This window comes from Eubacterium sp. BL-380-WT-2B, assembly GCF_009696115.1.
In the GTDB taxonomy this organism is placed as follows: domain Bacteria; phylum Bacillota; class Clostridia; order Eubacteriales; family Eubacteriaceae; genus Eubacterium; species Eubacterium callanderi.
Genome location: NZ_VUMP01000005.1, coordinates 171,007 through 401,692, shown reverse-complemented (window position 1 = coordinate 401,692; position 230,686 = coordinate 171,007). Strand labels below are relative to the sequence as shown.

General features: G+C 47.8%; 190 protein-coding genes, 3 pseudogenes, 1 riboswitch and 1 other annotated feature. Of the genes and pseudogenes, 122 read left to right on the top strand and 71 right to left on the bottom strand.

Translation table 11 applies throughout. The features are described 5' to 3' along the window. Window positions 1-166: 166 nt before the first annotated feature. Entirely contained in the window at window positions 167-1,573 is a 1,407-nt protein-coding gene (locus FYJ53_RS12200; protein ID WP_013378477.1) for a sigma-54-dependent Fis family transcriptional regulator, read from the bottom strand. Between the two features lie 222 nt (window positions 1,574-1,795). Here FYJ53_RS12200 and FYJ53_RS12195 point away from each other — a divergent pair, with 222 nt between their 5' ends. From FYJ53_RS12195 to FYJ53_RS12185, 3 genes are all read left to right on the top strand, one after another. After that, on the top strand, window positions 1,796-3,043 hold the full coding sequence (locus tag FYJ53_RS12195; protein WP_148428551.1) for a nitrate/nitrite transporter: 1,248 nt from the start codon (window positions 1,796-1,798) through the stop codon (window positions 3,041-3,043). Window positions 3,044-3,064: 21 nt separating this feature from the next. Next, on the top strand, window positions 3,065-4,492 hold the full coding sequence (locus FYJ53_RS12190) for a trimethylamine methyltransferase family protein (protein WP_187367926.1): 1,428 nt from the start codon (window positions 3,065-3,067) through the stop codon (window positions 4,490-4,492). Window positions 4,493-4,660: 168 nt separating this feature from the next. Beyond that, entirely contained in the window at window positions 4,661-5,557 is an 897-nt protein-coding gene (locus FYJ53_RS12185; RefSeq protein ID WP_013378473.1) for a hypothetical protein, read from the top strand. Window positions 5,558-5,597: 40 nt separating this feature from the next. On the opposite strand, the gene FYJ53_RS12180 is transcribed toward FYJ53_RS12185, so the two are convergent. Continuing rightward, a complete protein-coding gene (locus FYJ53_RS12180) occupies window positions 5,598-7,478 on the bottom strand; it encodes a diguanylate cyclase (RefSeq protein ID WP_148428547.1) in 1,881 nt (626 codons plus the stop codon). Window positions 7,479-7,782: 304 nt separating this feature from the next. Between FYJ53_RS12180 and FYJ53_RS12175 the strand changes: the two genes are divergently transcribed. From FYJ53_RS12175 to FYJ53_RS12165, 4 genes are all read left to right on the top strand, one after another. Next, window positions 7,783-9,180, top strand: a complete 1,398-nt coding sequence (locus FYJ53_RS12175) for an SLC13 family permease (protein WP_148428545.1) — start codon at window positions 7,783-7,785, stop codon at window positions 9,178-9,180. A gap of 162 nt (window positions 9,181-9,342) precedes the next feature. Beyond that, entirely contained in the window at window positions 9,343-9,756 is a 414-nt protein-coding gene (locus tag FYJ53_RS21510) for a hypothetical protein (RefSeq protein WP_243143979.1), read from the top strand. Next, entirely contained in the window at window positions 9,701-10,720 is a 1,020-nt protein-coding gene (locus FYJ53_RS12170) for a uroporphyrinogen decarboxylase family protein (RefSeq protein ID WP_243143978.1), read from the top strand. The genes FYJ53_RS21510 and FYJ53_RS12170 overlap by 56 nt, the downstream gene beginning before the upstream one ends. Before the next feature lie 17 nt (window positions 10,721-10,737). Then, window positions 10,738-12,120: an SLC13 family permease gene (locus tag FYJ53_RS12165; RefSeq protein ID WP_013378468.1), complete on the top strand. Its 1,383-nt coding sequence runs from the start codon at window positions 10,738-10,740 to the stop codon at window positions 12,118-12,120. A gap of 296 nt (window positions 12,121-12,416) precedes the next feature. Here FYJ53_RS12165 and FYJ53_RS12160 read toward each other — a convergent pair whose 3' ends face one another. Beyond that, window positions 12,417-13,223 (bottom strand): bifunctional 2-polyprenyl-6-hydroxyphenol methylase/3-demethylubiquinol 3-O-methyltransferase UbiG, encoded by an 807-nt coding sequence (locus FYJ53_RS12160; protein ID WP_187367925.1) that lies wholly within the window; start codon window positions 13,221-13,223, stop codon window positions 12,417-12,419. Between the two features lie 127 nt (window positions 13,224-13,350). Then, window positions 13,351-14,826 carry a hypothetical protein gene (locus FYJ53_RS12155; RefSeq protein WP_148428541.1) on the bottom strand — a complete coding sequence of 492 codons (1,476 nt, stop codon included), beginning with the start codon at window positions 14,824-14,826 and terminating at the stop codon, window positions 13,351-13,353. 677 nt (window positions 14,827-15,503) lie between these two features. Here FYJ53_RS12155 and FYJ53_RS12150 point away from each other — a divergent pair. Beyond that, window positions 15,504-16,886: a hypothetical protein gene (locus FYJ53_RS12150; protein WP_013378464.1), complete on the top strand. Its 1,383-nt coding sequence runs from the start codon at window positions 15,504-15,506 to the stop codon at window positions 16,884-16,886. 18 nt (window positions 16,887-16,904) lie between these two features. Then, complete coding sequence (locus FYJ53_RS12145; protein ID WP_148428539.1) at window positions 16,905-18,287, top strand: SLC13 family permease; 1,383 nt, start codon at window positions 16,905-16,907, stop codon at window positions 18,285-18,287. 111 nt (window positions 18,288-18,398) lie between these two features. Here the strand turns inward: FYJ53_RS12145 and FYJ53_RS12140 are convergent, their stop codons facing one another. Both FYJ53_RS12140 and FYJ53_RS12135 read right to left on the bottom strand, forming a co-directional pair. Beyond that, on the bottom strand, window positions 18,399-19,673 hold the full coding sequence (locus FYJ53_RS12140; RefSeq protein WP_013378462.1) for an MFS transporter: 1,275 nt from the start codon (window positions 19,671-19,673) through the stop codon (window positions 18,399-18,401). A gap of 58 nt (window positions 19,674-19,731) precedes the next feature. Continuing rightward, a complete protein-coding gene (locus FYJ53_RS12135; protein WP_148428537.1) occupies window positions 19,732-21,249 on the bottom strand; it encodes a BCCT family transporter in 1,518 nt (505 codons plus the stop codon). A gap of 333 nt (window positions 21,250-21,582) precedes the next feature. Between FYJ53_RS12135 and FYJ53_RS12130 the strand changes: the two genes are divergently transcribed. From FYJ53_RS12130 to FYJ53_RS12090, 10 genes and pseudogenes are all read left to right on the top strand, one after another. Further along, on the top strand, window positions 21,583-23,040 hold the full coding sequence (locus FYJ53_RS12130; RefSeq protein WP_038353400.1) for a trimethylamine methyltransferase family protein: 1,458 nt from the start codon (window positions 21,583-21,585) through the stop codon (window positions 23,038-23,040). Window positions 23,041-23,145: 105 nt separating this feature from the next. Next, window positions 23,146-24,522, top strand: a complete 1,377-nt coding sequence (locus FYJ53_RS12125; RefSeq protein ID WP_148428535.1) for a trimethylamine methyltransferase family protein — start codon at window positions 23,146-23,148, stop codon at window positions 24,520-24,522. Window positions 24,523-24,538: 16 nt separating this feature from the next. Beyond that, window positions 24,539-25,186, top strand: a complete 648-nt coding sequence (locus FYJ53_RS12120) for a B12-binding domain-containing protein (protein ID WP_013378457.1) — start codon at window positions 24,539-24,541, stop codon at window positions 25,184-25,186. Further along, a pseudogene (locus FYJ53_RS21875) lies at window positions 25,176-25,364 on the top strand (winged helix-turn-helix domain-containing protein); the annotation flags it as partial. The gene FYJ53_RS12120 and the pseudogene FYJ53_RS21875, both read left to right, overlap by 11 nt. Window positions 25,365-25,373: 9 nt before the next feature. Next, complete coding sequence (locus FYJ53_RS12115; RefSeq protein ID WP_195840254.1) at window positions 25,374-25,874, top strand: UTRA domain-containing protein; 501 nt, start codon at window positions 25,374-25,376, stop codon at window positions 25,872-25,874. A 21-nt stretch (window positions 25,875-25,895) separates the two neighbouring features. Then, on the top strand, window positions 25,896-26,585 hold the full coding sequence (locus FYJ53_RS12110) for a GntR family transcriptional regulator (RefSeq protein WP_013378455.1): 690 nt from the start codon (window positions 25,896-25,898) through the stop codon (window positions 26,583-26,585). A gap of 343 nt (window positions 26,586-26,928) precedes the next feature. Continuing rightward, window positions 26,929-28,167 carry a tyrosine-type recombinase/integrase gene (locus tag FYJ53_RS12105; protein ID WP_148428531.1) on the top strand — a complete coding sequence of 413 codons (1,239 nt, stop codon included), beginning with the start codon at window positions 26,929-26,931 and terminating at the stop codon, window positions 28,165-28,167. A gap of 192 nt (window positions 28,168-28,359) precedes the next feature. Next, window positions 28,360-29,163 (top strand): nucleotidyltransferase family protein, encoded by an 804-nt coding sequence (locus tag FYJ53_RS12100; RefSeq protein ID WP_148428529.1) that lies wholly within the window; start codon window positions 28,360-28,362, stop codon window positions 29,161-29,163. A gap of 4 nt (window positions 29,164-29,167) precedes the next feature. After that, window positions 29,168-36,304 (top strand): Ig-like domain-containing protein, encoded by a 7,137-nt coding sequence (locus tag FYJ53_RS12095; protein ID WP_154557355.1) that lies wholly within the window; start codon window positions 29,168-29,170, stop codon window positions 36,302-36,304. Window positions 36,305-36,316: 12 nt separating this feature from the next. Next, complete coding sequence (locus FYJ53_RS12090; RefSeq protein WP_148428526.1) at window positions 36,317-37,951, top strand: hypothetical protein; 1,635 nt, start codon at window positions 36,317-36,319, stop codon at window positions 37,949-37,951. A 59-nt stretch (window positions 37,952-38,010) separates the two neighbouring features. Here the strand turns inward: FYJ53_RS12090 and FYJ53_RS21505 are convergent, their stop codons facing one another. From FYJ53_RS21505 to FYJ53_RS12070, 4 genes are read right to left on the bottom strand one after another with little or no spacing between them, the layout of a single operon-like run. Further along, complete coding sequence (locus FYJ53_RS21505; protein ID WP_148428524.1) at window positions 38,011-38,532, bottom strand: peptidoglycan-binding protein; 522 nt, start codon at window positions 38,530-38,532, stop codon at window positions 38,011-38,013. Continuing rightward, window positions 38,529-38,924 (bottom strand): holin family protein, encoded by a 396-nt coding sequence (locus FYJ53_RS12080; RefSeq protein WP_090412098.1) that lies wholly within the window; start codon window positions 38,922-38,924, stop codon window positions 38,529-38,531. The genes FYJ53_RS21505 and FYJ53_RS12080 overlap by 4 nt, the downstream gene beginning before the upstream one ends. A gap of 10 nt (window positions 38,925-38,934) precedes the next feature. After that, window positions 38,935-39,162 (bottom strand): DUF2922 domain-containing protein, encoded by a 228-nt coding sequence (locus FYJ53_RS12075; protein ID WP_090412096.1) that lies wholly within the window; start codon window positions 39,160-39,162, stop codon window positions 38,935-38,937. Window positions 39,163-39,183: 21 nt separating this feature from the next. Continuing rightward, complete coding sequence (locus FYJ53_RS12070; protein WP_148428522.1) at window positions 39,184-39,408, bottom strand: DUF1659 domain-containing protein; 225 nt, start codon at window positions 39,406-39,408, stop codon at window positions 39,184-39,186. Window positions 39,409-39,595: 187 nt separating this feature from the next. Here FYJ53_RS12070 and FYJ53_RS12065 point away from each other — a divergent pair, with 187 nt between their 5' ends. Further along, window positions 39,596-40,366, top strand: a complete 771-nt coding sequence (locus FYJ53_RS12065; protein ID WP_148428520.1) for a sulfite exporter TauE/SafE family protein — start codon at window positions 39,596-39,598, stop codon at window positions 40,364-40,366. Window positions 40,367-40,405: 39 nt separating this feature from the next. Here FYJ53_RS12065 and FYJ53_RS12060 read toward each other — a convergent pair whose 3' ends face one another. Continuing rightward, window positions 40,406-41,299, bottom strand: coding sequence for a LysR family transcriptional regulator (locus tag FYJ53_RS12060; protein ID WP_090412091.1), 894 nt, complete (start codon window positions 41,297-41,299; stop codon window positions 40,406-40,408). 156 nt (window positions 41,300-41,455) lie between these two features. Between FYJ53_RS12060 and FYJ53_RS12055 the strand changes: the two genes are divergently transcribed. From FYJ53_RS12055 to FYJ53_RS12045, 3 genes are read left to right on the top strand one after another with little or no spacing between them, the layout of a single operon-like run. Further along, window positions 41,456-42,025: a sugar O-acetyltransferase gene (locus FYJ53_RS12055; protein WP_148428518.1), complete on the top strand. Its 570-nt coding sequence runs from the start codon at window positions 41,456-41,458 to the stop codon at window positions 42,023-42,025. Window positions 42,026-42,054: 29 nt separating this feature from the next. Beyond that, window positions 42,055-42,597, top strand: a complete 543-nt coding sequence (locus FYJ53_RS12050; protein WP_148428516.1) for a flavodoxin family protein — start codon at window positions 42,055-42,057, stop codon at window positions 42,595-42,597. A gap of 27 nt (window positions 42,598-42,624) precedes the next feature. Continuing rightward, the gene (locus FYJ53_RS12045) at window positions 42,625-43,137 is read left to right on the top strand and encodes a cyclophilin-like fold protein (RefSeq protein ID WP_227929851.1); all 513 of its coding nucleotides are present in this window, start codon (window positions 42,625-42,627) and stop codon (window positions 43,135-43,137) included. A 53-nt stretch (window positions 43,138-43,190) separates the two neighbouring features. Here the strand turns inward: FYJ53_RS12045 and FYJ53_RS12040 are convergent, their stop codons facing one another. The 4 genes from FYJ53_RS12040 to FYJ53_RS12025 form a co-directional block, all read right to left on the bottom strand. Then, the gene (locus tag FYJ53_RS12040; protein WP_148428514.1) at window positions 43,191-46,499 is read right to left on the bottom strand and encodes a S8 family serine peptidase; all 3,309 of its coding nucleotides are present in this window, start codon (window positions 46,497-46,499) and stop codon (window positions 43,191-43,193) included. A gap of 339 nt (window positions 46,500-46,838) precedes the next feature. After that, window positions 46,839-47,552, bottom strand: a complete 714-nt coding sequence (locus tag FYJ53_RS12035) for a hypothetical protein (RefSeq protein ID WP_090412083.1) — start codon at window positions 47,550-47,552, stop codon at window positions 46,839-46,841. A 3-nt stretch (window positions 47,553-47,555) separates the two neighbouring features. After that, window positions 47,556-47,792 carry a hypothetical protein gene (locus FYJ53_RS12030; protein WP_148428512.1) on the bottom strand — a complete coding sequence of 79 codons (237 nt, stop codon included), beginning with the start codon at window positions 47,790-47,792 and terminating at the stop codon, window positions 47,556-47,558. Further along, on the bottom strand, window positions 47,779-48,021 hold the full coding sequence (locus tag FYJ53_RS12025; RefSeq protein ID WP_013378438.1) for a DUF739 family protein: 243 nt from the start codon (window positions 48,019-48,021) through the stop codon (window positions 47,779-47,781). Before FYJ53_RS12025 ends, FYJ53_RS12030 begins: the two co-directional genes overlap by 14 nt. Window positions 48,022-48,226: 205 nt before the next feature. Here FYJ53_RS12025 and FYJ53_RS12020 point away from each other — a divergent pair, with 205 nt between their 5' ends. Further along, window positions 48,227-48,577 (top strand): helix-turn-helix transcriptional regulator, encoded by a 351-nt coding sequence (locus FYJ53_RS12020; protein ID WP_013378436.1) that lies wholly within the window; start codon window positions 48,227-48,229, stop codon window positions 48,575-48,577. 37 nt (window positions 48,578-48,614) lie between these two features. Here the strand turns inward: FYJ53_RS12020 and FYJ53_RS12015 are convergent, their stop codons facing one another. The 6 genes from FYJ53_RS12015 to FYJ53_RS11990 form a co-directional block, all read right to left on the bottom strand. Further along, the gene (locus tag FYJ53_RS12015; protein WP_154557354.1) at window positions 48,615-49,586 is read right to left on the bottom strand and encodes an NADPH:quinone reductase; all 972 of its coding nucleotides are present in this window, start codon (window positions 49,584-49,586) and stop codon (window positions 48,615-48,617) included. A gap of 268 nt (window positions 49,587-49,854) precedes the next feature. Then, entirely contained in the window at window positions 49,855-51,450 is a 1,596-nt protein-coding gene (locus tag FYJ53_RS12010; protein WP_148428508.1) for a BCCT family transporter, read from the bottom strand. 110 nt (window positions 51,451-51,560) lie between these two features. Further along, on the bottom strand, window positions 51,561-52,964 hold the full coding sequence (locus FYJ53_RS12005; RefSeq protein ID WP_238054400.1) for a trimethylamine methyltransferase family protein: 1,404 nt from the start codon (window positions 52,962-52,964) through the stop codon (window positions 51,561-51,563). A gap of 13 nt (window positions 52,965-52,977) precedes the next feature. Beyond that, on the bottom strand, window positions 52,978-54,318 hold the full coding sequence (locus FYJ53_RS12000; RefSeq protein ID WP_148428504.1) for a nitrate/nitrite transporter: 1,341 nt from the start codon (window positions 54,316-54,318) through the stop codon (window positions 52,978-52,980). A 21-nt stretch (window positions 54,319-54,339) separates the two neighbouring features. Further along, window positions 54,340-55,254: a sugar phosphate isomerase/epimerase gene (locus tag FYJ53_RS11995; RefSeq protein WP_148428502.1), complete on the bottom strand. Its 915-nt coding sequence runs from the start codon at window positions 55,252-55,254 to the stop codon at window positions 54,340-54,342. 27 nt (window positions 55,255-55,281) lie between these two features. Then, the gene (locus tag FYJ53_RS11990; protein ID WP_090412068.1) at window positions 55,282-56,745 is read right to left on the bottom strand and encodes a trimethylamine methyltransferase family protein; all 1,464 of its coding nucleotides are present in this window, start codon (window positions 56,743-56,745) and stop codon (window positions 55,282-55,284) included. A gap of 298 nt (window positions 56,746-57,043) precedes the next feature. Between FYJ53_RS11990 and FYJ53_RS11985 the strand changes: the two genes are divergently transcribed. Further along, on the top strand, window positions 57,044-58,435 hold the full coding sequence (locus tag FYJ53_RS11985) for a sigma-54-dependent Fis family transcriptional regulator (protein ID WP_013378428.1): 1,392 nt from the start codon (window positions 57,044-57,046) through the stop codon (window positions 58,433-58,435). Between the two features lie 46 nt (window positions 58,436-58,481). Here FYJ53_RS11985 and FYJ53_RS11980 read toward each other — a convergent pair whose 3' ends face one another. Then, window positions 58,482-59,075 (bottom strand): hypothetical protein, encoded by a 594-nt coding sequence (locus FYJ53_RS11980; RefSeq protein ID WP_013378427.1) that lies wholly within the window; start codon window positions 59,073-59,075, stop codon window positions 58,482-58,484. Between the two features lie 266 nt (window positions 59,076-59,341). On the opposite strand from FYJ53_RS11980, the gene FYJ53_RS11975 reads away from it, so the two are divergent. Next, on the top strand, window positions 59,342-60,793 hold the full coding sequence (locus FYJ53_RS11975) for a sigma-54-dependent Fis family transcriptional regulator (protein WP_013378426.1): 1,452 nt from the start codon (window positions 59,342-59,344) through the stop codon (window positions 60,791-60,793). Here the strand turns inward: FYJ53_RS11975 and FYJ53_RS11970 are convergent. Then, a complete protein-coding gene (locus FYJ53_RS11970) occupies window positions 60,790-62,019 on the bottom strand; it encodes an MFS transporter (RefSeq protein WP_148428498.1) in 1,230 nt (409 codons plus the stop codon). The two genes, FYJ53_RS11975 and FYJ53_RS11970, sit on opposite strands and share 4 nt — an antisense overlap. A gap of 10 nt (window positions 62,020-62,029) precedes the next feature. Next, window positions 62,030-63,460 (bottom strand): trimethylamine methyltransferase family protein, encoded by a 1,431-nt coding sequence (locus tag FYJ53_RS11965; protein WP_148428496.1) that lies wholly within the window; start codon window positions 63,458-63,460, stop codon window positions 62,030-62,032. Window positions 63,461-63,899: 439 nt separating this feature from the next. On the opposite strand from FYJ53_RS11965, the gene FYJ53_RS11960 reads away from it, so the two are divergent. From FYJ53_RS11960 to FYJ53_RS11940, 5 genes are all read left to right on the top strand, one after another. Further along, a complete protein-coding gene (locus FYJ53_RS11960; RefSeq protein WP_148428494.1) occupies window positions 63,900-64,307 on the top strand; it encodes a hypothetical protein in 408 nt (135 codons plus the stop codon). Between the two features lie 178 nt (window positions 64,308-64,485). After that, window positions 64,486-64,737, top strand: a complete 252-nt coding sequence (locus FYJ53_RS11955) for a phage holin (protein WP_148428492.1) — start codon at window positions 64,486-64,488, stop codon at window positions 64,735-64,737. Continuing rightward, window positions 64,737-65,471, top strand: coding sequence for a peptidoglycan-binding protein (locus FYJ53_RS11950; protein ID WP_148428490.1), 735 nt, complete (start codon window positions 64,737-64,739; stop codon window positions 65,469-65,471). The genes FYJ53_RS11955 and FYJ53_RS11950 overlap by 1 nt, the downstream gene beginning before the upstream one ends. A 174-nt stretch (window positions 65,472-65,645) precedes the next feature. Continuing rightward, window positions 65,646-67,784, top strand: coding sequence for a glycoside hydrolase domain-containing protein (locus FYJ53_RS11945; RefSeq protein ID WP_148428488.1), 2,139 nt, complete (start codon window positions 65,646-65,648; stop codon window positions 67,782-67,784). 76 nt (window positions 67,785-67,860) lie between these two features. Beyond that, entirely contained in the window at window positions 67,861-68,385 is a 525-nt protein-coding gene (locus tag FYJ53_RS11940) for a YcxB family protein (protein WP_013378418.1), read from the top strand. A 20-nt stretch (window positions 68,386-68,405) separates the two neighbouring features. Here FYJ53_RS11940 and FYJ53_RS11935 read toward each other — a convergent pair whose 3' ends face one another. Then, window positions 68,406-68,945 (bottom strand): DUF6323 family protein, encoded by a 540-nt coding sequence (locus FYJ53_RS11935; RefSeq protein WP_148428486.1) that lies wholly within the window; start codon window positions 68,943-68,945, stop codon window positions 68,406-68,408. A 163-nt stretch (window positions 68,946-69,108) separates the two neighbouring features. Further along, window positions 69,109-69,954 carry a MurR/RpiR family transcriptional regulator gene (locus FYJ53_RS11930; protein WP_090412045.1) on the bottom strand — a complete coding sequence of 282 codons (846 nt, stop codon included), beginning with the start codon at window positions 69,952-69,954 and terminating at the stop codon, window positions 69,109-69,111. A gap of 214 nt (window positions 69,955-70,168) precedes the next feature. On the opposite strand from FYJ53_RS11930, the gene FYJ53_RS11925 reads away from it, so the two are divergent. The 8 genes from FYJ53_RS11925 to FYJ53_RS11890 are packed head-to-tail and all read left to right on the top strand — an operon-like array spanning window position 70,169 to window position 78,913. Next, a complete protein-coding gene (locus FYJ53_RS11925; RefSeq protein WP_148428484.1) occupies window positions 70,169-71,221 on the top strand; it encodes a galactitol-1-phosphate 5-dehydrogenase in 1,053 nt (350 codons plus the stop codon). A gap of 17 nt (window positions 71,222-71,238) precedes the next feature. Then, entirely contained in the window at window positions 71,239-72,282 is a 1,044-nt protein-coding gene (locus tag FYJ53_RS11920; RefSeq protein ID WP_148428482.1) for an alcohol dehydrogenase catalytic domain-containing protein, read from the top strand. 21 nt (window positions 72,283-72,303) lie between these two features. After that, window positions 72,304-73,491: a hypothetical protein gene (locus FYJ53_RS11915; protein ID WP_148428480.1), complete on the top strand. Its 1,188-nt coding sequence runs from the start codon at window positions 72,304-72,306 to the stop codon at window positions 73,489-73,491. A 31-nt stretch (window positions 73,492-73,522) separates the two neighbouring features. After that, complete coding sequence (gene deoC / locus FYJ53_RS11910) at window positions 73,523-74,173, top strand: deoxyribose-phosphate aldolase (protein ID WP_148428478.1); 651 nt, start codon at window positions 73,523-73,525, stop codon at window positions 74,171-74,173. Between the two features lie 14 nt (window positions 74,174-74,187). Further along, complete coding sequence (locus FYJ53_RS11905; protein ID WP_154557353.1) at window positions 74,188-75,642, top strand: NAD(P)/FAD-dependent oxidoreductase; 1,455 nt, start codon at window positions 74,188-74,190, stop codon at window positions 75,640-75,642. Window positions 75,643-75,652: 10 nt separating this feature from the next. Next, entirely contained in the window at window positions 75,653-76,918 is a 1,266-nt protein-coding gene (locus FYJ53_RS11900) for an NAD(P)/FAD-dependent oxidoreductase (RefSeq protein ID WP_148428474.1), read from the top strand. A gap of 4 nt (window positions 76,919-76,922) precedes the next feature. Next, complete coding sequence (locus tag FYJ53_RS11895) at window positions 76,923-77,297, top strand: DUF1667 domain-containing protein (RefSeq protein ID WP_013378409.1); 375 nt, start codon at window positions 76,923-76,925, stop codon at window positions 77,295-77,297. Between the two features lie 50 nt (window positions 77,298-77,347). Beyond that, a complete protein-coding gene (locus FYJ53_RS11890) occupies window positions 77,348-78,913 on the top strand; it encodes an FGGY-family carbohydrate kinase (RefSeq protein ID WP_013378408.1) in 1,566 nt (521 codons plus the stop codon). A 52-nt stretch (window positions 78,914-78,965) separates the two neighbouring features. On the opposite strand, the gene FYJ53_RS11885 is transcribed toward FYJ53_RS11890, so the two are convergent. Further along, a complete protein-coding gene (locus FYJ53_RS11885; RefSeq protein WP_013378407.1) occupies window positions 78,966-79,829 on the bottom strand; it encodes a MurR/RpiR family transcriptional regulator in 864 nt (287 codons plus the stop codon). Window positions 79,830-80,060: 231 nt separating this feature from the next. Here FYJ53_RS11885 and FYJ53_RS11880 point away from each other — a divergent pair, with 231 nt between their 5' ends. From FYJ53_RS11880 to deoC (FYJ53_RS11870), 3 genes are read left to right on the top strand one after another with little or no spacing between them, the layout of a single operon-like run. Then, window positions 80,061-81,131 (top strand): galactitol-1-phosphate 5-dehydrogenase, encoded by a 1,071-nt coding sequence (locus FYJ53_RS11880; protein WP_013378406.1) that lies wholly within the window; start codon window positions 80,061-80,063, stop codon window positions 81,129-81,131. Between the two features lie 51 nt (window positions 81,132-81,182). Continuing rightward, a complete protein-coding gene (locus FYJ53_RS11875) occupies window positions 81,183-82,700 on the top strand; it encodes a ribulokinase (protein ID WP_013378405.1) in 1,518 nt (505 codons plus the stop codon). Window positions 82,701-82,713: 13 nt separating this feature from the next. After that, window positions 82,714-83,379 (top strand): deoxyribose-phosphate aldolase, encoded by a 666-nt coding sequence (gene deoC, locus FYJ53_RS11870; RefSeq protein WP_133968967.1) that lies wholly within the window; start codon window positions 82,714-82,716, stop codon window positions 83,377-83,379. A gap of 50 nt (window positions 83,380-83,429) precedes the next feature. On the opposite strand, the gene FYJ53_RS11865 is transcribed toward deoC (FYJ53_RS11870), so the two are convergent. After that, the gene (locus FYJ53_RS11865; RefSeq protein ID WP_154557352.1) at window positions 83,430-90,854 is read right to left on the bottom strand and encodes an InlB B-repeat-containing protein; all 7,425 of its coding nucleotides are present in this window, start codon (window positions 90,852-90,854) and stop codon (window positions 83,430-83,432) included. Between the two features lie 250 nt (window positions 90,855-91,104). Here FYJ53_RS11865 and FYJ53_RS11860 point away from each other — a divergent pair, with 250 nt between their 5' ends. Beyond that, entirely contained in the window at window positions 91,105-92,325 is a 1,221-nt protein-coding gene (locus FYJ53_RS11860; RefSeq protein WP_187367923.1) for an RNA polymerase sigma factor, read from the top strand. 74 nt (window positions 92,326-92,399) lie between these two features. On the opposite strand, the gene FYJ53_RS11855 is transcribed toward FYJ53_RS11860, so the two are convergent. Beyond that, entirely contained in the window at window positions 92,400-100,952 is an 8,553-nt protein-coding gene (locus tag FYJ53_RS11855; RefSeq protein WP_148428468.1) for an InlB B-repeat-containing protein, read from the bottom strand. A gap of 242 nt (window positions 100,953-101,194) precedes the next feature. On the opposite strand from FYJ53_RS11855, the gene FYJ53_RS11850 reads away from it, so the two are divergent. Further along, window positions 101,195-101,434: an RNA polymerase sigma factor gene (locus FYJ53_RS11850; RefSeq protein ID WP_154557351.1), complete on the top strand. Its 240-nt coding sequence runs from the start codon at window positions 101,195-101,197 to the stop codon at window positions 101,432-101,434. Continuing rightward, window positions 101,431-102,312 (top strand): RNA polymerase sigma factor, encoded by an 882-nt coding sequence (locus tag FYJ53_RS11845; RefSeq protein ID WP_154557350.1) that lies wholly within the window; start codon window positions 101,431-101,433, stop codon window positions 102,310-102,312. Before FYJ53_RS11850 ends, FYJ53_RS11845 begins: the two co-directional genes overlap by 4 nt. A gap of 67 nt (window positions 102,313-102,379) precedes the next feature. Here the strand turns inward: FYJ53_RS11845 and FYJ53_RS11840 are convergent, their stop codons facing one another. After that, entirely contained in the window at window positions 102,380-109,147 is a 6,768-nt protein-coding gene (locus FYJ53_RS11840) for an InlB B-repeat-containing protein (protein ID WP_148428464.1), read from the bottom strand. 244 nt (window positions 109,148-109,391) lie between these two features. On the opposite strand from FYJ53_RS11840, the gene FYJ53_RS11835 reads away from it, so the two are divergent. Then, window positions 109,392-110,441 carry an RNA polymerase sigma factor gene (locus FYJ53_RS11835; protein ID WP_148428462.1) on the top strand — a complete coding sequence of 350 codons (1,050 nt, stop codon included), beginning with the start codon at window positions 109,392-109,394 and terminating at the stop codon, window positions 110,439-110,441. A gap of 100 nt (window positions 110,442-110,541) precedes the next feature. On the opposite strand, the gene FYJ53_RS11830 is transcribed toward FYJ53_RS11835, so the two are convergent. Genes FYJ53_RS11830 through FYJ53_RS11815 form a run of 4 tightly spaced genes read right to left on the bottom strand, consistent with a single transcriptional unit; the run spans window position 110,542 to window position 113,319 of the window. Then, the gene (locus tag FYJ53_RS11830) at window positions 110,542-111,765 is read right to left on the bottom strand and encodes an FAD-dependent oxidoreductase (protein ID WP_013378394.1); all 1,224 of its coding nucleotides are present in this window, start codon (window positions 111,763-111,765) and stop codon (window positions 110,542-110,544) included. 25 nt (window positions 111,766-111,790) lie between these two features. Then, the gene (locus FYJ53_RS11825; RefSeq protein ID WP_148428460.1) at window positions 111,791-112,339 is read right to left on the bottom strand and encodes a YeeE/YedE thiosulfate transporter family protein; all 549 of its coding nucleotides are present in this window, start codon (window positions 112,337-112,339) and stop codon (window positions 111,791-111,793) included. A gap of 26 nt (window positions 112,340-112,365) precedes the next feature. Continuing rightward, the gene (locus FYJ53_RS11820) at window positions 112,366-112,593 is read right to left on the bottom strand and encodes a sulfurtransferase TusA family protein (protein WP_013378392.1); all 228 of its coding nucleotides are present in this window, start codon (window positions 112,591-112,593) and stop codon (window positions 112,366-112,368) included. 42 nt (window positions 112,594-112,635) lie between these two features. Further along, on the bottom strand, window positions 112,636-113,319 hold the full coding sequence (locus FYJ53_RS11815; RefSeq protein WP_013378391.1) for a YeeE/YedE thiosulfate transporter family protein: 684 nt from the start codon (window positions 113,317-113,319) through the stop codon (window positions 112,636-112,638). 178 nt (window positions 113,320-113,497) lie between these two features. Here FYJ53_RS11815 and FYJ53_RS11810 point away from each other — a divergent pair, with 178 nt between their 5' ends. Then, the gene (locus tag FYJ53_RS11810; protein WP_013378390.1) at window positions 113,498-114,397 is read left to right on the top strand and encodes a LysR family transcriptional regulator; all 900 of its coding nucleotides are present in this window, start codon (window positions 113,498-113,500) and stop codon (window positions 114,395-114,397) included. Here FYJ53_RS11810 and FYJ53_RS11805 read toward each other — a convergent pair. The 3 genes from FYJ53_RS11805 to FYJ53_RS11795 all read right to left on the bottom strand — a co-directional run bounded on the left by FYJ53_RS11805 (window position 114,387) and on the right by FYJ53_RS11795 (window position 116,479). Next, window positions 114,387-114,602 carry a sulfurtransferase TusA family protein gene (locus FYJ53_RS11805; protein ID WP_148428458.1) on the bottom strand — a complete coding sequence of 72 codons (216 nt, stop codon included), beginning with the start codon at window positions 114,600-114,602 and terminating at the stop codon, window positions 114,387-114,389. The genes FYJ53_RS11810 and FYJ53_RS11805 overlap by 11 nt on opposite strands. A gap of 52 nt (window positions 114,603-114,654) precedes the next feature. Beyond that, window positions 114,655-115,935: an S-methyl-5-thioribose kinase gene (locus FYJ53_RS11800; RefSeq protein ID WP_148428456.1), complete on the bottom strand. Its 1,281-nt coding sequence runs from the start codon at window positions 115,933-115,935 to the stop codon at window positions 114,655-114,657. Window positions 115,936-116,104: 169 nt separating this feature from the next. Continuing rightward, window positions 116,105-116,479, bottom strand: coding sequence for a hypothetical protein (locus FYJ53_RS11795; protein WP_013378386.1), 375 nt, complete (start codon window positions 116,477-116,479; stop codon window positions 116,105-116,107). A 204-nt stretch (window positions 116,480-116,683) separates the two neighbouring features. On the opposite strand from FYJ53_RS11795, the gene FYJ53_RS11790 reads away from it, so the two are divergent. The 11 genes from FYJ53_RS11790 (at window position 116,684) to FYJ53_RS11740 (ending at window position 127,738) form a co-directional block, all read left to right on the top strand. Further along, a complete protein-coding gene (locus tag FYJ53_RS11790; protein ID WP_058692971.1) occupies window positions 116,684-117,475 on the top strand; it encodes an HAD-IIA family hydrolase in 792 nt (263 codons plus the stop codon). Window positions 117,476-117,654: 179 nt separating this feature from the next. Next, window positions 117,655-119,013, top strand: coding sequence for a radical SAM protein (locus FYJ53_RS11785; RefSeq protein WP_180493193.1), 1,359 nt, complete (start codon window positions 117,655-117,657; stop codon window positions 119,011-119,013). Between the two features lie 146 nt (window positions 119,014-119,159). Further along, window positions 119,160-119,807 carry an Ig-like domain-containing protein gene (locus FYJ53_RS11780; protein ID WP_148428454.1) on the top strand — a complete coding sequence of 216 codons (648 nt, stop codon included), beginning with the start codon at window positions 119,160-119,162 and terminating at the stop codon, window positions 119,805-119,807. After that, entirely contained in the window at window positions 119,807-121,246 is a 1,440-nt protein-coding gene (locus FYJ53_RS11775; RefSeq protein WP_148428452.1) for an NAD(P)/FAD-dependent oxidoreductase, read from the top strand. The genes FYJ53_RS11780 and FYJ53_RS11775 overlap by 1 nt, the downstream gene beginning before the upstream one ends. A 1-nt stretch (window position 121,247) precedes the next feature. Next, window positions 121,248-122,645, top strand: coding sequence for an FAD-dependent oxidoreductase (locus FYJ53_RS11770; RefSeq protein ID WP_148428450.1), 1,398 nt, complete (start codon window positions 121,248-121,250; stop codon window positions 122,643-122,645). Continuing rightward, on the top strand, window positions 122,635-123,678 hold the full coding sequence (locus FYJ53_RS11765) for an iron ABC transporter permease (RefSeq protein WP_148428448.1): 1,044 nt from the start codon (window positions 122,635-122,637) through the stop codon (window positions 123,676-123,678). The genes FYJ53_RS11770 and FYJ53_RS11765 overlap by 11 nt, the downstream gene beginning before the upstream one ends. Beyond that, window positions 123,675-124,469, top strand: coding sequence for an ABC transporter ATP-binding protein (locus FYJ53_RS11760; protein WP_090412318.1), 795 nt, complete (start codon window positions 123,675-123,677; stop codon window positions 124,467-124,469). The genes FYJ53_RS11765 and FYJ53_RS11760 overlap by 4 nt, the downstream gene beginning before the upstream one ends. Before the next feature lie 12 nt (window positions 124,470-124,481). Beyond that, window positions 124,482-125,585 carry an ABC transporter substrate-binding protein gene (locus FYJ53_RS11755; protein WP_154557349.1) on the top strand — a complete coding sequence of 368 codons (1,104 nt, stop codon included), beginning with the start codon at window positions 124,482-124,484 and terminating at the stop codon, window positions 125,583-125,585. An 11-nt stretch (window positions 125,586-125,596) separates the two neighbouring features. Then, complete coding sequence (locus FYJ53_RS11750) at window positions 125,597-126,490, top strand: hypothetical protein (RefSeq protein WP_148428444.1); 894 nt, start codon at window positions 125,597-125,599, stop codon at window positions 126,488-126,490. Between the two features lie 96 nt (window positions 126,491-126,586). Then, the gene (locus tag FYJ53_RS11745) at window positions 126,587-127,153 is read left to right on the top strand and encodes a chromate transporter (protein WP_013378376.1); all 567 of its coding nucleotides are present in this window, start codon (window positions 126,587-126,589) and stop codon (window positions 127,151-127,153) included. Between the two features lie 9 nt (window positions 127,154-127,162). After that, window positions 127,163-127,738 carry a chromate transporter gene (locus FYJ53_RS11740; RefSeq protein WP_013378375.1) on the top strand — a complete coding sequence of 192 codons (576 nt, stop codon included), beginning with the start codon at window positions 127,163-127,165 and terminating at the stop codon, window positions 127,736-127,738. Here FYJ53_RS11740 and FYJ53_RS11735 read toward each other — a convergent pair. The 10 genes from FYJ53_RS11735 to dnaA all read right to left on the bottom strand — a co-directional run bounded on the left by FYJ53_RS11735 (window position 127,728) and on the right by dnaA (window position 139,068). After that, window positions 127,728-128,372, bottom strand: a complete 645-nt coding sequence (locus FYJ53_RS11735) for a DUF1638 domain-containing protein (protein ID WP_148428442.1) — start codon at window positions 128,370-128,372, stop codon at window positions 127,728-127,730. The two genes, FYJ53_RS11740 and FYJ53_RS11735, sit on opposite strands and share 11 nt — an antisense overlap. 153 nt (window positions 128,373-128,525) lie before the next feature. Continuing rightward, the gene (locus FYJ53_RS11730) at window positions 128,526-128,810 is read right to left on the bottom strand and encodes a PTS sugar transporter subunit IIB (RefSeq protein ID WP_013378373.1); all 285 of its coding nucleotides are present in this window, start codon (window positions 128,808-128,810) and stop codon (window positions 128,526-128,528) included. Further along, window positions 128,807-129,466, bottom strand: coding sequence for a ribulose-phosphate 3-epimerase (gene rpe / locus FYJ53_RS11725; protein ID WP_041689790.1), 660 nt, complete (start codon window positions 129,464-129,466; stop codon window positions 128,807-128,809). Before rpe ends, FYJ53_RS11730 begins: the two co-directional genes overlap by 4 nt. Window positions 129,467-129,516: 50 nt before the next feature. Further along, window positions 129,517-129,972, bottom strand: coding sequence for a PTS sugar transporter subunit IIA (locus tag FYJ53_RS11720; protein WP_013378371.1), 456 nt, complete (start codon window positions 129,970-129,972; stop codon window positions 129,517-129,519). Between the two features lie 4 nt (window positions 129,973-129,976). After that, window positions 129,977-132,472: a DNA gyrase subunit A gene (gene gyrA, locus FYJ53_RS11715; protein WP_050814089.1), complete on the bottom strand. Its 2,496-nt coding sequence runs from the start codon at window positions 132,470-132,472 to the stop codon at window positions 129,977-129,979. Window positions 132,473-132,651: 179 nt separating this feature from the next. Next, window positions 132,652-134,574, bottom strand: coding sequence for a DNA topoisomerase (ATP-hydrolyzing) subunit B (gene gyrB, locus FYJ53_RS11710; protein WP_013378369.1), 1,923 nt, complete (start codon window positions 134,572-134,574; stop codon window positions 132,652-132,654). Window positions 134,575-134,704: 130 nt separating this feature from the next. Continuing rightward, a complete protein-coding gene (recF, locus tag FYJ53_RS11705; RefSeq protein WP_148428440.1) occupies window positions 134,705-135,820 on the bottom strand; it encodes a DNA replication/repair protein RecF in 1,116 nt (371 codons plus the stop codon). Continuing rightward, a complete protein-coding gene (yaaA, locus tag FYJ53_RS11700; protein WP_013378367.1) occupies window positions 135,817-136,035 on the bottom strand; it encodes a S4 domain-containing protein YaaA in 219 nt (72 codons plus the stop codon). Before yaaA ends, recF begins: the two co-directional genes overlap by 4 nt. Before the next feature lie 217 nt (window positions 136,036-136,252). Next, window positions 136,253-137,368, bottom strand: coding sequence for a DNA polymerase III subunit beta (dnaN, locus tag FYJ53_RS11695; RefSeq protein ID WP_013378365.1), 1,116 nt, complete (start codon window positions 137,366-137,368; stop codon window positions 136,253-136,255). A 350-nt stretch (window positions 137,369-137,718) separates the two neighbouring features. Then, window positions 137,719-139,068 carry a chromosomal replication initiator protein DnaA gene (gene dnaA, locus FYJ53_RS11690; protein WP_371720654.1) on the bottom strand — a complete coding sequence of 450 codons (1,350 nt, stop codon included), beginning with the start codon at window positions 139,066-139,068 and terminating at the stop codon, window positions 137,719-137,721. A 511-nt stretch (window positions 139,069-139,579) separates the two neighbouring features. On the opposite strand from dnaA, the gene rpmH reads away from it, so the two are divergent. From rpmH to rpsR, 18 genes are all read left to right on the top strand, one after another. After that, window positions 139,580-139,714, top strand: coding sequence for a 50S ribosomal protein L34 (gene rpmH / locus FYJ53_RS11685; RefSeq protein WP_013378361.1), 135 nt, complete (start codon window positions 139,580-139,582; stop codon window positions 139,712-139,714). Between the two features lie 94 nt (window positions 139,715-139,808). After that, a complete protein-coding gene (gene rnpA, locus FYJ53_RS11680) occupies window positions 139,809-140,159 on the top strand; it encodes a ribonuclease P protein component (RefSeq protein ID WP_224168776.1) in 351 nt (116 codons plus the stop codon). After that, entirely contained in the window at window positions 140,152-140,364 is a 213-nt protein-coding gene (gene yidD, locus FYJ53_RS11675; RefSeq protein WP_013382839.1) for a membrane protein insertion efficiency factor YidD, read from the top strand. The genes rnpA and yidD overlap by 8 nt, the downstream gene beginning before the upstream one ends. A 33-nt stretch (window positions 140,365-140,397) precedes the next feature. Beyond that, window positions 140,398-141,321 (top strand): YidC/Oxa1 family membrane protein insertase, encoded by a 924-nt coding sequence (locus FYJ53_RS11670; RefSeq protein WP_148428438.1) that lies wholly within the window; start codon window positions 140,398-140,400, stop codon window positions 141,319-141,321. Between the two features lie 62 nt (window positions 141,322-141,383). Further along, window positions 141,384-142,010 (top strand): RNA-binding cell elongation regulator Jag/EloR, encoded by a 627-nt coding sequence (gene jag, locus FYJ53_RS11665; RefSeq protein ID WP_013382837.1) that lies wholly within the window; start codon window positions 141,384-141,386, stop codon window positions 142,008-142,010. A 180-nt stretch (window positions 142,011-142,190) separates the two neighbouring features. After that, on the top strand, window positions 142,191-143,567 hold the full coding sequence (mnmE, locus tag FYJ53_RS11660) for a tRNA uridine-5-carboxymethylaminomethyl(34) synthesis GTPase MnmE (RefSeq protein WP_013382836.1): 1,377 nt from the start codon (window positions 142,191-142,193) through the stop codon (window positions 143,565-143,567). 9 nt (window positions 143,568-143,576) lie between these two features. Continuing rightward, window positions 143,577-145,478 carry a tRNA uridine-5-carboxymethylaminomethyl(34) synthesis enzyme MnmG gene (gene mnmG, locus FYJ53_RS11655; protein WP_148428436.1) on the top strand — a complete coding sequence of 634 codons (1,902 nt, stop codon included), beginning with the start codon at window positions 143,577-143,579 and terminating at the stop codon, window positions 145,476-145,478. Continuing rightward, a complete protein-coding gene (rsmG, locus tag FYJ53_RS11650; RefSeq protein ID WP_148428434.1) occupies window positions 145,471-146,190 on the top strand; it encodes a 16S rRNA (guanine(527)-N(7))-methyltransferase RsmG in 720 nt (239 codons plus the stop codon). Before mnmG ends, rsmG begins: the two co-directional genes overlap by 8 nt. Window positions 146,191-146,240: 50 nt before the next feature. Beyond that, complete coding sequence (locus FYJ53_RS11645) at window positions 146,241-147,050, top strand: ParB/RepB/Spo0J family partition protein (protein ID WP_148428432.1); 810 nt, start codon at window positions 146,241-146,243, stop codon at window positions 147,048-147,050. Window positions 147,051-147,352: 302 nt separating this feature from the next. Next, on the top strand, window positions 147,353-148,117 hold the full coding sequence (locus FYJ53_RS11640; protein WP_038353486.1) for a ParA family protein: 765 nt from the start codon (window positions 147,353-147,355) through the stop codon (window positions 148,115-148,117). 3 nt (window positions 148,118-148,120) lie between these two features. Further along, entirely contained in the window at window positions 148,121-149,020 is a 900-nt protein-coding gene (locus FYJ53_RS11635; RefSeq protein ID WP_148428430.1) for a ParB/RepB/Spo0J family partition protein, read from the top strand. After that, window positions 149,007-150,083, top strand: a complete 1,077-nt coding sequence (locus tag FYJ53_RS11630) for a hypothetical protein (protein ID WP_013382830.1) — start codon at window positions 149,007-149,009, stop codon at window positions 150,081-150,083. Before FYJ53_RS11635 ends, FYJ53_RS11630 begins: the two co-directional genes overlap by 14 nt. A gap of 2 nt (window positions 150,084-150,085) precedes the next feature. Beyond that, entirely contained in the window at window positions 150,086-150,736 is a 651-nt protein-coding gene (locus tag FYJ53_RS11625; RefSeq protein ID WP_013382829.1) for a CvpA family protein, read from the top strand. Window positions 150,737-150,748: 12 nt separating this feature from the next. Beyond that, entirely contained in the window at window positions 150,749-151,630 is an 882-nt protein-coding gene (locus tag FYJ53_RS11620; protein ID WP_013382828.1) for a mechanosensitive ion channel family protein, read from the top strand. A 12-nt stretch (window positions 151,631-151,642) separates the two neighbouring features. Continuing rightward, on the top strand, window positions 151,643-151,846 hold the full coding sequence (locus FYJ53_RS11615) for a DUF951 domain-containing protein (protein ID WP_013382827.1): 204 nt from the start codon (window positions 151,643-151,645) through the stop codon (window positions 151,844-151,846). A gap of 124 nt (window positions 151,847-151,970) precedes the next feature. Further along, window positions 151,971-152,258 carry a 30S ribosomal protein S6 gene (gene rpsF, locus FYJ53_RS11610; RefSeq protein WP_148428428.1) on the top strand — a complete coding sequence of 96 codons (288 nt, stop codon included), beginning with the start codon at window positions 151,971-151,973 and terminating at the stop codon, window positions 152,256-152,258. 10 nt (window positions 152,259-152,268) lie between these two features. Then, window positions 152,269-152,733 (top strand): single-stranded DNA-binding protein, encoded by a 465-nt coding sequence (locus FYJ53_RS11605; protein ID WP_013382825.1) that lies wholly within the window; start codon window positions 152,269-152,271, stop codon window positions 152,731-152,733. A gap of 17 nt (window positions 152,734-152,750) precedes the next feature. Next, window positions 152,751-152,978, top strand: coding sequence for a 30S ribosomal protein S18 (gene rpsR, locus FYJ53_RS11600; RefSeq protein ID WP_013382824.1), 228 nt, complete (start codon window positions 152,751-152,753; stop codon window positions 152,976-152,978). A 40-nt stretch (window positions 152,979-153,018) separates the two neighbouring features. Here rpsR and FYJ53_RS11595 read toward each other — a convergent pair whose 3' ends face one another. After that, the gene (locus FYJ53_RS11595) at window positions 153,019-153,291 is read right to left on the bottom strand and encodes an acylphosphatase (RefSeq protein WP_187367927.1); all 273 of its coding nucleotides are present in this window, start codon (window positions 153,289-153,291) and stop codon (window positions 153,019-153,021) included. Between the two features lie 7 nt (window positions 153,292-153,298). Further along, the gene (locus FYJ53_RS11590) at window positions 153,299-154,717 is read right to left on the bottom strand and encodes a PLP-dependent aminotransferase family protein (protein ID WP_148428424.1); all 1,419 of its coding nucleotides are present in this window, start codon (window positions 154,715-154,717) and stop codon (window positions 153,299-153,301) included. Window positions 154,718-154,842: 125 nt separating this feature from the next. Here FYJ53_RS11590 and pdxS point away from each other — a divergent pair, with 125 nt between their 5' ends. Next, window positions 154,843-155,715 (top strand): pyridoxal 5'-phosphate synthase lyase subunit PdxS, encoded by an 873-nt coding sequence (pdxS, locus tag FYJ53_RS11585; RefSeq protein ID WP_148428422.1) that lies wholly within the window; start codon window positions 154,843-154,845, stop codon window positions 155,713-155,715. 181 nt (window positions 155,716-155,896) lie between these two features. Here pdxS and hslO read toward each other — a convergent pair whose 3' ends face one another. Next, the gene (hslO, locus tag FYJ53_RS11580; RefSeq protein WP_013382819.1) at window positions 155,897-156,802 is read right to left on the bottom strand and encodes an Hsp33 family molecular chaperone HslO; all 906 of its coding nucleotides are present in this window, start codon (window positions 156,800-156,802) and stop codon (window positions 155,897-155,899) included. A 284-nt stretch (window positions 156,803-157,086) separates the two neighbouring features. On the opposite strand from hslO, the gene FYJ53_RS11575 reads away from it, so the two are divergent. The 8 genes from FYJ53_RS11575 to FYJ53_RS11540 all read left to right on the top strand — a co-directional run bounded on the left by FYJ53_RS11575 (window position 157,087) and on the right by FYJ53_RS11540 (window position 168,841). Beyond that, on the top strand, window positions 157,087-158,055 hold the full coding sequence (locus FYJ53_RS11575; protein WP_090411989.1) for a YybS family protein: 969 nt from the start codon (window positions 157,087-157,089) through the stop codon (window positions 158,053-158,055). Continuing rightward, on the top strand, window positions 158,052-160,031 hold the full coding sequence (locus tag FYJ53_RS11570) for a DHH family phosphoesterase (protein WP_013382817.1): 1,980 nt from the start codon (window positions 158,052-158,054) through the stop codon (window positions 160,029-160,031). Before FYJ53_RS11575 ends, FYJ53_RS11570 begins: the two co-directional genes overlap by 4 nt. Next, window positions 160,028-160,477, top strand: coding sequence for a 50S ribosomal protein L9 (rplI, locus tag FYJ53_RS11565; RefSeq protein ID WP_013382816.1), 450 nt, complete (start codon window positions 160,028-160,030; stop codon window positions 160,475-160,477). Before FYJ53_RS11570 ends, rplI begins: the two co-directional genes overlap by 4 nt. A 57-nt stretch (window positions 160,478-160,534) precedes the next feature. Beyond that, window positions 160,535-161,875, top strand: coding sequence for a replicative DNA helicase (gene dnaB, locus FYJ53_RS11560; protein ID WP_013382815.1), 1,341 nt, complete (start codon window positions 160,535-160,537; stop codon window positions 161,873-161,875). 135 nt (window positions 161,876-162,010) lie between these two features. After that, complete coding sequence (locus FYJ53_RS11555; protein WP_013382814.1) at window positions 162,011-163,396, top strand: NAD(P)/FAD-dependent oxidoreductase; 1,386 nt, start codon at window positions 162,011-162,013, stop codon at window positions 163,394-163,396. A gap of 14 nt (window positions 163,397-163,410) precedes the next feature. After that, on the top strand, window positions 163,411-164,241 hold the full coding sequence (gene rsmI / locus FYJ53_RS11550) for a 16S rRNA (cytidine(1402)-2'-O)-methyltransferase (protein WP_148428420.1): 831 nt from the start codon (window positions 163,411-163,413) through the stop codon (window positions 164,239-164,241). 274 nt (window positions 164,242-164,515) lie between these two features. After that, window positions 164,516-164,759 (top strand) — a binding site (T-box leader). A 43-nt stretch (window positions 164,760-164,802) separates the two neighbouring features. Next, window positions 164,803-166,755: a methionine--tRNA ligase gene (gene metG / locus FYJ53_RS11545; protein ID WP_148428418.1), complete on the top strand. Its 1,953-nt coding sequence runs from the start codon at window positions 164,803-164,805 to the stop codon at window positions 166,753-166,755. Between the two features lie 82 nt (window positions 166,756-166,837). Continuing rightward, window positions 166,838-168,841 (top strand): LTA synthase family protein, encoded by a 2,004-nt coding sequence (locus tag FYJ53_RS11540; protein WP_148428416.1) that lies wholly within the window; start codon window positions 166,838-166,840, stop codon window positions 168,839-168,841. Window positions 168,842-168,880: 39 nt separating this feature from the next. Here the strand turns inward: FYJ53_RS11540 and FYJ53_RS11535 are convergent, their stop codons facing one another. The 3 genes from FYJ53_RS11535 to trxA (FYJ53_RS11525) form a co-directional block, all read right to left on the bottom strand. Beyond that, on the bottom strand, window positions 168,881-169,213 hold the full coding sequence (locus tag FYJ53_RS11535; RefSeq protein ID WP_013382809.1) for a helix-turn-helix domain-containing protein: 333 nt from the start codon (window positions 169,211-169,213) through the stop codon (window positions 168,881-168,883). An 89-nt stretch (window positions 169,214-169,302) separates the two neighbouring features. Then, a riboswitch (cyclic di-GMP riboswitch) is annotated at window positions 169,303-169,390 on the bottom strand. 91 nt (window positions 169,391-169,481) lie between these two features. Beyond that, window positions 169,482-169,817 (bottom strand): helix-turn-helix domain-containing protein, encoded by a 336-nt coding sequence (locus FYJ53_RS11530; RefSeq protein ID WP_148428414.1) that lies wholly within the window; start codon window positions 169,815-169,817, stop codon window positions 169,482-169,484. Window positions 169,818-170,033: 216 nt separating this feature from the next. Then, a complete protein-coding gene (gene trxA, locus FYJ53_RS11525; protein WP_013382807.1) occupies window positions 170,034-170,357 on the bottom strand; it encodes a thioredoxin in 324 nt (107 codons plus the stop codon). A gap of 97 nt (window positions 170,358-170,454) precedes the next feature. Between trxA (FYJ53_RS11525) and FYJ53_RS11520 the strand changes: the two genes are divergently transcribed. The 20 genes and pseudogenes from FYJ53_RS11520 (at window position 170,455) to FYJ53_RS11425 (ending at window position 191,512) form a co-directional block, all read left to right on the top strand. Continuing rightward, window positions 170,455-171,867 (top strand): aminotransferase class I/II-fold pyridoxal phosphate-dependent enzyme, encoded by a 1,413-nt coding sequence (locus FYJ53_RS11520; protein WP_148428412.1) that lies wholly within the window; start codon window positions 170,455-170,457, stop codon window positions 171,865-171,867. Between the two features lie 59 nt (window positions 171,868-171,926). Then, window positions 171,927-172,613 (top strand): deoxynucleoside kinase, encoded by a 687-nt coding sequence (locus FYJ53_RS11515; RefSeq protein WP_013382805.1) that lies wholly within the window; start codon window positions 171,927-171,929, stop codon window positions 172,611-172,613. After that, on the top strand, window positions 172,600-172,863 hold the full coding sequence (locus FYJ53_RS11510; RefSeq protein ID WP_013382804.1) for a hypothetical protein: 264 nt from the start codon (window positions 172,600-172,602) through the stop codon (window positions 172,861-172,863). The genes FYJ53_RS11515 and FYJ53_RS11510 overlap by 14 nt, the downstream gene beginning before the upstream one ends. A gap of 12 nt (window positions 172,864-172,875) precedes the next feature. Beyond that, window positions 172,876-173,838, top strand: a complete 963-nt coding sequence (gene holB / locus FYJ53_RS11505; RefSeq protein WP_148428410.1) for a DNA polymerase III subunit delta' — start codon at window positions 172,876-172,878, stop codon at window positions 173,836-173,838. A 19-nt stretch (window positions 173,839-173,857) separates the two neighbouring features. Continuing rightward, window positions 173,858-174,757 carry a stage 0 sporulation family protein gene (locus FYJ53_RS11500; protein ID WP_154557348.1) on the top strand — a complete coding sequence of 300 codons (900 nt, stop codon included), beginning with the start codon at window positions 173,858-173,860 and terminating at the stop codon, window positions 174,755-174,757. Between the two features lie 66 nt (window positions 174,758-174,823). Next, the gene (locus FYJ53_RS11495; protein WP_013382801.1) at window positions 174,824-174,994 is read left to right on the top strand and encodes a DUF362 domain-containing protein; all 171 of its coding nucleotides are present in this window, start codon (window positions 174,824-174,826) and stop codon (window positions 174,992-174,994) included. 394 nt (window positions 174,995-175,388) lie between these two features. Continuing rightward, window positions 175,389-176,045 carry a sugar transferase gene (locus tag FYJ53_RS11490; protein WP_154557347.1) on the top strand — a complete coding sequence of 219 codons (657 nt, stop codon included), beginning with the start codon at window positions 175,389-175,391 and terminating at the stop codon, window positions 176,043-176,045. After that, complete coding sequence (locus tag FYJ53_RS11485) at window positions 176,042-177,238, top strand: glycosyltransferase family 4 protein (protein WP_187367921.1); 1,197 nt, start codon at window positions 176,042-176,044, stop codon at window positions 177,236-177,238. The genes FYJ53_RS11490 and FYJ53_RS11485 overlap by 4 nt, the downstream gene beginning before the upstream one ends. A gap of 8 nt (window positions 177,239-177,246) precedes the next feature. Further along, on the top strand, window positions 177,247-178,290 hold the full coding sequence (locus FYJ53_RS11480) for a polysaccharide biosynthesis protein (protein ID WP_148428404.1): 1,044 nt from the start codon (window positions 177,247-177,249) through the stop codon (window positions 178,288-178,290). A 10-nt stretch (window positions 178,291-178,300) separates the two neighbouring features. Continuing rightward, complete coding sequence (locus tag FYJ53_RS11475) at window positions 178,301-179,497, top strand: NAD-dependent epimerase/dehydratase family protein (protein ID WP_148428402.1); 1,197 nt, start codon at window positions 178,301-178,303, stop codon at window positions 179,495-179,497. Further along, window positions 179,454-180,582 (top strand): annotated as a pseudogene (gene wecB / locus FYJ53_RS11470) (non-hydrolyzing UDP-N-acetylglucosamine 2-epimerase). Before FYJ53_RS11475 ends, wecB begins: the two are co-directional and overlap by 44 nt. After that, window positions 180,582-181,670: a glycosyltransferase family 4 protein gene (locus tag FYJ53_RS11465; protein WP_148428400.1), complete on the top strand. Its 1,089-nt coding sequence runs from the start codon at window positions 180,582-180,584 to the stop codon at window positions 181,668-181,670. Before wecB ends, FYJ53_RS11465 begins: the two are co-directional and overlap by 1 nt. Further along, window positions 181,648-182,961 (top strand): annotated as a pseudogene (locus FYJ53_RS11460) (nucleotide sugar dehydrogenase). Before FYJ53_RS11465 ends, FYJ53_RS11460 begins: the two are co-directional and overlap by 23 nt. Window position 182,962: 1 nt before the next feature. Continuing rightward, complete coding sequence (locus tag FYJ53_RS11455; RefSeq protein WP_090411974.1) at window positions 182,963-183,937, top strand: SDR family oxidoreductase; 975 nt, start codon at window positions 182,963-182,965, stop codon at window positions 183,935-183,937. Window positions 183,938-183,976: 39 nt separating this feature from the next. Beyond that, window positions 183,977-185,233, top strand: coding sequence for a hypothetical protein (locus tag FYJ53_RS11450; RefSeq protein WP_148428398.1), 1,257 nt, complete (start codon window positions 183,977-183,979; stop codon window positions 185,231-185,233). Continuing rightward, on the top strand, window positions 185,220-186,413 hold the full coding sequence (locus FYJ53_RS11445; RefSeq protein ID WP_148428396.1) for a glycosyltransferase: 1,194 nt from the start codon (window positions 185,220-185,222) through the stop codon (window positions 186,411-186,413). The genes FYJ53_RS11450 and FYJ53_RS11445 overlap by 14 nt, the downstream gene beginning before the upstream one ends. 3 nt (window positions 186,414-186,416) lie before the next feature. After that, window positions 186,417-187,490 (top strand): glycosyltransferase, encoded by a 1,074-nt coding sequence (locus FYJ53_RS11440; protein WP_148428394.1) that lies wholly within the window; start codon window positions 186,417-186,419, stop codon window positions 187,488-187,490. Between the two features lie 13 nt (window positions 187,491-187,503). Further along, complete coding sequence (locus FYJ53_RS11435) at window positions 187,504-188,598, top strand: glycosyltransferase (protein WP_148428392.1); 1,095 nt, start codon at window positions 187,504-187,506, stop codon at window positions 188,596-188,598. Between the two features lie 4 nt (window positions 188,599-188,602). Further along, window positions 188,603-189,967, top strand: a complete 1,365-nt coding sequence (locus FYJ53_RS11430) for a lipopolysaccharide biosynthesis protein (RefSeq protein ID WP_154557346.1) — start codon at window positions 188,603-188,605, stop codon at window positions 189,965-189,967. Between the two features lie 111 nt (window positions 189,968-190,078). Beyond that, window positions 190,079-191,512, top strand: a complete 1,434-nt coding sequence (locus FYJ53_RS11425; protein ID WP_154557345.1) for a sigma-54-dependent Fis family transcriptional regulator — start codon at window positions 190,079-190,081, stop codon at window positions 191,510-191,512. A gap of 98 nt (window positions 191,513-191,610) precedes the next feature. On the opposite strand, the gene FYJ53_RS11420 is transcribed toward FYJ53_RS11425, so the two are convergent. From FYJ53_RS11420 to FYJ53_RS11400, 5 genes are all read right to left on the bottom strand, one after another. Continuing rightward, window positions 191,611-193,197, bottom strand: coding sequence for a BCCT family transporter (locus FYJ53_RS11420; protein ID WP_013382786.1), 1,587 nt, complete (start codon window positions 193,195-193,197; stop codon window positions 191,611-191,613). 164 nt (window positions 193,198-193,361) lie between these two features. Next, a complete protein-coding gene (locus tag FYJ53_RS11415; protein ID WP_013382785.1) occupies window positions 193,362-194,981 on the bottom strand; it encodes a BCCT family transporter in 1,620 nt (539 codons plus the stop codon). A 166-nt stretch (window positions 194,982-195,147) separates the two neighbouring features. Continuing rightward, entirely contained in the window at window positions 195,148-196,428 is a 1,281-nt protein-coding gene (locus FYJ53_RS11410) for an MFS transporter (protein ID WP_123876106.1), read from the bottom strand. A gap of 104 nt (window positions 196,429-196,532) precedes the next feature. After that, window positions 196,533-197,942, bottom strand: a complete 1,410-nt coding sequence (locus FYJ53_RS11405) for a trimethylamine methyltransferase family protein (RefSeq protein ID WP_013382783.1) — start codon at window positions 197,940-197,942, stop codon at window positions 196,533-196,535. Window positions 197,943-198,307: 365 nt separating this feature from the next. Continuing rightward, window positions 198,308-199,207: a DMT family transporter gene (locus FYJ53_RS11400; protein WP_013382780.1), complete on the bottom strand. Its 900-nt coding sequence runs from the start codon at window positions 199,205-199,207 to the stop codon at window positions 198,308-198,310. Between the two features lie 177 nt (window positions 199,208-199,384). Here FYJ53_RS11400 and rd point away from each other — a divergent pair, with 177 nt between their 5' ends. From rd to trxA (FYJ53_RS11370), 6 genes are all read left to right on the top strand, one after another. After that, a complete protein-coding gene (rd, locus tag FYJ53_RS11395) occupies window positions 199,385-199,546 on the top strand; it encodes a rubredoxin (RefSeq protein ID WP_013382779.1) in 162 nt (53 codons plus the stop codon). 128 nt (window positions 199,547-199,674) lie between these two features. Further along, a complete protein-coding gene (locus FYJ53_RS11390; protein ID WP_013382778.1) occupies window positions 199,675-200,187 on the top strand; it encodes a hypothetical protein in 513 nt (170 codons plus the stop codon). 145 nt (window positions 200,188-200,332) lie between these two features. Continuing rightward, window positions 200,333-201,496, top strand: coding sequence for an exonuclease SbcCD subunit D (locus tag FYJ53_RS11385; protein WP_090411948.1), 1,164 nt, complete (start codon window positions 200,333-200,335; stop codon window positions 201,494-201,496). Then, window positions 201,493-204,663, top strand: coding sequence for an AAA family ATPase (locus FYJ53_RS11380; protein WP_148428386.1), 3,171 nt, complete (start codon window positions 201,493-201,495; stop codon window positions 204,661-204,663). Before FYJ53_RS11385 ends, FYJ53_RS11380 begins: the two co-directional genes overlap by 4 nt. A 41-nt stretch (window positions 204,664-204,704) precedes the next feature. After that, complete coding sequence (locus tag FYJ53_RS11375; RefSeq protein ID WP_148428384.1) at window positions 204,705-205,262, top strand: flavodoxin family protein; 558 nt, start codon at window positions 204,705-204,707, stop codon at window positions 205,260-205,262. Window positions 205,263-205,273: 11 nt separating this feature from the next. Further along, window positions 205,274-205,597 carry a thioredoxin gene (gene trxA / locus FYJ53_RS11370; protein ID WP_013382774.1) on the top strand — a complete coding sequence of 108 codons (324 nt, stop codon included), beginning with the start codon at window positions 205,274-205,276 and terminating at the stop codon, window positions 205,595-205,597. Window positions 205,598-205,657: 60 nt separating this feature from the next. On the opposite strand, the gene nagA is transcribed toward trxA (FYJ53_RS11370), so the two are convergent. After that, a complete protein-coding gene (gene nagA / locus FYJ53_RS11365; RefSeq protein ID WP_013382773.1) occupies window positions 205,658-206,773 on the bottom strand; it encodes an N-acetylglucosamine-6-phosphate deacetylase in 1,116 nt (371 codons plus the stop codon). After that, window positions 206,770-207,510, bottom strand: a complete 741-nt coding sequence (gene nagB / locus FYJ53_RS11360; protein ID WP_090411937.1) for a glucosamine-6-phosphate deaminase — start codon at window positions 207,508-207,510, stop codon at window positions 206,770-206,772. Before nagB ends, nagA begins: the two co-directional genes overlap by 4 nt. 247 nt (window positions 207,511-207,757) lie before the next feature. On the opposite strand from nagB, the gene FYJ53_RS11355 reads away from it, so the two are divergent. The 11 genes from FYJ53_RS11355 to rlmD all read left to right on the top strand — a co-directional run bounded on the left by FYJ53_RS11355 (window position 207,758) and on the right by rlmD (window position 218,691). Further along, on the top strand, window positions 207,758-208,435 hold the full coding sequence (locus tag FYJ53_RS11355) for an N-acetylmannosamine-6-phosphate 2-epimerase (protein ID WP_013382770.1): 678 nt from the start codon (window positions 207,758-207,760) through the stop codon (window positions 208,433-208,435). A 50-nt stretch (window positions 208,436-208,485) separates the two neighbouring features. Continuing rightward, entirely contained in the window at window positions 208,486-209,355 is an 870-nt protein-coding gene (locus tag FYJ53_RS11350) for an N-acetylneuraminate lyase (RefSeq protein ID WP_013382769.1), read from the top strand. Between the two features lie 38 nt (window positions 209,356-209,393). Further along, the gene (locus tag FYJ53_RS11345; RefSeq protein WP_013382768.1) at window positions 209,394-210,923 is read left to right on the top strand and encodes a sodium:solute symporter; all 1,530 of its coding nucleotides are present in this window, start codon (window positions 209,394-209,396) and stop codon (window positions 210,921-210,923) included. Next, a complete protein-coding gene (locus FYJ53_RS11340; RefSeq protein ID WP_148428382.1) occupies window positions 210,920-211,369 on the top strand; it encodes a YhcH/YjgK/YiaL family protein in 450 nt (149 codons plus the stop codon). Before FYJ53_RS11345 ends, FYJ53_RS11340 begins: the two co-directional genes overlap by 4 nt. Next, a complete protein-coding gene (locus FYJ53_RS11335; RefSeq protein WP_090411933.1) occupies window positions 211,369-212,262 on the top strand; it encodes an ROK family protein in 894 nt (297 codons plus the stop codon). The genes FYJ53_RS11340 and FYJ53_RS11335 overlap by 1 nt, the downstream gene beginning before the upstream one ends. 60 nt (window positions 212,263-212,322) lie before the next feature. Continuing rightward, on the top strand, window positions 212,323-213,144 hold the full coding sequence (locus tag FYJ53_RS11330; protein ID WP_013382764.1) for a MurR/RpiR family transcriptional regulator: 822 nt from the start codon (window positions 212,323-212,325) through the stop codon (window positions 213,142-213,144). Between the two features lie 528 nt (window positions 213,145-213,672). Continuing rightward, window positions 213,673-214,680: an ABC transporter substrate-binding protein gene (locus FYJ53_RS11325; RefSeq protein ID WP_148428380.1), complete on the top strand. Its 1,008-nt coding sequence runs from the start codon at window positions 213,673-213,675 to the stop codon at window positions 214,678-214,680. A 101-nt stretch (window positions 214,681-214,781) separates the two neighbouring features. Then, window positions 214,782-215,678: an ABC transporter permease gene (locus FYJ53_RS11320; protein WP_148428378.1), complete on the top strand. Its 897-nt coding sequence runs from the start codon at window positions 214,782-214,784 to the stop codon at window positions 215,676-215,678. Continuing rightward, window positions 215,665-216,462, top strand: coding sequence for an ABC transporter ATP-binding protein (locus tag FYJ53_RS11315; protein WP_013382758.1), 798 nt, complete (start codon window positions 215,665-215,667; stop codon window positions 216,460-216,462). The genes FYJ53_RS11320 and FYJ53_RS11315 overlap by 14 nt, the downstream gene beginning before the upstream one ends. A 99-nt stretch (window positions 216,463-216,561) precedes the next feature. Then, window positions 216,562-217,158, top strand: a complete 597-nt coding sequence (locus FYJ53_RS11310) for an N-acetyltransferase (protein WP_148428374.1) — start codon at window positions 216,562-216,564, stop codon at window positions 217,156-217,158. Between the two features lie 159 nt (window positions 217,159-217,317). Next, entirely contained in the window at window positions 217,318-218,691 is a 1,374-nt protein-coding gene (gene rlmD, locus FYJ53_RS11305; protein WP_154557344.1) for a 23S rRNA (uracil(1939)-C(5))-methyltransferase RlmD, read from the top strand. Between the two features lie 202 nt (window positions 218,692-218,893). Here the strand turns inward: rlmD and FYJ53_RS11300 are convergent, their stop codons facing one another. Genes FYJ53_RS11300 through FYJ53_RS11260 form a run of 11 tightly spaced genes read right to left on the bottom strand, consistent with a single transcriptional unit; the run spans window position 218,894 to window position 230,523 of the window. Further along, window positions 218,894-219,793, bottom strand: a complete 900-nt coding sequence (locus FYJ53_RS11300) for a GIY-YIG nuclease family protein (protein WP_009052922.1) — start codon at window positions 219,791-219,793, stop codon at window positions 218,894-218,896. A gap of 25 nt (window positions 219,794-219,818) precedes the next feature. Next, a complete protein-coding gene (locus FYJ53_RS21870) occupies window positions 219,819-221,540 on the bottom strand; it encodes a hypothetical protein (protein WP_371720650.1) in 1,722 nt (573 codons plus the stop codon). Beyond that, a complete protein-coding gene (locus tag FYJ53_RS21865; RefSeq protein WP_371720649.1) occupies window positions 221,525-222,793 on the bottom strand; it encodes a type I restriction endonuclease in 1,269 nt (422 codons plus the stop codon). The genes FYJ53_RS21870 and FYJ53_RS21865 overlap by 16 nt, the downstream gene beginning before the upstream one ends. Window positions 222,794-222,813: 20 nt before the next feature. Further along, complete coding sequence (locus tag FYJ53_RS11290; RefSeq protein WP_198963675.1) at window positions 222,814-223,599, bottom strand: hypothetical protein; 786 nt, start codon at window positions 223,597-223,599, stop codon at window positions 222,814-222,816. Then, window positions 223,586-224,047, bottom strand: a complete 462-nt coding sequence (locus FYJ53_RS11285) for a TFIIB-type zinc ribbon-containing protein (protein WP_137699133.1) — start codon at window positions 224,045-224,047, stop codon at window positions 223,586-223,588. Before FYJ53_RS11285 ends, FYJ53_RS11290 begins: the two co-directional genes overlap by 14 nt. A gap of 1 nt (window position 224,048) precedes the next feature. Further along, window positions 224,049-225,431, bottom strand: coding sequence for a restriction endonuclease subunit S (locus tag FYJ53_RS11280; RefSeq protein ID WP_137699132.1), 1,383 nt, complete (start codon window positions 225,429-225,431; stop codon window positions 224,049-224,051). A gap of 4 nt (window positions 225,432-225,435) precedes the next feature. Next, window positions 225,436-227,262: a class I SAM-dependent DNA methyltransferase gene (locus FYJ53_RS11275; protein WP_154557363.1), complete on the bottom strand. Its 1,827-nt coding sequence runs from the start codon at window positions 227,260-227,262 to the stop codon at window positions 225,436-225,438. Between the two features lie 41 nt (window positions 227,263-227,303). Beyond that, window positions 227,304-227,516 carry a helix-turn-helix transcriptional regulator gene (locus FYJ53_RS11270; RefSeq protein ID WP_058085662.1) on the bottom strand — a complete coding sequence of 71 codons (213 nt, stop codon included), beginning with the start codon at window positions 227,514-227,516 and terminating at the stop codon, window positions 227,304-227,306. Continuing rightward, window positions 227,516-229,168 carry a DUF2326 domain-containing protein gene (locus FYJ53_RS11265; RefSeq protein WP_058085661.1) on the bottom strand — a complete coding sequence of 551 codons (1,653 nt, stop codon included), beginning with the start codon at window positions 229,166-229,168 and terminating at the stop codon, window positions 227,516-227,518. Before FYJ53_RS11265 ends, FYJ53_RS11270 begins: the two co-directional genes overlap by 1 nt. Beyond that, on the bottom strand, window positions 229,158-229,385 hold the full coding sequence (locus tag FYJ53_RS21860) for an ABC-three component system middle component 7 (protein WP_058085660.1): 228 nt from the start codon (window positions 229,383-229,385) through the stop codon (window positions 229,158-229,160). Before FYJ53_RS21860 ends, FYJ53_RS11265 begins: the two co-directional genes overlap by 11 nt. Then, a complete protein-coding gene (locus tag FYJ53_RS11260) occupies window positions 229,369-230,523 on the bottom strand; it encodes an ABC-three component system protein (protein WP_058085659.1) in 1,155 nt (384 codons plus the stop codon). Before FYJ53_RS11260 ends, FYJ53_RS21860 begins: the two co-directional genes overlap by 17 nt. Between the last annotated feature and the right edge of the window lie 163 nt (window positions 230,524-230,686).

Genomic DNA, 230,686 nt, shown 5'->3' with positions numbered 1-230,686 from the left:
ATAAAAGTAAATCATTTCTCATAAAAAATTATTTTTCTTAAAGATAACTATGTTTTGTTTTTAACAATCTTTCTTCTCTGCGGCTTATTCACTTCAGATCAATCATACGACCCCATCAAACATAATTTTTAACCAATAAAAAAGCAGCCGTGGCGGGCTGCTTCTTTTACATTTCCGACGATCTTTCAGAAACCTCTTTACAGTATTTCTCTACTAATCTCTGGGCTGTTGTCGGGCTTACCTCAAGGGCCTGCGCGAGCTTTCTAATGGTTGGATACTGCTCATATGCTTTTTGTACCAGCTCCTTTTTAAAGGCATCCACTCTTTTGTTTAGGCCCATACCTGTTTTTTGGTAGTCTGGAAGCCTCTTTGTCTCCTCCAAAAGGTAATCCGGCAGGTTCTTCATGGCAATCTCATTTCCCCGGCCTGTTACCACCAGGCGTTCGATCAGGTTTTTAAGCTGCCGGATATTACCCGGCCACGGGTATTCCTGAAAAAAGTTTATGATCTCTTTTGAAAATCTTTTCGACTTATTATAGCTCAGATTAAAATGTTTCAGGAAAAAGTTCGCCAGGGGGAGAATATCTTTTACTCTTTCTCTTAACGGGGGAATAATGGCTTTAAAGGTACAGATTCGCCAATAAAGATCTTCCCGAAATTCTCCCTTGTCCACCAGCTGGTCAATATCCTTATTGGTGGCTGTTATGATGCGCGTATTCACATATTTCATTTTTGTGCTGCCCACAGGCAGATAACGTTTGTTTTCAATGACATCTAAAAGCTTTGCCTGTATTGACAGCGGCATGTCCCCAATTTCATCTAAAAATAAAGTTCCCTCATTGGCCATTTCGATTAATCCCACTTTTCCAGCTTTGCTGGCACCGGTAAAAGCGCCCCCGGCATAGCCAAAAAGCTCTGACTCCAGAAGCGCTTCTGGAATTGCGGCACAATTCAGTGTCATGAAGAGGCCTTCCTTATGGCTGTTCTCGTGAATATATTTTGCCATATAGGTCTTGCCAGTCCCAGACTCTCCCAGGAGCATAATGGGGATGGACGATTCTGATACTTCTTTTAATTCACTGACAACCTTCCAATACTGATATGAAACGCTGATCAACGGAATCTCTTCCGACTTAAAATGACTCTTAGAGGACCGGCTTTTTTTATTATAATCAACATCCCATTCCTTTACTGGTTCTTCCTGCACGGTTCCAATAATCATCTCAATACAATGGGCTTCATTGAGGACAGGAACGCCAATCGTATAAAAAACAGAATCTGAAGGGATAAAATATTGCCGCAGGAACGCAGTATCCTTTTTTGAATGGAAAACATCAAGTCCCGGAGGCGTCCAGTAGCCCTGATACACATCCGCATTATTACGGTTGATCATTTCTTCTGGCTTTAATCCATAATGCCTTATACAGGCAGGATTTACATACAAAATTTTTCCATCAGCATCGTAAACAATATGCTCATTATAGCTGTTTTCAAGCACTGTTACAAAAAAGCTTTTGGGCAATGAATCCAGATAAGCCAGATATTCTTTACTCGGTTTATATTTTTTATACATTTCCATGCACCTCTGCGTTCATTATAGGAACATATTGTACCATAAATGGTGCAAAAACACAAAGAGCTATATCGTTTAATCTGCTGAATTCATTATTTTATCACTTTTTTATATGCTTTAAAAAGTTTTAAGTGTTATATTCATTAAAAACAGACTTGGCACACAACTTGCATTATTCTAACAAGCATAACCGGTTAAATATTTTATTTAGGAGAAGCGAAAATGGATTTTAAAAAGAAAAGGTGGATTATCATTCTGTTAGTGACGATCAGCTATGGGGCTGTCTGGCAGTTCCCGTATATGCTGGAAACCTACTATATCCCTGTACAGCAGGCCTTTGGCTTTACAAATGAACAGATTGGCTCAATGATGACTGTTTTTGGGATTGTTTCCGTTATTCTATACTTTCCCGGCGGATATCTCTCCGACAAATTTAGCGTTAAAGCCCTGATAACAGTCTCTTACTTAGGAACAGCCGCACTCGGGTTCTGTATGCTGCTGATTCCTCCGCTTCCAATCATGCTTGTCATTCAGTTTGGCTTTGCCGTTACCACCATTTTTACTTTTTGGGGAGCGATCATCAAATTTATTCGCATTATGGGAGATGACAGTGAGCAGGGAAAGCTCTATGGATTGTTTTTTGCCTTTTCCGGCATCTTTGGCGCACTGGAGGGCTTTGCGGCAACCGCTTTGTACAGCGGTTTAGGCGAAAATATAACTGCTTTTAAAGCTTTGATCATCTTTTTTGCTCTGGTCGTCGCTGTTCCAACGCTCATCTTCTTTGTAATTTTCAAGGAAAAGGAAGCGCTGCCAGATACAGGCTCCGAAGAAAGCAAAGTCAATCTCCGTGATCTTGGAAAGGTATTAAAAATGCCCATTGTCTGGATTATGGCCATTGTTGTTTTGTGTGCCTACATTCCAAAGTCTTCCCAAAGTTATTTTCAGCCTTACATGAGCGAATACTTTGCTGTTCCTGTCGCCTGGATTTCAGTCATTGCCATCTTCCGGCAGCAGGTTGTGCGCTTAGTGGCCAACCCGCTGGCCGGCTGGCTTCGCGACAAAATCGGCGCGTCGTCGATCGTCATGCGGATCGCCTTTGTCATCGGAATCCTAGCCTTTGCAATGGTTCTTTTCACACCGCTGAATCCAGCGCTTGCCTGGGTAATTGTTACCTCCTTATGCCTGGTATCTGCCCTCTATAATATTTCTGTCACCTGCAGCTTTATCCCGATTTCAGAAGCAGGTATTTCCGCTAAATATACGGGCACCATCTCTGGTTTTGTTTCCTGTGTGGGCTATTCCAGCGATATCTGGTTCTATAAAGTCGGCGGCGGAATGATCGACGCCAACGGCTTCTCAGGCTATCAGCAGATCTTTATCCTGTGCCTGGTTTCCTGTGTTGTTGGAATCGCTGCTACCTTTGTTCTGAAAAAATCAGTTTTAAAAACAAAAACAAGCAATAACCAATAGTATTACTTTATGGAGGAAAAAATGCAAATCGCAAACTATCAACCTGTATTATCAAAAACAGAAATGGAATTAATCCATGAAAAGTCTCTTTACCTGCTGGAAAACAACGGCGAGATCATCGAGAGTGATGAAATCCTGGAAATCTGTAAAAAAGCAGGGTTTCGTGTTGAGGGACAGCGTGTTTACTATCCCCGGCAAAAGGTTGAAGCTGCTTTAGAGCAGGCCCCCAAAGACTTTATGCTTCGCGGACGGGATGGACGTAAGGCTTTCAGTATCCGGGAGGACGGAACAAAGCTCGCTCCGGCTCTTGGGCCTATGAATGTCCTGGAGGACGGTCATTACCGGCCAACGACCATGAAGGACATGGTGGATTTCACAGTACTGCATGAAACCAGCAGCTTAATGCGAACAGTAGGGGCAAATATGCTGAGACCCCGTGATCTGCCGCTGTCACCCCTCGACAACGCGATGACCCGGCTGGCAATCACCCTTGCTTATTCTACCAAACCGCTTCAAACTTTTTGTGAAGGCGGCGAAATTTCTGACAAAAGCTTTGAAATGATCAAGCAATTTTACGGCGGCGTCCGTGACGAGGATGTCTACGCCATGATCTGTATCAGCACTGCGTCACCTTTTCGTTTGACCCAGGATACCTGCGAAACCTTACTGTCGTTTTGCAGATGCAACCAGCTTCTATGGGCCCAGGGCTCAGGAATGCCCGGTTTAACAACACCGCCGACCCTGGCAGGAACCCTGCTCCAGGGCAATGCTGAAAAGCTGGGAATCATCACTCTTTCTCAGACCATCAACCCTGGAAATCCAGTTATGTACAGCCTGATTTCCATGCTTTCCGACCTGCGCTACACCTCCTGTGTTGTAGCCACACCCGAATCTCCCTACCGCATGATGGCCGAAAAGGATATGGCCGACTTCTATGGTCTGCCAAGCCTTGGGACCACTGGCCTGGCAGACGCCAAGGAGCTCGACTACCAGTGCGGCGCAGAAGCCTTTATGATGTTTTATTTTGCCTACCATTCAAGTCCGGATCTGGTTGCCCAATCTCTTGGCGTACTGGATTCCTATAATACCATCAGCTACGAAAAATTCATTATGGACGAAGAAAACGTTCAGTCCATTCTAAAATTACTGTCACCTGTCGCCATTGATGAAAAACGCATGAAAATCGATAAAATTTTAAAAGCAGGCCCCGCCGGAAATTATCTGGCGAGAACGGACAAAGCTTACCGGGAAGATTTCTACCGCTCATCTTTATACTTTAAAGAAAGCTCAGCGGAGTGGATGGCCCAGGGCCGTCCCAGTCTTGAAGCCGAAGCCCGGAAAAAATACCTTGAGCGCATCGCTGAGTATGAGCCCGGCGATTTTGACCGGATACAGCAAAAGATCATTGATCAGTACATTCCCAAGAACCTTCAGCTTAAGAATAAATAGACTGTCAAAAAGCAGCCTGTCGCCCAACGCATAAAAAGGACAGGCTGCGCGTTTTTTGTCAGAAAGCTTCTTATGTTTTGTTTTTAACAATCTTTCTCCTTATTCCCTCCTGCTATGCCATTGTCAGACGCTTTTCTTTATGATATGCTTTTCATACGGAGGTTTGACATGAGCTATGACACTAAAAAAATGAAAAAAAGGATGCTGGCTACACGGCTTATCCTGGCTTTGATTCTCACCGCATTTTTTATCTATTTTGTCTATCAGATTGCTTTGGAGGATAAGGGGGACGCGCCGCAGCAGGCCTCCGCCGAGGCTGAGGACACCTTTGTGTCCTGGATGAACAACAGCCTGTACAGCAGCAATAATTATTCTATCCGCCTTTATCTGACCGGCGGCTGTCCTGGGGAGACCCTGGATTTTTCTTCTTTAGAAGACCTGCCTTTCTGGAGCTGGGTGAACGCCGTGGCAAAAGGTAACGGCGGCCCGCTGGACATCGCTGTGGACCGGGTAAATAAAACAGCCGCTTTCAGCAGCGGCGGAGAATACCAGTTTCTGTCCGTTAAGGACGGCCGGCTTTTGTTAAGTTTGCCCCAGGAAGACGGCAGCTACAGCACGCTGCAAACCAGCGACCCGGAAACTCTGCGCGCCGTTGACGGCATCCTGTTTTTAGACGATCCCGAATTTTTCAAGGCCTATGGAAAAACAATCCTGAGACCAGAGCCCAGCCCGGTCAACGCTTCAAAGCCTGTCACCCTTGAACGCACAGTAAAAAGCGAGGGCTTCTGTCAGCCTTTTCTGCAGAACAGCGGCAGAATCCTTGAGGGACGTGACAGCATAAAAGGAAACTGGTCCTATAGCGATTATCCTGAAAAAACGCTGGCGATTTCCGGAAATTTTTCTTATTATCTGGACACAGTCAATGCGCTTTTACATAACCTTCCCTTTGAGGATGACAATCATTTCAGGTGGCCTGGCAGCATTTCCCCTGAACCGCCGCAATGTCCGATACAGATTGTTTACAGCCAGATCAACCATACAGGCCCCATCGAACATAATTTTTAACCAATAAAAAAGCTTCGCCGGACAGCGAAGCTTTTTTATTTTAATTCTCTTTGAAATAAATGAATTGGTTTTTTCCGTGAGCCTTTGCAAAGTACAGCGCCTGATCAGCCTTACCCAGCAGTTCTTTATAGGTTGTTCCGTTTTCCGGGAACAGGGCAATGCCGATACTGCCGGAAATGCAGTATTTTTTCTGGACTCCGACGCGGCAGCTCTCAAAAATCCGGATGATCTCCTGCGCCTTTCTGGTCACCACCTCTGTATCCTGAATATTCTTCATAAGCACGACAAACTCATCGCCGCCGATTCTTCCCACAACGTCGCTTTCTCTGAAAATACCGGAAATTTTCCTGGTAACCTCCCGCAGGACCCGGTCTCCGGAGATGTGCCCAAAGGTATCGTTGACCTGTTTAAAATCATCCACGTCAATCATCAAAAGCCCGGCCCTCTGGACGCCGGCGTTTTCTTTCATCCAAAGCTGAATACGGCTTTCCGCCGCGCCCTTATTGAAGGTCTGAGTCAGAAAATCTTTTTCCGCGGCTTCCATGATCTTTTCCTTTTCCCGCATTTCCTCATCAATATCCATCAGGATACCAATGCCCTTGCTGGGCGCTCCGTTTTCGTCAACAATCAGGCTGACCCGGGAACGGCACCACAGCGGGTAATGGCTGCTGTCATACACGCGGAACTCGCCTTCGGCATAGGGCTCTCCGCCAGCAATTTTCCTGTAGGTCTGCAGGAACACCGCCTCATCGCTTTCGGGCACGCCCCCGGCCTCAATAACCGCCTCGGGAAAATGCTCGCTGGGGGACTCAAATCCAAACTTTTGCCTGAACGTGTCCGAATGATAAATATGCCCGGTTTTTATATCCCACTCAAAAATAATATCCTTTGACTGAGCCATGACGATTTCATAGCGCCGTTCATTGGTTTCAAGCTCCTGATGGGCCCTGCGGAGCTCTTCATTTTTCCGTTTCTGGATTCCGAGGACATAAAGACAGAGCACGGTAAATACACCGAAGAGAATGCAGCAGAAAACCGCAGCCTGCATGACCAGACCTGCCGCCCGGCTCTCAACCACCTCATTGGGCACCACTGAGAGCAGATACCAGTCGTTAATGCCCACTGGCAGATAGCGCATAATGCGCCTTGTGCCGTTCCACTCATAGGACACACTGCCGCTTTTGCCCTCCAGCATATTGACCTGCATGGTCTGAAGGGCAAAGGGGTCCTCAAAATAAGAGTCCTCAAAATCCGTATTCAGATTTTTCAGTGTTTTATCGGCATTCTCATTATTAGAGGTGACAAAAACCTCGCCATTGCGCCGGGCCATATAAGAATAACCCTTTCCGTCAAAGGTGTTGACATCCAGAAGCTCGGTCAGATCGGTCAGATAATACCGGCCCATGACCGCGCCAATGATGGCGCCCTGCCGGTAAACCGGGACAGCCATCACAATGGACTCCTCCATGTTGTCCTTTGGCATTGTCGGGTTTGAGATGACAGGCACACCCACCATGGCGTACCGGAAGTGCTCCTTATCTGACACGTCAAAGGTGTAAACGGCATTGTCCTTAATCTCATAGGCTACTCCGTCTGCCCCGACCACAGCCACATCTCTGAAATCAAGTGCTTCATCGGTCTGCCGCAGCGCCTCCATAATCTGGTCATCGCCCAGCGCCAGGTCTGTCGCGCCAATGACCACTGCCGCGGCCTTAAGATTTTCAATATCATCATCAAATTTTTGCCTGATCAAAGCAGCGCTCTGGATTCCAACCTCCTCCAGGTACTGCCCAGTTTCCTCTGATACTTTCCTCTCAACGGATTTAACATATATAAAAGAAACGCCAATCACAACCAAAACCGCCGCAATGACAATAACGCCACTGCGCAGCCAGCCGGAGCGTCTGCGCTTATCTCTCATCCCTACGCCTCGTTTTTCCAATCTTATGATCTGATAAGCTCAGTATATCGGAAGTCCTATTATAAGTCAATGACTGTGGGCACCTTACTGATTTATTCTAACTGAACGGATAATATTGAATATCCGTATTTTTCTGCCGCACCGCAAAATTTTTGACGTCCTTTATAATTTTGTCCACAAACTGTCAATTTCAGAAAATTGACAATTCCTTTCTGCACATTGACGGCTTTTAAAATTCTTTGTAAAATCATACCAACGTACGAATATCTGATATTTAGCGACATGCCATTTTAAGGAGAGGTACATGAATACTCTATTCACTCTAAAAAAATATTTCACAGCGGTTAATAAAGAAAAATGGTCCTGGTTTGTGACGCTTCTGGTACCAGCGATTATAATGCTGATCCCTGAAAATGAGGTATTCACCCATGAAATAAAGATTTTTTCAGCCATCACCTTAACGGCTATTTTTATATTTGCTTTTGGGTACATTCCCCAACTTGTTGTTGGACTCATTCTGCCCATATTTTATAATATTACAAATCTCGCCCCCACAGAGGTGGTATTTTCTCCCTGGACGAGCACAGTTCCATGGATGTTTATGGGCGGCATGGTTCTTTCAAACATTCTCATGCGGACTGGCCTTCTTAAAAGAATCGCTTATATGCTTATTGAGCACGCAGGCAATACTTATTACAAGCTCCTGCTCTCCATTACGCTCTCCGGATTTATCATGAATTTTCTGGCACCGGGGGAGAGCTATATCCCAATGGCCATGCTCACCTATGGTATCTGCGCAGCGCTGGAACTTGGAAAATCATCTACCTCTGCCGGGATCATGCTGACGGGATTTTTCTCGTCCTATATGCCAAAGTATTTTATCTACAGCAGTGAAATCAATAACCTGCAGACATTAGGCTCAACAGTGACTCAGACACATCTGACCTTCTTTCAGTACTTTTATCACAATATCCCCAGTATCCTTTGGATTTTTATTCTTGTCTTTGTTACCGCCCGGCTCACAAAGCCGGAGCATAAGCTGAACGCAGTGCATCACGCTCAAAATGAGCTTGCGCAGATGGGGCCTATGACAAAAACAGAGAAAAAAACAGCGCTTGTCAGCGCTCTGGTCTTTTTGTATTTCCTGACCTCGGGCCTTCATCATCTGCCTCTTGCCTGGGGATTCCCTTTAGTCGCACTGATCTTCTTCCTTCCTGGCGTAAAACTTGGCAGGCCAGAGGATCTTACTTCTGTCAATTTTGGGATGATTGTTTTTATCGCCTCCTGCCTGTCCATCGGTTATGTGGCTAACTATATTGGATTCGGCAGTCTTATTGCCGGACTGATCCTGCCTCACCTCAGCGCTTCAAACATTACACTTACCCTCATGATTATCTGGATAATCTGCGTCGTTACCAACTTCGCACTGACCCCTCTGGCAATCTGGGCCACCTATACGGTCCCTTTTGTACAGGCTGCGCAATCACTCGGCATTAACGCTCTGGTGGTCTATTACCAGATGTATCAGGCTTCCTGCCAGGTCCTTTTTCCTTATGAATGGGCGCTCCCTCTTTTCTATTTTTCTTTTGGCTTAATTAAGACAAAGGACTATACCAAAATTTTTGGAACGGTGATGATTCTTAACTTTTTTTACATGCTTTTGGTTTATATTCCATACTGGCGGCTGATCGGTTTGATTTAGGCCTTTTGAATACGCTGTCAATTAAGTGTCAACCGCTGTAAATTGACAAGTCTTCTTATTTCGTTGATTCGTAATTACAAGATAATATATAATTCAGTCAGGCCATTGCAATGGAGAAAAATTTGAACTTCAAAAATCATTTGAATATGTGAGGATAATAAAATGAGTGATCAAAAAATGACCAGCGCCCAGGAAAAAAAGGCGGAAAGAACAAAGTTATTCGAGGATGTATACAGTGGTATTATCCCCAAACGTGTACCGATTAAAGCCTCAATGACCCTTGAGGCCGCTCTGGAGTATTCAGAAATTCCTGTCGGTAAAACGCTTTGGGATCTCGACCCTGAAAATATAACCACAGCCATGGACCGCGTCTGTGAGTTCATCCCATCCGATACACCGGCTGTCGGCGGCATTTTAAAAAATCCGGCTGTCTTTAAGCTCCTTGGCTCAAAAGGCTACTCAATGGGACAAACTGGTTATATGCAGCATACCGATCTTGAGACATTAAAAGCAGACGAATATGACGCCTTCATCAAGGATCCCTACACTTTCAAAGTCCTTACCCCGTATCTTTGAAAACCTGGACACCGATTCTCCGAGGGCTGGTATGGTTTTAGCCGAAGCGATGAAAGCCTTTTATGACCATCAGGCAAAATTCAATGCGATTAAGGCCCCTGTATTTAAAAAATATGGTTACTTTACACCACCGGCAGGCGCAAACACATTATGCCAGGCATCATTTGACCTTATCGGTGATTTTTTAAGAGGCGTTAAAGGCATTTACATGGATGTCCGCCAGCGTCCGGAAAAAATTATTGAAGCCTGTGAAGCGATGCTGCCCATGCAGGTAAAAAGAGGCCTTCCAGCTAAAACCCATAAGCTTGGAGAAGTTTTTATGCCGCTCCATCTCGGAACATACTTAAGAAAAAAAGACTTTGAAAAAATATACTGGCCCTCCTTCTCTAAATTCATCCATATTATGGCAGAAAACGGGCAGACCGCGTCACTTTTCTGTGAGCATGACTGGATGCGTTATCTTGACCTGCTCCAGGACCTTCCGGAAAATACCAGGATTCAGTTTGAATACGGCGATCCTAAAGTCATTAAGGAAAAGCTTGGCAATAAGCATATTTTATCCGGATTATATCCCATCACCCTGACAAAGACCGGCACAAAGCAGGAATGTATTGACAAGGCAAAGGAAATGATTGATATTATGGCTCCGGGCGGACGCTTTATCTTCAACTTTGATAAAAGCGCCATGTCGCTCGATACGATCAATATCGAGAACTATGCGGCTGTTATCCAGTATGTGGCTGAAAATACCAATTATCAAAACGCAGGAGCAACAGCCAGAGGCCCTGAAAATACTCCATACGAAAAACCAGATACCACGGTCAGCTCATTTGCATCGCCTTTCTACACGAATTGGAAAGATGTTCCCAAAACGGAAATTGAAGCATCGCTTGAATCCACCGTCGATCCTCTTCTTCAATCCTATGAAGACATGCTTTACAGAATGATTTTTACAATCATTTAACTTAAAGGAGGCGCCCTATGCCAGATGCTATTCGCAAAACAAATCCCAAAACATTGATCATGTGGATCTGTGTGATCGCTGCGCCCATTATCGTCATGCTGATTCCCACGCAGGGTGTTTTTACCCCTCAGCTGCGAACCTTCTCCGCCATCACACTCACAGCAATTCTTTTGTTCGCTTTTAATATTTTGCCCAATTTTGTCGTGGCAGTCGCTCTGCCTGTTTCTTATATGCTCCTGAACGTCGCTGAACCAAATATCGCGTTTGCCGCTTGGTTCAGCAATATTCCCTGGATGTTTATGGGCGGGTTTTTACTCGCCAATGTTCTGGAGAGAATCGGACTGCTTAACAGAGTTGCTTTTTGGAGCATTATTAAAACGGGCGGTACCTACAGCGGTATTCTCTGGGGGCTTGCCATCGCGGGGATTATTTTAAATCTCATCGCACCCGGCAAGGCATATGTCCCAATGGCCGCCTTATCTTTTGGTATCTGCAAGGCTTTAAATTTTGAAAAATCAAGAGAGAGCGCGGGCATTATGATGGGCGGCTTTTTTGCCTCATGGTTTCCTACTTTCTTTCTATACAATCCGACCTTTGCCATCATGCCTTCTTTAGGCAAAGAGGTCGCTCCGGTTCAGATAACATGGCTTCAATATTTTATCAATAATATCCCTTTTGTTCTCTGGCTCGCAGTTTGTATTTTTATGGTTATTAAGCTTTGCAAACCCAAAAAACAGATTGATATTAAGGATTATGCCATTCAGGAGTACTCAAAACTTGGAAAAGTATCCCTTGAAGAAAAAAAGTCCATCATTGTGGTCTCTCTATTATTTATTTTCATGTTTACCAGCGACCTCCATGGTATTGATGTCGGCTGGGGCTTTGCCTTAATTCCGCTGCTTTTCTTTATTCCGGGGATCAACGTAGGCAAGCCTGTCGATATCAGTAAAATCAATTTTACCATGGCCATCTTCACCACCGCGTGTCTGTCCATTGGTCATGTTGCGAACTCTCTGGGAATAGGCCAGATCATCGCCAACGCAGTGCTGCCGCTGCTTCAGGGTAAAAGTGTATTCTTTGTTATCGGCGCAGTCTGGCTGGTCTGTGTCGTCGCTAAAATTTTCCTGACACCCCTTGCGACTTACGCGACCTTAACCGTTCCCCTCACTCAGATTGCCCTCAGCCTTGGTATCAGTCCGCTTGTCATCTATTACACCATGAACCTGTCGACCACAGAAATCCTGTTCCCTTATCAATGGGCACTCGTTCTTATTTTTATGGGCTATAATTTAACCAGCGGTAAAGATTTCACCAGAATCTGGGGGACCAAGATGGTTTTAAGCTTTGTCTTTGTCCTTGCCATCGCTGTTCCATATTGGATGCTTATCGGACTTATATAATATCAAAAAAAGACTGGAATCCCCCTCCAGTCTTTCAGTCTGTCATAACCCCTGAGAGACGAAGCCTTTTACCTAAGGAAGAAAAAGCGTCCTGCGGGCACCGCCCTTACACGGATAGCTTTTTCACCAAAGTAGATTCTTGATCTCGCCAGTGTCCGGCTGTTCCTATAGTGCGGCACGATTCCTGGCCGTTTACCACAGCGCCTGGACCTTTTTGCTTATCTGGATAAAAGGCGCAGTCTCGGACTGTGCCTTTTCTTTGACACGCTAAAAGGCTGGCCTCCAGTCTTTTTTAATCACACCTCCCAGTACAGCGCAAACTGGGTTGTCCGGACCTCTTCCTCCACAATACCGTTTACCGCGTGCTCGATCAGGTATTTTTCGATACTGGCCTCTTCTTCGTCAGTCAGTGTTCTTTTACTTCTCAGGTCGTTTTTGAAAATATCGACGGCTCGTTCCAGTTCAAAGCTGCGCACCCAGTTATGCTCCCGGTATTCCACAGCCGGAAAAAGCCCCTTCTCCCAGAGCAGATTAAAGGCATACTGAAGCTGGGGATAGCGGGGATCTGGCTTTTTACCAAAAACTTTCTTTTTAAGCCGGTCCGCCACTGAGCCGGTTCTCAAAACCGGATGGATATACAGGCACCAGCCGCAGCTGGCTTCTGTCAGCTTCTCAAAGGTTTCTGCCGACTGGATGGCCGGGGTCATATTCGCCAGCACAAAGTCGAACTTGCCTTTCCAGCCCTTGTCCGCCATCTCCAGGGTATGCCAGTTATCGCAGGAAAAGAAAGCATTGCCTGTTCCGGCCTCTCTGGCCCGCTGCTCAGCGTTTTTAATCATTTCCTCCGAAAAATCGGTTCCCCAGGCCTCGGCACATTTTTTCGCAAAATAGACCGTGTATTTTCCAGCGCCGCAGCCAACATCCAGAAACGCGCCGTCCGCTGGCAGCATGCCGTGCCGCTTAACAAGAGCAGCCACCCAGTCGTCATCCTCAACACCTCTCTGCTTTGCAAACTCCTGTGCCCGGGCGTTCCACATATTCATGGACGCTTCTGTATCGCATTCCGGCATTTTCCAGTCGCCGATGATGATTTCCTTATTCATTTTTCCCTCCTTATATTCAATCGCCATTTTATTGACATGGTATAATCATATCTCCTAATCCTTAAATATACGCTTCTATACCGTTATCATTCAAAAAAATCTGTAAATTTTCGCAGTGATCATAAAATCAGAGCATGTTTTTCAGTTGTCGGATAACTTCCTCTTTTTCGCGGTCAACAAAGGGAATAGAATACCAGTACTTTTCTAAATAGTTATAAAAAGCGGCGCATATTGATGACTCATTCATCAAAACAAAAGCATCCTCGTTATTTTCTTTATTAATTAACACAGAGCCATGTTCTTTTATCCACAAATCCAGCCCGTCCAGCAAATTTCCCTGATTCTTCCTGAAAAACGCAATTTGAAAATTGGGAAAATTTTTCAAAAGCCAGATCAGATACTCTACCTGTCTGCGGATATCCCCGCTCTCTAAGTATATCATCTGTCCTGTATATAATTCCAGCTCCTTGGCTTTTGTTTTGTCATCGCACATCCCTCGGATAAGACTTTCCTTATCGATGAGTAAATGATATTCAAAATTTTTAATGTCCTTTAAAAACTTTTGATTATAATTCCGAAAGCTTTCAAAAAAAGCTTTGATATTCTCCGACGGAATTTCATTTTTTTCTAAAATGTTTTTAAAATTATCCTTTGGCATATTCATAAAGAAGGACAAATCATTCTTTATATATGCGTTCCCGTATTGTCCTGAAAATTCCTCAAAGGTGCTTGGCACCTGATTTTTTGGAATAACGGTGTGCGACTGCCGGCAGTGTTTTTTGGCCGCAAGTACCATCTCTTCACAATGGCGGACTGTTGGGATATCCGTATACATGTGGGTAATATCCTTCTGAGTGATATCATCAGACGAAATTTTCGCAAGTGCCATCTTATTTTTCAGCACGACAATATTGGGTTTATACAGCATGTAGGAGTAATCCGGGTAATAGAGATACTCGACATTTCCGGTAAGAAGCATGGGAAGCCGGTACAGCAACGTGTTAATAAGGTAATCAATGCTATGATTTAGTGAGATTAAAAATGTAATCCGGTGTCCGGCTTCTGCAACTTTTAAATATTGCTTTTTCCACTCGGTAAAAAACGCGGTGTCCTCAGACTGCCAGCTATAATGCTCGGTCCAGTCGAGCACGTATACCTCCTGCGGTGTTTTTTCGAGCAAAACTGACTGGATAAATTCCTGAGCCGCCTTTCTTCTGCCGTTCTTTCCCTGAAATGTTTTTACCTTGGCGGTATAGACTGTCTTATCTGTAAAACTTCCTCCTCCGGCGCTTACCTCATCAAGGGAGGTCAGCCAGCGCTTCAGTAATATGACCAGAGCCTCTCTTGTGAGATCATCGGTTTCCTGATAGGTTTCGGCCAAAAGCTTTTTAACAGTGCGGTACTCTGTCTCTTTATCCAGGAGAATAAAAAAATTTGCGATCTCCCCGCAGGCTTCTGAGTTGACGTTGAGCTTACGTTTCCCATTTTTCAGCTTACTGACCAAAGAGGTATCGACATGAAGATAATTTGCCAAGTCGGTTCCTTTTACATGAAATAAATCCATCAGATAGTTTAAACGTGATAATTCCTGATCCCTTTTCATTTTCCCCTCCATTAAATTCTTTTTTGTCCATAATCTGTCAACACGTGAAAATTGACATTTCCCGTGATTCAATTGACGTTTTTATATAATCTTTGTAAAATCAACTTAAATACGAATCAGCTTAACAAAAAACCCTTACATCCGCAGGTAAAAGCCGGAAATAAAAAAATCGGTATCTACTGATAAAATAAAGTTTGCCTGATTCACATTCTTTATCCTGCAATTACTATTTTATCAATTCCCAGAAGTAACTTTTTACTTAAATATTAAAACGTTTTTAGCTCCTATACTCAAAGCGATTGTTATTTTTACTTCTGGGAATGAGCTGACCCCATTGCCGCCTTACCACTCTTATCTTTTATAATATCATAAACCCTGACTCCATAGAGGTTGTATTTTCACCCTGAGCAAATGCTGTTTTCCAGATGCTTATGAGCAGCATGCTTCTCTCCCGGTTGAAAGAGTACTCTGGTTGTTTATCATATAGAAAATTGGCAGACTGATCTGAAAAATTCCAGTCCAATGGTTTTTCAGTCTAAGCTTCAATCTTCCTTCTGTCACTAAAGCTCAATCCTTGCCGTTAAACATGTCTTTAAAACTTATTGATTCGTAATAACAAGAAATACACAATTTTATAAAAGCATTGCAATGCAAATAAAAATATATGAGGTAAAAAAATGAATGAACAAAAGCTGACACCAGCACAGGAAAAAAAGGCGGAACGGACAAAGTTATTCGAAGATGTCTACAGCGGCGTTATCCCAAAACGTGTTCCAATAGTGGCAAGTATGACGCCTGAGGCTGCTTTGGAATATTCAGACATCCCTGTTGGAAAAACGATTTGGGATTTAGATGCAGACAGTATTGCCAGGGCTTTAGACAAGGTCTGCGAAATGATTCCCTCCGACACACCGGCAGTGGGTGGGATTCTTAAAAACCCGGCGGTCTTCAAGCTTCTGGGCTCAAGAGGCTACTCCATGGGGCAGACTGGTTATATGCAGCATGTCGACCTTGAAACACTCAAGTCTGATGAATATGATGAATTTATTAAGGATCCATTCGCCTTTATTGTGACGAAATCTCTTCCGCGTATATTTGAAAACCTTGACAGTCATTCACCAAGAAGCGGAATGGCGCTCGCAGAAGCGATGAAAGCTTTTTATGATTATCTGGCAAAATTTGATTCTATAAAAGCACCGATTTTTGCCAAATACGGCTACTATTCACCACCGGAAGGTTCAACCACCCTCTGCCAGGCCTCCTTTGATTTAATCGGTGATTTTTTAAGAGGCATTAAAGGGATTTACATGGATGTGCGCCAGCGTCCGGAAAAAATTCTGGAAGCCTGCGAGGCGATGCTGCCCATGCAGGTGAAAAGGGGGCTCCCGCCAAAGCCTCATAAACTTGGCGAAGTATTCATGCCGCTCCATCTGGGAACTTACCTGAGAAAAAAAGATTTTGAGAAACTGTATTGGCCAAGCTTCTCAAAATTTATCCATATCATGGCAGAACACGGACAAACCGCCTCGCTTTTCTGTGAACATGACTGGATGCGCTATCTTGATTTACTGCAGGATCTTCCAGCAAATACAAGAATCTTATTTGAATACGGCGATCCAAAAATTATTAAGGAAAAGCTGGGCAATAAACACATTCTCTCCGGCTTGTATCCCATCACCTATATAAAAACTGCGACTAAACAGCAGTGCATTGATAAAGCAAAGGAAATGATCGACATCATGGCACCCGGCGGACGCTATATTTTTGATTTTGATAAGAGCGCCATGTCCCTTGATACGATCAATATGGAAAACTATGCTGCCGTCATTCAATATGTCGCTGAAAATACCAATTACGCCAACGCAGGCACTGCTGTCAAAGCGTCAACAGCCGAATATGAAAAGCCCGACACCAAGGTGCCGCGTTTTGAATCTCCCTGTTTTACAGACTGGCAGAAAATTGAAAAAAACGAAATTGAAACTCAGCTTAAAGACACTGTTAATCCCATTTTACAATCCTATGAAGAAATGCTGTTTCGGATGATTTTTACCATTATTTAAGTATTTGGGGGGATTGTTATGAATGATACTTTGAAAAAAATGGATCGCAAAAATCTGGTCAAGTGGATCTGCGTCTTACTTGTGCCTATTCTTATAATGCTGATACCGGTGCAGGGGGTTTTTACCCCCGCGCTCCGCACATTCAGCGCCATTACCATTACCGCGATTTTACTCTTTGCTTTTGGCCTTTTGCCTAACTTTATTGTGGCTATAGCCCTTCCAATTTCCTACATGCTGCTGAATGTAGCAGCTCCGGACGTTGCTTTTGCCGCCTGGTATGGCAGTATCCCCTGGATGTTTATGGGTGGATTTTTGCTGGCGAATGTTCTCGAACGCATCGGGTTACTCAACCGCATTGCCTTATGGAGTATTATCAAAACCGGCGGAACTTACAGTGGTATTCTGTGGGGACTTACTCTCGCGGGTATCATTTTAAACCTCATTGCACCAGGGGAATCCTTTGTTCCCATGGCCGCTTTATCTTTTGGTATCTGCAAAGCTCTTAATTTCGAGAAATCCAGAGAAAGTGCCGGCATTATGATGGGCGGATTCTTTGCCTCATGGTTTCCGACCTTCTTCCTCTATAACCCAACTTTCGCCATCATGCCCTCTTTAGGAAAAGAAGTCATGCCAATTCAGGTAACCTGGATACAGTACTTTTTTAACAACCTTCCCTTTGTGCTCTGGCTGGCCCTCTGTATTTTTATGGTTATCAAGCTCTGCAAGCCAAAAACTGCCATCAACATCAAAGATTACGCCGTTGAGGAATACGCTAAACTTGGAAAAATAACAAAAACAGAAATAAGATCTATCTTTGTTGTGGCTCTGTTGTTTATCTTCCTCTTTACAAGCGGCATGCACGGCATTGATGTGGGCTGGGGCTTTGCCTTAATTCCATTGCTCTTCTTTATCCCCGGGATTAACGTTGGTAAAGCCGAGGATATCAGTAAAATCAACTTTAATATGACTATTTTCACCACAGCCTGTCTTTCTATTGGTTATGTCGCAAACTCTCTGGGCGTTGGACAGATCATTGCAGACGCAGTGCTGCCCATGCTTCAGGGAAAAAGCGCTTTTTTCGTAATTGGCGCAGTCTGGCTGGTTTGCGTCGTGGTAAAATTCTTTTTGACACCACTGGCGACTTACGCGACACTGACCGTCCCATTAACACAAATTGCCCTGAGCCTCGGCATAAGCCCTCTGGTCATTTATTACACCATGAGTGTAGCCACCACTGAAATACTCTTTCCATACCAATGGGCGCTGGTCCTTATTTTCATGGGATATAACCTAACCAGCGGTAAAGACTTTACCAAAATATGGGGAACCAAGCTTATTATGAGTTTTGTATTTATCCTTGCCATCGCAGTGCCTTACTGGATGCTCATCGGATTAATATAAACCTTACAGCTCTTATGCTGAAACACTGAATCAAAAAACCTGCTCCTTTAAATTAAGGAGCAGGTTCAATATTTTTTATCATCCGACTCATATAACCATCAACTTTTCAGCTTACACGTTTTCTGCCTGCGCTGCCTGTTCCAGCTGTTTGGTCTTAACACCGCGCCGTTTCAGTAAAATAGCGGAGAAAACACCGAGAACAGCCCAGACCACCATCCAGACCAGCATCATATTAAAGCCCAGCTCTACATTGCCGCCTGCTTCACCATAGGCCAGAAAACGGCTGATGATGGGCGCGACAAAGATGTCTGGCGTCAGCGCGATAAAGGAGATAATTCCAGTGGCGATGCCGGTCATGGCTAACGGCACGCCCGCTTCACCCAGAATCGACCAGTAGGTGGATTTAAGCACATTGACCAGATAAGCCAGAATAACGGTGATGACCACGCAGACCGCCACAATCTTGGAGGTAAACAATATCGCCAGCACACAGACGCCCGTGGCCAGGAAGGTCCAGAACATGCCCTTGCCTTTATAACTGAACTTGTCCATGATAATCCCGCCGGAAATGCCGGCCACAAAGACAATGATGTAGCTCCGGATAATGGACAGAGTGCTTGAGAGCTCTGGTGAAATGTTCAGCACACGGGTACAGTAGGTGCCCATGTAGCCATTGGCGGTATTCCAGAGCGTATAGCCGCACATGATCACAAAAATACACAGCCAGGTGGAGGACATGCCAAAAGCTTTCCACATGCTTTCCTTTTTTTCTGCCTTGGCGTTCTGTTCTTTTTTGCCCTTATCAAAATCCGGTACCAGAACAATTACCAAAACCGTCAGCAGGGCAAAGGCCGCAGCGTTGATTAAAAGCACTGCTCTGAAGCCAGCCGCCTGAGTGGCAAAAAGGCCCATGGCCCACAGGCAGAGGAAGGCGACTGCTGTCTGTCCGATACCGCGCAGCCCTTCACTGATACCAAACAAACGTCCCTGTTCATTTTCGCTGCCCAGGTTGCGGATGGCCTTAAGGTAAGGCGACCAGAAGGTGCCCACACTGAAGATGCCGTAAAGCGCGTGAATGATAATGAGCGCTGTGTAGCCCGGGAAACTCGAATACCACAGTGTTACCAGGCACATGGCCCCACAGGACAGAATTAACAATTTTTTTGTATTAAACTTTTCAGCCAGAATACCGCTCGGCACATAGCCGATAACATTAAAGAGCCCGTAAACGCCTGCGATGGTCCCCAGCTGAACATCGTTGATATTCAATGCCACGATCATCTGGTCATAAAAGGAAAACCGGATCAGCGGCGTCAGGTAAGCGATCCCAGCGATCATACTCAGAATGACGAGAACAATATTTCTTTTCTTTTTATCTAATTCCATAATTACCCCTCCAAATTTAACAAACAATCATCTTTCCCACTCTTTGCTGATGGCAGCACTACTTATCGAATTCCTCTTTCTTAAGATACTTGAAAAATCCTGCCAGCATCAGGCAGATAATAATCAGGAATGGGAAACTGAAAGCAAAGGACAATGACTGCACTGCAGAAAGCCCTCCAGTCACAATAAACATAATGGCCAGCAAGCCTAAGATCACACCCCAGATGACCTTGATAAGCTTCTGGGAATTTTCTCTGCCCCTGGAGCTCATGGTGCTCACCACCTGCACACCCGCGTCGGCTGAGGTCAGGAAAAAGACCAGCAGCGACAGCATGACAAGGACAGATATAACACCGGACAGCGGCAGGTTACTGAGCATCTGGAATACTGAGCTGTTGGTATCCACAGCGCCGTTCTGAATCACGCTGCCAGGATTGGCAAGCTCCATATTAAGGCCGGTTCCGCCCATAATCCCAAACCAGATACAGCTCATGATGGTCGGAACGCCCAGAATGGCAAGGACAAACTCCCGGATCGTGCGCCCTTTAGAAATCTTGGCAATAAAACTGCCCACAAAGGGTGTCCAGGTAATCCACCAGGCCCAGTAAAAGACTGTCCAGTTACCGATCCAGTTTTCACCCGTATGAGCCGCCACGGTGCCGTTGGCATCGGTGAAAAAACTCATGGGAATAAATTTAAAAATATAATCGCCGATACTTTCCAACGTAATATTAAAAATATACAGTGTTGGTCCTGCCAAAAGGACAAACAGCATAACAGCGAATACGATGACCGTGTTGGTATTGCTGAGAAGCTTCATGCCCCGGTCAATGCCCGCTGTCGAGGAAATCACAAACAGAATCGTGCAGATAATGACAATCACCACTGCCAGCAGCGTTCCGCCCGAGATATGAAAAACAAATTCCAGACCACTCTGAATCTGCAGCGCGCCCAGCCCAAAGGATGTGGCTACGCCGATCAGAATCAATATCACCGTAAAGGTGTCAATTCCTTTTGAAAACCCGCCCTTAAGCGCCTTATCGCCAAGAAAAGGGTAGAAGGAAGAGCTTACCAGAAGCGGCAAACCTTTCCTGAAATGGAAGTAGGCCATGGGCAGCGCGACCGCCGCGTACAATGCCCAGGGATGCACTCCCCAGTGCAGAAAAGTATACTGGAGGGACTCCACAGCCGCCTCCGGTGTCTGCGGGTCCGCGAAGGGCGGCACCATAAAATGGTTCATGGGCTCTGCCACGCTCCAGAATACCAGGCCAATGCCCATACCTGCCGCAAAAATCATTGAAAACCAGCTGATGTTGCTGTACTCAGGCTTTTCATCATCTCCGCCCAGCCGTATTTTTCCATATTTGCTGAACGAGACAAACAAGCAGGCGACAATTACAAAGAGCGCAAAGCCAATATAGGCAAATCCCAATGTGTTCGTAAAGAAATTAAAAATACCAGAAAATACGCTTGCGACCTGTTCTGTAAAAACAATGCTGACAATGGCCAGTAACAAAGTGATACTTCCGGCTACCAAAAAAATTGTTTTATCTACAGACTCAAATATCTTTTTCATAATTGCCTCCATTCTGAGATAAACAATGACAACGATCAGAATACTTTAATAAAAAGCATGCCAATTTGTGAAATACATGTCTTTTATAAACGCAGTATAACACGATTTTATTGGAACCGTCAACCTAAAAAATAAATATTTTTCTTTTTTTACGACATTTATCCAAGGCTTCTATAGAAGAAAACCCAGATTTTTTACTAAATAGCGGGTTTTTATCCTTGAAATTCATCGTTATTTTTTTGATTTTTCCATTTTTTAGTATTGACAACCTTTCCATATCGTGATATATTGTGCTTGTGAAATACATGTATTTATTAAATTTGGAGGTGTACCATGTACGTTAACAGAAGATTTTATGACAAATATGTTTCTACCAGAGATGTTGAATTATTACACGAATACTCATTAAGAGTTTTGAAGGAAGTAGGGGTTTCCTTCGATTGTGAAGAAGCGCTGGAAATATTTAAAAAGCACGGCGCTACCGTTGAAGGCAGTATTGTAAAAATTGATGAAGACCTGTTAAATCAGGCGCTGGAAACTGCACCCAAGACATTCACCATAACCACATCTGCCGGTGAAACAAAAATCGGCGAACGCTATAAGCCAAAAACAGTTGGCTGCTACGGACCACCGAAATTCTTATTTGAAGATGACGAATACCGCGTTGCAAAAAAAGACGACATGGTTAAATTCCTGAAATTAATGGATACCAGCGATGTCACTGACTTTGTCAACAACTCCGCTTACGATACACCGGATCTGGATAAGACCAAAGAAGATTTCTATCTGCCTCAGGTCGCCATGTGCCTGAAGTATTCGCAGAAACCGACCTACGGCAATGTTGCCAACAGCATGAACGTCCGGGGCAAAAGCTTAAAACAGGAAGCGAAGGACATCGCAAAGCTTTATAAAGAATTCTATGACATCTGGGACCGCCCGGTGCTCTTAACCAATACCTGCGCACTGTCACCACTCGGCTACTCCTATGAAGTTCTTGACAATATCATGGGTCTTGTTGAAGAAGGACAGCCGGTTACCATCATTACCTGCTCCATGACCAACCTGACCGCTCCTGCGGCTCTGCTTGGTTCTGTCATCCAGAATAACGCCACCATCCTTGCCGGTATCGTTTTAACTCAGCTCATCAACCCTGGCAACCCTGTGATCTACGGAACCGTTTCTACCGCTACCGATATGCGCAACGTGGCTTGCTCCATCGGCGCACCGGAAGCCCAGCTGATCCAGATGGCTTCTCTGGCCCTTGGCCGTTACTACCAGCTGCCAGTAAGAACCGGTATCGCCGGCACAGACTCTTTAAAACCAGACTATCAGGCCGGTGTTGAAAGCTTCATGATCTTAATGACTACCTATCTTGGAAAATCTGACTTTGTCCTGAACCACGCTGGTATTCTCCAGGCCTACGCACTGGGCAGCTATGAAAAATTTGTTCTTGACGAAGAAGTCAACCGTATTTTACTGCGTCTCAACAGAGGCATCGACATCTCCGATGTCAAGGCTGAAAAAGTATTTGACGCCATCAAGAAAGCCGGTCCTCTGGGCAATTACCTGTCCGGAAGAACACCAAAGGAATACCGTCAGGAACATTGGCTGACCAAACTCTTTAACCGCCAGGCCGGCAACCCGCAGCCAATCTTCGATGAAATCGGCGATCTCCGCGAACGTGCCAGCAAAGAAGTTGAAGAACGTGTCGCAGGCTATACATTACCTGACTTAACCAAGACTCAGAAGGATATTTTAAACCGTTATCTGCCTGAAGACGAAAAGTTTTAATTAACCCTCTATATATAGTATTCATTTTTCGGATAAAATCTGGTATCATTAGTGGTATCAGATTTTATTTTTGTTACCCGGTTATACTTAAAAGGAAGGTCACCCATGAAACTACGCTATTCATTTTCTGAAAAAGAAGAGTGCCAGCAAATTCATGAATATTCTCTGGATATTTTGGAAAACACAGGTATTGTTGTTCATTCTGAAAAAGCAAGAAACACCTTTAAAAAAAACGGCGCAAAGGTGGAAGGCAAAAAGGTCTTTCTCCCGCCCAAAATCGTAGAAGACCATCTTGTCCATGTGCCCCCCTCCTTTACCTTTAACACTCCCGGACACCGAGTAACCGTGGGTGACGGCACCACCTGTACCATGCCGCCCTACGGCGCCACCTACGCAAAGAAAAACAATGTCAGCCATCTGGCAGGGCGTGAAGACTTTATCAATTTTACAAAGCTCAACCAGGTGAGCAGCCAAATGAGCATGGCCTGCCCCTATGTCCTTGAGCCCATGGATGTTCCCATTGATTTCAGAGAAAAGTATAAAATGGCCATGTGCCTGAAATACTCCGACAAGCCCACATTTTCCATGACCCAGGACGGCCCGTCGGCACGGGAGAGCATTCGTTTTGCAAGAGAATACTGGGACTCCCAGGACAGCAATATACTCATCGGAAATATCAATATCTCCGCGCCGCTGATCATGGGAGAGGGTACTGCCGACGTTATTCTGGTACACGGCGAGGAAAGCCAGCCTCTGATGGTAGCCTGCGGCAGCGGACTGAGCGGGCTGACCGCACCGCCTTTGCCAGCAGCCAACTTCCTCATCAGCAACGCTGCGGTGCTGGCCGGCATTATTCTGGCCCAGATGGTACGGCCAGGCCTTCCCATTGTTTATGGCTTCCCGCTTTTTGGCGTGAACCCTTTAAGCGCAGACGCCTCCCCCGGCGAGCCGACCACCGCGCTCTTTACCATGGCCGCGGCGGAAATGGGGCGGTTTTATAAGATTCCCGTCCGGTCCGGCGGCGTTTTTACAGACTCCACATACCTGGATTACCAAAACGGTGCTGAGAGTTTCATGAATCTTTTTTCCTGCCTGTTTTCTGGTGTCGACTGCATGATGCACGCCTTTGGCATGGAGGATTCCCTGAACACTGTCAATTACAATAAATACATCCTGGACGAAGCCCTCTACAGCACCATCAAGCATTACCTGAACGGCTTTGAGGTGAACGCAGTTACGCTGATGCTCGACGCCATCAAAAAAAATGGCTGTACTGATAACTATATCAACATGAGTAATCTCCGGCTCATCCGAAAGCATTACGCGCCCTATCCCTTTAAAAACACCAACGGGGAACAGGACATCCTGGAAGAAACAAGCGCCATCATCGACGAGCGGCTTGAAAATTATGTAGCGCCGTCACTGACCCACGCGCAGCAAAAACGCATTGAAGGCTATCTGCCCAAAGCATTCATCGATTAAAAAGGAGGCATTCCCATTGCTAGAATCCATCGTAACCGCTGTTAAGAAACTGGAAGAAAAAAAGGTCATCAAGCTGGTACGCTACGCCGTTAAGGAAGGCGCCTCCCAGATGCAGATCATCGAATCCGTTCAGGCCGGACTGGACGAGGTGGGCAAATATTTTGAGACCGGCCGCTATGGCGTCACAGATCTCATGATGGCCGGCATCATTTTTGAGGAAATTTTGAAGCTCGACTGTCTGAAGCTCGAAAAAGAAAACCCAGAGGAGGCCATCGGCACCATTCTTTTATGCACCATCGAATGTGATCTCCACGACATTGGAAAATCGATTTTTAAAAGCGCGGCCCTTATGTCCGGCTTTAAGGTCATCGACCTGGGCATTGACATTTCGCCGGAAAAAATTGTGGCGGAAACAAAAAAATCCCATCCCGATGTGATTGCCATCAGCTCAATTATGGCAAACGGCGTAAAATATATGAAGGAAACCAACGAGCTTCTGGTAAAGGAAAACCTGAGAGACGAGGTGAAGATCATCCTCGGCGGCCTGTCAACGCATAAGGACGCTGTGGAGTACGTGGGCGCCGACGCTTTTACCAAGGATGTTTACGAGGGTGTAAACCTCTGTAAGGAATGGATGGAGGGGGGCGTTTCCCATAAGCTATAAATACGACGAAATCTGCGATAAAATAAAAAATAAAATCAAGCAGCGCATTTATCTGCCGGATACGCCGCTGCCCCCGGAGAACACCCTTGCCGAGGAATTTAAGGTCAGCCGGATCACCATCCGCAACGCCCTGCGCAACCTGATCGAGGAGGGCTATGTCTATACCATTCCCGGAAAGGGCAACTATGTGCTGGCTAAAACCAATGACAAGTTTGTCCTCTCCCTGAAGCCTGAAAATATTTTAAAGGAGCCCTACAACCGCGTAGAACTGCTGGGCTCAGAGATCATCAAGCCCACCATCGAGCTGGTCTACCATCTGCGGGTCGCGCCGGACTCCCGTATTGTGCTCATCAACTGGCTCTTGTTCAGGGACGACCTGCCTGTCATTTACGACAATCAGTTTATTCCTTATTTCCCCGGCATTTCTCTCTGGAACGACGATTTTGAGTACAACAGCTTCAGCGAAATCGTCAACCAGCGGAACCACCTTTATATTACCCAGGAGCGCATCCATATCGAGGCAGTGGGCTGTGACGCCCAGGCCGCGGAAAAGCTGAACATCCCAGAAGACACCCCTGTCATGCAGATTACCCAGAACCTCATGGATAACGACGACCCGCTGGGCATGCGCAAGCTTTATATAAGGAAGGAATGCTGCAAGCTGACCGGCATTACCTATCTGCCGTAAAGGCCAAAGCAGGTGACATCAATGAAAGTAAAAATATACGATCAAATCATCAATGATATTATGGATGACATCCACTACGGCAACCTGAAGCCCGGAGAAAAACTCCCCACCTATGCTGAGCTGGCGAAAAAGTATAATACCAGCATCGTCACAGTCCGCAAGAGCATCTCCTCCTTAATTAACAAGGGGTATCTGAGCGCAGTGGAGCGGGTCGGGACCTTTGTGCGGGAATGCGAAAAGGAGCAGTACCTCATCAGCTTTGCGCCCCAGGCCAATATTAACGAAGAAATCACCGAGATCAGCGTGGAGGACATCAGCCTGTCCCTCATTAAAATGCGGGAGATCCGGCAGGAAATGAAAGCCGTGGAAATGCGCCAGATCCTGTACTCCGACACACTTCCCATCTGCTACATCATTACCGCGCTCCTCTTAAACGGCCGCTATAATCCGGAAAGCATGGCGGACATGACCGAAAGGAACCTCCAGACCATCAATAAAATCCTCGATGGCTTTGAGATCAAAAAAGTCCTCGAGATCACCATGGATACCCCAAACCGGTTTATCCAGAACAAGCTGCTGGTGGACAGGGACGACCCCGTGTTCTGCTTTACCACCTATTATTACACCATGAAGGACGAACCCGTTGGAAAAAGCGTGCTCTACGCAGCGGGGGAGAACATTGATTTGTATGGGAAATCTTTTTTGAAATAAACTTTTCTTTTAGAAAAAGCACAGCTGCATGGAAACAGCTGTGCTTTTTTACTTCCAAAATTTGCAGAAATCTTCTCTTTATCAAAATAAAGCTCAAAAATATAAAAAGCTCGTGGAATAATGTCATTCCACGAGCAAAAATAACGTGCTCTTTAGAGAAAATATTAAATATTGTTTTTATTATATCACTTTCTTCATTAAATATGTATATTAATTTTTAAAAAAATTACAATTAAAATCTTTTTTTGCAAAAATTTGATTGCCTAAGTAGCACTTTTAGAGCTATTGAAGTTTTATAATTATTATATATCTGGTCAAAAAAATGGTATAAGGAGGTAAGGCAATGAAGAAGCATCGCAAAAATATATATCAACGCTCTGATAACCGCTACGAAGGGCGTTATATTACTGGCTATAAGGAAATTCATGGTAAAGCAATTTATCGGTCAATCTATGCCGACACTTATCGGGAAATTGTAGCGCTCTTGGAAGAAGCTGAAAAAAGTGTCTCTGAAAAAGTAGCGTTTGAACGTCTGATTCGCAAACAGAAAAGAAACAATCTGCCCGTGACAAGTTTAGAGCACATGGCCGAAAATTATTCTTTGAGAAACTCTGTCCAGGGAGGCACAACGCTGAGACAATGCCTTGTCCAATGGCTGGAAGAACATAAAAAGTTCTCAGTAAAAGCCTCCTCATACACGCGCTATTGCAGCATCGTTTATAAACATATTGTGCCGCAGCTTGGTGATTTTCCGGTCGCTGATGTCACAGCGGCGGTAGTCCAGGACTATATTCATTATCTTCGTACAGACGCGAATAAGCATAAGGGACTGGCGCCATCGACGATAAAAATTCACCTTGTTCTGCTGTCATCTTTTTTTGAAAAAATGATCGAATTAGAAATGGTTCAGAACAATCCCTGTGAAGCGGTCCGGATTCCACCCAGTCAGAAGAAAAAACCCAATTATCTAAAGCAGAATGAGTATCAAAAATTAGAAAAGGTACTCGAGGATAAAATCTGCGACAAAAGAGCCCGCGCCATCCTGCTCGCCTTAAAAACAGGTATCCGCCTGGGTGAGCTGGCAGCCTTGCGCTGGACAGACATTGATCTTCAGTCAAAAACAATTCATGTCCGCCATTCAATCCAGCGGGTCAAGGCCAAATCGCCTGGAAAAAATAAAACCGAAATTGTATTTGGCCAAACAAAGTCCGTCTGTTCCCAAAGAGACATCCCTATGAACGACGGTATCTACACACTTTTATACTCATACCAGAAGGTCTTGAAAAAAAGCGGCATTTTCACTGAAGAAAGCTTTGTGTTCAGTAACCGACAGGGCTCCTATCTTGACCCGCGGGCTTATCAAAATTATTTTTCAGAGCTTTTGAAGAAAGCAGGCATCCGCTGTGTGAATTTTCATGCTTTGCGGCATACCTTTGCCACCATCGCGGCCAGCAAAAATATGCAGATTTCAACGCTGAGCAGAATTCTTGGACACTCAACTCCCACCATAACCTTACAGATTTACGTACACGCCGTTGATGAACAGGACCGTATCGAGATGGCTAAAATCGAAAGCATTTAAAATCTGGTCAAAATCTGGTCACAGAATCGAAAAATCCCCGTACTTATGGAATGAATGCAGATAAGTTCGTGGAATGACATTATTCCACGAATGAAAAACGAGCTGTGCCTGTATCCTCTAAACAGGTAGCTAATATTATAAACAAATAAGGTTAAAGAAATATTTAATCGCTTTTGGGCTTAAGGAGACAGTATGAAAGAAAATACGGTTGAAATGCAATATCTGTATGAACTGGCAGCTTCAGTGCTTGAAGTGCGCCCACCGGCCCGTCCTCCCTCAAAATTAAATTGGGAGCTTGTCTGCCGGGAGGCAGAGCGTTTATCCATGCTTTCATTTATCTGTTATGGTTTGGAAGGCCTGGGTGAAAACGATCAACCCAGTAATTCTGTCATGTCAGAATTAAAAAAATGGAAAATTAAGGGTATATTAAAAGAAGCCGAACAGCAGCGGCTGCTGACAAATGTATTCTGCGGTTTTGACGCGCAAAATCTAAAATGCCTTTTGTGCAGCGACCTGCCCTTAAAGCGCCTGTACCCCTATCCAGACCTGCGCTTCCGCCAGGAAGTCGAGGTTTTTATGCCCGCTGAAGCCATTCCCTGTGCCCGCTGTATTCTGCGGGATTTGGGCGGTTCGCCCGTGGCAGCGGAGAGCACGGATTTTGGCTGCTGCCGGTTTGGCCAAACCACCCTCACTGTAAAAAAATACGCTGATGAAGCTTCCTTTCCATCTCCTGGCGAAAAAATTCAAAAATACAAGCATTATTCAAACATATATGAGCTGCTGCCAGAAGCCCTGTACAGACAGCTGGCCGGCAATGCCGCCCGCGATCAAAAAGAGTTTATCTGGCTATACTTTGATTTAAGCATGCTCCAGCGCTTTTATCATTTTAGTTTACCCGCGAGACACAGCGCTTTTCAGGTAAACCTGAAATCCCTATTTTCCCACCAAGGGCAGCGTCCCTTAAATATAGATAAAACAATCATACATGAGAGGTAAAAAGATGAAAAAGAAAAACATCGCGATCGTCCTTTTGGCAGTGATCACCATACTTTTACTGGTTTTTGGCTGCGGTAAAAAGAGCAGCCCTCAGGCAGAGGCAAAGGTCTTTGACACAGCCGGAACCTACAGCGATCAGGCCACCTATGGTGACGTGCAGATTAAATCGGACGGCGTCACTTTAGAGAACGCCACTATCACCGGCACCCTGACCGTAGACAAGGCCGTCGGAGAAGGAACCGTCATCATCCGGAACAGCCGTATATCAAAGGATACGGACATTAACGGCGGCGGCGCAAACTCCGTCCATTTTGAAAAAACCGTATTGAATAAAATCAATGTCAATAAAAAAGACGTCCGTCTTATTCTGGACAAAGAATCCGAGACGGCCGAGCTGAATGTTGCCCAGCCCGCAAAGCTGGAGCTCAGCGGAAAGGTCACCACCCTGTCAATCGCCAAAAACGGCGGGGGCAGTACGATTGCCATCGCCAAAGACGCAAAGGTCGAGACCGTCAAGCTGGACGGCAAGGCTGAAATGACAGTCGACAGCCCGATTAAAACACTGATCGTCGGGGAAAACGCCCAGGAATCCAGACTCGTCATCAATGGCAGGATTGACAAGCTTGACGTGAACGCCAGGGCAGAGATCAACCTCAATGCCGGCGCCGAGGTCGGAAAGCTCATCGTGACAGACAAAGCCAAGGACAGCACTGTAAACATCGCAAAGGACGCCAAGGTGAGCACACTGGCCACAGAAACCTCACTGAGCCTTAACGGCGAGGGCAGCGTCGAAAATGTCATTACCAACAAAGAAGAAAACATTCAGGGCAGCATCAAGCCCGCCGGCATCCGGGTTTCCGCCAATCCAATCGCGAAAAGCCCCAACGGAAACGATGTAAACAGCAAAACAGACGCGGCCAAAAATACCGATACAAACACCAGCACGACGGCCAACAACAGCTCCACTGGCAGCACCAGTCCTGAAAATAACAATACCAGCAGTAATACTGGCAATACCGGCAGCGGACAGGACAATCCACCGGCACCGCAGCCAGCTCCCGGCCCAGCGCCACAGCCGGCACCTGATCCGACACCAACGCCAACTCCACCGCCGACGCCAACACCAACACCATCTGTGGTACACGTGACCGGCGTAACCCTGGATCAAAGCCAGCTGATCATGACCGTGGGTGACAGCACTGTATTGACCGCCAGGGTCGCTCCGGACAACGCCACAGACAAGACCATCGCATGGTATGCCGAGGACAGCAAAATCGCAGCCGTCGATGGAAACGGCAAAATAACCGCCCTTGCAGAAGGCCAGACCAGGATCACCGTTGTCACAAGGGACGGGGACCACAAAGCCCTCTGCGATATTACCATCCACAAAAAAGCGCCAACGGATATCCCCGTTGAGAGCATTGCCATTCAGAAAACAGCGGACAGCATTGAGGTGGGGAATACCCTGCGCCTGACCGCTTCTGTTAAACCCGATAATGCCACGAACAAAAACGTTAAGTGGCACAGCGCCGCAGAGAGCGTTGCCTCCGTCGATGAAGCCGGCGTCGTCACCGCCAAGGCGCCCGGTGACGCGGTTATCACAGCGACTCCTGAAAATCCGGCCTCGCCTTCCGTCACTACCGCCATCACCCTCCGGGTAACCGCGCCGTTTAAGGCGGTTGTCATGAGCGGCAGCGGAAAAGCGGTTATGGTCGGGGATGTCCTTACCTTCACCTCAGTCGACCCGGAAAACGGGTTATCCGATGCCCTGTTCTCCTGGAAAGCAGACGGGCAGGAGGTTGGCAACGGCAGCGCCTATACGGTGAGCGAAGGGGATATCGGCAAAGCCCTGACCCTGACCGTCACCGGCAAAGAAAACAGCCATTACACCGGCAGTGTGACAAGCGAGGCCACCAAAGCCGTCACAGCCAACAAGACCGCTTTAACCGCTGCCCTCAACGCAGAGATCGGGGAGGATCACCAGAACCCCACCTATAAGCTGAAAAAAGACGACTATAAAGCAGTCACCTGGAACACCTACACCGATGCCGTCAATGCCGCCATTGGTGTGGAAGCCGATCCACTGGCCACCACCGGGCAGGTGAGCGCTGCCATCAACAACATTGGTACCGCAAAAGCCCAGTTGATTTTTGCCGGTATCGACAAGCTGGAAGAACTGAAAAAGACAGCCGACGCCAAGCAGGAAAGTGCCTACACCGCTGCCAGCTGGCAGGCATTCCAGAGCGCCTATGGAGCAGCAAAAGCACTGCCCGAAACCACACAGGCAGAAATTGTGGCAAAAACAGAAACCATCAGCAAGGCCATGGACGAGCTGGTCTTAAAGACACCTGTCACCGCTGTTCGCCTGAGTATTGAAAAGAATCAGGCCGTTGTCGGGCATCAGGTCACAGCCACCACTGACCCCGAAGACGCCACAGTCACCTACCTGTGGCAGAGAGGCAACGGCACCGCCTTTGAACCCATCCCCGGTGAAACCAGCGCAGTTTATACCTTAAGCAAGGAAGATATCGGTAAAACGCTTCAGCTGACCGTCACCGGAACCGGCGATTATCAGGGCAGCTCAAGCGCGAGCATCAGCAATATTCTGGATAACAAGGTCACGGGCGTCACCCTGGATCAAGCGACGCTGGACATGAAAGCCGGCGATTCCAAAGTGCTGACCGCAACGGTCACACCGGAGTACGCGGCGGATAAAACCGTTACCTGGAGCAGCAGTGACGCAGCCGTGGCAGCCGTTGACGCAGACGGCAAAGTCACCGCTGTGGCAGCGGGCCAGGCCACTGTCACAGTGACCACAACAGACGGCGGAAAAACCGCTGCCTGTGCTGTCACTGTCAGTGAAGATATCCCGCAGATTAAATTCGATCATGCGGCACCAAATGTTTATGACACCATCACCATTCAGGGGCTTGACAACAGAGCATACCAGTACCAGTGGTCTGTGAGCGATACAAAGGACGGAAACTTTACCAACATTGAGGGCGCAGTCAATGCGAGCTATGAGGTAACCGCCAATGATATCGGCAAGTTCATTCAGGCAGAGGTAAAAAGCAGCGACCCCGGCATTGTCGGGACTTCAAAGGCCGTCACCACGGCCGCCGTAGCTGTGGGCGCCTGGGATGGCAGCCGAGTGGACACCACCTGGTTTGACAATACAAAAACAAGCTTTGAAATCAAGACACCTGCCCAGCTGGCAGGCCTGGCAGCCTTGGTTAACGGCGACGCAAAAGACCAGAACAACACCGCTCTGGCCGCCAATGATATGGCAGGCAAAACATTTATTTTGATAAATGATCTGGATTTTTCTGGAAAAGAATGGACACCCATCGGAAAAACCCTTGCACCAGAAGACGCAACACCAGAAAATTACAATGAAAAAGCAACAAACTTTTATTTTAAAGGAACCTTTAACGGAAATAAAAATACCATCAAAAATCTGACGCATACCATTGAAAACACGGTCTCCGTCGGTCTCTTTGGCAATACACTAAATGCTACCATTCAAAATTTGACCTTAGAAAATGTCAATATACTAGGCCATTACGGTGTTGCCGCCATAGCGGGCTATGTCTATGACGGGTCCACCATCGAGAACTGCCATGTAACCAGCGGCACTATTAAAGGCGCCGACTGTGCCGTCGGCGGGATTGCCGGACAGATCAGTAACATGGATGAGCATTCCAGTGGCGCTATCACCATCAAAGATTGTACAAACGCAGCGCCCGTCTCCATGGAATATTCGGATTATAAAGCAATCACAGACACAGAGCCTTTCTTTACAAAGCACCGTGGCTGGCACTTTGGAGGAATTTTCGGTTCCGTCTCCACGACCACAACCCCTGCAAACACCTTGAACACAGTCATTACAGGCTGCACAAATACCGGGGATATTACAGGTACACAGCTTGGTGGAATCGGCTCTTTCTTCTACAGCGGTTCGGGCTCAAGCATTGAAAACTGCACAAACACCGGCAAACTGACACAGCCGTTAACCGCACCGGTTGGCAATGTCGGAGCAGCAGGGGGGATTATCTCCTATAATAACATTTCCGCTGTCAATAATTGCACAAATGAAGGGACAATTTATACTGCCGGCGGTTTAAAAGAGGCGCTATCCCTCAGTAAAAAAGGTACCTATGTACAATCGCCAAAAATCGAACTCATTGAAAATATAGAACTTGACGGTAGCTCGACAATACCACAAGGCGTTACACTCACCATCCCTGAAAGGCAGACACTCACCATTCCAGCGGACAAAAAACTCACCAACGACGGGACCATCATCAATCACGGAAAGATTATCTGCAAGGGCGTTATCTCCGGAACCGGAAGCATCGAGGGCAATCAGCCTGAGATCTCGCAGATTACCTTGAATCCGACAAGTGCCACGATTACCGGAACCGCCGGCACAGCCATTGCCGAGTATGATTTGACACAAAAAATCACCGTTGAAAATGACGCCGCCGTTGGCGATGTCACTTATGCGGTGAAAGAGGGTTCGTCCTTACCGGACGGACTGAAGCTGGAAAACGGTAAAGTCACTGGCACCCCGAGGGCAGCAGGAAACACCACCTCGGTCATCGAGATTACCGGGAGAAACACGACAAAAGCCCACCTGTCGCTGACCTTTGAGATTAGCGCCAGCAATAAGCTCTACGTCGACGCCAGTCAGGGCGATGACAACCATACCGGGTATGATGAAGCCAATCCGCTGAAAACAATAGAAGCGGCTCTGGAAAAGGCTTCGGGTACAGAACAAACCACCATCTATGTAACCGGCGACGTGAATATTGGCAGCGAAAACTTATACACGGTCACAAAGCCCGTGCATTTTACCGGTAAAGATACTGGAAATGGAAGATTGGTCATGCAGTCTGATTTGATCTTTGACGCCGACACCGTTTTTGACAATATCAAACTAAATCCCAACGGTATCCGGTATATTTACGCCAACGGCCATAATTTTGAGTTTGGAGAGGGCATGGAAATCATTCCCATGGATGAAAAGTATAACAACAATTTATCCTTATACTTTGTTGCCGGCGGCCTTAACAAAACCGTTGCCTCAACCAACTTTACCATGAAGAGCGGGCGCATCAGCTATCTCTTTGGCGGCGGCAAAACCACCGAAGCCAACGCAGATGCCAGCGTCACTGGCGACACGCACATCACCATCACAGGTGGATATGTGGATGATTGCTTTGTGGGCGGCGGATATGCAGATGGCGAAAATTCCAAAGCCGATGTGAATGACACCCATATCTCGATCGACAGCAGCACCTTCAATATGGGCTATTTTAACAGCGATAACAGCATAGACGAAGGAAATATTTACGCAGGCGGATGGGCTTTAAGCAAAAATGCAAGAGCAACAGCAAAAACGACAAACCTTACACTTAAAAATCTTGTGAACTTTAATGCGTCTGTTTTAGGCGGCGGCCATTCGGACAGCACCGATAGCGACGCATCAATTGAAAATACAAATATTATAATTGATAAGCTCACAACAACAGGCTCTGTCATTGGTGGTGGGATGGTTTTTAATTCCGGAACTAATGTCAATGTAACCGGTACTGCGACAATAGATATTAAGGATAGCACCATCCCGGAAATATTCGGTGGCGGGTTTGCTCTCAGCAGTAAGACCGCAAATGTTACAAATATTGTTATAAAAGCTCAAAACATTCGTTTGCAAGATAACAACAAAAGCGATAAAATTGGACGATTTTATGCGGGCGGCTGCAGCTATGACGGCACAGCTGTCGCGGAGGTTGGCGACGCTACCGTTCACATTAATGGAAACCTCTACGTCGGTGATGCCCAAAATCCAGCCACAGAAGGCGAGATCATCGACCATGTCAAAATGACAGGCTATGTCAACGCAAGCGGACAGGCCCCGATCACAGGAAAAACCGAATTATACATCAACAATATTTTGCAGAAATTAAATTGGGCTAAGACAGCGGATACCAGCTGGTACAATGACAACGACACAAGTTTTACGCTTTCCTCCGGCGAGCAGCTGGCAGGACTGGCAGCCCTGGTAAATGACGGAAATGATTTTTCCGAAAAAACCATTCAGCTGAGTCAGGACATTGATCTGGACAATCGGGAGTGGTCCCCCATCGGAAAATCGGACAAGCCTTTCAAGGGAACCTTTGACGGGCAGACCCACAAGGTTTCAAATTTGAAGATAGCCTCAGCGTCCTTAAAGGACGCAGGGCTCTTTGGCGCAGTCAGTGACAGTGCAATCCAAAATCTCAGCATTCAAAATGCGGACATTACCGTCAGCGAAGGAGCGGGCGCCCTGGTTGGATCGGTTGCTGGCAATACGACGATCAAAAAATGCGACGCGGCAGACGGCAAAATCCAGGGAAACCTTGATGTCGGCGGTCTGGCTGGCCGCACCGGCGCGGGCACGGTCTTTGTAACCTGTAATGTAACCAACAGTACCGTCTCAGCGGTTGCGTCTCAGGGCGATCCCTATGCGGGCGGCATTGTCGGTAAAGCTACAGCTCCGACGGTAACACTGACCAACTGCACAGCTTCCGGCAATACGGTTACGTCTTACAAGGATGGATGCAAGGGCGATCTCGTCGGCGGCCCGGCGGCAAATTGGATTGATGGATATGATTTGGCCTCTGTTTTTAAAGACAGCGAAACGATGGCTATATCAAACGATGAGGGCGACATTAGGTCTTTCATACTTTTAGAAAATGAAAATATCTATGATACATTAGGCTGTCATGTAAATAATTGTATAATGCCCAAGGATCCCGAAAATCAAATCAGCAATCAGGTTATTGCTATTCAGTTCGATACAAGCGATCCAGACAAAATGAAAGCTTTAAAAGACGGAATTTTTCAAAGAATGAATGAACAAATTGATTCTTTTATACAGAAAAACCCTGAATCAGAAGATTTCTACAACAGTCTCAGACGCGTACCAGAATGTTATCTCATTGACAAAAACATCATTTACTTAAACTACTGTGGTCACGCTCTGTACTTACCAGCCTATCAAAATGAAGAGAAAACATGCATCTATGACCCAACCAGTCCTTGTCCATCCGACCACACCCCATATATCAAAGAAATGCTTGAAAATTATATAAAATAAGGAGGAAAACAAATGATTTCGAAAAAGCATTTTATCCGAACAGAAGCTGTCCTGTTGATTTGTCTGATGCTGTTCTCAGTTCTTTGCGGCCATCCCGTAAAGGCTGAGGACGCTCCGGACAATGTGCCGGCCGCGGAGGAGACCACCGCTGTGGACGCTCCGGAACAAGAAAACCTGGAAACAGACTCCGCCAACGACGCAGCGGTCCCGGAGGCGGTGGAGGAAGTGCCAAAAGCGGCGGAAACCCTTCTGCCTGCTGAGGAACCCCTGCCGGCGGAAGAAGCCCCAGCCGAAAATACCACGGTGTCTGAGGCATCCCCGGCGGCCAATGGTGTCACCGAAGTCAGCACACTTGATGCCCTGATCGCTGGTATCGCAAACGGCGATGTAAAACTGACGGACAACATCTACGGCGTCACCAATACCATCACCATTCCCGCAGGACATGTTCTCGACGGCAACGGCAAAACGATCAGCGTTTTTACAGACACCGGTGAAACCGCGGAAAACTTCGCAATGCCCGCAGACCACGGCCTCTGCGAAATGATCGCTGTGGAGGGCACCCTGAAAAACACAGAAATCGTCGCGCCCCGCTCTGCCGGAATGGGCACACCCTATTATGAACCCCAAAGCGACGTGAGACCGGATAATTACCGCTACGACCATATCGCGGCGGTTCATGTTAAAGCTGGCGGCACACTTGAACAGTCAAGCGTTAAATACGGCAAGTATGGCGTGCGCTTATCCGGAAATGCCCAAGTCTCAAATGTATGGGTACAGCAGGCTGGACAGGCTGCCTTTTATGTATACGCCGACACACCGCTGACTGGAGATGCCCCCTCCATCACTCCAATCTTAACCAACGTTCATGTAAAAACAGAAACCAGCGCGGATAATGTGGACTACAAGTATGGCGTTGGCATCTATATCGAGCCGAAAACCGAGTATAGCTCTAAAAGCATAACTTGGAAAAGTCAAACCTATAAGTACACACAGCGCAGAGAATACCAGGACTATGTTAAAAATGTAAAAATGACCCTCAATAATTACAGGTCTTATTCCTGGGCCAGTGAGGACGAGGTGGTCACCAGCTTGAGAGCGGCTGCCGGCAGCAAGGAAATCACCGCTCTTGAAGGCGTTAATGAAAACTCTGGAATGGGTACCCCGCAGCTGCAGGCCATGATACGGGGCGACGGCGGAAATCCTTTTAAACTGTCGGACAATTTCCGCCACGGCACCGACAAAAAGATCAATCTCGGGGCCATCTGGTTTGACAAAAAATTCATCGGAATATCCTTACCTTTTTTAGGCACAGCCATTCCTTTTGACAACATTGAACAGTCCCTCGCAACAGCGCGAGGCAATGGGCTTTATAAAAATTGGGCCCTTCGCTATACAAACACTACCTCTCAAACCTGGTCGATTACCCAGCAATACCCTGGTTTAGAAGCCATTGAAATGACCGGCAGCCCTTATCAGGACCAGATCGTATCGACATTTCAGGCATACGGCAAATCCTACGGCTTCGACGTCGCCTTCCACTATGTGGGCGCCAGCAAGGCAAGTGACACCACTGCTTTTGAAGCGTACTACACCGAGACACAGCCTGAAAAGTTCATTCCAGTAATCACCAGCACCGTCAATTAGTATCTCACATTCATTTTAATCCGGGCATTGGAACGTCTTCCAATGCCCGGATTTCTTATTTATACCTCCACATGCACAAACAACTGCTCAGGGTACTCGATCACACCCAGTCCCAGGTCTCTGGCCACTGCGGCCACCTCGGAGTAGTGGACGCCGGGGCAGTACAGATCAGCGGCGCAGCCGATCTTATGCTTTGAGTGCTCGATGCCGCCCACCTCGTGGTTGCGCTGTGTGCAGCGCACGCCGGAGGTGATGATGACCGGGCGGCCGAGGCGGTTTCTCAGGTTTTCGACCTGGGCCAGCAGGGCTTCCTCCATGAGCTCGGGGAACCCGGCGCAGTACATGCCACCACAGTCGCACTGGTACTCGCCCATGGCGAAGTGCTCGCTAGCACGGCTGTCTTTATAGGCCTCTGCCAGAAGTCCCCGGGTTACCGGGCCCACAATGCCGTCGGCCTCGATGCCGGTCTTTCGCTGAAAGGCTTTGACGGCCGCCTGGGTGTTGGGGCCGTCCAGGCCATCGTGCTCACCCGGGTTATAGCCCAGGTGGGATAAAATTCTCTGTACCTCTAAAATACTCATTTCTTTTCCTCTTCATCCTTTGTAAATTCCTTGAGCACGGCCTTAAGCTTATCGGGAATGGGAATAAATTCTGCAGCGTTTTCGACCAGCGAGATGCCTTCATTGGAAATGTAGAAAAGCACAGTGATATCCCGGATGGGCAGCTCGGCCGTTATGATCCTCTGGACCATGAAGGCGGCGCTGACCACCAGAAACAGCATCAATTTTTTCAGTATTCCGTAAAAGCCCACCGCGCTGGAAAGCTCATGCCTGTAAATTCCCTTGATAACGCCGGACACATAGTCCAGACAGACTAAAACCGTGAGTACCACCAATAAATCATCGAGTCCCCCAAGCAGGAAGGAGAGGGTGCCGCCTGCCACAGCGGCGGCCCCCCGGATGATTTCCCGCATTTTCCGCTGCCTAAACCAAAGCCACTTCGGTTTTGGTGGTGTCAATGCGCACTGCGGATACCAGCGCCGCCAGGGGCTGTCCATCGGGGGCGAAAATCCCCTCGGTTAAAATACCGTTGGCGCCTGTGGCGATCTCGGCATCGGTGATGCCATCCTTATAATCCGGAATGGTCAGGGTATGGTTTTTGCCGTTGGCCAATTCGTAAATCAACTGTAAATCTTTTGAAACATCTGCCATTTTTCTTTTCCTCCTCTATCCTTACGCGACATCCATGAGCTCTTCGGCAATGGTTTTGGTGCAGGATTCGCCGATGGGCTCCTGCATGTTTTTGATCAGCTTGTAGGTATTGTAGATGCTCTCATTGGTGGCATCGCTTTTGACATCGCCGTAGGTCTTAGACCTCTTAACGATTTTTCCATTTTGTTCTCCATAGTTTGAAACAATTTTCAAACCGACACTTTTTACATTTGCTGTTACTGCCATTGTGAACCTCCAAAAGTTTTTCAGGTCTGCGCGCTGCCTGTGATTTTAGTTTAAGACCTGTCAAGGCTTTTTGCAAAGGGATTAAGAGGGCAGTTTTGCATTGACACCCACCGCATTAAGGCATAGAATATAGGTTATACTCATAAATTTTCAGGAAAATCTTTTGGACAGACGAGGGGGAACGTCTATGCTGTTTAAATTTATCATCTGCTTTATCGCTGGTATCGGCGCGGGGCTGGGGACAGGCTTCGCGGGCATGAGCGCAGCTGCGGTCATCAGCCCAATGCTCATTACCTTCCTGGGGGTACCGGCCTATGAGGCTGTGGGCATTGCCCTGGCCAGCGATGTTCTGGCCAGCGCGGTCAGCGCGTACACCTACGGTAAAAATAAAAATCTGGATATTAAAAACGGGCTGGTCATGATGGCGGCGGTTCTGTGCTTCACGCTGGTGGGCAGCTGGATCTCCAGCCTGATCCCCAGCACCGCCATGGGCGGCTTTTCGGTTTTCATGACCCTGCTGCTGGGCATTAAGTTTATCGTGAAACCCGTGATGACCACTAAGGAATCCATGACGGGCACAAGCCCCAGAAAGCGCTTTGTGCAGTCGGTGGTCTGCGGCATGGCCATTGGCTTTATCTGCGGCTTTGTGGGCGCGGGCGGCGGCATGATGATGCTGTTGATCCTGACCAGCGTGCTGGGCTATGAGCTCAAAACAGCGGTGGGTACCAGTGTTTTTGTCATGGCCTTTACGGCATTTACCGGCGCGGTCAGCCATTTTGCCATCGGCGGACCGCCGGATGTCTGGAGCCTTGTTTTCTGCATTTTATCCACCCTGCTCTGGGCCAGAATCGCGGCCAAGTTCGCCAACAGGGCCAGCCCCATTGTGCTCAACCGGGCCACCGGTGTGGTGCTTTCCATTCTTGGGGTTTCCATCATCCTTGTAAACTTTCTGAAATAAAAAACAACCGCATCCCTGCGAAAGGGTACGGTTGTTTTTTTATTCGCCATCATCTTCTGTCAATAATGCCTGGAGCTGCTTTAAAAAGATTTCTGAGGCCCTTGAGAAAGCCGGATGCTTTTTCCAGACGATGTCCAGGTGGGCCTCCAGGCGGGGCTTCAGTGGACGGAAGCAAAGGGCGCTGTCACCGGTAGTATTCACCAGCCTGTCGAGGCACAGGGCATAGCCGATGCCCTCCTCCACCATGAGGGCCGCGTTGTAAATCAGGTTATAGGTCATCACGACATTCACTTTATCCGCGGCGCTGCCGAACCAGCCGGACAGCTCGTTCTGCCCGAGGGCCTGCCTTGAGCAGAGCAGCGGGAGGCCCCTCAAAGCCTCTGCCTCAATGGCAGGAAGAACCGCCAGAGGGCTGTCCCTGCGCATGAGCACGCCCCAGGTGTCGGCGGCCGGGAGGCGCATGTAGTCATACTTTGTAATATCGCCCGGCTCAATCAGAACGCCAAAATCAAGGAGGCCCCGGTCCAGACGCTCGGTGACTGCCTCGGCGTTTCCGCTGAAAAGGTGCACCCGGATATTGGGATACCTTTCACGCATTTTCCGGATCACCCGGGCGATAAGCCGCATGGCCTCGGTTTCTCCGCCGCCGATATAGACATCGCCGCCGACAATCGCATCGGACGTTTTAAAATCCGCCTCGGTGCGGTCCGCCAGGTCTATGATCTCCTGGGCCCGTTTGCGCAGGAAAGCGCCCTCATCGGTCAGGGTAACCCTTCTGCTTCCCCGGATAAAAAGCTTTTTCCCCAGCTGCTCCTCCAGCTCCATGAGCTGGCGCGAGAGGGTTGGCTGCGTTACATGCAGTGACTCCGCGGCTCCGGAGATAGTCTCCTCTCTGGCGACTGCCAGAAAATAGCGTAAAACCCTCAGTTCCATTGGCTGTACTCCCTTTCTCTGTTTCCTCCAGTATAGCGGCGCGCTCCATGCTTGTCAAGCATAGCATTGTATAGCCTATAAGTATTTGCTATTGCAGCAAGGCAGGTTATATAATAAAGCCATAAAAATAAATTTTTGAAAGGAAGTCGATTGCCAATGAACCTCGACATGTTTTTAGATCATTTAAATAAAGGCCTGACTGTTGACGGCGGATCAGAAGCACATGAATTTATGCACAAGGTCAGTCAGGAGGCGCTTCGGATCACCAGTGTGCTCAACAATACCTACCAAAGCCCCGAGGAAATCCGGAAACTCTTTTCAGAATTGACCGGCAAGCCTGTGGACGCTTCCTTTGGCCTGTTTCCTCCCTTTTATACAGACTGTGGCAAGAACATTACAGTGGGAAAAAATGTTTTTATCAACAGCGGCTGCCGTTTCCAGGATCAGGGCGGTATCACCATCGGTGACGGCGCGCTCATTGGTCATAACGCAGTGCTGGCCACCCTCAACCATGACTTTTCCCCCGAAAGGCGAACCTCCATGCACCCGGCGCCTGTGGTCATCGGCAAAAATGTCTGGCTGGGCGCAAGTGTCACTGTGGTGCCCGGCGTGACCATCGGAGATAACGCGGTTATCGCTGCGGGGGCGGTGGTCACAAAGGACGTTCCGGCAGGCACCATCGCCGCCGGAGTCCCCGCGAAGGTTCTCCGTGAGCTTAGCGTATAAAAAATCCTTAAAGAAAGAGGTTATCCATTATGAAGAAAAATATCTTAATCCTTTCGACCAGCCCCCGCAAAGGCGGCAATTCCGACACGCTGGCCGATGAATTCGCACGCGGCGCACAAGACGCAGGCCACAAGGCCGAGAAAATCCGTCTGGCTGGCAAGAGCATTGGCTTCTGCCGGGGCTGTCTGGCATGCCAGAAAACCAGACGCTGTGTCGTCCAGGACGACGCCAGCGCCATTGTAGAAAAGATGCTGAGCGCCGATGCGCTGGTATTTGCCACCCCCATTTATTTCTATGAGATGTCCGGCCAGATGAAAACACTGCTCGACCGCAGCAACCCTCTGTTTCCGGCCGACTACGCTTTCAGAGAGATCTATCTGCTGGCGGCCTCGGCGGATGAAAACAGCGACTCAATGGATGGGGCTGCCAAAGGCCTCCAGGGCTGGATCGACTGCTTTGAACGCGCAGAGCTGGCCGGTGTGCTCCGGGGCACTGGGCTGGACACTGTGGGCGCAGCCAAAAATGCCCCGCTTATTTTAAAGGCGGCCTATGATATGGGCAAATCTGTCTGAATAGGCGAATCGGAGGTCGTAAAAGTGATGCTTCGCCTGAAAACTGCTTTCCTGTGCTGTTCTCTGCTTCTGGCCGTTTCCTTCACAGGCTGCTCCCCAGACATGACCGCCTCAAGCGCATCCGAACCGGAAAAGCCCAGCCCTTCTGTCCAGCCCTCTGCGCAGCCCGGGGACAGCACCGCTGCTGCCACAGCGCTGCGCATTCAGGCTGGGGACAGGGTCTTTACCGCGCGGCTGGAGGACACCCCAGCCGCCCAGGCTCTGGCCGCCGCCATGCCCATGACCTTAAATATGGATGAAATGAACGGAAACGAAAAATATTTCTTCCTCTCAGACGCACTGCCAACAAACGCTGGGCAGCCGGGCCATATTGCAGCCGGCGACCTGATGCTTTACGGAGACAACTGTCTTGTTCTGTTCTACGAAAGCTTTCAGAGCGCTTACAGCTATACCCGCCTTGGTTCCATCACAGACACTGCAGGCCTGGCCGACGCCCTCGGAAGCGGGAGCGTCCAAGTGACCTTCAGCCTGGCTGAATAAAAGAACCATAAAAAACACCCTGCTTGCACTTAACAGGCAGGGTGTTTTTCAATCTAGCCTATTTTTTTACGATAGGCTGCCAGTCCGGCAACGGCCAGAATAAGCATTCCCGCACAGAGGAACGCCGCGGTCTGGCTGTCCTCAACGATTCCGGTTTTTACATTATCCGGTTTGTTTTCAGGATTTACCGTCTGTCCGCTGTTATCATCCGGCTTTTTGTCTGCTTCCTCTCCCGGCTGAGGATTGATGGTTTCAACCGCGGTTGCCTTGAAGATATAACCGCCCGGTGCTGTGTAGCTGTCGGCCAGAACGTAGAGATGATCGTGGTAGGCTGTAGCGCCTGTTCCGATGAGTATACCATCGTCAATCCGTTTCCCGTAAGGGGTTGTCATCCCTGTCTGCGGATCAACCGTGTAGGTATCTGCTACTGCCGCCGGGTCTTCACTCGCACTCTGGGGACCAGCCAGCATAAAGCCGTTCTTTACAACGGCATTGGCAATGCTGTTAAAGGCCTGGCCTTCTTTTATATCAAGAGAGACCTCCATTCCCTGATAGCCGTCTTCGCTCTGTGTCACGAGCTCGATATTTCCTGCCGGTTCGTCTTTGCTGTCTGTACCGCCAGATATGATCAGACGGTTTTCATGGGCGTTTACCTTACCGTAAACTCTTGCTTCGGCCAGTTCTCCAGCTTTTGAAACCGTGCCAGCTTTAGTATCAATGGCCACGATATCCTTTGTGGCTGTGGCTGCCGCTGCCGCCTGATTGGTTTCTTTATCAATTTCGATATATTGTCCGCCCACGCCCATCAGTGTGCCGTCCGCATTGACCAGGGTAGTGGCCAATGGGAGTCCTTCAATCTTTTGTTCCTGCCACTGGCCGTCATAGAACCACAGCTTCTCAACCTGCTGATTCTTTTCATCAACCGTCAAGCCCGCAACGGCAAGCCTGCCATTCCAGGTTGCGCCGGTAAGATTCACTAAGGCCTCCGGCAGCTCGAGTGTTGACCATTTCTGGTCTTCAATACTGTAAGCCCATATTTCGGGGGAGAGTTCACTCTCTAGCCCGTCCGGCAGGACGTAAAGCTGGTTTTGATAGCCCACAATCTGTTTGTTTTCAGCCTTATAAAAATCCTCATCCTCCGGAAGCGGCAGATTCTCTTCAAAGTAGTCGATGTTTACGTTCTGGCCGATTTCAAAGGTCTGATGCCCCTCACCATTGCCTGTGGTGAGGGATACCTCGGCGGTACCGCCTGCAAAGCCCTCGGGCTTTTTAAGGGTAACAACTTTTCCTCCATCGGTGGCAGAAACCGCCTCTGGCGCATTTGTCACAATCTCTGCGTCCATTCCACCGATTTTCGCGCTCTTCAGGTTTTCAAAAAAGTAACCGTCAACCTCAATGGTATCCCCCTGATCCACAATGCTGTTGAGTACCGGGTAAGGTGCTGTCTGGCTGACGTCGACCATTCCGCCGGACACGCACTTATTCGCAAAATTGGAATATTTAGTCACGCTGCCCACCACCCGGGCTGCCAGCGCCGCGCCGGATTCATTATACTGACTGCCGAGCAGGGCAGCCGCACCGGCTGCCGCCGGAGTTGCCATGGAGGTGCCATTCATATAATCGAAGGGCAGCATTTTTGATGCGTCGCCAATGCCCATGGCATCGGCATAGACAGTGCCGCTGTTTGGCGTCACTGACGGGTTTGAACGGTCCGGTAAAAAGGTAATATCCCGGAAAGCAAACAGTACCTTCATCTGAAAGCTCTTATAATCTGTATCTTCTGGAAGGGCCGCGCTGTAATTCATCCACGTGCCGTCAAGGGCTGTTCCTCCCGAAATTTTAACTTCCTCAAACTCGCCTCCAGTGTTTTTTACCAGTAAAGCGCAAGCGCCGACTTCCTGTCCTGCCGCCGCAACCTTGATACTGATGGCCTTATTCTCTATTAAACTGGCCTTTTCCGACAGATCCATCGGTTGGCTGTAAAGCACAACATTTCCGCTTTCAGCATCCTCAATGTCTATACTCAGGCTCTTTGAACCTTCATAGACCTTGCCACTGCTTATATGGGTGACTTCCGCGGGCTTTGTACACGCCGCATCATAAAAGAACGAAATGTCTGGGGTACGTCCGTCTTCAAAATTATCGTACCAGACTGGCGCTTCATCCTTTTCGGGATAATAGACGCTCTGGTCCATGGGTACTGTGGATAAAATCTGACTTCCCGGTGCCACGATATCCGTGGTCCGTTTTCCGTAATCGCTGAAGGTGGACATGGTCCCTGTCGGATTTGCAGCATCGACCACAACCGCGTAAGGATTATTTAAAAATCCTGAGGCCATGCTGTTACTGATGTCATTATCCCAGCCAGAGTTCCCTGAGGCCACAAGAGCGATGGCGCCGGCCTTTCCAGTTTCCTCGATGGCTCTGTCCAGAGCTTTGGACTGCCCGGGACCGCCCCAGGACAAGTTCACAGCCTTGACGTTAACCCCTTCCCGGCAGGCCTGTTTGACATAATCAAAGCCTTGAATTTTGCTGGAAATGGAGGTATTACTCTGGATCGCCATGATCTCAATCTTTTCACCTGCGCCGGAAACACCCATATTGTTCCAGGCGGCGCCCACAATACCGGCACAGTGCGTCCCATGGCCGTTCGTGTCCACCACGTTCTCCAAACTGCCCTCACCGCTGACATTAATGCCGTGATCGCCGCCGGGGAGGCTTGAGCCAGCTGGTCGGGTCCACAGCTTGTCCTTTAAATCCGGATTGGTGAGGTCTACGCCTGTATCCAGAATCGCGACCACTGGATTTTCACTGTCAACACTCGCGCTGGGAATATTCCAGTCGGGAACCCCGATGTTAAAGCCTTTTGGATTTTCAAAGGGATTATTTTTGCTGCTCTGATCACTGTTTGCCCACTGCAGATCCGATAAATCTGGATAAGTTTCTGTGGCTGTGGTTTCAAAATTTGTGGTAATGTAGTTCGGTTCTGCAAAGACCACCTGCGGATAGGATTCAAGCTCTGCGATCAGCGCTTCCGTTGAACGGCTTTCATCCTTAACCAGCGCGAGCACCTGTGGTGTATCCGCAGAAGCCGCCTGACGGCTGCGCAGCTGTGTGTTATCTGCATCCCCGGCGCTGTCCGACAGGGTCATAAGCGGCTCTGCACCAGCCAGCAGATCCGGCAGGGCTGAACGGCTGCGCGGGGCCGTGCTGCCGCTGTCCAAACACACGATAACCTCTCCCTGAACATAATCGCCTTTGATCACAGGCGTTTCCTCTGATGCTGTCTGAGCAAACGCAGCCAACGGCAGTGACGCCGCGACCAAAAGCGCGCTCAGCAGAACGGTTAAAAACTTTTTCATGGGTTTCTCCTTATCTGTAATGCTTTAATCTTAATTTAATTATATAAAAAAGATATTTTTGTGGCAATGGTTCTGTATCCAATAATGCCTGAAACGTATCGAAAACGGTACCTCTTAAGAAAAGCGTGCTTTCATATTATAAGAAAATCTATCATAAAAAACCATTGACTCCCTGACCGAGCTGCCAGCCATGAGCTTCTGGGACACCTGTAAAAAAACGCTCTGTCTTAAAAGGCCGCAGTCTCTCCTTCCCAGTTAGAATTTCAGGCAAAATCCTTTAAAAACAAAAGGCCATGTTTAGGTATTCTAAACATGGCCTTTGTTCATATCAAGCTTATTTTACGCCGCTTCCAGCTCCGCCTCACCCGCAGGAGTGATGGCAAAGCCAATGGGCAGCCAGCCGCCTGCTGCAATGCCGTCAATATCATGGATGACCGGCAGGCCCAGACCGCGTCCCTCATAATAATAGGGAAGGGGACCCGTATACCGTCTCTGGACGCGCCCCTCTGCCACCAGCTGGGCCAGGGCCTCGAAGGCTTCCTTATTCCATCCAGTCCAAAAGTATACTGGTTTTCCGCCACCAACGGCTTCAAACACCAGGCTGCAATCCCCATGATAATCGTACCCATAGCGGTCAAAATTGCGCTCCATATCCGTAAAGGTTGCACCGCCGTTGCTGTGATAGCGGTGGATACACTTGAGCAGCTCCTCCTTTAAATCAAATTCCGGTTTCATAAAATCCAGAAGGATCTCGTCAAACCAGAGGCGGTAGGCTTCCTTTTCTGTAATATAACGGGCAATATCGTTGATGATGGCAAGAGCCTCGTGGCAGGGGACTCCCAGCACCTTCCGCATCTTTTTGGTATCCGGTCCCACTGGCACCATCAGCATCCGCTGTCCCTTACAGAGGCGGCGGACCAGCGCGTCATTACACTTATAACCAAAACGGCCGGTGAAATCCTTTGGAATAAAGTAGACCTGCCCATCCTTTAAGGCAACTGTCTGAACACCGAGCTCGGTGTGTGTGTAAAATTTCGTTTTTTCGGAATACATTGATTATTTCCCCCTTTTCTCATCACTCATATTTTTATTTTTCTTTTCATAGTAGCGCCGGTTCGTCTGGACCGTTTCGGTTTCCAGCGCGTCCCGGATTTCCTCGTCCACCTGTCTGGCCGTCTGACGGCTCATTCTGGCAAAGCATTCCTTCTGTGGGATAACTCTGGACAGGGCCCGGCAGTTATTGCCAAAGCGCGCGTCAAAATTTCCACAGAGCCTGTAATCACATTTTTTCAATTTGACCTCTTTTATCGTTTTCAATTCTAAAAAAATAATCGGATATTTTTTCATGGTCAATGTTTAACAGCATAACCGCACGGTCGATTTCCTCCTTTCTGAACGGGGTCTTATTCTCAATCCGGCTGATCAAGACAGCTTCGGCCATCTGCATCTCAACGGCAAAAACACGTTTATCCCAAAAGACTTCAAGCACTCTTTCCAATAATCGGTCGTAATTAAAACACATGACGCTCCCCAGATTCTTTAGTTTTAATAAATTTTATTATATAATAACACATTTTATTTATGAATACAATAATAATTTCATTTTTTTTCTAATTTTATTTTATTTGATGTATTTTGTTAGAAAATAGCATATAATAAACGAACGGGGTACCGTAATCAAAAACGATATGTCTGTAACTAAACCATCGACATTGGGAGAAGACCTTATGAAGCAAACCATCGGCCAGCGCATCCGGCTGGCTTTAGAAATAAACCATATGCGGCAGAGCGACCTGTCCAAAAAAACCGGGATCAGTCCCTCTGCCATCAACCAGTATATTTCGGGCAATTTTGAGCCCAAGCAGAATAATATTTATCTGCTGGCAAAGGCCTTAAACGTCAATGAAGCCTGGCTCATGGGCTATGATGTCAGCATCGAGCGCAGCGATAACAGCGCCCCGCTCATTACCGAGCAGGAGGTTGCCCTCCTGAAGCTTTTTCGGAAGCTCAGCGAGACTGGGCAGGACGAGGCGCTGAAGCGGGTGGAGGAGCTTTCAGAGCTGTCCCGGTATGTATAAAGCCTTATTTCCATTTGCTGCGGATGAACCAAAGCTGCTATTCCACGGTTAAAACCACCTTTCCGCCTTTTCCTTCCCCGACGTCACGGTGTGCCTGTTCCGCCTGGCAGAGAGGCAGTTCTTTTCCGATAATCATATGGAGCCCTGTCTCCATGGCCGCTGACAGTGTGTACATATTGGCAATATAATCCTCCTGGGGCATATTGCCAATGTTCATTCCCATCACCACTGCATCCTTGGTCATGGCCGAACGCGGGTCAAACTCAAGGGTTCCATGATTCCCTACAATTACTACCCGGCCATATTTTGCCAAAAGCTCCATATCCTTCATCAAATTTATATTTGCGACCATTTCAATAATTACGTCCGGCCCATGTTCACCAGTCTCCTGTTTTACAGCCTCCAAATAACCTGGACTCCTATGGTTAAATGCCCGGTGTGCACCCAGCTTTTCAATCAGCGTCATGCCTTCAGGATCACCAGCAGTTCCCATGACAAAAGTCCCGGTTCTTCTGGCAAGCTGTACAGCCAGGGAGCCTACGCCGCCGCTTGCGCCATGGATAAAAACTGTTTCACCTGGTTTTATTTTTGCCTTTGAGTATAAAGCGTAAGTTGCCGCAAGCCCCGGTGTGCCAAGGGCTGCGCCCTCTGAGAAAGAAAGATTCTGGGGTAAATATCGGACTGCGTCAGCATCACAAACTGTATACTCTGCATAGGTACCCGTATTGCGGCGGGCCAGTGCCGCCGCTACAAACACGCGGTCGCCCTTCTTTAAATGCTCTACGCCATCGCCCACCGCGTCCACGATTCCAGAGCCGTCATTTCCGGGTGTGTAGGGAAGAGCGGGAAGCGCCGTATAGTGTCCTGACCGAATATAAGTCTCTACAGGATTCACCCCTGCTGCCTTTATCTTCACACGCACCTCGCCTGCCGCCGGTGTTGGCGTCTCTGTTTCCTGATACTTCAATACTTCTTCATCACCAAAGGATGATACAATAATTGCTTTCATCTTTACCTCCGTCAGCCGTCCAAAATAAAATTCAGAACGCCCGAATAAGTTATTTTTCTAATGACTATATACCACAAAAATCAGAAAATCGACTGACGGAGAAATGGTTTAAATAATTTGTTAAACAAAAAGGCGGATTCCGTCATTAAATGGAATCCGCCTTTAAAGCTGAACTGCTCAGTTTATTCTATTTCCTCGTTTTCTTCCTCCTTACTTAAAGATATTGTTGAGCGAAACCGTATCACGAACCTGCCGCTGCTTGAAGCGGTCATTCGATTTTCGTTGTACGAGCAGCTTCCTCCATCTCCTCAATATAAGTCGCGTCGTACTTATCCCGATGCAGGATAAACTTCACCCCGGCAATGAGCACGATGAGGGTAAAAATGACCGCGGGGAAGCCCAGAGCCACAATGACCTGGTTAAGGGCGTCATAGCCGCCCACAAAGAGCAGCACCATGGTCAGCACGCCCATGAAAATGGCCACTGCGGCGTTTAAGGCTTTGGGGATTTTGGTCAGAGAGATGTCGGTCGAGGTTTTTTTCATCAGGAGCATGGGGAAGGAGTAGGCCACGGAGTCGGAGAAGGTGATAAAGGTCATCATGGCCACGATGATGAACACCCACTTCATGATCTGTCCCAGGGGGAGGGTATCCAGAAAGGCAAAGGTGGCGATGCCGTCGCCGAACTGCTGCATCTGGGCAAAGAGATCACTGCCGTTTAAAATGCCCAGCATGGCGTTTCCGCCAAAGGCGGCGTACCAGGTAAACACAACGGTGCAGGGCAGCAGGCAGTTGACGAGCAGGAACTGGCGCAGGGTACGCCCATAGGCGATGCTGACATAGAAAAGCGCCTGCATGAGGGCCGGCACCAGATTCCAGGCATAGTAGAACATGGAATTGCTGTTCTGCCAGCCGGTCTGATAGATGGGATCGCCAAAGGAGATCATGGGGATAAAGTCTCTGACAAACTCGCCGAGGGCGGTAAAAAGCAGGTTAAAGGTATCGTTCACGCTCGTCGTAAACAGGACAAAAATAAGGATTACCGCGTAGCAGACCGCGTTGACATTGCTCAGCCGTCCCATAAGCTTATGGGCGCCGGAGGTGGCGAAAATGACCGTAGCGACTGTGTAGATGACAATCAAAACCACCTCAAAGCTAGGAGTCTCGGCCATACCCGCCACTGTGCCAATGCCCGCGTTCAACTGGATAACCGCAAGACCCATATTGGTCCCGCAGACAATCAGGCAGACCACCATAAGGATATTGGCGATATTCCCAATCCAGGTTTTGGATTTATCCCCGATGAGTGGAAAGAGGGTAGAGCTCCCCCGCAGATCCCGCTTTCCGTTATAGTAGACCAGAGCCAGGATCATGGCAAAGAAGACCATGAGAAAATAGGGTGGTATGCCGTAATGCAGAAAGCAGTATTTCAAGCTTGGGATAACCGCCTCCGGGCTCCCCGGCGCAACGTGCAGAAATTCCGGCGGGTTCATAAAGGCGTTAACCGGGCCGGACACACCGTAGAAGCAGATACCGACAGCGATGGTGCCGGTGAGGGACAGGGTGCACCAGGTAAAGAGGCTGAAGCTGGGCTTTGCCTTTTTGCCGCCGAGGCGGATATTGCCGTATTTGCTGAAGATGAGCCAGAAACAGACAATGGTGATGGCGCACACGCAGACGATGTACAGCCATTTAAAATGCGCCATAATCCATTCCACACAGGCGCTCAGCCCTGTCTCGAACTGTGCGGGAAAGACCGCACCGGCCAGAACGACCAGAAGGAGGCAGATCCCCCCGGGGATGAGCACACGCTTATCAACCTCCTGCCAAACGCTTTTACCTTTTTCTTTATTTTTACCTTCCATGTTCTTCTCCTCTTTTCTCAAAACCCTCTTAAAACCATTTGGACTGGAGGAGGCCCTTATATCGAAGGACCTCTGACCCCAGTCTGAAGCGTTTTATTTTTCTATATGACTTAATACCAGTGTTCCTTTGGAATGTATTTTTCAATCAAGGCCTTCTGGTCCTTATCCATTTCGGGCATCACATATTCCTCCAGACGTTTCTGGTACGCTGCCTTTGTCCGGCTTTTGACAGTCGGTTTTCCGGCAGCGATCCAGTTGCCGTGGGACAGCCGGTTGCAGATCTCGGGCATAAAGTAGTCCCTGCGGTACAGTCTTGTGGTTCTTCCCAGAAAATCGCCGCCCGGGCCGGCCTTCTGTATTTTATCAAGCTGCAGTGTTTCCTCGGTCACCTCATAGCCGCGGACAAAGCGTTCGATGGACTGGATCATTTCCTCATCATAGATGTACTTGTCATAGCTGATGGTATTGACCGAGTCCAGCATGCCGCAGGACAGGAGCATGACGTCCACGCCGGACATGATGGCTGCGTAACCGCTGTTAAAGGATTCGACGCCGGCCTGGATGTCCATATCCTTGGCGTCATTCATGAGACCGCCGGTGCGCACGGGCATGCCGTAAAAGTTTGCCAGGGCCTTGGCGGTCTGGAAGATGAGCGACTGTTCTGGACTGCCCATGGTGCCGACCGTATACCGCAGGTCTGAGCCAAGCCCCTGGAGTCCGTAGACCACCGGAACGCCTGGATTGATGAGCTGTGTCAGCACAACGCCGGCCAGAATTTCGGTGTTTGCCACCAGAATATGTCCGGCGAGGGTATCCGGAACCGTCAGTCCGCTCATGCCTGCCGAGGTCACAAAGGTTGCCTGTCCTTCTGAGGCGTATTTCATCAGGCCTTCACACATGGCCTGTGAATAGTGGAAGGGCGAGGCCACGTTGATGAGCCCGGACACCACACAGCGCTTGTCGGAATCGTCCATGCCGTAGAAACGGCGGACCATATTCAGGCAGTCTGTGGCGCTTTTCTTTCCGTCTACCATGCCCATGAGGGGCTTGTCAAGGTACATGAGGGTGGCCGCCATGGCGTAATTACTCCGTTCCTCGGGCTTGATCTGGGGCATATCCATGTTGTTGGGATTTCCGATGGTCACCACCCTGCTGCTCTGGTCCAGTTTTGCGAAGTTGGCGAAATCCAGCGGCGTAGGAAAGTGGTAGTCGTCATCCTCATAGACGTACATGGGGCCATAGCTGGAGGCATAGATGGGCTTGCCGCCGCCCAGGGTAATGGAGCCCTCGCGGCCGTACCATTCGTAGGTTTTGGGAATGGTTTTTAACGCCTCGTTCAGCATGCGCTCCTCAATAAAAACCGTCTCGCCGTCCACACGCGCGCCGTGCTTTTTAAAAACTTCCAGGGCTTCATCGCAGTAGAAGACAACGCCAGTTTCCTTCAGAAGCCTCAGGGAATGGGCGTGGATGAGCTCCAGCTCTTCCTTTGGCGCAAAATTGTAGGGTTGTTCCATGATTTCCTCCTCATTATTCTGCGTCAGCAACTGTTTCTGCCGCTGGCTGTTTTGTTTTATTTTTTGCCTGTAATTTTTTAGAATAGGCCAGTGTAATGACGGCTGTGATAATCCCCAGAATACCGCAGCCAATGGCCCAGTACCAGATAAAATCATAGCCCGCGCTGCCGTAGGCGTCCAGCCAGGAGCCTGCCAGCTTGGCAAAATAAATATCCGGCGTGTAGCAGATCAGAGAGATGATCCCAGTCGCCACACCGGTGAGTGACAGCGGAATCCCGACCTCGCTCAGGGTTGCGAAATAAATGCCGCGCATGCCAGTGTAGACTGTGGCGAACACGAAGGTGACGACAATGCACAGCATGGTCGCGTCCTTTGTCAGAATCATGACCACTGCCATGACGGTCGCCAGCACCAGGTATATGCCCAGGGTTTTTACCTTTGAGCCGATCTTATCTGCGATGAAGCCAATGGACAGGGTGGAAAGCCCGGCGATAATATAGTTGCGGATAACCGCAAAATTGCTGGCCTGGGTCTCTGAAATGCCGAGAATATTCGTGGTGTATGTCCCAAGATAACCCGCGCCGGCAGAGGTAAAGGAAAAACAGAAGAAAATGAGCAGGGCCAGCAGCCAGGTGCCCGGCATTTTTAAAACCGTGGTGATGCTCTTCATGCTGAAGCCCTCCTGAACCACCTCATTGCTCTCTTCAGCGCCGGTGATCTTCCGCGGAACAAGGATAAAAATCAAAATTCCCAGAACGATGAACAGCGCGCCGTTGAAGAACAGCATGAGCTGCCACTGCTGCCCCAGCACCTGCGCGTCCACGCCTGTGCCTGGGAAAATGGCTTTGTTTAAAAGGCTTGCGCCAAAGAAGCCAATGGCTGTGCCGACAATGGCCCTTACAAATTCTGACGTGGAGTACATTCTGCCCTGCTCGGCGTCTGTCCCCATTTTGCGGACAACCTTCAGATAGGCGGACCAGATAAAAATACTGGTGCCGATGCCGTAAAGAATGTGGATAATCATGATCTCCGTGCTGCCGGGCACCATGCCGTACCAGAAAGAGGCAAGGCCCATGATGGCCGCGCCGATGACCAGCAGGTTCCGCTCGCTGAATTTATCGGCCAGAATCCCCCCGATCGGGTAGATCAATACCGAAAAGATACCAAACCACAGGCCAATATCGCCGATAAACTCGTGGGCGTAAGATTCTGAGACAATGGGCTTAAACTGTGTGAACACGGTGATCATCTGGTCATAGTAGTTATAGCGCAGAAACGGCACATAAACCATAATCCCGCCGAGCAGTGAGACCAGCGTGAGTACAACCCATCTTTTTTTCCCGGTTACTTTCATATTATTATCCCCTCTTCCCGCTTAGCGTCCGCGGACGCCAAGCTTTAACACATTGCGCAGATAGTTGATGCTCTTTTTGCAGGCCTCGATTTCCTTTTCCCTGGCAACCTCCAAGGTATCCTCCCCAATCTCATACTCCACCTCAAAGGTGATTCGGGAAAGCGGCGCTTCCTCCTTGAGCATTTTCAGGATTTTGGCGCAGTCAATATCCCCGTCGCCAATGGCCACACCGATGGAGTGGGTGCCGTCCGGGTCGATGACCAGCTTGTTGTCGCAGAAGTGGCAGCAGTTTGCGTAAGGCGCCATCTTCTGCGCGCAGGCTTCTGGGCCTTCCAGCACACACAGGGAGTTGATGGTGTCCAGACACGCCCCGATGTCTGGGTGGTTCAGCTGTTTTACCAGCCAGATAACCTCGTCGGCGTAGGTATCGCAGTGGTTTTCGATGGAAACCTGAAGCCCCAGCTCCTCCATGAGGGGAATATTCTCCTTAAACTCACGGTAGCGCGCTGCCAGCTGCGACATGACCTCCGGGTGGAAGCAGGTGCCATACAGCGGCTTTGGCCGCTCGATGTCCAGGCTGAATTTGACCAGATCTGCGCCCATGGCCTTGGCGTTCACCAGGGCGTCATGCACGTTTGAGTTGACACGCGGGTCGCAGGGGGCGTCAAAGGATACGTTGTATTCCAGATAGAGCCCGTGATCCTCGGCGGCAGCCTTCACCTCTGCCAGATGGGCGGTATCAAGGGTTTCCAGGTCCACATTGGTGATGTGGAGGCCGTCCAGCCCCCATTCCACAGCCAGATCCATGAGCTGCATGAGGTTGATGGACTTTTCAAAGGCGTGGGTGTCGTCAAATCCCCAGCTCTCGCCAAGTCCGCTGAGGTGCAGGGTATAGGTGTGCATGCCTAACTGTAATGGTCGGTCGTTTCGTCTCATTATTTTACTCCTCTTTCTTCTTATCTTTTATAAATCGTATTTATGGCCTTCCGGCAGGTATTCATTTAACAGTTTTTTCTGGGTGGTGGTGACATCTGGCAGCGCGTAGCTTTCCAGTCGTTCGTTGATAACCTTGCGGGCCCGGGCCACCAGATTGCCGTTCTTTTCAATGACATCTGCCGGGGAGCCGCCCTCGCGGACAAAGATGTTCGGGAAATAGTTTTCCTTTCTATAATCCTTTGGCGTGCGGCCCTTCAGATAATTGCCGCGGGGGCCGGTCTTTTTGATGAGGTCAAAATACAGCTTGTCCTCGGTGATGTCCAGCCCCTGGTTCACACGTCTGAGGTAAGCGATATTTTCTTCATCCAGCACAAAGTTTTCCAGAGAACCCAGGTTATAACCGCCGTAAGCACCCGCAGCGTTCAGGATAAAGTCCGTTTTGCCGAGCATGCCGGTCATGAGGGTCATCATGGATTCCGCGCCGCACTGGAAGTCCAGGTCAACGGCGGTGGTGGCAGATACGCCGGAGCGCACTGGCAGGTTATAGTAACGCCCCATGGCCACCAGGCCCATCTGCATGAGCACAGCTTCGGGCGCGCCGGTAGCCAGCTGGACATTGCGCATGTCGGTGGGGGAGGTTACCGAGCCATAAACCGCGCCCACGCCCGGGTTGATGAGCTGGGTGAGGACAATCCCGGCCAGGATGTTGGCGTTATCCTGTACAATGGCGCTTGCCAGCGTCGGCGGACAGGTCAGGTTCGTCATGGAGCAGGAGATAATGATGACCGGCTGGTTTTCAAGCACTGCGCCCACAATGGTGTCCACGACCTCTGCGCCGATGGCCAGCGGCGAGAGCACACAGCAGTTGGACATGGTCACAGGCTTGTCCCAGATGTCGTAAAATTCGCGGTGCAGCTTGACCAGTCTGCGGTTTGCCTCCACCAGGGAGCCTTTTTTGTAATTGATGGGGGTGATGGTGTTGCCCTGATAGATGGGCTTACGGCAGTATTTAAGTCCCATGGCCACCTGCGGCGTGTGGAAATCATCGCCGGATTTGTCCAGATCGTCAGTGTTCTGGCAGGAATGGGTGGGCATGTCAATGACTGCGCTGGTTTCCTGGAGCATATAGTATTCGGCCACATCCTTCAGGTTGGCCGGCCGGTAGGTGTTGTTTTCAAAATCCTGTATGGTGGTCGGGGCCACAGGGCCTGCGCAGATGGTCGGGGCGGTTTCACCCAAGGTAAGCTTCCCCGATGGGCTGTAAATGTCAAATTCCTTGGGCACTGTGGAGAGGCCCCGTTTTAAAAGGGCTTCATCGATAAAAATTTTATGGCCCTCAACGCGGGCGCCGTTTTTCGCGAACACCTCCGCGGCGTAGTCGCTCTCAATGACCACACCGACCTCGGATAAAATTTTTAAGGTATATTCATGGATCAGCTCAATTTCATCTCTGGTGATGTATTTCTCAAATAAATTACGGTTCGGGTACATGGTTTTCCTCCAATTTTTCATATCAGTCATTTTTCGTTGATTACACTTGATTCCATCATTCTGCAGATTCTGGAAGGATCGGCTTTCCGATTCATGCCGTTTAATAACGCAAGACCCGTGCCAATTTTAAAAAAGCCCCAGATGCGCCATTTCTCCATAAAAAAGGGCCGTCTGTTAATCATTTTTAACTACCCATACTTTGTAATATTTATTAATCTATGCAAAAATGACTATTTTTTCGGAAATCGCTTGTTTTTTATAAAGAATCCCGGTATACTTTAGAAAAGGCGGTGATTTTGTGAACAATCCATTTCAGCACAGCGAAGAATACATGAACTATCTCATGTCTCTTCCAAAGGAGCTCTATATTAAAATTCTCGAAAATCTTTTTCTGGGCGTTTTTGTCAGCGACCAGAACGGAAAAACCATCTACGTGAACCCGGCCATCTCAAGGCATTACGGCAAGCTGCCCGAGGATCTGGTGGGCGACAGTGACTGGGGGAAGTGGGAGGGTGTTGTCTACCCGCCCGCCTATAAAAATATGCTGGCCATGAAAAGGCCGCTGATCTACCGGCAGAAAAATATGCTGTCGCGCAATTACATGGAAATCATCGACACCCCCGTCATGAAAGAGGAGGCGCCGGACGACATCGACTTTACCGTCTATGTGATTCAGGAAAATTTTTCGGATGTGGACTTTGACGCGGACGCTAAGCTTATGGAAAAGCCCGAGAAAGTAAAAAAGCGCCAGCGGCGCAATATTGTGGGGGAAAGCCATGCTTTTCTGAAGCGTATTGTGGAGCTGGAACGCATCGCGAAGTCGGACATGTCCATCCTGCTGCTGGGCGAGAGCGGCACTGGCAAAACCCTGATCGCTGAGTACATCCACCAGTGCAGTGACCGCGGCTTTGGCCCTTTTATGTCCATCAACTGCGGCGCGATCCCCGACAATCTGCTGGAAAGCGAGCTTTTCGGCTATGCCTCCGGCTCCTTTACCGGCGCCAATACCCGCGGAAAAAAGGGCCTGCTGGAATCCGCCGACAAGGGGACTGTTTTCCTCGATGAGATCGGGGATCTGCCTTTAAACCTCCAGGTAAAACTTCTGCACGCCATTGAGAGCAAATCCTTCCTGCCCGTCGGCGGCACCACGCCTGTCCATGTGGATGTGCGCATTATTTCCGCCACCAACAAGGACTTAAAAACTGCCATCGCGCAAAAAACCTTCAGAGAGGACCTCTACTGGCGTATCGGCTCCTTTATCAGCTATATCCCACCCCTCAGAGAACGCAAAGAGGATATCATCCCCCTTTCTCTCCATTATCTCAAAAAACAAAATTTAAAATACGGCACGAACAAAGTTTTTTATTCTCTGACCCTTCTGGCACTGGTCAACTACGACTGGCCCGGCAATATCCGTGAGCTCAAAAATGTCATTGAGCGCATGTATGTTTTAACCAGCGGCTCCATTATCTACGAGAGCAAGGTGCCCGAGGAGATCCGCATGCACGTTCCCCGGACCGATGATAAGTTCTACTATTCCTACGACCAGCTTCTGGATCAGGTCAAAAGCTACATCATCCAGGACTGCTACAGCCGCAGAAAAACCTCTGTCGGCGTGGCTGAGGAGCTTGGCATTACCCAGTCAAAAGCCAGCCGGCTCATACGGAAATATTGTGCTAAGGAGGAGTAAAAACAGCAGGAAACAGGCCTGTCAATCCTGCTTCCTGCTTTTACGCCTAATGGCCCAAAAGCGGCCCCATTGGCAGACCCCTGTCTCCAGCTGAAAGCAAAAGATCATTGACAAAAAGATAAGCTGTGCCGACTCCCACAATCAGCGACAGGTATTTGTTAACTGTAAAAATGATCAGCGAGCCAACAGAAAGCAGCTCTAATCCATAGGTAAAAAGCCATATCGCAGCGATACCATAAACCACAAGCGGGATAACAGGCCCTTTAAGCATCGGCTTGAGCAGCGCAAAAACAGCAAGACTTCCCCAAAACATGGGAATCGCTAAAATCGAAATGTTCATATCCCAGCCAAACAGAAATCCAAAATGCAGAGCAATGTAGATTAAACCAAAAATTCCTCCGAAGAGAGAGCCAAAAATGAAATAACAATTGCCCATATAAGCATCATTGCGCTTATAATAAATAAAAGCGCCTATAAGATAAACGGGATAAACAGCCAGCATTAAGCACCCAAGCACTAAGTATGTTCCCTCCGAAAAAACATCCAAATAAACGGCCCAAAAAGATATTACCTCCATTGAAAAAACAAACAGCATGGCCCCTCCCGGATCTGCCGGAACACTTACTCTGTTTTCATCCATTGTTTTTCTCCTTTACATAATTAAAGTGATTCAGTTAATTTCTCCATTCTGAATTACAAAGGCGCGCAACTTTGAATGCTTTCAATATACACCCATTATTGAACGTTGTCAATATTTAATTTTGAATGCTTTCAATTTTTAAGAAAAATAGTATAATAACCGTAGCTTAAAACTGATTAAAATTATAAAAATAGTGTAAAAAACAAAAATCGACTGTCTTACTCACAGTTTTTTAATCATCAATCCTAAAACAAAGAGGTAAAAATATGGAACAGGATTTAAAGGCGCTGCGCCCCCTGAACATTGGTGATCTGGAGCGCATCACGGACATGGCCGTGATGATTCTTGACGCCGAGGGGCGTATCATCTGTTACTCTAAGGGCTGTGAAAAAATTGAAGCCCTGCGGCGTGACGAGGTTATTGGAAAAAGCCCGGAAGAGCTCTATAATCCACAGCAGTTTCCAAACATCATCCGCCCAAAGCGCTCAATGGTGCTCGATACGCTGAAAACCGGAAAAATCTATCAGGAAACGCTGGACTATTACACCACAGTCGGCGGCAATGAGGCAAATATTCTGTGCAGCACCTACCCCATTTACGGTAAAAACGGTAAAATAGACTACGCCCTGTGCATTTACCGCGAGGTCTCGGATTATCTGGAAATGATCGCCGACGGCAATAAAAAGCAGAGCGACCGCCAGGCCCCCTCCCAATACCTGCAAAACGGTACCCAGCACACCTTTGCCAATGTGATCGGCAGCAGCCCGATGCTGCAAAAAGCAGTCTACCGGGGGAAAATCGCGGCTAAAACAGATGCCCCTGTGCTCATCTGGGGTGAGACCGGCACCGGTAAGGAGGTCTTTGCCCAGAGCATTCACAACTACAGTGCCTTTTCCTCCTATCCCTTCGTGGCTGTAAATTGCAGCGCTATCCCGGAAGCCTTGCTTGAAAGCACTCTGTTTGGCACCTGTAAAGGCTCGTATACCGGCGCTGTCAACCGAAAAGGACTGTTTGAAGAGGCTGAGAACGGCACTCTGTTTTTGGATGAGCTCAACTCCATGGATATCGGGCTCCAGTCAAAGCTGCTGCGCGTTCTGGAGACCGGGCGCTTCCGCGCGGTGGGCGGCCAGGAGGAAAAGCCCTGTAAATGCCGTATTATCAGCGCCATCAACGAGGAGCCTTTCATCGCCATTGAAAACAGCCATTTAAGGGCAGACCTCTATTACCGCCTGGCGGTTTTCTCCATTGAGCTTCCACCACTTATCCGGCGCCGGGAAGATATTTCTGAAACGGCTGAGTATTTTATTGGCAGTATGGCGCCAGTGCTCGGAAAAAAGGTCACCCGGCTGTCCAGCGCGGTAAAACAGATTTTTGAATACCACAGCTGGCCCGGCAATGTCCGGGAACTGCGGCATATCATCACCCAGGCCATCTACTTCGCGGGAAAGGACGAAGCCTTTATCAAACCCCACCACCTGCCTGAGTACCTGCTTAGGACAAAGGCCGCTCCCGAAAAAGCGCCGCCCTCCGGCCTGCCCGGAACCAGCGGGGAAGAAAGGCTCAGCCATCTGATGAACGCCTATGAAGCAAAGATCATCCAGGATGCCCTTGAAAATAACGGCCATAATATCAGCCAAACCGCAAAGCAGCTCCAGATTTCCCGGACAAACTTGCACAATAAGATTAAGAAGTACAACCTGGAAAAAGCTGAGGGCTAAATGCCCTCAGCTTTTTTGTGCCGTCTGTAAATAATCACAGCCAGTATGATACTGATCACCGAAAAACTGATCATCCAGATAAATATCTTATTAAAGCCCACCACCGGGTCCGCGTCAATCCACGAACCCATGATGGTCGTCATAAAGGCCTCCGGCGCATAGGCGATAAAGGAAATGATGCCTGTGGCGGCCGCGGTCAGCTCAAGGGGAATCCCGCCTTCACCCATGACTGAATAATAAACAGATTTAACCGTAAAATACAGGAAGGACATGACCATGGTAATGACAATGGCCACCGTTACCAGACTGCTGCTGAAAATCAAAAGCGCTGCGCACACGATAATACCGCCCAGAAGGCCGCTGATAAAAATGGCTCTGGATTTCGCCTTGTCCGCCAGTATACCGCCCAGCACACCTGCCGCAATCACGATGACATAGCTTCTGAAAATCGCCAGTCCGCTGGAGACAGAGGCCGATACGCCCAGCACCTGTGTTGTGTAAGTGCCGAGGTAGTTTGTCCCGGTATTGATCACGCAAAAACAGCTGAACAGGAAGAACGCAACCAGCCATGTGCCGGGGAGCTTGAGCGCTTTTATAATATTTTTCATTCCTTTTTCCTGAGGACTGTCCTGCTTTGAGCCCTTAACCTCCGTTTTAGGTAAAAAGACGATGCTCAAAGCCGCGAAGAGCACATATAACCCGACCGAAATCCACAGGAGCACCTGCATTCCTCCCACGCTGTCCACAAAAAGGCCCAGCATCCAGAGAAAAACAAAGCCGGTTACCGCGCTGACCACACCGCGCATGGCCTCGCTGACACCAAAAAGCTTTCCCTGCTCCTCCTCTGTTCCCAGATGGCGCACAAAACAGATATAAGGTGACCAGAGCGTGGCGGTCGTAAAGAAGCCATACAGGACATAGATAATCACCAGTGTATTATAGCCTGGAAAAGTGGACTGCCAGAAAGTGAGCCCTGCCATGACTAAAAAAGAGATGGTCAGCAGAATACGCGCGCTGAAACGGTCGGCCAGGTAACCGCTGACCGGGTAGCAGAACAGGGCAACCAGGCCATAAATCGACCCAAGCGTGCCCAGCTGCAAGTTGGTCAGATGAAATCCGTCCAGCATCTGGTCATAAAAGAAAAAGCGGAGGTAGGGGATAAAATAGATAATCCCCACCATCACACTGATCAACACCAAAAGAAAATTACGTTTTCCCTTACTCATGACAGGCCTCCTAAATCTGATCCCGGTAATCTTCCGGCAAATATGGCTTTAACAATTCTTCCTGCTCTTTTGTAATTTCCGGCGCCTGGTAAGCCTCAATTCTCTCCTGCACCTTTTGGCCGGCATTTTCCTTGAGCCCGACCCGGCCTTTATTCTGCCAGTCGTTGGCGTCGGCCTTGTTCAGGTACTGGGTGAGATAAAATTCTTCACGGTACATTTTCGGCGTTCTGCCAGACAGGAAATTTCCCCTTGGTCCGGTCTTTTCAATATCCTTAAAGCAGATTTTCTTCTCCGTTACATCAATGCCCCGGTGAATCCGTTCGGCATAGGCAAAGATTTCCTCATCCATCAGCATTTTTTCAAAGCTGACGATATTGTATGTCCCCAGACAGCCTGTGCTGTGGAGGATCATATCCGGTTTTGCCTCTACGGTCGCTTCGGCCATCATCATGGATTCCATACCTGCCTGGAAATCAAGATCCTTGGCGTCGCTGATGGCGCCGCCGGCCCGGAAGGGAACACGGTAATAATCGGCCAGAGCCGCTGTTCCGTAAATCATCAGCGCCGCCTCTGGATTCCCCATGCTCAGCTGAATGGTCCTCAAATCTGTCGAGCCGGATACATTGGCGTAAATCATCGGTGTTCCGGGTTTTAAGAGCTGCGTAAAAACAAAGCCTGCCAGAATCTCTGCATTCACCATGGTCAGGATTGAAGCGACCGAAGGCGGAGCTGTTAAAACCGGCATCACACAGGAGGCCAGCCAGATACCTTGGTTTTCGCTGCAGGTTCCGATGATCCGCTCGATGGGGGCATGGTCATAGCAGAGCGGCGAAAGAGGGTTGATCCCCACCGAAGCCAGACATTTATCCTCAACGCCCTCAAACCGTTTCATCAGGCGGATACCGCCTGCCATGGCTTCCCTCAGGCTGCCCTTTTCTGCCGAGGTATCGGGAATGGCAAAGGGGAAAGGCTTATTGGAGTATTTCATGAGCAGCGCCAGATAGGAATAGCGCTTCACATCATCGGAAAAGCCTTCCGATTCGGTAAAAAAGTTAACGTGGTTACAGTCAAGCAATGGACTGGTATCAATAAGCTTAAACAGATCAATAATGTCTTTATTTAAAATTTTACGGATATTGCCACGGTCCTCAATAAAGGCCGGACAGCCCACCGGCAGCTTGACCATACTGCCGCCTCCAACCTCTACGGTTCCTCTGCCCGAGTACAGCGTAAAGGTCTCCGGAACCGTTGACAGAGCCGCGCGCACATCCTTCTCACCCATATAGACGACATCGCCCTCGACCCGCATGCCGTGCTTCCTGAAAATCTCCAGAGCTTCCTCATGCTCAAATTTTACCCCGACGTTTTCAAGAATACGAATGGTATTCTCATGAATTAATTCAATGTCCTCTTTTGCAATAAACTGTTCGTATTTTTTCATCTTGTTCCTCCCAAATGTAGCAGCATTAAATCTTGATATTTAGTAAATGCAATTCTTATGCCAAAAATATACCAAAAAAACCAGAATTTATCACTCTAAAACACCATAATTTTATTTTTTTACTTAGTTTTTCTTCTATTTTTGTTCAAAATATTGACACTATCATAAAAAACAACAAACCTAAAAACCAATATTTTTAACGAAATTTCAACTAGATGAAGAAAAGCTGTCCAAAATATTGACACTTTTAAAATTTTTATTTTAAAAACAGCCGCAAGGAATACAATTAATCTTTAAACTCAAAAAAATACTTGCTTAAATTAGAGTAAATATTTGTCCACTCCAATGGATTTCATTGACATTTTCTCTTGATGAGCGTATGATTATTTAAAAAGAACATATGTTTGAAAAAGAAAATTCATTCGAAAGGTGGGAGTATATGAAATTATTGGAAAAGGACGACTCTGTCATCAGTCTGAAAGCTGAGCTGGCCATTATCCAGGAGGAGATTATCCATCTTACTCAGCTTGAAGAAAAATGGATGCGTTTATCTGAAAAAACACCCTACACAAGGGTGGAAAGAAAACAGCAAATTCTTAAGCAGCTAACGCTTATCCGAGAGGCGCTGGGTGAGCAGCGCCGTCAGGAATACCTGCTTGAAAAAAGCCTCAGGGTTATTCTTGAGGCAATTCCAAAGCTTAAAAACATCCAGAAAAAAGTATTTTACATGCAGCGCTATACTGGAAAATCACTGGTGCAGATCGCCGAGGAGCTTGAGTATGACTATGATTATATCCGCCATGTCGCTTCAAAAACAAATCAAGTGATGAAACGCCAGATTAAGTAATCAAATTCTCCCACTTGCCTCCAAAGAGCCGAAAGGCTCTTTTTTTTAAGCAAACACAGCACAAAGTGAGCACAGCCGGTCCACAAACGCAGTGCTATAATGTGCTTATCGAAAGCATAGCTGTTATCGCGATACCACAACATCAGCAGACTTCGATAGAAAGTAGGTGATAATCGGAATGAACTTAAAGATTCGATTAAAGAACAAAGCCTTCTGGGTTGCCTGTATCGGCCTGATCGTTTTGATCCTGCAGTACGCTCAGGGATTTATCTCAACGGATTTTAACGTGCCTTTAATCGAAAAGATTTTAAACGCAGTTGTCATCTGTGCCGTTGCAATGGGCGTGATTGTCGATCCGACAACCCCCAGCATCAACGATTCAGAACAAGTATTAAAAAAGAAAGACAAAAAGGAAGGCGGTAAAAAATAATGGAGATGACCTTAACACAGGTACAGGAAGCCCTCAAGCTCTGCAACTACGCGCCGGGGACCGTCAATGGCTATGATGGCTCCGAAACCCAGGCTGCTGTGAGGCGGGCCCAGGAAGGCTATGGCATTGAGGCTGACGGCATTGCCGGTCCGGTGACAAAAGAGCATCTGTCCGAGCAGGTACGCGGCATACAGGCGCAGTTAAACGCAAAAGGATACAACTGCCTGGTGGATGGCCTTTCAGGCCCCTTAACCGATGCGGCCGTCAAGACACTGCAGGCCGATTTTGGACTCGTCACTGACGGCATCGTGGGCTATAACACTGAAGCGGCCCTGTTTGACTATGCCACAGCCGATCCGGCGCCAGCTTTTGACCCGCAGGAACAGGTAACCGAGCATTTTAATATGCAGGAGTTTAAATGTGAGTGCGGCGGCAAATACTGCGATGGGTTTCCAGTCCCGATGAACCGGACGCTCATCGAAAAGCTGGAGCAGGTTCGGAAAGACCTGGGGATTCCCCTGGTTGTGACCTCTGGCGTAAGGTGTGAAATCCTCAACGCAGAAGTCGGCGGTGTGCCGGATTCCTACCATAAACTGGGACGGGCGGCTGATATTGCCGTCTATGCCGCCAATGGGTACACCGTCGATGCGGTAGCAGACGCGGGTGAGCGGTATGGCCTGAAGACCATCCGCTATTATGACAGGAGCTTTGTGCATTTTCAGTGGAATGCTTAAAAACACACAAACTGCACACAGACAAAGCAGAGAAACGCGGCTAAAATAGCATTATAAAAGCGCCCGACACTGCATAAGGCCAAAAACTAAAGCAGAGGACCGGTCCTTCTTAAACCGGCAAGTGCACATTGCCGGTTTACTAAAAAAATAAAAACAGAAAGAAGGATTTATATTATGGATCAGAAAGTATTAATGACGCAGAAATGGTTAAATGCAACCTATAAAAATTTTAATGGTTATATCTCATGTACGGAAGACGGCCAAACAGGGAATGGCACAGTGGCATCTTTAATTTCAGCTCTGCAAATTGAAATTGGTGTTTCCACACCAACTGGTGAGTTTGGCCCAATGACCGCAGAGCTTTGTCCAACTGTCCAAAGTGGCGCGAAAGGTCATATTGTCAATATTATTCAGGGAGGGTTATGGTGTAAGGGGTTCTCTTCCCAGGATCTGACTCAGGATTTTGACAATACAACCGTTTCCGGTGTAAACCAATTTAAAATGGCAGCTGGACTTACCGCTGACGGGAAAGTGGATGCAAAAACAATGAAAGGCTTATTATCCACAGATGCTGTCGTTTTAATTTCAGGCGGTGACAGCCGCATTCGGGCCATTCAGCAGGCACTTAACAATAAATACAGTGATTACTTCTGGATGGACTTGAATATCTGTCCCTGTGACGGAGTCTATGGCAGAAACACCTGTAACGCGCTGCTTTATGCCTTTCAAAAAGAAGTTGGTATTGATGAGCCAAATGGTGTGTTCGGACCTGGCACAGCACAGGGAGCGAATGATCATAATGTTGCGTTAAACAGCAAACAGACCGCTTTAGTTTATCTGCTTCAGTATATGCTCTATGTCAATGGATTTAACCCAGGCTCTTTTAATGGTATCTTTGATACCGGCGTTGAAAATGCTGTGATCAATTTCCAGAGCCTGATGGCATTGGAAGCCGATGGATGGGTTGGCTTGTCGACTTGGGCGGCTTTACTTGTCAGCAAAGGAAATGTGGACCGCAGCTGCAATGCCTGCGATTGTACTGACCGCATCACGAACCAGCGAGCTCAGTATCTAAAAAGTATTGGTATCAACTATGTTGGAAGATATATTACAGGTTATTGGGCCGTATCCATTTCAGAAATCAGTTTAATTCTGGAAGCTGGAATGAAGTTTGTTCCTATCTTTGAACGATCAGGTAATGATTTATCCGGAAACATGGATGTTACCGATGCAAGCTACTTTACCCATGAGCAGGGCCGACAGGACGCTTTATATGCTGCATCAACAGCTCAAGAGCTAGGACTTCCTGAGAATACAACGATTTACTTTGCAGTCGATTTTGATGCTTATGATTTTGAGGTAGATAGCAATATTCTCGAATATTTTAGAGCACTTTCAGTATATTTACTCCACTACAATGTGGGAATTTATGGACCGCGTAATGTCTGCACTCGTGTTTCAAATGCAGGTTACGCCAAAACAAGCTACGTTGCGGATATGTCAACAGGCTTTTCAGGTAATATTGGTGTACGAATTCCAAGCAATTGGGCCTTCGACCAATTTTATGAAACAAGCTATGGTTCTGGTGACTCACAAATTAATATTGATAAGGTAATGGCTTCAGGACAGGATACCGGGGTTTCATCCCTTACTCTATCTAATGTCGCTAAAGGACTTTGTAATGAAATGCTTAGAATTCTTCACATTGATCCAAGTATTGGCTGGGATTGGAATCAGAAAACCACTATTCCAGGGCCGTTCATTGATATTGAATACAAGTTCGGCCTGAGTGGTTCATTTACGCCAATGGTAGACACCAGTACCATTCCTTCAAGTGATAAAGCCACAATTACCATTAATAACGGCGAATTTGAAAAAGGTGACATTACTACCGCAGAAAAAATTTTAGATACTTTAACAGCGACCGATAAAGCTATCATCAATGCTTCTGGAGGTATTCAAACATCCGTTGCTTTTGCGAACAGTATTAATCATGGTACACTCACCATTTCATTTTCAACCGTTGATGGATTCCCAACATTTAATATTCAGGTAAAACAGTTAGTCTATAGTACATCCGTTGAAAACAGAAATGTTTATTTCGAAATTTCCTTTAAAATGAAAGGACAACCAGATTATCAACAGGATCTTGATAATATTGTTGCAAATCATAGAGCACTTTTATATACAGGTGGGCTTGTTTTAGCGATAGTACTTCTGATAGCCGCTGTTCCAACGGGCGGTCTTACTGCATCTACTGGCGCAGCTTTAATGATTGCTGTCCTGCTGGCCATCAATACATATAATAACTAATAAATGTCTTTATAGAAAGCTTTCTTTTAAAGGGGGCTTTCTTTTGGTATAATATAAAAAAATAATGGAGGTCACCATGGAAGCGCTATACATAAATGAGCCGCACTACACCAAGGCGGATACTGAAGAACTTCTGAAAAAAAACACCCTGGGGTTATCCAAAGATATGACAAACATAAAAATCATGGGAGTGCTTATCGCCGGAATGGAAATAATCATTTTTCTTTTAAGCGGGTTTAAATTTGATCTGATTTCACTCATCGGCTTAGCTGCACTGAGCCTTGTAGCACTCATTGAACTTTATGCATGCAACTATGACCGTTTTATCTTTTTTATAACAAAACTAAAGGGCGCCAGACTAAGAAAAGTGAATAAGGTTGAAGACAAGCCCCCTGTGTTTTTATTTTATGAAAACTACGCCGACTGTACTTTTATGAAGCATTTGGAATACAGTGAGCTGACCAATTTTAAAGAGGATGATCTTCATTTTGTTTTTTACTACAAAAATATCTATTTTGTGCTCCAAAAGAATGCTTTCACAAAGGGAACACCGGAAAATTTCAGGGAATTTTTTCTGAATAAAACGGGCAATGCGCTTTAAGACTGACCGTATAGACTTTTTTACTCCCAGGCCAGCTCCCTGAGCACCTTCATATAGAGCTCCTTATCCCACCGTGGTTCCTCGTCAAACAGGCTGTACTCACTGTGGCCGCCAGATTTCCGGTAGCCGCGGTAGCCGGCCCTCACAGCCATACAGAAACGCTGGAGACAGGTAGTCTCAAGATAGTCGAGATCTCCAAAGCACACGCCTTCAAACTGCTCCTGCATAAAGGTCAGCAGCTCGTCGTCTGAAACCAGATCATCAGATTCGTTTTTATACAGGAAAAAAATATCCTGCAGCCGCTTAAGCGTCTTGACATAATTATCCTGCCAGATATACTGGGAGTCACAAAAAAGGTGGATGATTTTTTTAGTGACACAGGGGCCAATCTCCACGCGCTGGTGTTTCTTAAGGCTTTCATTTCGGGATTCCATCACTGCCAGCGCATCCTCGCCGGACAGGGTAAGGCCAAAGTGTTCGCTTTCTTCGTTACAGGCCAGCACTGCTTTTGTGTCTTCCACCAGCTGTACTTCAGCCGCTGTTTTCATAAGATCCATCATTTCCAGACACTTCCTTTCTCTTGCAGAGTAACCCCTATTGTACGCCCATTCTTCAGAAATAAACAGTCTTGTAGTTGAAAATTTTGTGGGGTATAATGGAGGTAGAGGGGAAGTGCTTATCCCAAAATAAAAAGTTCCAGCCAGGTTTTAGCTGGAACTTTTTTCATGTTTTGTTTAAGGATACCGCAATCCGCGACTGGTTGAGGGCTTTGTAGAACTTAGCCTCGTTCTGCATAAAGACGGACAGGTACAAGATATCCACAATCACCAGCTGGACGATTCTGGACGCCATGGCTTCAGAGTGGTATTTTTTATCATTGGTGGAGCTGGATAAAAACACATCGGATTTTTTCGCCAGGCTGGAATTGCTGAAGCTGGTCAGCGATATAATCTTTGCGCCGTTTTCCTTTGCAAGGCTGACTGCGTTCAACACCTCCACACTTTCACCTGTATGGGAAACCACAAACAGAACGTCCTCAGAGGTCATATGTGAGCAGTGAATGTTCATCAGGTGTGAATCCTGAAAGCCGTTAACATTTAACCCGATTTTCCCAAACTTATGCAGCGCATCAATGGCAACGGCCGAAGAGGCGCCGATTCCAAAAAATGTCACGCGCCTTGCATTAAGAATCATCTCTGCACATTGGTCAATATCCTTCTGGTTGATAGAATACTCCAGATCGCTGACCGCGGTATTGGTATGCTTAATCACCTTGCGCTTGATATCAGAGGTACTGTCGCCCTCTGCAATTTCTTCATTGATGGTCTCACTGGGGCTGTCGATCAGCTCTTTTGCGAGATTAACCCGAAAAATCTGATAAGAATCATAATCCAGCTTTTTAAGAAACCGCATAACGGTTGTCTCACTGGTGCTGCAATAATTGGCCAGCTCTGTAATGGACAAAAGAATGGTAGCATCCGGATTATCCAGTATGTAGTCTGCAATGGTCTTCTGCGTTTTAGAGAGCAGATTGTATTTTGTTCGTATATCACTTAATAAAGAAGCCATAAGATTTCTCCCTTTTTCCTCTTTTTGAATTAATTATACTTCATAACTCTCTGAAAGTAAAACACTTTTTCGTTAATAATTTACGATATGTATGTTGACATCGTTAAAAAATGATGTTATAATTCGTTTATAATTTACGAATAGTAAATACAAAACGTAAATTTAATACTATTTTTGTGTAGAAACAAATAATCAGAGGAGGCAAAGATAAAAAATGAAAGCAGTAAGAATGTATAAGCCTGGAGACTTGAGGGTTGAGGATGTCGAGAAACCAAAAATGATGGACGACGAAGCGATGGTGAAGGTTCGCGCTGTTGGTCTTTGCGGTTCAGATATTCCAAGAGCTCTGGTCTATGGCGCTCACGTTTCACCGATTACCATCGGACATGAATTTTCCGGTGAAATCGAAGCTGTTGGAAAAAATGTGAAAAACTTTAAGCCCGGGGACCGGGTTGTGGTTCCGCCGCTCATTCCATGCGGGAAATGCGAATGGTGCCAGAAGGGAATCTACTCTTTATGTGAGGATTATGATTATTATGGCTCAAGACGCGACGGCGCCCTCGCCGAATATGTATCCGTCAAGGAATCCAACCTTTTAAGGGTTCCGGAGGGCGTATCCTATGAGGACGCCGCAACTCTTGACCCGTGTGCGAACGCCTATCACGGCCTCATGCGCGGCGGCTTTAAAGAAGGCGACAGTGTCTGTGTCTGCGGCACCGGCCCCATCGGCTTATTCGCCGCACAATACGCAAAGCTCTGCGGGGCGTCTCAGGTCATTGCGGTTGACGTATGGGATGAAAAGCTAAATATCGCCAAAAAAGTCGGCGCAGATGTGACGATCAATTCCTTAAACGAAGATCCTGTGGAAGCAGTTAAAAAAGCGACCGATGGAAAAGGCGCAAATCTGGTCATTGATTTCTCCGGCGTGCCGGCCGCCCAGAAGCAGTGTATTCTCATGGCCTCTAAAATGGGACGGGTTGTCTTCCTCGGAATTTCTCATAAAGGCTTAGACTTAAGCGAAAAGGAAGTGGACACCATCATGCGCAGCCAGCTGAGCGTTATCGGTTCATGGAACTCCTTCACGAAGCCTTATCCCGGTGAGGACTGGACGGAATCCTTAAAAATGTTCGGCGAACGCGGAATGACCGCCAGGGATATCATCAGCCACCGCCTGCCGCTGGATGACTGCCCGGGTATCTTTGATAAAATCAAGGAAGGCGGCTTCTTCTACAACAAGGTCATGTTCTACCCCTGGGGACAGGAATAACCGAAAGGAAAAAAGCGATGCAGGCATTTGTACTTAATGAAAACAGAGAGCTCGAGGTTCGGGAGGTTCCCGAGCCTCTGGGAAATGACGATAACATCATCGTCAAGGTAAAATCCGCTTCGATCTGCGGCACAGACATGCGCACTTTCTTAAAGGGAAATGACAAAATTGACGTGCCGCGTGTCCTGGGCCACGAGTGTGCCGGGGATATTGTCCATGCCGGCAAACTTGCCAGGGAGCACGGCTATCAGGCAGGGGACCGTGTCACCATCGCCCCGGCCATCGGCTGCGGCGAGTGCTGGCCCTGCAAAACCGGCCATACCAATATGTGTGACCACCTGACCACCATCGGCTTCCAATATGAGGGCGTTTTCGCACCTTATCTGGAGATTCCGGCCCAGGCCATCAAGATGAACAATGTCATCAAGCTGCCGGACAGCATTGAGTATGATGACGCCACCCTGATCGAGCCAGCAGCCTGCGCCTTAAACGGCCAGCGCTACATGCACATTGAGCCCGGCGATTTCGTGGTCGTTTACGGCAGCGGCATGATCGGCTGTATCCATGCCGAGCTTGCTTTCCAGAAAGGGGCCGCAAAGGTCATTATTGTGGAACCTGTCGAAAAACGGGGAAAAATCGCCATGGAAAAGGTACCGGGTGTGATCTGGGTCAATCCCTTCACACAGGACACGGCGGCAGAGGTTGAAAAAATCACAGAGGGCCGCGGCGCCAATGTGGTCATCACAGCGACCTCTGTTCCTTCTGTCCACACCGAGGCTCAGGTCATCGCCGCAAAGATGGGGCGTATTTCGTTGTTTGGCGGGCTTCCGGGTGAGAGCAGGGGGCACATCGACTCGAACCTCATCCATTATAAGGAGCTTCAGGTCTGCGGTGTGCACGCCACTACGCCGGACTGTATGCGCGAAATTATGCAGCTCATGGCAGAAGGGAAGCTGGATGCCAAAAAGTATATCGAGCGTTCCATTAAGCTGGAAAATATCATGGACGGCTTCACCGCAATCCGGGATGAAAACATCATGAAGGTTGTTGTTCACCCATAAACTAAAAACAGGAGATCATCTATGAACTACCCAAAAATATACCTGGTACTGGATAACTGCTTTGCCATCAAGCGCTGGGTGGAGCCTGAAACCTGGGGGCCGCTCATTAAACAGCTTGGCTTTGACTATGTCGAGGCAAGCTTTGACAACGAGGCGGACTTTTTCTACTCGCCGGACTGGTACCTTGACGCGTGGTTTGACCGGGTAAAGGCAGTGGAGGCCGCGCAGGATATCCATGTCGCCAACTTTTTCACCGGCTATCAGACCTACCGCACTGCCGGACTGGCCCACCCAAACGAAAAAATGGCCCGCCATATGCTGGAGGGCTGGGTAAAGCCAGCCATTGAAAGGCTGGGCGCGCGCGGCTCCGGCATTGGCTTTTCGCTTCACGCTTATCCTGACAGGGTGCTCCAGGACCCGGAGCTCTACAAAAAAGAAACCCGCAAAGTTTCAGAGCTGCTGTCTGAAATCGGCGGCATCGCAAAGGACAACGGCAATATTCCGGTGTGCGTTGAGGCCATGTACGCGCCCCACCAGACTCCCTGGACCATCGAGGGCACAAAGAACTTTCTGAGAGACATCTACAACATCGGCCAGAATCCCGTCTACACCACCATCGACATGGGCCACATGGTTGGACAGGTGCGCTTTCAAAAACCCTCCCGGGACGCTGTCCGTAAAAGCATTGAAGCCGCAATAGAGGGCCGTGTCTTCACAGAGCCCTGGCTGGGCGGCGATACCACCTACGCAATCTGGGAGAAGGCCATCAAGGACAAAGATACCGGCGACGGTATCCTGGACGCCATTGAGGCCGACATGGCGCGCTATCCTCACCTTTTCTCCTTTGATCCGGCAGATTCTGACCCGTATGCCTGGCTTGAGGCGCTGGCCTGCTATTCCCCCATTATGCATATGCAGCAGACCAACGGCGTTACGTCCTCCCACGCGGCCTTCACAGAGGACAACAACGCCGCGGGCATCATCGACGGCGCCCGGCTCCTTGCGGCCATCGCAAAATCCTATGAAAAGGAAGATCCGGCCATGCCGCCAAAGGCTGAGGCCATCTACCTGAGCTTTGAAATTTTTGCATCCAATGCTGAGCATCCAAGAGAAATCAAAAACAAATTAAAAGAGACCTGCGCGTACTGGCGTACGTTTATTCCAAAGGATGGCATGCCGCTCAACGAACTCATTGAGCGGCTGAAATAAAACCGACAAGACTGAATGAAGGAGTAAAAAAATGAACAAACAAGAAATTTTAGGCCACATTGACCACACACTTTTAAAAGCATTCTCAACCTGGGACCAGATTAAAGCACTCTGCGACGACGCGGTGGAATATAAAACCGCTTCTGTCTGCATCCCCCCTTCCTTTGTAAAACAGGCGAAAGAGACCTACGGCGATGCCCTGAATGTCTGCACCGTTATTGGCTTCCCGCTGGGCTATAACACCACTGCCGTCAAGGCTTTTGAAGTGAAAGAAGCCATCCGCGAGGGCGCCTCGGAGGTGGATATGGTCATCAATATCGGCGCTTTAAAGGATAAGGACTACGACTATGTTCAAAATGAAATTGCTGAGCTGAAAAAAGCCGCCGGCGACCACATCTTAAAAGTCATTGTTGAAACCTGCTACCTGACCGAGGAGGAAAAGGTCAAGGTCTGCGAGCTGGTCACAAACGCTGGCGCAGACTATATCAAAACCTCCACTGGCTTTGGAACAGGCGGCGCTACCATTGAGGACATCAATCTCTTTAAAGCGCATATCGGGCCCTCTGTAAAAATGAAAGCCTCCGGGGGCGTGAAAACCGTAGAAGACCTGGAAATGTTTTTAGACGCAGGCTGTGAGCGCATCGGCACCAGCTCAGCCATCGGACTTTTAAAAGAAAGCTAGGCCAGGTGAAAAAAATGTATGATCTTGTGATCATCGGCGCCGGTGTTACCGGCTGCTGTATAGCACGCGAAATATCAAAATACGAAGTAAACGCATGCGTCATCGAAAAAGGGGACGACGTGGCTTCGGGAACCTCAAAGGCCAACACCGGTGTTATCCACACCGGCCTTGAGGCAGACCCGGGCTCCCTGATGGCAAAGTTATGCGTCGAAGGTAATCGATTAATGTGGGAGCTTTCTGAGGAACTGGATTTCCCGGTAAAGAAAAACGGAAAATTCATTGTCTGCACCCATGAGGAAGACCTGCCCAAGCTTAAAGAACAGCTGGACCACGCTGAGAAAAACGGCGTCCCGGGCTGCCGTATCGTCCCAAGAGATGAGGGGCTCAGGCTTGAGCCCAACCTCACCGAGCGGACCGTCGCCGCGCTTTATGCGCCCACCGGCGGCGTGATCTGTCCCTTTAATCTCGCCATCGCCATGGGTGAAAACGCAAACGTCAACGGCGTGGCATTCAAATTTGAAACCGAAGCCTATGACATTATCAAAGCAGACGGCTTCTACACCATCAAGACAAACCGCGGCGATATTCAAACAAAAGCCATCGCCAACGCTGCCGGCGTCTACGCCGATAAATTTCACAACATGGTCAGTGAAAAGAAAATCCACATCACTCCCAGAAAGGGCGAGTATATTTTCTTTGACAAATCACTGGGAACCATTTTCAACGCGACGGTGGTGCCGCTTCCCGGCAAGATGGGTAAAGGCATCGCCGCTTCCCAGACCATCCACGGCAACTTCTTTGTAGGACCGACCGCCACCGACGTGGACGACAAGGAATCCTTCCAGACCACCCAGGAGGTGCTCGACTCGCTGAAGGAAATCGCCGCCTCACCTGATTTTCTGCATAAAAACCCTCTGCCGCTTAATAAAATTATCACCTCCTTTGTGGGCCTGCGCGCACATGAGGACCACCACGAATTCATCGTTGAGGAGGTGGCCGACGCTGAAAACTTCTTTGACGCCGCTGGTATTGAGTCGCCGGGCCTCACAAGCTCACCGGCTATTGGCGTGATGCTCTCCGGCATCATCGCGGAGAAAATGCAGCTTAAAAAGAAAACGAACTTCATCGCCAGACGCAAGGGTGTCCTGAAATTCGACAGCCTGTCCGATGAAGAAAAAATGGCGCTCATCAAGGAAAAACCCGAATACGGCAATATTGTGTGCCGCTGCGAGATGGTCACCGAGGGTGAAATCATGGACGCCATCAACCGTCCCATCGGTGCAAAGTCCATGGATTCTGTCAAGCGCAGAACCCGGGCCGGCATGGGACGCTGCCAGGCGGGCTTCTGTACACCGCGCACCATGGAAATCCTTTCCAGAGAGCTGGGCATTAAAATGACAGACATCACCAAAAAAGGCGGTGCGTCGCAGCTTCTGACCGGCTGCGACAAAGAAATCGGACAGGAATGAGAGGTTGATTATGAAGTCTTATGAAATAGTCATCATCGGCGGGGGGCCGGCAGGACTTGCCGCTGCCATTTCCGCCAAACAGTCGGGCGTCAATGATATTTTGATTGTGGAGAGAGACCGGCGGCTCGGCGGCATTTTAAACCAGTGTATTCACAATGGTTTTGGCCTGCATACTTTTAAGGAGGAACTGACCGGGCCGGAGTACGCCCAGCGCTTCATCGACGAGGTCGCCGACCTGGGTATCGAATACAAGCTGAACACCATGGTGGTGGACATTGAGGGAGACAAGGTCCTCACCATCATGAACAGCACCGACGGCTTGGTTAAGCTTAAGGCAAAGGCCATCGTACTGGCCATGGGCTGCCGGGAACGCCCCCGGGGCGCCCTCAACATTCCCGGCTGCCGGCCCGCGGGCATTTACAGCGCCGGCACTGCCCAGCGTTTTGTCAATATCGAGGGCTTTATGCCCGGCCGCGAAATCGTGATTCTCGGCTCTGGAGATATCGGCCTCATCATGGCCAGGCGCCTGACCCTGGAAGGGGCAAAGGTAAAGGTCGTCGCTGAGATTATGCCGTACTCCGGCGGTCTTAAGCGCAACATTGTCCAATGCCTGGACGACTATGGCATTCCGCTTAAGCTGAGCCACACGGTTGTAGACATCAAGGGACAGGAACGGGTAGAAGGCGTCACCATCGCCCAGGTGGATGAAAACATGAAGCCTGTTCCCGGAACCGAGGAGGAATACAGCTGTGACACGCTCCTGCTGTCTGTTGGCCTCATCCCTGAGAATGAGCTTTCCAGCAAAATGGAGGTCAGCCTTGACCGGAAAACAAACGGCCCAATCGTAAATGAAAGCTTTGAGACCAATGTGGAAGGCGTTTTTGCCTGCGGCAACGTCCTCCATGTCCACGACCTGGTCGACTATGTTTCAGAGGAAGCTGCTGGCGCGGGAAAATGCGCGGCGGAATATGTCATAAAACAGCGAAAACCTGAATCCGGGCCTGTTGTCGAGCTGGTCGCAGGGGAGGGCGTCAGCTACACGGTGCCCAAAACCATTGACCTGAGCCGTATGGACGAAACCCTCAAGGTCCGCTTCCGCGTCAGCGGTGTTTATGAAAACTGCACAGTCTCTGTTTACTTTGACGATAAACGCGTCAAGCACCGCAAAAAGCGGATTGTCACCCCTGGAGAAATGGAACAAATCGAACTCGTCCGACAGGATCTCCAGGCTGAACCGGACTTAAAGCAGATTCTGATTAAAATCGAGGAGGCCTGAGCTTATGGAAAAACAAATCACCTGTATTGGATGCCCCCTCGGCTGTGCCGTCACGGTCACCATGAATCAGGGGGAAATCACCGACATCACCGGACACACCTGCAGCCGCGGCGAAAAGTATGCGCGTAAAGAGGTGACACATCCCACCCGTATCGTCACCTCCATTGTCAAAGTCAATGAAGGGGATATCCAGATGGTATCGGTCAAGACAGAATCCGACATACCAAAGGATAAAATATTTGACTGCATGGAGGCTATTCGTGAAATCGTTGTAACCGCACCTGTGAAGATTGGGGATATTATTGTACCGGATGTCTGCGGCACCGGCGTCAATGTTATTGCCACCAAAAACATCGACAAAAAAGCTTGCTCGTATTAAATACAATTGATAGGGAAAATTTAAATTAATTTAAAATAAGGGGTAAAATCATGAAAGAAAAAAAATATGTAGTAGGGATTGACTTAGGAACAACCAGCGCGAGAACGGTTGTGTTTGACTTTGACGGCAATGAAATCGGTTCAGGCCAGATCATGAATCCGCTGACTTATCCGGCTCCCGGACGCCAGGAGTGTGATGGCGATGAGCTCATCAAGCATTTGTACCGCACCACCCGCCTTGCCATTGACAACAGCGGCGTTGACCCTGAAGAAATCGCGGCCATCAGTACAGACGTGTTCCGCTGCACTGTGGCTCTGCGCGACGAAAACGGCGGCTTTACCATGCCCATCATTATCTGGCAGGATATGCGAAGCGCGGAAATGATCCCCGAGGTTGAGCGCAAGCTTGTGGCCGCAGGCTTATCTGCCGATGAGCTGTACGACCGCTGCGGCATGCCGCTTGGCGGCGTCAACCCGCAGAGCAACCTCCAGTGGATTCTGAAAAACATGCCGGAAGCCTATGAAAAGGCTGCCACCATCCACACCATGATGGGCCTTGTCACCAAGGCTTACGGCGCGGATGATTATTACGATGACATCAACGATACGCCGTGGGTACAGCTCAACGGTCCAGACTTCCAGTATGACCCGCAGATCTGCGCAGCCCTCGGCATTGATATCAATAAAATGGCGCCGCTGCGGCAGCCGGGCACCATCATCGGCAAGGTAACCGCCGAAGTTGCCGCGAGAACCGGCCTGGCAGAGGGCACTCCCATTGTCATGGGTACCGGCGACCAGCAGTCCGGCTGCCTGGGCTGTGGCTGTGTGCGTGAAGGCGTCGGCTATGCCTGCGGCGGCACTGCCGGTATCGTGGCTGGCAAGTCCTTTAACCTGCTGCGCGACCCATCCAGAAGATGCTACGTTTTAGGCACTCCCGACGGCGCATGGGTTATGGAAGGGGTTGCCAACGCCTCTGGCTCTGCCTTCAAATGGTTTAAAGAACAGTTCTGCGACGTTGAACAGCTGGCCGCGGAATCCCTCGACATCAGCGTCTATGACTTCCTGACCTCTGTGGCCACCAAATCGAACCCTGGGGCAAACGGCCTGTTCTTCCTGCCTTACTTTGCCGGTGCGGTCACACCAAACCAAAACCCCAACGCCCGCGGCACCTATATCGGTATGACCGTCGGACACACTAAGGAAGACTTTATCCGCGCCACCATGGAAGGAGTAAACTATGATATCCGTGATATGCTGGACGCCATGGTCTCCGGCGGCGCTCCAGACTTTGACATGGTCCGCCTGACCGGCGGTATCTTCCGCTCAGAACTCTGGTGCCAGATGCAGGCCGATATCTTTAACCGCTCCTGCGAAGTTGTCGCCGTGGAAGAAGCCACAGCCCTCGGCTGCGCCATGGTCGCCGCTGTCGGCGTAGGCATCTACAAGGACTTTGAGGAGGCCGAAAAACACATGGTAAAAATCCGCAGACGCTATGAGCCCAATCCAGAAAATGTCAAACGCTACGAGGACGCCTTCCGTACCTGGCAGCAGATTTACAAATCCCTGTCTACCGGCGCCTTTGACCAGGTGGTAGCATTCCAGGATAAATACCGCTAAACCTCACATAAATGCATTCAAAGAGCAGCCCCCGGCTGCTCTTTTTTATTTCTCAAGTCTTATTCAGAGCCACAGCGATACGGGACTTGTTCATCTCTTCAAAATAAACATCCTCATTCTGCATAAAGGTCGCAATATAAAGAATATCAATGATGGTCAGCTGCACAATACGCGACGCCATGGCCTCAGAATGGTACTTCTTATCATTGGTCGAGCTCAGCAGATAAAGATCCGACATTTTGGCCAGGCTTGAGTTGGCATAGCTGGTCAGGCTGATAATTTTACTTCCGTTTTTCCGGGCAATGGATACCGCATTCAGTACTTCCTGGCTCTCCCCGGTGTGCGAAACCGCTATGAAAAGATCATCCGGTGTCGAATGCGCGCAGATAATATTCATCTGGTGCGGGTCGGGATGGCTGCACACATTGATGCCGATATTGCCGAATTTGTGCAGCGCATCCTGAGAAATGGACGCGGACGCGCCCACGCCAAAAAAGAGAACCCGCTTCGACGCTGCGAGAAACTCAAGAAACTCGGCAATGGTGTCTTCACTCAGGGTCTGCTCCAGGTCATTGATGGCTGTTACATTATGCTTGATGACCTTTTTCTTAATGGTCGCCAGGCCATCTTCCTCACTCAGCTCTTCATTAAGGGTTTCGCCCGGTTTTTCTGTCAATTCCTTTGCCAGGTTAATGCGAAAAACTTGGTAGGAATCGTATTCCAGCTTTTTAAGCAGCCGCATGACCGTTGTCTCGCTGGTGTCGCCCTTCCCGGCCAGTTCTGTAATTGACAGCAAAGTCACCTTCTCCGGTTCACACAGGATATAATCCGCTAAACGCTTCTGTGCCTTTGAAAAGGTATTGTATTTTATTCTGATATCTGATAAAAGAGATTTCAAGGTACCCTTTACCTCCATTCTATATTTATCTTTTTTTATTTTTATAAGATTGATTATACTTTATAATTTTGCTTTTGTAAAACACTTAAAAACGCAAAAAATTAATTAACAGAAAATTTTTTACGCTTTTTGTTGACAACCTCAAAAAATCATGCTAGAATAAGTTCAAAATTTACGGTAAATAATTTACTTTAGTAAATAATAAACCGTAAATAATCCAAGCAGACTTTTCATTTAAGGAGGATTATGATGAAAGCAGTACGTATGTATAAACCTGGAGATTTAAGAGTTGAAGATGTGCCAAAACCAGAGATGATGCCCGATGAAGCCATGGTTAAGGTAAAGGCAGTCGGCCTCTGCGGATCGGATATTCCAAGAGCGCTGGTTTATGGGGCGCATGTTTCTCCAATCACCATCGGCCATGAGTTTTCTGGTGAAATCGAAGCCGTTGGCTCAGAGGTTAAGAATTTCAAGCCGGGTGACCGCGTTGTGGTTCCGCCGCTTATTCCATGCGGTGAATGCGAATGGTGCCAGAAGGGGATTTACTCCTTATGCGAAGATTATGACTACTATGGTTCAAGACGTGACGGCGCGCTGGCCGAATACGTATCTGTTAAGGAATCCAACCTTTTAAAGGTTCCGGACAAGGTGTCCTTTGAAGACGCCGCGACCCTCGACCCCTGCGCAAACGCATACCACGGTCTGATGCGCGGTAACTTTAAAGAGGGCGACAGCGTGTGTGTTGTGGGAACAGGCCCGATCGGTTTATTTGCAGCACAGTATGCCAAATTATACGGCGCTTCCAAGGTGATCGCAGTGGACGTCTGGGATGAAAAACTGGAAATCGCTAAAAAGGTTGGCGCAGACGTGGTGATCAACTCAACCAAGGAGGACGCTGTCGAAGCGGTTCACCAGGCAACGGATGGTAAAGGGGCAAACATCGTCATTGACTTTTCCGGCGCTCCGATCGCGCAGAAACAGTGTATCTTAATGGCCAGCAAAATGGGCCGCGTCGTTTTCCTGGGCATTTCTCACAAGGGTCTGGATTTAAGCGAAAAAGAAGTGGATACCATCATGAGAAGCCAGCTGAGCGTTGTCGGTTCATGGAACTCCTTCACCAAACCATATCCTGGTGAAGACTGGACAGAATCCTTAAAAGGCTTTGATGAAAAGGGCATGACCGCCAAGGATATCATCAGCCACCGCCTGCCGCTGGACGATGCGCCCGCTGTACTCGGTGAAATTGCCAAGGGCGGCTACTTCTACAATAAGGTTATGTTCTATCCAGATGGTTATGACGGGGATTTTGATACGGTTTAATACAATTTGTTTTTAAAATAAATCTATAGGGAATTTAAGAGGAGAATCATTATGTACGAAGCTCAATATTTTATGGGAGTTGACACCGGAACACAGAGTGTGCGTGTCGTTGTTGCAGATATCAGCGGGAATATCGTCGCCAGTGACGAGCAGGTTTATGAAACCTATTATCCGCAGCCAGGCTGGGCGGAACAAAAGCCCGCGGACTGGTGGAGCTGTTTTAACAAAGCGGTTGAAAATGTTACAAAAAACTTATCAATGGGGATCCGCTACAGCATTAAGTCCATCAGTGTCTGCTCAACCTCATCCACGGTTTTAGCTGTCGACGAGCAGGGGAATCCGATGATGGATGCCATCATGTGGATGGATACCCGCGCGGTTAAGGAAATGGAAAAAATCAACGCCACTGCTGATCCGGTTCTGGAATACTGCGGCGGGGAAGATTCCGTTGAATGGATGATCCCAAAAACACTCTGGATCAAAAACAACAAACCAGAAATTTACAAAGACAGCTACAAAATCATCGAGCAGCTGGACTGGATGAATTATCAGCTGTGCGGCACCTTTGCCACCTCCATCTGCCAGGCAGCCTGTAAATGGAACTATGTATCCTGCGAAGGCGGCTGGAACAGTGCGTTCTTCAAAAAGATCGGCCTGGACGATTACGAGGAAAAGCTCGTCACCGATGTCAGACGTCTCGGCGAAGAGCTTGGGAGAATTGATCCCGCTTTCGCTGAAAAATATGACTTGAACCCAGATATGATGGTGGTGCAGGGGGGCATCGACGCCCACATCGGCATGCTTGGCCTTGGCGTTGCAAGACCGGGTAAAATGGCCATGATCATGGGCACCAGCTTTGTGCAGCTCGCATTTGCCAACGCCGATGAAAAGCTGAAGCTTGACGGCATCTGGGGCCCTTACAACGAACCCGTTGTGCCAAACGCGTGGCTTCTGGAAGGCGGCCAGATTTCTGCCGGCTCCATTGTCAAATGGTTCATGCGCGAATTTGACCTGAACAAAATGGAAAACCCCTATGCTTACATGAATGAACAGGTCGAAAAAATCGCACCCGGTTCTGACGGCTTAGTGGCTCTGGATTTCTTCCAGGGTAACCGCACACCGTACAAAGATCCAAACGCAAAGGGCGTCATCTACGGCCTTACCTTAAGCCACACCAAAGCACACATTTACCGCGCTTTACTGGAATCCGTTGCCCTGGGCACAAAAAACATCATCGACAACTTTGAAAAGCAGGGCTGCCCGGTCGATATGGTCGTTGGCTGCGGCGGCGTCACCAAGGACGCCACCTGGATGCAGATCATCGCAGACGCCACCGGCAAACCCATCATTGTTACCGTTGACCCGAGTGCCGGCGCACTGGGCTGTACCATCGTCGCCGCTGTCGGCGCAAAGGCCTACCCAGACTTCGAGCAGGCCACCAAGGGAATGGTTAAGGAAGCCTACACGGTTACCCCGAACCCGGATGTATACGACGATTACCAGAAGGTATTTGATACCTATGTTGAATTATATGAAGAATTAAAAGGCACCATGTCTAAAGAAAGATAGAGGAACTGACAAAATGAACAATCAGGAAATTTTAAGCCACATTGACCATACCTTATTAAAACCCTTTTCTACCTGGGAGCAGATCGCAGAAATCTGCAATGACGCCATTGAAAACAAGACCGCGTCTGTCTGTATCCCCCCATCCTTTGTAAAACCAGTTAAAGAAGCCTACGGTGATAAGCTGACCATCTGCACGGTTATCGGCTTCCCTCTTGGCTACAATACCACTGCCACCAAGGTTTTTGAAGCAAAAGAAGCCGTAAAGGAAGGCGCGGCCGAGATCGATATGGTTATCAACATCGGCGCTTTAAAGGACGGCAAATACGATTTTGTCCAGAATGAAATCGCAGAGATCAAAAAAGCAGTGGGGGATAATATCCTGAAAGTGATCGTTGAAACCTGCTTCCTGACCGAGGAAGAAAAGATCAAGATCTGCGAGCTCGTCACCGCCGCTGGCGCAGATTTTATCAAAACCTCTACCGGCTTCGGCACCGCTGGCGCCACTAGAGAAGATATCCGCCTGTTTAAAGAACACATTGGTCCAAACGTGAAAATGAAAGCCGCAGGCGGCGTAAAAACCAAAGAAGATTTAGTTGACTTCCTGGAACTCGGCTGTGAACGTATCGGTACCAGCTCTGCTGTCTCCATGCTCAAGGGCGGGGAAGCACAAGGGTATTAAAAAACAAACCCAACCTGCAGATAATTCCTGCAGGTTGGGTTTTCTTTTATTTAGAACATTTTATGGCTCCGCTTTTTGATAAAGGCTGCTGCCACATCCAGCAAAATCAACAGTCCAAAAATAACGGACCATGGATCAAACAGCCTGAAGCTCAGGCTCAGGGGCTGCGTGAGGAAGAAAAGCGTCAATAATGCGAGGGATACCAAGGTGGTAGTCCAGCGGATTACCTTATTCTTCTTTAAAGATGTCATCATCAGGAGCATTGCTCCCATAACGGCCAGCAAATTAAAGACGGATATCTCTCTGCTGCCCAGAACCGCCGCATTGCTGCTGCTTTTCCCGACAATATGGCTGAGCAGGCTTTCACCTTCGCCGCTGATCCAGCGCTCCACAGTGCTTCTCTGCGTTTTTCTTCCAGGCTTTCCACTTATTCCAGAAGCAGAGGCAGCACTCTGACCACCATCCCTTATGCCAGTATTTGGCGCAATACTGCTGGCTTTAGCCGTGCGCGGCAGGATTTTATCAGCTTCCTTCTGGATCTTATCCAGTACGCTGCCTTCTGCATTCGTGTCTGGTATCTCTAAATCTGGCGGATCAATTGAAGGTCCTGATGTATCAGGATTTTCTGGTTTACCAGGCTCCGCCGGGTTGTCAGGCTCAGGCGGCAGTGCCGTATCCTTTGCGAACTCGACCTGTACCGTCTGTGTCTGTGTAATGTTCGTGAGTGTGACACTGTTTTTATCCAGTAAATCTTTGCGCTCAGCATTGTTGACAAACACCCTGGCCGTATGCCAGCCCTCAGCCGGTTTCCAGCTGACGGAATAATCTCCATGCTCTGGAACGCTGCTGTTTCCTGCGCTGATGCTTCCATTACCGGCAATAATTCCTGTGATGACTGGCCATGCTTTTGATGGTGTTTCGTCTGTATCTTTTTTGAAAACAACCTCAACCTGATGGTCGGTGTCAATCTTTTCAAACCTGACACTGCCTTTATTTTCCAGATTTTCAATCGGAATATTGTCAACCTTCACGCTTTCCACATGCCATCCGCTGTCTGCTTCCCAGCACACCTCATAGGATGCACCCGTTTCGACTGTCTTTGTGCCGTTAACCTGTCCCTGTCCATTTTTAGAAACCGTTATGCGGTGCTGGACTCCCGGAGCTGGCGGTATGGGCTGGCAGACTACCTGTACACGATGGTCTGCGGTAATATTTTCAAAGGTAACACTTCCGGCAGACTTCAAGTCATCCCGAACAACATTATCAATAATCACGGTCGTGACATAGGCATTGCTGCCTGGTTTCCAGCTGATAGTAACTGTTTCATTTTCGTCTGCAATCCGGCTGCTGTCAATGGTGCTGCCAATACCGCCGACAATTTCGGTGGAGATGGTATAGGTTTTGGCCGGTTCATCAGGCGCTTCTGGTTCATCAGGAGAGCCAGCCTTTCCAAATTCAACAGCGATAAAATGATTCTGGGCGACATTTTCAAAGACAACATGGTCCGTGGTTAACAGGTCGTCCCTTTTGACACCGTCAATATGGATTGCCTTCACCGTATAATCATTGCTGTCCGGCGCCCATGTTACCGTAGTGGTATCTCCCTTTGCCACCACCGATGAAGCACTGATGCTGCCGCCGGTCGTACACTCTGTTGTGATCTTAAAGGTATCGGCATCCGGTGCCGGATTAGTGTCTGGTTTTCCCAGAACAACCTCGATGCTGTGGTCGGTGTTCACCTGGCTGAAGGCATAGCTTCTCAAATCTTTTACCGCGCCACTGAGGGGCTGGCCGTCTACCTTTACAGCTTTGACCTCATAGGCAGTATCGGACCAGCTCCAGCCAATGCTCACATCACTTCCTTCTTCAATATTTCCAGCCAGCGATGGTGTAATGGACGCGCCGGGAGCGCCGGAAATACTGGTGCTGACGCTGTATTTGGGCGCAGTCTCCGGAGCTGCCTTTTCCACTGGCCTGAGCTGGACAGTTACCTGATAGGGATCTGCAATATCGCTTAAAATCAAATGGTTATCCGCATAGCTTACAGGAATCGGGACACCGCTGGCAGTTACCGAAACGCCTGCCGTCGCATAGCCCTCGTCGGGAGTCCATGAGACCTCCATGCTGCCGCCCTTTTCAACAGAGCTTCCGGCAGTGATGGTACCAGTACCACCCTCCATTCCGGTCGCTACCGGGAATAATTCTGTGGCCGCGCTGCCATCCAGCCGTTCTGTTGTCACCTTTATACGATGATTATCCACAATTTTATTGTTGCTGTCTGATGGTACATCAATGACAACGGTACTGTTGTCACCCGCAGGCTGTGGCTCATCCTCAGACATTGGCATTAAGGCTGCGGACTGCGGGGAAGACACTGTCTGCTCTTCACCGTCGTCAATTTGATAGCTCTTGATATACCAGCCGTCCGAAGCCTTCGCGGCTACCGTATAGGCTTCATCATTATAAAAAACGGTTTTTGTCGGGTCGATGGATCCCTGGCCCTCTACCATTGTTGCGATTTTTAACAGGTTCGGCTTCAGGACAACCTCTACCTTTGTTTCAGCTTCTGCCTTAACCTCAATATGTCCTGTGGTCACCGCTTCCGCTGCCACCTCCTGCCGCTCTCCGTTGACTAGGATATGATCAACCAGATACCGCTTGTCTTCCGGGGCATTCCACTCTACTTTGTAGGATTCGTCCTTATTGACAACGGCAGAGCTGCTGATCTCACCCGGGCCTCCCACAAGGGTGGTCTCCACAGGTACTTTAACCGTGGATAGCGCCTCGCCATTTTTCTCAAAAACTGCTTTAACCGTATGATCCTCCCGGATATCATTAAAGGTTACTTTTTTCGCTGCCATGATCTCCGCGTCTGCGGGCTGCCCGTCAATGGTAATGGATTTTACGGCATAACCCGCGTCCTCCGACCATGCGATCTCCCGGGACGCGCCTTCCTTTACCACACCGGTTTCTGTAATGACGCCGCCTTCATTCCGGACAGTGTTCACGGTATAATAGCCCGGCAGGGCAGAAGGACTGCTGTCTGGCAGCTTTTCTTCAAAATGAACTTCTACCCTGTGGTCTGCGTTCATATCACTGAAGGTAAAGCTTCCGCCATCCTGAAGAGGCCGCGCGGATCCATCCACAACAATCCCTGTGACCCGGTACAAATCACCCGCGTTCCATGTCACCGTATGGTTTTCACCTGCTGCGATGGTCTGGGTTTCTGTGAGGGTGGTGGTGGCGTCGCCGCCGATTTTCACAGTCTGCACCGTATAATAATGCGCTTCCCCGGACGGCGTATCCGCGTCCTTTTCAAAAATGACATAAATCGTGCGGTTTCTGTCCGCCCTTGGCTGTGTGTAGCTGCCGCTGTGTCCATCGCCCAGCAGCTCGTCATGCACGCCGTTGTCGATCATGACCTGGGCGACGTGATAGCCTTCGTCTGCTTTCCAGCTCACAGAATAGCTGCTGCCCTCATCGACGGTTTTAGAAGAATCAATGGTTCCATGGCCCACCTTGGCGGTCAGAATGTCATAAACCTTTTTCCATTGCGCCTTAACGGTCATGGCGTCGCCTGAAACCTGCCCCTCATTCTTGATGGTTTCAGCCGTGATGCTTTCTGTGCCGGATTTCCAGCCGTCAAAACGCCATTGCTGGCCCTGGCTGTCCATCCAGTTCTGAGGCGTTTCTGGCAGTTTATCGCCGATAGCCTGCCCATAAACCATATTTACCCTGGCTGCCTCTGTGCCCTGAGGGCCGTAGTCAAAGGTGACCACATAGCCTGTGTTCTGCCAGACCGCGTAGAGGGTCGTGGGGTTGTCCGCTTTAAAATCCTTTCCAAGCTTATCCTCAGAAATCAGCTCAGCAGCCGAAAAATCCTTGTCTGTCGCAGCAAAATCTGCGTGTGGCTTGGCCGACCAGCCCAGAAATTTATAGCCCGCCCTTGCGTTTGCCTGTGCGGTCATATCCGGCAGGGTAAAGGTGTTGTCGGCTAAGACATTGGCCTTTTCGCCATATTGCTTCAGCTGGTCTGCTGTCTCTGGGGTATCACCGCCCTGCTTCTGGCTGCTGTCCAGAAAGGTTATCTGAGCGTCTTTGAATACACTGTAGATTTCCAGCTGTGTGTTTTTCCCAGCTGCTGCGTTCTCCGCGTCCCTGGCAAAGGCCTCTTTTCCAAAGAGATCTTTTGTGATTTTGCTGTCCTTGGTAAAGGAGATGTCCTTTTCCTCAGAGGGGTCTTGCTCCTCCTCTGTTTCTGCTGCCGGTGCCACAGCCTTTGACGGGTCCTCCACGCTCCAGCCTGTAAACAGGCGGGATTTTGGCTTGCCTTCATCATCGACTGCTGTGGTATCCACAAAATTTTCGGCTATCGGCACGCCGTTAAAAGAAGGAAAATCACCTTCCTGGACCGAGCCATTATAGACGATATCCTCAACGGTTTTGCCATCGCCGGGTTTTGCCGGCTCAGCAGCAGACGGATCAAAATCGAAATGGACATCGTAGGCGTTATTTTCCCAGACCGCGTATACCTTTGTATCCGCAGACACAGTGGATTTACCCGGAATAAAGGCATTGGCGGGCTCGGTATAGTCCGGGCTTTCGGGGTTGGCTGCAGTAAATGCCTGCAGCTCCTGTTTGAAATCGGCCAGACGGATATCGCCGTCTGTCATTTCCTCATCCCTGGTGCTGTCTGCCACCACCTGCCTGTTTTTTGACCAGCCCGCGAATGTGTATCCTATACGGGATGGGGCGTCAATGGTGGTCTCCACACCGTCATCGCCGGTTACTTTTTTATGCAGCGCTGTTGTTCTGTCACCAACCTTGAGTGCCCGTTCGCCATCGTTGTCGCCGTAGATGTCAAACACGGCTTTATCCGCAGCCGTATCTTGGTCAGCCTCCTCAAACCCCTCAGGATTTGCATATTCGGCCGCATCCGGGTCTCCTGCTTTTACATTGTTGTAGTAGGTGACCGTGAGCGGGTCTGTGACGGTGAGGGTTTTGCTGTCCTCGTAGGTGGTGACCGCGCCCGCGTCGCCCGCTACGGGGATTTCCCATTTATACTTGATGCGATAGGTTCCCCGGTCATCAGAGGCTACCGTTTCTGATGCATCCTCGCTGCCATTTGTAAAATCTTTTTCTCCGCGGAATTTAGCGTCCAGGTTATTTTGAGACAAATCTGGAATCAGCGTCTCAATTTCCTTACTGGGGTCGTCCGGATCCTTTGTCACCTTATATATCGTCGTAGTTATTTTTCCACGGTCAGCGTTCGCGCTGTCGACAGCGATATTTGTATAGCCCGTATCCGTAATATCCGGATTATACCGGATGGCTGACAGACTGGAACCGCCTGGATTTTTCATAATATTATCCAGCTCCTCTGCGCTGGTCTTGACAAAGGCAATGGTATTCCGATGGTTATATTTCTGGTCAACATCTGTGACAAGGCCGCCGTCATTTTTCTGCAGCCCCACATAGATGCGGGAATCCTTAGAGCCCGGCGCCAGAGGATGGTCACTCTCGCCAAGGGACATGGTAGTGGTAGGAATAATACGCATGGCCCGTTTACCGACAACGGTATTTTCACCTTCTGTCATGGCGACCTCCACATTCGCCCAGCCGACACCTGGATACATCCGGGTGATATGGTCATCCTGAACCACTGTTCCGTCTTCTTTAACAGTGCGTCCAATGGTCAGTACCGGCGGATTGACCATCTCCTTTTCCGGGTTTCCATCTGCGTCCAGTACTGGTTCGCCTTTGTCGTCCTTTTTTGTCTGTTCAATCTGGAGTGGGCTGGCGTCGCTGCCAGCTGTCCATTTAACATTGTATTTGCCGGTGTCAACCACCGTGTTATTGCTGAAGGTCGGCGGCTTTAAAATATTGCGAACCGTGTCGTAGCCCTTGATGGCCCCAGTGTTTTTATCCTTCTCAACGTTAAAGATTGCGCTGGATGCCGAGGCCGCTGAGTAAGCCCTGGCAGTCAGCCGTTCATAATCGGAGGAAAAGTCTGTATCCGCCGGGTTTGCCAGCGTATTTAACTGCGGGTATAAGCCGCTTTCAATGGTATAGGCATCCATGGGCTGCCTCTGGAGCTCCTCAGTGGTGAGGCCTGTGATCCCCGTCTGCTTATCGGTGGCACCTCCCTTGGCGTACTCACCCATGGCAGTGGTCTGTTTGTCGTAATAGCAGTTTGAATAAGTGGCTGTGCTTGCGCTTGAGCCCACAAAACCGCCGACAGACGCCGCCGCGGTTCCCGGCACTGTGGTTAAGCCGCCGACTTCACCTGCCGCGTAGCAATTTTTAAAACTCGGACTTGATGCGGCATACCCAACGAAACCACCCATGCTGGTTCCGCTGTTTAACATGCCCACCATTGTTGTAGAGTAACAATTATTAAACTCAGCTGCTACATTTGTGTGTCCTACAAAACCTCCGATGCTGCTTGTTCCTTCTACACTGCCCGCGGTCCAGCAATTATTGAAAACTGTTTTTTTTCCTTCTGGGTATCCTACAAAACCACCTGTATATGCTGTACCATAGACTACGTTATTCGTGAAGCAGTTATTCATCGTATATCCGCCGCTGCATGAGACAAATCCGCCAGAATGCCCGCCGCCTGTAGTGATAAGCGCACCGTCAATGGCGTAACAATTATTAAATTCACCTCCGGAAATCGGGCCTAATAGACCACCACTACACTGAGATGCAGTAACATATACTTTTTTTGCATAGCAATTGGTAACCCTTATGCCATTTGTTGTTTCAGCTGATTTTCCGATTAAACCAGCTGCGCCATAAAAAGCGGTTTTTGAAAGTGAGTTTTCTACTCCAATATTTTCCATTATCAATCCATTACCGGCGTATCCGATAATCGCAACTCCCTGTACTCCAGAACTGGAAGTTGTCCTTATCTTAGCACTGTCAAAATAGAAGTTTTTAATGTTCACATCACCGCTTGTTGACGCAATAAAACCCGTATGTCCACTGGCAGTCTCCACATTTAAATTGTAGATGGTCGGGTATTCCCTGCCACCATAATAGCCGCAGTTTTCATCCCGCTGGCCTTCAATGCTGATGGCTCCAGTCAGCGTTACCGGTTCCCATTTTGGCGGCACAGCATCTTCACGCCCGCCCATGTCCATGTCTGCTGCAATGACAATTTTCGCAATGCTGTTTGTGCTGTACTGCGTCATTGCCCAGCGCAGCGCCTCCGGTGTTGTTACCGTACATACATTTCCAGTAATATCCGCACCTGCCGGCTTTGTTGTGACACTATTTATACCATCCCACACGGGTATCCCGTCTTCTGCAGAAAAGGTTTTAAACTTAATTTCTGCCTCATAGGCATCCCTTATATCTTCATTTTTCGCTTCCGCCGTTTCCGGCATCGCCACAGCCATCAAGCCCAGGAGCAGGACGATAATCATCATCATACATCCCAGACACCTTATTCCTTTTTTCGCGCCACTCATTTTACTCTCCTCACTTCTTACCTTTTTTATTGTTCAGGGGAAGCTTCATATTCCTTATTTATATCTGTTTTGTTCTTTTCTGTCATTTTAAACTTTTTTTTACCGGATTCCAAGAATCCCTGATAAAGCGTTCCCTGATTTTTTAGACCATCTTTTTTGGAAAAAGGGTTCATTTTTTATGCCTGTGCTTAAAAAATTTTCTGTTCTTGACAGAATGCTGGGATTAGCCTATCCTATAATCATGAATAAAATGAGCCCAAAACTTAAGAAAAAAATTGAATCCTTGCTTGTGGCCTATGGAAAAGGGGACTGGTCGGCCTTTGAGGAGGTATACCGGCTTGCCTACAATTTTCAATTTCTTCAGGCCTGTCAATTTCTCGGCGACGCCTGCATGGCGGAGGACGTTGTTCAGGAGACCTTTCTGCGCCTTTATAAAAACCCTGGGAAAATCGCCAATATCCGCTATCCATACGCTTATCTGAAACAGATTACCTATAATCTCTGTATCGATAAAATCTCCGCACCTGTCAACACAAATGAGTGCCGGGCGGATGAAGAGCTTCTGTGTTTTATCGAGGATGAACGGCCAGACGCTTCTCCAGAATCCCATGCCATTCTCACAGCTGCCAGCGATGAGCTGAACGCCGCGCTCCAGACGCTGCCGCCGGACGAGCGGACCATTTTTATCCTGCGCTTTGTGGACGAGCTGAAAATAAACGAAATCGTCCTTGCCACCGGGCTGTCAAAAAGTACGGTTAAACGCAAAATCCAAACGGCCAGGGAGCACATGAAAAATATTCTTCATCCCAGGTGGATGCCTGGTTTTCTGCTCACTGGAACGCTGGCTTCCCTCGTCCAGAACGGATTTACTGACTTTGCCATGGACACGGCAAGGGCAGACCGTATCCTTTACGCGCTGATGGAACATGGTTCTGAGCTGGCAGGGCAGGGGAGCGCTGCCGGCATCTCCGCACACGCGGTATCCTCCATATCGGCCAACTCCAGGCTTTCTGCTTTTTTCTCATCCTTAAGCTCCTCGACCCTTGTCACTGCAACCTGTACGGTAGTGGTGACCGGAGCAGTGCTGATTGCGCCATCGGCCATTCATCAGAGCATTGTAACAGCAGATGATACAGCAGAAGCCCATGAACCGGAACCTTATACCCTTGCTGAAGAAAGTCCGGAAGCGGCAAGTGCCCCCGCCGACACACAAATACCAGAACTGGTTTCCTATGAGTGCATCGACGGGACCATTGTTCTGACTTTAAAGGATGATCTCTCCGGAGTCGATTACGCTGCCATAACGGCCTCTTCGGATAACGGGCCTGTCCCTCCTGTTAACATCAGCGAAGCTGAAAACCAGGTGATTTTTGAAATCTCAAACGCGCCTTTAACAGTCAATATCTGCGATAAAGCAGGGAACAGCGGAAGCATGGTTATTGAACCCGACCCAGCCCCTGAGCGGCCATAACCATCGCTGCCAAAGCATAACAAAAACGCCCCTCTAGACGCTGCCAGCTGGCAGCCGTCCAAAGGGGACGTTTTTTATTGTGTCTTATCTTCCTTTTCTTTTTTCTCTCCCAACATCATTACCATCAGTGCTTCCATCAGAAGCAGTATCAGGAAAAGGGGAGACCACTTATCAAAAAAGGTGAATTTCAAAATCAGCGGTTGTGTGGCAAAGAACAGGATAACCGCAGTAAGCGAGGCAATGACGCCATAGCCCCGTACCTGTTTTTTAAACAGGAAGGACGCCAGAGTCAGCACAATCACACCAGAGGTCGCAAACAGGTCAAGGAGTGATAATGCGCTGGCGCTGTCTTTTAAACCAAACAATTTCTGAAGCAGGGGCTGCCAGCTGTTTTCCTGCGCCGCACGGTCTCTGATTCCGGTAACCGGCGCAATGCTGCTCATGGTCACCTGCGTTGTTTTTTCAAACATTGAAGCCGGTTCATTATTTACAGCTCCGCCGTTATGCTGCCCGCTGTCATGATTTCCCTGTCCGTCTCCGTCGGGATACCCCGGCGTAACAGCGCTTTCGTCAGATGGGGGATCGGCTTTTTTAAAGGAAACCCGGATATCCTGGCTTTTTTCCACTTGCTTAAAGTCCATTCCATTTTTCCCAATGAGGTCTGGGCGTTCTTCGCCGTTTACCCAGACCATCTCAACCACGTATCCCTCTGCTGGTGTCCAGCGGACAGCGGCATCCTCTCCTTTTTCGATTGTCATACTGCTGCTGATGGTTCCAAGTCCGCCCTTGATCCCTGTTGTTATCTGAACCTGCTCGTCTGGGGAGGGCACCATGCCGTCTTCTTTTTCAAAAATAACATTGACGGTATGGTCTTTTCCAATATCGTCAAAGGTGATTTCACCTTTTTGAGTGAGCTGTGGCTGCACCACGCCGTCAATCTCTACCCGGACTGCTTTCCAGCCTTTTTCAGGCTTCCAGGCCACTGTGTGGCTGCTGCCTTTTTCCAGGCTGGCTGTAGGTGTGATGCTGCCCTGTCCCTCAATGGAGGTGCCGATCACATAAAAATCTTTCTGTGTTTCTCCGCCGCTTTGGGCTGGAGTATAGATTACTGTAATCTGGTGGTCCTCTGTGACGTTGTCAAAGGTGATACTGTCTTTATCTCTGAGATCATCACGGACAACGCCATCTACAATAACAGTGCCGACCTCCTGGCCTTCGCCGGGATGCCAGTGAACCGTATGGCTCTGGCCATCCGGCACAGCCGCGGTACTGTCGATGCTGCCGCTGCCTCCGCCAATGGTGGTGGCGATGGTGTGCTCCTGCTTTTGTCCTCCGCCTTCGCCGTCTTTTTCAAAAATCACCTCTACCTGATGGCTCATCTGAATGTCATTAAAACCCGCTCTGTCCTTATCCACAAGATCTGGCCGCTCAACGCCGTCCACAATCACTCTGGCGACTCTGCAGCCTTCATCCGCTTTCCAGGTAACCTGATGATCTGCTCCTTTATCAACGGTTACGGTCGGGCTTATGACACCTCCGGCATTGCGGAGGGTGGAGATGGTATACTGGTCATCTCCACCGGGAATAACATCAGGATTCCGGCCTTTTTCCTTCAGAATAACCTCAATCCGGTGATTGGCCTGAATGTCTGTAAAATCATAGGCTGTGGCCTCCTTCAAGCTGTCGACAAGGTTTCCGTCAATCCTCACCTCCTGTACCTCATAGCGGCTGCTGTCAATCTTCCATTCGATGTGTTTCTGGCTCCCCGGGGCAATACCCACGATGGACGGGGTAATCTCGCCCTCGCCGTTTCTCACGGCTGTCTCAATGGCGTAATGGGTCTCTGATTCCTCGGGTATTTCGGGGTCACTGCTGCCAGCGTTATTGTTTCCCTTCATGCCAATGGTCACAATGACGTCATAATGGTCATGAATATCCTCCAGGGCCAGACTGCCCTCAGACACAGAAGGGGCGAGGTCCGGCCGTTCTACGCCGTTGACGGTCACGGTCACTTTTTTGACCTCATAGCCATCTGGAATGCCTGTCCATTGAACGGTTGTCCCTTCTCCGGCATCAAACATCCCTGTGCCGCTCACTGTCCCCGGGCCGCCCTCAACACGGCCTGTGACAGTATACATCTGTTCCTCAGAGGGGGGCGCTTCACCTTTTTTAGCGTAAATCACCTTCACCTCATGGTCAGTGGTAATACCGCTGACCGGTACGACCACCTGGTCACCGACAATGCTTGTATCAATTTCGTTTTTTTCTGCCGCGTACACAACCTGCGCCGAGAAAGGATTTTTCACGCTGGCTGTCTGCTGGACGTCCGGGTCTTTATACTCGTGGATGGTCGCACCATCGACCTTGACTTTCCATAAATACCAGCCCTCGTCCGGATGAGCGTTAACCTCATAATCCTGTCCGTAAAACAGGGTGGCAGAGGGCGAGATGCTTCCTTTTCCAGCGACCGCTGTCTGAATATTGTACAGGTTTGGCTTCAGGATAACCTTGACCACCTGATCCTCCTCGATGGCGTTAAATTCCTCAACGCTCATATCCTTGCTATGTTCCTCATCGTTGACGAGCACCTTGTCCACCACATAATAATTGTAATACTCGCCGTCCGGCTCTGCGATTTCGTCTGGAAGCTTCCATTCAACTTTATAGTCGCTGCCCTTCTCAACCACGGCAGAGCTGGTAATCTCACCCGGTCCGCCAACCAGACTAGTAATGATCTGGATCTTTTCTGCGGGATCAGGCTGGGTGCCAGATTCTGCCTTTTTAAAGACAACGTCCACAACATGGTCAGCGTCTGTCTGGTTGAAATCAAAGGAGCCATCTGCCATTTCCTCTGTTGTCAGTATTCTTTCATGATCTGTCCCCTGGTCAATAATAATACGCTCGACGCTGTAAGGCGCCAATGCTGACCAGCTGACAATATGGTCGCTGCCCGGTTTTACCACACTGCTCGGTGTCAGGAAGGTTTTCCCGTTTTCTGAAGGGTCACCTCCGATATGGTTGGTGGTGATGGTATAAAAACCTGGGGTTGTGCTGCCGCCAATAGAGATGTTCTTTTCATAAATCACTTCTACATAATGGTCACTCTGTATCCCCGTGAAGGGAATGGAGCCCTCATCACTGGTCGGATAACTTACACCATCCACGATGACCTGTGTCACGTGGTAATTTTCAGCGGCCTTCCACTCAACCGCGCAGCTGCTCTCCTTGTCTCCTGGAAAGGTCCTGGTGGGGCTCAGTAAGCAGCCATCGCTGCCGCCGGTCTTTTTGGTGTAAACCGTATAAAAAGCGTTCTCTCCGGGCACTGGGCTGCCTTCGGCTTTTTCAAAGGTTACGTAAACCTGATGATCGGCCGCGATGTTCTCAAAGACCACACTTCCGGCTGCTCCGCCGTTCAGCAGATCATCGCGGATCTGCCCGTCGACCATGACTTTACTTACCGCATATCCGTCATCTGGCTTCCAGGCCACAGTTGTGGCAGCGCCTTCCTCAAAGCTTCCGGTACCGCCGGTAATACTGCCGCGGCCGTATTTGGAAGCGGTTATCTCAAAGAGTCTGCTCCAAACTGCTTTCAGGCTGACATCGGACGCGGGCATGGTATCAGGGAAGGTATAAAAGCCGTCCTCCAGACTTCCGTCTGCGCTCACAGGCTTCCAGCCCTTAAAGACATAGCCTGAAGCCGTTGGATTTTGGGGTGGGGTAAGGCGGCCGCCGTAGGGCAGAGTGATCGGTGCAAGCTGCTCTCCGTGGCCGTTCATGTCAAAACGGATGGCCGCGCTGACACGGTCATAGTAGAGCCTCAGCACCAGATGGGTGTTGTCTCCGGTGATGATTCCCTTAACCGGCTGTTTGCCATTTTCATCCCCTTTGCAGTTAAAACCTGTGTAGGTTTTTGGGCTGGCGGTGACCTCTGCTCCGGTGGTTCCCGCCAGATTTTCTGTCTCTGCCAGCGTATAACTGCTGACGTCAAGATTCTGCTGATAATGCTCTACCGTGTAGGGCGTATCCTCGCCGCTGCTCCATTTGGCGTAAAAAGTCTGATCTTTGGCGGCTGTAAAGTTCTGGCTGAAGTCATAGGGCTCGCCGCTCTGGTCCCCGCTGTCCACATACCACCCGGCAAAAACATAGCCGTCCCGTGCCGGGCTGGCGCCTGGTGTTTTATAGGGCTGGTCTGTTGTCTGCTCAATATTCTGAACGGTCTGTCCCGCGCCAAAGCTGCCGCCGTTAGCGTCAAATGCGGCCTTATAGGCATTGGCGCTCCACAGCGCGTAGACATCTGTTTCTTTTTCAGTGATCTTTGTATCCTTGTCAAAATTATTGACGGCCTTATCGGTTGACCAGCCCATGAAGCGGTATCCGCTCCGGGCAGGCTCCTGTGGGTATTGGTTAATCTCGCCCAAAGTCTGCTGGTATTTCACGGCATGAACTTCCTGATATGGTATCTCTCCGCTGTTGATATTCGCGTAGAAACGCACGGTTAACGGCACGTAACGCCAGACCGCGTAATAGGTTATTTCCTTTTCAAAACCTTCATAAATTTTTTCTGTGCCCTTTAGTAGGGCATCTTCAAAATCCTGTTCAAAATCCAGAGGTGACTTTGCGTTTTGTGACCAGCCCATAAATTCAAAACCCTCCCGGGCCGGGTCAGACTGAGGTCTTGTGTACTGCCCGCCGTAACTGACAGTGGTTCTCTCACCAAAATCATCGTCGGTGCCGTCATTCATCTTAAAAGCCAAAGTTCCCGCTGCCTCCCGGAATACAGGATAGACATGCGTATTTGCCGTGACTGCATAGTCCGCGTTCACGCTGGTATCGGCTGTTTCAGCGTCCGGCGCCAATGTCCATCCAATAAATACTTTTCCTTCAGGCGGTGCTGGGCTGTCTGTTGGAAATTGACCGCCGATGGTCTGGCCCGCTGGAATATTTTCAACAGTCCTAAAGGTTTCTGAATTTTCGCCGGCCGCTCTGTGGAAGGTGACATCGTAGACCTTCTCATACTGAGCCTGGAGGTCAAGGATATTGTCATCGCCCACCGACGTGTCGCCAACATGATAGACCGTCTCCGCTGTGACAGCCTCTGTGGTATACTCCCGGTTGATCCATCCGGTAAAATGATATTTCTGGCCTGAACCGTCTGTGTAATACTGATCGTCCGTCATATCCGGCAGAGCAATCTTTTCTCCATAGATACCCGTCTGACTAAGGGTATCCTCGGGCGTGCCGCTGCCCTTTACATAAGCATTGACTGTGTAGGTATTATCCCGCCAAACTGCGTAATATTTTAAAACAGGCTCCTGTCCGTCATAGGTGGTGCCCGCAGTAAAAGCATCGGTAAATTCGCCTTCGGCCGGCCCCTGTGGAGTGAACAGCTTAAGCGGTTCTTCCGACCAGCCTAAAAAGACATGGCTGTTATCCCACAAGGGATCCGCCGGGCGGGTGAGGGCAGCGCCAAAATTCACTGTTCCGCCGGCGCCTGAGATTAAAGCGCCGCCATCGCCTGGTTTGTCCAGGGCGGTATTCTTATTGTCGTAAAATTCACAGCTTCCTGTATCGTAGGCAAAAACCGGATAGACATCAATGGTACTGCTGTTGTCAAAATCAAAATCCTTTAGCGGATTGTCCTCTGCTGTTTTATCGCCATGAGTAATGACTGTATCTTCTGTAAAGTTCCCCTCAAAAACAAGCTGCTTTCCGTCTTTGTAGGGATTGAGCGTGCTCCAACCCATAAATCTTCTGGCAGCGCCGTCAACGGTGCAGGTCTCTCCTGGTGTCAGATCAACTGGAAATACCGCTGCGCCTTTCTGGGCAATGGCCGTGCCGTAGGGAATATCCGCCACATTTTTTTCCGCCATCGCCGAGCCGTCCGGCAGGGTGATTTCCTTGCCGTTTTCCATGGAATTAAATTTCACGGCATAGTTTTTCGGCTGCCACAGAGCATAGACATTCAGGGTTTCAACGTTGGGGAGAGCTGTTTCATCGGTAAAATCCGCAGTGCTGGCAGTCTTGTCCACCGACCAGCCCTCAAAGGTATAGCCTGTGCGGTCCGGGTCTGCGGGCATCTCCATATTTTTACCCTTTAATGTCTCACCGACCAGCATCTGGACGGCTGAGCCGCCCTCTGGCCGGACAGCGTAGCTCTCCGCTGTGTCATCGTGGATACCGTCGTTCCATTTAAATTGAACAGTCAGCGGGTCACGCACGATGACGCGTTTGCTGTTAGTTAATTGGGCAGTATTTCCCGTTTCAATGGTCCAGGTATATTTAATGGTGTAGGTTCCTTTATCCTCTGCGGTAAAGGTTCCGCCTGCGAATAAATCTTTGTAGTGCTGCTGCTGTTCCGTTGTGCCGGTGCGCAGCAGATCTTCCGACAGGGTGCCGTCAGGATTTTCTCTGAAGATTTCCACCTTGACATTGCCATTCTTTCCTGAAACAGTGACATCTGGACTATAGGTCGTATCATTCAATGGATAATTGATGGGATTTATTTGTACTCCAGTCGCCAGCTGCGCTGCCGTGGCGTAGACAAGGCTGACGCCCGGCCGGTGGTCGTAGGTATTTTTCCCCGCGATATTCGGGTACAGGTAGGTATCCTTGCCTGCGTCCAGGCTGCCCTGGCCGCCGCTCAGGGAGAGCACCGAGGTGGGGACAATCCGCAGCGACCGACGGCCGATCACGGTTTTTCCTCCCTCGGCATAAGGCACCTCGACATCTGCCCAGCCGATACCCGGCGCCATATTGGTCACCTGATCGTCATTCGGAGTGTTCAGGGCATTGGTGCGCCCGACGGTCAGAACCTGCGTATCTTTGACAATATCACTCTTGATATCCCGGGCTGTCCAGTTAATCTTAAAGCTGCTGCCCTTTGCCATGGCGTCATTGCTGAGGGGAAAGAGCTCAGTAATCTCCCGGACGGTGTCATAGTCTATCGGATTTTCTGCCGTGGTGTTATCCCGCATAAAGGCCGTGGTGACTGACGCCGCCGAGTAGGCCTTGGCAGTAAGCTTGTCCTCCTCGCTGGTAAAGCCGTCAGCTTCGGTGAAGGCTTTGAGCTGAGGGTAGAGACCCTCAGAGGGGGAGCAGACGTCACCATTAATCTGCGAGGCGGTGTCTGCCATATCTTTTGTTGTGAGGCCGGTGATTCCATCAAAAGTAGTATTTACTGTTCCCACAGCCCGCTCCCGCATGGCGGAGGTCTGTTTGTCGTAGTAGCAGCGGTTAAATTCAGCATTGACATTCGACTTTTGTCCGATGAATCCACCGATGATATTGTTAAAACCTTCCGTCGTTGTGGTGAGTGTGCCAACTTCCCCGGCAGAGAAACAATTGATAAAAGATGCGTTTGTCGTAGGCGATTCAATCTGGCCAATAAACCCGCCTTGTGCACTGGCGGCATTTTGCATACCGACCATGGCGGTACTGTAGCAGTTTTCAAAAATATAATTATGAGTCTCACTATTTACAGCTGATCCTGTCCCCGCAACAAAGCCTCCCAAAACCGAACCGCCCTCAATGCGTCCTGATGAAAAGCAGTTGATAAATTGAGATGTGTGGCTCCTTTCTCTATAAGGCGGCGCGTAGTAACTGTCCTCAGGATGCCCCACAAACGCACCGGTTGTACTATTGGCGTATGCCCGCACATTGGTAAAGCAATCTTTTATAATATAGTTACCGGCACAGGATGTGAAAGCGCCAGAATGTGTGTTTGTTCGAACGGTTCCGTCTATGGCGTAGCAGTTTTCAACAAAGCCGCTGATGGGCCCAAAGATATTGCCAGAACAACCGCTTCCATTCACATAAACGTTCTTTGTGTGGCAGTTTGAAGCGTAAACTCGGCCATAACTCCCAGATGGACGGTAATAGAAAGCTCCAATTAATCCGCCTCCAAACCCACCGGACTGAATTAAGGCATGCTCCAGCCTAACCCCTTCCATGGAAATATAAGTACTAGAACCACGAGATGCACCTGTAAATAACCCGCTTTGCATCCGGGCAGATACCACCTTAATCTCTTTCGCGATAATCGGCTGAGTCCATGTACCAATCAAGCCACCATCAGTGGTATTTAAATTATAAATGGTGTGTCCGTTGCCGTCCATAAAAACTTTATTACTTAAATTAGCTGTCGACCATGTCCGGCTCTCCCGGCCGTTCATATCCAAATCGTTCATCAGCCTGAAGCTTTTCTGATTTGTAATGGCCCAGCGCAGCTGCTCTGGAAAATAGATTTCGTAGTACTGTACCTCTGCCGTTTCTTCTACAGGCAGCGTAAGCGTACTGTCTGCCGCTACATTGATTGCTTTATAGCGGACAGTCTCCGCTGAACCTGGCTTGGGTTTTACAAAAGCATCCGTTTTCGGATCTCCTGTATCTTTATTCGAAGCCGCATTATTACCACTCCATTTAGGGACATCTATCCCTGTTTCGGTCCATCCCTTATTGCCGTAGCTTTCAAACTCCGCTACATCGCTGGCCCAGTTATCGGCTGCCGCTGCCTGGGCGGTTCCCGGCTCCAGGGCAGAGCCCAGCCCGGCGGGCAGGCTCACAACAGCCATAATCATCGTCAGCGCCATGACCATGATCTGTTTGCCAAATTTCTTTTTACCTCTCATCCTTACTCCTCCGTCATATAAAATCAATGTTAAAGCCCCTGCGCTGGAAATTTTAGCCGAGCTCAGGCGCTGATTCTTTTAAACCGCTCATAAGACGCACAGGCTTTTCAAAAAGGTTCATTTTTTTTGGATTCTTAAGAAAATTTTTTGTCCTTTATGACAGGGCTTTCTGTTTTTAAACTTGACAAGCCTGCCGGATTAGCTTACAGTTGAGTAAGATAAGGTAAAAAGGAAGGTTTTTAATGAAAAATTTAGATTACGAGCAGCTTGGCGCGCTGGTTGTAAGCATTCAAAAGGGAAATAAAGCAGCTTTTGAAAAGCTTTACCGATTAACCTATGAATCTCAGTATTTTATGGCTTTGCAGATTATGGAAGATCCCTATCTGGCAGAGGACGTTATTCAGGATGTGTATATAAAGCTCTTAATCAGTGTCGATACCATCCGGAAACCCGGAATGCGATCTCTTACCTCAATCGGATGACCTACAATACCTGTATCTCGTACAAACGAAAGCAGTACTATATTGTAGAAAAACCGTCAGAGGACAGCTATTTGGATTCGGTCAGTGACACGCACATGTATTACCCCGAACCGGCAGAAAGGCTTATGGACCGGGAAAATAATCAGGAGCTTCTGGGGTTTCTGTCCCTTCTTCCAGACCGCGACAGAGCCATTTTCATTCTGCGCTACCGAGAGGATATGAAGCTCAAAGACATCGCCCTTTCTCTGGACTGCTCACTGAGCACGGTCAAACGGCGGCTGAAAAAAATCCATCAGCTCTTTATCGAAAAGCTGGGGAAGGAGCACAGATCGGCTTTTTTTCTTGTGCCCGCACTCAAAGCCTCAGCTTCCGGCTTTGCTTTTGAAACCCCGGGCGTTTCCGGCCTTTTGAGTAAAATTATGTCTCGGCCGGGGAGCGGCGCGGCTTCACTGAATACAGACAGCTTCCAGAGCTTTGTGAGCACTGCCGAGCGTATACAAAAACAGCAGCACCTAAAATGGCTTCTCCCGCCCGCCTTTGCCCTTGTATCTGCATTACTGCTTCTGCCCGCTGCCCTGAACACCCGGCTGGCCCCGGCGGCAGAAGCGATAGCAGCACCCGACACAACAGTGCCGGAGCTGCTTTCCTATGAAGCCAGCCCTCCAGTCCTTTCAGCTAACCTTTATGATGAAGGCTCAGGTGTTAATTTTGCGTCCATCTACGCTGTTACCAGTCAGGGGGAAGTTCTCTATCCTGACAGCACAGCCCCGGAGAAGAGCTGTGTTACCTTTACGCTGCCAGAGCATCCAGGTCAGCTGGAGGTTTACATTTCAGATCATGCCGGAAACCTCGGACGGTCCATTGTAATAATCGAGTAAAATAAAACGCCCGTTTCAGCCTGTGGTAAATACACAGTGCCAAAACAGGCGTTGTTTTTATGAAAATTTATTCAATTTCTTCTTCCGGATCATTCTCCTTTTCTTTAGAATGCCGCCGGGCCGCCAATTGACAGACGATCAAGGCGAGAAATAGAATACTCCAGCCGTCAAATATCACAAAGCGCAAAATCAGAGGCTGGGTCAGTAAGAATAGCAGTAAAGACGCAACGGCAGCAATCACTGCCACCATTCCTGCTTTTCGCTTTCTTCTGAACACAAGCACTTCCGCTGCCATCGCGGACGACAGAGCTGTCAAAATCAAATCTGCCAGCGCCATTCTGTCACTTCTGAGAGGACATCCGCTGTTCAGAAGCCTTGCCAGCAGGGCAGACCTGCCGGTTCCGCTGCTCCGCAGCCCTGTATTGGGCGCAAAGCCGCTCAGAACAACATTTTTTCCTGAAAGGCTTTCCTCCGAAGGGCTTTCTTCTTTTTCTGTTGTACTTTTATCCGGATACATGGGCTTTATGGATCCATCCTGCTTATTTCCTTCTTCCGGTTTATTCCCATCCTCAGGTGTTCCCTCCGTCTCTGGAGGAACATTGTTCTCGATGGATTCAAAAAATATTTCTATTTCCTGGTCTTCTGTAATTTTTTCCATCTCAAAGCCTGTTTTGTTTAACAGGTCGGGGCGTGCTGTTCCGTTAACCTGTATTTTTCCAACACGCCAGCCTTCTTCGGGCTGCCAGTTAACCGTATAGCTTTCACCCTTCAAAATAACCGCGGACGCGCTCACTTTTCCAGAACCTCCGGTAACAGTCACGCGGACCGTACAGGTTTCCACAGGAATTACCGGCGCATCGTCTTTTTCAAAAATCACCTGCACCTGGTGGTTTCCTGAAAGCTGGTTAAAGACAATTTTTCCCACTTTAATGAACTCTGGACGGCTCACACCGTCGATTTCTACGCGCGCTACCTTATAGCCGGGGTCTGGGGCAAAAACAACCTCATGGTCTGAGCCCGCCTTGATGGCCGTGGTGGGCGTGATACTGCCGTTTCCCTGTCTATGGGTTTCAACCACATAGTTTTCAGGGGTAATGCTTCCGCTGTCCTTTTGAAAAATAACAGTCACCGTATGATTTCTGTCTATTTTTTCAAAAGTCAGGCTTCCCTCTGACCCCAGCTTCTGCAAATCACCCCGTACTGTACCATCGACAATGACCGTGGATACCTCGTAGCCTTCATTGGCTTTCCAGTGTACCACTGCGTCGCCGCCTTCCTGTACGGTCACTGCAGGGTCGATACCGCCGCCGCCTCTGGCGGCTGTGCTGACTGTAAACTGGCCCTTTTCAGGCTCCTTTTGCTCAATAACGCCCAAAACAATTTCGATGCGGTGATCTGCCTGAATATCGTCAAACGCGTATTCAAAGCTGGCAGCCAGCTCTGGATGGCTGACGCCGTCGACGTTGACCGCTTTCACCTCATAAAGCAGAGCGTCATAGCTCCACTGCACCGGCACTGAGGAGCCGGCCGCCAGATGGTACTGCGACGGGGTGATGTCTGCCCCCGCGGCGCCAGTAATGACTGTCTGAATATTATGGTACACAGGCGCCTCGCCGCCAGATGGGTCATCTGTCTCAAGGTCGCCGTGTTTTAATACCACTGTGATATCGTAAGCATCGCAGATATCACTGAGAACTAGGCTGTTATCCTGTACCGCTGCTGAGAGGTCATTTCTTAAAACACCATTTACCCGGATATCCACACGGTCAACGACAAAGCCTGGATCCGGGCTCCAGTTAATCTGGATACCTTCTCCTCTGGCAACAGCACCTCCCGGCGTAATTGTGCCTGTGCCGCCTTCAATATGTGTTGAAACGTGAAACAAATCCTCTGCTGGCGTTTCAATCTCACCTTCTTTTACAAACGTCACCTTAACCTGATGATCTTCAACAATGCCCTCAAAGGGTATGACAATATTTTGATTTTCATCAACAGTAACCTGATGTTCTGCCGGGTCGGCCAGAGTGCTCATGAGCATGGCATTTTGCGGGATAGCCGGATCTGTAAACTCTCCTGCTACCTCGCCGTCAAGCTCTACCCGCCGCAGATACCAGCCCTGGGCCGGCGCTGCCTTAACGGTGTAGCTGTCTTTATAAAAAACGGTTTTGGACGGATCAATGCTGCCCTGTCCCACTCTGCTGGTCTCAACCACGCGCAGGTTTGGCTTGAGCTTTACTTCCACCCGGCTGTCCTGCTGGATGTTTTCAAAAAATGTTTCCTCTTTGCCCAGGTCCTGGGGCGCGCCGTTGATCTTGATTTCCTCCACAACATAACGCTCATCCTCCGGCCCTTTCCACTCAACCTTGTACTGGTCGCCTTCCTCTACCACTGCCGAGCCGGTAATCACACCTGGCCCTCCGGTGAGTGCTGTCTCAATTTTGTACTGCTTTTTATCCGGGTCATCCGGTTTTTCCGGATAGTCAAAGACAACATCCACGGTATGATCCTTTGAAATGTTGTCAAAACGCCACTGGCCGGCCGCGATTTCATCGGCGGTCAGCGTCCGCTCATCCGGGGTTCCCTTGTCGATGACCACTGTCTTTACAAGATAGCCGCTGTCTGGTGCTGCGGACCACTCGACCACTGGACTGGTGTTTTTGACCACCACAGCGGTGGGGGTGAGGGCAGTGGCGCCGCCTGAAACATCACCGCCGGTCTGGCGGGTAGTAACGGTCCAGAAGCCTGGTGTTGACCCGGCGTCCAGCTCTGGCGCTGCCGCTTCAAACACAACGATGACCTCATGGTCGCTTCCGATCTGGTTAAAATCAATTTTGCCCGAATCGCTCACTGGATGCGCCACACCGTCCACCGTGATGCTCGCAACGCGGTAACCGTCGGCGGCTTTCCATTCAACCTGATAATTTTTCCCTTCCTCAACCGTCGCTGTTTTTGTAAGCGTGGACAGGTCTCCGCCGCCGGTTTTCGTTGTGGCCACAGTATACCACGGCTTTTCAGGGCTGCTTCCGCTGTCCTTATCAAAGGCAACATAGACCTGGTGATTTTCGTGAATATCCTTAAAGGCAATATCGCCGCCTCTTCCGCTGTTCAGCAGGTCATCCCGCACAACGCCGTCAATCATAACCCGGGTCGTTTTATAGCCGCTGTCCGGCTGCCAGCTGACCACTGTGTTCTCTCCAGCCGGGTAAATACCAAGCCCGTTAGTAAAGCTTCCGTGGCCGTATTTACTTCCCGAAATGGTGTAGACCCTCTGATTATAAGTTCCTGTGATCACACCGTGATCCTCTTTTAAATCTCCTGGATTAAAAACAGTCTGGTTATTTACCGGATTACCGTCAGCATCGACATAACCGGTAAATTCCCATTTCTGGCCGCTTTCATCTGTCCAGTACTGGGGCGGTGAAGGCAGGCGGTCGCCAAGGGGTGTGCTGTATGGCACATCCTCGACAACCCTGTCAGGCTTTGACGGATCTTTTGCGTCCGGGGTTAAAAACACATCCAGGCTGTAGGGATCTTTAGACCAACAGGCATAATAGGTCTCATCGCTCCCGACCACTGGATTTTCCGGAAGCTTCTCTGTACCTTCAGGACTCCTGAACCATCCAGTAAAAGTATAGCCCTCCCGCACAGGCGGTTTTAGCTGCTCATCACTCAAAACGCTGCCGTAGGCGATATTTTCCAGCAGGCTTTCATTGTCTGTTCCGTCATTATGCTTCAGTGTAACTGTAAAGGTCTTGATGCGCCATACGGCGTAGTAGTCCTTGGTTTGATCAAAGGTTCCGTTCTCAGTATATTCGCTGTCAAAGGCTTCGTCCGGTTTTAATACTGGCTTCTGTTCACTGCTGTATCCCACAAAAATATGTCCGGGGCGCTCTCCTGCGTCCGGCGGGGGAAGCAGGGCGGCGCCGTACTGGTAGGTGACTGCACCGCCAATCTGCGGCCCCTTACCATCGTTATCGGGACTTCCGTCATTTTTATAAAAGCTCAATATGCCTTCAGAGGGCCGGTAAACCGGATACACCTGGATGGTTCCGTTGTTCTCCGTCTCACCCACAAGGGTCTCGTCAATGACGGTATCGCCCTTCAGTGAGGGCACCGCGCCGGGGTTGTCTGCCGGATTTTCTGTGCTCCAGCCCGCAAACACATAGCCCTCCTGTTCTGGAGCCTGCGGCATACTGTCGCCCAGAGCTTCACCGTAGGTTCCGCTCACTGTGACGGACGGGGCTTCTCCTGGCATATTAAACTCGAAATTATAGCTGTATGGTTTCCACAGGGCATAGACCAGCACATCACTTTCCATGACCGTATCTTTTTTAAACGCCACAGTGTTATTTTTTTCCTTGGTGTAGTCTGCCTCGGTAGCGTCTGGACGGGTTGACCAGCCGATAAAGCGGTAGCCCTTACGCGATGGATCCTGCGGCATTTTATCGCCAATGGCATCGCCCACCTTCAGGGTATCCTCTGGCGGCTTCAGTTCTGCGTAGGTGCTGCTGTTTTCACCGCTTTCCTCTGTGTGAATACTGTCATTCCATTTAAAAACAGCTGTGAGTCCATCACGCACAGTAACCTTTTTACTGTTTTTAAGAATCATATCCGGATCGGTGTCATTGACCTGCCAGGAATAGGTAAGGGTATAAACGCCCTTATCCGCTTCGGTAAAAGCTGTAATGCCGTTAAACAAATCGGAATAATATTGGGCATTACCGCCTGTAAGAAGATCCTCGCTCTGGGTGCCGTCGGGAAGGGTTTTTGTAATGACCACGCTGATTTTCCCAGTCACTTCCTGTCCGCCGTACTGGATCACCACCGGCTGGTCTTTATAGCCGTTACCCTCAGGATAGGGGTAGGAGGGGAGTGTGGCCGGGTTTTTGCTCAGGGTCGCCGCGTCGGTCTTGGCCAGCTTGACGCCGTCAACATGGTCGTACAGCGTTTCCTCGCCGGTCAGAGATGGGTAGAGCACTGCGTCCTTTCCTGCTCCCAGACTTGAATCACCCTCCTGATCCAGCGACAGGATCACTGTAGGTACAAAGCGTACGGCATGATTTCCTGAATACCACTTTCCGTTCTCGTAAAGGTCTGCTTCGATTCTGGCCCAGCCGATGCCCGGCGTCATATTTGAAACATGATCCTTTGAGCCGCTGTCTGAAATGGTGAGAATGTCACTGCCAAAGGGCCCCACGATGTTGTCGGGGTGGGCGGAGTCCTGCTCCCAGGTGAAATGCACCAGGCCATTTTCTCCCTCGCCGGTGTTCTCATCATTGGTCATGGGGAACAGGTCAGTGATTTCCCGCACCGTATCATAGTTCTTGCTGTTGGGATCACCATCGGTCTGGTCTCTCAGAAACGCAGTCGCCACAGATGCCTGAGAATAAACCTTAGCAGTGGCGATATCATCCGGATCGGTGAAGGCCGAGCCTGTGGAGAATACCTTGAGCTGTGGGTAACGCCCTTCCTGAAAATCCCAGACTTCCGGGTCAAAGCCAGACAGCTCGACACCTGTCATGTTCTTGGTGGTTAAACCCTTAACTTCTGCGGTTCCACCGCCAAACTCACGGCGTGCGCTTGTCTGTTTATCGTAGTAGCAATTTGTAAAGCTGCGGCTGTTAGCGCCTATAAAGCCGCCTATATTGCTATAGGAATTATTAGATGTTGTCAATGCTCCGACTTCACCCACAGCGTAACAATTTGAAAATACAGCTGCTGTCCCATCGCTATACCCGGCAAAACCGCCATAATTACTTCCAGCCTCGTTGATAACCATGGCACTTGAATAGCAATTTTTAAATTGCGCGCTGTTGGCATCGCCAATAAATCCGCCAACTTGTGATCCTGTACCAACCACAAATCCCGCAGAGTAACAGTTTTCAAAAACAGATTTTATTCCTTCGCCCTGAAAAGAACCTATTTCAGACGTTCCATACATACTTACATTTGTAAAGACATTTGTAACCTTTACACCTGCGTTTGTGCACCCAACGACACCGCCTGCATGACTAGTGACAACTAGAAGCGAGTCCACCACATAGCTATTTAAGATTTCACCTGTAGCGGCGCCGGCGATTGTTGCCGAATGAGCATTTCCCTTAACCTGGACATTCTTAATATGGCAGCCGGTGATGTTGGAATTATACCCTGAACCCGCAAGGCCCCCCGCAAAGTCGCCGCCTCTTACCACGCCGTTTTCGAGCCCGACGTTTGTCATAACTGACGGAATGGCTTCGGTACTGCCGCTTGTGCTGGCAACAACCCCAACTGCTCCGCTGCCGTATATTTTAAAGGTGTCAAAGGTGATATCCCGGAGCACAGCTCCGAGTCCCAGGTTGACAAAGCCTGTGTTCGCGGACAGATTGTAGATGGTGTGGCCGTTTCCGTTCACCTCGCAGTTTTTCAGTGTCACAATACTCCATAATTTATAATCACCGTTGGCGGTATCGGCTGTGTCATTGGCGGTACCGTCGAAATTTGTTGTTTTAATCTCTCCGCCCATGTCCAGATCACACATGAGCTCGACATTTTTACTGCCGCTCAAGGCCCAGCGCAGCTCCTCCGGTGTCCATATTTCATAGACGGTCGTGCTGCCTTCCTTCAGCCTTGCCACTTTGGCACTGCCGTCCCAACGGGGAACTGCACTGCCGATGGCAGTGTCACCCATACCTGACGTATCCTTTCGACTGATCTTTCGGATACCGTCCTCCCATACCTGCTGTCTTGTCTGGGCCTGGACTTTACGGGGCGTTAATGTTCCGATAAGGCCCAGAGCCAGCACAAACGCCATGACAAAGCACATGAAGCGTCTGATCTCTTTTCGCTGTTGCATTTTCTTTTTACCTCTCTCTTTCACTATTATAAAATATTTTAACGAAGCCCGCCATCTTAAATTTCAAGCCTCGGAATTCAGGGATTTTATTAGAGTAAGACGCAGTACGTATATAAAGGGGTCATCTTTTTTGAAAAATTTTTTAAAGTTTAAGAAAAGTCTGAATTTGAGATTCTCAATTGACATTCTTTTGCATATTTAGTACATTTAGATATGAACTACTCAAACTGAAGGTGACAGAATAATGGAAATTTTTGATTATAAACGCCATGAGCCCATCGTGTCACGGGCCATAGCAGGAGATTCCGAGGCATTTTCGGAGCTTTACCGCCTGACATGGCGGCGGCAGTACGTCATTGTCAAAAAATATTTTAACTCAGATATTTTAGCAGAGGATATCCTTCAGGATATTTATGTCAAGCTGCTTCAGTCTATCTCAACCCTTAAAAACCCTAAAACCTTTATGGCGTTTCTAAATCGGATTACTTATAATACCTGTATTTCCTATTATCGGAAAAAGGAACCTCAAAATGAGCAGCACTGTTCGGATGACACGCTTTTTTTAAATCAACCCGAAATGGATCTTGTCTTTATCCCAGAGGAAAAAGCATTGCGCGATGAACGCTATTCGGCCTTGGCAGAGGCGATGAAAACACTTTCGGCAGATGAACGTTTTCTGCTGTCCATGCGCTATTACCAAAATCATAAGCTCTCAGAAATCGCGGAAATTATGAACTGCTCCCTCAGCACCGTAAAACGCCGATTGAATACCGCGCAGAAAACACTTCATCAATACTTTTCTCAGCGTGGGCTTTACAGCTTTCAAATTGGTCTGCTGCCAGCTATGTTCAAGCTCTCTGAAAGCGCTCTTCCCGAAACGCTGCCTTTTTTATCAGCGCTTCCTGAGGCAACCGCACAGCCCCCGGCAAAAAATATTTCTTCCAAAAAGCGCGGAATTTGGTGGATTCCCGCTGTCTTTGCTGCTGTTATAGGTCTCATTCTGGGCGTATCCAGTCTCAATCCGGAAAATACCGGCTCAATTGAGGATACCGAACCACCTGTTCTCTCAGGCTACTCCTCCAGCGATAAGGAACTCACCTTTACGCTAAAGGACGATCAAAGCGGCATTAACCCAGACAGTGTTTATGGGCTTGACGCCGATGGAAATCAATATTTCCCTGCGCATAAATCGGGCAGCACCTTTGTTTTTGAAATTCCTGACAAAAATCTGACGCTTTTTTCCAGTGATTTTGCTGGAAATCAGAGCAGCGCTGCGCTTACCATATCAGAATAAATTAAAAAAAGCCCCGCCTTTTTCAGCGGGGCTTCTTTATCTAAGTGGTCTAAGTTGGGTGTATTAACGAGTTGGTTTAATCTTGATAATGGATTACGGTCTAATCTACCAGTCCTTCAAGCCCTTCCATGGAGATATTTTGGGTCAGGGTTTTCTGGACTTCGTTGTTTTTGATGTAGAGAACCGCCGGCACTTCGGAGATGCCCAAACGTCTGGCAATGCCGTCGGATTTGTAGATATCCACATTGGTGACGTGGAGATCACCTGCGTGTTTCTCCTGGAAGGCTTCTACGGTGGTCATAAGCTCACGGCATTTGGGGTCTACCGCGTTCCATACATAGACGACGGAGGGTTCGCCATTGTTGAGCACCTGGCTTTCGTAGACTTCCAGCTCTGAGATGTATTTTTCTGCACCATAGCCGGCAATGGCACCGTCGCCTACGGCTGTGGCAACCTGTTTTAAGAATTTATCACGGACATCGCCTGCGGCAAGGACGCCTGGCACATTGGTTTCCATACGTTCGTTGGTAATGAGGTAACCGCCGCGGTTCATATCCAGGATATCCTTAAACCATTCGGTATTGGGGAGATAGCCGATAAAGAGGAAACAGGTATCCACCTTGACGGGGATGGATTCTTCGGTTTTAATATTTTTCAGTACAACGGTATCCAGGTGTTCGTCGCCCTCAAAGCGTTCGGCAACGGTATTCCAGATGAATTCCATCTTTGGGTTTTCCAGAGCCTGGGCCTTGGCGATCTCGTTACAGTCCATTTTGCCTTCCTCGTGCATGACGGAAACGATGACCTTGTCCGCAAACTTGGTCAGGAAGGTGCCTTCCTCGATGGCGGCGTCGCCGCTGCCAATGACCATCACGGTCTTTCCGGTGTTCGCGGCCGCGTCACAGGTCGCGCAGAAGGAAATCCCCTTGTCGTACAGATATTTATCCTCGTTTTCGGCGCCGGTCAGGCGGGGCTTTCCGCCGGTAGCCACAATGACGACCTTGGCTTCAAAGCGGTTTCTGAAGGTTTCAACCACCTTGGTTTCACCGGAGAAATCCACGGAGCGCACATCAGTCAGCTTGAACTTGACGCCGAATTTTTTGGCCTGTTCATGGAATAAATCCATGAGACCCAGGCCGCTCGAGCCTTCTGGAAATCCGGGATAATTTTCAATTTCACTGGTATAGGTGGCGAGGCCGCCCACCAGTGCCTTTTCGATCAGCAGGGTTTTGAGACGGGCGCGCCCGCAGTAGATCCCGGCTGTCAGGCCAGCGGCGCCGCCGCCGATTATTACAACATCATATTTCTCTGTTTTCTTATTCATTCCATACTCCTAAATTGATTACAGATTACATAAAATACTTTGCCAGCAGCTTGCTGCCAATAAAAGCACCAACCATTAAGAAAGCTGCGAAAATCCAACCGGAAAGCGACAGGGAAGCAATTCCGCTGTACAGCGCTCCGATATTACAGCCGTGAGCCATTCTGGCGCCATAGCCCATGAGGAGCCCGCCTAAGACAGCGGCCACTACCTGGCGAATGGACTTGATTTTCTTAATTTTAAACTGTGATGCGTAGAGCGTGGCCAGTAAAGCACCGACGATAATCCCAATATTTCGGATGGAACCTCCGTCGTGCAGGAAGCCTGCGGCCAGGGTATGCTGCGCCTTTTCACTGGCAAAATAAGCCCAGGAGCTCACATCCCCGCCGAAGCCCTGGTAAATCCAGGCGCCCCAGTCCGCAAAGGCACTGGTGACGCCCCAGGCACTGCCGAGGGACGCCAGGTGCGCAATCTGGAAAACAGACAGCAGCACCGCGCCGGCCACATAGGTCAAAGGCTCTTTCATCAATTTTTTATAAAAATCATTCTTACTGAGCTTTTGAAAAAATTCTTTCACAATAACAACCTCCCCCTCATATTGGGTTATTTGGTTTTTTCAATCACAACTTCCCATTCGCCGTCGTCCACTTCTTCGATTTCGACGTTATGGCCCTGAGCGCGCGCCCATTCCGGCACGTTTTTCATCGCGCAGCTGTGGTCAATGGAGACAATCAGCAGGTCCCCTACATTCAGCTTTTCAAGTTCCTTTTCAGTTTTCATCAATGGCACTGGACAGGCTTCACCTAAACAATCTAACGTATATTCACTCATTTTAATTTCTCCTTTTTCTTATAATATTTTTTTGAATTCCAATTAATCCGCTGTTCCCATTTTCTTTTTCTGCCACTGCCTTGCGGCAATATACAAAAGAAGAATGATTAATCCCTGGACGACTAAAGCGCCGAACCATCCAAACACATCTGGTAAAAAGATCTTAGGCGCATTGGTGTTAAAAACACCGTCCCAGAATCCCATGTCGTGAGCGCCCCAGAAGGAACCAACCACAAAGAACACCAAAGCCAGCATCTGCATGGTAAACCCTTCACCGACACGCATCAGCGTTCCAGAGGCGCATCCCCCTGCGATAACCATGCCGATCCCGAAGAATACCGCCCCCAGCGCCAAAGGCAGACTGATGGGTGATACGGAGCTCATTCCCGGTATTTCCTGGCCATTGATGTAAGCGCCATACTTGATGGCTGTAAAACCAATGGTCGTTACCGCGAATGCAATGAGTACCGCCCGGGTCAGTGAGGTGCTCCCGGTAAGGCTTGGGTCACGCACCGACGCAGTAAAGCAGAAGCGCGCCCGCTGAAGGATAAAACCAAAGCAGAGCCCAATAATCCAGTATACTGGCAGCTTCTCGCTTCCCAGTCCAAGATAGACGCCTGCGGCCACGACTAAAATCGTTACCACAATGGCGATGGGTATCTGGTTCTTTTTCGGTTTTCTTGGCGCGCGTGTCCTGGTAGACCGCTGAATCTTTTCTTCTTCCAAATCCTTTCCCCTCCTTTGTTAAAAATCTATCAACTTTTGATGATTCCATTATAGCATCTCATCACTAATTTTAATAACATCGAAAAGCGATTCTGCATAAGAAAAACTGATGATAAAATTTCGTTACCTTGCTCCTGTTCTGTGATATACTGTAATCAATCACAAAGGAGGCGAGAGGATGAATATCGAGTCTTTAAGAATGTTTATCAAAATCGCAGATAACGGAAGCATCACCAAAACCGCGGAGCAGACCTTTATCTCACAGTCGGCCTTAAGCCAGCAGATCAAAACCATGGAACAGCTTTTTAACACCAGCCTCATTGAGCGCAGCAACAAGGGCGTAACGCTGACCTGCAGCGGAAAAACCGTCTATGAATATGCCTTACACCTGACTTCTACCTATGACAGCATGATCCGGGAGCTTCAGGAGAATGAAGAGAGCAACCGTGTGCTCCATATTCTGTCCACGCCAATCATCGCTTCTTATGCTTTGCCCTGCACGCTTTATTATATTAAGAAGAATTTCCCGACCTATTCGCTGGAGATTTCATCCATGGCCAGCCACAGGATCGAGCAGCAGGTCAACTGTGACCAGGGAGACATTGGTTTTATCACGGGCCCGCCGTCGGATCCTTCACTGACAGGGCAAAAAGTTTTTTCAGACGATGTCTTTCTCGTGGCCGGAAGCGATATGAAAATTGAAGACCATATCTTAAAAGAGGATCTCAGCCGCTATCCGCTGCTCACCCTGACCACTGACCAGAAAACAGAACAGCATCTCGAAAAACGCCTCACAGACGAAGGGGTGGATGTCGAAAGCCTGATGATCCTTTTTAAACAGGATTCCATTGAGTCCATTAAGCTTTCCACCATCAACGGCTACGGCATGGCCTTTCTGCCATATATGTGCATAAAAAAAGAGCTGTACCATAAACAGCTCAAAATCATCAGCGTTGAAGGGCTTACCCTGCAGAACGACTACTACATTATTAAGAAAAAGGCTTCGGAGTACCGGGACCGCACGCTCCTGAAGCTGATCTGTTATATTGAAAAGATCCTGGCCGACACTATCTGCTGACCGTGATCTCCCAAACCCCGTTCATAACCTCATCACAGACGCACGCCATCTGCATGCCCGCACAGAATTCCCGGACACTTTTGACCGTGCAGCTGTGGTCTGTGATGAGAAGAATACGCTCACCGGGCTTCATCTTTCGCGTTTCCCGCTGAAGCTTCATGACCGGAACCGGGCACATATCGCCGAGACAATCAATTTTTTTCATGGGTTTCTCCTTATACAAAACCCCCATATGCTTTTCATATGGGGGTTTATGTTTAGTTAATAATCTTTATGAGCTTAAAAAAGTTTTCGGTTATCCGCACAATGGTGTCCACCATGTCGTCGATGCTTCCGATTTCCATGCGGTGCATGATCAGATAGTTGGCGATGGTGAGGGACAGGCGGCAGGCCTCGTTGCGTTTATCCCGGTCCTCAATGGTATCAAAGTCGGGGAGAGGAACAAGACCGCCCACGCGGCTAGTGATCTGGCAACCGGTAAAACCGCAGACCTCCTGAATGAAATTTTTGAGGATGGACTCGCGGAAGTCGTCAAAGTCACGGTAGGTAACCTTTGCGTCCTTTTTCCAGCACTCGGTATAAACCGCATTGTAGGTATGGATAATGTCCCGCATATAGCCGAGAATGGTTTCCCGGAAATCCTTGCAGAAATCATCAGGGTAATCATCCATATAAAACCAGCGGATGTATTCATAGAGCACACTGCCCATGAGATAGCCTGTATCGGAGGATGAAGCCCCCATAAAGGCGTATTCCTGGTCAATGATTTTCATCTTTTTATCGTTTATCATGATGTTGGAGGTGTGCAGATCGCCGTGTACCAGGCATTCGCAGTGCTTCATGTGAATGTCACGCAGCTTGAGCATCTCGGTGCGGAAAGCCCTGCTTTTCCAGGGCGCGTCACCCATGGCCAGCCGTTCGGGATCCGCATTCGGGTCATCATGCGGGTCATGGTCGTCGATGGCGTGCTCATCTTTTAGGAACAGGCCGATCTCAAAAACCAGACGCATACTGGGGTTCAGGAATTTTGCCTGAAGCTCTTTATAGACCGTTGCGTCTAAATAATATTCAGAAGTGTAAAAGTTGGACTTGGCGATAAATTCCCCAATTTTTTTCGGGAATTCGGGGAATTTTTTTCCTTTCATGAGTTCAAAACGCAGGATTTTTAAATCGCTGCAGTCCTCACAGAGGTAAATATGGTTATCCAGGTCTACCTGATAGACCTTTGGAATATATTCGGGTGTAATGGCACCCTTGATGCGCATGACATCCGCCTCCAGCGCGTTGCGGTCCTGTACAAAGGGGCCCACGCCTTCCTCAAAGGCTTTATAATAGGTTTTGGCCTGCTTGACGATCACGGATTTTCCGTTTTCGTCCCAGACACGGTACAGAAAATTGATGAAGCCGTCGCCGTCTTCCTCGCTTTCGCCGATTTCGTACACGCTCAGCCGCGCGTCCGGCGCAAAATAATCTGTACATTCCTTTAAATAGTCCTTAACGGTTTCTTTGTTTATGTCTTTAAAATTTTTACACCCCATGGCAATTCCCCCAAGCTGATACTAAACTTTTACTTATTTATTATATCACTCTGGTGTCACCGGTTAAATGCACTTTTTGTGCTCATAAAGGCTATTTTTTGACTCCGGTTAGTTTTCGTAAAATAAAAAAACAGCGCTTTCGCCATTTTTGGCGGAAGCGCTGCCTGTGTTACTGGGTCTTTTTATAAACATGGACATCGCCTGTATCCCGGTCTGTCAGAGTCAGGGTATCCCCGTCAATGACATAGGACATATGGGTGGTCTGTCCGCCGTAGGCCTGAGCATACTTCATGTCCACGTTTTTTTCCTTTGTGTCCATTGTATAAGTTGCGACATCGTCGCCAAACATTCTAAATACATTGTTATCCACAAATTCAATATTGACGCCAGAATCATCTGCCCACGCTCCAAGAATCAGCTTTTCATCCTTTGCAGCCTCTGAACCTGTTTTAACCTTTGTACTGATACCGGTAGTCAGCAGCGCCAGCACAAGGCTGAGCACAGCAACCGCCACAATGCCGATGGCAAGTTTTTTTTTCTCCATTTAAATCTCCTCAAATCCATTGGAAGTTCCTAATGGATTTTATTATATCATAATTATTTACACGTGGTGTGATAGTTTTATGATTTTTTGGGAATTAACCTTTCTTTAAGGATATAATTAACGGTTTTTATCTTTACAAATTTAAGCAACAGCGTATATAATAAAGTTATATAGGATCGATTTTCAATTTTGGAGGTAATATTGATGAATGAAGCATTAAAAGAAACCCTTGACAGCATCAAAGGTTTTATCTGTGATATGGACGGCGTTATCTATCATGGTAACCGCCTTCTTCCTGGCGTTCCCGAGTTTGTGGACTGGCTGTACCGGGAGGATAAAAACTTTCTCTTCCTCACAAATTCCAGCGAGCGCTCGCCCCTTGAGTTAAAGGAAAAGCTTTCCCGCCTGGGCCTTGATATTGACGAGAGCCATTTCTATACCAGTGCCCTGGCCACCGCTAAATTTCTGAGCACACAGTCCCCGGGCTGCTCTGCCTATGTTATCGGCGAACCGGGCCTCATCAACGCTTTATACAGCGCTGGCATTACCATGAACGATATGAACCCGGATTATGTTGTTGTGGGTGAAAGCTATAACTACAACTATGACACCATCCTGAAAGCTGTTCGTTTTGTCTTAAAGGGCGCTAAGCTCATCGGGACAAACCCGGATCTCACCGGTCCTGCTGAAGGCGGCCTGGTACCGGCCTGCCGCGCATTTACCGCTCCCATCGAGCTGGCAACCGGAAAATCCGCTTATTTTGTCGGAAAGCCGAATCCGCTCATGGTCCGCACCGGTATCCGCATGCTCGGTGTACATTCTGAGGATGCCGCCATTGTCGGCGACCGCATGGATACGGACATTATCTCCGGTATTGAATCGGGGATGCACACCATCCTGGTGCTCTCCGGCGTGTCCACTCCGGAAACCGTTCAGGAATTCCCATACCGCCCGCAGTTTATTTTAAACGGGGTAGGGGAAATCCCGACCAATTAGTAAGATTACTTTTCAGCGGCCTTCTGGCCGCTTTTTTTTATTTGACAAATCTCAGAATCTGTCTAAATCTTATACAAAACTCTTGTTTGTCTAATTACATGCAACTCTCTTGGTGTTATAGTAAAATCAGAAAACCGGGTAGTAAATGTAGTCAGGATTTACAGAATGGAGGCTGTGAAATGGCATCAAACATGAGTTTAAGTGAAAACATCAAATCCTTTGGAATGAAACAGGTCATTAAGTATCTGGATGCAGATCCAGATAAAAATATCCCGAGAGTGATCGAATGGGTCGAAAAATTTGATAAGGACCAGACCATAGCCGGGCAGATGAAGGTTGTCAAGGAGGCCCTGGCCGACGAAAACAATAACTGGAACCGGCTGGTAAAAAGCTTATGGACAGACATTGATCCCGGCGTCCGAAAGCGTCTTTTTAACAATTTTATCGTCAACAGTGTCATTATCGGCTGTAAACGCCAGAACATAAACAAGGAAAAATATGACTGTAATATCCCGTGGGCCATTCTCATGGACCCTACCTCAGCCTGCAATCTGCATTGTACAGGCTGCTGGGCCGCGGAGTACGGGGATAAAATGTCCATGGATTTCGATACACTGGACAGCATCATCGAGCAGGGAAAAGCCCTCGGGACTTATATGTATATCTATTCCGGAGGAGAGCCCCTTGTGCGCAAAAAGGACATTATCCGGCTGTGTGAAAAACACGATGACTGTGCCTTTCTGTCTTTTACCAACGCCACCCTCATCGACGAGGACTTTGCCGATGAGATGCTGCGGGTTCAGAACTTTATCCCGGCCATCAGCGTCGAGGGATTTGAGGAAGAGACCGACATGCGGCGTGGTAAAGGAACCTATGCCGCGGTCGTAAAAGCCATGGATATCTTAAAGGCTAAAAAGCTGCCCTTTGGCTTTTCCACCTGTTATCACCGCCAGAATACTGATGTCATCGGCAGTGAGGCGTATTTTGACGCAATGATCGAAAAGGGCTGTAAGTTTGGCTGGTTTTTTACCTATATGCCTGTGGGCGTGGATGCTGTGCCCGAGCTCATGGCCACCGCGGACCAGCGGGAGTACATGTATCACCAAATTCGCAGCTTCCGGGCTACCAAGCCCCTGTTTACCCTGGATTTCTGGAACGACGGCGAGTACGTCAAGGGATGTATCGCGGGAGGACGCAATTACCTGCACATCAATGCCGGCGGCGACATTGAGCCCTGCGCCTTTATCCATTACTCCGATTCCAATATCCATGAGCAAACCCTGCTGGAGGCTTACAGGCGGCCGCTGTTCATGCAGTACCATAGAAACCAGCCCTTCAACCAGAATCATCTGCGCCCCTGTCCACTGCTCGATAACCCAGGCCGCCTGACCAGCATGGTTGAGCTGTCCGGGGCCCACTCCACTGACCTCACCCACCCTGAGGATGTCAAGGCACTTTCCGACAAATGCCTGGATGCCGCAAAAGCATGGAAGGTCAACGCTGACCGTCTCTGGAATGAAAGCCATCCAAATCACTGACATTAAAAAGCACTTCTGTTTCAGGAGTGTTTTTTTATTGGCCTGGTATTTTTAAAAAAACAATCTTTTGGTTGTTAGACCTTTACAAAGACGCGGAATTGCGATAATATCAAACTCATAATCAAAAAATGGAGGATTTGTAGAAAATGAAAAAAAAATTTAAATTGGCAAGTATTCTCGTTGCGCTGCTGTTGGCCCTCAGCTTTGGAAATACCGCGCTCGCTGCCGGTGGCAATGGCGGCGGTGGTGGCGACGGTAATGGCAGCGGCGGGGGAAACGGGGGCGGAAGCGATGAACCCCTGACAATTGTCTCCTCTACCCCGGCAGATGGTGAAACCTCGGCTTCTGTCAGTGACCCCATCAAGCTCGAATTCAGCAAAAATGTTGTCAACGCTGAAGTCAAGGACGGGAATATGGCAGCCGTTGTACTTTATAAGAACGGCACACCTGTTGCGGCTGAAGTCACCATGGCTGATGACCAGGTTGAGCCTGATCTCAGAAACTTTATAACCATCACGCCTTCAAGCCCTCTGGAACCCGGAACCGAATATCAGGTTAAAATAGCCGGAACCTTAACAGCAAAGAGCGGCGCAGCCCTGGGAGAAGAAAAGACACTGCGCTTCAAAACTGCCGGTACAGCCCCTGCAGCGGCCAGCGAGGAAAAAACAACTGCTGAAAACACAGCTGCTGAAAAGCCAGCCTCGAATAATACCACCCTTTATATTCTTTTAGGTGTCGCCGCAGTGGTTATCATTGCGATTGTTGTCGTTGTGTTCGTTAAAAAGAAAAAATAATGCTGGATGTAATCATTATCGGCGGTGGTATCCTCGGGGTTACCACCGCCCGGCTTTTAAGCCGTTTCAACCTGGACACGCTTGTCCTTGAAAAGGGTGCCGACCTGGGAGAAGGCGCCTCCAAGGCTAACAGCGCTGTTTTGGCCGCTGGCTTTCATCCCAGAGGCGGCAGCCTGAAGGGGATCTCCTGTGTGCGTGGAAATGCCATGTATCCCCAGATCTGTAAAGAGCTCGGCGTCGAAATCGCCTATCCGGGATCACTTTTCGTCGCCTTTCACAGAGAAGGGGAGGAGATGATCCGTGAAAAATACAAAAAGGGCTTGAAAAATAATGTGCCGGATATGGAGATTCTGTCTGGCAGTGAAAGCCGCGCGCTGGAGCCGGGGCTTTCTGACCGGGTGACCATGGCCCTTTATGCCAGGACCACAGGTATTATTGAGCTTTTTTCCCTTCTGCTGAGAACGGCTCAGTCAGCTGAAAAAAACGGGGTTCACTTTGCATTTGATGAAGAGGTACAGGAAATTATCGAGCATGAAAACCACTTTGAGGTGGTAACAGGCCGGCGCTCGCTGAACGCCCGTTATGTGGTCAACACCGCGGGTGGAATGGCCATGGCTGTCGAAAGCGGCGTAAGACCTCAGGATTTGATCATTAAGCCGCGCTGCGGACAGTTTTTAGTCTTTGACCGTCAGGGAAAAGACGGCATCCGCCATGTACTCTATCAGGCTCAGGAGACTGATGAAAAGGGCTGTCTGCTGGCGCCCTCCACCGAGGGAAATATCATCGCTGGCCCTACCTCGCAGGATGTACCGGACTATAAAAATGTCGAAACCACTGACTGGGGGATTCATCACATTGAAAAAACAGCAAAAAAGATACTGCCTGATCTGGATATGGGAAAGGTCATCACCTCCTTTGCCGGTGTGCGCGCAAATATCAAAAATGTTGTCAAGGAGGAAAAGGACTTTGTCATCCGCCGTTCAGTCCCCCGAATGGTCAGCGCTCTCGGCATTAAAAACCCGGGAATGACCGCCGCCCCGTATCTCTGTCAGATGATTCTCGACCTGCTCATCGAAGACGGGCTGTGCACTGCTCCCAATCCAGATTACTGTCCGGTGCTGGACCTCCCCAAACCCTTTTTAAAACAGACTGAAAACATACAGAAAAAATGGTATGAACAGGACCACCGTTACGGCAATCTGGTCTGCCGCTGCGAGGGGATTACAGAGGGGGATATCCTCCGGGTGCTCCGTGAGCCGCTGCCGCCCAAAAACATGAACGGGCTTAAAAAACGGCTCCGCACCACCATGGGAAGGTGTCAGGGAAGCTTCTGCACACCGCGGATTCTTGAAATACTGTCGAGAGAATGGTCGGTACCGCCTGAAAAGATTATGAAAGAAGCGCCGGGCAGCCCGTTTGTCAAAGGGAGGGTGAAATAAAATGCATTATGACTGCGCAATCATTGGCGGCGGCGCTGGCGGTATGGCCGCCGCTCTTTCCGCATCCCAAAGGGGCGTGGAAAAAATCGTGCTTTTGGAGCGTGACCCTGCTGTGGGCGGTATTCTGCGCCAGTGCGTTCACGATGGTTTCGGCACGCTCTATCTGAAAAAATCGCTCACCGGTCCAGAATATGCCGCTCACTTTAAAAATCAGTTAAAAAACACACCGGTCACAATAAAAACAAGCGCGTCGGTTTTAGAGCTCTCCGGAGAATACGGGGCTTTCAGCGTCAAGTATCTCAGCAAAACGGAGGGGCCTGCCCGTCTGACCGCGGACACGGTTATTCTGGCCATGGGCTGCCGCGAGAGAACCCTTGGGCAGCTACGTATCCCCGGAAGCCGTCCTTCCGGCATATATACTGCCGGTACAGCCCAGTATATGATGAATATCCAGAACCTGCTTCCGGGAAAAAACGTGGTGATCCTCGGCTCTGGTGATATTGGTCTCATTATGGCCAGACGGCTGACACTGGAGGGCGCCAGAGTCAGTCTGGTGCTTGGAGAAAAAGCCACAGGGCTGGCCCGCAACCATCTGCAGTGCATCCAGGATTTTAACCTTCCCATCCGTTTTGGATTTACCGTCGTCTCTGTGCATGGATACAAGCGTCTGAAAGGCGTGAGCATTGCCCCGGTCCTGGCAGACGGACGGCCCGAGCTTTCCAAAAAAACATATGTTCCCTGCGATACCCTGCTGGTAGCTGCCGGGCTGATTCCGGAAACAGATATACTGGATTCGGATTTTGTCCGTCTTGACAAAAATGGCGGCATTAATGTCTATGACAATGGGCAAACCAGTGTTCCAGGACTTTTTGCCTGCGGCAATGTGACCGGCGTCCACGATCTTGTGGACAAAGTCAGCATGGCCGGAAAACAGGCCGGCGAGTCTGCTGCATCCTTCCTCGCCGGAAAGCCAGCCGCATCGGGTGAAAAGCTTCCGGACGCTTACTTTGAAAAGGAACCGACCTGTGAAGTCCTGAACAGCCTGAAGGAAAATGAACGCCTCTGTGTTCTGTGCCCAAAAGGCTGTATCCTGAGCTTCGACACTGCCTGCGAACCACCGGAAATCACAGGATACAGGTGCAGGCGCGGCCTCCATCATGGCCGGGAGGAGTGGAAGGCCCCCAGACGGATGCTCACCACCACGGTCAAAACCGCCGCTGGCGGGCTGGTTCCAGTCAAAAGCAGCGTCCCACTTCCTCAAAGATCACTTCTGAAGGCGATGAAAAAAATACGGAAAATCACACTGACATCGTCTGTTGCGCCAGGCACCATTATCTGCAAAAATATCCTGAACAGCGGAGCAGACATTATCACAACAGGAGAAGCACATGAAAACTGAGACGGCATTACAGGATCATCGGCATTTTATAAAAAAAGTCATCTTTATTCTTCTGCTTTTGGTGATTCCTCTGGCTTTTATTTTTACCGCGCTGTTTATCGGCCGTTACAGCGTGTCGGTTTCTGAGGTTTTCAAAAGCCTTGCCAGCCCCTTTGCCGGCGGGGCTGGCATCTCACCACAAACATTGACCGTTGTACTGCAGTTGAGACTGCCGAGGGCCATCGCCGCTGCCTTTGTGGGCGCGGGACTATCCGCCAGCGGTACTGCTTTTCAGGGGGTTTTCCGCAATCCACTCGTCGACTCAGGCTTTCTGGGGGTTAATTCCGGCGCCGGCTTCGGAGCAGGTCTTGCTATTCTTCTCTTTGGCACAAGCCTTGCCACCTACGGCTTTGCCTTTGCTTTCGGTGTTTTAGCCGTTATTTTCAGCTACCTGATCGCTAAAATCTATAAGGCTGTTCCCACCATTATGCTCATTCTCGGCGGCACGATTGTCTCCTCGGTCTTCAGCGCACTGCTGACCCTTCTCAAATCCATTGCCGATGTCAACAGCGAGCTTCCGGCCATTGTTTACTGGCTCATGGGAAGTGTGGCCTCCGTCAGCTATAAGGACTTCTGGGCTGTTCTGGTCATTATGGCGGGAATTGTCGGGCTGGCCTTTTTCAGCTGGCAGATCAATGTGATCTCCATGGGGGAAAAGGAAGCCCGCACCATGGGCGTCAATGTCGTATTCAGCAAGCGCATGATCATTGCCTGCGCGACCCTGGCAACGGCTGGCGCAGTGTGCATTTCCGGCATTATCGGCTGGGTCGGGCTCATTATCCCGCATATTGGCCGGATGCTCATCGGCAATGATACCCGTAAGCTTCTGCCGGTTTCCATGAGTCTGGGGGCTGTGTTCATGGTCACCATTGACACCATCAGCCGGAGCGTCACCACCTCCGAAATTCCTCTGGGCGTTTTGACAGCGCTTGTGGGCGCGCCCTTTTTTGTCTTTCTGCTTAAGAAAACAAAAGGAGGGGGGTGGCAGATGTGAGTGTGTTAAAAATTACAGATGCTGCTTTTGCCTACGGCGAGCAGCTTATTTTTCAAGATATTACACTTGAAACCCGGCCAGGTGAAATCTTCTGCCTGATGGGACGAAACGGCTGTGGAAAAAGCACCCTTCTGGACTGCATTCTGGGCATTCATCCTCTGAAAAAAGGCACGATCCAAATTTCTGATAAAAGTGTCGATGCCTACAAGCCCGCTGAGCTGGCAAAGAAAATGGCTTACCTGCCCCAGAGCCACGAGCATTCCTTCCCTTACAAGGTGCTCCAGGTCGTGCTCATGGGAAGAACCGCCTATATGAGCCGCTTTGGCTCTCCCACCCAGGAGGATAAGGTCATTGTCAAAAACCTCCTTGACAAAATCGGCATCACCCACCTTTCCGACAGGCCGTATACCCAGCTCAGCGGCGGAGAGCTTCAAATGGTCATGCTTGCCCGTTCCCTGGCCCAGGAAGCTCCGCTCATTCTCATGGATGAGCCCACCGCCCACCTGGACTACTATAATGAGCTTTTATTTTTAGAGACCATCGCCTCACTGGTTAAGGATGGCAGGCAGACCATTTTCATGGCAACTCACTCGCCCAATCAGGCTTTTTACCTCGAAAACCGCGGAATCCCTGTCCGTGTAGGTCTGATGTGCAACGGAAAACTTATCGAAACAGGGCCGCCTGCCAAAACTCTGACGTCTGCAAATCTCGGGCAGGTTTATAATATCGAAGCACGTATTCTGGATTCTGGAGAGACAAAGCAGGTAATGCCTGTAGGTACTTTAAAATAAAGGAGTTGAAAAATGAAAAAGATTAAAGGATATGTCCGTATTACGCTGGCTCTGTTTTTTATCACAATGCTTTTGAGCGGGTGCTCCCAGCCCAGCATCACCGCCTCAGATAACACTCCAACACACACCATTACCGACAGCGCCGGCCGCCAGGTGGAAATTCCCACGGAAATAAAGAAGGCCGCGGTTCTCGACGCTTTTATGACAGAGGCCATTGTCATGAGCCAGGGCGGTGAGCAGATTGTCAGCTGTCCTGCCGGTACGAAGCGCAATGTACTGCTCAAAGAAATTTATCCTGAAATTGAAAATGCCGTCACAGTCACCAGCAGCGGGGTCATTAACGCCGAAGCATTGATGGAGCTCAAGCCGGATGTGGTTTTAATCAAGCGTGAAATCTACCAGAGCGAGGCTGAGGCGCAAAAGCTGGATAAGCTGGGAATTCCCTATGTGGTGGTGAGCTATGACAATATGGATGAACAGATAGATGCCCTGCGGCTGATCGCTTCAGTCATGGGGGGAAGGGTTGCGCAAAACATGGAGACCCTCTGCCAGGAATACGAGAGGGTCATCACTCTGTGTGAAGAGCGGAGCGCCAGAATTCCTGAGAGTGAACGCGTGAAAGTCTACCATTCCATCACAGAGGCTGTGCGGACAGATGGTGAAAACTCTCTCGGAAGTGACTGGATAAAAACCGTGGGCTGTACCGATGTATCCGTCGGCTCAGAGCTCAAATCTGAAGGGGATGACTACTATGCCAGTATTGAGCAGATTTTTGTATGGGACCCAGATGTGGTGATCTGTAATGACGCCAGCACAGCGGAATATTTCAAGACCAATGAAAAATTTCAGGGCCTTCGGGCAGTACGTGAAAACCAGGTCTATAATATCCCCATTGGCTTTACCCGCTGGGGCCATCAGGGAAGCTGTGAAACCTTCTTTGGCATGCTCTGGCTTGGGACCACTGTTTATCCGGAAGTTTACGGCGACATCGACCTCCGCGCAGAGGTGACGGATTTTTACCAGAATGTTGCCGGTATCCAGGTAGACGACGCCCTCTGGGATAAAATACTCTCCGGCAGGGATATCCGCCAGGGCGGCAAGAATTCAGGAAAATAAGGAGCTTAAAAATGATTAGATATTACCTCTGTGTCGATGACACCGATGACCTGACCAAAAAAACCAGTACCGGAAAAATAGCCGAGCATATCAAAAAAGAGGCCGAATCCCTCGGCAGTGTCATTGATTACGGCATCACACGGCACCAGCTGCTTTTGGACGACGCAATTGCCTACACCTCCCACAACAGCTCCATGTGCTTTTCGGGCAGCCTCTCCGAAGACCAGCTCAGCAGGCTGTGGGAAAAAGCTGCAGAAATTATCATGGCCGAAAAAGCTGAAACAGCTGACCCAGGCCTCTGTCTCTGCCGTCTGGATCATCTGAAATTTCCGGAGAAACTGCTGGCTTTTGGAAAAAAGGCACAGCGCAGCGTCATCAAAAAGGAGGAAGCTTATGATCTCGCTCGCAGCGTCGGCGGCACACGCCTTGAGGAATTTGGCGGCACAGGTATCGGCGTCATCGGCGCCCTGGCCGGCGCAGGGCTGAGGCTTAGCGGAAACGATGGCAGTATCCGGGGGAAATCCGGTATTGGCACATGCCAGACCACCCTGAGCGCCGCTGAAATGCAGAACCGCCTTGGCGTATCGCACATCATCGAGCGCTCAGGCGCTGTGCTTCCGCCGGATACCCCGGTTTACATTGAAGATTATGCCAAAATCGTTCTGCTCGACCACCATCTGGTGGCCGTGGCAAAAAGAAACGAAGCAGATGGCTTTGAGCTCTGTAAAAAATCCGATCTCTATACCGGGGATAAAAAAACAGGCGGCTGGGAACTGGGCTGCGCTTTTTTCAAGCGTGACAATGATGAGGAAGAGTGCCTGGACGATCTGGATAAAACCTGCTGTAACTGTCTTTACCGGCGATGGACAAAGGAAGGCTATCGGTGCAGCATTGAAAAAAGATAGGCTTTTGCCTATCTTTTTAATTATATAATACTATTTGCCAAACTCATTCCACTAAAGTACAATAGAATCATCAAATCTCACACAAAGGATTTTTATATGGATGCCAAGAAACTTTTTAAATTGTTTATCTCAACCTTCAGTCTGAGCATGTTTACCTTTGGCGGAGGCTACGTTATTGTGCCGCTCATGCGCAAAAAATTCGTCAAAGAGCTGGGATGGATCGAGGAACAGGAAATGCTGGATCTCACAGCCATCGCCCAGTCTTCTCCCGGCGCCATGGCCGTTAATGCCTCCATTCTGGTCGGATACCGAGTCGCGGGTGTTACCGGCGCTTTTGTGGCCATTGTCGGGACCGTGCTGCCGCCGCTGATCATTTTGTCCGTCATCTCACTGTTTTACACAGCCTTCCGCGACAACCTCTACGTGGGGTTCCTGCTTAAAGCTATGCAGGCTGGGGTATCCGCTGTCATTGTGGATGTTGTCATCGACATGGGCGGAGATGTTTTTAAATCCCGCAAGGCACTGCCGGTCATCATGATGTTTGTGGTTTTTATCCTCAGCGCTTTTGTAAAAATGAACGTGATTATCCTCATTCTGATCTGCGGCCTGATCGGCGCTCTTGTGACCTTTACAGCCAGGCGCACCGGAAAAAATCTTTTATAGGAGGCGGCCATGACTTATCTTCAGTTATTTATCAGCTTTTTCCAGATCGGTCTCTTCAGCATCGGCGGTGGATACGCGGCGCTGCCGCTCATTCAGGAGCAGGTCGTCAACCTCCACGGCTGGATGGACATGACCCAGTTCATTGACATCATCACCATTTCCCAGATGACGCCAGGCCCCATCGCCATCAATGCCGCCACCTTTGTGGGCATCAAGACCGCCGGGATCGGCGGCGCTGTCATCGCCACTGTCGGCTGCGTCACACCTTCCTGCATCATCGTATTGATTCTGGCCGCGGTATACTACCGCTTCCGCAATTTAAACACCATCAAAGGCGTCCTCTCCGGCCTCCGTCCCGCTGTGGTGGCCCTCATCGCCTCAGCCGGCCTCTCCATTGTCATCGTGGCCTTTTTTAAAAACGGCCTGGTGCAGTTTGCAGCGGACAATATTGATTTTGTGGCGGTGGTCCTCTTCGCCGTCAGCCTTTTTATCCTCCGGAAATTCAAGCTCAATCCCATCTACGTCATGCTGGGGTGCGGGGTCATTGGCATGGGGATATATGCGGCGCTTAATTTTATGGCCTGAACATTTCCTCCCGGATGGTCTCGCCCGGCGGAATCACGATAAACCGCTCATCGGTGCTGCCGTTCAGCATCTCGATGACGAGCTTCACGTCACCCTCGGTTTCCTGAAGCTCGAGGTCCAGCTTTTCGGCCACCCCAGCGCATTTTTCACGGACATTCTGATCCTCCACGCCGGTTTTGACAAACATAAGGTACTTATAATTCTTATACATGGCTTTTATGACGCGTAAAGCCCTTTTTTCGCCGTATTTTTCCTTCATGCGGTCATATTCATATCCAAGGCCTTCTTCACCCCATAACCAGCCTTGTGAGACGAAATACGAGGTCCGCCGCAATTCGGCGGTGTTGGGGTTATGGCAGAGCAGAACATCGATGCAGTCCTCCACCTTTGGCAGCACCACTGGGCAGTTCTTTGCCTGTATGCCGGTCAGGGCCTGTCCGCAGTGCCCATAAAGCAGGTAAATCCTGTCTGCGCCGGTCTCCGCGTCAATGGCGGACTGTACCTTTTCGTGAAGGGTTTCCGGCACATTGTGCAGCTGGTCCTCCAGCCAGCTAAATTTAAAATCCGACGGATCCTCCAGCCCGGCTTCAATTTCTCTGCGAAGCACGCTGCATCCGATAACCACCTTTTTCATTTTTCTCCTCCTTTGCGCCGCCTTTCTGACAGCTTTCCTTTAGGCCATTATAAAAACATGCGAAAGTCCTGTCAATCCTGCAAAAAAAGAATACAAAAAAGCGGCCAAAGCCGCTTATAAATGAAATCCTATTCGAAAAAACTCGTCTGTCTGTTATCCTCTCAGAATTTCCAGCAGCTCGCCGGTTGTCTTCTGAAGATTGATGCCTGTTAAAAAGGAACGGCCATTCATAACTGGAATATCAACGTCGCCCTCGAGCTGACAGGTACATACAATAATGTCGGGCTTAATCTCGGCAGCCTTCTGAGCCACCTCCGATGCTTTTGCCTGGACGGTTTTCAGTTCAACACCATTTTCTGACGCAATTTTTTCAATTTTTTTGGCCACTACGGTAGAAGTCGCCACAGCGGCGCCGCAGGCCACTAAAACAGTTTTCATTTCTTTGCACCATCCATTATTTTTCTGAAATGGCTGATATTTTCTTTCATATCGCCGCTAAACAGGCAGGAGCCGGATACAATGACATTGGCGCCAGCTTCGACAACAGTGCTCAGGGTTTCAAAGTTCACGCCGCCGTCGATCTCCAGATCAACATCACGGCCGCCGATCATGGCCCGGATTCCCTTTAAACGTTCTGTGGTTTCGGGAATATACTTCTGCCCGCCAAAGCCTGGATAAACGCCCATGACCAGAATCATGGAAATATCGTCAATGAAAGGAGCCAGCACATCGATTGGCGTGTCCGGGGAAATGACCAGACTTGCCTTGCAGCCGGATTTTTTAATCAGGTCAATACATTCCTGTGTATCGTCCTCGACTTCAACATGCACGGTGATGATATCCGCTCCGGCGTCGGCAAAACGTTCGATGTATTTCAGCGGTTCACTGATCATCAGATGGACATCAAATGGAAGGCCGATGGTTTTACGGAGGCATTTTACCTGATCTGGCCCGATGGTAATGTTTGGAACAAAATGGCCGTCCATCACGTCCACATGAAGCCAGTCCGCACCGCCGGCTTCCACGGATTTTAAATCACGGTCCAGATTGGCAAAATCCGCGCTCAGCATTGATGGGGAAATTTTGTAATTCATAATGAGTACCTCTCTCTTATTAATGATCATCTTAACGATCGGCTGAGAAGCTAATCCAGCCCGTCGATATCTTTTACTAAATTATATATCCACTCGGGGTTTTTTGCACCTGCTATTTTTTGTAAAACCATTTCATCTTGTATCATCAGGACAATTTTCTGCAGGGTTTCAATCTGCTTTTCACCGTCTTTTATGGCTAAAAGAAAGACGATGGAGACATCGATACACTCCTCAGGCGCGCCCATACCGTGAAAAACCACAGGATTTTTTAAAGTGATAAGCGATACCGCCTCCTCGAGCACATTGTCAGGCTCGGCGTGGGGAATGGCGACGCCGACGGGCGTCGGCAGACCTGTCGGGAAAATTTTCTCCCGCTCACAGGCAGCGGTGATGTAGCCCTCATCAATTCGATTGTCCCTTAAAAGGGGAGAGGCGGCGGCCTCTATCGCTTGAAAGCAGTCCGCCGCCTCTACATTAATCTGAATGTATTTTTGATTAATCAGCATTTTTTTATTTTTCGTCCAGAATGGAAACCTGGCCGTCCTCAATGTCTTCTTCCGGGTCTTCCTTATAAACCTTGGAAATGGTCGCAATCTGTTCGCCGGCCTGAAGCTTCATCAGGCGGACACCCTGGGTATTACGGCCAACGGTGGAGATGTCATTGCCCTCCAGCTTAATGACCACACCCTGGTTATTGATCATCATGATCTCGCCGTCCCGGCTGATGACGCAGAAGCCCACCAGCTCGCCGGTTTTCTTGGTCACCTTATAGGTCTGAACGCCCTTGCCGCCGCGTTTCTGGGAACGGTACTGGTCACCGGAGGTCAGCTTGCCATAGCCGTTGTCCGATACGCAGAGCACAAACAAGTCATCCGATACAATGTCCATACCCACAACCACGTCGTCATCGCGCAGCTCGATACCGCGGACACCGATGGAGGTACGTTTCAGCGGACGCACTTCCTTTGAGGTAAACCGGATAGCATAGCCCTTCTGTGTCCCCATGACAATATCCTCGTTTTCTTCCACCAGACGGACGTTGATGAGCTCATCACCCTCGCGCAGGTTAATGCCGATGATGCCGTTCTTTCTGGAAGAATCATACTCCGTGAGGTCGGTTTTCTTAATGATCCCCTGCTTGGTCGCCATGATCAGGCATTTATCCGCTGTAAATTCTTTAACCGGAATCATGGTCGTGATCTTTTCATCCGGATCAAGCTGAAGAATGTTGACAATGGCAGTCCCTCTTGCGGTACGGCCGCCTTCAGGCACTTCAAAGGCCTTCAGGCGGTACACCTTGCCCTTGTTGCTGAAGAACAGCAGGAAGTGGTGGGTGGTGGTGGTGAAGAGGTGTTCCACAAAGTCGTTCTCACGGGTGGAAAGAGCAGTGATCCCCTTGCCGCCGCGCTTCTGTGAGCGGTAGGTGTCTGCCGAAATCCGTTTGACATAGCCAATATGGGTCATGGTGATGACCACTTCCTCCTCTTCAATGAGGTCTTCCACATCAAAGTCTTCCACGTCGATGTCAAAGGAGGTTCTCCGCTCATCGCCATATTTTTCCTTGATTTCTGTCAGCTCATCCTTGATGATGTTTAACACGAGCTGTTCGTCTGCCAAAATCGCTTTGTACTCAGCGATCATTTTCTGCAGCTCAGCGTATTCTTCCTCGATCTTTTCGCGTTCCAGACCGGTCAGGCGCTGGAGACGCATGTCCAGAATCGCCTGCGCCTGGATTTCGGTCAGGGCAAAGCGTTCCATGAGCTGGACTTTGGCTTCCTTGCCGTCCTTAGCCGCACGGATCAGCGCGATGACTTCATCGATGTTGTCAAGGGCGATGCGCAGACCTTCCAGGATATGCGCTCTGGCTTCTGCCTTTTTCAAATCAAAGATGGTTCTTCTTGTAATGATTTCCTTCTGGTGCTCGACATAATAGTGCAGCACCTGCTTCAGGTTTAGAACCTTGGGCTCAAGCTTTTTCTTGTCGTACTCATTGCCCACCAGCGCCAGCATGATGACGCCGAAGGTATCCTGGAGCTGTGTGTGCTTATACAGCTGATTCAGGATAATGGTCTCATTGGCGTCGCGCTTGAGCTCAATCACAATGCGGATACCTTTTTTAAGGTCTGTTTCATCGCGGAGGTCTGCAATGCCCTCCACACGCTTTTCCTTGACCAATTCAGCGATTTTTTCCACCAGCTTGGACTTATTGACCATGTAAGGGATCTCGGTGACAACGATCTGTTTACGGCCTTTTTTGGTGGTCTCCATCTCAACCTTTGAACGTATCTTAATACGTCCGCGCCCGGTGCGGTAAGCTTCCTTAATACCGGATTTTCCAAGCAGAATACCAGCGGTTGGAAAGTCCGGCCCTTTGATATGAACCATAAGCTCATCGATGGTGATGTCCGGGTTGTCAATATAAGCGATGGTGCCGTCGACCACCTCGCCTAAATTGTGAGGCGGAATGTTGGTGGCCATCCCGACCGCAATCCCGGCAGAGCCGTTGACCAGCAGATGGGGGACACGGGCCGGAAGGACTTCCGGTTCCATTTCAGATTCATCGAAGTTCGGAATAAAGTCAACCGTGTCCTTATTGATGTCACGCAGCATTTCCAGCGCGATTTTGGACATCTTGGCCTCTGTGTAACGCATGGCGGCAGCGCCGTCACCGTCGATGGAGCCAAAGTTACCCTGTCCGTAGATAGTCATATAACGGGTTGAGAATTCCTGGGCCATACGCACCATGGCGTCATAGACCGCGGTATCGCCGTGCGGGTGATATTTCCCCAAAACTTCCCCGACAATACGGGCAGATTTACGGGTCGGCTTGTCGGGCGTCATGCCAAGCTCGCTCATGGCGTACAGGATACGTCTGTGAACAGGCTTTAAGCCATCGCGCACATCCGGCAGGGCACGCCCGATGATAACACTCATGGCGTAATCCACATAGCAGGACTTCATCTCTTCTTCAATATTTACTTCTTTTATTCGGTCATATTCTATAATTTCATCCATATTTTAAGTTTAACTCCCAAGTTTAAAATGATCGTATTTTATATAAAAAATCTTATATCATCCTTCGGATGATTTTTTATACAAAATGCGTTAGCCTCATTGCCGAACACCCAGGATCGGCCGCTCCCTTTTCGTGTTCTGCCAAATTTTTTCAAAATTTGGATTCGGCGTCATATATCCAGATTCTTAACCTTAGCCGCGTTGCGTTCAATAAATTCTTTTCTCGGCTGTACCTTGTCGCCCATGAGAATGGTGAATACCTCGTCGGCATAGGCGGCGTCCTCAATGTTGACGCGGTTCAGGATACGGACAGAGGGGTCCATGGTGGTTTCCCACAGCTGATGGGCGTCCATTTCCCCAAGACCTTTGTAACGCTGGATGGTGTACTTGCTGCGGTCTTTGTCCTCGAACATTTTGTCAAGGGCCTTTTCATTGTAGACATACTCGACATGCTGCCCCCTGGCTACCTTGAAAAGCGGCGGCTGGGCAATGTACACATAGCCCTCCTCGATCAGGCCGCGCATATAGCGGTAGAAAAAGGTTAAAAGCAGCGTACGGATATGGGCGCCGTCAACGTCGGCATCTGTCATGATAATGATCTTGTGGTAGCGGGCTTTTTCAACATTAAAGTCCTCGCCGACCCCTGTGCCAAAGGCCGTGATCATGGATTTCAGCGTATCCGCTGTCAGGATACGGTCAAGACGGGATTTCTCAACGTTCAGGATCTTACCACGCAGCGGCAGAATCGCCTGGATTCTGGAGTCTCGGCCAGACTTGGCCGAGCCGCCCGCGGAGTCCCCTTCCACAATAAAGATCTCAGACATGGACGGGTCCTTTTCGCGGCAGTCCGCCAGCTTGCCCGGCAGCGCTGTGGTGTCCAGAGCGCTTTTACGTCTGGTGAGCTCACGGGCTTTTTTGGCTGCCTCACGGGCTCTGGAAGCGCTCAGTGTTTTTTCGATCACGGTTTTGGCAATGGTCGGGTTTTCTTCCAGGAAAGCTGAAAGCTCATCGCCGACAATGGTTTCAACAATTCCCTTGACCTCAGGATTCCCAAGCTTTGTTTTTGTCTGGCCCTCAAACTGCGGATCCAGCAGCTTAATGCTGATAATGGCTGTCAGGCCTTCACGCACATCCTCACCCGTCAGGTTTTTGTCATTTCCCTTGATGTAATTATTCTTTCTGGCATAGGTGTTGATGGTACGGGTCAGAGCGCTCTTAAACCCGTTTAAATGGCTCCCGCCCTCGGGTGTATAGATATTGTTGGCATAGGAATAGATATTTTCGGAATAGCCCGCTGTGTACTGAAAAGCGATTTCCAGACTGTAATCATCCATTTCCTTTTCATAATATGCGATCTGTTCATAAAGAGGGTCCTTATTCTTGTTCATGTATTCAATGTAAGAACGGATACCGCCTTCGTAGCAGTAGGTTTCCTTGCGCTTTTCAGCTTCTCGCTCATCGGCCAGGGTGATGGAAACGCCTTTGTTCAAAAATGCCAGCTCTCTGAGACGGTGTTCCAGAACATCAAAGTCATACACCAGCTCGTCAAAAATATCCGGATCGGGCTGGAAATGGACAGTGGTACCCGTCCGGTTGGTGTTGCCAGTCACTTCAAGCTCAGAGGTCTTTTTACCCTTGGCAAAGGTCTGGTGGTAAATCTTTTTATTCTGCTTGACCTCAACAGTCAGCTCAGAGGAGAGGGCGTTGACAACGGAAACCCCAACGCCATGAAGGCCGCCGGATACCTTGTACCCTCCACCGCCAAATTTACCGCCGGCGTGCAGAACCGTCAGTGCCAGCTCAACCCCGGTCTTTTTCATTTTGTGGTTCATATCGGTCGGAATACCACGGCCGTCATCCACAACGGTGATACCGTTATTTTTATCAATAGTGACCACAATATTCTTACAGTAACCCGCCAGCGCCTCATCGATGGAGTTATCCACGACTTCATAGACAAGATGGTGGAGCCCCTGCTTGCCAGTGCTCCCGATATACATCCCAGGTCTCTTCTGGACCGCCTCAAGGCCTTCCAGCACCTGTATCTGGTCGGCAGTATAATCATTTTTCTCATTTTTTAAATTGTCTGACATAAAAACCTCCGTATTTCAATGGAGAATGAAGAATTGAGAATTGAGAATTATCGGTATAAAATCGCAAAGCGATTTTAATTATAATCGAACTGCCTGGCAGTTCGTTCCTTTAATTCTCAATTCTCCATTTTCAATTCTCAATTTGTTTTAATTGCCGTCCATCCTCTATTTTTAAAATCTTAGATGGAAGTTCGCTGTAATGCTCGATAAAAGATGGGTCCGTACAGGTGATAAACGCCTGGGTCTTTCCAAGAATGGAAAGAATGTTGCGCTGACGCCTGTCATCCAGCTCGGACAAAATATCATCAAGGAGCACCACCGGATAATCCCCGGTGCTCTCCCTGTAAATTTCTATCTGAGAAAGCTTCAAAGAAATAGCAGCTGTCCGCTGCTGTCCCTGTGAGCCGTATTTTTTTGCTTCCTTACCGTTTAGGTGAATCATGATATCGTCCACATGGGGCCCGTAGGTGGTAGACCCACGGGCAATGTCCTCCTGCCGGGAGGCCTGAAGCTTTTCTCTGAAAATCCTCTCAAGGTCAGAAAACTCCTGGGGATTCTCGAGCACGTTGTTCTGATAAAAGAGCACCAGCTCCTCCTGGCCGCCGCTGAGCTCACGGTGAAGCTCCCGGGCTTTTACATTCAGCCGCCTGAGGTAATCAATGCGGTAGCGCATGAGCATCGAACCGTATTTGACCAGCTGCTCATCCCATGAATCCAAGGTAAGGGCCAGAGTGCTGTCGTACTTTATTTCTTTAAGCAGCGCATTGCGCTGATTATGTATTTTGGCGTAATTCTTCAAAATATAGGGATAATTGGGCTTAAACCCGCTGATTTCATTGTTCATGAAACGCCTTCTTTTTTCAGGCCCTTCCTTAACGATTTTCAGGTCATCGGGCTCAAAAAGAATGGTGGTCAAGACCCCCAGCACAGCATCTCGCCTGGTTTCCTTCTTACCATTTAAAAGAACCGTCTTTTTTTTATCCTGCATCTTAATGGACAGGGTATGGGAGGTGTCCTCCTTGACAATATCCGCCTGCACAAAAAAACCCGATTCGTCGAAGCCCACCATATCCATCAGAGTTCCCGTCTTATGGGAATAGCCCCTGGACAGCAGGTGAATACTCTCGACTAAATTGGTTTTTCCCTGGGCATTCTGGCCGCAGATGACATTGATGCCAGGCGAAAATTCTAAGGTCTCATCCCTGTAGTTCCGGTAATGGACAAGGTGCAGCCTGGTGAGAATCATTGGGCAGCGGCAACCTCAAAGCTTCCGGCGTCCTCCACCTCAACCACATCTCCGGGACGAAGTTTTTTACCGCGCATGGTACAGATTTCTCCGTTTACGCGTACCATTTCATCCTGAATCACCATTTTTGCGTCGCTGCCATTACCAACCAGCCCGGCAAACTTAAGAAGCTGATCCAGCTTTATGAACTCCGTGTTAATTTCGATAATTTCCATATTTATTCCTCTTTAAGTCTGTAAGCCTTTTAAAAAATAGTTTTTCTCGCGTTTTCCCCTTAAAATTGGAAATACGCTTAAAAAACAGCAATAAAAATAGCATACATAGGATAGTATACCACAAATAAAAAAGGATTTGTAAACAAATCCTTTAAAATCATGATTTTTCTTAATGATAATACAGGTTTTTCTCAAAGTTTCTATTTTAGAAAAAAACTCAGGCTTCCTCAGCGATCCGGACTGGCAGAATCAGGTAAATAAATTCATCTGAACCGTCTGCCGGTACGATCACCGCCGGTCCAACAGAGGTGGTCAGCTCAATACTCATCTCATCCCGGTCGATAACCTTCAGTGCATCGATGAAAAACTTGGAGTTAAAAGCGATTTTGATGGGATCGCCTTGATTTTCAATTGGAATCACCTCAAAGACATCCCCGATTTCAGCGTTGGAGGTCAAAATCAGCTGGTCAATGTTAAAGTCCATTTTAATGAGGTTATTCTTACCCTCTCTCGCCAAAAGGGCAGCGCGCTCACTGCTCTCTAAAAGAAGCTTTCTGGAAACCTTGACCTGAGTGGCTTTTTCTGTTGGGATAATGTGCTTATAATTGATGAATTCGCCCTCCAGCAGACGGGAGGTGAACTGGGTATTGCCCATTTCAAAGAAGATCTGGGTTTTTGAGAATTTCACAATGACATTTTCATTATAACCGGATAACAGCTTATTGAGCTCGTTCATGCTCTTTCCCGGGATAATCACAGAAATACTGCCGTCAATGGCTTCCTTGAGCTTACCTCTCTTTAAGGAAAGGCGGTATCCGTCCAGGGCGATTAAGCTGATGGCGTCATTTTCAATTTCCATTTTAAGCCCCGTGAGCACTGGAATATTTTCGCTGACAGCCACCGAAAAAATGGTGCCGCGGATCATTTCTTTCAGAACACCTGCTTCAATGACAAAGCTGTGCTCCTCAATGACTTCCGGAAATTCTGGAAACTCATCGGTCGGGAAGCCCTTAATGGTAAAGTTTGACAGGAGGCATTCAATTTTCACCTGGTTCGAGTCATCTTTTTGGAAAAAAACCTCTTCTCCCGATAATTTCCGGATCACTTCAGTGATCAGATTGGATGATAAAATAATCTCACCATCCATGTCCACATTGGCCGGAATACTGGTTTGAACGCCAATTTCCAGATCCGTAGAGGTTAAAACCAATTGATTATTGTATACCTGAAACAAGATTCCCTCAAGAACAGGAAGGGTGGTTTTATTCGATACCCCTTTCTGGGCAATGGATAAAGCGTTGATAAGCGCGTCACGCGAGCAGCTGAATTTCATAAAGGCACCTCTCTTTTGGGAAGGCTGCTTCCCTGAATATTAAATATTATATAAGTATTTATTATAGTAATAATAGTAGTAGGGGATGTGTAGACTGTTGATAACTCAGAAAACGGCGGAATGCCGTAAAAAAACAGAGTGATTCACAGTGAATAAGGTGTGGATAAGCATGGTGTTATCGTGTTGAGAAAAAAAGGGTTATCCACAGTTTGGTAAGCAATGGAAAATGAAAGAACCTTTTTTCTGGCGAAAAAGCGATTGAGGCAGCGGTCGCAGGCCGCAAATCCATTCAAAATGCTACGCATTTTGTTCTTTTAATTCTCCATTGGAAGCTGAACCGGCGGGCCGGTTCAGCTTCCGGTAATCTCTTTTTGTATACGGATGATCAGGTTTTTAAAGTCTGTGTTCGCTTCCATTTCCTCGTTGATCTTCTGGCAGGCGTGGATGACGGTGGAGTGGTCACGGCCGCCAAATTCTTCGCCGATCTTTGGAAGAGAAAGGTCGGTTAAATCACGGGTCAGGTACATGGCAACCTGCCGTGGCAGTGAAATGGCCTTGGTTCTTTTTTTGGAATCGATGTCCTCAATGGTAACATTGAAATATTTGGCGGTCATTTCCTTGATATAGGTACTGTTGATGACAATGTTTTCCTTGGCCTTGAAAATATCCTTTAAAGCGTCCTTGGCTGTTTCCAGGCAGATAGGCTTGCCATGGAGCTTGGAGTAGGCGACCACTGTGGTTAAAGCACCCTCCAGCTCCCGGATATTTGAGTGGATGCTGTCCGCGATAAAGCTGAGCACATCATTCGGAATCTCTTCCTTATAGGATTCGGCTTTTTTGCGCAGGATGGCAATTCGTGTTTCAAAGTTCGGGGCAGAGATGTCTGTGATCAAGCCCATTTCAAAGCGTGAGCGCAGGCGTTCCTCCAGCTTTGGAATTTCCTTTGGCGGGCGGTCTGAGCTGATGACAATCTGTTTGTTTTCCTCGTGCAGGGCATTAAAGGTATGGAAAAACTCCTCCTGTGTTCCGTCCTTGCCGGCAAGGAACTGAATATCATCAATGAGCAGGATATCCACGTTGCGGTATTTATTTCTGAAGTCAATGTTATTCTGGTTCTGGATGGCGTCGATGAATTCATTGGTGAATTTTTCGCAGGACACATAAACCACTTTTTTGGTGGGCGCATAAGAGAGAATATAATTCCCGATGGCCTGCATGAGATGGGTTTTCCCGAGACCGACGCCCCCGTAGATAAACAGGGGGTTGTAGCGTTCTGACGGCGCTTCTGATACAGCGACGCAGGCAGCGTGGGCAAAGCGGTTGTTTTCGCCGATGACGAATTTTTCAAAGGTATACTTGGGATTCATGCTGCCGCCGTTGTTTGAAGATTTGGTATTCCCCTCGTTTTTAGGCATGGGAGCGCTCTGCTCAGCAGTATCCGGTACTTCCTTTTCAGATAAAACGATCTGGACTTTGCACTCCTGTTCCATAACCTGGCTCAGTGCGTTGGTGATCAAAGCCTTATAGCGGGTTTCAAGCATGCCCCGTTCAAAATCATTATCTGAAATAAGATAAAAGGTGCCGCCAATTATTTTCAGCGGTTTTGTATTCGTAAACCAGGTATTGTAACTGAGCTCAGACATCTCTTCCTTAATAAGGCTCAGCGCTTTCTCCCAGATTTTTACAATTGAATCATCCACAGGTCAACCTCCGATTTGTTTGTGAGTATTAGGATATTTTAATTAAGATTCTATGCACAAATATTGAACAGAGTTGTGCACAGAGGTTAAATTGTTTTAATTGTAAACACAGATGTTAATAAAAGATTAAGGTTTTATCCGCAAGAAAAACCGCCTAAACAAGCCGGTTTCAGTGTTTTTATCAAATTGTGCACAGCTTATCCATAGACTAGTAAACAAAAAACAAAAGCTGTGGAAAAGTGTGGATATTTATTAACAGTATAGTACAGTATAACAAAGTCCTGTGGATAATTCAATAAGATTAAAGGAGATTGTGGATAAAAAAATGGGTTTTTACCAGATTCGGATAAAAAATACCATTATAAAAGCCATGAAAAAAACAAAGGAAAACATGCCTTTTTGAGAAAATTTCTTGACAACAGGGAGCCAAAATTATATAATCCTAAAGTAAAAGTCTAATATGCTTATGAAAACTAAATGATGATAAATCGGAAAGTCAGGGGGTGTCGTAATGAAAAGAACATTTCAACCAAAAGTAAGACAGCGTAAAAAAGAACATGGTTTCAGAAAAAGAATGTCTACCACAAGTGGTCGTGTGATTTTAAAGAAAAGAAGATCAAAAGGTAGAGCAAAATTATCTGCATAGACTTGTATGGACCGTTTAAGCTTCTTGAACGGTCTTTTGTTTACTGTGGCTTACCTGTAAATCGGGTAAAAACTCAATGTCAGGAGTAATCTTTTTGGCAAAAATTTGTACATTAAAAAAGCAGAAAGACTTTAAGCTTGTGTACCAAAAAGGGAAGGTCTTTGGCAATCGTAATCTTGTGATGCATTATTTAAAAAATGGGAAAGATACCAATCGTCTGGGTATCATAGTGAGCAAAAAAGTTTCCAACCGCGCGGTGGTGCGCAATCGTATCAGGAGACAGCTCAAGGAAGCCTACAGGCTTAATGAAAATCAGTTTGCACTGGGATATGATTTAGTATTAATTGCCAAAGCCAGCTGTAAAGATGAAAAATATCCGGTTATCGAAAAATCTTTAAAGCATTTATTTTATAAGAAGAATCTTATGAGGCAGGATCATGATTAAAAGGTTTATTTTAAAATTGATACGCGGCTACCAGCGTTATATTTCGCCCTGTTTGCCGCATTCATGTCGATTTTTACCAACCTGTTCAGAGTATTGCTACCAGGCCGTACTAAAATACGGTATATTTAAAGGACTGTTCCTCGGTACTAAAAGAATTTTAAAATGCCATCCCTTTCATCCGGGAGGCTATGATCCGCTCCCCTGATAATTTCAGGGGAAATTTTAAAGGAGCTATTGCATGCATATTTTATATCAGGCATTTGGGTTTGTGCTGTTTCAAATCTACAATTTTGTTCAGAATTACGGTGTGGCCGTTATTCTGTTTACCATTCTGGTAAAATTCTGTATTTTACCACTGAACATCAAGCAGACAAAATCCATGAGAGAAATGCAGGCGTTACAGCCTGAACTGCAGAAGCTGCAGAAAAAGTATAAAAATAATCCAGAAAAGCTCAATCAGGAAACCATGAAGCTGTACAAGCTTTACAATGTCAGCCCAATGGCCGGCTGTCTGCCGCTCCTGATCCAGCTGCCCATTATTTACGCTTTGTTTGGAGCTTTGAGAGATCCTGGAAAATGGGTATTTACCAATGGCGATGTTTCAGCTATCAGCCAGCAGTTTTTATGGATTCCTGATTTAGGGAACCCGGACCCGTGGTACATTCTGCCAATCCTTTGTGTGGTCTTTACCTTCATTACACAGAAGTTCACCATGTCTGTACAGAAGGGGACCATGGACCCGTCTGCTGAAAAAACTCAGAACATGATGCTTTACATTATGCCGATCTTCATCGGTTTCGCAGCCATTGGCATGCCGGCCGGTGTGGCGCTGTACTGGGTTGTTCAGAACGTCTTTACTTTTGTCCAGCAGTTTATCATGCTGCGCAAACCTGCTGAAAAGATCGATCCGCGTGAAGCTGAAAGACGTGTTGAAGAGGCAAAACGTGAAGAGATCAAAAAGAAGAAAGAAGAACGCAAGCAGCAGAGTGAAGCCAGAGCAGAAGCCATGGCGGCTCAGTCCGGTAAGCCAGTGAAAAAGAAGGAAGAGCCGACCGACAAAAAGCCTCTCACAAGACCGGCTTCCAGTAAAAAGGTAAAACGCCAGACCATCACAAAAATTCCTGAAAGGGATGCAGCGGTGGAGGAGCCAAAAAACAAATAGGATTATGGGAATGAGGCTCTGGTCCCTGGCCGGAGTCAGGATATCTGCTAAGGAGAAGAATCATGAATAAAATGGTAGTTGGTAAAGGAAAAACCATTGAAGATGCCATTAATGCAGGTTTAAAAGAATTGGGAGTAACGCTGGACGAAGTGGAAACCAACGTCGTTCAGGTACCGGAATCCGGCGTTTTTGGTATTTTTGGAAAAAAGGAAGCGGTTGTCGAGGTCACGGTTTTAAACAATGCGGGCAAAACGGCAGAGGTTTTCCTGGGCGAAATGCTGGATGCCATGAATATTCCATGCACCATCACCTCACATTTGGAGGACGATGTGCTTCATGTTGAGCTTGAGGGGAAGGATATGGGCATTCTGATCGGCCGCCGCGGCCAGACACTGGATTCCCTTCAGTATCTGGTAAGCCTGGTGGTCAACCGTTCCGGTGAAAAATACATCCGCGTGGTTCTGGATACGGAAAATTACCGCAGCAAGCGCCAGAAAACATTGGAAGCGCTGGCTGAAAAAATGGCTTCAAAGGCTGTGCGCTATGGAAAGAAAATGTCTCTGGAGCCTATGAATCCATCTGAAAGACGTATTATCCACGCGAAGCTTCAGAACAGTGATAAGGTTTTTACCTTCAGCGAGGGTGATGAGCCTTACCGCCACGTTGTTATCCAGTTAAAGGATAAGTAGAGGAAGAAAGCACTGTTATAGGTTTATTTAAAAAACTATGCTATAATGTTAAGGAAAAACACTTTGATTCTCATAGAATTAAAGTGTTTTTTCTGAATTAAGGCCTTCATTAGCCATTACCAATGAACAATTTTTGAAATTATTTATTGCTAATTGTTAAAACGAGTAAAGGAAATAAAAATGAACGAAGCATTATTAAATGAAGATACCATCGCAGCGGTCGCCACAGGACTTGGCGGTGCGGGCATTGGCATTATACGTGTCAGCGGACCAGAAGCGGTAGATATTGTCACCCGGCTTTTTGTGAATCATGCCGGCAAAACCGTGGAGGGTGCAGAATCCCACAAGCTGCTTTACGGCAATATTCTTGAGCCTGAGGATGGAAAGATCATCGACGAGGTTCTGGTCTCAAAAATGAAAGGGCCTTTTTCCTACACGGCGGAGGATGTGGTGGAGATTAACTGTCACGGGGGGATTGTGTCACTGAAAAGAATTCTGGATGCCGTCATCCGTTCTGGCGCCCGTCTGGCAGAGCCAGGCGAGTTTACCAAGCGCGCCTTTTTAAACGGACGTCTCGATCTGGCCCAGGCTGAGGCAGTCATGGACATTATCTCCGCCAAAACGGAGAAGAGCCTGGAGTATTCCGTTGGACAGCTTGAGGGAAAGCTTTCTCAGCGCCTGACTGCCATCGATGACCTGCTCATTGATGTCATGGCAAATGTGGAGGCGAATATTGATTACCCGGAATACGATATTGAGGAAGTGACCGCCGCTTACCTGAATGCCCATATTCATCAGGCCATGGACATGGTGGATATGCTGCTGAAGGCGTCGGAGACAGGAAAAATCTACCGCGAGGGAATCACCACCGCGATTCTTGGAGAGCCCAATGTCGGGAAATCCTCTCTGCTCAATACCCTTTTGATGGAAAACAAGGCCATTGTCACAGAGATTCCGGGAACCACCCGTGACATTATCGAGGAGTATATCAACATCGGCGGAATTCCTTTTAAAATCATTGATACCGCCGGCATCCGCGAAACGGATAACCTGGTTGAGCAGATCGGTGTGGAAAAATCCCGTCAGCTCATTAAAAATACGAACCTTATTCTGTTTATGACAGACCTCAGCCGTCCTTTCTCTGAAGAGGAAAAGACGCTTATTGAAGAGCTGGACCCTTCAAAAACCATTTTTATCGCGAATAAGACGGACAGTATGATTGAGAATCGCGATGTGCCAGAGGGATGGCTGCCGCTGTCCTTAAAAGAGGATGAAGGCGTCGAGGCACTTAAGGATAAGATGCTTGAAATGGTCATGGGCGGCTCAGTGGATCAGGAGGCGGATTATATCGTCAACAATGTACGCCATGTCCACCTGCTGGAGGAAGCCATGGCCTGCCTGAAAAACGCTCTCGGAACCATCGATATGGGAATGCCGCTGGAGCTTGTCTCCATTGATATCCAGGACGGGCTTGAAAAGATCCGTGAAATTACCGGCCGTTCGGTGGGTTCGGATATTATCAATCAGATATTTAAGAATTTTTGCATTGGAAAGTAGAGGAATATTATGAACTATCATGGAGGAAGCTTTGACGTTGTCGTCATCGGCGCCGGACACGCCGGTGCGGAAGCGGCTCTGGCGGCGGCGCGTCTGGGCTTTGAAACCTTATTATTAACCATCAATCTGGATTCTGTTGCCATGATGCCCTGCAACCCATCCATCGGCGGAACGGGTAAGGGGCATCTTGTACGTGAGATTGATGCTCTGGGCGGCGAGATGGGAAAAAATATCGACGCTACCATGATCCAGTGCCGGATGCTGAACACAGGAAAAGGGCCGGCAGTTCACTCCTTACGGGCGCAGGCGGATAAAAAGGCCTACCAGTTCCGAATGAAGGAAGTGATTGAAAATCAGGAGCACCTGCTGTTAAAGCAGCAGGAAGCTACCCGTATTATTGTGGAAGACGGAAGGATCACCGGAGTTGAGGTACAGACCGGGGCGGTTTATCAGTGCAAATCCTGCGTTATCTGTACTGGTACTTACCTTAAAGGAAAAATCTTTATCGGTGAGGTTCAGTATGACGGCGGGCCTAACGGGCTTTTTCCGGCCATGCAGCTGTCTGACAGCCTTCTTAAGCAGGGCATTGAGCTGCAGCGTTTTAAGACAGGCACCCCTGCCCGGGTAGATGCTAAAACCGTGGATTACTCCAAGATGCAGATTCAGAACGGCGATGAAAAAATCGTCCCCTTTTCCTTTGAGACGGAGAAAATTGAGATTGACCAGGTACCCTGCTACCTGACCTACACCAACGAGGAAACCCATCGGATTATTAATGAAAATATGGAGCGGTCACCGCTGTATACTGGGGATGTTGTCGGGGTTGGCCCGCGCTACTGTCCATCCATTGAGACGAAGGTCATGCGTTTCGCCGATAAGCCCCAGCATCAGATTTTTATGGAGCCTGAGGGCCTGCACACAAACGAAGTCTATGTTCAGGGAATGTCCTCCTGTCTTCCTGAGGATGTGCAGATCGCTCTTTACCGTACGGTTCCGGGAATGGAAAAGGTTGAGTTTATGCGCTCAGCCTATGCCATTGAGTACGACTGTATTTATCCCACACGGTTAAAGGCCAGTCTTGAATCTAAAGATATCAAGGGGCTTTTCTTCGGAGGGCAGATCAACGGGACTTCCGGTTACGAGGAGGCGGCAGCCCAGGGGCTCATTGCAGGTGTCAATGCGGTGCGCTGCATCGAGGGTAAGGAGCCGGTTATTCTTGACCGCTCACAGGCCTATATTGGTGTTTTGATTGATGATATTATCACCAAAGGAACAGAAGAGCCTTATCGTATGATGACTTCCCGGTCTGAGTACCGCCTGCTTTTACGCCAGGATAACGCGGATCTGCGGTTAACCCCCATTGGTCATGAGATCGGTCTTATTTCTGATGAACGTTACACCGCTTTTCTTCACAAAAAAGCAGCGGTTGAACAGGAAAAAGAAAGGTTAACCCGGTTAATGATTAAACCCGGTGAACACACTAATAAGGTACTTGAAGGTATTGGAAGTTCACCCATTAAAAGCGGTGTGACTCTGGCAGAGCTTATCCGCCGGCCAGAGGTAGGCTATGCCAATACCGCAGCGCTTGACCCTGAGCGTCCGGTGCTTTCTGACGCTGTTTGTGAACAGGTAGAGGTTCAGATTAAATATGACGGCTACATTAAAAAGCAGGTAGCCCAGGTAGAGCAGTTTAAGAAAATGGAAAAAAAGCTGATACCAGAAAATATTGACTACACTGCCATCGGCGGTCTTCGTCTTGAGGCTGTTGAAAAATTGACGGACATTCAGCCAAAATCTATGGGGCAGGCTTCGCGTATTTCGGGTGTATCTCCTGCAGATTTATCTGTACTGCTTATTTATCTGGAGCAGAACCGCAGACAGGCGCCGGTGGAGGAAGAAGAAAATGAGTAATATGGAAAAGCTGATGGCTGCCGGTGAAAAATGTGGGATCGTCATTGATGAAAAACAAAGCCGACTGATGATTCTTTATATGGAAAAGCTGCTTGTTATGAATGAAAAGATCAATGTGACCCGCATTACGGATGTGGATGAGTTTATTGAAAAGCACCTGATCGATTCCCTGACCTGTTTGAAATTTATTCATAAAGATGTGAACTCAATTTTAGATGTGGGTACTGGCGGTGGTTTTCCGGGTGTGCCCCTTGCCGTTATGCTGCCGGAAGCAGAGATTACCATGATGGATGCTACTGGCAAAAAGCTGAAGGTTATTGAAGATATCTGTCGTGAGATTGGAATAAAAAATGTGGAGTTTCTCCACGGCAGGGCTGAGGATTTAGGAAAAGACCCTGCCTACCGTGAGGGCTATGATTGTATTGTCTCCCGCGCGGTGGCGAACTTATGTTTGCTTTCGGAGCTGTGTCTCCCCTTAGCGAAAAAAGGTGGCCAGTTTATTGCTCTTAAAGGAAAGAATTATCTGGAAGAGATGGATGAGGGAGAAAAGGCCATTAAAGTTCTTGGCGGAAAAATAACCGGAATAGAATCCTGTTTGTTACTGCAAAGCGACTTGGTTCATGTTATAATATTAGTTGACAAAGTTAAAAAAACACCGGAGAAGTTTCCAAGATCCTTTGGTAAAATCAAAAAGGAACCTTTTCCGGGATAAGATGTTTCACGTGAAACATATCATATGAAACACATGCAGGAGATAATCAAATGAAGAGTATTATTGAATCAATTGTTGAACAGATACCAGTTGATAAAATCCTTCCAAATCCAAATCAACCAAGAAAACATTTTGAAGATTCTGCCATTACTGAGCTGGCGGAATCCATTAAGTCCTTTGGTATCATTCAGCCCATCCAGGTTCGGAAGATCAGTGAGGAGTTTTATGAACTTGTTTCTGGTGAGCGGCGTCTGAGAGCCAGTAAGGTGGCCGGGAAGGAAACCATCCCGGCCATTATCGTGGAAATGTCTGACCAGGATTCCGCTTTGATCGCCATTATGGAAAATGTTCAGCGTGAGGACTTGACTTACTTTGAAGAGGCAGAAAGCTATCGGCAGCTCATGGAATACTATAATTTAACTCAGGACCGCATTGCTGAGCTTCTGGGAAAATCTCAATCCTTCGTCGCAAATAAAATTCGCCTATTAAAGCTGGACCCCTCAATTATTGAAACATTGACTGAAAACAATCTTACAGAACGCCATGCAAGGGCGCTTTTGAGAATTCCCGATACAGAGCTTCAAGAAGAGGTATTGAAACAGGTTATCAAAAAAGATATGACTGTTAAAAAAACTGAGGAGCTGGTTGAGAAAATCCGCAAGGATGTCTTAACCAATAATTATGATGAAAAGCTGACGCCGGAAAAGAAGGCCCGTGTCAAATCCTTTATCAATGCTCAGATCTATATCAATACCATCAAAACAGCATTCAAGGCTGTTAAGGAAAGCCGGAACACAGCAGAATATAAAGAGATTGAACGGGAAGACTACGTTGAGATTAAAATAATTATTCCTAAATAGGAGATTTCCATAGCTAAGGGACCTACGGGATGCCGATTGAAACGGGTTAGTTCAGTATGATGTATAAAAAATTAACATAACTCAGATGCACCGACTCGTATCAATAGCTTACCTTGGTGAATATTCATTACAATTTGAAAACATTTTGCTTCTTCATTCGAAGAAGCATTTTTATGCAAAAAAATATTTAAGATACCAATAAAAAATGGACAAACCAGTCTGTTGTTTATTATAATGTTAGAGTACAAACTGTGCCGAGATTATATATGTTTCACGTGAAACATACTGGAAAGGACCCTGATATGGCAAAAACTATTGCGATTTTTAATCAAAAGGGTGGTGTCGGAAAGACAACGACAACCATGAATCTCACCACTGCGCTAAGCATGATGAATTACAAAGTACTGACCGTTGATACCGATCCCCAGGGGAATACAAGCAGTGGCTTCGGCATCAATAAAAATGAACTGGAAAAAAGTATTTACGATGCGCTCATAGTCGGGGATGACCCTAAAGAGATTATACTGACAACCTCGTACAAAAACCTTCATATTCTTCCATCCAATCTGGAACTGGCGGGAAGCGAAATTGAATTGACAAACATGAGCCAACGGGAGCTTCGGTTGAAACACAGTCTCGAAAGTGTTCAGGATTTTTATGATTTTATTTTCATTGACTGTCCGCCATCCCTAGGGCTTTTAACCATCAATGCTTTGGCAGCTTCCGATTCAGTTTTAATACCGATCCAGTGTGAGTTTTATGCGCTGGAAGGGGTTGGGCAGTTGATGAGTACTGTAGGTCTGGTAAAAAAAGGTTTAAATCCCAAGCTTGAAATTGAGGGGGTTTTAATGACCATGTATGACGGCCGCACCAATCTTTCGCTCCAGGTTGTGGATGAGGTAAAGGAATATTTCAAGGACAAAGTGTATAATACCTATATTCCCAGAAATGTCCGGCTGGCGGAAGCGCCGAGCTATGGTCAGACGATTTTTGAATATGCGATCAACTCAAAAGGTTCGCAGGCCTATTCGGAATTTTCACAAGAGTTTATAAAAAGGCAGGAGTAGATCATGGCGAAAAGCAGAGGATTAGGAAAGGGTTTGAAGGCATTGATTCCCGATGAAAGCTTTATGAGCATTGACAACAGTGATACCGAAAATGCCGAAAAGCTGGTCTTTTTTCTCCAGATCAACAAGATAAGACCAAATGCCGACCAGCCCCGTAAAAAATTTAATCGGGAAAAACTGGAAGAGCTGGCTGCTTCCATTAAAGAGCACGGTATCCTGCAGCCCTTGGTGGTGAGGCCGGAAAATAATGGCTACACCATTATCGCAGGGGAGCGCCGCTGGCGTGCAGCCACCATGGCTGGGCTGAAAGAGGTTCCGGTTATTGTGAAAGACCTGCCGGCCAAGGATGTTATGGAGCTCGCGCTTATCGAAAATGTTCAGCGAGAGGATTTGAACGCCATCGAGGAAGCTGAGGCTTACGGCGCGTTAATGGAGCATTTTAATCTGACGCAGGGAGAGATTGGTATCCGTATCGGCAAAAGCCGGGCCGCGATTACAAATACCATGCGGCTTTTAAATCTTCCGGATAAGGTGCGGCAGGAGGTTCTGGATGACCACATCAGCTCGGGTCACGCAAGAGCTCTTTTGTCACTGGAGGATCAGAAGCAGATGGAATCCCTGTGTGAAGAGATTATTGATAAAAAACTCAGCGTACGTGAAACTGAAAAAAAGGTGAAGCTGCTGAAAAATCCTCCAAAAGAGGACAAGGCAAAGCCTGAAAAAAATCCGTACATTACTGCAGTTGAGGACGGATTGAAACAGAAATTTGCCACCAAAGTAAAAATCTCAGGGAAAAAGGATAAGGGGAAAATTGAGCTGGAATTCTATTCCACCGAAGACCTGAACCGTATTCTGGATCTTTTGGGATATGAAAATGACGGGAGTAATGATGAATCAGAATAATTACCACATTAAAAAAAGGATGAGTCCGATAGAGACAGCGCTGCTCGGCAACCTGATTTATATCGTGCTTGTTCTGATTTTGAAAAATGTTCTAGACCTTATAGGAAATGATGGCAACTATAAGCTTTGGTTTGGCGCCATCGAGTTGGTGATAACGGCAGGCTACTGGATAATCCTGAACTGGTTTTTATTTAGAAATCCGGCAAGCCATCAGGACGGGAGTTACGCAAAATACATATTTTTCAGTCTGCTGCCCATACTGGTCTTTACCATCGTATCTACAATAGTGATCTACGCAGCGCCAGGGACAAACTTCACCAGCGCCTGGAATGAATTTACCTTTCTGGTAGCACCGACAATTTTCTGGTATCTGCCTTATGGGTTGATCTATCATTTTATTGGCTCTGCCATTCCCATTGTTGTGTATTTTATCATCTGCCTGATACTGGTCATTGTTTTTCAGGGGATCGGTATAGCGATGGGCTCCGGCAGACGTAAAAAACTGCGCGAGCGTGCAGAAAGACGGGAAAAAGAAAAAGAACAGATCAGCGTTGAAAAGGTCATTGAACCTTATAATAAAAAAAGAAGACCAGCTGCCAGCCAGCAGGCCGCGCCACAGAAACCAAAGAAAAAAGCACCACCAAAGCCACAGCCTAAAAAGGCTGACCCCAAAGATCCATTTGGCGATGACGATGATCAGCCGCAGATTATTTATACCGAAGCTTTTTCCGTGATAACCGATGAAATGCTTGAAGAAGCAGAACGGCGTAAGCGGGAAAACCTTGAAGATAAAATGGCCGAAGCAGCCACTCCCTCAGGTGAAACAGAGGAGATACTGGATCATGTGGAAAAAGGTCTGATCGATGAAATTGATACGGAGGCTGTTAACCGCGCCATAGCTGAAACCCAAAGAGGCCTTAAGGCAGCGAAGCAGCCGGGAAGAGCGCCACGTGAAAAAGATAAGGTGCTGGACAGAGAAAAATCAGAAACACAGGACATCACAGCAGAGCTGGAACATATCCGTAAGCTGATGTCCCAGAATGATAAAAACAAAAGGAAATAAATATGAATATGACAACTCTTGACATCATCTGCATTGTGCTGGTGATCGGAGTTGGAATGATCGGTTATATAAAAGGTGCAATAAATACGCTCATTGGTCTGGCGGGATTTATTGCATCTTTTGTCATAGCAAGGATCTTTTCAGCACCGGTAACGAACTGGCTACTTAATGTAGAACCCGTAAAAAATTTTATAAATGACACGATCACCCAAAATGCCATAAATGCCCTGGGACAGTATGGAAGTGAAGCGCTTACAAATCTCCAGGGGATTGGAGGGCTGGATTTTCTGTCTGGTATTACGGACACATCTGTGATCTCGGGCAGCACTGCCGCCGCCCAGGCAGTCAACCAGGCACTTCAGCCAGTCATCTATCAGATTGCAAACGGCTTTGTATTCCTCATCCTGCTGCTGTTATGCAGCGCCGCTTTTGGTATTATAAGACATATTGGGAAGGGGATGAACCGGGTGCCGGTTATCGGCACAGCCAACCGCGTGGCAGGTTTGGCCATTGGGTTAGTGATTGGACTGGTCATCGCGGTAATTGTGATTGCTGTTGTATTGTACTATGGTATTTTTTCAGGAGACGTCACCATTGTGCAGATGGTAAAGGACGGTGTGCTCACTGGACCGGTCGCATTGTATCTTCATTAGAAGGGAGGATTTATGGTATACGAAAATGTTGGAGATCTCTGGCAGCATTTGCTGAGTGGAATAGATCTGAGCGAGTTGACTGAAAAAATTATTTCAGTTGTCATCACGGTCATTGTCTTTTTTATTCTCATCAAGGTCAGCAATGGGCTGGTTAATAAATTTTTTAATGAAAACAAGAAAAACATCACTCCACAGGAGCGAAAAAGAGTACTTACCCTTAAAAAGGCTTTAAAGACGTTTTTAAGGACGGCATTGCTTTTGACAGAACTATTGACCGTTTTATCTTTTTTCACCGACGTAGGGGCCCTTCTCGCGGTTGCCGGAGTTGGAACTCTGGCCATTGGCTTCGGCGCTCAGGGCCTGGTGGAGGATGTCATGAGCGGTTTTGTCATCATTTTTGAAAATCAGTTTTCTGTCGGAGACTATGTCACCATTGACAATGACCACTACGGGATAGTAGAGACCATCGGCGTCCGGACAACGTCTGTCCGGGAAATGGATGGAGGTTTGTTTATTATTCACAATGGGAAAATCGACCGGCTCATCAATCACTCCAAGGGAACCATCAAGGCTGTGGTTGATGTCGGGGTTGCCTATGAAGAAAACATTGATTATGTACTCTCTGTACTACGGGAAATCTGCGAGGAAGTCTACGACGCCAACGAGACTTTATTTGTCGGGAGGCCGGAGGTACTGGGGGTAACCCGCATGGACCCATCGTCCATGAATATCCGTATCATCGCCGATGAGGATGCAGCCAGAAAGGTCAGGGCAGAAACTGCGCTCAGAAAACGTATTAAGGAAGTTTTCGACGAGAAGGGAATTGAGATCCCTTATGGCAAGTATGTTGTCTATTCCAATGGACAGTCTAAGCCGCAAATTATGCAAAAGTAGAAAGGAGCCAGCATGGAAAACAGGGATTATGGTCTCGGGGATATTGTGGAGCTGAAGAAAAAGCATCCCTGCGGAAGCTACAACTGGAAAATTCTCCGTATGGGAGGAGAAATCAAATTAAAGTGTACAGGCTGTGAGCATATGGTAACGGTGCCGCGGTCCAAGTTCAATAAGATGATCAAAAAAGTTGTCGAACACAACGAGAACAATAAATAGCAAAGACGGCAAATTCTTTTTTAAAAAAGAGTTTGCTTTTTTTTATTTTTATGATATACTATTGAACTGTACCCTTGCGCATTGCAGAAGCGGTGCGCCATAGTCCACAAGGAGGTGAATTGAAATGAGAGCTTACGAAACAGTATTTGTTTTACAACCTGAATTAGAAAAGGAAGTTACAGATTCCTGGATTGAGAAGGTTAAAGGCGCCATTACAGCAGCAGGTGAAGTTGGAACTGTTGATGAATGGGGTAAAAGAAAGTTAGCTTACGAAATCGACAAAAAGTATACCGAAGGTTACTATGTTGTGATTGAATTCAAAGCTGAACAGTCTGTATTAGACAGCCTTGACTACTTATTCAAGATGAATGAAGAGTTCATCAGAAGCATCATCGTTAAAAAAGAAAAATAGAGGTTAAACCGTGAATAAAGTAATTTTAGTAGGAAGATTAGCAAGAGACCCTGAACTGCGCACAACTAACACCGGAAAATCAGTGGCGACATTTTCGTTAGCTGTTGACAGACGGTTTAAACAGGAAGGTCAGCCAACTGCCGACTTTTTCAATATTGTTGCATGGGGAAGACAGGCTGAAGTCATTTGCCAGTATCTTGGCAAGGGCAGACAAATCGCTCTGACCGGAAGATTACAGTCCCGTTCCTACGACGCTCAGGATGGCTCTAAACGTTATGTGACAGAGGTTGTTCTGGAAGAATTTGATTTCATCGGTAGCAAAAACGATGGCGGCGGAAGCGGCTATAACGATAACTTTGGCGGCGGCTACAATCAGGCGCCGGCAAAAGCAGCACCGCAGCCAGCCAATAATATGCCTTTAGATTTCGACGACGATTTCCATTTGATGGCAGACGATGACGAAGTACCTTTTTAAGATAGGAGGATAAAACAATGCCAAAACCGTTTAAAAGAAGAAGAAAAGTATGCGAATTCTGTGAAAGACATGAAACAGAAGTCGATTATAAAGATGTGGCTACGTTAAAGAAATACATTTCTGAACGCGGCAAAATCTTACCAAGAAGAGCTACAGGAACCTGCGCAAAACATCAGCGTAAGGTAACCGAAGCTGTTAAACGTGCACGTAATATCGCATTATTACCATACACATCTAACAACTAAAAAGTACAAAACACCGGAATCCTTGGATCCCGGTGTTTTTTTAATACTTTATTTTAAATTTGCTGTCCACGCTCAGGGCGATAGGCTTCATGGAGTAGTCCTCCACACGTATAAAGTGGTTCCCCTTCCGGACGGCGGTCATAAATTTATGGATCAGGGCGTCTTCACCCTGAACCTCCATGTCCACCATGCCATTTTCCAGATTGCGGACCCAGCCGGTCAGTCCATAGCCCGCGGCAATGGACTGGACAAAATACCTGAAACCAACGCCCTGAACACGGCCCTCAACAATGATATAATAACGTTTCATAATTCCCTCCTCAGTTAATCGCGCTCCAGGCATGACCCAGAAGCGCTACGGCTGATTCAATTTCTTCCTCTGTAAAGCTGGCGTAGCCCATGACAATGACGTTGCGCGGCATCCTGGCCTCGGGCTCAATATAATATTCTGACAGCCCATAAACCCGGATGCCAGCCGCCTTTGCATGTTCAACAAGGGCTTTCTCAGTGTAGGGAGGCTCAAATTTCAGCAGCAGGTGAAGACCAGCGTTTTCGCCTGTGATTTCTATTTTATCTGCCATGGGCAGACTGCGGATGCACGCCAGCATTTTATTCCGCCGCACCTTATAGATTTTACGCATCCGGCTCAGGTGGCGCTCAAAATGTCCGCCCTCCATAAACTGGTGCAGTGTGTGCTGCTCAAAGCGGGGAACGGTTGAGGAATAAAAGGAAAAATCCTCACAGTAACTGTGAAGCAGCCGCTCGGGCAGAATCATGTATGAGATACGCATGGAGGGCGCCAGGCTCCGGGTAAAGGTATTAAAGTAAATGACCTTATCCGCTGTGTCCAGCCCCTGCAGGGCAGGGATGGGTCGGCCGCTGAAACGAAATTCACTGTCATAGTCATCCTCAAGAATATAGCGGTCCGGGGATTCCAGCGCCCATTTCAGCAGCGCCATGCGCCGGCCCACAGGCATGACGATGCCCAATGGAAACTGGTGCGATGGTGTCAGATGAAGGATTTCCGCCTCGGAATGCTTCAGGCTTTCCACGGAAACACCGTCATCGTCCAGAGACATAAGGCTTACATCAGCCCCGTTGCTTTTAATGACCTTGTAGACCTTATTGTAATTGGGGTTCTCCACTGCGTAGCGGCTTTTCCGGCCGAGAAGCTGTACCGCGAGCCCCAGCAGATATTCTGACCCTGCGCCGATGATAATCTGCTCCGGTGTGCAGTTGACCCCGCGGTACTGGTGCACGTAGTCCGCGATGGCCTTTCTCAGGGGATAATACCCTCGGGGGTCTACCGCCCGCAGCAGATTGCGGTTTCGGTTGTGGAGGATTTCCCGTGAGATTTTTGCCCAGGTAGGAAAAGGAAAAAAGTTAGCGTCAACGGTATTGGTTTTAAAGTCATAAAGCCATTGCTCGCGGTCAGGTTTTTCAACGGCCTGAATAATTTCTTCAGGAGGGGTTTCTGGTATATCGGGCAGCATATCCTCCAAAACAGCCACATAATAGCCGCTCTTTGGCTTAGAGATGATATAACCCTCTGCGGCTAGCTGCTCATAGGCTGTGGCCACAGTATTCTGGCTGATTTTCAGATGGGCGGCGAGCTTTCGTTTTGAGGTCAGTTTTTCACCGGGCCGCAGCCTTCCGGTTTCGATTTCCTTCCGGATAAAGCTGTACAGCTGCTGGTACAGTGGAATTTCATGATCGGGGTTCAGAATAAAAGTCAGCATAATTCTCCAATCTGATACTATTAATTATTTTAAATCTGGTTATTGTGCAGGAGTCAGTTCTTAACTATAATAATACCCAAGCTTACAGATATCTGTCAATAAAAAATATAAATTGGAGAAAAATCATGTCAAATGAATTAAATAAAAACCTGGCCCAGAGGTTTAAAGGCGGGGTAATCATGGATGTCACCACACCGGAGGAAGCGAAAATCGCCCAGGAATGCGGTGCGGTAGCGGTTATGGCACTGGAACGTGTTCCCTCAGATATCAGAAAGGAGGGCGGTGTGGCCAGAATGAGCGACCCGAAGATGATTAAGGAAATTCAGGCGGCAGTGACCATCCCGGTCATGGCAAAGGTGCGGATTGGCCATATCGCTGAAGCGCAGATTCTTGAAGCGCTGGGAATTGACTATATTGATGAAAGCGAAGTCCTGACGCCTGCGGACGAGAGCTTTCACATTGACAAAGCAGCCTTTAAGGTACCCTTTGTCTGCGGCGCGAGAAATCTCGGAGAGGCGCTGCGCCGCATCGGGGAGGGTGCTTCCATGATCCGTACAAAGGGTGAAGCAGGCACTGGCAACGTCGTGGAAGCCGTGCGCCACATGCGGACCATTCAGGCAGATATGCGCCAGGTGGCCGGAATGCGCAGAGAGGAGCTCATGGCCTATGCCAAGGAGATCGGTGCGCCATACGATCTGGTATGCGATGTCCACGAAACGGGCAGCCTGCCCGTGGTCAATTTTTCTGCCGGAGGCATTGCCACGCCGGCAGACGCAGCGCTGATGATGCAGCTAGGCAGTGAGGGTGTTTTTGTGGGATCAGGCATTTTCAAGTCAGAAAATCCTGAAAAGGTTGGAAAGGCCATTGTCCGGGCAACTGCCTGCTACAGCGACCCGGAAATTCTGGCAGAGGTCAGCGAGAATCTCGGAAAAGCCATGTCCGGCGTCGATTTGAAGGATTTGGGCGAGGAAGAGCGCTATGCAGGCCGGGGATGGTAAAAACCGCATATTGGGGGTTTGGCACTCCAGGGATCAGTGGAAGAGCATGACCATCGGCAGGCTGTTGTGGGTGTGTACTGCTGCTTCCTGAAGATGATTGAAGAGGCCGGATACCAGAGGTTCATTCCGGCATCCACTAAAAAAACGAACTGAGTTTTCAGTTCGTTTTTTATTGCTTTTATTATTCTGCGTCCACAACCTTAAATTTCTGCATCTTTTTCTTTGTCACCAGCTGGAGCAGGATCTGCAGCTCCTCAGGGGTAAAGTAGTAATGCTTGCCGCAGAAATCACAATTGACCTCAATGGTCTTGCCGTCGTCGATCATTTCCTGAAGGTCTTTTTCGCCAACACTGATGAGGGCCTTGGTGACACGTTCTCTGGAACAGTCACATTTGAACTGGGTAGGCAGACGGTCAATGATATTTACGCCGAAATCGCCCAGTATAATTTCCAGAATCTCTTCGGGGGTCTGGCCTTTTTCCAGGAGTGAAGTGACCGATTCAGCCTGACTTAATTTTTTTTCAAGCTGGTCGATGATTTCGTCAGAGGTGTAAGGCATCAGCTGAATGATAAAGCCGCCAGCCTGGTTGACCTCGGTTTCTTCCTTTAAGGTAAGGCCCAGTGCCACAGAGGTTGGAATCTGTTCAGAAAAAGCGTAATAATAAGTTAAATCCTCGGCGATTTCTCCGGTTACCAGCGGTGAGGTGCCCACATAGGGTTCCTTTAAACCGATATCCTTAATAATGCTTAAATTTCCATTCCCAATGACCTTTTCCGTTTCGAGCGGGTTTTCGCTTTTTACCTGGGGTTCAAAGACAAAGCCCTTGACGTCGGCCTTGCTGTTGGCTGTAACGGTAATGCCTCCGATGGGACCGTCGCCCTTGATCTGCAGGGTCAGTACTTCATCATCGTTTTTCATCATGCTTCCCATTAAGCTGCCGGCTGTCAGCAGGCGGCCGAGGGCTACGGTGGCAGCGGGGGAGGTGTTGTGTATTTTATGCGCATGGGCACAGAGCTCCCGGGTCGTCGCGGCATATGCGCGGATCTGGCCATCGGCAGCTGTGGCTCTTACAATATAATCAGACATTGTTTCTCCTTTCAGTTATCCACTTAAAAATAGTTTAACATTTCGTAAAAGAATCTTCAATTAAATGCTGATATTATTTATACCACAAAATCATAAAGATAAAAAGAATGTTGCAAAAATGTTGTGAAATTTACAGAAATGTGTTCATTAAGCTGGGAATGTGGTATAATATCTAGGTTCATTTTAGTCTTTTTTAAGGACAACAGGGATTTTAAAACTAATTCAAGGTGTATTATGTATAATAGAATTGGATATATATGCCTTGAAAAGGAAGGTATGAAAAAATGAAGACAAAGGCCATAACAGAGGGTGCAATGCTGTGTGCATTGGCGGTAATCATCGCTCTGTTTTCTTCTTATGTTCCCTTTTTACTGCTGCTTTTTTTCCTGATTCCAGTGCCAATGGTCATACTGGCGGAAAAACAGGGCTTTAAGGTGACACTTATCGCGGGCCTGGCGGCAACGCTGATTTTATTTATGTTTATGGATCCGCTTACAGCCGGGGGCTACGGTATCTATATGATTTTTGTGGGCTGTAGTCTTGGGTATATGTATTACAAGCGTAAGGATGGTTTTCTTAAACTTGCAGTTGCTTATGCGGGGATTTTTGCAGCGATCATCCTCATTATCATTTTGCTGCAGGTTCTGACAGGACAGAATTTCGTCGCAATGCTTACGGAAACCATTGACACCTCGTCGGCGCAGGTAATGGATGTTTACCGATCTCTGGGCGCTTTTCCAGAGGATCAGCTGAGCCTTTTGCAGACAGCCGTTGACCAGATGAAGGAGACCATGAAAATGGTTATTCCACTGGCGTTTCTGATTTCGCCCTTCTTTATTGGCTGGGCGAATGTGTTGATTTCTGACACCATCCTGAAACGGATGCGTCTGCCAGTAAAGCCGCTTCCACAGCTCAGTAAATGGCGTCTGCCGAGATCCTTTAAGAATTTCCTCATTATGGTGGTCATTGTCCTTTTAGTCATTGACCTGGCGCATATTGATGCGATTCCGGCGGTCTACACCTATACGCTGATGATGATCATCTATCTTCTGTACTTTTTAATGGGGATATCCTTTGTATACTGGCTGATAAACCGCAAGCGGGCAAAGGAATCCATGGGCCTGAAGATTCTGATCGTCGTACTCTGTCTGTTTATACCGTATATTTCCTATATCATTTCCTTTGTAGGTGTTGCGGATATTTACATTGATGTACGAAAATTTATAGAAAATCGAGATGGTACAAACATATGAAAGAGAAGCAATCAATCGCGTCGAAGCTCTATTTAGTGATTTTTCTGCTGTCGCTGATTCTCCTGTTCTACAATATCCCCCTGGGGTGTCTGGGCGTTTTGCTCTGCGGCATCTGCTTCTGGCGTGACAGCCAGGAGGAAAAGCAGTCCAATCTGAGACTTCAGAAAGCCATTGAGACCATCTATGGCGATATTGACCGTTTAAACCAGGAGCGGATGTATGAGCTGCCGATTGCCCTGGTCATTGTCAATGAAGACGGACAAATCTGCTGGTATAATCAGTATTTTGACCGGAACTTTAAGAAGAAGGATACGACAGCCAACTTTTTCGGGAAAAAAATTCAGGAGGAACTGGGGATCGACCTCGAAACTCTGCTTAAGGAAAAGGAACAGGACTTTAATCACAGGGATATTGACTATACCATTGTGTCAAACAGCTTCAGCGACGGGGACGAAACTCTGATTCTGCTGCATTTTTTCGATGTCACTATCCAGAAAAAACAGCAGGAAATTTACAAGGAAAACGAACCGGTTTTCTGTTATATTTTAATCGACAACTATGACGATATCATCGAGCAGCTCCCCAGCCACGAGCGGTCTGCGGTTCTGAGCCAGATCGACCTGAAGATCAACGAATGGGCAAAGAAGGTCGGGGCTGTGATCATCCAGTATGAAAATGACCACTATTTAATGATTTTTGAAAAAGAAAAGCTGAGGGCCATGGAAGAAGAGCGTTTCCGTATTCTCGATGAAATCCGGGAGACAGAAACAGAAGAAAAATCCCAGGTGACCCTGAGTATCGGCATTGGTGTGTCTGATGAGCCGCTGGCCATCCGTGAGGCCGATGAGCTTTCCCACGCGGCGCTGGATATTGCCCTTGCCCGCGGCGGCGACCAGGCTGTTGTCAGACAGGATGAAAAAATGGCCTTTTATGGTGGAACCACTGAAGCCACGGAAAAACGAACCAAGGTGAAAGCCAGGGTAAAAGCCCACGGCCTCAGAGAGCTTATCCGCGAATCCGACAATGTCCTGATCATGGGGCATCAGACACCGGATATGGACTGCCTCGGCGCAGCAGTCGGCCTTCTGGGCGCCTGCAAGGCGCTCAATAAAACCGGTAAAATTGTCATCAAAGAGATTAACTACAGCATCAAGGAGCTGTTCCAGTACCTGATGGAAAACGACGAGTACCGGGATTCCTTTATCAAGCCAAAGGAAGCAGAGGACTACATTACACCCAATACCCTGCTGATCATTGTGGATACTCAGAACGCCAATTATCTCGAGGTTCCAGAGCTGATCGACCAAATCGAAAAGATTGTGGTCATTGACCATCACCGGCGTTCTGGAAAATTCATTGAAAAAACGGTGCTTAACTATACAGAGGCCTATGCCTCATCGACCTGTGAATTGATCACCGAGCTGCTTCAGTACCTTGATGAAAAGGAAAGTATGAACGAAACCGAGGCAAACGCCCTTATGGCAGGTATGTGTATGGACACGAAGATGTTCACCTTTAAAACAGGGGTACGTACCTTTGAGGCGGCCTCTTATCTCCGCCGTAAAGGTGCGGACACCATTATCGCCAAAACCATGCTACAGGATGACCTCGCAACTTATGCCACCCGGTCAGAAGCGGTGCGGAACGCGAAGATCTATTTTGACAGCATTGCCATTTCCCAGTTGGAAAACGAATCGGAATACGCCAAGATCATTGCTGCCCAGGCGGCGGATGAACTGTTAAATATCAAGGGAATCAACGCGTCCTTCATCCTGTTAAAAAGCGGCAGCGGGCTGGTTATCAGCGGCCGTTCCATGGGTGAGGTCAATGTTCAGCTGATCCTTGAAAAAATGGGCGGCGGCGGCCATCTGGCCATTGCAGGCGCCCAGCTTCCAGATATCAATGATCTGGATGTCGGAAAACAGATGCTGCTCAGTGCCATTGAAGAATATATGAAAGAGAGAGAAGAAAAATGAAAGTAGTTTTATTAGAAGATGTTCAAAATGTCGGCAAAGCCGGCGAAATTGTCAATGTTAAGGATGGCTACGGCCGTAACTTTTTGATTAAAACCAACAAGGGTCTTCCGGGAACAAAGGAAAATATTGCCAAGGCAGAGGAAGCCCAGGCTCTGAAAAAACAACAGATGGAAGAAGAACGCCAGGCTGCTGTGGCTTTGGCAAAGGTCATTGACGACACGACCATCACCATCGCTGAAAAAGCAGGGGAAGACGGAAAGCTTTTTGGCTCTGTCACCAGCAAGGATATTGCTGAAGCCCTGGAAGCCCAGAAAGAAATCAAAGTGGACAAACGCAAGATCGCTTTAAACGCGCCGGTCAGAAATGTCGGACGCATTGAGGTAAAGGTTAAAACCTATGCCGGCGTTGAAGGCAACCTGACAGTTGTGGTTGAAGCTGCAAAATAAATTTGGAAATCCGTGCCGATTTCCTGGGAAATTTTTTTGAAAAGGAGGTGAAATCAGGTGATTAACCCGAAGACTCCGCCCCATAACCTTGAAGCAGAGCAGTCGGTTCTCGGGGCGATTTTGCTGGAAGAATCTAATATTGCCAGGGCAGAGGAACTGCTGTCGCCGGACGACTTTTACAGTACCGCCAATGCCCGGATATTTGAGTGTATGCTGGCGCTGCATGATGAAAGACGGCCAATCGATACCGTAACTCTGATCAATATGCTTAAAAACCGGGGCGTTCTTGAAGAAATCGGCGGGCCGTCCTATATCGCGGGCTTGGTTGACCAGGTCCCCATGTATACAAACTATGAGGAATACTGTAAGATTGTTCAGGAAAAGTCGGTCATACGCAACCTGATTGACACCGCCACCGAAATCCTCAATGAAAGCTACGGCCAGTATGATGATGTGGAATCTGTCATTGAAAGTGCCGAGCAGAGTATTTTTAAGGTTTCGCAGGGAAAAAAACGCGGAGACTTTGAGCCTATCAGCGAAACCCTTGGTGAAACCCTGATGCAGATTGAGACCATTCAGCAGAACCAGGGGAATCTGACCGGCCTGACCACAGGCTTTTCAGAGCTTGATCTTTATACCTCTGGTCTGCAGAGGTCTGACCTGATCTTCGTGGCGGCGCGCCCCTCTATGGGTAAAACGGCCTTTGCCTTAAACCTGGCCCAGAACGCTGCCCTGAAGGAAAATGCCGCAGTCGCTATTTTCAGTCTTGAAATGTCCAAGGCCCAGCTGGTACAGCGTATGCTCTGCGCGGAATCCCTGGTCGACAGCAATAAGATCCGTACAGGGGAGCTTTCACCAGAGGATTGGGAGAGTATCTCCCTTGGCTATAGTCATCTATACAATACCAATATTTTTATTGACGACACCCCAGGGGTGACTCTGTCAGAGGTACGGTCAAAATGCCGCCGTCTCAAAACAGAAAAGGGACTGGATTTGATTCTTATCGACTACCTTCAGCTCATGAGCGGCAGGGGAAAAGCGGAGAACAGGCAGAATGAAATCTCGGAGATTTCAAGAGGTTTGAAGGGGCTTGCCCGTGAAATGGACTGCCCGCTGATCTGCCTGTCACAGCTCAGCCGTGCGCCGGATGCAAGGACAGACCATCATCCCATGCTTGCCGACCTCCGTGAATCCGGCTCCATCGAGCAGGATGCCGATGTGGTTATGTTTTTATACCGTGACTACTACTATAACAAAGAATCTGAGCCTCATATCGCCGAGCTCGATATTGCCAAGCAGCGTAATGGCCCGACCGGCCGCCTGAAGCTCGCATGGCTGCCTGAATACACCAAATTCAATGATCCTGCGCCTGATTTTTATGAGGACCCGGGGTACTAAATTTGGTGGTGCAGCGGGAATGGTGAGGCGGTTTTCAAGCTGCGGTACAATGGAAATCTGTGGTTATTGAATGGAGAATGGAAATTATTTTTTTATTGAAGGTTACCTTGGCGTTCAGGGTAAGAAGGGTTTCATATGAATAAGTATGATGTAATCATAATCGGCGCCGGCCCTGCCGGCATTTTTGCTGCGCTTGAGCTTAAAAAGGAAAAACCTGAGCTCAGTATTTTAATGCTGGAAAAGGGTAATGCCATCGAAAAACGGATTTGTCCCAAAAGGAAGACCGGCGTGTGTGTGGGATGTAAGCCCTGCAATATCACGACGGGGTTTGCCGGAGCGGGCGCTTACTCAGACGGGAAGCTCTCGCTGTCGCCGGATGTCGGCGGAGAGCTGCCGGATTATATCGGTTATGAAAAAACCGAAGAACTTATCGCCTATGTGGATGAGCATTATCTGCGTTTTGGGGCAGATCCCAAGGTACATGGTCTCGATAATCCGGAGAAAATCCGCGAGATAAGAACAAAGGCCATCCAGAGTAATCTAAAGCTTATCGAATGCCCCATACGCCACATGGGGACAGAGGTTGGCTACACCATCTATAAGCGCATTCAGGATCATTTGATCCATGATCTGGGAGTAGAAATCAAGTTCCGCGATCCGGTAAAAAGCCTGATCGTGGAGGATGGCGTGGCAGTTGGCGTGAACGCTGACGGCGAATACTACGCGGATAAAATTTTGGCCGGTGTAGGCCGTGAGGGTTCAGAATGGTTTAAAGCCATGTGCGACACCTACGGCGTAGACACCACAGTGGGCAAGGTGGATATCGGTATCCGGCTTGAAACCCGCAACGAAATCATGAAGGAAATTAACGATGCCCTTTATGAGGGTAAGCTGGTCTATTATACGCCAACCTTTGATGACGCAGTGCGGACCTTCTGCTCAAATCCCGGCGGAGTCGTTTCAACGGAATACTATGATGACAATCTGGCAGTGGTCAATGGCCACAGCTACAAATCAGACACTCTAAAAACAGACAACACCAATTTTGCGCTGTTGGTTTCCAAAGGCTTTACCGAGCCTTTTAACGCGCCCATCGCCTACGGCAAGCACATTGCCAGCCTTGGAAACATGCTGACCGGGAATAAGATTCTTGTGCAGCGCTACGGCGACTTTATCAGAGGCCGGAGAACCAACGAGGAAAGGCTTCACCGAAACAATATCCGACCGACTCTCAAGGATGCAGTGCCGGGAGACTTGTGTCTGGTGCTTCCGTACCGCATTATGAAGGATATCGACGAAATGATCCAGGCGCTGGACCATGTATCACCGGGTCTGGCCAGTGATGAGACCCTGCTTTACGGAGTAGAGGTCAAATTCTACTCCAACAAGGTGGCTGTGGATGAAAATTTTCAGACTAATATTAAAAACCTGTACGTGCTGGGCGACGGGGCTGGAATCACCCGCGGCCTGATGCAGGCCTCTGTCAACGGCGTCTATGTGGCGCGAAATTTGTTTGATTAAAAATGGAGAATGACATGCCGGGAAAACTATACATTGTCGGAACACCCATCGGTAATCTTGAGGATATTACGCTGAGGGCTCTCAGGATTTTGAAGGAAGTGGACGTGATCGCCGCGGAGGACACCCGACATACGGTCAAACTGCTTAATCATTTTGAGCTTAAGAAGCATCTGCTGGCCTATCATCAGCACAATGAGCAGAGCGGAAGTGAAAAGCTGCTGGAGCTTTTGGCAGAGGGTAAAGATATTGCCCTGGTCAGCGACGCGGGAATGCCCGTTATCTCTGACCCTGGCTCGGTTATTGTCAGCCGGTGTAATGAAGCTGGAATCCCGGTGGAGGTGGTACCCGGACCAAACGCCGGACTTTGCGCACTCGTGCTCTCAGGCATTGATGCCCGGGCCTTTACCTTTATGGGGTTTTTAGGAAAACAAAACAAAGAGATCCGCGGGGGTATTGAGAAAATAGCCGCCTCTGAAAATACGGTTATTCTCTACGAAACGCCCCACAGACTGGTGAAAACACTGGAAGCTATGGTTCAGGTCATTCCGGACCGAAAAATGAGTATTTCCAGGGAAATAACAAAAAAATATGAAGAGACCCGAATGGGCACAGTTCAGGAGCATCTGGACTGGTATTCTGAAAATCCACCCAAAGGTGAGTTTGTGCTGGTCATTGAAGGAGGCGATGGCTTTCCGTCAGACAGCCAGGATTTGACAGCCCTTTCTCTGGATGAGCACATGGCCCATTATGAAGACCAGGGCATGGGCGAAAAGGAAGCCATGAAGCAGGTGGCCAGAGACCGGGGCGTGAGCAAGCGGGATATCTATAATCTGATCAAACGGTAATTTGAAAACAATTGAAAATTAAAAATTATAGTACAAATCTGCCTCTGGCAGATTTGATTGGATGGGGCTAAGTCGCTTTAGAGATCAGCATGAACGCCATGCTAAAGCAAGTTAGGGGCAGACATCTTGGGTATTTGCGGGCGTCGCTCTGCCACTTTTTAGTGCGGTGGCCGCCCTTTTAATCCCTTAAAAGAATTCGTTAATTTTCCATTGCCTTAAAAGTGCTTGCATTTTAAAAATATTTGGATATAATAGTATAGTAATAAATTGAATATGAACTGCGATGAAGAGAAGAGTATATTCGGAGGAAGCATACAGAGAACCGGGAAAGGTGAAAGCCGGCTGTGGACAAGGAATGGAAGATGGCCTCGGAGCATGCTTTGGTGAGGGCTGCCGCCTAAGCCAGGGCCGCGGAAAGCGTTAAAAACAAATAATAAACCCTGCCGGTTTATTAGCTGAGCCGTCTGCCGTGAGACAGGCGGAAAGTAAGGTGGTAACACGAGAGCTTCGTCCTTATATGGAGGGGCTCTCTTTATTTTTAGAAATTTTCAAGGAGGAAATATGATGGAAGAAAAGAAAACTTTTTATGTGACAACCCCGATTTATTATCCAAGCGGGGATTTACACATCGGCCATACCTACACCACCGTAGCCGCCGATACTCTGACCCGTTTTAAAAAGCTGACGGGTTACGATGCCTATTTTCTGACCGGTACCGATGAACACGGCCAGAAGATTCAAAAGGCTGCTGAGGAAAAGGGCGTCACCCCACAGGCCTATGTGGATGACGTGGTGGGAAGAATTAAAGAGCTGTGGAAGCTGATGAACATCAACTATGACCAGTTTATCCGTACCACAGACCCGGAACATGAGAAAACCATCCAGCAGATTTTTAAAAAGCTTTATGACCAGGGCGATATTTACAAAGGAAAATATGAAGGCTGGTACTGCACTCCCTGCGAATCCTTCTGGACGGAAAGCCAGCTGGTGGACGGCAACTGCCCGGACTGCGGACGTCCGGTTGAAAAAGCTTCCGAAGAAGCTTACTTCTTTAAGATGTCAAAATACGCAGACCGCTTACTTAAGTACATCGAAGACCATCCGGATTTTATTCAGCCGGAATCCCGGAAGAATGAAATGATCAACAATTTTATCAAGCCCGGCCTTCAGGATCTCTGCGTTTCCAGAACCTCCTTCAGCTGGGGCGTTCCGGTAACCTTTGACCCGGGGCATGTGGTATATGTCTGGATCGATGCTCTGCCGAACTATATCTCGGCTCTTGGCTATCTGAATGACAAGCCGCAGCTCATGGATAAATACTGGCCCGCGAATGTGCATCTGGTCGGTAAGGACATCATCCGCTTTCATACCATCTATTGGCCGATTATTCTCATGGCACTGGACCTTCCGCTGCCGGAACACGTATACGGCCACGGATGGATTTTATTAAAGGGTGGAAAAATGTCCAAATCTGTAGGCAATGTTGTCGACCCGGTAGAGCTGGCTGAAAAATATGGCGTGGATGCACTGCGCTACCATGTGCTGCGTGAAATGACCTACGGCGCAGACGGTATTTATAACGAAGATCTGCTGGTCAGCCACATCAATTCTGACCTGGCCAATGACCTGGGCAATCTCCTGAGCCGGACAGTGGCCATGACCGTGAAATACTTTGACGGCGTGATTCCGGCTGAGCGTGAAAGCGGTGATTTTGACGCCGAGCTCATTGCTCTGGCAGAGGAAACTCCAGGCGTTGTGGAAGATTACATGAATAAGCTGGATTTCAGCCGCGCGCTGGAAGCGGTCTGGAAGCTGGTTTCCCGCACCAATAAATACATTGATGAGACGCAGCCATGGGTTTTGATTAAAGATCCTGAAAAGAAAGCCCGTCTGGCAATGGTGATGTATAACCTGACAGAGTCTCTCAGAATAATTTCTGTACTCGTAAGCTCTGCAATGCCCGATACCGGCGTTAAGATTGCCGATGAACTTAAGGTACCAGAAGAACTCAGGACCTGGGAAAGTATCCAGTCCTTTGGAAAATATCCGGACGGCATCCAGGTAGAGCGCTGTGAACCAATCTTCCCGAGAATTGAAGTGAAGAAGGAAAAACAAGAACAAGAACAGAAACAGCCGCCTAAAAAGGAAAAACAGGCCAAGAAGGAAGAAAAAGCCGAGGTGCCAGAAGGCCTGATCACCATCGATGATTTTGCCAAGGTTGAGATGAAAGTCGCAGAGGTCATCTCCTGCGAACAGCACCCTGACGCAGACCGCCTGCTGGTGTTCCAGCTGGATCTGGGAACAGAAAAGCGCCAGATTATCTCTGGAATCGCCAAATACTATAAGCCTGAAGACCTTGTGGGCAAAAAGGTTATTGTCTGTACAAATCTGAAGCCGGTCATGCTGAGGGGACTGGAGTCAAACGGGATGATTCTTTCCGCTGTTAAGGGGAAAAAGCTGAGTATTTTAACAGTCGACGGCGATGTAATCCCGGCTGGCGGCAAGGTAAGCTAAAAGGATAAAACTTAATTTCTATTGAAAATAACACAAAATCTTCTGTTTAATGATATAATAGTCAGAGAACAGGAGGTTTTTTTTGGATTCTGTAATCAATTTGACAACGAGTAAAAAAAGAATATTGGCAGCACTGGCGACAGTGGCGGTGCTGAGCCTGAGCCTGTCGCTCTGCTATCATATGATGGGGTTTGATGAACGTTACCTGAACACAGCGGGGCTGTGTGTTTTTATGATCGGTCTGGCTGTCTTTTCAAATATAGAGTGCAGGGAGCGTGCAGCGGCTCTGTGGAATGTGCTGCTGCTTGTTCTGACCTCAGCCTTTTCTTATACCATTTTCCAGATATTTCAGGAAGCACCCTTTGATACAGAGGGAATCCGCCTGTTTTTAAATCTGGCCTGCTGTATGGCAGTCTATGTTTTTTTATATATTTTAACAGGGCGGATGAGAGCATCCTTGATGGGCGGAGGAATTCTTCTGTATATTTTTGGGTTGGCGAGCTACTTTGTCCGTCTGTTCAGAGGAGATACACTGCTCTATACGGATCTGTTTTCAGCGAAAACAGGACTTCAGGTCGCCTCAGCCTATCACTTTGAGCTCAGCGGCACGATTCTGCTGGCAGCGCTGGTTCTGGCAGCGCTGTTGTTTTGGGCCTTTAAAGCAGACAGACGCGTCCGGGATAAATATAAAAGCCGCAGGCTGCGCCTGACGTCCTTTGCAGCCCTGACCATTACCTTTGGTTTGTTTTTCGAGACCAATGTGGAGCGGTATTACTATGCCTGGGATATGCCAGTTAACGGCTATCCTTATACCTTTACCGTCAATGCCAAGCTCTCACATGTCAGAGAGCCTGAAGGATATGATCTGGCATTTTTGGGTGAAAGCATCAAAAACGTACAGCAGCCCATGACCACAGGAGCTGTCGGCCGGGGTGGGACAACGGAAAAAGCCGCTGCCGGCCCTGGAATGAAAGACAGCCATAAGCCCAATATCATTGCCATTATGAATGAGTCTTTCAGTGACCTGCGAGCCGTGGGGGATTTTTCAACCAATATTGACTACATGCCTTTCATTGACAGCCTGCAGGAAAATACCATTAAAGGGAATCTCTACGTGTCGGTTTTCGGCGGTGGCACCTGTGACTCCGAATACGCTTTTCTGACAGGAAACACCACGGCTTATCTGCCGGAAAACGCGAGGCCCTATCAGCTTTATATCAAGGGTCCGGCTCCCGGGCTCACGTCGACGCTGAACCATGAAGGCTACAGCAGCTACGCCATCCACCCCGGAGAGCGTAACGCCTGGAACCGCGATAAAGTTTATCCAAATTTTGGATTTCAGCAGTTTTTTTCAGAAGAAGAATTTATGGAATCGCAGACAATCAGAGAAAAATGGGTCAGCGATACGGCTACTTATGACAAGGTCATTGAGCTTTATGAAAATAAAGGCGACAATCCGCTGTTTGTCTTTGATGTGACCATCCAGAACCATGCCGGTTACCAGCTGAATGCCGATGATCTGGAGCCTGTGCTTCTGGAGGGGATGGAGGGAAGTTATCCTGAAACTGAGCAGTATTTATCGCTGATGCGCAGCTCTGACGCGGCGTTTAAAAATCTGATCGACTATTTCAGCAGTCAGGATGAGCCCACGCTGGTGGTCATGTTTGGCGATCATCAGGCGTATATCGAGCAGGCTTTTTATGAAGAGCTCATGCAGAAGCCTCTGGACCAGTGGAGCACAGAGGAGCTGCAGAGGCGCTATGTCACCCCCTTTGTCATCTGGGCAAATTACGACATCCCAGAAGCTCAGGTGGATAAGCTGAGTGTAAACTATCTTTCCAGCCTGCTGCTTGCGCAGGCGGGTATCCAGGGGGCACCCTACAATGATTATTTAATGAAGCTGTCCAAAACACTGCCGGTCATCAATACGGTAGGGATCATTGACAAGGAAGGGCAGTACTTCAGAAAGGGTGATCCGACCGTCCATGACCGTGAGGTTCTGGAGTATCAGCAGATACTCTACAATAACATGCTGGATACGGCGAGGCGGCGAAACGATTTGTTTTACCCGGCTTCAGACTTTTAACTAAAAAATCCCCGGATCATTTGATCCGGGGATTTTTACTTATTTTTTCAATTTAAAGCCGTCAGTCATCACCTTGATGACATCGCACACGATCTTGGACTGCTCGTCATCGAGCCCTTCCATTGCAGTGGACAGAAAGTGAATCCGGCTGGTAAAGGATTCGACGGGGAAATCGGTAAGAAGTGCGCTGACAGGAACCTCCAGTGCTTCGGAGATGGTGATGAGCGTTTCAAGTTTGGGCAGATGGGTGCCGCGTTCCAGCATGCTCAGATAATTCGGTGTAATATGGACACGTTCCGCGAGCTGGTACTGCGTCAGTTTTTTATCAAGACGGGCTTCACGAATATGCCTGCCAATAACTTTGTTATCCATTGTGATTAACTCCTCTGCGTGAGATTGGGGCAATAAAAAGACCCCGGCATAAACCAAGGCAGGGAGATTGCATTCAGTAAGTTTAATACCCGAGCAACCGGCTGTCGTTTCATCTTGAGATGAATTAGACCCTTGGCTTTGCGTCACTACCTTTCAGTAGTTTTGCCCTATTTCAAAATGATTCGGATGTATATTATTTACTATAACTCACAATGCGAATGAAGTCAATATTCAATTATAGTTTTGTCCAAGAATTTAAACAAATAATTCAGTGATTTGTTTTTTTGAAGTGGTCACACATTAGCTTGATCATTTCCTGAACCAAGACGAGCTGTTCATCTGTTAGGTTGTCAGACGGAACACAGAAAGAAGGATACAAATCTTTCCGAGACTCCGTTTGATCCTCCATCAGAAGGTCGTCCGCGGAAACAGACAGGACATTGGCCAGATTGATAAAGGTTTCCAGCCGGGGCAGCTGCGCGCCCCTTTCAATGATACTGAGGTAGGTGGGGGTAATACCGGCCTTTTTAGCCAGCTGGTTTTGTGTAAGATGGGCGTCTTTTCGGAACTGGCGAAGCCGCTGCCCGAGGTATTTAGTGTTCATCTGGAGTTCCTCCCGAGGGTTTGACAGTTATGACTGAAAATAAGGAATCTATAAATAATTTTCATAGTAACATATTTTCAAAAAAGGTTCAAGGATTTTCGAAATAATAGTTATAAAAATAGAATGAAAAGAGAAATGCCCTGTATTGTAAGATAAAATTTAATAAAAAGTAGTTCGATAAAAAAAGACCGTGCCCGGAGCACAGTCTGAAAAAACTTATAAATTTTTTAGGGTATCAATGTATTCCTGCCTGTCGCGGCTTCCCACGAAACGCTCGACTTCACTGCCGTCCTTTAAAAATACACAGGTCGGAATACTCATGACATGAAACTGTCTGGCCAGATCGGTATTTTCATCCACGTTCAGCTTACAGATCTTGGCGGTTGCAGGGACTTCGCCGGCGATTTCTTCGATGATCGGAAGAAGAGCCTTGCAGGGGCCACACCATTCAGCCCAAAAATCGACCATGACAGGGCCTTCCGTATAGTTTAGCACTTCCGCTTCAAAGTTAGTCATATCGACAGAGATGATATTTGCCATCTTTTTCACTCCTTGAATTTTTTTACAGTGATTATCATATCAATAATCCATCTAAAAATAAAGGGGAAAAATCCGGATTTTATGATAAAATAAATCCATGAAAAAACGAATTTTATATACAAGATTACAAGAACTGAGTGACAGAGGGACTTTGCGCTTTCATATGCCAGGGCACAAGGGAAAAATTTGCTTTGATAATGAGAACTGGGCAACCCTGGATACAACAGAAGTGCCTGGGGCGGATAACCTGCATGATCCCTCCGATATTCTTTTAAGGGTTCAGGAAAAACTGGCAGAGGCTTATGGATCAGAGGAGTCCTGCATACTGGTGGGCGGTACCACAGCCGGCATACAGAGCGCCGTCATGGGTGTGTGCAGAGAGGGCGACAGCCTCCTGGTGCCGCTGAACTGTCACCGCTCTGTTTACGCGGGGCTTGCTTTGGGCAGGGTAAAGGGTGTTTATTTTGAACCGGAATACGATGCTTGGCTGGGCTTTGGAAAACGCATTACTCCGGAGCAGGTAGAGAAAAAGCTGCAGGAGCATCCAGAGGTGAAGGGGATGATCCTGGTCAATCCCACCTATTACGGCACTGTCAGTGATGTGGCCGCCATAGCGGAGCTGCTTCACAAAAAGGGAAAGGTGCTGATCGTGGATGAAGCTCACGGAGCGCATCTGAAATTTTGTGCTGCGCTGCCGCCGGACGCGGTGAGCTGCGGGGCAGATATAGTTATCCAGAGCACACACAAGCTTTTAGGGGCTTTTACCCAGAGCTCCCTGCTGCATATGCAGGGAACATTGGTGGAAAGAAGCCGTGTCAAAAAGTTTTTGGCCATGCTTCAATCTTCAAGCCCCAGCTATCTTCTGATGATGAGTGTGGAAAACGCTGTGGATGAAGCCTGTGAAAAGGGAGAAGCCGTTTTTCAGGCAATCGCAGAGCGTTGGGATTATTACCGGAAACAGGTGGGAGCAGGTGACTGCATCGCCCTGTACACTCCGGGAGAAGAGCAGCTCTACGATAAAAGCAAATGGTTGCTGATGGTGAAGGACGGACAGGGAACGGCTGCTGAAAGGCGGCTGCTTACAGAGTTTAACATCCAGTGTGAGATGTCTGGTTTTAATTATGTGCTGGCCATGACAGGAATCGGCACTGCCGTTGACGAACTGGACCGGCTGATGGCAGCAGTGGCAGATATGAACAGAGACTGCCCGGAGGTCACAGAGCTGCCACAGGTCGGATTTGTCAGTCTCTGGAAGCACGAGGAGAAATATCCGCTTTGGCAGGCGCTCTGCAATATGGAAACTGGGAGAATGCCTCTGGCGGATGCTGCAGGCAGAGCGGCGGCGGGCTTTGTTATCCCGTATCCTCCGGGAATACCAGTGCTGCTGCCGGGAAGCCTGGTCACAGAGGAAACTGCCGCAGAGCTGCTCAGGCGGCAGAGAAATGGCGAGGCCGTTGTGGGAATCGACAGTGAGGGAAGGATTGAGGTCATTCTCAATTCTTCGTTTTAATGCATGGGTCGTTATGATATAATAATGCCTGAAATAAAATGAGAAAAGAAGGTTTATCAATGGAAAATAAAGGACAGCTGATTGTCATCGAGGGTGTTGACGGCAGCGGTAAGCAGACACAGACAGAAAAGCTCTACGACCGCCTGAAAAGGGAAGGGCAGCGGGTCATGAAGGTTTCCTATCCCCGTTACGATAAGGCGTCCTCCGCCATGGTGCGGCTGTACCTGTCCGGTGCTTTTGGAAATGACCCGGACAGCATCAGTCCTTATATCGCGTCGACCTTCTATGCAGCTGACCGCTATGCGTCCTATAAGGAGGATTACGAGACTTTTTACAGGGATGGCGGCATTGTGATCGCTGACCGCTACACCACCTCGAATATGGTTCATCAGGCGGGAAAAATCAGTGATCCGGAAGAGCGCGTCCGTTTTATGGACTGGCTGTCAGATTATGAGTTTAATAAGATGGAGCTGCCTGTGCCCGACGCGGTTTTCTTTTTGAATATACCGCCGGAGATCAACTTCAAGCTGATGGAGGGCCGCGCTAATAAAATAACAGGTGAGGCGGAAAAGGATATACATGAAAAAAGCCCAGAGCATCTGCTCCACGCATACCAGAATGCCCTTGAGCTCATTGAAAAATATAACTGGACAGAGATCGTATGCGTCTCGGAGGGAAAGCTCCGCAGCATTGAGGATATACACGAAGAAATATATGAGAGGGTGATGACAAGTGGAACGGTTTGAGGATCGCTACGCGCTTTTGAAGGTAGCCTATTCGGACATGGAATTTGCCGTGACGCGGAGTTTTCTGGAGGCGAACGGCATTAAGGTAACCTCGCGGGAAAAGGGGTTCGGCGGCCCGATCCGCAGTATTTTTATGGGAACCTTCACCACGGCCAATATTGAGATATTTGTGGACCCGGGAGATCTTGAGGAAGCGAAAAAACTGCTGAAAACAGATTTTTCGGAGTTAGCTGAGGAAGAATGGCACTAGGGAGGAGCAGTCATGTTTAAGGCAGTTGTTGAACAGGAGCGGATCAAAAAGCTTCTGGCGGGGAGCATTGCCAATCATGAGGTGAGCCACGCCTATCTCTTTGTGGGAAAAAAGGGCATTGGCAAGACCATGATGGCCCTTGAGTTTGCAAAGGCTCTTTTGTGCCGGGGCGATGAAAAGCCCTGCGGCACCTGCATTCCCTGTGAGAAGATCGAGCACGGAAACCACCCGGATGTTTTGATTACCCAGCCTGGAAAGGGTGAGAGCGCCATTAAAATTGACCAGGTACGTAAGCTCATCGCCACGCTGCCGGTCAAGCCCTTTGAAAGTGAGCTGCGGGTCAGCATTATAAAGGGCGGCGATAAAATGACGCCAGAGGCTCAGAACGCCCTGCTGAAATCGCTGGAGGAGCCAGAGCTCCATAATGTTTTCATCATCACAGCGGAAAACCTGGAAAAAATGCTGAACACCATCCGTTCACGCTGCCAGGTCCTGAGCTTTGAGCCGGTCTCGGATGCGGGCATCCGTGAGATTTTGAAACAGAAGGGCTGTGCCCCGGGCGAGGCCGTAGATCAGGCCATCTACAGCTGTGAGGGGTCCCCGGGAAAGGCTTTAGAATTTCTTGAAAATACCGAGCTGGAAAGCTTAAAAATTGAGGCACTCAATGTATTTTATGCTATACTTAAGGGAGATACCTTTAAGGCGTTCGCTTTCAGTGAAAAAATAGGGAAGGATAAAAACGCCAGTGCTGAGGTCCTGAATTTTCTGCTTGTCTGGTTTCACAGCATGGCGCTGTTTCTAGAAGGCGCGGAGGATGAAGGAAATCCTTATTACAGCTGGCAGGTAAAATACGCTTCGGTTTTGACGCCGCGTCAAAACAGCCGGATCGCAGAGATCCTTTTTGAGTTTATGAACACCCTGCAGTATAATGTCAACCTGAGGCTGCAGTGGGAAAGCGTCCTATTAAAAATATAAATTACAGGAGATACTATAGATGGCAAAATCAGTGGTTGGAGTCCGATTTAAAAAAGTCGGTAAAATTTATTATTTTGATCCGCAGAATCTGGAAGTAGAACAGTACGACCATGTCATTGTCGAGACGGTCCGCGGCGTGGAGTACGGCGAGGTTGCCCTGGGACCGAGGGAGATTGAGGATGATTTGATCACAGCGCCCATCAAGCCCGTTATAAGGAAAGCCACCGATAAGGATACATCGGATTTTGAGCGGCTGAAGCGCAAGGAAATTGAAGCAAAGGATATTTTTATCGAAAAGGCAAAAGCCCACAAGCTTGAGATGAAGCTCATTGATGTGGAGTATACCTTTGACAAGAAAAAGGCGATTTTTTACTTTACGGCCGACGGCCGCGTGGATTTCAGAGATCTGGTCAAGGATCTGGCAGCGGTGTTTAAGGTGCGCATCGAGCTGCGCCAGATCGGCGTCCGGGATGAGGCCAAGATTTTCAAAGGGCTGGGCGTATGCGGGAGAACCACCTGCTGCGCTCAGTGGCTGGGCGATTTTACCCCTGTGTCCATCAAAATGGCCAAGGAGCAGAACTTATCGCTGAATTCCACCAAAATATCCGGTATCTGCGGCAGGCTGCTGTGCTGCCTGACCTATGAACAGGAATTTTATGAGGAAGTCACCAAGAAGATGCCAAGAGTCGGCCAGCAGGTCATTACGTCGGACGGCGAGGGCGAGGTGTTTAAACTGAGCATTCTCGAGGAAACGGTCTTTGTCAAAATGCAGCTGGAAAAGGATGAAACCGAAGTCCGAAAATATCTGTTAGCGGATATTCAGAAGAAAAAGCAGGAAAAAAAGCCGGAGCGTAAGCCCGAGCGGAAACGCGAAAAAAAATCCGAAAAAAAACCTGAAAAAGGCAAAAAAGATAAATAATTGTCTTGCTTTAAATCAAGAATAAGATATAATAAAATAAATGTTGTTCAGAAAGGGGTGTATTAAATGGCTTACAAAATCACAGACGAATGTATCGCTTGCGGTTCTTGCGCAGATCAATGTCCAGTAGAAGCAATTTCTGAAGGTTCTATCTACGAAATTGATGAAGCTTTATGTACAGATTGCGGCGCTTGTGCTGATCAGTGCCCAGTAGAAGCAATTGTACCTGAAGACTAATAAGAATACAATGATGAAGAATATAAAAAACGCCATTCTTTAAGGGATGGCGTTTTTTATATTCTTTTTTTGTTTTGACCAGGATTTCATTGCTCTGTAAACTTTAGGGGATTCTTCAGCTATAAAGCTAAAATATTTTTTTTATATTTTAAGGATATTTTCAAAGATAATCATACGCATTTCTGGCAAAAACTGTCACAAACAGGTCAATTTTCAAACGTGAAAATTGTCAAAAGCTATATAATCAAAGAAAATATACTTTATAATAGAATATGCTGTATATAAAAAAGATAGAAAAAGTTGTTTTTCGCTGAAAGGATATTTTTGGCAGAAAAGAGTAACTTTTTAAAAAAGATGAAAGCAAAATGCAAATCAGAGAAAGGGTGTGGGGGGAATGGTCTATAGATGCTATATAAAAATACTAATTGATATTTTTGTAGCAGTGCTATCGCTGATCGCTTTGATGCCGGTGTTTGGTGTTATCGCCGCTGCTATTAAGTGGGACTCGGAAGGACCGGTGCTTTTTAAGCAGAAACGCTGCGGACAGTATGGGCGCACCTTTCTGATCTATAAATTCAGAACAATGTATAAAACTGCTCCATATGACAGGCCGGTGAAAGAGCTGAAAAATCCAGAGCAGTATATCACCAGAACCGGGCGGGTGCTGCGCAGGACAAGTCTGGACGAGCTGCCTCAGATTTTTAATATGATAAAGGGAGAGATGAGTTTAATTGGTCCACGTCCGTTTCTCTTGGCGGAGGGGGAGGTGCTGGCTGCCCGTGAAAAAGCTGGCATAACAGCAGTGAGGCCGGGGATCACGGGCCTGGCACAGATCAATGGACGCAACCGCATTAGCAATGACGAGAAAGTGGTTTTTGACAGGAAGTATGTTGAAAATATCTGTTTTCTTACAGATGCAGCCATTTTTTTCAAAACGATCCGTTATGTTATAAAACGACAGGATATTTATGAAGGGATGCTGGAGGAGGAGTGCCAGAAGTTGGGGCAAGCGCCAAAAACGTTCCGGAAATGGCAGGAGGACAATCAATGAGAATTTTTATGGTGAGTCCACATTATTACCCGGATACATTCCAGGTTACTGCCCTTTCAGCAGCACTTGTGAGGCGGGGACATCAGGTCAGGATATTGACTGGACTTCCGGATTACACAACCTCCCGGGTGCCAGAGGCATATCGGTATTTTAAGAATCGGAGGCAGTGGATTGATGGGGTGGAGGTGGTCCGTATACCGGTGATTGCTCGGAGAAGCGGTGCTTTCTTCCGCTGTATGAATTATCTTTCCTTTGCGCTGACAGCGGCCATTTATTGTCTGTTTATGCGTTGGCAGTTTGATGTGATTTACGTGTACGGGATCTCGCCGGTGACAGTGATTTTTCCTGCTGCTGTGCTTAAAAAGATTTCAAACAAGAAGCTGTTCTATTATTGTATGGATATATGGCCAGAATGCGTGAAGGTTTATGGCATCGGGGAAGGGAGTCTTTTTTACAGCATAATCAGCTGGCTTTCCAGAGGTCTTTATCGCCAGTGCGACCATATTGCCGTTACATCAAAGCCCTTTATCGACTATCTGCACTATGTCAATGATGTTCCCTTTGAAAAGATGGAGTACCTGCCTCAGGAAGCCGGTGACGATTATTTATCACAGGATTTAACTACAGAGCCGGATGGTATAACGAATTTTGTGTTCATGGGAAATATCGGAAAGGCTCAGGATGTGGCTTGTATTATTGAAGCAGCAGACAGGCTGAAGGGAACTCCCGGTTTTAGGATTCATCTGGTGGGGGATGGGTCGGACGCGGAGCGGTGCCGTGTGCTGGTTCGTGAAAAGGCTCTGGAAAATCAGATACTGTTCTACGGCAGACGTCCTCACGAGGAAATGGAAGATTACTACCGGCTGGCGGACGCCTGTCTGTTGACTCTCAATGGGGATACGGCAGTGGGATTGACACTTCCAGCCAAGCTCCAGGGATATATGGCGGCGGGGAAGCCAGTGATCGCAGCTGCAGACGGCGCTGTCCGGGAGGTGATTACAGAATCCGGCTGTGGTCTTTGTACTGGGGCCGGCGATGCGGAAGGTCTCGCGGAGCTGCTGCTGCGGTTTATGGAAAATACGACGCAGTACAGCAGCTGTGGCGAACGGGGACGCGCGTACTTCAAGAAGCATTTTACAGAAGAACGGCATTTAAACCAGCTTGAAAAACAGCTGGGCGAATTAATACAATGAGGTGAAAGATGTTAAAAAATAAGACACTGATGATTACAGGAGGAACCGGGTCCTTTGGCAACGCGGTGCTCAAACGTTTTTTGGCTACAGATATTAAGGAGATCCGGATTTTCTCCAGAGATGAAAAAAAACAAGATGATATGCGCAGGGCTTACGGAAACGAAAAAATCAAATTCTATCTCGGGGATGTCCGGGATAAGGCAAGCATCCAACACGCTCTTTACGGTGTGAATTATATTTTTCATGCTGCGGCCCTGAAGCAGGTGCCCTCCTGTGAGTTTTTCCCCATGGAGGCGGTTAAAACCAACGTGCTGGGGACAGACAATGTGCTGACCGCCGCCATTGAGGCTGGAGTAAGAAAAGTTGTCTGCCTGTCAACGGACAAAGCGGCTTATCCCATCAACGCTATGGGAACCTCTAAGGCCATGATGGAGAAAATGTTTATGGCGAAATCCCGGACGGTGGCTCCAGAGCGCACGGTTATCAGCGGAACCCGTTATGGGAATGTTCTGTGTTCCAGAGGGTCTGTGGTGCCTTTGTTCATTGATAAACTAAAGGCCGGTGAGCCATTGACAGTGACGAACCCGTCCATGACCCGCTTTGTCATGAGCCTTGAGGAGGCGGTGGAACTGGTGCTTTTTGCCTTTGAGAACGCGGATCCGGGGGATATCATGATTCCCAGGGTACCGTCCTGTACCATCGGCACACTGGCTGAAGCAGTTCAAGAGCTCTTTGGGGTAACCAGGGAAATCCAGACAATCGGTGTGCGCCACGGAGAGAAATTTCATGAAACACTCCTGACACGGGAGGAGGCATCACGCGCCATCGACCACGGGGGCTTTTTCAGAGTGCCCATGGATCAGCGTGACCTCAATTATGAAAAATATTTTTCGGAGGGGGAAACGGTAATTGCTGAGGAATTCACCTCAGACAGTGCAGAAATACTTAATGTGGAGCAGGTGATGGAAAAACTGAGGAACCTGCCGTATATTCAGAATGAGCTGGTGCAGTGGTACATCCAGAGCGGCAAGCACATTCGGCTTACAGCCTAGGAGAATAAAAATGAAGATACTTGTAACAGGAGCGGGAGGTTTTATCGGAAAAAATCTGGTGGCCGCATTGGAACATGTGGGCGTTTCTGGCAGTTGTCCAGAACTGGGGCAGGAAATTGTGAAGGTTCTGTGCTTTGGCCGAGAGTCGGAAAAGAAAACTCTTGAGCGCTATACCGCCGAGTGTGACTTTGTCTATCATCTGGCAGGGGTTAATCGGCCGGAAAAGCCCGAAGCTTTTGAAGAGGTCAATACTGGCCTGACCTGCGAATTGCTTTCTCTGCTTGAAAAGCACGGCAACAAAGCCCCGGTGGTACTGGCATCCTCAGTTCAGGCTGAAAAGGATAATCCTTACGGTAAAAGTAAGAAGAAAGCCGAAAGACTGGTGACACGTTACGGCAGGAAAAATGACGTTGAGACCTTTATTTACCGCCTGCCTAATATTTTTGGAAAATGGTGCCGCCCTTATTATAACAGTGTAGCCGCCACTTTCTGCCATCAGATCAGTCGGGGGCTACCGATCCATATTAATAACCCGGAAGCGGTTTTGCAGCTGGCTTATATCGATGATGTTATTACGGCAATGCTGGGCGCACTGACTGGAGGAGATCACCGTATTACAGAGACCTATGAGGTGACAGTGGGCAGTCTTGCCGAGAAGATAGAAGGTTTCAGAGAAAACAGGGAAAAGCTGGAGGTACCGGATATGGCAGATCCTCTGACCAAAAAACTTTACTCGGCTTACCTGACCTACCTGTCGGTGGATAATCTGAGCCAGCCGCTTAAAACCCATACCGATGCCCGGGGTGCCTTTGCGGAGTTCATTAAAACACCAGACCGCGGACAGCTTTCAGTCAATATCACAAAGGCAGGCGTGACACGCGGAGACCATTGGCACCACACAAAAAATGAAAAGTTCCTGGTGGTCAGAGGAACTGGGCGGATAAGGCTGAGACGGCTTGGAAGTGACCGGATTTTGGAATATCCGGTATCTGGTGAGCAGCTGGAGGTGATGGACATACCCGCGGGTTATACCCACGCGCTGGTTAATGACGGCAGCGAGGATATGGTTACGCTGATCTGGGCTTGTGAGATATTCGACCCACAGCAGCCAGATACCTACTCATTGGCGGTAGAACCAGAAATCATAAAGGAGGTAAGGCGGAATGAAAAAGCTGAAGCTCATGACGATTCTCGGAACACGGCCTGAAATTATCCGGCTGTCAGCAACGATAAAAAAATGTGACCAGTATTTTGACCATATTCTTGTGCATACCGGACAGAATTGGGATTATGCCCTGAACTAGATTTTTTTTTGAGAACCTGGGGCTTCGCGCTCCAGACCACTATCTGGACAGCGCAGGAGAAACGCTGGGCGAAACAATGGGGAATATTATTGCCAGAGCCTATGAAGTAATGGTGCGCGAAAAACCTGACGCCCTGCTGATTCTTGGTGATACAAATTCCGCCCTGTCGGCCATCAGCGCAAAAAGGCTAAAAATACCTATTTTTCACATGGAGGCCGGGAATCGCTGCTGGGACTGGAATGTGCCGGAGATGGTCAACCGGACCATTGTGGACCATATCGCAGATATTCACCTGCCCTACACAGAGAACTCAAGACGTTATCTGCTGAGGGAGGGAATCGATGGAAAAACCATCTTTGTCACCGGAAGCCCCATGCGTGAAGTGTTGGAGGAGCATCGGGAAGCCATCCGGGTATCTGGGATTCTTGAAACACTGGGGCTGGAGAAAAGCGGTTACTTTCTGCTGTCTGCCCACCGGGAGGAAAATATCGATGAGGAAAGGCATTTTCTCAGTCTGATGACAGCCGTCAACCAGCTGGCAGAAAAGCATCAGCTGCCTGTAGTCTATCCGACGCATCCCCGCAGCCGTAAGATGATTGAAAAACGGGGATTTGTATTTCATCCATTGGTAAAATCCATAAAACCTCTGGGATTTTTTGACTATAACAAGCTACAAAAAAATGCCCGCTGTGTCCTGTCAGATAGTGGCACCCTTTCAGAGGAAAGCGCATTGCTGAATTTTCCTGCAGTGCTGATCCGGACATCGACTGAACGCCCGGAGGTGTTTGACAAGGGGACTATGGTCATTGGCGGCATAACCACAAAGGAAATTGAGCAGGCTGTTGAACTGGCAGTACAGATGGCTGAAAACAATGAACCTCTGGTCATGGCAGGGGATTACACAGACACCAACGTTAGCGTCAAAGTCGTCAAGCTGGTCCAGAGTTATACCGCCATTGTAAATGAAACAACCTGGAGGAAAAAATAATGAGACTTTGTTTAATTGCCCCCATACCGCCACCTTATGGCGGCATTGCCAACTGGACGCGGCTGATCAGTGAACACATTGAGAAAAAGCAGCAGGATATTGAGTTGAATATTTTAGATACCGGCACTGGAAGAAGGACGACCGAGGGGAGGAGCCTCTGGGACCGCGTGGTGGTCAGCGGCATAAAAATGCTGGGGCTGAAGCGACGCCTAATCCGTGAAATAAAAAACAAACGGCCTGATGTCATTCATCTCACCACCAGCGGGAGCCTTGGCCTGATCCGGGATGGCCTGCTTCTGAAAACCGCGCGGAAAAACAGTATTCCTACAAACTACCACATCCGTTACGGCAGAATCCCACAGCTTGAAAAGGAGCATTCTGGAGAATGGAGGTATCAGCTGAAGGCCTGCCGGCTGGCTGATCGGGTAATTGTCATTGATTCTAAAAGCTATGCCTGCCTAAGACATTACTTGCCAGAGGAAAAGCTGTCTTATGTGCCAAATCCTATCAATCTTGAGGAACTTCCTGATCCCGGGGAAAAAAGAGGCCGGAAGATTGTTTTCTTGGGATGGGTGACACGGGAAAAAGGAACCTGGGAGCTTCTCGAAGCCTGGCAGGACTTAAAGCAGGAGTACCCAGACTGGATACTGGAAATTATAGGGCCTTTTCAGGAGGGTTTTGCCAGGACTTTAAAAAGAAAATTTAGCTTTGAAGGCGTTGAGCTGGTTGGTGAGCTGCCGCACACTCAGGCAATAAAACGCCTGAATGAGGCGGAAATTTTTGTACTGCCAAGCCACACTGAGGGGTTTCCAAACGCAGTTTTAGAGGCGATGGCATTGGGAAAGGCTGTTGTTGCCACCAGGGTAGGGGCCATACCAGATATGCTGGAAAACTGTGGCATATTGGTTGAAAAACACAGTCCGGATAATCTCAGGAAAGCCCTTGATGGACTGATGGATAATGCTGTGCTGCGGCAGAAGCTTGGTGACAGGGCCTTTGTGAAAGTGACTAATCAGTACAATCTGGAAAAAGTGATTGAACTGTACAATGAGATATGGAGGAATAATGAAACATTATGCAGCGCTTAAAAATAGTGAGACAAAACTATCTGTTATCGGACTGGGCTATGTGGGCCTGCCTATAGCCGCGGCTTTTTCAAAAAAGGTACCTGTCATCGGCTTTGACACGAACCAGAAAAAAATAGAAGTTTACAGGCAAGGTGAAGATCCCACAAGGGAAGTGGGTGATGAGGCGGTCAGGAACTGCTCTGTGGATTTCACAGGGGATGAAAAAAGGCTGGGGGAAGCGCGTTTCCATATCGTCACTGTACCCACTCCGGTCAGGCGTGATAAAACACCGGATCTTTCTCCGGTAAAGGCAGCCAGCTAGATTCTTGGCAGAAATCTGAAAAAGGGTTCGGTGGTAGTCTATGAAAGCACGGTTTATCCTGGCGTTACCGAGGAAATCTGTCTCCCAATATTGGAAAAAACCTCTGGCCTTAAATGTGGAAGGGATTTTAAGATTGGCTATTCACCAGAGCGTATCAATCCTGGAGATAAGGTACACCGGCTAGAGAATATTGTCAAGATTGTATCCGGCATGGACGCTGAAACTCTGGATACAGTGGCGGAGGTTTACAGCATGGTAGTAGAGGCCGGTGTACACCGGGCAGAGAGCATCCGGGTAGCTGAGGCGGCTAAGGTTATTGAGAACAGTCAGCGGGATATTAACATCGCCTTTATGAATGAGCTGTCTATTATGTTTAACAGGATGGGTATTGACACAAAGGCCGTTCTCGAAGCCGCAGGCACCAAATGGAATTTTATGGAGTTTACCCCTGGTCTGGTGGGCGGTCACTGTATCGGAGTAGATCCCTACTACCTGACCCATAAGGCAGAGATGTTAGGCTACAAATCTCAGGTGATCCTCTCCGGGCGCCGGATTAATGATAGTATGGGCTGTTATGTGGCTGAAAATGCTGTGAAACAGCTCATCAAAAAGGATGTGACTATTCCGCAGGCCCGTGTGGGGATTCTGGGTTTTACATTTAAGGAAAATTGCCCGGACAGCCGGAACACTAAGGTAATGGATATCATCAGGGAGCTCAGGGAATATGGCATTGAGCCAGTGGTGTGTGACCCCGAGGCCGATCCCGCGGAGGCCAGGGCTCATTTTGATATAAAGCTTTCAAATATCACTGATCTTGAGGAGCTGGATCTTTTGATCATCGCGGTGGCACACAGCCGCTTTAAAGAATTACCCCTTGAGGAGCTTAACCTGTTTTTTAAAAATAAAAAGAAAAAAATCCTTTTTGACTTGAAGGGCGTTTATGAAAAAAAGGACTGTGAAACGCAGAATTATACTTATTGGAGGCTTTAAGATGGGATATAAGCATTTGATATTTCCGAAGGGAAGTCGCTTTCTGGTGACAGGCGGGGCAGGCTTTATTGGCTCCGCTGTCTGCGAGGCACTGCTTTCCATGGGCTATTTTGTCCGCTGTCTGGACGATCTGTCAACTGGAAGTAAAGAAAATATCCGGCCCTTTTTTAATAATCCCGGCTTTGAGTTTATAAAGGGGGATATTCAGGATTATGACATCTGTCTGGAGGCATGTGGAGGAATAGACTATGTCTCGCACCAGGCGGCTTGGGGCAGCGTGCCCCGCAGCATCAAACTGCCGCTGCTTTACGAGGGCATCAATGTCAAGGGAACACTGAATATGCTGGAGGCGGCAAGACAGAAGGGCGTCAGGCGTTTTGTTTATGCTTCGTCCTCATCGGTTTACGGCGATGAGGAGAGACTCCCTAAAACAGAAAGCCAAATGGGAAACTGCCTGTCGCCCTATGCCCTGACCAAGAAAACGGCGGAGGAATACGCAGGGCTATACACCAGGCTTTATGGCCTTGAAACCATCGGATTCCGCTATTTTAATGTTTTTGGAAAACGCCAGAATCCTGAAGGCGTTTACGCTGCGGTTATACCGAAATTTGTCAAAAGCCTGATGGCAGGCGAGGCACCCCGGATCAATGGCGACGGCAGCCAGTCCAGAGATTTTACCTATATTGAAAACGCAGTGGAGGCAAACCTGAAGGGAATGCTGGCACCGAAGGAAGCGGCCGGAGCCGCATACAATATTGCCTGCGGCGGCCAGATCAGCCTGAACAGGCTGTATTATACCCTCTGCGGACTTTTGAACCGGGAGCTGCCCCCGGTTTACGGACCAGAGCGTCCGGGAGATATTCGCCATTCCTGTGCGGATATTACAGCGGCCAGGGAATTGCTGAGCTATGATCCGGATTACAGCTTTGAGGATGGTATTGAGAAAACCATTGAATGGTACAGGGAGCATATATAAGACGGACACGAGAATTCACAAAGGACTGCGAGGCGGTAAATGCCAAAGAAAATACCGGTACGAAAAGCCATGGTCTATCTGATCTTTTTTATTCTGATGATCAAGCAGCTTTACAGTTACGCAGGGATGGGCTATACACTGATTGAAAACAGCACCTATGGCTTCCAGCAGCTGCCGAGGATTGGGGGTGTCACCATCGCTCTGGATTACCTGGCGCTGGCACTGCTCATCACACTGTTTTTGGTGGAATACCCCAAAATTATCCGGAAGCTGACTGAGCTTGGAATGACCGCGCTGCTGGTCATGACCGGGGCAGTGGTGTGCTGGGCGTTTATTACCCTCATACGTTATGGGGCAAAGACTGTTTTGTACTCGGAGACCACGCCCGAGGTCTATCTGACCATTTTGGCAGTGGTGGTAGGTGTGGACGACAAGCTCTATGGAAGCTTCAGCAGAATAGCCCTGCGCATGGGTGTTTTCTCTCTGGCGGCCAGCCTGATTTCCTATCTGCTTTTTCTTAGTAAACACCCCTCTGGACTTATGGGGAATACAGCGGCCCTGATCCTTTATGTCCAGGGCTTCTGGCTTGTGGTTATCGGCAGCATTGATTATTTTAAGAAAAGGAAAAAGAGAGCTTTCATTTGTTTTCTGATGACCATATGTATGGTGCTGGCGCTTCTGTTTAACGCCAGAAGCTACGTGATCCAAAGCCTTATCTGGACGTTGGTGTTCCCTTATATCACGACACAGAAGGGGAAACGGGGGCGGTTCAGGGGCGTCTGGGCAGCTGTGGTCATCGGAGGACTGGCTTTTGCATTTGTGGCAAACTTTGAGCCGCACCTGTTTGAGACTTTTATGGAAAAAACCGACCGGGATACCCGGTCTTTCCAATATATTGAGCTTTTTTCCCAGACCAATCTGAAGGACTTTCTCATCGGGCAGGGTTATGCTTTTCAGTACTACTCACCGACGATGGGTGGCTTTTACAGCTATATTGATAACGGCTACCTGTTTTTGATGATGCGTTACGGTATTTCCATTTGCCTGCCTTATGTACTGCTGTTGGTTATGGGGATTTACAACAGCCTTTTTTACAACAAGGAACGGCTGATCCGGGGGTACAGCTTTGTGCTTATCATGTGGATGTGCGCTCTCGGCGGGCTGTCTGTATATACAATGCTGGTCTTTGATATTAAATGTCTGGCCATCGCAGTCGTTATCGGGCGGTGCCTTGCTATTCACCGGGAAAAAAGAAAAAAATCAGAGAAGGGAGCAAAAACAGATGCCAGACCATAAAATTTTATATATTATCCGCTGCGGACTTCCCGAAAGTGCGGCTGGGATTCGTGTTTTCCAAATGGCGCGCCTGCTTCAGAAAAACGGATATATTGTGAATTTTCTCTGCGCGGACCCTGTGGCTGCCGAAGGTGCGGCGAACCATGGACATGACCAGCAGACCGGAGACCGGGTTTACAGCTATCAGGGCTTTCGCTATTTTGTGCCAGAGCCCTCTGAAAGAGGCAGATTCAGAAACCTTGCTGAGCTGGTCACCGCCGAAAGGCTCTGCCGCCGGGTGAAAAAACACCAGTGTGCCGAAGGATATGATGTGTTTGTTTTGTACAATGACCCCGGCCCGCTGACCTGGAGACTGAGAAAATACTGCGCGCAGCAGAGCGTCCAGCTTATCGGGGACATTACCGAGTGGTATGCGCCGCGAAGCAGAGGTAAAATTGGCGAGCGGCTGATGCCTTTGATGGTCGGCCACCGAATACGGAGGCTGGACAAACGCTGTCTCGACGGAGTGATAGCGGTGAGCCCTTTTTTATATGATTATTACCGCAGAAAAGGCATGAAAACCATTTTTATTCCTCCGCTTATGCAGGGCAGCGGCCAGCAAACAGCTGTTAAGTACCATTATTACACACATCCGGTTATCAATCTGGTTTATACGGGCTCACCCGGGGAGAAGGATCTGCTGGTGCCGCTGTTTGAGGCGGTGGAACACCTTAACCGGAAAAAGCTGCGGTTTCGGCTGGACATCGCGGGTGTGGGAGAGGAGTACCTGAAAGTGGTATGGAAACATGGAAGCTACAGTGAACTGGGCATTTTTGCTCATGGCAGAGTCAGCCGCGAGGAGGCCCTTCTCCTTGGATATCGGGCGGATTTCTGTGTGCTGCTTAGAAAAGCCAAACGTTATGCCCGGGCAGGATTTTCCACCAAAATGGCTGAGTGCATGAGCAGCGGCACAGCGATGATCTGCAACGATGTATCCGGGCCGGAGCAGCTGCTGGTGAATGGCCGGGAGGGTTTTGTCATCGCGGGTCTGGAGGAGCTTGAAGCGATGTTGGAAAAGGTTGCGGGCATGGAGCAGAACCGTATTAAAGAGATAAAAGAAGCGGCCCGGGAAAAAGCAAAGGTGCTTTTTTCGCCAGCGGCTTACGCGGCTCCGCTGCTTAAGCTGATGGAAAAGAGGTAAAAAATGAGGCTGTTAATTATCGTGGATGATTACAGTGGCGGCGCGGGAAATATGGCGCAGCTGCTGGCATTGAATGGAAAAAAGCAGGGTCTTGACGTGAGCCTGTTGCCGCTCTGGGTAAAGTCGCGTCCCCGGTATAACCTGAGTGGGATTAAATGTTTTGAAAACCGTGCGGCAAACCTAAAATCAAGGGTTCTGAATCTTCTGAGAGCCATGGTTTTTATCCGGAGAACGGTGGCGGCTGAGGATTTTGACGCGGTGGTCTCCTTCATCACCAACAACAGTATACTGGCTGTTTTTGCTCTGCTTGGGAAAAAGATACCGGTGATCGCCTCGGAAAGGCATAATATAAAAGCCCGGATACCTGAAGGCATGTGGCGGCTTCTGATGCGGCTTGCCTACTGCAGAGCCTCCCGTGTGACGGTACAGTTTGAACATTTCCGGGATTTTGATAAAGGCCGCTTCAGGCATAAAACAGTGGTGACGCCGAATATCATACAGGCGGCCTCGGCGGTCAAAGATTACCGGAGACAGGAGGATACTCCGGTTATCCACTTCGCCTCCTGCGCCCGCCTTGTCCCGGTCAAAGGGCTTGATACGATGATTGAGTGTTTTAAAAAAATTCATGACCATAATCCCCGGACACAGCTGAATATTTACGGAGAGGGGAGGGAAAGAAAATACCTGCAGGGGCTGGTCATCCGCTATGGACTGGAGGACACGGTGCTGCTGAGAGGAAAGACCAGCAACCCTTATGCTGAGCTTGTAAAGAATGATATCTATCTGATGACCTCAGAGCAGGAGGGATTTCCCAATGCTCTTGGGGAAGCCATGGCTGTGGGACTGCCCTCAGTAGTTTTTGAATGCCATGAGGGCATCAGAGACTTAGTGGGGGCAGGCGGTTTTGCCGTACAGCCGGGCGACCAGCAGGAATTTATGAAGAAAGCTTTATTATTATGCCAAGACAGCGAACTTCGGGAAAAGATGGGGAAGGAGGCTCTGAGCAGATCAAAGCGCTACCGTCCGGAGCGGGTTTTAAAAATCTGGAAGAAGTGTATCGGGGAGGCCATCTGCTGAGGAGGTTTAACGAATGAAAATTTTATGCTTTATCGATAACCTGGGGTCTGGCGGCGCCCAGCGGCGCTTCACGAATTTGGCGGTGCTGTTCAGAAAAGCGGGGCATCAGATCTCCTTCCTGACTTACAGCGAGGGTGATTTTTTCAAAAAAACTTTGGATGAAGCCGAAATTCCTGTGACAAAAATCAGCGTCCCCTCCAAGGTTTTTAAATTTTTACAGATCATCCGTTTTCTCAGGAATTTTGACGGTGACGTGGTGATTTCTGTGATGGAGTCCCCTAATGCTCTGGCCTGTCTGGCAAAGATAAAGTCAACGGGCTGGAAGCTGATCACAACGGAAAGCAGCAGCCGGGAGCAAACTTTCCAGTCGTTCAAAAGAAAGGTGGCAAACCGACTCGAGCGCAGAACAGACGCTAAAATCTGCAATTCAGAGAGGGCGCGCGGTATGTGGCTCAGGCATTACCCGGATTATGCCGATAAGCTGAAGGTAATCTATAATCCCGTGAGCCTGACCGGATACAGTCAGAAAAGGTCTTCTGAGGAGCAGGAGGTTGTCCGGCTTTTGGTCGCCGCAAGTTATCAGCCAATAAAAAATGTGGTCGGGGTGATCGAGGCGGTCCACACTCTGCCAGAAGCTGTCCGGAAAAAGCTGAGAATTGACTGGTATGGCAGAAAAGAAGCCATACGGGGAGATGATCAGACCTACCGCAACGCGGATAAAAAGATTATAGATTATGGTCTGGAAAAAACAATCCATCTCCACAGCGAGACGCCGTTTATTTATGAAAGGATGGCTGAGGCAGATGCGGTCGCACTTTTCAGCAAGGCTGAAGGCCTGCCTAATGTAATCTGCGAGGGGATGTGCCTTGGGAAACCCATTGTCATGAGCTTCGTCTCAGACTACAGGGTTATTGTGAACGGCAACGGGATCTTGTGCGATCCCCATGAAGTGCCGTCAATGGCAGAGGCACTCATGAAAATAGCTGGAACCTCAGAGGAGGAACGGCGCATAATGGGGCAGAAATCAAAAGAAATGGCCCAGTGCCTTTTTGATCCAGCGGTGATCCGGGATCAATGGCTGGCGGTAATGGAAAATGAGATGAGGTGATGGCGTGAGCCGGATAGAGGGAATTGTAAGATTGTTTTTTGGAAAAAAGGAAAGCTGTTCTGAGGCGGAAATAAAACAAAAAAGGCAGCGCGGTGTTATTCTGACCGCCGGAGCAGCAGCGGTATCCAAAGTTTTTATGACATTGATCCCCCTGATTACAGTTCGGATCACTCTGGATTATCTGGGGATAGAGCTCTACGGCTTATGGAATGCGGCCACCTCGTTTTTTGCCATGTTTTCCTTTGCGGATCTGGGGCTTGGAAGCGGTCTGCAGACAGAGTTAAGCCGTGCTGCAACTTTTGGGGATGGGGAAGTCAACCGAAAGATTATAACAAGCGTCTATGTCATGCTGGCAGGTGTGGCATTCCTGATGTCCGTTTTTTGGGGGCTGGCGTATCCCTTTGTGGACTGGCCCGCGGTGTTAAACGTCCAGGATGGTGAAGGTGCACAGATGGCAGGCTGTGTGCTGTTTGTGATTGTGGTGCCGACTATTATCAATATTCCCGCGTCTTTAATCCAGCGGACACAGCTGGCTCTTCAGGAGGGATACCGCTACCATTTATGGCAGTGTGCTGGAAGCTGTCTGGGGCTTTTACTGGTACTGCTTGTGGCAAAGATTAATCTGGGACCGGTGGTTATGATTGGTGCGGTATCTTCTGTGACGGTGGTTACTGCGATTTTAAACTCCTTTGTGTACTACGGTTTTCAACAGCCCGGGCTCCGCCCGTCACTCCGCTTTTTTGATTCACAGATATCGAAAAGGCTGCTGCAAACCGGACTTGCTTTTTTTGTCCTGTCTGTTTTGACAGCCCTGAGCCTGTCTCTGGACAATTACCTGGTGGGAAAGGCTGCCGGAATGGATGCGGTGACTCCTTATGCCCTGCAATATAAAATTGCAGGCATGATCAGCACAGTGACGCTGATGCTCAGCACACCCATGTGGACAGCAAACGGCGAAGCACTGAGCCGGGGCGACTATGACTGGGTAAAAAAGGCGACCCGCAAAGTCGTCTGGATATCTCTGCTGTTTTCAGCATCGGCGTCGGTCGGGTGCCTGTTGTTTGCAAAGCCAGTGCTGGATATTTTGTCTGGCGGGGCAGTTGCTGTATCCTACGGGACGCTGCTGGGGATGTGTCTGATGCAGGTACTGCTGTCTTTTACAAGTCCCTTTTTTATGGTACTCAACGGCGCCAAAATTATCCGTTTTCAGGTGGTCATGTATCTGGTTTTCGCGGCGGTATCTCTGCCCCTGAAAAGCTTTTTTGCGGAAATGCTGGGGCCCGCTGCCATTGCCTGGACCGGGGCAGTCTTTTATCTGTTCTTTATCACTGTCCCCACCTTTTTAAGAGCCCGGAAAGTATTCTTATAAAAACAGCCAGGCTGTGATTTTAGGTAGAAAAAACGGGCCTTTCTATGATATAATACTTCTATTGAAACCGTATAGCGTTTGAGAGGATTCAGAAGACAACAGAGGTGCCTTATGGGAAAAATAAACAAAGAATTTGGAATTGATGAGGAGTACCTGGAATATCTCCGTTCCATTCCGGTGGACGTCTATATTAAAATTCTGGAAAACTGTTCATCGGATGTATATGTGATGGACAAAGAAGGGAAGATTATTTATGTTAATCCCAATTCCATCCGCCATTATGGGGTAGACCCGAAAGAGATGATCGGTCAGAATAACTACTCTTTCAGAAAAGGGAAGTGGACGCCAACGGCTCTGGAAAAGTGTGTCGGGGAAAAACGGACTGTTTTTGCGGAGCAGAACTATCTGCTCATTGGAAAAAGCGTTTCAACGGTGCTCACGCCCATTTTTGATAAGGATGGGGAGATTGAAATGGTCGTGACCATTGCCAATGAAATCCCTGAAAAATATGACATGACCTGGCGAAAGCTGGACGGTGAAAAGAGTAAAGCCGGGAGCAGGAGCAAAACCCACACAATAGAGGCTGAGGACGGCAAGGACGATGATGAGATTGTCGGTCAGAGCTATATTTTCTGCAAGATTCTGCTGACCATCAAAAAAGTTTCAGAGTCCGGCGTCCCGATTCTTTTAACCGGAGAGTCGGGGGTAGGTAAGACACTGATTGCCGAATATGTGCATAAAACGAGCCTGAGGGCCTCAAAGCCGTTCTGGGCTATTAACTGTGCCACGATACCGGAAAACCTTCTGGAATCGGAATTATTCGGTTATGCGCCCCATGCCTTTACAGGAGCCAGCGCCAAGGGGAAGGTCGGCCTTGTGGAACTGGCCGATGGTGGCACGCTGTTCCTTGATGAAATCGGTGAGATGGCCCCGGGGCTTCAGGCCAAGCTGCTGGACGTTCTGGAAAACAAGCGCTTTATCCAGGTGGGCGGAAGTGAAATGAAACATGTGGATATCCGTATTGTGGCGGCTACCAACGCCAACCTCGAAAAACTGGTCTCGGAAAAGAAGTTCCGCTCAGACCTGTACTGGCGGATCAACACCATCAATATTGAGATTCCTGCTCTCAGGGAGCGCCGGGAAGATATTCTTCCTTTGACAGCCTATTTTCTGAAAAAATATAATAAAAAATATGGAAAAGACATTGATTTTTCTCCCAAGTCCATGGCGATCCTTATTGCCTACGACTGGCCGGGAAATATCCGGCAGCTGAAGAATCTCATTGAGCGGACGGTTCTTCTGTCCACCAGCGGCCCGGTTGCGCCGAAAGAGCTGCCAGAATTTATGATCGAGGGTACGGCCATGGTAGAGGAGACCTATAAGGAAAGCTATGATTATATTCTGGAAAGCGTTGGGAAACAGCTGATCCGTGAGTCCTATAAAAAACACAGAAACATGAAAAAGGTCGCTGAAGATCTGGACATCAGCCATTCCAAGGCTTTTCGGCTGGTAAGTGAATACTGTAAGGATTTAATGAAAAAATAGAGAATTTAGATTAAGTGTTTATTAAAAAAATATCAGCATTAAAATAAAAAAGAGGCAAAGCAAGGCGTTCTGAGACAGATCGCTTACTTTGCCTTTTTTTATTTTTTGTCAGCATGTGGTAAGGTAAAATCACCCGGTTCAAAATCTGGTGTGGGGTCTTTTTCCTTTTCAATAATCTGCGCCCGCGTCAGGCTTCCAAAGTCCTTTCTCATCCATTTATACAGAGATACAACACAGAGGATGAGCGTTACAGACACCGGGAGCGCTGATATAATAATGGCCGATTTAAGAGAATCCAGCGGCGCCTTTGCAAACATGAGACACAGCGGAATCGCGGAAATGACAATGGCCCAGAACAGTTTGAGATGGTTCGGTGGGATTTCGTCATCCTTAATATTTTTGATGGAAGCCGCGGACAGAGTAAAGACAGCGGAATCCAGAGTGGTGATGAGCAGCATGGTGCCAGTGAGAAACCATACAAGCAGGATGATTTTCCCGAGTGGCAGGGCCGCGATAACCGTTGAAATAACCTGTTCCGGACTCTGGGTCTGGAGGATTTCGACAAAGTTAAAGGAGCCGGTAAGCTGCAGCTGGAGTCCGTAGTTGGACAATACACCAAAGAACAGAAGTGTGCTGAGCATACCTGCGCCAGTGATGCTCAGGATAACCTCTTTGATGGTACGCCCCTTGGAGATTTTGGCAATGAAGATCCACATCCAGGGAGCCAGGGTAATCCACCAGGCCCAGTAAAAAACGGTCCAGTCTGCTGTAAAACCAGTTTTGATAATGGGCTCAGTTTCGGTGATCATGGGCACAAAATTAGAGAGCATCATCCCAAAGCTCTTGATGGTATTTTCAAGCTGGAATTGAGGCCCGCCAAAAATAAAAACATAAGCCAGTAAAAAGAAACACAGGTAAATGGTGGAGTCTGAACAGAATTTCATTCCCTTTTCAAGCCCTGCATAGGAACTGGCGGTAAAGAATATGGTGACTGCGACCACCATAACGACCTGCATAATAAAGTTATCGGGTGTGCCGAGACTGGTGTGCAGATTGTTGACCAGCATTGGAACCCCTGTTCCAAAGGTTAAAATAATACCTGAAACGATTCCAAAAATAAAAATAATGTTAATGATCTTATTCCAGATTGGCCGGCCGCCGGTAACACCTTCACAGCCGTTTGCCAGTGAGAGGCCCTCCTGTCTGCGGACATAAAAACGGTAGGCCAGAGGAATGGTGCCAATGGCATAGATTCCCCAGGCGGGAACGCCCCAGTGGAAAAAGTTGTAGGATACAGCGACCTGCGCGGCAGCGATGCTCTCGGGTGTAATGCTCTGGGGCGGCGTGATGTAGTAATAGACCCATTCGAGAACGGCCCAGTACAAAAGCGCAGCACCCATCGTTGCGCAGAAGATCATGGCGATCCAGCTGAAGGTTTTGTACTCCGGCTTATCCTTGCCGAGCTTGATATTCCCAAATTTGGAAAAAGCAACGGCGAAGTTAAAGACGAAGATACCGATGGTGATTACAATAAAGTAAACGCCCATCTTGGTTGTAATGAAAATTCGAATATTATTCAGAATTTCCGTCGCTGCTGTGGGCATCAGTATGATATACACACTGAAGACAGCAACCAGTGCCAGAGTGATAATGATTGCCCATTTGTCAATTTTATATTTTTTCATGGGTTTATACCTCCTTTGATATGCAAAGATAAGCTAGCTAGGAAAATCTTTACATTCGCAAGGTATTATTATTTTACTATATTTTTGGTGTTTTGTCCAATGCTCCTTCATTAAAGTTACTAATAAAGCCTGGATGCTATAAAAACATCCAGGCTTTATAAAAATCACTCGTGTTCATTCAACGCATCGATCACACTTGCTTTTTCACATGAACTCGGGGAGAGCGGTTCTTTTTCAGGGAAGTCTGGAACCGTTTCCTTTTCCTTGCGGGTGATTTCATCTCTTGTCATGTCACCGTAATCCTGCTTCAGCCATTTAAAAATGGAAATGATGCAGAAAATCAGCGTGATGGAAACCGGAATCGCTGTGATGATAATGGTCGATTTCAGCGAATCCAGCGGAGCCTTGGCAAACATCAGGCACAGCGGAATCGCAGCGATGATGACAGCCCAGAAAAGCTTCAGGCTCTTGGGCGGTATCTCATCAGTTTTCAGGTTGGTAACTGAGGCAGCCGCCAGTGTGAACACAGCAGAGTCCAGCGTAGTGACCAGCAGCATAAGACCGACGATAAACCAGACAAAGAGCACAATTTTGCCGAGCGGAAGTGCCATAATAGCCGAGGAGATGACCTGCTCAGGACTCTGGTTCTGCAGAATGGAGACAAAGTCAAACTGTCCGGTCAGCTGTAAATTCAAGCCGTAGTTTGAAAGAATACCAAAGAAGAGTACGGTGCTGATGAGACCGGCCAGGGATATGGTGAGAACGACCTGCTTGATGGTGCGGCCCTTGGAGATTTTTGCGATAAAAATCCACATCCAGGGCGCCAGTGTAATCCACCAGGCCCAGTAAAAGACCGTCCAGTCTGCGGTGAATCCAGTTTTAACAATAGGTTCTGTCTCAAAGATCATCGGGACAAAGTTGTTAATCATAAGTCCGAGGCTTTTAATGGTATTTTCAATCTGGAATAAAGGGTTCCCGAAGATAAATACAAAAGCCAGAAGGATAAAAAAGAGGTATGTTGTAGAATCTGAACAGAATTTCATCCCTTTGTCAAGGCCGGCATATGAGCTGAGCGTAAAAATAAAAGTGACGACCACCACCATGATTACCTGCATGATGAAGGTATCTGGCGTTCCAACGCTGTTGTGCAGATTATTGACCAGCATTGGAATCCCTGTTCCAAAGCTGATGATAATGCCGGATACAATACCAAAAATAAAAACGATATTGATGATTTTATTCCAGACAGGCTTTCCGCCCGTAACCCCTTCACAGCCACCGGCCAGAGAAAGGCCGTCTTTCTGGCGGATGTAGTAGCGGTAAGCAATGGGGATTGTGCCAATGGCATAGATCCCCCAGGCCGGAATACCCCAATGGAAAAAACTGTAGGATACGGCAACCTCCGCGGCTGCCATACTCTGCGGGTCCAGCCCCATTGGCGGACCGGTATAATAATAAACCCATTCCAGTGTGGCCCAGTACAGAATACTGGTCCCCATGGTGGCACAAAAGATCATGGCAATCCAGCTAAAGGTTTTGTAATTTGGGTCGCCCTTGCCGAGTTTAATGTTTCCATATTTAGAGAAGGCAAGACTGATGTTTACAGCAAAAATACCGATGGTAATCAAAACAAAGTAAAACCCCATTTTGGATGTTGTAAAAACGCGCAGGTTATTGAGCGTTGCAGTTGCCTGCTCCGGCAGGAGTACAATGTAGATACTGAGCGCCAGTACAATGATCAGCGTAATAATAATAGCCCATTTGTCGATTTTAAATTTTTTCATAAGTCCGCCCCCTTCTGTCTTTCACAATCACACATTAGCATTCGTAAGATAATTGTATCTTACTACGATTTGATGGTTTAGTCCAATGATTTAACGGATAAATTATGGTAAACAGGCTATTTTATATTTTTGCGGGAAGGCCGTAGCCTCCCCGCGCAGGTGTATGCTATTTATCTTCAGGTTGAATATTCTTTTTCTTAACATAGATACGGATAGCCACCGAGCAGAGTACCGCGATGATGGAAGCTGCGATCAGGAAACATCCAAAGCTCATCTGATAGCCAAGCATACCCGGATGCTGATCCAGCCAGTTACCAGTGATAACTGGTACAAACATATCCGGAATAAAGGCGATAACCGACAGGATACCTGTAGCGGCACCGAAGATGGTAGTGGGAACACCAGACTCAGTGAACTGTGAGGACGCAACGCCATAAGCGCCGGTCAGGAAGAAACCAACCGCCAGAATAAGTATGATGGCGATCATCAGCATAGCGGCTGTGGTTGGCAGGAAGATCAGAATAGCTGAGCACACAGCGGTTAAGGCCATGATCAAAATGAGTACCTTGGCCGGTGAATTGATTTTTGTGGCAATACTGCCGATGATGGGCGCAGAGAGCAGGGCGATACCATATGTACGGATCATGCCAACGGTTGAGGTAATACCCATGGAAGCGCCAAAGACGTCAGTCAGATATGGTGTGGTGTAGGCCATTGCGGCATAGGCGCAGTAGACAAAGAACATGGACGCAGTGGTCAGCCAGACACCAGGATGCTTGATGGCTTCTTTAAATTCATTGAGGTTAAAGCCCTGTCCCTCTTTGATTTCATCGTCGAATTTTGGAACAAAAAGCAAGGTGGCGATACCAAAAATAACATTTAAAATAGCGCTGACAATCAAGACAACAATAAAGCCAGCCGCGGAGTCAGATACAAAGGCGTTGAAAATCTGCTGAGAGACAAAGCCCAAAAGCAGGCCGCCGACGCCATAAATCCCGTAGCTCAGGCCAATGTTTCGCGAATAGGTGCTGTCATCGCTGACCAGGCGGATCAGCTTATAACGGATACCCCAGAAAATAAGGGTACTGGTAACGCCGAGAAGGCCAAAAATGATCATGATGCTGGTGTAGGACGGAAGCGTCGCGAACCAGCAGATAACGGCAGCGGTGGTGAAAAAACCAACAGCTGCAAGATATTTTGCCCGGATCTTATCTGCGATAATCCCTCCCGGAAGATAGCAGATCGTGGCGACCAGGCCGTAAATACCACCGGTGGCGCCGAGCTGGGCGTTGTTGATGTTCAGGCTTGTCATCATGGTGTCATAAAACGAAAAACGGAAGTAAATAATCTGAAAAAGAACGGCCGAGCCGAAGCTGACCAGGAAAACAATCAGCATGGTTCTGAATTTGCTTAAATCGTCCTTATTGATAACACTTTTATTCATCATAGGTCTCCTCTCTCCTTGATAAAAAATTAGTGCAAAATAAGTTCTGGTATTGCCGAATCCCTATTTTGCACTAATAAAATGGGTTAGTTAATTCGTTAAGGAATTTAGAATCTGAATTCTTCAGGAATCAAATCTGCAATCATTTTTTCCTGGAATGCTTCGAGCTTGGTTGGCAGTTCGTAGTTGGCTACGCGGTCCTGCCAGGCTTTGCGTGCAAGTTCCTGTACAGTTGGACTGCCAGCAGCTTCCCAGTTGCCGATGGATTGACGGTTGTACAGTGGTGGCAGGAAGTAGTCCGCCTTATACAGCTTATTGGTACGGGCGATATAGTTTGTTTTGTGTTCAACTTTTTCCATTTTGTCCATCATGAGTGTCTGGTCATTGATGGTGGTTCCCTTTAAGAGATGTTTGACAATGCGGGCAGTTTGTTCATCGAGCATATATTTTTCATAGCCTAAAGCACCGTAGGAATCTAAGATACCGCCGAGCATGTATAATTGTTCAGGTTCTACCATATAGCCGGATAAGCAGATCAGCATGGATTCAGCGCCGCTCTGGTAGTCGTCCTGTTTGGCGTCTGCGAGACAGCCGTTGGCACGGCAAGGCAGTCCGTAGAAGTCTGCCAGTTCACGCATGGTACAGAAGGACTGGAAGGTTTCAGGTCCGCCACATACGCACAGAGAGTATCTCAAGTCACATTCAAGAGAGCTTAACTGGTAGATAACCGGTGCGCCTGGCTGAACAAGCTGAGACAATACGAGACCGGCCAGCAGTTCGGTATTGTTCTGAACAGTGGTGGAAGCCAGGGTCGGCGGAGAAGTCATGCCGGCTAAGCCAACGCCTGTGATAACCAGGGCCTGGCCCATTCTGGCGTAGGTGATGATGGTATCACACATTTCCTTGTTCCATGCAAATGGAGCGGAGTTGGTGGCCAGAGTAATGGTCTGGCAGTGTTCGTGGTCGTCATTGAAGTCCTGAACCAGCTTGATGAATTTTTCACAGCGTTCCTTGGTACCATTGTGACCACCGATTAATTTATCAGAATATTTCAAGTTTGCCAGTGTTGTCCATTCGGTATGGATCTTAGTCGGAATATCGTTTGGCACGACGATGTCCGCGTCGATCAGGTGCATGATGTCGCTGTCCTGATGAATTTTAATAAAGTTGATATAATCTTCAGCGTTGGCCTTGCGGTATTCGCCATTATCCAGAACATTGACTGGACCCAGTGAAGACTGAACCATCATTTCCTGACCAACACCTGTTGTGAATTTCATACCCCTTGAATACATATCAAAGGTCTTTGGAACCAGAGCCACACATTTTTCGACCAGGTCTTTGTCGATATAAACGATCTTGCCGTCTACCTTACAGCCTGCTTTTGCTAAAATATCGCGTGCTTCTTCGTTATCAAATAAAATCCCCTTATTTGCGAGCAGATACAAGCTTTTGTCGTGAATGAGTTCGATGTCCTCTTTGCGAGTGAATAAATTGGAATAAAAGTTACGTGTCATAATCATTACCCTCCATGATCATTATATGTTTTTTCTTATGCCTTTATATAACGCAAGTCCCGTGCCAAAAAATCAAAAGCGAAGGAATGGCTAGAATCAGCCATTTTTTGTAAAAATAAATTTTAAAGGATTTCAAAGATGAAATATGAAGATTTTTATCCATGTTTTTAGATTTCTATTTTAAAATTTACAATATTTTACGAAAAATAGAATAAATCTTTTTGAAAGAAAATGGTTTGCCCTATATATAATAAGGAAGGACAGAGATATTTACAGGAGATGAAAAGCTAAATATAAAGCCGGAAAACGCAGCGCGCTCTCCGGAAGAAAATAAAATTTAAAGTTAAAAAAATTCAAAAATGAAATCAGCCTTCAGGTTCGATTTCATCTTCAGAATTGCCCGAAGGCTTTTCCGGCAGTGCGGTCAGACAGACTGATGCAATCACCAGAGCCGCGCCGAGCAGCTGCAGCGCCGTGAATGTCTCACCGAGTACCAGGGCGCTGAAGACAATGGTGACGACCGGCACAAAATTGACGAGGATGGTCACAGTAAGAATAGGGATGCTCCGCAAGGCATACATATAGGTGAGGTTGGCCGTGGCGGAGACCAGTACAGCCAAAAACAGGAAATTGATGATGATCTCTCCGGTAAAAAGGCTGAAGTCCGGTGGGAAGGCGAAGGCCAGCGGCAGTGTAACTCCCGCAATGCAGGCCGAGAGGTAGGTGGTGATATCCAGCCCTGTATAACGGCTGTAAAGAGGCTTGGCCAAATAATTATATAAAAGCCAGCCAAGGCCTGATAAAATCATGGCGCCGCATCCCCAGGGGTTGATCTCAATCTCAGAAAGCCCCACAATCATGATAACGCCCACTACGGAAAAGGCCACAGCACCTGCCTTTATGAAAGTAAACCGCCGTTTAAGAATTACCGTGTCAATGAGCATGCAGAAAATCGGCACAAGACTCAATAAAATAGAGGCCATGGAGGCTCCGGTCAGGTCTACACCCACCGCCTCAAACACATAATAGCCTGTAAAGCCGATAAGCCCTGCGATTAAAACACGGGGAAGATCCTTTTTCAGAAGCCGCTGCTCTGGTTCGAGCTTTCGCTTGACCAGAAACAGAATGATCGCCGCAATGGCAAAGCGTCCGAAAATTAAAGCGTATACCGAAAAAGCCTGAAGACAGATTTTTGTACTGATAAAAGAAATGCCCCAGAAAACCAGGGTGTAAGAAATAGCCAGATAGGGTTTTATTTTTTGCATAAGTGCCTCCGATGACAGGTGTCGAAAACTATTATACCTTAAAATCCCGAAATATTTAAGTTTCCATTGAAAAATAGCGAAAATTTCGTTATAATTGCGGTAACGGAGTTTAAAATCAAATTCTCCGGGGTATATACAAGATAAATAAATTCTAGACCTTCGAAGGAGGAGAAAAAAATGCAAAAATATGTATGTGATATCTGTGGTTATGTTTATGATCCCGCTGTAGGTGATCCTGATAATGGTGTAGCTCCTGGAACAGCTTTCGCTGATCTGCCGGAAGATTGGGTTTGCCCGGAATGCGGCGTCAGCAAAGATGAATTTTCACCGGAAGCTTAATTAAGGCTTTTGAATAAGTCCCTGGATTGCCGGGGATTTTTTATTTTTTGCGGTTTCTGACGGCCTTGCAAAACTTCCCTAAATCGGGTATGATAATTGAAAAGAATCGATTATCAAGGGAGATTATTATGGCAGTTAAAGCAAGAGAAGAGGTCCGCAGCCGTGAGTTCAGCGCCATTGGCATGATACTTATCGGGCTGTTTGTCGTGGCCTATGTATTTATTTATAACCGCTCCATCAGCCAGATGGATGACTACGCTTTAAAAACAGGGATCGGTATCGCGGCTCTGATCGTGATGATTGTAGTGTTTGTCGTGATTCTCAGGTTTATTACCACCGGGTTCTTTATGCTGCTGACGCATCAGAGCCTGAATATTGAGCGGAAAATCTTTTTCTGGCGCAAGGAAGTTGCAGATATTCCGGTCAAGGCAATGTTTGATGTGGTGCCGGAAGATGCCTTTAAGGGGATTAACGGCAAGGTTAAGAATTATACCGTTGCCCGGATTGAGAATAAAGCCAAGTATGTGGTACTCTACCGGGAGGGAGACCAGGTACGCGGCGCCAAAATCCAGTGCTCTTCCAAATTTCACAAGGCATTGAAAAGCGTGGTCAGCCAGAACAAAAACGCCAAAAAAGCTTAAGGGGTAATTAAGCAAAAAGCAGTATGATAATGACGTAAACAAGTTACCCTCTTTCAAAATTTTTACAAACCAGCCGGAGTATTCTTACTCCGGCTTTTGTGTTTTTTGCCTGAATCCGCTATACTTGTCATAAAGGAGAACGATCATGAAAATACTACACACCTCAGACTGGCATATTGGCCGGACACTCAATGAAAAAAGCCTGCTGGAGGATCAGGAGGCTCTGCTCACACAGCTGCTCACCTGGCTTGACCGGGAGCGGCCGGACATCCTTTTAGTCGCCGGCGATATCTATGACCGGTCGGTCCCTTCCAGGGAGGCGCTGGGGCTGGTGGACACAGTACTTTCTGAAATTATTCTCAGGCTGGGGATACCGGTTCTGCTCATCGGCGGCAACCACGACGGTCGTGAGCGGCTGGCCATGAATGGTGGTATTCTTGAAAAGCAGGGACTCCATATCGCGGGAAATTATCTGCCGGGGCAGGAGCCTGTGACACTGAGCGATGACTGGGGCGAGGTCTGTTTCTGGAGTGTGCCTTTCATCAAGCCGGTGGAATACCGGAGCCTGATGAAGCTTGAAAAGCCCATGGGCTACGATGAGATGTACCGGGAGATTACCGCTGAGATCACCGGGCGTATGGATACATCCAAACGTAACGTTCTGGTCTCTCACGGCTTGATTTTAGGTAATATGGCGGATATTCAGACCATTGACGATTCAGTCAGGCCCATTGAGATCGGCGGCATTGAGTACGCCTGCGCCGAGATCTTCGAGGCCTTTGACTATGTAGCACTGGGGCATCTGCACAGGCCGCAGAAGGTGCTGTGGGACAAGGTGCGCTACTCAGGGTCTCTGCTGAAATATTCCTTTTCGGAGTGGAATCAGAAAAAATCCGTGACGCTGGTGGAGCTTGGTGAAAAGGGCGCGCTGAGTCTGGAGCCGGTGAGCTTTAAGCCGCTGCGTGACCTGCGCGTCATCCACGGAAGACTTGAAGAACTGACGGCCCTTGAGGCCTATGAAGCCGAAGGCCGGGAAGATTACCTGAAGGTGATTCTGGAGGATCAGGAGCGGCTGGTAAACCCAATGGACAAGCTCCGCAGGGTTTATCCGAATGTGCTGGAGATGGCCTATGAGAAACGGGAGAAAACCGAGGCTCAGAAGAGCAGCCGCCGTATCAAGGAGCGGATACAGGACCCGCTGAAGCTGTTCGAGGATTTTTACGCCTTTGTCAACGGAGAGGCCATGCAGGCGGACGAGCAGGCAGTGATTACGGAGCTGCTTGAGACCACCATGGAGGAAGAAAGATGAAACCCATTGCCCTTTACATGCACCATTTTGGCCCTTTTATGGAGGAGCAGATTGATTTTACAAAGCTGGACAAGGAACTTTTTCTGATTACCGGCCCCACCGGCAGTGGGAAAACCACTATTTTTGACGGGCTGTGTTACGCGCTGTACGGCGAGGGCAGCAATACTTTCCGGCAGTCAAGAGAGATGAAAAGCCAGTTTGGCGATCCGCTGGAAATGATGTGGGTGGATTTTACCTTTGAGCTGCGGGAAAAGACCTATCGTATCAGGCGAATCCCTGAGCAGGATCGGAAAAAAGAGCGCGGACAGGGCACTGCCCGGCAAAAGCACGAGGCGGCGCTGTACGAGATAGCGGGTAGTGAGGAAAAACTGATTTCCGCCTCAGTAGCTGAGGTGGGAGAAAAGATCCAGGAAATCCTCGGCATCAATGCCAACCAGTTCCGCCAGATTGTCATGCTGCCTCAGGGGGAGTTCAGCCGTCTTTTGAAAGCAAAGGAGGAGGAACGGGTTGAGCTCTTAAAAAGTATTTTTCGGATGGATTTGTACAATAACCTCAAGGATAAGGTAGCCTCAGGCCTGCGGGAAATCCGAGGACGCCACAATGACTTAAGCGTTGAGATGGAAACGGAGCGCCAGCACATCAAATGCGGCGGAGACTCCGAGCTTGCGGACACCCTGACACAGAATGATAAAACCATGGATTACGTGCTGGATTTAACCCGGAAAGAAATCGAGGCTGACACGGCCAAAATTGATGCGCTGGCAGAACAGGAGAAAGAGGCTGTCCGGTCACTGGAGCAGCTGCGCATCACTCTGACCGCCGGCGAGCAGATTAACAGCCGGTTTGAACAGCTGGAAAACCAAAGGAAACGCCTGAAGGCGCTGCAGGATGAGCAGGATGTTATCCGGGAAAGAGAAGAGGCCCTGGCCCTGTCAAAGAAAGCACTGTCGGTCAAACCCTATGAGGAAGCCTGGAACCGGGCCTACCGCAAGAAGGAAGGGGCAGCGGCAGAGCTTGAAATGATTAAAGAGCGGCTGGAAAGCTGTCAGAAAGACCTTGAAAAATCAAAAGCAGAATACGAGGCAGTCAGCGCACCCGCATACAGCGCGGTTGTTGAGCAGCTTCAGGAAAAGCTCGACATTGAAAAGAGGCTGTCCGAAAGCCTGCGTGCTTTTGAGGAAAAGCACACTGGATTACAAAGACGAAGCGGGGAGCTGGCACAGCTCGAGGAAAAAGGAAAACGCCAGCAGGAAGACAGTGAGTCCTTAAAAAAGCTGGAGCATGAGAGCTACACGCTGGATAAGGAAATATTCGAGCTGGAAAAAGCTTTTCAGCGAAGCGGCCATGAGCTGGAAAATCTGACTAGCCGGCAGAAGCGGGTGGAGGAGGCTCTGGAAATTTACAGTGTCATCGAAAACCGTGAGCGCCGGATTACAGCCCTGAGAAAGGAATGGAAGGAAAACCAGAACCGCATCAAGGTACAGGAGGCCGCCTGTCAGGCTTTAATTGAGAAGCAGCGGCAGCAAACCGCCGCGGGACTGGCCGCAGGGCTTGAGGAGGGACAGCCCTGCCCGGTGTGCGGCAGCGTCCACCATCCCCGGAAGGCCGAGCTCCAGGAGTCTGTCGATGCGTCGGCTCTGGCCGAGATGACAGAGGCTTTGAATACACTCAAAATTAAAAGCGGCTCCCTGAAAAATGAGGGTACCCTGCAGCGCAAAGAAATCGAGACACGCCAGAAAGAGCTTTCAGGCCGACTTGCGGAAATGATGGATACCGTGGATAATGTGCTTCCAGATAAAGCGGAAGTGACCAGACTGCAAAAGCATCTGGAGGAGAGCTTTGAGGTTCTGCACGCCAGATGTCAGAATGCTGAGAAGGAGCTCAAGGCCAGGCAGAAGGAAAAAGGCGGCCTGGAGTCTGTGGCAAAGAAACTGAAAACTCAGCTGGAAAGCTACGGGGCATTGGAGGGACAGCTGAGGGAAGCCCGGGAAGAAACTGGGCTGCTGCGCGGGCAGCTCTCCCAGATGGAGGAACAGATAACAAATCTGGCGGAGGCTTTAAGATTTCCGCCCGAAATGGAAAACCCAAAGGCGTTTTTGAAAAAAGTTGAAAGCTTTGAGCGCAATACCAGTGCGTTAATCGCTGAAAAGAAGGGGTATAAAGATAACATTCAGGCCAACCACCAGAAGCTGCTGCAGGAGGAAGCCGTACAGGCAGCCAACTTCAAAAATGGCAGTCAGGCTTTGGAAAAGGCCGCCGAGGAAGAAATCAAGCAGAGTGAAGACTACAGCAGAGCCCTCAGAGATGCGGGGCTTACATCGGAAATCTATGCGGGCTGCCATAACATGAGTGATGAAGCGATCCAGACAATGGAAGCCGGGCTGGAGCAGTACCGGTTTAACCTCAAAAGCACTGCCGAAAGGGTGCAGGAGCTTGAGGACGGGCTCAGGGATAAGAAACCCGTTGAGCTTACGCGTTACCGTGAAGACCAGCAGGCACTGGAAGCGCAGATTGAAGGCTGCCGCCGGGAGATAACGCTTCTGAATGAAAAGATCACCCAGAACCGTCAGCAGATCGGGAAAATAGAGGGATTGGTACAGGAACTGAAAGAGGTCGAGCGCCTTCAGGGAATTTACACCCATCTGGACCAGACCATTAAGGGAACCTTGGCAGGAAAGCCAAAGATCAGCTTTGAGCGGTATATCCTGTCTGCGTATTTGCAGGATATTCTGGAAAGCGCCAATGTTTTTCTGGAAAGAATGTCCTCAGGACGCTACCGCTTGGAGGTCATGGGTGACTTCAAGCAATCCGGCAACCGCGGCCTTGAAATCGAGGTGGTCGATGCCTATACCGGGCTGCGCCGCAGCGCCAACACCCTGTCGGGCGGGGAAACCTTTATGGCGGCACTGTCCATGGCCCTCGGACTTTCGGATATTGTTCAGTCCTACGCAGGCGGCATTTCACTGGATACGATTTTTATTGATGAAGGTTTTGCCACCCTGGACCCAGAGGCCCTTGATAATGCCATCAGCTGTCTGCTGTCCATCAAAAATGACGGCCGTACCGTGGGCATCATCTCTCACGTCGAAGAGCTCAAGGACCGTATTGATACCAAAATTATTGTGGAAAAAACCGAAGCGGGAAGTCATATTGACATTTCCTGTTAAAGGGTTTAGGATAGAGTTACCAACAGGACGAGGAGAAAAGAATGAAAATTACCGCGATTATGGGAAGCCATCGGAATAATGGCCACACCAGTAAAATACTGAATTATTTTCTGGAGCAGATCCGGGAGGATAACGAGCTCCGACTCATCAATGTAAACAAGGTGCATGTGGAGCACTGCAAGGGCTGTGATTACTGCATTCCCCATCAGGGCGAGTGTGTGATCAAGGACGATGATATGACATGGATCTACGACGATTTTATGGACTGTGATCTGTTGGTCATTGCAAGCCCTGTGTACTTTACCGCGTTTCCCTCCAAGCTGAAAACTGTTATTGACCGGACTCAGATGATCTATAATCTGGAGGATCACTCCCATATTCCAAATAAGAAAATCATTTTTATCGGAGTGGGCGGCGCCCCGGCCTACGGGCACCAGTTCAAAGGCATGGAGTACACGCTGGAATGGTATTTGAAAAATCTGAACGCCGTACCCATGGGCTTTGTGGAGATTTCCCACACCGATGAGACGCCGGCACTTGAAAATAAAAAAGCTGTCGCAGAGCTGGATGCGCTGGCACAGCAGATTAAAAATTTATAGGAGGCATTAAAATGGCAAAGAAAGTAAATTCAAGCGAGTTTAAGAGTGAAGTTTTAGATCATAAAGGCGTTGTCCTGGTCGACTTTTTCGCGACCTGGTGCGGACCCTGTAAGGCTTTAACACCCATTGTGGACAAGCTGTCTGAGGAAATGAGCGGCAAAGTAAAGATCGTCAAGGTTGATATTGATGAAAACAGCGCCCTGGCCACAGAATACCGTGTCATGAGTGTCCCGACCATGAAGCTGTTCAAGAACGGTGAGGTGGTAGAGACCCTGGTTGGTTTGAGACCAGAGTCCGAGCTCAGAGATAAGCTGAATTACTACTCAGCGGAATAGAGTAATAAAAAACAGAGACCCCGGTCAAGGCTGCCAAGAGCAGTCCTGACCGGGGCTTTTTCATACCATGGATTTTCCCTTGATAAAAACTTTCACAACATTCAGGCTTTTATCAAGCAACACCATATTGGCGAGCTTGCCGGGTTCCAGACTGCCCAGACGGTCAGACTCACCGATGACGCGCACCGGATTGACAGCCGCAGCCTGTACCGCGTCTGCCAGAGGAATGCCAAAGGCCACAGCGTTTCTCAGACAGTCCATAAGATTGGTAACTGAGCCTGCCAAAGTGCCGTCCGCGAGGGTTGCCCGGTTTCCGTGGACATGTACAGACTGTCCGCCGAGAGTATAGTCGCCGTCGTCCAGACCTGTGGCCCGCATGCTGTCGCTGATGAGAACAATGCGTTCGGCTGAGAAAAGCCTGAAAGCCGCCCGGACCATAGCCGGGGCGACGTGAACACCATCGCAGATGAGCTCGGCCGTAACGCCGGGATGGTCAAAGGCCGCGCCGATGAGCCCAGGCTCCCGGTGGTTAAAGGGCGGCATGGCGTTAAAGAGGTGCGTTACATGGGAGGCCCCCAGATCAAAGGCATTGGAGGCTGTCTCAAAAGAGGCTTCGGTGTGGCCGAGTGAAATGACGGTTTCATCTTTCAGGGCAGTGATGAACTCAGAGGCGCCGGCAAGCTCAGGCGCCAGGGTGACCAGCTTGATACGGCCGCCTGAGATGGCGTTCAGCCGGCGGAACATCGGGATATCCGGCGGCATAAGATAACGGGCGTTTTGTGCGCCTTTCTTTTTTTCGGCGAGAAAAGGCCCTTCCATGTTGACGCCCAAAAGCATGGCGCCGGCTTCCTGCTCTTGGTGGGCAGCGTTTTCGAAAATGCCAGACAGCTTTTTTTCAGAAAAGGTCATGGAGGCAGGCACAAAGCCTGTCACACCACTGCGTGCCTGGTAAGCCGCTATGGCCTCAAGAGTATCTTCGGCGGCGTCACAGAAATCATGGCCCATGCAGCCGTGAAGGTGGATATCGGTGAGCCCGGGAATGGCGTAGAGGCCGGAGGCATCAAAAATTTTAGAATCCCCGGCAGCAGGCTCAGAGATCACGCTGCCGTTTACTGCCAAATCCCCTTTTTTAAAGGTATTTTCCGGCGTATAGATCAAAGCGTTCTTTAGAATCATCTCTGGACCTCGTTAATAATGGACAAGGCCGCTCTGTCCGCTACGACTATCAAATGGTTATGGAGCTGTAAAATGGATGCCGGAACCTGTGGCGTGATGGGACCATAAAGGCTTTTGCAAAGGGCCTCGGCTTTCGCTGGCCCGCTGACGACCATCAGGATACAGTGAGCCTGCATGATAGCTTTAATTCCCAGCGTATAGGCATGGCGCGGCATTGTCTGAGGACTTTCAAAATAGCGTGCGTTGGCCTGGAGGGTACTTTCGGTCAGCGCGACACAGTGGGTCTCTTTTTCAAAGGCTTCGCCGGGTTCGTTAAAGCCGATATGTCCATTGCGTCCGAGGCCAAGGAGCTGGAGATCAATGCCGCCGGACTCTGCAAGAAGAGCGTTGTAGCGCAGACATTCTTTGTGGGTATCGGTCTCCATGCCGTTTGGCAGGTGGGTGTTTTCTTTTTTGATATTGACGTGGTCAAACAGGTGGCTGTCCATAAAATAACGGTAGCTCTGGGGATGGCTGCCGGCAAGGCCCTTATATTCATCCAGGTTGATCGAGCGCACCCCGGAAAAATCCAGGTCACCTTTTTTATACCATTCCACCAGCTGGGCATACAGCCCCTCAGGGGTTGAACCAGTGGCCAGTCCAAGGGTACAGTCAGGTTTCATGATAATCTGTGCCGAAACAATATTTGCCGCTTTTCGGCTTAAATCTTCATAATTTTCCGCAGAATATATTTTCATTGTGTTTTGCCTTTCTGGTTAACTTGTTTTGTTTGTTGTGTCCATTATAGGTAGGATAAAGAAAAATTTCAACGGAAGAAAAATTTTAGTAAGAACTTTCAAAAGAAAACGTTTAGATTTTAATATTAAAGGATTTCAGACATAAATAAGAAAGAACTTTCTAAAAATAAATAAATATTGAAAATAAAGATCAAAGAGAATATACTGGTTTCAACAGCAAGAAGTACAAAGGAACAGGAGTTTTAAAATGGATATACAGAATCATTTAATCGTTTCATGCCAGGCCCTGCCCGACGAGCCGCTGCATTCCTCATTTATTATGGGACGGATGGCCAAAGCAGCAGAGGAAGGTGGCGCGAGGGGGATCCGCGCGAACACAAAGGCCGACATTACTGAGATAAAGAAAAACGTAGATCTGCCAGTGATTGGAATTGTCAAAAAAAATTATGCTGACAGCGAGGTTTACATTACGCCCACCATGGCGGAAGTGAAGGAGCTGGCAGAAGCCAGGGCAGAGATCATCGCTATGGACGCAACGGTTAACCTGAGACCGGGAAAGATAACTTTGGATCAATTTTTTAAGACAGCCAGAGAGCAATATCCAAACCAGATGTTCATGGCGGACTGCTCGACCGTTGAGGAGGCCCTGCACGCCGCGGCCATTGGCTTTGATTTTATCGGGACAACACTGGTGGGCTATACAAAACAGAGCGAGGGAATGAGAATTGAAAACAATGATTTCGAAATCATTCGGGAAATCCTTAGAAAAAGCAAGACTCCGGTCATTGCCGAAGGCAATATCAATACGCCGGAGAAAGCGGCGAGAGTGCTGGAGCTCGGCTGCTACAGCGTTGTGGTGGGGTCGATTATTACGAGGCCGCAAGTCATCACCCGTAATTTTGTAAAAGCCATTGAGGCGCGGTAAGGTCACTGCGTTCAGGTTTAATATAATAATTTTTTAGAAGGAGTTATAAAATGAAAGGTATTTATTCTGCATTGCTGGCATCCTTTGACGAACAGGGAAAGATTAACGAACAGGGGGTCCGGGAAATCGTTCGTCACAATATTGACAAAATGATGGTTGACGGGCTGTACGTTGGAGGCAGTACCGGTGAAAACTTTATGCTGTCGACCGAGGAGAAAAAACAGATTTTTGAAATTGCCAAGGACGAAGCGGGCAGTGAGGTTAAACTGATTGCCCAGGTGGGTTCTATTAACGTCTATGAGTCCATTGACCTTGCAAAGCATGCCACTGCGCTGGGGTATGACGCGATCTCGGCTGTAACGCCATTTTATTATAAATTCAGTTTTGAGGAAATCAAGGACTATTACAATATGATCATTGACAGTGTGGACAACAGGCTGATTATCTATTCCATTCCGTTTTTAACCGGTGTGGACATGAGTGTTGAACAGTTTGGGGAGCTTTTTGAAAATCCAAAGATTATTGGCGTTAAATTTACCGCGGCGGATTTCTTTTTACTGGAAAGAATGCGAAAAGCTTACCCTGATAAGCTGATTTTTGCCGGATTTGACGAGATGATGTTGTCAGCGGCGGTGCTGGATGTAGATGGAGCCATTGGCTCAACCTTTAATGTGAACGGCCCACGCGCCAGACAGATTTATGAATTGGCAAAAGCTGGAAAAATTGAGGAAGCCAGAGAAATCCAGCATACCACCAATGATCTGATTGCCGCTATTTTGGACAATGGCCTGTATCCCACCATCAAATGTATTCTTGAGGAACAGGGCGTGCACGCGGGCTGCTGCCGTAAGCCGATGGCCAGCGCCACACCGGAAGCGCGTATACGCGCCAGAGAAATCTACAAGCAGTATATTAAATAAAAAGAAACCAAAAGATTGTTTTTACAGGGGGAAAATAAATGCAGGGTTTTACAACAATTGATTTAATTATTCTGATCGTTTATCTGGCAGCTGTCCTGGTTATCGGGCTGGCTTTTGCAAAGAAAGACATGCAGGGAAAAGAATTCTTCAGGGGGGACGGAACGATTCCATGGTGGGTGACCTCTGTCTCGATTTTCGCCACACTGTTGAGTCCGATCTCTTTTCTGTCACTGGTGGGAAATTCTTATGCCGGCACATGGATTCTGTGGTTTGCGCAGCTTGGTATGCTGATTGCCATTCCAGTCACCATCCGGTTTTTCCTGCCCATGTACAGCCGCCTGAATATTGACACAGCCTATGAGTATCTTCAATTGCGTTTTGACAGCAGGGGTCTCCGTATTCTCGGGGCCATTATGTTTATCATTTACCAGATCGGCCGTATGTCCATCATTATGTACCTGCCATCCATGGTGTTGGCTAACCTGATGAATATCAATGTCAATATTCTGATTATTCTTATGGGCATTGTGGCCATTGCCTATTCTTACGCTGGTGGGATAAAATCTGTTTTATGGACCGATTTTATTCAGGGCTGTGTTTTGATTGCCGGCGTTGTCTTCGCTTTGATCTTCCTGATCTGCAGCATCGATGGCGGCATGGGCGCTGTGATGGGTGAGCTGGCGAATGGGAAATTTTTGTCCGATACCCAGATGCTTATTGATCCGAAAATATGGAAGGACAGTGTTTTGATCATCCTGGTGGGCGCGGGCTTTAATACCTTTTCATCCTATATCTCAAGTCAGGATATTGTACAGCGTTTTACGACCACAACAGATGTTAAAAAGCTGAACAAAATGATGCTGACAAACGGCGCGTTGTCCATTTTTGTGGCAACAGTCTTTTACCTTATTGGTACGGGCCTTTATGTTTTCTACGGTCAAAACCCTGCGCTGGCTCAGACCGCTCAGCAGGACCAGATTTTTGGATCATTTATCGCGTATCAGCTGCCTGTGGGCATTACGGGCATTCTGCTGGCGGCTATCTACGCGGCTTCTCAGTCAACCCTGTCCACTGGATTGAACTCTGTGGCGACAAGCTGGACCCTTGATATCCAGACCATGGTGAGCAAAAAGGAGATGAGCTTTAAAAATCAGACCCGGATTGCCCAGTTTATTACCCTTGGAGTAGGGATCATTGCCATTGTGGTTTCCATGGTTTTAGCCAATGGAGAAATTAAGTCTGCCTATGAATGGTTTAATGGATTTATGGGGCTTGTCCTTGGTGTATTGGGCGGAACCTTTGTGCTGGGGGCTTTTACTAAAAAGGCTACAGATATCGGGGCATATGCGGCTTTTGCGGTATCTGCGGCGGTAGTGATCTATCTGAAGTACAATGTGCCGGAAGTTTCAATTTGGGCTTACGCCATTATTTCAATTTTTGTATCACTCATAGTCGGTTATATCATCAGCGCAGTACACCGGGCAGTCAGCAAAAAGAGCTTCAATTATGATGACCGGACCACCATCTTTTTCAAAAAAGATAAACAGGAAACAGGAGAAAAAGCATGATCTTTGGTAGAATAGAAGACAGAGAACATATCGAGTTTCTCCCGCCTTCGGTACTGCAGTGCTTTGACTGCTGCCAGAGCGGAAAGCTGGATGAACTGGAAAAGGGCTCCCATGAGATCAGCGGTGAAAATATTTTTGTGAATATTGTTGAATATGAGACAGGTGACCGGGCGGAAAAAGCCTGGGAAGCGCATCGGGCGTATCTGGATATTCACGTAATGCTGAAAGGGGAGGAGATCATTGATGTGAACTTCATTGGGCGTATGAAGCAGGGGATTTTTGAGCCGGATTCTGATTACCTGCCTTTGGAGGGAAAAGCCAGCGCTGCGGTTCACTGCCGTCCTATGGATTTTCTGATCTGCTTTCCTGAGGATGGGCATAAGCCCGGGATTCAGACAGAGACGCCTCAGATGATCCGCAAGGCGATTTTTAAAGTGAGGCTATGATGAAAAAGTATATTTGTATTGATATTGGCGGCACTGCCATTAAGCATGGGGTGGCCGATGAAGGGCTGAGACTGCTTGAAAAAAGCGAGATACCAACCAAAAGCCAGGTTGACGGAGGGCCGGGAATTGTTAAGAAAGTCCTGAAGCTTGTAGAAAACTGGCGGCGCTGCTACGATATCTCCGGCGTGGCAATTTCCACTGCGGGTATGGTGGAACCAAAAGAGGGAAGAATCATCTATTCCTGTGAGCTGATACCCGGTTATACAGGCACAGAATTAAAAAAAATTGTGGAGGCAGCCTCTGGGCTGCCTTGTGCCGTGGAGAACGATGTAAATTGCGCGGGGCTTGCGGAAAGTGTGACTGGCGCCGGAAAGGGGGCGTCCAGCTGTCTGTGCCTGACCGTCGGTACGGGTGTTGGCGGCTGTCTGATTCTGAACGGAGAAATCTACCATGGCTTCAGCAACAGCGCCTGCGAGGCAGGTTATCTGAGTGTGGGAGGAGAGAGCCTTCAGGAAAAAGCTGCCGCCAGTGTGCTGGTACGGAAGATAGCGGACCTGCGCGGAATTTCAGAGGATCAGCTTGACGGAAAACAGATTTTCAGTGAAGCGCAAAAGGGAGCCGCGGACTGTGTCCAGGCCATTGACGAGATGGTTGAAGCATTATCCCTCGGAATTGCAAACATGGTTTATATTCTGAATCCGGAAGTGGTTGTTTTGGGAGGAGGAATTATGACTCAGAGGGAATATCTGGAGAAGCGGCTGCAAGCTGCGCTCAGCGAAAAAATTATTCCCGCTGTTTACAGAAACACCCGTCTGGCCTTTGCCCAAAATGGAAATGATGCCGGCATGGTAGGCGCGCTGCTGAATTTGTTAAAAGAAGAAAAAAGTAGGTGAAAAAAGCCAGTATTTCTGATATGATCTTTAATAACAGAATCATGAACGGGGATTGTGAGAATGAGTGATTATCAGAGGACGGTTATTCCTGTAATCGAGGCGGCCTATGACAGTATGACTGCAGTGGAGAAAACCATTGCGGATTTTTTTATTAACAATAACGAGAGGATGGATTTTGCGGCGAAGCGTGTCGCGCAGCGGCTTTTCGTTTCAGAGGCGTCGCTGTCACGTTTTGCCAAGAAGTGCGGTTTTAAGGGATACCGGGAGTTCTTGTATCACTACGACAGCACCTTTACTCAAAATAAAAAGGTCGTGGACAACCTGACCAAGGGTGTGCTGAATACCTATCAGGAGCTGCTGAATAAAAGTTACGCTTTGGTGGATGAGCAGCAGATGCAGCGGATCGCCCTGCGCCTGGGCAGGAATCCGCGGGTTTTCGTGTACGGCAAGGGGAGCTCTGGTATGGCAGCTCAGGAGGTAAAGCTGCGGTTCATGCGTCTTGGGCTGGATGTCGAGGCCATCGTGGATACCCATATTATGAAAATGAACTCAGTGCTCGTCAATGAGAAATCTTTGGTTATCGGGATCAGTATCCGGGGGAAAACGCCGGAGGTTCTCTCCTCGCTCAGGGCGGCCAAGGAGCATGGCGCGAAAACAGTCTTAATTACCGGAAATGCTGCTGGCAGTTACCCTTACTGCGATGAAATCCTGCCCATAGCTGTTACCAAAAATCTGGAAGGTGGAAATATTATTTCTCCGCAGTTTCCCATTTTAGTCATGGTTGATATTTTTTACGCTTATTTTTTAAATACGGATCTGGTCAGCAAATCTGCGCTGTATCTAAACACCCTGGGGGCGCTGAGTAAAGTGCCAGAAGAATAGCTGAATAAATGACAGAAAACAGGGTAAAAAATTTAAGGCTTGACAAAAGACACAGGCAGGCATATAATACGAACAATAACAAAAAAATAAACCTGTGATTAAGAGTAAGTAAACAGGCATGTCATCTGGATAGAGAGCCGCGGACGGTGGAAAAGCGGTGAGGTGCGGTCCGTTGAATGGGCTTATGAGGGCAGAGCAAAAGGACAGTGGTCCGAGTATCTCTGACGGGATCTCCACCCGTTACAAAGGGAGCGTGTATGTTAGTATACGGACTTAAGTGGGCGATTTATCGTCAATTTGGGTGGTACCGCAGGCTTATGGAGCTTGTCCCTTGTGTAAGGGGCAGGCTCTTTTTGATGTTTTGTCCAAATTCCATGGGAATCTGGCAGTGAGTAAGGAGCGTTAGCGGACGAACGGCAACAAAAAAGGAGTTGATGCCATATGGTTGGCTGGTGGAAAATCAATATAAAATACGATAAAGATAAAAAACGGAAAAAAGAAAATTAAAACAGAAAGAGGAAAAAAGAAATGAATAAATTATTTAAAAAAGTAATGGTTGGTGTGGTAAGTGTCGCGATGGTGGCAGGTTTTACAGCTGGGTGCAGCAGTAATGGCGGCAGCGCGTCGGACGACGGCAAGGTCACCGTCGGGGTCATCCAGTACGCCACACACCCGTCCCTTGATAATTGCTATGAGGGCTTTAAGCAGGGCCTGGAAGCCGGCGGCTTTAAAGAAGGCGAGAACCTCACCATCGAGTTCCAGAACGCCCAGGGTGATGTCGCCAATGCCGACATGGCTGCGAAAAATATGGTGTCTAAAAAGGATAACCTGATTGCCGGTATCGCCACACCAGCAGCGATGTCCGCCTACGCCGCCACAAAGGGCGGTGATATTCCGGTGGTCTTTACCGCAGTATCAGACCCGGTATCTGCCAAGATCGTCCAGTCCATGGAAAAGCCCGGCGACAACTGCACCGGTACGGCCGATGTGCTGCCTCTGGAAGCCCAGATTAAAATGATCCGCTCTTTCCTGCCAGACGCCAAGAAAATCGGTATCCTGTACACCACCAGCGAGCCGAACTCCGTATCGCATTTGGAAAAATTCAAACAGATTGCCCCGAACTACGGTTTTGAGGTAGAGGCTGTGGGCGTGACCAACGCTTCAGAGGTTGCCGCAGGCGCACAGACACTGGTGTCAAAGGGTGTCAACTGCATTAACAACTTTACCGATAACAATGTTGTCGATAATCTGAGCACTGTGTTAAAAGCGGCTAACGACGCGAAAATCCCAGTGTTTGGCTCAGAGGAGGAACAGGTTAAAAACGGCTGCCTGGCTTCTCAGAGCATCGACTATGTCGCCCTTGGAAAACAGACCGGCGAAATGGCCGCTAAAATCTTAAAGGGTGAAGAAAAAGCTTCCGATATGGCGGTTCAGGAAGTGACTGAAAGCTCACCGGTTTATAACAAAGAAGTGATGGAAACCCTTGGTTTAACACTGCCCCAGGATTTAAGCACAGCGACCGCGGTTTCCAAATAAGGAAGAATAAAATCTGGTCTGCAGATAAAATCAGGCAGAGGCGCCCTGGCGGCAGCCTCTGTTTTGTACGTTTTATTTAATTAACGAAAGGACTATATTAAATGGATATTATAGGTGGCTTGGTAATCAACGTCCTTGAGGAAGGCTTTATCTACGGGATTATGGCCGTCGGGGTGTACATTACATATTCAGTTCTGGATTTTCCCGACCTTTCAGTGGACGGAACCTTCCCGCTGGGGATGTGTCTCACCGCCATGCTGATTACTGCCGGGGTCAATCCGTGGCTTGCGTGCGTGGCGGCCTTTGTTGTGGGAGCGGCGGCTGGCTGTATTACGGGTTTTCTTCATGTGAAGCTCGGCATCACCGACCTGCTCTCCGGAATTCTTGTGATGACAGGGCTTTACAGTATCAACCTGGCCCTGACCGGTGGCAGCGCAGTGCTGCCCTTTTACAATATGCCCACCATTTTTAACACCGGGCTGGCAGCCGTTCTGCCCACAGGCTACGGTCTTGTCATCATGGTGGCAGTGATCTGTATTGTGGTCAAGCTGCTCATTGACCTGTATTTAAAAACCCAGTCCGGTATGCTGCTCCGGGCGTCCGGGGATAACCCGCAGTATGTTGTCTCACAGGGGCGTGATCCCGGAAAGATGAAAATCATCGGTCTGGCCATCGGCAACGGCTGTACAGCCCTGTCCGGCTGTATTCTGGCACAGCAGACCGAATCCGCCAACGTGGCTGTGGGGACAGGGATGGTCGTTATGGCACTGGCTTCAGTCATCATTGGGATGAACCTGTTCAAGCGGGTATCCTTTGTAAAACCGACCCTCGCGGTGATCTTCGGGGCCATCATCTATAAGGCCTGCCTGGCCATCGCCATGCAGATCGGCCTGCCGACCAACTACCTCAAGCTGCTCATGGCCGTTATTTTTACCATCGCTCTGGTAGGCGGCAAGCTTTTCCCGGAAAGGAGAAAGAAAAACCATGCAGAATCATGAACCTCTTGTCCGTATGGAACATATTTACAAAACCTTCAATCCGGATTCTGTCAACGAAGTGGTGTTGTTTGAGGATTTTAACCTGAGCATTAAAAAAGGCCGCTTTGTCTCCGTCATCGGGAGCAACGGCTCTGGAAAAACGACCATTTTAAACCTGCTCTGCGGCAGCCTGCCTGTGGATCAGGGGAAAATATATGTCGGCGGCAAGGACATTACCGGGCTCAAGGAATACCAGCACTCCGCTTTTATCGGCCGTGTGTTTCAGGACCCGTCCCTGGGTACCTGCCCCAGCATGACTATCCTTGAAAATATGGCGCTGGCAGACCGGAAGGGCAAGCCCTATGGACTGGGCATTGGCGTCAATAAAAAGCGTATTGATTTTTATAAAAGCCAGCTGGAGCTTTTAAAGCTGGGGCTGGAGAATAAAATTGATCTGCAGGTCGGCAGCCTATCCGGCGGCCAGCGTCAGGCGCTGGCGCTGCTCATTTCCACCATGACGCCCATTGACCTGCTGATTCTGGACGAGCACACTGCCGCCCTTGATCCAAAGTCCAGCGAGAACGTCATGGAGCTCACCGAAAAGCTGGTGCGCGAAAAACATCTGACCACCCTCATGGTGACGCATAACCTCAAATTTGCCATCAACTACGGCGACCGGCTGGTCATGATGCACCGCGGCAATATCGTGATTGATAAATCCGACGATATGAAGGACGCCCTGGTGGTGAGAGACCTGACCGATAAATTTAATGAAATCAGTATTGAGGATGGCAATTCGTTATAAAAAGAAAAGGATCTGCGAAAGCAGGTCTTTTTTTAAACGGTCTGATTTTTCTTTAAGCGAGACGGGGTATAATGATTGTATTAACACCGGGAGGAAATCATGAAGAAAGATTATAAAATTACCAAACTCAACACACTGGAGTCCGGCTTTCGGCACCAGGCTGTCCGCTTGTTTGTCGAGGGCTTTTACGATATGATCAAGTCCATTTCAGCTGATAAGGATGTGCTGTTTCAGCTTTTTGAGCCAGCGCTGCGAAATGATATGGCCTACGTCTGCCTTGACGGCGAAAAGGTTGTGGGGCTTCTGGCTTACTCCGACAATAAACGCCGCGCCTTTGATATAGAAAGAAGCGGGGTGTCCCGGGTGTTTGGGCCTGTAAAGAGCCGAGTCATCAAGACGCAGCTTATGTTTATCATTGGAAAGCCCGCTGTGAAAAGGGACGACGAGGGCTACATCGATTTTCTGGCCACTGACCCGGCCTGCAGAGGACGGGGCATTGCCACAAAGATGATCAATTATGTGGCTGAAAATGCCGGAATTGCCAGCCTGAGCCTGGACGTGATCGGCGGCAATGGAAATGCCATACGCCTGTACCGCCATCTGGGCTTTAAGACCACAGAAATACAGGACAACCTGTTGCTGCGCATAGCCGGCATCCGTAAGCTGCTGATTATGAAAAAAGAGTTATACGAATAAAAAACCCGGAGGATAATGATCCTCCGTTTTTTTATACGTGTTTTCTGTTTCACGGCAGGTTATACCTTTTGTCTGTTAATATAGCCGCGGCGTTTCTTTTTTTACCCAAAGATGATACAATAAATTATCAATATATTTAAATACGAGAAAGAGGAACCAATGAAAAAAGGCGATATTATCGATATTAGAATAGAAGGCATTGAATTTCCGGGGAAATCCTGGGGAATGGTGGAGGAAGAGAGCGGCGCCAAAAAGGTTGTGATTAAAAACGGTATTCCCGGGCAGCTCGTTAAAACCCGGATTACCAAAAAACGCAGTAAGAAAATCGAAGGGCAGCCCCTGGAAATTCTGTCGGCCTCCCCCTTGGAAATTCCAGCAGAATGCCCGGCCTTTGGCAAATGCGGCGGCTGTACCTACCAGAGCCTGCCCTACGAGAAACAGCTTGAGCTAAAGGCCAATTATGTTTTAAGCCTGCTGGGTAAAGCCGGAATCGACGGCTTCGAGTTTGGAGGGATTATCCCCAGCCCGGAAGTGTTTGAGTACCGTAATAAAATGGAATACTCCTTTGGCGACGACGTGAAGGACGGCCCCTTGCTTTTGGGCATGCACGAGCGCGGCAGTTTTTACAACATTGTCAAAACCGACTGCTGCCGCCTGACAGACGAAGACTTCAACATTATCCAGCGAGCCGTCCTCGGCTATTTTCAGGAAAAAGACCAGACCTATTTCCACAAGCGGAGCCATGAGGGCTTCCTTCGCCATCTGGTTATCCGGAAAGGCAGGCAGACCGGAGAAATCCTCGTCAATCTGGTTACCACCTCCCAGTCAGAACTGGACAGCGCGGATTTTACCGAGCTACTTCTGACCCTTGAGCTGTCCGGCGAAATTAAGGGCATCCTCCATACCATCAACGATGGAGTGGCCGATGTGGTAAAAAAAGATGACCTGCATATTCTGTACGGCGAGGACTGTATTCACGACAAAATCCTCGGCCTGGAATTTGAAATCTCGACCTTCTCCTTTTTCCAGACCAATACACTGGGCGCAGAAAAGCTGTATTCTGTTGTCCGCGATTACGTCGGAGACCGCCAGGATAAGACCATCTTCGACCTGTACTGCGGCACCGGCACCATCGCCCAGGTCCTGGCCCCGGTGGCGAAAAAAGTCATCGGTATCGAGCTTATCGAGGAAGCCGTCGAAGCCGCAAAGATCAACGCCGAAGCCAACGGCCTGCACAACTGCGCGTTCATCGCCGGCGATGTTATGGAGAAAGTAGCCGAGCTGCCCGACAATCCCGATATCATCATCCTCGACCCCCCGAGGGATGGCATCCATCCCAAAGCGATCTTTAAAATTATCGGCTTCAAGCCTGATACCTTTATCTACGTGTCCTGCAAAGCCACCTCCCTGGCGAGGGACCTGCCGTTTTTTAAGGAAGCAGGGTATGGGGTGGAGAAAGTCTGCTGTGTGGATATGTTCCCGCATGGGGGACACGTTGAGTGCGTAGTATTGATGTCAAGGGTTGAGAAGTAGCTCTACTAAAAATACTGATAAATAAAGGGTTTCCAGACATTAGGTTTTTCTCACGGTTACTTTGCCGGAAGAAATAATGTCAGAAAACCCTTATTTTTATTGTTTGCGGTAACATATCAACTGCCTTGAAAGTGATAGGGTTGAGTTGATAGGTTAGATATATTAACAGGGTTGAGGAGACAGGATGGATGTAAATTTCCGCTTAATTTTCTTCACTGTTTTCTATTTCTTTCAATGATACCCCGTCTTTCGTTTTCCATTCTACCAGTCCATTTACGTGCCCGCCAATGACAAAGGCAGCAGCATATGATGGGCTACGAAATAAGATGTTTTCTTGAAGTATTCCATTTTCATCTATTTTGGCTTTTTGTCTGCGTTCTTTAATTCCAGGTGGAATGCTATCAGAATCTATAGTTTCTATACGACTGCCTTGTAAGACGACAAAGCCCTCGTTTGTTTGCTTACAGCTTGCCTCAATTACTTGTCCACTCTTACGACTTTTTCGCTTCATAAAGAGAAGCAATTCTTCTTCGGGAGATTCTACAGTGATAGCTGCTTTTGGTTTATCTGTTAGTGGTTCGAATAATTTATGTCCAAGAGCGCCCATTATAATCTTAGCGTAATCAATGAACTCTTCAAGCTCACTTTCTTTTTCCTCGGTTATATTTCCTGGAGTAGGGTCGTTTCCATTCTTAACCACATACCGGTTTGCCTCTACTGCAAGTCCACAAAAGCGGTTCTCAAGATAACTTATCTCTGTGGGACCAAAGGAGTTATTGGACGTAGTGAATACAACAGCCTCTGTCCAATAATCTTTATCAGGATTTCGCTTATGTTCTATCAACCGACAGAGAAGACCCTCTCCATTTTTTCGTACTCCAGCTTGACCAATATAAACCATATTGTCGTCTGTTTGATCGGAAGTGCCAAATAAGAAGTAAACACCGCTCTGTGATAAATCTTCGCGTCCCTTGCACTTATCTAGTTCTGTTCGAGGTATTTTGTAAGCCACGCCTGTCCAATTAGCAAGAGTACACTTTATTCTCCCATTTGGTGTGCCATCCATTAAAAACAAATTTATACTTTTTCCTCGTTTAGCCATAATCCTTTACCTCTCTCGTAACAGCTTATTTGTTATTTGAATCATTGTAAGGAGTTTCAAATGGCTTTCCTTCAGGGTTATACGTTAAATTGAAAACAAGATCCGACAGCCATTTCTTAAACGAAGGATTATCATTAAACTGCTTAAATAACTCCATATTATCCGCCATTATACTAAATATAACCGACTGAAGGGCACGTTCACTTTCCATACGCGCATTTTGCTTGTCTGAATTTTTCATTGCGTTAATATAGCGCTCGTCTTTTGTAACCATTCCTGGTATTTCTAGAATTTGGCGGCGAACATTATCAGCATCGTTCCAGTCTATATTGCCGAACAAGTCATTAAATGATGAAAGAATGCTAGAAAGCAAATCCATTTCTGGCTCCACTATGCCACCTACACGACCAGCAGGTACAGGGCCAATCTCAGCGTCAGCATCATCTAATACAAGAGACATAGAATCACGAGCTTCCACTCGGTAACTATCTAAATCAATTGAATCTAGTATCCCTTGAGATAAATCATCTTCTTTGGGAGAAGGAAGTTTAGGTATTAATAAATTTAAAAATATTGATAGCTTTTCCCATTCTGCATTACCGTAAGGAAGAATAGCTCCAAGAAAGCCGTATGTTCGAACAAATGCTTTTGCTGCACTTTTGAATTCAATTTTCCCTTCGTCATCAAGCTCTTTGTAAATAGCAGTACATGCATCGAGGATAGGATCTAACCTATCACGTTCTGCACCATTTAAGTACAGTTCAACAAGCGAATCAACATGCCCACTTTCGTATACTTGATGGGATTCCATAATTGCTATGAGATCATAAAGCTTGTTCGGATCAGTTTCATTAGACAGAATAGTTGTCCGATAATATTTTGAGAATGCTGCTTCAATAGTCTCTGTTTTATTTGCAAAATCAAGTACAAAAGTATCATGTTTCTGAGGATGAGAGCGGTTCAGTCGAGATAGAGTCTGAACCGCCTTTATATCAGATAGCATTTTGTCAACGTACATTGTATGGAGTAGTGGTTCATCATAACCCGTTTGGAACATATCAGCCACTATAAGAAATCGATATGGATCCTTACGGAACACCTTCTCAATTGTATTATCTGGGAAGCCATTAATTGCTGCAGAGGTTAAAGTTTTACCACCATATTCTTTTTCCCCAGAAAAAGCAATAATAGCTTTATAAGGACTACGCCTGTCAGCAAGGCATTTATTAATTGCGTAATAGTATTCTATACAGCGCTCTATACTACTCGTAACCACCATAGCTCGCGCTTTTCCTCCGATTTTTCCTTTTGAAATAACCTGATCATGAAAGTGGTTCACCATGATTTCTGCTTTTTGTGATATGGCAAATTTATTGCTTTCTACAAATTGACGGAGTTTCTTTTGTGCTTTTTTCTTGTCAAATAAAGGATCATCTTCAATGGTTTTAGCAAGTCTGTAATAACTGTCAACAGGGGTATAGTATTTAAGTACATCTAAAATAAAACCTTCTTGAATTGCTTGCTTCATTGTATATACATGGAACGGACGATGTTTAATTTCATCTCCGTCTTGGTATGGGATACCAAACATTTCAAGGGTTTTGTTTTTCGGAGTAGCGGTAAATGCAAAATAGCTAGCGTTCTTCAGCATTTTGCGCCCTTCCATAAGACGGTTGATTTTATCTTCAAAATCTTCCTCTTCTCCAGTAACTTCACCTGATAATACAATATTCATCTTAGCCGACATGTTACCGCTCTGTGATGAATGGGCCTCTCGTCAATAATTATGGCAAAAGAACGCCCTTTGTGTTCTGAACCTATACTATCAAGAATAATAGGGAACTTATGTACAGTAGTTATTATAATCTTCTTACCGCCATTGATTGCTTTCCTTAAATCATCAGAGTGTTCTGCCCATGCTACAGTGCTAGAAACCTGCATAAATTGTTTTATCGTATCTCGAATTTGTTTATCAAGTATTACACGGTCTGTAACAACTACCACAGAGTCAATGATGGCTTTTCCATTCTTTTCGAGCCCTACGAGTTGATGAGCCAGCCATGCAATAGAATTTGATTTTCCACTACCAGCACTATGTTGAATTAAGTATCTTTGGCCAACACCATTATGTCGTACATCTGAGAGGAGACTTTCAACAGCAGACAGTTGATGGTAACGTGGGAAAATTTGTGTATATGTTTTCTTTTTTGTTTCCTGGTCTACTTTTTCAACAACTTGAGCGTAATTTTCGATTATATGTGCAAGCATATACTTTTCAAGGATGTCCTTCCATAAATAATCTGTCATTATACCAGAAGGATTTGGAGGGTTGCCGGCCCCATCATTGTACCCTTTGTCAAATGGCAAGAACCAGGAAGCTTTACCATCAAGCTTAGTACAGAACTTGACCCTTGCATCATCTACTGCAAAATGAACCATACAGCGTTTAAATTGGAAAAGCAGTTCCTTTGGATCACGATCGGTTTTATATTGATATACTGCATCATCAACATTCTGCTTTGTAAGTTGATTTTTAAGCTCGCATGTTATAACCGGCAAGCCATTGATAAAAATGCACAGATCAAGGGCAAGACGAGTCGCATCCTTTGAATATTGGAGTTGTCGTGTAACGCTGAAAATATTTTGCTCAAATAGCGCTTTTGCTTTTATGTTCTTCTCACTTGGTGTAAGATAAAACATAACCAGGTCGGCAGGATAAACCTTAATTCCATTACGAAGTACATCAATAATTCCGCGTTTTGCTATTTCACCACGCAGTCGGTTTAGAAACTGAGCCTTTTTTAAGTCGCTTTTAAATACACCGAGCTTTTCCATTTCATCCGGCTGCGTCGCTGAAAGAAAACGGAATAGACGTGTTTCATCAATAGCATAGTCTCGGTTATAGTCAGCATTGCTTCCTTGCTCATAACCGTTTTGATTTACAAGCCAATCTACAATCAAAGATTCCAGACCACTTTCTCGTGTATTAGTAGCAGTCATTTATTCCACCTCCGTTCTTGTTATAACAATGGATTAATAAATTGAATTAGCGCCGTAATTGCCGCAGCAAACTCAGCGGTTCCTTTTAGCATTTTCAATCCGGAAACTGCAGTTTTTATAAAACCTTTTCTAGGGTTTTCAGATTTTATTTCTTCTTCTATAACTTCTAAATTGCTATTCAAAATTTCAGCATCTTCGTTTGATAAACCATCAGCAGTTTTTCTCACTGCTTGTATCAACTTTTCAAGTTGGGTAGTATCAATGCCCACTGTATTGGTTGCTGAAATGGAAGCATTGTCGTTGGCAATATTGACTTGTCCATTTTGTACTGTAATTGAATAAATAATTTTTTCATCAACTCCCATATCAATTCCTATCTTGGTTAAGTATCTTTCTATATGGTGAATTAATACCATAACAACTCGGTCGTTGAATCCTTTGATTTTGTCTTGATATTTTTTTGAAGACGAATATCCAAAGGCAACGCCTAGATGTATTTCGATGTTATTTTCAGCAATATAGTTTAAGATTGCAAAGACATTTCGAATCTCTTCTTCATCTGTATCTCCAAGAGAAAAAATACATCTTCCGTAAGAACGACTAACTTCGTCAAACTCTTGTTTCAAGTCTTGATCACAAACTCCACAAGCTATAATGTAATCAATAATAATAGGTGTATTTTTAATAAATGCAATAAATTTTGATAGCACATTTGTATAGTCGTTGAAATCAGCTTGTAGAAGACGACTAGAAATACTGTTGAAATCATACATGATTTTTCTTAAGTCTGCTCTATTCAACTTCATAATTTTTCACCCCACAAAACGGGCAGTAGCACCCGGTCATACTTAGAATAGGCTTTACTTTGGCAGTGCGCTTGCAACACGGAAATGATACGATTTCTAGAGCTTCAATGCCAGAACGAACTGGATTTTCAGGCTCATGCTTGGGACGTTTTCCAGCCTTAAAAGTAACAGGTCCTTTCCTAAATTGACGCTCCATTTTTTTAAATTCTTCGTGGATCATGTCCATCGCCTTGTTTTGCGCCATTGCCATAGCCAACTCTAATACATCCTCTGTAATGTAGTCTTCTCCTACAAGGCCACAACTTGGACAAAAAAGTTCAAGTACGCCATCGTCCTCAATATCAGAAGGAGTAGCTTTGAAGAAAGTACCACAGTTGGGGCATTGCAAAAGTATATATCCATCGTTATCTGCTGGTATAGATATTTCCATATGAAAATCGTCGCTCATGTTATTCCACCTCCATTTCTCCGTCTTCTTCATCTAAGACGAGATTATCATCAATTTCATCGTCGATAGTTTCATCAGAGTCGGCTTCATATTCAGGTATTTCGATATCACGTAAATCGACTTTTCCCGTTACCACATCGGAAATAAGGCGGGTACGATATTCCTCTAAACGAGTAACTTGGTGTTTGATTGATAAAATTCCTTTATCTAATAGAGTTGTTTTTGATTTAATTTCATTATAAAGCTGTAGTTGTTCTTCTATTGTTGAGGGGAGAGCAACTTTTAAGCTTAATAACTTTTTATCGTTTATTGCAGGATAAGAAACACCTATTGAATTTTTTATTACCTCATTAACAAAGTAATCGGAGCTCAATGCATAAGATAATATTTCTGGCAATACTGTTTCTTTGATAGGTGATAGAACAGAAAAGCCAGTGGAAACAATACAATGCTCTATATCATGATCAATAAAACACATAGAACGAAGATAAGTTCTAACTGTTGAAATAATAGTATCTCCATACTTTACAATTCTTCTTGCTCGTGAAGGAGCTTCATCAAATCTATAATGTACGGGTTCTTGTTTAACATAGCCAAAACCGACAGAACTAATATCTAAATAATCAAATTCAAAATCTGCTTCAGTTGACGAGTTAAGTGATTGTAAATTGCTTTTAGCCCAATATTTTAAGGGTTTAACACTCCACGAGGATGGAATACTCCCTAGCCCGGAAATTCCACTTTCCTTCAACTTAGCGTGGGAATCTAGCCCCTTTGTAAGTGCGTTATTGATAATAACCTGCTTCTGTTCATTTAATAATGCAATCTGCTTTTTCTTTGCTCGAATTAGTTTATTGATTTTAGCAAGCTTCCAGTCAAGAAAACGCACGATCTGGTCTTGTTCCTCAATGCTTGGAACTGGCAGATATATAGATTTCATTTCTGTATATCTAGTTGTCCACAGGTCAGCAACAATTCCTCGACCATTTCTGTAAAACTCTTCGATAAAATAATGGCTTTTAAGCAGATAATGCATATATCGACCATTAACAAAAGAGCGTGGCTTTAACACTATGTTAATTAGTGAAACAGAACCATCATAATTGGATATGCCGCTGGAACCTCTTCTATCCGAACGACTATTTATTACAAAATCTCCTTTTCTAACAAGTTTACGATTATCACCATTATTTGTTTTTGCAACAGTAGCAATTTGAGGGACAACCCCAGCTTTACTTACAGAAAGAGGTGAATAATCCTTATCTGATACTTTTTCACTTCTTTCCACAAAAAGTTCACGTATTTTATGAGATTCCCAGTGGTCTGGGATACTATTAAGCCATAGAGCAGGTGTTTCTTTATATTTCGCATAGGGTTTCAACATTCTCTCAACCCCCTATAATCTCAGCAAGTAATCCGTCTGTCTCTTCTTCGAGTGAACGAATATCTGCTGTTATTTCTTCTAGTGTTCTTAGCTGAATCGGTTTATAGAAATATTTTGTAAAACTAATTTCATAACCGATCTTTGTTTTTTTCTCATCAATCCATGCATCAGGAGCAAAGGGTTTTACTTCTTTTTCAAAGAAAGCTTCGATGCCACCTTCATAGGTAAAAGGTATTTGTTCTGTATCTGTTAGCTCTTTATTGACAACAGGTTTTCCTTTTTTATCTTTTTGAATAGTGCCATCTTCGTTGTATGCAGGGCGAAGAACAGTTACTTTCCAATAACCAAACTCGTTGTTATCAAAAATTTTGCTATACTCATTTTCCTCAAAAGCCATATATAAATCCAAAATCTGGCGCCTAATCTCAGAAGTGAACTCACAGTTCTTTTTCCCAAGGTTTTTACGAAGAGGCGACTTTAAAGAAGTAGCATCTATAAGTTGAATCTTACCCTTTCTGTGTTCAGCTTTATTGTTAGAAAGAATCCAAATAAAAGTGCCAATTCCTGTGTTATAGAACATATTTTCTGGTAGCGCAATAATCGCTTCTACAAGGTCGTTCTCTATCATATAGCGTCGGGCATTACTTTCACCTTGTCCGGCATCACCTGTAAATAAGGAGGAACCATTATGCACTTCTGCGATACGGCTACCTAACTCGGTAGTTTTCTTCATTTTTGCAACATTGTTGAGTAGGAAAAGTAACTGTCCGTCACTTGTTCTTGGAATCATACTGAAATTAGGATCATCAGCAAAGTTGGTCACAAAACGACTGTCCATAATATCTTTCTTGCCACCGAGCTTATCCGCATCAACTTTCCATGATTTACCATACGGTGGATTACTTAGCATGAAGTCGAACTGGTAGGTAGGAAATTGGTCGTTAGAGAGGGTGGAACCAAACCCAATATGGTCCGCCTGATCTCCTTGGCCTTGTAATAATAAATCAGACTTAGCTATAGCATACGTTTCTGGATTTATTTCCTGGCCAAAAAGATGAATAGATACTTTCTTGCCAGCTTTTTCAGCAAGCTCCATCAGGCGGTCTTGGGCTACGGTAAGCATACCACCTGTGCCGCAAGCCCCATCATAGCATGAGTAAGTTGCATCCTTAATTTTATCCGCTACTGGTACAAAAATAAGATCAGCCATTAATTCGACAATATCACGAGGGGTAAAGTGTTCTCCGGCCTCTTCATTGTTTTCTTCATTAAAGCGGCGAATAAGTTCTTCAAATATTACCCCCATGGTATGGTTATCAAGACCAGGCAGACGAATTTCCTTCTTTTCATCATCTTTATAAACCGGGTTGGGACTTAAATTGATTGTAGGTGATACAAATTTTTCGATAACAGCACCAAGTATATCTGCATCGATCATAGTGTCTATCTGGTTGCGGAATTTGAATTTATCTAATATCTCTTGAACATTAGGAGAGAAGCCATCCAAATAGGCAATAAAATCTGCTTTTAAAGTTTGTTTCTTTGCTCTAGAGGTTAAATCGCGCAAGCAAAAAGGTGAACTGTTGCAAAATGACTGTCCAGCAGCATTGCATAGTGCAGCAGTTTGATTGGTGATACCTGCCTCGTCTAGTTTCTTTTTCATTTCAAGAACAGCAGGTTTAGTTTCCTCTAATACAGCATCTAATCTGCGGATTACTGTCATAGGCAGGATTACATCTCTATATTTTCCTCGTACATATACGTCTCGCAGACAATCGTCGGCTATTCCCCATATAAAGTTTACTATTGAATTATACGTTTGGTTATCCATATAAAACGCTTCCTTTCCATATTTCTTTTTTGTTGAATATTTCATTTCTTCTCTTCGTGAATTAACTCCATAATATCTGTGATATCACAATCAAGTGCTTTACAGATTTTAACTAATACATCTGTAGTGATGTTTTCGCCTTTACCTAGTTTTGCAATAGAGGCAGAACTAACACCGCTAAGTTTTTTTAGATCTTGCTTATTCATATTTTTGTCAATTAACAGCTTCCATAGTTTGTTATAACTTATATACATTATAAGCCTCCTTGGGTCGCATCTTTTTTGTTCCAAGAGCGACCAAATAATTCATCGCCGCCTTCATTAAGATGCAATACGGCTGTTTTGTTAAGTATAGACCTTGTTTTTTCAGAGTAAGCACCATCTTTATCAAGAGAGATGAAAATCTGTTTTTTACTTTGCATGTACAACTCCATTATCTTGTCAATCGGAGCATCACCTATGTTTTTAAAAATTAGAGAATCGTGAGCAATAGCAGGTAGTGGAGTTAATTTAAGAATGCTCAAGTCAAAAATAATAAGGCTTTTAAATGAAGTCCCCGTACCGGTATCATCAGGAGTGTAAAATTCATATCTCTTTCCATTATCTAAATCAATAACAGGAGCCTTACGGGTTTCATCATAAATAAAATCATTGAAACGGACCATCTGCTCATTAATTTCGCTCTCTATAAAACGCAGTTCTTTTTCTTGGGCTATTCTAAGATTTTCAGAGGCTATTTTTACCTCCTCCTTTAGATTAGTTGAATTAATATAGGCACTATTTTGTGCTTCCAGCATATTGATTTTTCGTTCTATTTCTGAATAATTTTCTAAAAAACGTTTTGAAAGATTCGCAGGAATACCAAGTTTCCGTAAATCATCTTCAAGTCTAGATATTTCTATTTCAGTAGACTCAATTAATACCCGCAATCTTTCCGCCTCTTCAGTCATTTCGTCGCTTAATATTTGCTGCATCTTACCATGAAATCTGTTAATATCTTTAATTTTTCTTATATCCGCCTCTGGAAAGAATTGCGCTAATTCAACTATATCGCTTTCAGATATAACGCGTTCGCCACTCAAGTTTTTTGTTACAACTTTAAGTTGAGATAATAGTCTGCTTCTCTGCCTCTTAATAGAGGTTATTTCAGCTTTTATGGCTGACGCTTCTTCCGCATGGACTAGATCATCATGTGATAAATCTTTGTCTATTTGTTCTGTGAGATTAACTAAAGCTTCCCGTAATCTTGCAATTTCCTTTTCATTTTCTTTATACTGACGTTTTGTTGTAATTGAGAAGGGCAAAAGCTCAAATTTCCTTGCCTTTTTAAATGTTGCAAACTTATCTTTCTTCATTGACTCAACCGTTTTATATTCTTGAATTCTATCAAAAACATTAAAAAGTTTTTCTAAAGCAGTGATTGCCTTTTCAGCTGGTTCTGAGCTGGTTGAGTGGAGAGGCTTTTTCTCAGAATGATTATCTTTACCGTAAATTCTGAAATAGCGCCCGACAACATCTCTAAAAGTAACATGAGGAAGATTAATATTGTATTTTGAAAATAGAAAATCTTTAAACTCCTGAAGTGGTATAGTTTTTTGAATATTATAGTTTTTATCGCAAACAGAAACCTCCTCACTGTTAACAATATCTCTACAAAAATAATAGTGTTGATTATCAAACTTAAAAGCAAATTTAATAAAGTGGTTTTTCAGTTTGTGTGCAGCATCTGAATACTTGTAAGTATCGCCTCCAAAAACATAATCTATGATTAGAAGGAACGTAGATTTACCAATAGAATTATCTGCTGATTGGCCGCCGAGCACAGTATTAAGTCCTTCATGGAAAATGATAGGTTTTCGGGGCTTTCCATAGGACATAAATTCATCACAATGTATTTCAACTAACATATATCAACACCTCTCGATCTTCGTCGTATTCAATCTTCTGTAATGCATAAAGAGAATCGAGGATTTCTATATATTCGCCCACATCAGATATCAGAGGCCGCATCTTCATGTAAAGAGTTATTACTGATTGTGGAGAAATTGACAGTTCTTTAAGGACAAAAGGGAATTTAGACAATATACTTTCGTTATATGTGAAAATTTTATTCGGCAATAACATCGAACACCTCGCACTTCTGTACGAAATATGAAATAATCACTTCGCACGGTTCTTTACTTTCATTTGTGTTTTTAGCAAGCCAATCAACTAATTTATAATAGATATCAGATTGTGATAAACCCTGATCACGTAGATTCCAGTAATTTAATTTCACTTGCATGGAGAATGGCTCAAACCGTAATTGACCTTCTTTACTCAACTGTTGAAATAAATTCTCAACATAAAGATAGTAGATATTAACACTGCTTTGAATTTTGATAAAAAGAGGGACATTGTCTCTCTTAATCTTTCTTTTTACTTCAACTGGATCGTAGTTTAAAGGAATCAATTCTGTGAATGGAGTGGTGCTTATTTTTCTTAAAACTCTATTTACGCCCTCTTCTATCTTTGAATCAGCCAAAGCTTCAATAGCATTAGCTTCTAGCATAAGATGTCTTTTAATATCTGCCATGCGTTTAATATCATCTTGACTTGGAGATAACAAATACTTATTTTTACATTTTGGACACAAAGCAATAAGGTTTTCATAGCTATCAGGTTTCAATTTTGGATCGATTTGAGCAATTTCGTAATTAGCTGCTGTCTTACCATTGTTGCTCGTAACATACAGAGGTTGATAGCAATTATCGTTGGGGCAAATACCATTTGACTCTAAAATTAGACGTAGACCAAACTCGTTTTTTAGCACGTCAACACTTATTAATTGGCCACTTTTACTTGATGTAGAAGTGGCTTTTTTGCTTTTTCCTGATGTTGCACTTTCAATAAGAATATCTTTGAAAATTTTAGCGCACTTTTCAGGCGTATTGAACGCATTAATGTCTGGAAAATACTCCGAAAGTTTACTACCTAAGGAGCTTTGAGCGTCTTCATTTGCCGAATTAATATAGTTCTCAAACTTATCTATATCTATGTATTTATTAATTTTTTTCGCCATAGATGAAATAGGCCTAGTGCCATTAAAATAGCTTTTTAGAGCTGAACTTGTAACGTCATGAATAGGGTTGTAATCTCCATCCATATCATCTGGAAAAGTAGTGATATTAGAGAACAACTCTTTAGTAAATTCTGCAGTATTTGCCCCAGAACCTAATATGGGCATCAGGATTTGTGCGAATTCGCTAAATGTCAATATCAATAGAAATTACCTCCTTCATGCTTTGTATCCGGTTGTATCCATCTGTACCCATCTGTTAGAGATGGTTTTTTTATTTTTACTACAATTGTTTCAAAGGAAGTTGACACTGTACAGTCCATCTGTAATGTACACAACTTTTTACAATTATATCACGTATTTTCGC

What these genes read in the sequence shown, in the direction of transcription:
- FYJ53_RS11285 (WP_137699133.1), bottom strand. Translation starts at nt 224,047, where the DNA reads ATGAGCGACGATTTTCATATGGAAATATCTATACCAGCAGATAACGAT.
- FYJ53_RS11500 (WP_154557348.1), top strand. Translation starts at nt 173,858, where the DNA reads ATGGCAAAATCAGTGGTTGGAGTCCGATTTAAAAAAGTCGGTAAAATT.
- FYJ53_RS11990 (WP_090412068.1), bottom strand. Translation starts at nt 56,745, where the DNA reads ATGTACCCGAACCGTAATTTATTTGAGAAATACATCACCAGAGATGAA.
- FYJ53_RS11915 (WP_148428480.1), top strand. Translation starts at nt 72,304, where the DNA reads ATGAACTACCCAAAAATATACCTGGTACTGGATAACTGCTTTGCCATC.
- FYJ53_RS12170 (WP_243143978.1), top strand. Translation starts at nt 9,701, where the DNA reads ATGACGCCTTCATCAAGGATCCCTACACTTTCAAAGTCCTTACCCCGT.
- FYJ53_RS11625 (WP_013382829.1), top strand. Translation starts at nt 150,086, where the DNA reads ATGAATATGACAACTCTTGACATCATCTGCATTGTGCTGGTGATCGGA.
- FYJ53_RS11935 (WP_148428486.1), bottom strand. Translation starts at nt 68,945, where the DNA reads ATGATGGATCTTATGAAAACAGCGGCTGAAGTACAGCTGGTGGAAGAC.
- FYJ53_RS11770 (WP_148428450.1), top strand. Translation starts at nt 121,248, where the DNA reads ATGCATTATGACTGCGCAATCATTGGCGGCGGCGCTGGCGGTATGGCC.
- FYJ53_RS11785 (WP_180493193.1), top strand. Translation starts at nt 117,655, where the DNA reads ATGGCATCAAACATGAGTTTAAGTGAAAACATCAAATCCTTTGGAATG.
- FYJ53_RS11300 (WP_009052922.1), bottom strand. Translation starts at nt 219,793, where the DNA reads ATGGCTAAACGAGGAAAAAGTATAAATTTGTTTTTAATGGATGGCACA.
- rpsF (WP_148428428.1), top strand. Translation starts at nt 151,971, where the DNA reads ATGAGAGCTTACGAAACAGTATTTGTTTTACAACCTGAATTAGAAAAG.
- FYJ53_RS11730 (WP_013378373.1), bottom strand. Translation starts at nt 128,810, where the DNA reads ATGAAAACTGTTTTAGTGGCCTGCGGCGCCGCTGTGGCGACTTCTACC.
- rsmI (WP_148428420.1), top strand. Translation starts at nt 163,411, where the DNA reads ATGCCGGGAAAACTATACATTGTCGGAACACCCATCGGTAATCTTGAG.
- FYJ53_RS12195 (WP_148428551.1), top strand. Translation starts at nt 1,796, where the DNA reads ATGGATTTTAAAAAGAAAAGGTGGATTATCATTCTGTTAGTGACGATC.
- FYJ53_RS11805 (WP_148428458.1), bottom strand. Translation starts at nt 114,602, where the DNA reads ATGAAAAAAATTGATTGTCTCGGCGATATGTGCCCGGTTCCGGTCATG.
- FYJ53_RS12105 (WP_148428531.1), top strand. Translation starts at nt 26,929, where the DNA reads ATGAAGAAGCATCGCAAAAATATATATCAACGCTCTGATAACCGCTAC.
- FYJ53_RS12025 (WP_013378438.1), bottom strand. Translation starts at nt 48,021, where the DNA reads ATGTGTTTTAATTACGACCGATTATTGGAAAGAGTGCTTGAAGTCTTT.
- FYJ53_RS11385 (WP_090411948.1), top strand. Translation starts at nt 200,333, where the DNA reads ATGAAAATACTACACACCTCAGACTGGCATATTGGCCGGACACTCAAT.
- FYJ53_RS21505 (WP_148428524.1), bottom strand. Translation starts at nt 38,532, where the DNA reads ATGAGTATTTTAGAGGTACAGAGAATTTTATCCCACCTGGGCTATAAC.
- FYJ53_RS12075 (WP_090412096.1), bottom strand. Translation starts at nt 39,162, where the DNA reads ATGGCAGATGTTTCAAAAGATTTACAGTTGATTTACGAATTGGCCAAC.
- FYJ53_RS11420 (WP_013382786.1), bottom strand. Translation starts at nt 193,197, where the DNA reads ATGAAAAAATATAAAATTGACAAATGGGCAATCATTATCACTCTGGCA.
- FYJ53_RS11840 (WP_148428464.1), bottom strand. Translation starts at nt 109,147, where the DNA reads ATGCAACAGCGAAAAGAGATCAGACGCTTCATGTGCTTTGTCATGGCG.
- FYJ53_RS11895 (WP_013378409.1), top strand. Translation starts at nt 76,923, where the DNA reads ATGGAAAAACAAATCACCTGTATTGGATGCCCCCTCGGCTGTGCCGTC.
- FYJ53_RS12095 (WP_154557355.1), top strand. Translation starts at nt 29,168, where the DNA reads ATGAAAAAGAAAAACATCGCGATCGTCCTTTTGGCAGTGATCACCATA.
- FYJ53_RS11320 (WP_148428378.1), top strand. Translation starts at nt 214,782, where the DNA reads ATGGATATTATAGGTGGCTTGGTAATCAACGTCCTTGAGGAAGGCTTT.
- FYJ53_RS11995 (WP_148428502.1), bottom strand. Translation starts at nt 55,254, where the DNA reads ATGAGACGAAACGACCGACCATTACAGTTAGGCATGCACACCTATACC.
- FYJ53_RS12185 (WP_013378473.1), top strand. Translation starts at nt 4,661, where the DNA reads ATGAGCTATGACACTAAAAAAATGAAAAAAAGGATGCTGGCTACACGG.
- FYJ53_RS12045 (WP_227929851.1), top strand. Translation starts at nt 42,625, where the DNA reads ATGCTTCGCCTGAAAACTGCTTTCCTGTGCTGTTCTCTGCTTCTGGCC.
- FYJ53_RS11920 (WP_148428482.1), top strand. Translation starts at nt 71,239, where the DNA reads ATGCAGGCATTTGTACTTAATGAAAACAGAGAGCTCGAGGTTCGGGAG.
- rpe (WP_041689790.1), bottom strand. Translation starts at nt 129,466, where the DNA reads ATGAATTACAAAATTTCCCCATCAATGCTGAGCGCGGATTTTGCCAAT.
- FYJ53_RS11515 (WP_013382805.1), top strand. Translation starts at nt 171,927, where the DNA reads ATGGAAAATAAAGGACAGCTGATTGTCATCGAGGGTGTTGACGGCAGC.
- FYJ53_RS11775 (WP_148428452.1), top strand. Translation starts at nt 119,807, where the DNA reads ATGCTGGATGTAATCATTATCGGCGGTGGTATCCTCGGGGTTACCACC.
- FYJ53_RS11355 (WP_013382770.1), top strand. Translation starts at nt 207,758, where the DNA reads ATGGATATACAGAATCATTTAATCGTTTCATGCCAGGCCCTGCCCGAC.
- FYJ53_RS11860 (WP_187367923.1), top strand. Translation starts at nt 91,105, where the DNA reads ATGAGCCCAAAACTTAAGAAAAAAATTGAATCCTTGCTTGTGGCCTAT.
- FYJ53_RS11535 (WP_013382809.1), bottom strand. Translation starts at nt 169,213, where the DNA reads ATGGATAACAAAGTTATTGGCAGGCATATTCGTGAAGCCCGTCTTGAT.
- FYJ53_RS12065 (WP_148428520.1), top strand. Translation starts at nt 39,596, where the DNA reads ATGCTGTTTAAATTTATCATCTGCTTTATCGCTGGTATCGGCGCGGGG.
- gyrB (WP_013378369.1), bottom strand. Translation starts at nt 134,574, where the DNA reads ATGTCAGACAATTTAAAAAATGAGAAAAATGATTATACTGCCGACCAG.
- FYJ53_RS12020 (WP_013378436.1), top strand. Translation starts at nt 48,227, where the DNA reads ATGAAGCAAACCATCGGCCAGCGCATCCGGCTGGCTTTAGAAATAAAC.
- FYJ53_RS11330 (WP_013382764.1), top strand. Translation starts at nt 212,323, where the DNA reads ATGAGTGATTATCAGAGGACGGTTATTCCTGTAATCGAGGCGGCCTAT.
- FYJ53_RS12080 (WP_090412098.1), bottom strand. Translation starts at nt 38,924, where the DNA reads ATGCGGGAAATCATCCGGGGGGCCGCCGCTGTGGCAGGCGGCACCCTC.
- FYJ53_RS11325 (WP_148428380.1), top strand. Translation starts at nt 213,673, where the DNA reads ATGAATAAATTATTTAAAAAAGTAATGGTTGGTGTGGTAAGTGTCGCG.
- FYJ53_RS11900 (WP_148428474.1), top strand. Translation starts at nt 75,653, where the DNA reads ATGAAGTCTTATGAAATAGTCATCATCGGCGGGGGGCCGGCAGGACTT.
- FYJ53_RS11845 (WP_154557350.1), top strand. Translation starts at nt 101,431, where the DNA reads ATGACCTACAATACCTGTATCTCGTACAAACGAAAGCAGTACTATATT.
- FYJ53_RS11265 (WP_058085661.1), bottom strand. Translation starts at nt 229,168, where the DNA reads ATGTTAGTTGAAATACATTGTGATGAATTTATGTCCTATGGAAAGCCC.
- FYJ53_RS11780 (WP_148428454.1), top strand. Translation starts at nt 119,160, where the DNA reads ATGAAAAAAAAATTTAAATTGGCAAGTATTCTCGTTGCGCTGCTGTTG.
- FYJ53_RS11335 (WP_090411933.1), top strand. Translation starts at nt 211,369, where the DNA reads ATGAAAAAGTATATTTGTATTGATATTGGCGGCACTGCCATTAAGCAT.
- FYJ53_RS11810 (WP_013378390.1), top strand. Translation starts at nt 113,498, where the DNA reads ATGAATATCGAGTCTTTAAGAATGTTTATCAAAATCGCAGATAACGGA.
- yidD (WP_013382839.1), top strand. Translation starts at nt 140,152, where the DNA reads ATGATTAAAAGGTTTATTTTAAAATTGATACGCGGCTACCAGCGTTAT.
- FYJ53_RS12140 (WP_013378462.1), bottom strand. Translation starts at nt 19,673, where the DNA reads ATGGAATTAGATAAAAAGAAAAGAAATATTGTTCTCGTCATTCTGAGT.
- FYJ53_RS11735 (WP_148428442.1), bottom strand. Translation starts at nt 128,372, where the DNA reads ATGAAAAAGGTGGTTATCGGATGCAGCGTGCTTCGCAGAGAAATTGAA.
- mnmG (WP_148428436.1), top strand. Translation starts at nt 143,577, where the DNA reads ATGAACTATCATGGAGGAAGCTTTGACGTTGTCGTCATCGGCGCCGGA.
- FYJ53_RS11640 (WP_038353486.1), top strand. Translation starts at nt 147,353, where the DNA reads ATGGCAAAAACTATTGCGATTTTTAATCAAAAGGGTGGTGTCGGAAAG.
- FYJ53_RS11310 (WP_148428374.1), top strand. Translation starts at nt 216,562, where the DNA reads ATGAAGAAAGATTATAAAATTACCAAACTCAACACACTGGAGTCCGGC.
- FYJ53_RS12015 (WP_154557354.1), bottom strand. Translation starts at nt 49,586, where the DNA reads ATGAAAGCAATTATTGTATCATCCTTTGGTGATGAAGAAGTATTGAAG.
- trxA (WP_013382774.1), top strand. Translation starts at nt 205,274, where the DNA reads ATGGCAAAGAAAGTAAATTCAAGCGAGTTTAAGAGTGAAGTTTTAGAT.
- FYJ53_RS12160 (WP_187367925.1), bottom strand. Translation starts at nt 13,223, where the DNA reads ATGAATAAGGAAATCATCATCGGCGACTGGAAAATGCCGGAATGCGAT.
- FYJ53_RS21860 (WP_058085660.1), bottom strand. Translation starts at nt 229,385, where the DNA reads ATGTTATTGCCGAATAAAATTTTCACATATAACGAAAGTATATTGTCT.
- rsmG (WP_148428434.1), top strand. Translation starts at nt 145,471, where the DNA reads ATGAGTAATATGGAAAAGCTGATGGCTGCCGGTGAAAAATGTGGGATC.
- FYJ53_RS11495 (WP_013382801.1), top strand. Translation starts at nt 174,824, where the DNA reads ATGGCTTACAAAATCACAGACGAATGTATCGCTTGCGGTTCTTGCGCA.
- FYJ53_RS11765 (WP_148428448.1), top strand. Translation starts at nt 122,635, where the DNA reads ATGAAAACTGAGACGGCATTACAGGATCATCGGCATTTTATAAAAAAA.
- FYJ53_RS11635 (WP_148428430.1), top strand. Translation starts at nt 148,121, where the DNA reads ATGGCGAAAAGCAGAGGATTAGGAAAGGGTTTGAAGGCATTGATTCCC.
- FYJ53_RS11415 (WP_013382785.1), bottom strand. Translation starts at nt 194,981, where the DNA reads ATGAAAAAATTTAAAATCGACAAATGGGCTATTATTATTACGCTGATC.
- FYJ53_RS11980 (WP_013378427.1), bottom strand. Translation starts at nt 59,075, where the DNA reads ATGGATGAAAACAGAGTAAGTGTTCCGGCAGATCCGGGAGGGGCCATG.
- FYJ53_RS12165 (WP_013378468.1), top strand. Translation starts at nt 10,738, where the DNA reads ATGCCAGATGCTATTCGCAAAACAAATCCCAAAACATTGATCATGTGG.
- deoC (WP_148428478.1), top strand. Translation starts at nt 73,523, where the DNA reads ATGAACAAACAAGAAATTTTAGGCCACATTGACCACACACTTTTAAAA.
- FYJ53_RS12100 (WP_148428529.1), top strand. Translation starts at nt 28,360, where the DNA reads ATGAAAGAAAATACGGTTGAAATGCAATATCTGTATGAACTGGCAGCT.
- FYJ53_RS11955 (WP_148428492.1), top strand. Translation starts at nt 64,486, where the DNA reads ATGAACTTAAAGATTCGATTAAAGAACAAAGCCTTCTGGGTTGCCTGT.
- FYJ53_RS11830 (WP_013378394.1), bottom strand. Translation starts at nt 111,765, where the DNA reads ATGAATAAGAAAACAGAGAAATATGATGTTGTAATAATCGGCGGCGGC.
- recF (WP_148428440.1), bottom strand. Translation starts at nt 135,820, where the DNA reads ATGATTCTCACCAGGCTGCACCTTGTCCATTACCGGAACTACAGGGAT.
- FYJ53_RS12145 (WP_148428539.1), top strand. Translation starts at nt 16,905, where the DNA reads ATGAATGATACTTTGAAAAAAATGGATCGCAAAAATCTGGTCAAGTGG.
- FYJ53_RS11445 (WP_148428396.1), top strand. Translation starts at nt 185,220, where the DNA reads ATGCCAGACCATAAAATTTTATATATTATCCGCTGCGGACTTCCCGAA.
- FYJ53_RS11835 (WP_148428462.1), top strand. Translation starts at nt 109,392, where the DNA reads ATGGAAATTTTTGATTATAAACGCCATGAGCCCATCGTGTCACGGGCC.
- FYJ53_RS11345 (WP_013382768.1), top strand. Translation starts at nt 209,394, where the DNA reads ATGCAGGGTTTTACAACAATTGATTTAATTATTCTGATCGTTTATCTG.
- FYJ53_RS11890 (WP_013378408.1), top strand. Translation starts at nt 77,348, where the DNA reads ATGAAAGAAAAAAAATATGTAGTAGGGATTGACTTAGGAACAACCAGC.
- FYJ53_RS11950 (WP_148428490.1), top strand. Translation starts at nt 64,737, where the DNA reads ATGGAGATGACCTTAACACAGGTACAGGAAGCCCTCAAGCTCTGCAAC.
- FYJ53_RS12005 (WP_238054400.1), bottom strand. Translation starts at nt 52,964, where the DNA reads ATGGAACAACCCTACAATTTTGCGCCAAAGGAAGAGCTGGAGCTCATC.
- FYJ53_RS11885 (WP_013378407.1), bottom strand. Translation starts at nt 79,829, where the DNA reads ATGGAGGTAAAGGGTACCTTGAAATCTCTTTTATCAGATATCAGAATA.
- rpmH (WP_013378361.1), top strand. Translation starts at nt 139,580, where the DNA reads ATGAAAAGAACATTTCAACCAAAAGTAAGACAGCGTAAAAAAGAACAT.
- FYJ53_RS11975 (WP_013378426.1), top strand. Translation starts at nt 59,342, where the DNA reads ATGGAACAGGATTTAAAGGCGCTGCGCCCCCTGAACATTGGTGATCTG.
- FYJ53_RS12055 (WP_148428518.1), top strand. Translation starts at nt 41,456, where the DNA reads ATGAACCTCGACATGTTTTTAGATCATTTAAATAAAGGCCTGACTGTT.
- FYJ53_RS11740 (WP_013378375.1), top strand. Translation starts at nt 127,163, where the DNA reads ATGACTTATCTTCAGTTATTTATCAGCTTTTTCCAGATCGGTCTCTTC.
- FYJ53_RS21865 (WP_371720649.1), bottom strand. Translation starts at nt 222,793, where the DNA reads ATGACTGCTACTAATACACGAGAAAGTGGTCTGGAATCTTTGATTGTA.
- FYJ53_RS11555 (WP_013382814.1), top strand. Translation starts at nt 162,011, where the DNA reads ATGAATAAGTATGATGTAATCATAATCGGCGCCGGCCCTGCCGGCATT.
- FYJ53_RS12035 (WP_090412083.1), bottom strand. Translation starts at nt 47,552, where the DNA reads ATGTATTCCGAAAAAACGAAATTTTACACACACACCGAGCTCGGTGTT.
- FYJ53_RS11480 (WP_148428404.1), top strand. Translation starts at nt 177,247, where the DNA reads ATGTTAAAAAATAAGACACTGATGATTACAGGAGGAACCGGGTCCTTT.
- FYJ53_RS12090 (WP_148428526.1), top strand. Translation starts at nt 36,317, where the DNA reads ATGATTTCGAAAAAGCATTTTATCCGAACAGAAGCTGTCCTGTTGATT.
- FYJ53_RS12125 (WP_148428535.1), top strand. Translation starts at nt 23,146, where the DNA reads ATGAAACTACGCTATTCATTTTCTGAAAAAGAAGAGTGCCAGCAAATT.
- FYJ53_RS11375 (WP_148428384.1), top strand. Translation starts at nt 204,705, where the DNA reads ATGAAAATTACCGCGATTATGGGAAGCCATCGGAATAATGGCCACACC.
- FYJ53_RS12150 (WP_013378464.1), top strand. Translation starts at nt 15,504, where the DNA reads ATGAATGAACAAAAGCTGACACCAGCACAGGAAAAAAAGGCGGAACGG.
- FYJ53_RS11945 (WP_148428488.1), top strand. Translation starts at nt 65,646, where the DNA reads ATGGATCAGAAAGTATTAATGACGCAGAAATGGTTAAATGCAACCTAT.
- FYJ53_RS11905 (WP_154557353.1), top strand. Translation starts at nt 74,188, where the DNA reads ATGTATGATCTTGTGATCATCGGCGCCGGTGTTACCGGCTGCTGTATA.
- FYJ53_RS12180 (WP_148428547.1), bottom strand. Translation starts at nt 7,478, where the DNA reads ATGAGAGATAAGCGCAGACGCTCCGGCTGGCTGCGCAGTGGCGTTATT.
- FYJ53_RS11645 (WP_148428432.1), top strand. Translation starts at nt 146,241, where the DNA reads ATGAAGAGTATTATTGAATCAATTGTTGAACAGATACCAGTTGATAAA.
- FYJ53_RS11275 (WP_154557363.1), bottom strand. Translation starts at nt 227,262, where the DNA reads ATGGATAACCAAACGTATAATTCAATAGTAAACTTTATATGGGGAATA.
- rplI (WP_013382816.1), top strand. Translation starts at nt 160,028, where the DNA reads ATGAAAGTAGTTTTATTAGAAGATGTTCAAAATGTCGGCAAAGCCGGC.
- FYJ53_RS11875 (WP_013378405.1), top strand. Translation starts at nt 81,183, where the DNA reads ATGTACGAAGCTCAATATTTTATGGGAGTTGACACCGGAACACAGAGT.
- FYJ53_RS11970 (WP_148428498.1), bottom strand. Translation starts at nt 62,019, where the DNA reads ATGAGTAAGGGAAAACGTAATTTTCTTTTGGTGTTGATCAGTGTGATG.
- FYJ53_RS11435 (WP_148428392.1), top strand. Translation starts at nt 187,504, where the DNA reads ATGAAAATTTTATGCTTTATCGATAACCTGGGGTCTGGCGGCGCCCAG.
- FYJ53_RS11590 (WP_148428424.1), bottom strand. Translation starts at nt 154,717, where the DNA reads ATGCTGACTTTTATTCTGAACCCCGATCATGAAATTCCACTGTACCAG.
- nagB (WP_090411937.1), bottom strand. Translation starts at nt 207,510, where the DNA reads ATGAAAATATATTCTGCGGAAAATTATGAAGATTTAAGCCGAAAAGCG.
- trxA (WP_013382807.1), bottom strand. Translation starts at nt 170,357, where the DNA reads ATGGCAAATATCATCTCTGTCGATATGACTAACTTTGAAGCGGAAGTG.
- hslO (WP_013382819.1), bottom strand. Translation starts at nt 156,802, where the DNA reads ATGTCTGATTATATTGTAAGAGCCACAGCTGCCGATGGCCAGATCCGC.
- FYJ53_RS11290 (WP_198963675.1), bottom strand. Translation starts at nt 223,599, where the DNA reads ATGAAGTTGAATAGAGCAGACTTAAGAAAAATCATGTATGATTTCAAC.
- metG (WP_148428418.1), top strand. Translation starts at nt 164,803, where the DNA reads ATGATGGAAGAAAAGAAAACTTTTTATGTGACAACCCCGATTTATTAT.
- pdxS (WP_148428422.1), top strand. Translation starts at nt 154,843, where the DNA reads ATGTCAAATGAATTAAATAAAAACCTGGCCCAGAGGTTTAAAGGCGGG.
- holB (WP_148428410.1), top strand. Translation starts at nt 172,876, where the DNA reads ATGTTTAAGGCAGTTGTTGAACAGGAGCGGATCAAAAAGCTTCTGGCG.
- FYJ53_RS11400 (WP_013382780.1), bottom strand. Translation starts at nt 199,207, where the DNA reads ATGCAAAAAATAAAACCCTATCTGGCTATTTCTTACACCCTGGTTTTC.
- FYJ53_RS11390 (WP_013382778.1), top strand. Translation starts at nt 199,675, where the DNA reads ATGGCAGTTAAAGCAAGAGAAGAGGTCCGCAGCCGTGAGTTCAGCGCC.
- FYJ53_RS11755 (WP_154557349.1), top strand. Translation starts at nt 124,482, where the DNA reads ATGAAAAAGATTAAAGGATATGTCCGTATTACGCTGGCTCTGTTTTTT.
- FYJ53_RS12070 (WP_148428522.1), bottom strand. Translation starts at nt 39,408, where the DNA reads ATGGCAGTAACAGCAAATGTAAAAAGTGTCGGTTTGAAAATTGTTTCA.
- FYJ53_RS12175 (WP_148428545.1), top strand. Translation starts at nt 7,783, where the DNA reads ATGAATACTCTATTCACTCTAAAAAAATATTTCACAGCGGTTAATAAA.
- FYJ53_RS11350 (WP_013382769.1), top strand. Translation starts at nt 208,486, where the DNA reads ATGAAAGGTATTTATTCTGCATTGCTGGCATCCTTTGACGAACAGGGA.
- FYJ53_RS11750 (WP_148428444.1), top strand. Translation starts at nt 125,597, where the DNA reads ATGATTAGATATTACCTCTGTGTCGATGACACCGATGACCTGACCAAA.
- FYJ53_RS11485 (WP_187367921.1), top strand. Translation starts at nt 176,042, where the DNA reads ATGAGAATTTTTATGGTGAGTCCACATTATTACCCGGATACATTCCAG.
- FYJ53_RS12200 (WP_013378477.1), bottom strand. Translation starts at nt 1,573, where the DNA reads ATGTATAAAAAATATAAACCGAGTAAAGAATATCTGGCTTATCTGGAT.
- FYJ53_RS11410 (WP_123876106.1), bottom strand. Translation starts at nt 196,428, where the DNA reads ATGATGAATAAAAGTGTTATCAATAAGGACGATTTAAGCAAATTCAGA.
- rpsR (WP_013382824.1), top strand. Translation starts at nt 152,751, where the DNA reads ATGCCAAAACCGTTTAAAAGAAGAAGAAAAGTATGCGAATTCTGTGAA.
- FYJ53_RS12130 (WP_038353400.1), top strand. Translation starts at nt 21,583, where the DNA reads ATGTACGTTAACAGAAGATTTTATGACAAATATGTTTCTACCAGAGAT.
- FYJ53_RS12155 (WP_148428541.1), bottom strand. Translation starts at nt 14,826, where the DNA reads ATGAAAAGGGATCAGGAATTATCACGTTTAAACTATCTGATGGATTTA.
- FYJ53_RS11615 (WP_013382827.1), top strand. Translation starts at nt 151,643, where the DNA reads ATGGAAAACAGGGATTATGGTCTCGGGGATATTGTGGAGCTGAAGAAA.
- FYJ53_RS11530 (WP_148428414.1), bottom strand. Translation starts at nt 169,817, where the DNA reads ATGAACACTAAATACCTCGGGCAGCGGCTTCGCCAGTTCCGAAAAGAC.
- FYJ53_RS11965 (WP_148428496.1), bottom strand. Translation starts at nt 63,460, where the DNA reads ATGAAAAAATACGAACAGTTTATTGCAAAAGAGGACATTGAATTAATT.
- FYJ53_RS11960 (WP_148428494.1), top strand. Translation starts at nt 63,900, where the DNA reads ATGAAATTATTGGAAAAGGACGACTCTGTCATCAGTCTGAAAGCTGAG.
- FYJ53_RS11820 (WP_013378392.1), bottom strand. Translation starts at nt 112,593, where the DNA reads ATGAGTGAATATACGTTAGATTGTTTAGGTGAAGCCTGTCCAGTGCCA.
- FYJ53_RS11795 (WP_013378386.1), bottom strand. Translation starts at nt 116,479, where the DNA reads ATGGAGAAAAAAAAACTTGCCATCGGCATTGTGGCGGTTGCTGTGCTC.
- rlmD (WP_154557344.1), top strand. Translation starts at nt 217,318, where the DNA reads ATGAAAAAAGGCGATATTATCGATATTAGAATAGAAGGCATTGAATTT.
- FYJ53_RS11865 (WP_154557352.1), bottom strand. Translation starts at nt 90,854, where the DNA reads ATGAGTGGCGCGAAAAAAGGAATAAGGTGTCTGGGATGTATGATGATG.
- deoC (WP_133968967.1), top strand. Translation starts at nt 82,714, where the DNA reads ATGAACAATCAGGAAATTTTAAGCCACATTGACCATACCTTATTAAAA.
- FYJ53_RS11720 (WP_013378371.1), bottom strand. Translation starts at nt 129,972, where the DNA reads ATGCTGATTAATCAAAAATACATTCAGATTAATGTAGAGGCGGCGGAC.
- FYJ53_RS11520 (WP_148428412.1), top strand. Translation starts at nt 170,455, where the DNA reads ATGAAAAAACGAATTTTATATACAAGATTACAAGAACTGAGTGACAGA.
- FYJ53_RS12050 (WP_148428516.1), top strand. Translation starts at nt 42,055, where the DNA reads ATGAAGAAAAATATCTTAATCCTTTCGACCAGCCCCCGCAAAGGCGGC.
- nagA (WP_013382773.1), bottom strand. Translation starts at nt 206,773, where the DNA reads ATGATTCTAAAGAACGCTTTGATCTATACGCCGGAAAATACCTTTAAA.
- dnaN (WP_013378365.1), bottom strand. Translation starts at nt 137,368, where the DNA reads ATGAAATTCAGCTGCTCGCGTGACGCGCTTATCAACGCTTTATCCATT.
- rd (WP_013382779.1), top strand. Translation starts at nt 199,385, where the DNA reads ATGCAAAAATATGTATGTGATATCTGTGGTTATGTTTATGATCCCGCT.
- FYJ53_RS11570 (WP_013382817.1), top strand. Translation starts at nt 158,052, where the DNA reads ATGAAAGAGAAGCAATCAATCGCGTCGAAGCTCTATTTAGTGATTTTT.
- yaaA (WP_013378367.1), bottom strand. Translation starts at nt 136,035, where the DNA reads ATGGAAATTATCGAAATTAACACGGAGTTCATAAAGCTGGATCAGCTT.
- FYJ53_RS12010 (WP_148428508.1), bottom strand. Translation starts at nt 51,450, where the DNA reads ATGGAAGGTAAAAATAAAGAAAAAGGTAAAAGCGTTTGGCAGGAGGTT.
- FYJ53_RS11790 (WP_058692971.1), top strand. Translation starts at nt 116,684, where the DNA reads ATGAATGAAGCATTAAAAGAAACCCTTGACAGCATCAAAGGTTTTATC.
- mnmE (WP_013382836.1), top strand. Translation starts at nt 142,191, where the DNA reads ATGAACGAAGCATTATTAAATGAAGATACCATCGCAGCGGTCGCCACA.
- FYJ53_RS11465 (WP_148428400.1), top strand. Translation starts at nt 180,582, where the DNA reads ATGAGACTTTGTTTAATTGCCCCCATACCGCCACCTTATGGCGGCATT.
- FYJ53_RS11800 (WP_148428456.1), bottom strand. Translation starts at nt 115,935, where the DNA reads ATGGGGTGTAAAAATTTTAAAGACATAAACAAAGAAACCGTTAAGGAC.
- FYJ53_RS11380 (WP_148428386.1), top strand. Translation starts at nt 201,493, where the DNA reads ATGAAACCCATTGCCCTTTACATGCACCATTTTGGCCCTTTTATGGAG.
- FYJ53_RS11855 (WP_148428468.1), bottom strand. Translation starts at nt 100,952, where the DNA reads ATGAGAGGTAAAAAGAAATTTGGCAAACAGATCATGGTCATGGCGCTG.
- FYJ53_RS11455 (WP_090411974.1), top strand. Translation starts at nt 182,963, where the DNA reads ATGGGATATAAGCATTTGATATTTCCGAAGGGAAGTCGCTTTCTGGTG.
- FYJ53_RS11880 (WP_013378406.1), top strand. Translation starts at nt 80,061, where the DNA reads ATGAAAGCAGTACGTATGTATAAACCTGGAGATTTAAGAGTTGAAGAT.
- jag (WP_013382837.1), top strand. Translation starts at nt 141,384, where the DNA reads ATGAATAAAATGGTAGTTGGTAAAGGAAAAACCATTGAAGATGCCATT.
- FYJ53_RS11490 (WP_154557347.1), top strand. Translation starts at nt 175,389, where the DNA reads ATGGTCTATAGATGCTATATAAAAATACTAATTGATATTTTTGTAGCA.
- FYJ53_RS12110 (WP_013378455.1), top strand. Translation starts at nt 25,896, where the DNA reads ATGAAAGTAAAAATATACGATCAAATCATCAATGATATTATGGATGAC.
- FYJ53_RS11340 (WP_148428382.1), top strand. Translation starts at nt 210,920, where the DNA reads ATGATCTTTGGTAGAATAGAAGACAGAGAACATATCGAGTTTCTCCCG.
- FYJ53_RS21870 (WP_371720650.1), bottom strand. Translation starts at nt 221,540, where the DNA reads ATGTCGGCTAAGATGAATATTGTATTATCAGGTGAAGTTACTGGAGAA.
- FYJ53_RS12000 (WP_148428504.1), bottom strand. Translation starts at nt 54,318, where the DNA reads ATGAAAGTAACCGGGAAAAAAAGATGGGTTGTACTCACGCTGGTCTCA.
- FYJ53_RS11620 (WP_013382828.1), top strand. Translation starts at nt 150,749, where the DNA reads ATGGTATACGAAAATGTTGGAGATCTCTGGCAGCATTTGCTGAGTGGA.
- FYJ53_RS11450 (WP_148428398.1), top strand. Translation starts at nt 183,977, where the DNA reads ATGCCAAAGAAAATACCGGTACGAAAAGCCATGGTCTATCTGATCTTT.
- FYJ53_RS11745 (WP_013378376.1), top strand. Translation starts at nt 126,587, where the DNA reads ATGGATGCCAAGAAACTTTTTAAATTGTTTATCTCAACCTTCAGTCTG.
- FYJ53_RS12135 (WP_148428537.1), bottom strand. Translation starts at nt 21,249, where the DNA reads ATGAAAAAGATATTTGAGTCTGTAGATAAAACAATTTTTTTGGTAGCC.
- FYJ53_RS11280 (WP_137699132.1), bottom strand. Translation starts at nt 225,431, where the DNA reads ATGTTGAAACCCTATGCGAAATATAAAGAAACACCTGCTCTATGGCTT.
- FYJ53_RS11475 (WP_148428402.1), top strand. Translation starts at nt 178,301, where the DNA reads ATGAAGATACTTGTAACAGGAGCGGGAGGTTTTATCGGAAAAAATCTG.
- FYJ53_RS12040 (WP_148428514.1), bottom strand. Translation starts at nt 46,499, where the DNA reads ATGAAAAAGTTTTTAACCGTTCTGCTGAGCGCGCTTTTGGTCGCGGCG.
- FYJ53_RS11440 (WP_148428394.1), top strand. Translation starts at nt 186,417, where the DNA reads ATGAGGCTGTTAATTATCGTGGATGATTACAGTGGCGGCGCGGGAAAT.
- FYJ53_RS11850 (WP_154557351.1), top strand. Translation starts at nt 101,195, where the DNA reads ATGAAAAATTTAGATTACGAGCAGCTTGGCGCGCTGGTTGTAAGCATT.
- FYJ53_RS12190 (WP_187367926.1), top strand. Translation starts at nt 3,065, where the DNA reads ATGCAAATCGCAAACTATCAACCTGTATTATCAAAAACAGAAATGGAA.
- FYJ53_RS11315 (WP_013382758.1), top strand. Translation starts at nt 215,665, where the DNA reads ATGCAGAATCATGAACCTCTTGTCCGTATGGAACATATTTACAAAACC.
- FYJ53_RS11930 (WP_090412045.1), bottom strand. Translation starts at nt 69,954, where the DNA reads ATGGCTTCTTTATTAAGTGATATACGAACAAAATACAATCTGCTCTCT.
- FYJ53_RS11270 (WP_058085662.1), bottom strand. Translation starts at nt 227,516, where the DNA reads ATGTATATAAGTTATAACAAACTATGGAAGCTGTTAATTGACAAAAAT.
- FYJ53_RS11670 (WP_148428438.1), top strand. Translation starts at nt 140,398, where the DNA reads ATGCATATTTTATATCAGGCATTTGGGTTTGTGCTGTTTCAAATCTAC.
- FYJ53_RS21510 (WP_243143979.1), top strand. Translation starts at nt 9,343, where the DNA reads ATGAGTGATCAAAAAATGACCAGCGCCCAGGAAAAAAAGGCGGAAAGA.
- FYJ53_RS11630 (WP_013382830.1), top strand. Translation starts at nt 149,007, where the DNA reads ATGAATCAGAATAATTACCACATTAAAAAAAGGATGAGTCCGATAGAG.
- FYJ53_RS11405 (WP_013382783.1), bottom strand. Translation starts at nt 197,942, where the DNA reads ATGACACGTAACTTTTATTCCAATTTATTCACTCGCAAAGAGGACATC.
- FYJ53_RS11940 (WP_013378418.1), top strand. Translation starts at nt 67,861, where the DNA reads ATGGAAGCGCTATACATAAATGAGCCGCACTACACCAAGGCGGATACT.
- FYJ53_RS12060 (WP_090412091.1), bottom strand. Translation starts at nt 41,299, where the DNA reads ATGGAACTGAGGGTTTTACGCTATTTTCTGGCAGTCGCCAGAGAGGAG.
- FYJ53_RS11925 (WP_148428484.1), top strand. Translation starts at nt 70,169, where the DNA reads ATGAAAGCAGTAAGAATGTATAAGCCTGGAGACTTGAGGGTTGAGGAT.
- FYJ53_RS11425 (WP_154557345.1), top strand. Translation starts at nt 190,079, where the DNA reads ATGGGAAAAATAAACAAAGAATTTGGAATTGATGAGGAGTACCTGGAA.
- FYJ53_RS11575 (WP_090411989.1), top strand. Translation starts at nt 157,087, where the DNA reads ATGAAGACAAAGGCCATAACAGAGGGTGCAATGCTGTGTGCATTGGCG.